This is a genomic window from Nocardia sp. NPDC005825 (assembly GCF_040630175.1).
GTDB lineage: Bacteria > Actinomycetota > Actinomycetes > Mycobacteriales > Mycobacteriaceae > Nocardia.
On the sequence record NZ_JBEXXC010000007.1, the window covers coordinates 55,658 to 284,830 of the forward strand.

203 protein-coding genes and 4 tRNA genes (2 of these 207 only partly in view) are annotated in these 229,173 nt (G+C 69.2%); 128 read left to right on the forward strand and 79 right to left on the reverse strand.

Annotated features, from left to right (window positions below; all coding sequences use genetic code 11):
- The 3 genes from ABZ382_RS20080 to ABZ382_RS20090 form a co-directional block, all read left to right on the forward strand.
- Positions 1-652 carry the 3' portion of a WYL domain-containing protein gene (locus tag ABZ382_RS20080; RefSeq protein WP_357090853.1) on the forward strand. The gene continues 53 nt to the left of window position 1, outside the view, so 652 of the gene's 705 nt are visible here — the last part of the coding sequence; its start codon lies off the left edge, out of view; it ends in the stop codon at positions 650-652.
- A 111-nt stretch (positions 653-763) separates the two neighbouring features.
- Positions 764-1,144 carry a VOC family protein gene (locus ABZ382_RS20085; RefSeq protein WP_357090855.1) on the forward strand — a complete coding sequence of 127 codons (381 nt, stop codon included), beginning with the start codon at positions 764-766 and terminating at the stop codon, positions 1,142-1,144.
- A 76-nt stretch (positions 1,145-1,220) separates the two neighbouring features.
- Entirely contained in the window at positions 1,221-1,412 is a 192-nt protein-coding gene (locus ABZ382_RS20090; protein WP_357090857.1) for an antitoxin, read from the forward strand.
- A 64-nt stretch (positions 1,413-1,476) separates the two neighbouring features.
- Here ABZ382_RS20090 and ABZ382_RS20095 read toward each other — a convergent pair whose 3' ends face one another.
- Positions 1,477-2,529 carry an NAD(P)-dependent alcohol dehydrogenase gene (locus ABZ382_RS20095; RefSeq protein ID WP_357090859.1) on the reverse strand — a complete coding sequence of 351 codons (1,053 nt, stop codon included), beginning with the start codon at positions 2,527-2,529 and terminating at the stop codon, positions 1,477-1,479.
- Positions 2,530-2,635: 106 nt separating this feature from the next.
- On the opposite strand from ABZ382_RS20095, the gene ABZ382_RS20100 reads away from it, so the two are divergent.
- Both ABZ382_RS20100 and ABZ382_RS20105 read left to right on the forward strand, forming a co-directional pair.
- Positions 2,636-3,373: a ZIP family metal transporter gene (locus ABZ382_RS20100; protein ID WP_357090861.1), complete on the forward strand. Its 738-nt coding sequence runs from the start codon at positions 2,636-2,638 to the stop codon at positions 3,371-3,373.
- Positions 3,374-3,458: 85 nt separating this feature from the next.
- Complete coding sequence (locus tag ABZ382_RS20105) at positions 3,459-4,571, forward strand: trypsin-like peptidase domain-containing protein (protein WP_357090863.1); 1,113 nt, start codon at positions 3,459-3,461, stop codon at positions 4,569-4,571.
- Positions 4,572-4,581: 10 nt separating this feature from the next.
- Here ABZ382_RS20105 and ABZ382_RS20110 read toward each other — a convergent pair whose 3' ends face one another.
- The 5 genes from ABZ382_RS20110 to ABZ382_RS20130 form a co-directional block, all read right to left on the reverse strand.
- Positions 4,582-5,148 carry a vitamin K epoxide reductase family protein gene (locus ABZ382_RS20110; protein ID WP_357090865.1) on the reverse strand — a complete coding sequence of 189 codons (567 nt, stop codon included), beginning with the start codon at positions 5,146-5,148 and terminating at the stop codon, positions 4,582-4,584.
- Positions 5,148-5,954: a thioredoxin domain-containing protein gene (locus ABZ382_RS20115; protein WP_357090867.1), complete on the reverse strand. Its 807-nt coding sequence runs from the start codon at positions 5,952-5,954 to the stop codon at positions 5,148-5,150. Before ABZ382_RS20115 ends, ABZ382_RS20110 begins: the two co-directional genes overlap by 1 nt.
- Before the next feature lie 88 nt (positions 5,955-6,042).
- A complete protein-coding gene (locus tag ABZ382_RS20120) occupies positions 6,043-6,894 on the reverse strand; it encodes a polyphosphate kinase 2 family protein (protein WP_357090869.1) in 852 nt (283 codons plus the stop codon).
- Positions 6,895-6,943: 49 nt separating this feature from the next.
- A complete protein-coding gene (locus tag ABZ382_RS20125) occupies positions 6,944-7,651 on the reverse strand; it encodes an ESX secretion-associated protein EspG (RefSeq protein WP_357090871.1) in 708 nt (235 codons plus the stop codon).
- 93 nt (positions 7,652-7,744) lie between these two features.
- Entirely contained in the window at positions 7,745-8,680 is a 936-nt protein-coding gene (locus ABZ382_RS20130; protein ID WP_357090873.1) for an alpha/beta fold hydrolase, read from the reverse strand.
- Positions 8,681-8,812: 132 nt separating this feature from the next.
- Here ABZ382_RS20130 and ABZ382_RS20135 point away from each other — a divergent pair, with 132 nt between their 5' ends.
- The gene (locus tag ABZ382_RS20135) at positions 8,813-9,361 is read left to right on the forward strand and encodes a TetR/AcrR family transcriptional regulator (RefSeq protein WP_357090875.1); all 549 of its coding nucleotides are present in this window, start codon (positions 8,813-8,815) and stop codon (positions 9,359-9,361) included.
- Between the two features lie 6 nt (positions 9,362-9,367).
- Here ABZ382_RS20135 and ABZ382_RS20140 read toward each other — a convergent pair whose 3' ends face one another.
- The gene (locus ABZ382_RS20140) at positions 9,368-9,991 is read right to left on the reverse strand and encodes a helix-turn-helix domain-containing protein (RefSeq protein WP_357090877.1); all 624 of its coding nucleotides are present in this window, start codon (positions 9,989-9,991) and stop codon (positions 9,368-9,370) included.
- 81 nt (positions 9,992-10,072) lie between these two features.
- Between ABZ382_RS20140 and ABZ382_RS20145 the strand changes: the two genes are divergently transcribed.
- On the forward strand, positions 10,073-11,029 hold the full coding sequence (locus tag ABZ382_RS20145) for a hypothetical protein (protein ID WP_357090879.1): 957 nt from the start codon (positions 10,073-10,075) through the stop codon (positions 11,027-11,029).
- 13 nt (positions 11,030-11,042) lie between these two features.
- On the opposite strand, the gene ABZ382_RS20150 is transcribed toward ABZ382_RS20145, so the two are convergent.
- The 3 genes from ABZ382_RS20150 to ABZ382_RS20160 form a co-directional block, all read right to left on the reverse strand.
- Positions 11,043-12,287, reverse strand: coding sequence for a saccharopine dehydrogenase NADP-binding domain-containing protein (locus ABZ382_RS20150; RefSeq protein WP_357090881.1), 1,245 nt, complete (start codon positions 12,285-12,287; stop codon positions 11,043-11,045).
- Between the two features lie 29 nt (positions 12,288-12,316).
- Positions 12,317-13,750, reverse strand: coding sequence for an AarF/ABC1/UbiB kinase family protein (locus ABZ382_RS20155; RefSeq protein WP_357090883.1), 1,434 nt, complete (start codon positions 13,748-13,750; stop codon positions 12,317-12,319).
- A 129-nt stretch (positions 13,751-13,879) separates the two neighbouring features.
- The gene (locus ABZ382_RS20160; RefSeq protein ID WP_357090885.1) at positions 13,880-14,620 is read right to left on the reverse strand and encodes a TetR/AcrR family transcriptional regulator; all 741 of its coding nucleotides are present in this window, start codon (positions 14,618-14,620) and stop codon (positions 13,880-13,882) included.
- Positions 14,621-14,806: 186 nt separating this feature from the next.
- Between ABZ382_RS20160 and ABZ382_RS20165 the strand changes: the two genes are divergently transcribed.
- The 6 genes from ABZ382_RS20165 (at position 14,807) to ABZ382_RS20190 (ending at position 20,218) form a co-directional block, all read left to right on the forward strand.
- A complete protein-coding gene (locus ABZ382_RS20165) occupies positions 14,807-16,102 on the forward strand; it encodes a DUF445 family protein (protein WP_357091338.1) in 1,296 nt (431 codons plus the stop codon).
- A 136-nt stretch (positions 16,103-16,238) separates the two neighbouring features.
- On the forward strand, positions 16,239-16,775 hold the full coding sequence (locus tag ABZ382_RS20170; protein WP_357090887.1) for a helix-turn-helix transcriptional regulator: 537 nt from the start codon (positions 16,239-16,241) through the stop codon (positions 16,773-16,775).
- Positions 16,772-17,449: a heparin-binding hemagglutinin gene (locus ABZ382_RS20175; protein WP_357090890.1), complete on the forward strand. Its 678-nt coding sequence runs from the start codon at positions 16,772-16,774 to the stop codon at positions 17,447-17,449. The genes ABZ382_RS20170 and ABZ382_RS20175 overlap by 4 nt, the downstream gene beginning before the upstream one ends.
- 162 nt (positions 17,450-17,611) lie before the next feature.
- The gene (locus tag ABZ382_RS20180) at positions 17,612-17,896 is read left to right on the forward strand and encodes a DUF2516 family protein (RefSeq protein ID WP_357090891.1); all 285 of its coding nucleotides are present in this window, start codon (positions 17,612-17,614) and stop codon (positions 17,894-17,896) included.
- A 152-nt stretch (positions 17,897-18,048) separates the two neighbouring features.
- Positions 18,049-19,071 (forward strand): alpha/beta fold hydrolase, encoded by a 1,023-nt coding sequence (locus ABZ382_RS20185; protein WP_357090893.1) that lies wholly within the window; start codon positions 18,049-18,051, stop codon positions 19,069-19,071.
- A 148-nt stretch (positions 19,072-19,219) separates the two neighbouring features.
- The gene (locus ABZ382_RS20190; protein ID WP_357090895.1) at positions 19,220-20,218 is read left to right on the forward strand and encodes an alpha/beta hydrolase; all 999 of its coding nucleotides are present in this window, start codon (positions 19,220-19,222) and stop codon (positions 20,216-20,218) included.
- Between the two features lie 84 nt (positions 20,219-20,302).
- Here the strand turns inward: ABZ382_RS20190 and purU are convergent, their stop codons facing one another.
- Together purU and ABZ382_RS20200 are read right to left on the reverse strand one after the other, a co-directional pair.
- The gene (gene purU, locus ABZ382_RS20195) at positions 20,303-21,193 is read right to left on the reverse strand and encodes a formyltetrahydrofolate deformylase (RefSeq protein ID WP_357090897.1); all 891 of its coding nucleotides are present in this window, start codon (positions 21,191-21,193) and stop codon (positions 20,303-20,305) included.
- 49 nt (positions 21,194-21,242) lie between these two features.
- Positions 21,243-21,803: an N-acetyltransferase gene (locus ABZ382_RS20200; protein ID WP_357090898.1), complete on the reverse strand. Its 561-nt coding sequence runs from the start codon at positions 21,801-21,803 to the stop codon at positions 21,243-21,245.
- 62 nt (positions 21,804-21,865) lie between these two features.
- Between ABZ382_RS20200 and deoC the strand changes: the two genes are divergently transcribed.
- Positions 21,866-22,525 carry a deoxyribose-phosphate aldolase gene (gene deoC, locus ABZ382_RS20205; RefSeq protein WP_357090900.1) on the forward strand — a complete coding sequence of 220 codons (660 nt, stop codon included), beginning with the start codon at positions 21,866-21,868 and terminating at the stop codon, positions 22,523-22,525.
- A gap of 10 nt (positions 22,526-22,535) precedes the next feature.
- On the opposite strand, the gene ABZ382_RS20210 is transcribed toward deoC, so the two are convergent.
- On the reverse strand, positions 22,536-23,729 hold the full coding sequence (locus ABZ382_RS20210; RefSeq protein ID WP_357090902.1) for a DUF2993 domain-containing protein: 1,194 nt from the start codon (positions 23,727-23,729) through the stop codon (positions 22,536-22,538).
- 112 nt (positions 23,730-23,841) lie between these two features.
- On the opposite strand from ABZ382_RS20210, the gene ABZ382_RS20215 reads away from it, so the two are divergent.
- Both ABZ382_RS20215 and ABZ382_RS20220 read left to right on the forward strand, forming a co-directional pair.
- Positions 23,842-24,456, forward strand: a complete 615-nt coding sequence (locus ABZ382_RS20215; protein ID WP_357090904.1) for a hypothetical protein — start codon at positions 23,842-23,844, stop codon at positions 24,454-24,456.
- 82 nt (positions 24,457-24,538) lie between these two features.
- A complete protein-coding gene (locus tag ABZ382_RS20220) occupies positions 24,539-26,026 on the forward strand; it encodes a hypothetical protein (protein ID WP_357090906.1) in 1,488 nt (495 codons plus the stop codon).
- 18 nt (positions 26,027-26,044) lie between these two features.
- On the opposite strand, the gene ABZ382_RS20225 is transcribed toward ABZ382_RS20220, so the two are convergent.
- Genes ABZ382_RS20225 through ABZ382_RS20235 form a run of 3 tightly spaced genes read right to left on the reverse strand, consistent with a single transcriptional unit; the run spans position 26,045 to position 27,847 of the window.
- Positions 26,045-26,818 carry a class I SAM-dependent methyltransferase gene (locus tag ABZ382_RS20225; protein ID WP_357090908.1) on the reverse strand — a complete coding sequence of 258 codons (774 nt, stop codon included), beginning with the start codon at positions 26,816-26,818 and terminating at the stop codon, positions 26,045-26,047.
- A complete protein-coding gene (locus tag ABZ382_RS20230) occupies positions 26,815-27,330 on the reverse strand; it encodes a DUF2505 domain-containing protein (RefSeq protein WP_357090910.1) in 516 nt (171 codons plus the stop codon). The genes ABZ382_RS20225 and ABZ382_RS20230 overlap by 4 nt, the downstream gene beginning before the upstream one ends.
- A gap of 31 nt (positions 27,331-27,361) precedes the next feature.
- Complete coding sequence (locus ABZ382_RS20235; RefSeq protein WP_357090912.1) at positions 27,362-27,847, reverse strand: DUF2505 domain-containing protein; 486 nt, start codon at positions 27,845-27,847, stop codon at positions 27,362-27,364.
- Between the two features lie 41 nt (positions 27,848-27,888).
- On the opposite strand from ABZ382_RS20235, the gene ABZ382_RS20240 reads away from it, so the two are divergent.
- The 3 genes from ABZ382_RS20240 to ABZ382_RS20250 all read left to right on the forward strand — a co-directional run bounded on the left by ABZ382_RS20240 (position 27,889) and on the right by ABZ382_RS20250 (position 31,652).
- Complete coding sequence (locus ABZ382_RS20240) at positions 27,889-28,983, forward strand: UDP-N-acetylmuramate dehydrogenase (protein ID WP_357091340.1); 1,095 nt, start codon at positions 27,889-27,891, stop codon at positions 28,981-28,983.
- Positions 28,984-29,080: 97 nt separating this feature from the next.
- Positions 29,081-30,286, forward strand: coding sequence for an Ig-like domain-containing protein (locus ABZ382_RS20245; RefSeq protein WP_357091342.1), 1,206 nt, complete (start codon positions 29,081-29,083; stop codon positions 30,284-30,286).
- A 40-nt stretch (positions 30,287-30,326) separates the two neighbouring features.
- Positions 30,327-31,652, forward strand: a complete 1,326-nt coding sequence (locus tag ABZ382_RS20250) for a condensation domain-containing protein (protein WP_357090914.1) — start codon at positions 30,327-30,329, stop codon at positions 31,650-31,652.
- 7 nt (positions 31,653-31,659) lie between these two features.
- Here ABZ382_RS20250 and ABZ382_RS20255 read toward each other — a convergent pair whose 3' ends face one another.
- The 5 genes from ABZ382_RS20255 to ABZ382_RS20275 form a co-directional block, all read right to left on the reverse strand.
- Positions 31,660-33,246, reverse strand: a complete 1,587-nt coding sequence (locus ABZ382_RS20255) for a class I adenylate-forming enzyme family protein (protein ID WP_357090916.1) — start codon at positions 33,244-33,246, stop codon at positions 31,660-31,662.
- On the reverse strand, positions 33,243-33,995 hold the full coding sequence (locus tag ABZ382_RS20260; protein ID WP_357090918.1) for a glycosyltransferase family A protein: 753 nt from the start codon (positions 33,993-33,995) through the stop codon (positions 33,243-33,245). The genes ABZ382_RS20255 and ABZ382_RS20260 overlap by 4 nt, the downstream gene beginning before the upstream one ends.
- 31 nt (positions 33,996-34,026) lie before the next feature.
- Positions 34,027-34,908, reverse strand: a complete 882-nt coding sequence (locus tag ABZ382_RS20265) for a hypothetical protein (protein WP_357090919.1) — start codon at positions 34,906-34,908, stop codon at positions 34,027-34,029.
- Positions 34,909-34,914: 6 nt separating this feature from the next.
- Entirely contained in the window at positions 34,915-35,949 is a 1,035-nt protein-coding gene (locus ABZ382_RS20270) for a 3-oxoacyl-[acyl-carrier-protein] synthase III C-terminal domain-containing protein (protein WP_357090921.1), read from the reverse strand.
- A 144-nt stretch (positions 35,950-36,093) separates the two neighbouring features.
- Positions 36,094-36,828: an SDR family NAD(P)-dependent oxidoreductase gene (locus ABZ382_RS20275; RefSeq protein ID WP_357090923.1), complete on the reverse strand. Its 735-nt coding sequence runs from the start codon at positions 36,826-36,828 to the stop codon at positions 36,094-36,096.
- A 109-nt stretch (positions 36,829-36,937) separates the two neighbouring features.
- Between ABZ382_RS20275 and ABZ382_RS20280 the strand changes: the two genes are divergently transcribed.
- From ABZ382_RS20280 to ABZ382_RS20305, 6 genes are all read left to right on the forward strand, one after another.
- Positions 36,938-37,762, forward strand: a complete 825-nt coding sequence (locus ABZ382_RS20280; protein WP_357090925.1) for an alpha/beta hydrolase — start codon at positions 36,938-36,940, stop codon at positions 37,760-37,762.
- Positions 37,763-37,863: 101 nt separating this feature from the next.
- Positions 37,864-39,228: a D-inositol-3-phosphate glycosyltransferase gene (gene mshA / locus ABZ382_RS20285; RefSeq protein ID WP_357090927.1), complete on the forward strand. Its 1,365-nt coding sequence runs from the start codon at positions 37,864-37,866 to the stop codon at positions 39,226-39,228.
- A complete protein-coding gene (locus ABZ382_RS20290; RefSeq protein ID WP_357090929.1) occupies positions 39,225-39,803 on the forward strand; it encodes a YbjN domain-containing protein in 579 nt (192 codons plus the stop codon). Before mshA ends, ABZ382_RS20290 begins: the two co-directional genes overlap by 4 nt.
- Positions 39,804-39,936: 133 nt before the next feature.
- Positions 39,937-40,818: an ROK family protein gene (locus ABZ382_RS20295; RefSeq protein ID WP_357090931.1), complete on the forward strand. Its 882-nt coding sequence runs from the start codon at positions 39,937-39,939 to the stop codon at positions 40,816-40,818.
- Positions 40,819-40,822: 4 nt separating this feature from the next.
- Positions 40,823-41,560: a phosphoglyceromutase gene (locus tag ABZ382_RS20300; RefSeq protein ID WP_357090932.1), complete on the forward strand. Its 738-nt coding sequence runs from the start codon at positions 40,823-40,825 to the stop codon at positions 41,558-41,560.
- A 241-nt stretch (positions 41,561-41,801) separates the two neighbouring features.
- Positions 41,802-43,850 (forward strand): CocE/NonD family hydrolase, encoded by a 2,049-nt coding sequence (locus tag ABZ382_RS20305; protein WP_357090934.1) that lies wholly within the window; start codon positions 41,802-41,804, stop codon positions 43,848-43,850.
- An 89-nt stretch (positions 43,851-43,939) separates the two neighbouring features.
- Here the strand turns inward: ABZ382_RS20305 and ABZ382_RS20310 are convergent, their stop codons facing one another.
- The 3 genes from ABZ382_RS20310 to ABZ382_RS20320 all read right to left on the reverse strand — a co-directional run bounded on the left by ABZ382_RS20310 (position 43,940) and on the right by ABZ382_RS20320 (position 46,314).
- Entirely contained in the window at positions 43,940-44,977 is a 1,038-nt protein-coding gene (locus ABZ382_RS20310; protein WP_357090936.1) for a medium chain dehydrogenase/reductase family protein, read from the reverse strand.
- Positions 44,978-45,056: 79 nt separating this feature from the next.
- Positions 45,057-45,620, reverse strand: coding sequence for a TetR/AcrR family transcriptional regulator (locus ABZ382_RS20315; RefSeq protein WP_357090938.1), 564 nt, complete (start codon positions 45,618-45,620; stop codon positions 45,057-45,059).
- Positions 45,621-45,636: 16 nt separating this feature from the next.
- Positions 45,637-46,314, reverse strand: a complete 678-nt coding sequence (locus ABZ382_RS20320) for an NAD(P)-binding domain-containing protein (RefSeq protein WP_357090940.1) — start codon at positions 46,312-46,314, stop codon at positions 45,637-45,639.
- Between the two features lie 88 nt (positions 46,315-46,402).
- Between ABZ382_RS20320 and ABZ382_RS20325 the strand changes: the two genes are divergently transcribed.
- The 3 genes from ABZ382_RS20325 to ABZ382_RS20335 all read left to right on the forward strand — a co-directional run bounded on the left by ABZ382_RS20325 (position 46,403) and on the right by ABZ382_RS20335 (position 48,891).
- On the forward strand, positions 46,403-46,789 hold the full coding sequence (locus ABZ382_RS20325; RefSeq protein ID WP_357090942.1) for a helix-turn-helix domain-containing protein: 387 nt from the start codon (positions 46,403-46,405) through the stop codon (positions 46,787-46,789).
- Between the two features lie 165 nt (positions 46,790-46,954).
- Entirely contained in the window at positions 46,955-48,205 is a 1,251-nt protein-coding gene (locus ABZ382_RS20330; protein ID WP_357090944.1) for an ATP-binding protein, read from the forward strand.
- Positions 48,202-48,891: a response regulator transcription factor gene (locus ABZ382_RS20335; RefSeq protein ID WP_357090946.1), complete on the forward strand. Its 690-nt coding sequence runs from the start codon at positions 48,202-48,204 to the stop codon at positions 48,889-48,891. Before ABZ382_RS20330 ends, ABZ382_RS20335 begins: the two co-directional genes overlap by 4 nt.
- Before the next feature lie 102 nt (positions 48,892-48,993).
- Here ABZ382_RS20335 and ABZ382_RS20340 read toward each other — a convergent pair whose 3' ends face one another.
- From ABZ382_RS20340 to ABZ382_RS20360, 5 genes are all read right to left on the reverse strand, one after another.
- Positions 48,994-49,350: a hypothetical protein gene (locus ABZ382_RS20340; RefSeq protein WP_357090947.1), complete on the reverse strand. Its 357-nt coding sequence runs from the start codon at positions 49,348-49,350 to the stop codon at positions 48,994-48,996.
- 269 nt (positions 49,351-49,619) lie between these two features.
- The gene (locus ABZ382_RS20345; RefSeq protein WP_357090949.1) at positions 49,620-50,168 is read right to left on the reverse strand and encodes a hypothetical protein; all 549 of its coding nucleotides are present in this window, start codon (positions 50,166-50,168) and stop codon (positions 49,620-49,622) included.
- 56 nt (positions 50,169-50,224) lie between these two features.
- The gene (locus ABZ382_RS20350; protein ID WP_357090951.1) at positions 50,225-50,842 is read right to left on the reverse strand and encodes a hypothetical protein; all 618 of its coding nucleotides are present in this window, start codon (positions 50,840-50,842) and stop codon (positions 50,225-50,227) included.
- 52 nt (positions 50,843-50,894) lie between these two features.
- Positions 50,895-51,683, reverse strand: a complete 789-nt coding sequence (locus tag ABZ382_RS20355) for a hypothetical protein (RefSeq protein WP_357090953.1) — start codon at positions 51,681-51,683, stop codon at positions 50,895-50,897.
- Between the two features lie 110 nt (positions 51,684-51,793).
- Entirely contained in the window at positions 51,794-52,657 is an 864-nt protein-coding gene (locus ABZ382_RS20360) for a hypothetical protein (RefSeq protein WP_357091344.1), read from the reverse strand.
- 119 nt (positions 52,658-52,776) lie between these two features.
- Here ABZ382_RS20360 and ABZ382_RS20365 point away from each other — a divergent pair, with 119 nt between their 5' ends.
- The 9 genes from ABZ382_RS20365 (at position 52,777) to ABZ382_RS20405 (ending at position 61,358) form a co-directional block, all read left to right on the forward strand.
- Complete coding sequence (locus ABZ382_RS20365; RefSeq protein ID WP_357090955.1) at positions 52,777-53,769, forward strand: Ppx/GppA phosphatase family protein; 993 nt, start codon at positions 52,777-52,779, stop codon at positions 53,767-53,769.
- On the forward strand, positions 53,766-55,544 hold the full coding sequence (locus ABZ382_RS20370) for a hypothetical protein (RefSeq protein WP_357090957.1): 1,779 nt from the start codon (positions 53,766-53,768) through the stop codon (positions 55,542-55,544). The genes ABZ382_RS20365 and ABZ382_RS20370 overlap by 4 nt, the downstream gene beginning before the upstream one ends.
- Positions 55,545-55,566: 22 nt before the next feature.
- On the forward strand, positions 55,567-56,487 hold the full coding sequence (locus ABZ382_RS20375) for a sugar phosphate isomerase/epimerase (RefSeq protein WP_357091346.1): 921 nt from the start codon (positions 55,567-55,569) through the stop codon (positions 56,485-56,487).
- Positions 56,488-56,591: 104 nt separating this feature from the next.
- On the forward strand, positions 56,592-57,488 hold the full coding sequence (locus ABZ382_RS20380) for a thioesterase family protein (RefSeq protein ID WP_357090959.1): 897 nt from the start codon (positions 56,592-56,594) through the stop codon (positions 57,486-57,488).
- A 27-nt stretch (positions 57,489-57,515) separates the two neighbouring features.
- Positions 57,516-58,337 carry a pyrroline-5-carboxylate reductase gene (gene proC / locus ABZ382_RS20385; protein WP_357090961.1) on the forward strand — a complete coding sequence of 274 codons (822 nt, stop codon included), beginning with the start codon at positions 57,516-57,518 and terminating at the stop codon, positions 58,335-58,337.
- 208 nt (positions 58,338-58,545) lie between these two features.
- Positions 58,546-58,791 (forward strand): helix-turn-helix domain-containing protein, encoded by a 246-nt coding sequence (locus ABZ382_RS20390; protein ID WP_154790969.1) that lies wholly within the window; start codon positions 58,546-58,548, stop codon positions 58,789-58,791.
- Between the two features lie 195 nt (positions 58,792-58,986).
- Positions 58,987-59,088 carry an AURKAIP1/COX24 domain-containing protein gene (locus ABZ382_RS20395; protein WP_003402602.1) on the forward strand — a complete coding sequence of 34 codons (102 nt, stop codon included), beginning with the start codon at positions 58,987-58,989 and terminating at the stop codon, positions 59,086-59,088.
- 222 nt (positions 59,089-59,310) lie between these two features.
- Positions 59,311-60,342, forward strand: a complete 1,032-nt coding sequence (locus tag ABZ382_RS20400) for an NAD-dependent epimerase/dehydratase family protein (RefSeq protein ID WP_357091348.1) — start codon at positions 59,311-59,313, stop codon at positions 60,340-60,342.
- Entirely contained in the window at positions 60,339-61,358 is a 1,020-nt protein-coding gene (locus tag ABZ382_RS20405; protein ID WP_357090963.1) for a lysophospholipid acyltransferase family protein, read from the forward strand. The genes ABZ382_RS20400 and ABZ382_RS20405 overlap by 4 nt, the downstream gene beginning before the upstream one ends.
- A gap of 180 nt (positions 61,359-61,538) precedes the next feature.
- On the opposite strand, the gene ABZ382_RS20410 is transcribed toward ABZ382_RS20405, so the two are convergent.
- A complete protein-coding gene (locus tag ABZ382_RS20410) occupies positions 61,539-62,492 on the reverse strand; it encodes an HAD-IB family hydrolase (RefSeq protein WP_357091350.1) in 954 nt (317 codons plus the stop codon).
- Between the two features lie 183 nt (positions 62,493-62,675).
- On the opposite strand from ABZ382_RS20410, the gene ABZ382_RS20415 reads away from it, so the two are divergent.
- From ABZ382_RS20415 to ABZ382_RS20440, 6 genes are all read left to right on the forward strand, one after another.
- Positions 62,676-62,936 carry a glutaredoxin family protein gene (locus tag ABZ382_RS20415; RefSeq protein WP_357090964.1) on the forward strand — a complete coding sequence of 87 codons (261 nt, stop codon included), beginning with the start codon at positions 62,676-62,678 and terminating at the stop codon, positions 62,934-62,936.
- A gap of 344 nt (positions 62,937-63,280) precedes the next feature.
- Positions 63,281-64,099, forward strand: a complete 819-nt coding sequence (locus ABZ382_RS20420) for a redox-sensing transcriptional repressor Rex (RefSeq protein ID WP_357090966.1) — start codon at positions 63,281-63,283, stop codon at positions 64,097-64,099.
- Positions 64,096-65,484, forward strand: coding sequence for a glutamyl-tRNA reductase (locus ABZ382_RS20425; protein WP_357090968.1), 1,389 nt, complete (start codon positions 64,096-64,098; stop codon positions 65,482-65,484). Before ABZ382_RS20420 ends, ABZ382_RS20425 begins: the two co-directional genes overlap by 4 nt.
- 8 nt (positions 65,485-65,492) lie before the next feature.
- Complete coding sequence (gene hemC / locus ABZ382_RS20430) at positions 65,493-66,521, forward strand: hydroxymethylbilane synthase (RefSeq protein WP_357091352.1); 1,029 nt, start codon at positions 65,493-65,495, stop codon at positions 66,519-66,521.
- Positions 66,518-68,080: a bifunctional uroporphyrinogen-III C-methyltransferase/uroporphyrinogen-III synthase gene (locus ABZ382_RS20435; protein ID WP_357090970.1), complete on the forward strand. Its 1,563-nt coding sequence runs from the start codon at positions 66,518-66,520 to the stop codon at positions 68,078-68,080. The genes hemC and ABZ382_RS20435 overlap by 4 nt, the downstream gene beginning before the upstream one ends.
- Positions 68,081-68,238: 158 nt before the next feature.
- Positions 68,239-68,481, forward strand: coding sequence for a hypothetical protein (locus tag ABZ382_RS20440; protein ID WP_357090972.1), 243 nt, complete (start codon positions 68,239-68,241; stop codon positions 68,479-68,481).
- Positions 68,482-68,566: 85 nt separating this feature from the next.
- Here ABZ382_RS20440 and ABZ382_RS20445 read toward each other — a convergent pair whose 3' ends face one another.
- On the reverse strand, positions 68,567-68,887 hold the full coding sequence (locus ABZ382_RS20445; RefSeq protein ID WP_357090974.1) for a hypothetical protein: 321 nt from the start codon (positions 68,885-68,887) through the stop codon (positions 68,567-68,569).
- A gap of 184 nt (positions 68,888-69,071) precedes the next feature.
- Here ABZ382_RS20445 and hemB point away from each other — a divergent pair, with 184 nt between their 5' ends.
- From hemB to ABZ382_RS20470, 5 genes are all read left to right on the forward strand, one after another.
- On the forward strand, positions 69,072-70,049 hold the full coding sequence (gene hemB, locus ABZ382_RS20450) for a porphobilinogen synthase (RefSeq protein ID WP_357090976.1): 978 nt from the start codon (positions 69,072-69,074) through the stop codon (positions 70,047-70,049).
- 31 nt (positions 70,050-70,080) lie between these two features.
- Positions 70,081-70,590 (forward strand): hypothetical protein, encoded by a 510-nt coding sequence (locus ABZ382_RS20455; RefSeq protein WP_357091354.1) that lies wholly within the window; start codon positions 70,081-70,083, stop codon positions 70,588-70,590.
- A gap of 278 nt (positions 70,591-70,868) precedes the next feature.
- Positions 70,869-71,381, forward strand: coding sequence for a hypothetical protein (locus ABZ382_RS20460; protein WP_357090978.1), 513 nt, complete (start codon positions 70,869-70,871; stop codon positions 71,379-71,381).
- The gene (locus ABZ382_RS20465; RefSeq protein WP_357090980.1) at positions 71,381-71,638 is read left to right on the forward strand and encodes a hypothetical protein; all 258 of its coding nucleotides are present in this window, start codon (positions 71,381-71,383) and stop codon (positions 71,636-71,638) included. Before ABZ382_RS20460 ends, ABZ382_RS20465 begins: the two co-directional genes overlap by 1 nt.
- Before the next feature lie 59 nt (positions 71,639-71,697).
- Positions 71,698-71,922 carry a hypothetical protein gene (locus ABZ382_RS20470; RefSeq protein ID WP_357090981.1) on the forward strand — a complete coding sequence of 75 codons (225 nt, stop codon included), beginning with the start codon at positions 71,698-71,700 and terminating at the stop codon, positions 71,920-71,922.
- A gap of 46 nt (positions 71,923-71,968) precedes the next feature.
- Here the strand turns inward: ABZ382_RS20470 and ABZ382_RS20475 are convergent, their stop codons facing one another.
- On the reverse strand, positions 71,969-72,352 hold the full coding sequence (locus ABZ382_RS20475) for a hypothetical protein (protein WP_357090983.1): 384 nt from the start codon (positions 72,350-72,352) through the stop codon (positions 71,969-71,971).
- A 272-nt stretch (positions 72,353-72,624) separates the two neighbouring features.
- On the opposite strand from ABZ382_RS20475, the gene hemL reads away from it, so the two are divergent.
- The 7 genes from hemL to ABZ382_RS20510 all read left to right on the forward strand — a co-directional run bounded on the left by hemL (position 72,625) and on the right by ABZ382_RS20510 (position 80,625).
- Positions 72,625-73,962: a glutamate-1-semialdehyde 2,1-aminomutase gene (hemL, locus tag ABZ382_RS20480; protein WP_357090985.1), complete on the forward strand. Its 1,338-nt coding sequence runs from the start codon at positions 72,625-72,627 to the stop codon at positions 73,960-73,962.
- 650 nt (positions 73,963-74,612) lie between these two features.
- Positions 74,613-75,218 (forward strand): histidine phosphatase family protein, encoded by a 606-nt coding sequence (locus ABZ382_RS20485; protein WP_357091356.1) that lies wholly within the window; start codon positions 74,613-74,615, stop codon positions 75,216-75,218.
- On the forward strand, positions 75,215-75,853 hold the full coding sequence (locus ABZ382_RS20490; RefSeq protein WP_357090986.1) for a TlpA disulfide reductase family protein: 639 nt from the start codon (positions 75,215-75,217) through the stop codon (positions 75,851-75,853). The genes ABZ382_RS20485 and ABZ382_RS20490 overlap by 4 nt, the downstream gene beginning before the upstream one ends.
- A 5-nt stretch (positions 75,854-75,858) precedes the next feature.
- Positions 75,859-76,683 carry a cytochrome c biogenesis CcdA family protein gene (locus ABZ382_RS20495; protein ID WP_357090988.1) on the forward strand — a complete coding sequence of 275 codons (825 nt, stop codon included), beginning with the start codon at positions 75,859-75,861 and terminating at the stop codon, positions 76,681-76,683.
- Between the two features lies 1 nt (position 76,684).
- On the forward strand, positions 76,685-78,304 hold the full coding sequence (locus tag ABZ382_RS20500; protein WP_357090990.1) for a cytochrome c biogenesis protein ResB: 1,620 nt from the start codon (positions 76,685-76,687) through the stop codon (positions 78,302-78,304).
- Positions 78,304-79,293 (forward strand): c-type cytochrome biogenesis protein CcsB, encoded by a 990-nt coding sequence (gene ccsB / locus ABZ382_RS20505; RefSeq protein ID WP_357090992.1) that lies wholly within the window; start codon positions 78,304-78,306, stop codon positions 79,291-79,293. The genes ABZ382_RS20500 and ccsB overlap by 1 nt, the downstream gene beginning before the upstream one ends.
- Before the next feature lie 141 nt (positions 79,294-79,434).
- The gene (locus ABZ382_RS20510; RefSeq protein WP_357090994.1) at positions 79,435-80,625 is read left to right on the forward strand and encodes a Rieske 2Fe-2S domain-containing protein; all 1,191 of its coding nucleotides are present in this window, start codon (positions 79,435-79,437) and stop codon (positions 80,623-80,625) included.
- A gap of 8 nt (positions 80,626-80,633) precedes the next feature.
- On the opposite strand, the gene ABZ382_RS20515 is transcribed toward ABZ382_RS20510, so the two are convergent.
- From ABZ382_RS20515 to ABZ382_RS20525, 3 genes are all read right to left on the reverse strand, one after another.
- A complete protein-coding gene (locus ABZ382_RS20515) occupies positions 80,634-80,834 on the reverse strand; it encodes a hypothetical protein (RefSeq protein WP_357090996.1) in 201 nt (66 codons plus the stop codon).
- Between the two features lie 174 nt (positions 80,835-81,008).
- A complete protein-coding gene (locus ABZ382_RS20520) occupies positions 81,009-81,197 on the reverse strand; it encodes a hypothetical protein (protein ID WP_357090998.1) in 189 nt (62 codons plus the stop codon).
- Between the two features lie 82 nt (positions 81,198-81,279).
- Entirely contained in the window at positions 81,280-81,510 is a 231-nt protein-coding gene (locus tag ABZ382_RS20525; protein WP_213559159.1) for a BldC family transcriptional regulator, read from the reverse strand.
- Between the two features lie 253 nt (positions 81,511-81,763).
- Between ABZ382_RS20525 and ABZ382_RS20530 the strand changes: the two genes are divergently transcribed.
- The gene (locus ABZ382_RS20530) at positions 81,764-82,075 is read left to right on the forward strand and encodes a DUF4229 domain-containing protein (RefSeq protein ID WP_357091000.1); all 312 of its coding nucleotides are present in this window, start codon (positions 81,764-81,766) and stop codon (positions 82,073-82,075) included.
- Positions 82,072-83,157, forward strand: a complete 1,086-nt coding sequence (locus ABZ382_RS20535; protein ID WP_357091002.1) for a PLP-dependent cysteine synthase family protein — start codon at positions 82,072-82,074, stop codon at positions 83,155-83,157. Before ABZ382_RS20530 ends, ABZ382_RS20535 begins: the two co-directional genes overlap by 4 nt.
- A 38-nt stretch (positions 83,158-83,195) precedes the next feature.
- Here ABZ382_RS20535 and ABZ382_RS20540 read toward each other — a convergent pair whose 3' ends face one another.
- On the reverse strand, positions 83,196-84,080 hold the full coding sequence (locus tag ABZ382_RS20540) for a helix-turn-helix domain-containing protein (RefSeq protein ID WP_357091004.1): 885 nt from the start codon (positions 84,078-84,080) through the stop codon (positions 83,196-83,198).
- A 171-nt stretch (positions 84,081-84,251) separates the two neighbouring features.
- Here ABZ382_RS20540 and ABZ382_RS20545 point away from each other — a divergent pair, with 171 nt between their 5' ends.
- The 4 genes from ABZ382_RS20545 (at position 84,252) to ABZ382_RS20560 (ending at position 85,837) form a co-directional block, all read left to right on the forward strand.
- The gene (locus ABZ382_RS20545; protein WP_357091005.1) at positions 84,252-84,509 is read left to right on the forward strand and encodes a hypothetical protein; all 258 of its coding nucleotides are present in this window, start codon (positions 84,252-84,254) and stop codon (positions 84,507-84,509) included.
- A 68-nt stretch (positions 84,510-84,577) separates the two neighbouring features.
- Entirely contained in the window at positions 84,578-84,799 is a 222-nt protein-coding gene (locus ABZ382_RS20550) for a helix-turn-helix domain-containing protein (RefSeq protein ID WP_147207290.1), read from the forward strand.
- A complete protein-coding gene (locus tag ABZ382_RS20555) occupies positions 84,799-85,389 on the forward strand; it encodes a Clp protease N-terminal domain-containing protein (protein ID WP_357091007.1) in 591 nt (196 codons plus the stop codon). Before ABZ382_RS20550 ends, ABZ382_RS20555 begins: the two co-directional genes overlap by 1 nt.
- A gap of 67 nt (positions 85,390-85,456) precedes the next feature.
- Entirely contained in the window at positions 85,457-85,837 is a 381-nt protein-coding gene (locus ABZ382_RS20560) for a phage holin family protein (RefSeq protein WP_357091009.1), read from the forward strand.
- Positions 85,838-85,854: 17 nt separating this feature from the next.
- Here the strand turns inward: ABZ382_RS20560 and ABZ382_RS20565 are convergent, their stop codons facing one another.
- Together ABZ382_RS20565 and ABZ382_RS20570 are read right to left on the reverse strand one after the other, a co-directional pair.
- Complete coding sequence (locus ABZ382_RS20565) at positions 85,855-86,724, reverse strand: 1,4-dihydroxy-2-naphthoate polyprenyltransferase (RefSeq protein ID WP_357091011.1); 870 nt, start codon at positions 86,722-86,724, stop codon at positions 85,855-85,857.
- Positions 86,725-86,784: 60 nt separating this feature from the next.
- On the reverse strand, positions 86,785-87,240 hold the full coding sequence (locus ABZ382_RS20570) for an SRPBCC family protein (protein WP_357091013.1): 456 nt from the start codon (positions 87,238-87,240) through the stop codon (positions 86,785-86,787).
- A gap of 149 nt (positions 87,241-87,389) precedes the next feature.
- On the opposite strand from ABZ382_RS20570, the gene ABZ382_RS20575 reads away from it, so the two are divergent.
- Positions 87,390-90,992 (forward strand): BTAD domain-containing putative transcriptional regulator, encoded by a 3,603-nt coding sequence (locus tag ABZ382_RS20575; protein WP_357091015.1) that lies wholly within the window; start codon positions 87,390-87,392, stop codon positions 90,990-90,992.
- 65 nt (positions 90,993-91,057) lie between these two features.
- Here the strand turns inward: ABZ382_RS20575 and ABZ382_RS20580 are convergent, their stop codons facing one another.
- The 8 genes from ABZ382_RS20580 to ABZ382_RS20615 all read right to left on the reverse strand — a co-directional run bounded on the left by ABZ382_RS20580 (position 91,058) and on the right by ABZ382_RS20615 (position 97,610).
- Positions 91,058-91,897 (reverse strand): ABC transporter permease, encoded by an 840-nt coding sequence (locus ABZ382_RS20580; protein WP_357091017.1) that lies wholly within the window; start codon positions 91,895-91,897, stop codon positions 91,058-91,060.
- Positions 91,894-92,907: an ATP-binding cassette domain-containing protein gene (locus ABZ382_RS20585; RefSeq protein WP_357091019.1), complete on the reverse strand. Its 1,014-nt coding sequence runs from the start codon at positions 92,905-92,907 to the stop codon at positions 91,894-91,896. Before ABZ382_RS20585 ends, ABZ382_RS20580 begins: the two co-directional genes overlap by 4 nt.
- A gap of 169 nt (positions 92,908-93,076) precedes the next feature.
- On the reverse strand, positions 93,077-94,213 hold the full coding sequence (gene menE, locus ABZ382_RS20590; protein WP_357091357.1) for an o-succinylbenzoate--CoA ligase: 1,137 nt from the start codon (positions 94,211-94,213) through the stop codon (positions 93,077-93,079).
- A 58-nt stretch (positions 94,214-94,271) separates the two neighbouring features.
- Positions 94,272-94,649, reverse strand: a complete 378-nt coding sequence (locus ABZ382_RS20595) for a DUF3349 domain-containing protein (RefSeq protein WP_357091021.1) — start codon at positions 94,647-94,649, stop codon at positions 94,272-94,274.
- Positions 94,650-94,674: 25 nt separating this feature from the next.
- The gene (locus ABZ382_RS20600) at positions 94,675-94,944 is read right to left on the reverse strand and encodes a hypothetical protein (RefSeq protein ID WP_357091023.1); all 270 of its coding nucleotides are present in this window, start codon (positions 94,942-94,944) and stop codon (positions 94,675-94,677) included.
- A gap of 9 nt (positions 94,945-94,953) precedes the next feature.
- Positions 94,954-96,159 carry an inorganic phosphate transporter gene (locus ABZ382_RS20605; RefSeq protein ID WP_357091024.1) on the reverse strand — a complete coding sequence of 402 codons (1,206 nt, stop codon included), beginning with the start codon at positions 96,157-96,159 and terminating at the stop codon, positions 94,954-94,956.
- Positions 96,160-96,250: 91 nt separating this feature from the next.
- Positions 96,251-96,643: a VOC family protein gene (locus ABZ382_RS20610; RefSeq protein ID WP_357091026.1), complete on the reverse strand. Its 393-nt coding sequence runs from the start codon at positions 96,641-96,643 to the stop codon at positions 96,251-96,253.
- 73 nt (positions 96,644-96,716) lie between these two features.
- Positions 96,717-97,610: a 1,4-dihydroxy-2-naphthoyl-CoA synthase gene (locus ABZ382_RS20615; RefSeq protein WP_357091028.1), complete on the reverse strand. Its 894-nt coding sequence runs from the start codon at positions 97,608-97,610 to the stop codon at positions 96,717-96,719.
- A 351-nt stretch (positions 97,611-97,961) separates the two neighbouring features.
- Between ABZ382_RS20615 and ABZ382_RS20620 the strand changes: the two genes are divergently transcribed.
- On the forward strand, positions 97,962-98,408 hold the full coding sequence (locus ABZ382_RS20620) for a hypothetical protein (protein ID WP_357091030.1): 447 nt from the start codon (positions 97,962-97,964) through the stop codon (positions 98,406-98,408).
- A 101-nt stretch (positions 98,409-98,509) separates the two neighbouring features.
- Here the strand turns inward: ABZ382_RS20620 and ABZ382_RS20625 are convergent, their stop codons facing one another.
- A complete protein-coding gene (locus tag ABZ382_RS20625; protein ID WP_357091032.1) occupies positions 98,510-99,337 on the reverse strand; it encodes a siderophore-interacting protein in 828 nt (275 codons plus the stop codon).
- Positions 99,338-99,425: 88 nt separating this feature from the next.
- Between ABZ382_RS20625 and menD the strand changes: the two genes are divergently transcribed.
- On the forward strand, positions 99,426-101,060 hold the full coding sequence (gene menD / locus ABZ382_RS20630; RefSeq protein WP_357091034.1) for a 2-succinyl-5-enolpyruvyl-6-hydroxy-3-cyclohexene-1-carboxylic-acid synthase: 1,635 nt from the start codon (positions 99,426-99,428) through the stop codon (positions 101,058-101,060).
- Here menD and ABZ382_RS20635 read toward each other — a convergent pair.
- Entirely contained in the window at positions 101,057-101,311 is a 255-nt protein-coding gene (locus ABZ382_RS20635) for a hypothetical protein (protein ID WP_357091036.1), read from the reverse strand. The two genes, menD and ABZ382_RS20635, sit on opposite strands and share 4 nt — an antisense overlap.
- 88 nt (positions 101,312-101,399) lie before the next feature.
- The gene (locus ABZ382_RS20640) at positions 101,400-101,633 is read right to left on the reverse strand and encodes a hypothetical protein (protein ID WP_357091038.1); all 234 of its coding nucleotides are present in this window, start codon (positions 101,631-101,633) and stop codon (positions 101,400-101,402) included.
- 173 nt (positions 101,634-101,806) lie between these two features.
- Here ABZ382_RS20640 and ABZ382_RS20645 point away from each other — a divergent pair, with 173 nt between their 5' ends.
- Positions 101,807-102,385: a TIGR03086 family metal-binding protein gene (locus tag ABZ382_RS20645; protein WP_357091040.1), complete on the forward strand. Its 579-nt coding sequence runs from the start codon at positions 101,807-101,809 to the stop codon at positions 102,383-102,385.
- Between the two features lie 64 nt (positions 102,386-102,449).
- On the opposite strand, the gene ABZ382_RS20650 is transcribed toward ABZ382_RS20645, so the two are convergent.
- Positions 102,450-103,082: a TetR/AcrR family transcriptional regulator gene (locus tag ABZ382_RS20650; RefSeq protein WP_357091042.1), complete on the reverse strand. Its 633-nt coding sequence runs from the start codon at positions 103,080-103,082 to the stop codon at positions 102,450-102,452.
- 85 nt (positions 103,083-103,167) lie between these two features.
- Here ABZ382_RS20650 and ABZ382_RS20655 point away from each other — a divergent pair, with 85 nt between their 5' ends.
- On the forward strand, positions 103,168-104,202 hold the full coding sequence (locus tag ABZ382_RS20655; RefSeq protein WP_357091044.1) for an aldo/keto reductase: 1,035 nt from the start codon (positions 103,168-103,170) through the stop codon (positions 104,200-104,202).
- Between the two features lie 4 nt (positions 104,203-104,206).
- Here the strand turns inward: ABZ382_RS20655 and ABZ382_RS20660 are convergent, their stop codons facing one another.
- The 4 genes from ABZ382_RS20660 to ABZ382_RS20675 form a co-directional block, all read right to left on the reverse strand.
- The gene (locus ABZ382_RS20660; protein ID WP_357091046.1) at positions 104,207-105,280 is read right to left on the reverse strand and encodes an alpha/beta hydrolase family protein; all 1,074 of its coding nucleotides are present in this window, start codon (positions 105,278-105,280) and stop codon (positions 104,207-104,209) included.
- 118 nt (positions 105,281-105,398) lie between these two features.
- On the reverse strand, positions 105,399-109,841 hold the full coding sequence (locus ABZ382_RS20665) for a bifunctional nitrate reductase/sulfite reductase flavoprotein subunit alpha (RefSeq protein ID WP_357091048.1): 4,443 nt from the start codon (positions 109,839-109,841) through the stop codon (positions 105,399-105,401).
- A 144-nt stretch (positions 109,842-109,985) separates the two neighbouring features.
- Positions 109,986-110,699, reverse strand: coding sequence for a demethylmenaquinone methyltransferase (locus tag ABZ382_RS20670; RefSeq protein WP_357091050.1), 714 nt, complete (start codon positions 110,697-110,699; stop codon positions 109,986-109,988).
- Positions 110,700-110,851: 152 nt separating this feature from the next.
- The gene (locus ABZ382_RS20675; RefSeq protein ID WP_357091051.1) at positions 110,852-111,346 is read right to left on the reverse strand and encodes a DUF3592 domain-containing protein; all 495 of its coding nucleotides are present in this window, start codon (positions 111,344-111,346) and stop codon (positions 110,852-110,854) included.
- 39 nt (positions 111,347-111,385) lie between these two features.
- Between ABZ382_RS20675 and ABZ382_RS20680 the strand changes: the two genes are divergently transcribed.
- A complete protein-coding gene (locus ABZ382_RS20680; RefSeq protein WP_357091053.1) occupies positions 111,386-111,889 on the forward strand; it encodes a DUF2505 domain-containing protein in 504 nt (167 codons plus the stop codon).
- 51 nt (positions 111,890-111,940) lie between these two features.
- Here the strand turns inward: ABZ382_RS20680 and ABZ382_RS20685 are convergent, their stop codons facing one another.
- Positions 111,941-112,384 (reverse strand): VOC family protein, encoded by a 444-nt coding sequence (locus ABZ382_RS20685; protein WP_357091359.1) that lies wholly within the window; start codon positions 112,382-112,384, stop codon positions 111,941-111,943.
- Between the two features lie 223 nt (positions 112,385-112,607).
- Here ABZ382_RS20685 and ABZ382_RS20690 point away from each other — a divergent pair, with 223 nt between their 5' ends.
- Positions 112,608-114,251 carry a hypothetical protein gene (locus tag ABZ382_RS20690; RefSeq protein ID WP_357091055.1) on the forward strand — a complete coding sequence of 548 codons (1,644 nt, stop codon included), beginning with the start codon at positions 112,608-112,610 and terminating at the stop codon, positions 114,249-114,251.
- 56 nt (positions 114,252-114,307) lie between these two features.
- On the opposite strand, the gene ABZ382_RS20695 is transcribed toward ABZ382_RS20690, so the two are convergent.
- Complete coding sequence (locus tag ABZ382_RS20695) at positions 114,308-114,727, reverse strand: AraC family transcriptional regulator (RefSeq protein ID WP_357091057.1); 420 nt, start codon at positions 114,725-114,727, stop codon at positions 114,308-114,310.
- The gene (locus ABZ382_RS20700; RefSeq protein WP_357091059.1) at positions 114,724-115,998 is read right to left on the reverse strand and encodes a geranylgeranyl reductase family protein; all 1,275 of its coding nucleotides are present in this window, start codon (positions 115,996-115,998) and stop codon (positions 114,724-114,726) included. The genes ABZ382_RS20695 and ABZ382_RS20700 overlap by 4 nt, the downstream gene beginning before the upstream one ends.
- Before the next feature lie 179 nt (positions 115,999-116,177).
- Between ABZ382_RS20700 and ABZ382_RS20705 the strand changes: the two genes are divergently transcribed.
- Together ABZ382_RS20705 and htpX are read left to right on the forward strand one after the other, a co-directional pair.
- Complete coding sequence (locus ABZ382_RS20705; protein ID WP_357091061.1) at positions 116,178-117,200, forward strand: polyprenyl synthetase family protein; 1,023 nt, start codon at positions 116,178-116,180, stop codon at positions 117,198-117,200.
- 102 nt (positions 117,201-117,302) lie between these two features.
- The gene (gene htpX / locus ABZ382_RS20710) at positions 117,303-118,187 is read left to right on the forward strand and encodes a zinc metalloprotease HtpX (protein ID WP_357091063.1); all 885 of its coding nucleotides are present in this window, start codon (positions 117,303-117,305) and stop codon (positions 118,185-118,187) included.
- Here htpX and ABZ382_RS20715 read toward each other — a convergent pair whose 3' ends face one another.
- Positions 118,188-118,679 (reverse strand): YajQ family cyclic di-GMP-binding protein, encoded by a 492-nt coding sequence (locus ABZ382_RS20715; RefSeq protein WP_357091065.1) that lies wholly within the window; start codon positions 118,677-118,679, stop codon positions 118,188-118,190.
- Between the two features lie 138 nt (positions 118,680-118,817).
- Between ABZ382_RS20715 and ABZ382_RS20720 the strand changes: the two genes are divergently transcribed.
- The 10 genes from ABZ382_RS20720 (at position 118,818) to rplA (ending at position 123,832) form a co-directional block, all read left to right on the forward strand.
- Positions 118,818-118,899: transfer RNA gene (locus tag ABZ382_RS20720), tRNA-Tyr, on the forward strand.
- Positions 118,900-119,135: 236 nt separating this feature from the next.
- Positions 119,136-119,208: transfer RNA gene (locus tag ABZ382_RS20725), tRNA-Thr, on the forward strand.
- A gap of 81 nt (positions 119,209-119,289) precedes the next feature.
- Positions 119,290-119,362, forward strand: a tRNA-Met gene (locus ABZ382_RS20730).
- 42 nt (positions 119,363-119,404) lie between these two features.
- Positions 119,405-119,575, forward strand: a complete 171-nt coding sequence (gene rpmG, locus ABZ382_RS20735) for a 50S ribosomal protein L33 (RefSeq protein WP_029925945.1) — start codon at positions 119,405-119,407, stop codon at positions 119,573-119,575.
- Positions 119,576-119,774: 199 nt separating this feature from the next.
- Complete coding sequence (locus ABZ382_RS20740) at positions 119,775-120,818, forward strand: fused (3R)-hydroxyacyl-ACP dehydratase subunits HadA/HadB (RefSeq protein ID WP_357091361.1); 1,044 nt, start codon at positions 119,775-119,777, stop codon at positions 120,816-120,818.
- A gap of 183 nt (positions 120,819-121,001) precedes the next feature.
- Positions 121,002-121,074 (forward strand) — tRNA-Trp (locus tag ABZ382_RS20745).
- 29 nt (positions 121,075-121,103) lie between these two features.
- Complete coding sequence (gene secE, locus ABZ382_RS20750) at positions 121,104-121,493, forward strand: preprotein translocase subunit SecE (protein ID WP_357091067.1); 390 nt, start codon at positions 121,104-121,106, stop codon at positions 121,491-121,493.
- 138 nt (positions 121,494-121,631) lie between these two features.
- Entirely contained in the window at positions 121,632-122,453 is an 822-nt protein-coding gene (nusG, locus tag ABZ382_RS20755) for a transcription termination/antitermination protein NusG (RefSeq protein WP_357091069.1), read from the forward strand.
- 163 nt (positions 122,454-122,616) lie between these two features.
- Positions 122,617-123,051 carry a 50S ribosomal protein L11 gene (gene rplK / locus ABZ382_RS20760; protein ID WP_357091071.1) on the forward strand — a complete coding sequence of 145 codons (435 nt, stop codon included), beginning with the start codon at positions 122,617-122,619 and terminating at the stop codon, positions 123,049-123,051.
- 70 nt (positions 123,052-123,121) lie between these two features.
- Positions 123,122-123,832 carry a 50S ribosomal protein L1 gene (gene rplA / locus ABZ382_RS20765; protein WP_357091073.1) on the forward strand — a complete coding sequence of 237 codons (711 nt, stop codon included), beginning with the start codon at positions 123,122-123,124 and terminating at the stop codon, positions 123,830-123,832.
- 94 nt (positions 123,833-123,926) lie between these two features.
- Here rplA and ABZ382_RS20770 read toward each other — a convergent pair whose 3' ends face one another.
- Positions 123,927-124,208 (reverse strand): hypothetical protein, encoded by a 282-nt coding sequence (locus ABZ382_RS20770; RefSeq protein WP_357091075.1) that lies wholly within the window; start codon positions 124,206-124,208, stop codon positions 123,927-123,929.
- 90 nt (positions 124,209-124,298) lie between these two features.
- Positions 124,299-124,550 carry a hypothetical protein gene (locus ABZ382_RS20775; RefSeq protein WP_357091077.1) on the reverse strand — a complete coding sequence of 84 codons (252 nt, stop codon included), beginning with the start codon at positions 124,548-124,550 and terminating at the stop codon, positions 124,299-124,301.
- A gap of 108 nt (positions 124,551-124,658) precedes the next feature.
- On the opposite strand from ABZ382_RS20775, the gene ABZ382_RS20780 reads away from it, so the two are divergent.
- The 17 genes from ABZ382_RS20780 (at position 124,659) to ABZ382_RS20860 (ending at position 146,656) form a co-directional block, all read left to right on the forward strand.
- On the forward strand, positions 124,659-124,973 hold the full coding sequence (locus ABZ382_RS20780; protein ID WP_357091079.1) for a hypothetical protein: 315 nt from the start codon (positions 124,659-124,661) through the stop codon (positions 124,971-124,973).
- A gap of 316 nt (positions 124,974-125,289) precedes the next feature.
- Positions 125,290-125,853 (forward strand): 50S ribosomal protein L10, encoded by a 564-nt coding sequence (rplJ, locus tag ABZ382_RS20785; RefSeq protein ID WP_357091081.1) that lies wholly within the window; start codon positions 125,290-125,292, stop codon positions 125,851-125,853.
- Positions 125,854-125,916: 63 nt separating this feature from the next.
- The gene (rplL, locus tag ABZ382_RS20790; RefSeq protein WP_357091083.1) at positions 125,917-126,297 is read left to right on the forward strand and encodes a 50S ribosomal protein L7/L12; all 381 of its coding nucleotides are present in this window, start codon (positions 125,917-125,919) and stop codon (positions 126,295-126,297) included.
- Between the two features lie 279 nt (positions 126,298-126,576).
- A complete protein-coding gene (locus tag ABZ382_RS20795; protein ID WP_357091084.1) occupies positions 126,577-127,635 on the forward strand; it encodes an ATP-binding cassette domain-containing protein in 1,059 nt (352 codons plus the stop codon).
- A 10-nt stretch (positions 127,636-127,645) separates the two neighbouring features.
- The gene (locus ABZ382_RS20800) at positions 127,646-128,440 is read left to right on the forward strand and encodes an ABC transporter permease (protein ID WP_357091085.1); all 795 of its coding nucleotides are present in this window, start codon (positions 127,646-127,648) and stop codon (positions 128,438-128,440) included.
- 65 nt (positions 128,441-128,505) lie between these two features.
- Complete coding sequence (locus ABZ382_RS20805; protein ID WP_357091363.1) at positions 128,506-129,309, forward strand: ABC transporter permease; 804 nt, start codon at positions 128,506-128,508, stop codon at positions 129,307-129,309.
- Entirely contained in the window at positions 129,306-130,640 is a 1,335-nt protein-coding gene (locus ABZ382_RS20810; RefSeq protein ID WP_357091087.1) for an MCE family protein, read from the forward strand. Before ABZ382_RS20805 ends, ABZ382_RS20810 begins: the two co-directional genes overlap by 4 nt.
- An 8-nt stretch (positions 130,641-130,648) precedes the next feature.
- Complete coding sequence (locus tag ABZ382_RS20815) at positions 130,649-131,725, forward strand: MCE family protein (RefSeq protein WP_357091365.1); 1,077 nt, start codon at positions 130,649-130,651, stop codon at positions 131,723-131,725.
- Entirely contained in the window at positions 131,725-132,732 is a 1,008-nt protein-coding gene (locus ABZ382_RS20820; protein ID WP_357091089.1) for an MCE family protein, read from the forward strand. Before ABZ382_RS20815 ends, ABZ382_RS20820 begins: the two co-directional genes overlap by 1 nt.
- Before the next feature lie 3 nt (positions 132,733-132,735).
- Positions 132,736-133,995, forward strand: coding sequence for an MCE family protein (locus ABZ382_RS20825; protein ID WP_357091091.1), 1,260 nt, complete (start codon positions 132,736-132,738; stop codon positions 133,993-133,995).
- A complete protein-coding gene (locus ABZ382_RS20830; RefSeq protein ID WP_357091093.1) occupies positions 133,992-135,218 on the forward strand; it encodes an MCE family protein in 1,227 nt (408 codons plus the stop codon). The genes ABZ382_RS20825 and ABZ382_RS20830 overlap by 4 nt, the downstream gene beginning before the upstream one ends.
- Positions 135,215-136,459, forward strand: a complete 1,245-nt coding sequence (locus ABZ382_RS20835) for an MlaD family protein (protein ID WP_357091095.1) — start codon at positions 135,215-135,217, stop codon at positions 136,457-136,459. The genes ABZ382_RS20830 and ABZ382_RS20835 overlap by 4 nt, the downstream gene beginning before the upstream one ends.
- A gap of 29 nt (positions 136,460-136,488) precedes the next feature.
- Complete coding sequence (locus ABZ382_RS20840; protein WP_357091097.1) at positions 136,489-137,163, forward strand: hypothetical protein; 675 nt, start codon at positions 136,489-136,491, stop codon at positions 137,161-137,163.
- Positions 137,164-137,175: 12 nt separating this feature from the next.
- Complete coding sequence (locus ABZ382_RS20845; protein ID WP_357091099.1) at positions 137,176-137,919, forward strand: hypothetical protein; 744 nt, start codon at positions 137,176-137,178, stop codon at positions 137,917-137,919.
- 578 nt (positions 137,920-138,497) lie between these two features.
- Positions 138,498-141,986, forward strand: coding sequence for a DNA-directed RNA polymerase subunit beta (locus tag ABZ382_RS20850; protein WP_357091101.1), 3,489 nt, complete (start codon positions 138,498-138,500; stop codon positions 141,984-141,986).
- 103 nt (positions 141,987-142,089) lie between these two features.
- Positions 142,090-146,043, forward strand: coding sequence for a DNA-directed RNA polymerase subunit beta' (locus ABZ382_RS20855; RefSeq protein ID WP_357091103.1), 3,954 nt, complete (start codon positions 142,090-142,092; stop codon positions 146,041-146,043).
- A 139-nt stretch (positions 146,044-146,182) separates the two neighbouring features.
- Positions 146,183-146,656 carry a hypothetical protein gene (locus ABZ382_RS20860; RefSeq protein WP_357091105.1) on the forward strand — a complete coding sequence of 158 codons (474 nt, stop codon included), beginning with the start codon at positions 146,183-146,185 and terminating at the stop codon, positions 146,654-146,656.
- Positions 146,657-146,674: 18 nt separating this feature from the next.
- Here the strand turns inward: ABZ382_RS20860 and ABZ382_RS20865 are convergent, their stop codons facing one another.
- Both ABZ382_RS20865 and ABZ382_RS20870 read right to left on the reverse strand, forming a co-directional pair.
- Positions 146,675-147,328: a hypothetical protein gene (locus tag ABZ382_RS20865; RefSeq protein WP_357091107.1), complete on the reverse strand. Its 654-nt coding sequence runs from the start codon at positions 147,326-147,328 to the stop codon at positions 146,675-146,677.
- Between the two features lie 117 nt (positions 147,329-147,445).
- On the reverse strand, positions 147,446-148,399 hold the full coding sequence (locus ABZ382_RS20870; protein ID WP_357091109.1) for a DMT family transporter: 954 nt from the start codon (positions 148,397-148,399) through the stop codon (positions 147,446-147,448).
- A 39-nt stretch (positions 148,400-148,438) separates the two neighbouring features.
- Here ABZ382_RS20870 and ABZ382_RS20875 point away from each other — a divergent pair, with 39 nt between their 5' ends.
- A complete protein-coding gene (locus tag ABZ382_RS20875; RefSeq protein WP_357091111.1) occupies positions 148,439-148,975 on the forward strand; it encodes a CGNR zinc finger domain-containing protein in 537 nt (178 codons plus the stop codon).
- Here ABZ382_RS20875 and ABZ382_RS20880 read toward each other — a convergent pair.
- Positions 148,968-149,654, reverse strand: a complete 687-nt coding sequence (locus ABZ382_RS20880; protein WP_357091113.1) for a TetR/AcrR family transcriptional regulator C-terminal domain-containing protein — start codon at positions 149,652-149,654, stop codon at positions 148,968-148,970. The two genes, ABZ382_RS20875 and ABZ382_RS20880, sit on opposite strands and share 8 nt — an antisense overlap.
- A 141-nt stretch (positions 149,655-149,795) precedes the next feature.
- Here ABZ382_RS20880 and ABZ382_RS20885 point away from each other — a divergent pair, with 141 nt between their 5' ends.
- The 3 genes from ABZ382_RS20885 (at position 149,796) to ABZ382_RS20895 (ending at position 152,584) form a co-directional block, all read left to right on the forward strand.
- Positions 149,796-150,314: a hypothetical protein gene (locus ABZ382_RS20885; protein WP_357091115.1), complete on the forward strand. Its 519-nt coding sequence runs from the start codon at positions 149,796-149,798 to the stop codon at positions 150,312-150,314.
- A gap of 142 nt (positions 150,315-150,456) precedes the next feature.
- Positions 150,457-151,962 carry a malate dehydrogenase (quinone) gene (mqo, locus tag ABZ382_RS20890; RefSeq protein WP_357091117.1) on the forward strand — a complete coding sequence of 502 codons (1,506 nt, stop codon included), beginning with the start codon at positions 150,457-150,459 and terminating at the stop codon, positions 151,960-151,962.
- Between the two features lie 145 nt (positions 151,963-152,107).
- Complete coding sequence (locus tag ABZ382_RS20895; protein ID WP_357091118.1) at positions 152,108-152,584, forward strand: DUF4442 domain-containing protein; 477 nt, start codon at positions 152,108-152,110, stop codon at positions 152,582-152,584.
- A gap of 26 nt (positions 152,585-152,610) precedes the next feature.
- Here the strand turns inward: ABZ382_RS20895 and ABZ382_RS20900 are convergent, their stop codons facing one another.
- On the reverse strand, positions 152,611-153,618 hold the full coding sequence (locus tag ABZ382_RS20900) for an aldo/keto reductase (protein ID WP_357091120.1): 1,008 nt from the start codon (positions 153,616-153,618) through the stop codon (positions 152,611-152,613).
- A gap of 168 nt (positions 153,619-153,786) precedes the next feature.
- Between ABZ382_RS20900 and ABZ382_RS20905 the strand changes: the two genes are divergently transcribed.
- Positions 153,787-154,626 carry a helix-turn-helix transcriptional regulator gene (locus ABZ382_RS20905; RefSeq protein ID WP_357091122.1) on the forward strand — a complete coding sequence of 280 codons (840 nt, stop codon included), beginning with the start codon at positions 153,787-153,789 and terminating at the stop codon, positions 154,624-154,626.
- A 3-nt stretch (positions 154,627-154,629) separates the two neighbouring features.
- Here the strand turns inward: ABZ382_RS20905 and ABZ382_RS20910 are convergent, their stop codons facing one another.
- Genes ABZ382_RS20910 through ABZ382_RS20920 form a run of 3 tightly spaced genes read right to left on the reverse strand, consistent with a single transcriptional unit; the run spans position 154,630 to position 156,414 of the window.
- Positions 154,630-155,616 (reverse strand): pirin family protein, encoded by a 987-nt coding sequence (locus ABZ382_RS20910; protein WP_357091124.1) that lies wholly within the window; start codon positions 155,614-155,616, stop codon positions 154,630-154,632.
- Positions 155,617-155,634: 18 nt separating this feature from the next.
- Positions 155,635-155,955, reverse strand: a complete 321-nt coding sequence (locus tag ABZ382_RS20915; RefSeq protein WP_357091126.1) for a GNAT family N-acetyltransferase — start codon at positions 155,953-155,955, stop codon at positions 155,635-155,637.
- A gap of 3 nt (positions 155,956-155,958) precedes the next feature.
- On the reverse strand, positions 155,959-156,414 hold the full coding sequence (locus tag ABZ382_RS20920; RefSeq protein ID WP_357091128.1) for a carboxymuconolactone decarboxylase family protein: 456 nt from the start codon (positions 156,412-156,414) through the stop codon (positions 155,959-155,961).
- 165 nt (positions 156,415-156,579) lie between these two features.
- Between ABZ382_RS20920 and ribA the strand changes: the two genes are divergently transcribed.
- Positions 156,580-157,200: a GTP cyclohydrolase II gene (ribA, locus tag ABZ382_RS20925; protein WP_357091130.1), complete on the forward strand. Its 621-nt coding sequence runs from the start codon at positions 156,580-156,582 to the stop codon at positions 157,198-157,200.
- A gap of 64 nt (positions 157,201-157,264) precedes the next feature.
- On the opposite strand, the gene ABZ382_RS20930 is transcribed toward ribA, so the two are convergent.
- Together ABZ382_RS20930 and ABZ382_RS20935 are read right to left on the reverse strand one after the other, a co-directional pair.
- On the reverse strand, positions 157,265-158,275 hold the full coding sequence (locus tag ABZ382_RS20930; protein WP_357091132.1) for an aldo/keto reductase: 1,011 nt from the start codon (positions 158,273-158,275) through the stop codon (positions 157,265-157,267).
- A gap of 3 nt (positions 158,276-158,278) precedes the next feature.
- On the reverse strand, positions 158,279-158,731 hold the full coding sequence (locus ABZ382_RS20935; RefSeq protein ID WP_357091134.1) for a MerR family transcriptional regulator: 453 nt from the start codon (positions 158,729-158,731) through the stop codon (positions 158,279-158,281).
- A gap of 129 nt (positions 158,732-158,860) precedes the next feature.
- Here ABZ382_RS20935 and ABZ382_RS20940 point away from each other — a divergent pair, with 129 nt between their 5' ends.
- Positions 158,861-159,064, forward strand: a complete 204-nt coding sequence (locus ABZ382_RS20940) for a hypothetical protein (protein WP_357091136.1) — start codon at positions 158,861-158,863, stop codon at positions 159,062-159,064.
- Positions 159,065-159,089: 25 nt separating this feature from the next.
- Here the strand turns inward: ABZ382_RS20940 and ABZ382_RS20945 are convergent, their stop codons facing one another.
- Positions 159,090-159,581 (reverse strand): histidine phosphatase family protein, encoded by a 492-nt coding sequence (locus ABZ382_RS20945; protein ID WP_357091138.1) that lies wholly within the window; start codon positions 159,579-159,581, stop codon positions 159,090-159,092.
- Positions 159,582-159,810: 229 nt separating this feature from the next.
- On the opposite strand from ABZ382_RS20945, the gene ABZ382_RS20950 reads away from it, so the two are divergent.
- A complete protein-coding gene (locus tag ABZ382_RS20950) occupies positions 159,811-161,478 on the forward strand; it encodes an FAD-dependent oxidoreductase (RefSeq protein ID WP_357091140.1) in 1,668 nt (555 codons plus the stop codon).
- A 78-nt stretch (positions 161,479-161,556) separates the two neighbouring features.
- On the opposite strand, the gene ABZ382_RS20955 is transcribed toward ABZ382_RS20950, so the two are convergent.
- Positions 161,557-162,288, reverse strand: a complete 732-nt coding sequence (locus ABZ382_RS20955; RefSeq protein WP_357091142.1) for a hypothetical protein — start codon at positions 162,286-162,288, stop codon at positions 161,557-161,559.
- Between the two features lie 176 nt (positions 162,289-162,464).
- The gene (locus tag ABZ382_RS20960; RefSeq protein WP_357091144.1) at positions 162,465-163,244 is read right to left on the reverse strand and encodes an acyl-ACP thioesterase domain-containing protein; all 780 of its coding nucleotides are present in this window, start codon (positions 163,242-163,244) and stop codon (positions 162,465-162,467) included.
- A 241-nt stretch (positions 163,245-163,485) separates the two neighbouring features.
- Between ABZ382_RS20960 and ABZ382_RS20965 the strand changes: the two genes are divergently transcribed.
- The 3 genes from ABZ382_RS20965 to ABZ382_RS20975 all read left to right on the forward strand — a co-directional run bounded on the left by ABZ382_RS20965 (position 163,486) and on the right by ABZ382_RS20975 (position 167,643).
- The gene (locus ABZ382_RS20965; RefSeq protein WP_357091146.1) at positions 163,486-165,357 is read left to right on the forward strand and encodes a protein kinase; all 1,872 of its coding nucleotides are present in this window, start codon (positions 163,486-163,488) and stop codon (positions 165,355-165,357) included.
- A gap of 111 nt (positions 165,358-165,468) precedes the next feature.
- Positions 165,469-166,443 carry an NADPH:quinone oxidoreductase family protein gene (locus tag ABZ382_RS20970; protein ID WP_357091148.1) on the forward strand — a complete coding sequence of 325 codons (975 nt, stop codon included), beginning with the start codon at positions 165,469-165,471 and terminating at the stop codon, positions 166,441-166,443.
- Between the two features lie 87 nt (positions 166,444-166,530).
- Positions 166,531-167,643, forward strand: a complete 1,113-nt coding sequence (locus ABZ382_RS20975) for a winged helix DNA-binding domain-containing protein (protein WP_357091149.1) — start codon at positions 166,531-166,533, stop codon at positions 167,641-167,643.
- On the opposite strand, the gene ABZ382_RS20980 is transcribed toward ABZ382_RS20975, so the two are convergent.
- A complete protein-coding gene (locus ABZ382_RS20980; protein WP_357091151.1) occupies positions 167,644-168,162 on the reverse strand; it encodes an Lrp/AsnC ligand binding domain-containing protein in 519 nt (172 codons plus the stop codon).
- Positions 168,163-168,325: 163 nt separating this feature from the next.
- On the opposite strand from ABZ382_RS20980, the gene hppD reads away from it, so the two are divergent.
- The 7 genes from hppD (at position 168,326) to tuf (ending at position 175,508) form a co-directional block, all read left to right on the forward strand.
- Entirely contained in the window at positions 168,326-169,531 is a 1,206-nt protein-coding gene (gene hppD, locus ABZ382_RS20985) for a 4-hydroxyphenylpyruvate dioxygenase (RefSeq protein ID WP_357091153.1), read from the forward strand.
- 203 nt (positions 169,532-169,734) lie between these two features.
- Positions 169,735-170,220, forward strand: coding sequence for a DUF3558 domain-containing protein (locus tag ABZ382_RS20990; RefSeq protein WP_357091155.1), 486 nt, complete (start codon positions 169,735-169,737; stop codon positions 170,218-170,220).
- Between the two features lie 11 nt (positions 170,221-170,231).
- Positions 170,232-170,795, forward strand: a complete 564-nt coding sequence (locus ABZ382_RS20995) for a DUF3558 domain-containing protein (protein WP_357091157.1) — start codon at positions 170,232-170,234, stop codon at positions 170,793-170,795.
- A gap of 278 nt (positions 170,796-171,073) precedes the next feature.
- On the forward strand, positions 171,074-171,448 hold the full coding sequence (gene rpsL, locus ABZ382_RS21000) for a 30S ribosomal protein S12 (RefSeq protein ID WP_014353064.1): 375 nt from the start codon (positions 171,074-171,076) through the stop codon (positions 171,446-171,448).
- A complete protein-coding gene (gene rpsG / locus ABZ382_RS21005; protein WP_040813378.1) occupies positions 171,448-171,918 on the forward strand; it encodes a 30S ribosomal protein S7 in 471 nt (156 codons plus the stop codon). The genes rpsL and rpsG overlap by 1 nt, the downstream gene beginning before the upstream one ends.
- A 177-nt stretch (positions 171,919-172,095) precedes the next feature.
- Entirely contained in the window at positions 172,096-174,201 is a 2,106-nt protein-coding gene (fusA, locus tag ABZ382_RS21010) for an elongation factor G (RefSeq protein ID WP_357091159.1), read from the forward strand.
- Between the two features lie 116 nt (positions 174,202-174,317).
- Positions 174,318-175,508, forward strand: a complete 1,191-nt coding sequence (gene tuf / locus ABZ382_RS21015; RefSeq protein WP_357091161.1) for an elongation factor Tu — start codon at positions 174,318-174,320, stop codon at positions 175,506-175,508.
- 156 nt (positions 175,509-175,664) lie between these two features.
- Here the strand turns inward: tuf and ABZ382_RS21020 are convergent, their stop codons facing one another.
- Positions 175,665-176,447, reverse strand: coding sequence for an aspartate/glutamate racemase family protein (locus ABZ382_RS21020; protein ID WP_357091163.1), 783 nt, complete (start codon positions 176,445-176,447; stop codon positions 175,665-175,667).
- Between the two features lie 95 nt (positions 176,448-176,542).
- Positions 176,543-177,736: an FAD-dependent oxidoreductase gene (locus ABZ382_RS21025; RefSeq protein WP_357091165.1), complete on the reverse strand. Its 1,194-nt coding sequence runs from the start codon at positions 177,734-177,736 to the stop codon at positions 176,543-176,545.
- A 157-nt stretch (positions 177,737-177,893) separates the two neighbouring features.
- Here ABZ382_RS21025 and ABZ382_RS21030 point away from each other — a divergent pair, with 157 nt between their 5' ends.
- The 6 genes from ABZ382_RS21030 to ABZ382_RS21055 all read left to right on the forward strand — a co-directional run bounded on the left by ABZ382_RS21030 (position 177,894) and on the right by ABZ382_RS21055 (position 183,774).
- Positions 177,894-178,247, forward strand: coding sequence for an SPW repeat protein (locus ABZ382_RS21030; protein ID WP_357091167.1), 354 nt, complete (start codon positions 177,894-177,896; stop codon positions 178,245-178,247).
- A 161-nt stretch (positions 178,248-178,408) separates the two neighbouring features.
- The gene (locus tag ABZ382_RS21035) at positions 178,409-179,023 is read left to right on the forward strand and encodes a TetR/AcrR family transcriptional regulator (RefSeq protein ID WP_357091169.1); all 615 of its coding nucleotides are present in this window, start codon (positions 178,409-178,411) and stop codon (positions 179,021-179,023) included.
- A gap of 178 nt (positions 179,024-179,201) precedes the next feature.
- Positions 179,202-180,347: a lipase family protein gene (locus ABZ382_RS21040; RefSeq protein WP_357091367.1), complete on the forward strand. Its 1,146-nt coding sequence runs from the start codon at positions 179,202-179,204 to the stop codon at positions 180,345-180,347.
- 137 nt (positions 180,348-180,484) lie between these two features.
- On the forward strand, positions 180,485-182,014 hold the full coding sequence (locus ABZ382_RS21045; protein WP_357091170.1) for a hypothetical protein: 1,530 nt from the start codon (positions 180,485-180,487) through the stop codon (positions 182,012-182,014).
- Positions 182,015-182,115: 101 nt separating this feature from the next.
- Entirely contained in the window at positions 182,116-182,874 is a 759-nt protein-coding gene (locus tag ABZ382_RS21050; protein ID WP_357091172.1) for a DNA alkylation repair protein, read from the forward strand.
- A 321-nt stretch (positions 182,875-183,195) separates the two neighbouring features.
- Entirely contained in the window at positions 183,196-183,774 is a 579-nt protein-coding gene (locus ABZ382_RS21055) for a transglycosylase SLT domain-containing protein (RefSeq protein WP_357091174.1), read from the forward strand.
- Positions 183,775-183,858: 84 nt separating this feature from the next.
- Here ABZ382_RS21055 and ABZ382_RS21060 read toward each other — a convergent pair whose 3' ends face one another.
- Complete coding sequence (locus ABZ382_RS21060; RefSeq protein ID WP_357091176.1) at positions 183,859-184,914, reverse strand: ferredoxin--NADP reductase; 1,056 nt, start codon at positions 184,912-184,914, stop codon at positions 183,859-183,861.
- 72 nt (positions 184,915-184,986) lie between these two features.
- Complete coding sequence (mftR2, locus tag ABZ382_RS21065; RefSeq protein WP_357091178.1) at positions 184,987-185,607, reverse strand: mycofactocin system transcriptional regulator MftR2; 621 nt, start codon at positions 185,605-185,607, stop codon at positions 184,987-184,989.
- Positions 185,608-185,920: 313 nt separating this feature from the next.
- Here mftR2 and mftF point away from each other — a divergent pair, with 313 nt between their 5' ends.
- Positions 185,921-187,318, forward strand: coding sequence for a mycofactocin biosynthesis glycosyltransferase MftF (gene mftF / locus ABZ382_RS21070; RefSeq protein WP_357091180.1), 1,398 nt, complete (start codon positions 185,921-185,923; stop codon positions 187,316-187,318).
- A gap of 19 nt (positions 187,319-187,337) precedes the next feature.
- On the opposite strand, the gene ABZ382_RS21075 is transcribed toward mftF, so the two are convergent.
- Positions 187,338-188,582 (reverse strand): cytochrome P450, encoded by a 1,245-nt coding sequence (locus ABZ382_RS21075; protein WP_357091182.1) that lies wholly within the window; start codon positions 188,580-188,582, stop codon positions 187,338-187,340.
- 308 nt (positions 188,583-188,890) lie between these two features.
- Here ABZ382_RS21075 and ABZ382_RS21080 point away from each other — a divergent pair, with 308 nt between their 5' ends.
- From ABZ382_RS21080 to ABZ382_RS21105, 6 genes are all read left to right on the forward strand, one after another.
- On the forward strand, positions 188,891-190,243 hold the full coding sequence (locus ABZ382_RS21080) for a GAF domain-containing protein (RefSeq protein ID WP_357091184.1): 1,353 nt from the start codon (positions 188,891-188,893) through the stop codon (positions 190,241-190,243).
- 513 nt (positions 190,244-190,756) lie between these two features.
- Positions 190,757-208,756, forward strand: coding sequence for a non-ribosomal peptide synthase/polyketide synthase (locus ABZ382_RS21085; RefSeq protein WP_357091186.1), 18,000 nt, complete (start codon positions 190,757-190,759; stop codon positions 208,754-208,756).
- Complete coding sequence (locus ABZ382_RS21090; RefSeq protein WP_357091188.1) at positions 208,756-227,787, forward strand: non-ribosomal peptide synthase/polyketide synthase; 19,032 nt, start codon at positions 208,756-208,758, stop codon at positions 227,785-227,787. The genes ABZ382_RS21085 and ABZ382_RS21090 overlap by 1 nt, the downstream gene beginning before the upstream one ends.
- 81 nt (positions 227,788-227,868) lie before the next feature.
- The gene (locus ABZ382_RS21095; RefSeq protein WP_357091190.1) at positions 227,869-228,087 is read left to right on the forward strand and encodes an MbtH family protein; all 219 of its coding nucleotides are present in this window, start codon (positions 227,869-227,871) and stop codon (positions 228,085-228,087) included.
- A 121-nt stretch (positions 228,088-228,208) separates the two neighbouring features.
- Positions 228,209-228,355 carry a hypothetical protein gene (locus ABZ382_RS21100; protein WP_357091192.1) on the forward strand — a complete coding sequence of 49 codons (147 nt, stop codon included), beginning with the start codon at positions 228,209-228,211 and terminating at the stop codon, positions 228,353-228,355.
- A 39-nt stretch (positions 228,356-228,394) separates the two neighbouring features.
- Positions 228,395-228,526: a hypothetical protein gene (locus ABZ382_RS21105; RefSeq protein ID WP_357091194.1), complete on the forward strand. Its 132-nt coding sequence runs from the start codon at positions 228,395-228,397 to the stop codon at positions 228,524-228,526.
- A gap of 166 nt (positions 228,527-228,692) precedes the next feature.
- Here ABZ382_RS21105 and ABZ382_RS21110 read toward each other — a convergent pair whose 3' ends face one another.
- Positions 228,693-229,173 carry the 3' portion of a hypothetical protein gene (locus ABZ382_RS21110; RefSeq protein ID WP_357091196.1) on the reverse strand. The gene runs 395 nt beyond the window's last position, so only the last 481 of its 876 coding nucleotides appear in the window; its start codon lies off the right edge, out of view; the stop codon is at positions 228,693-228,695.

Genomic DNA, 229,173 nt, shown 5'->3' on the forward strand with positions numbered 1-229,173 from the left:
GCCGCGCCTGCGCACCGCACGGGAACTCGCCGCGCGGCACGGGGTGAGCGTGCGCACGGTCGAGCGGGACATCAGCGCGCTCCAGCAGTCGGGGGTGCCCATCTACGCCGATGTGGGGCGGCGGGGCGGGTACGCGCTGGAGAAGAGCATGTCGCTGCCGCCGCTGAACTTCACCGCGGCCGAGGCGGTGGCGCTGGCCGTCGCGGTGGCGCGCGCCGACGGCGGTCCGTTCGCCGACGCGGGGCGCAGCGCGCTGCGCAAGATCCTGGCCGCCATGTCGGCCCAGAACGCCGCCGCCGCACGGCAATTGGCGCTGCGGGTGCGGCTGCTGGAATCGCCCGAGGCGGTCGCGCCCATGCCGGTGCCGCCCGAGGTGGAGCAGGCCGTGGTGGCGCGGCGGGTGCTGCGCATCGAATACCTGGATCGGGCGGGTGTCCTCAGCGAACGCGAGGTGGAGCCGGTGGCCCTGCTGCACGGCGGCCGGGGCTGGTACCTGCTGGGCTGGTGCCTGCTACGCGACGAACCGCGCAATTTCCGGCTCGACCGGATGAAGGCGATCGAGCTGACCGGGCGGATCGGGCCGGAGCGGTCCATCGAGACGTGCAGCCCCGCCGAGCCGGTGCACGAGATCCGGGCGATCTCGCTCGGCTAGGTCCGGAAAAACACCGACAAAAGATCGGAAAACACCGACAGGGGGTTGTCGCCGGGCGACGAGATCGTGGTGGGGAACGAGAAATCCACGACGACCCCACGGGAGACAGCCATGACCACCCCGCCCTTCAACACCGTCGCCTGGTTCCAGGTCGGCAGCGACCAGCCCGACTCGGTGAAGACCTTCTACAACGGCCTGTTCGGCTGGAACTTCGCGCAGGACCCGGACCAGGACAGCGGCTACGACCTCATCACCTACCCGGGCAACGAGATGCCCGCCGGCGGCCTCGCGCACGTCGACGACGCCTCGGCCAATCACGCCATCTTCTACGTGCTGGTCCAGGACGTCGCCGCGACCCTGGCGACGGCCGAGAAGCAGGGCGGCAAGGTGTTCCTGCAGCCCATGACCGCCAAGAACGGTCTGGTCTTCGCCGAACTGCTCGACACCTCCGGCAACCGCTTCGGCGTCTTCAGCCCGCCGCCCGCGAACTGAGCGGCGCCGTCCCGCCCGTCGTGCGGAGATAGCCTGTCCTGGACGTTGTTTCGAGACAGGAGTGTGGACCGTGGGCATGTTCGATCAGTTGAAGGACGCGGCGGGCAAGGCGGCGGAGCTGGCGGGTCAGCACGCCGACAAGCTGGAGCCGTTGATCGACAAGGCCGGCGACGCGCTGGACCAGCAGACCGACGGCAAGTTCGCCGGCGCGGTGGACAAGGTGCAGGACGCCGCCAAGCAGGCCCTGCGCGAGCAGTCGGACCGGTAGCCGACGGCGAATGACGTGCGGCGCGGGGTATTTCGCAGCGGCCGGTGCGACATACCCCGCGGTGTCACATGGTGGCGGCGTCGATGACGAAGCGGTACCGCACGTCGGAGGCGATCACGCGCTCGTAGGCGTCGTCGATGCGGTCGGCGGGGATGACCTCGATCTCCGCGCCGATGCCGTGCTCGGCGCAGAAGTCCAGCATCTCCTGGGTCTGGGCGATGCCGCCGATCATGGACCCGGACAGTGAGCGGCGGAAGCCCGCCAGCACGGAGGCCCGGATGCTGTAGGGCTGGTCCGGCAGGCCCAGCGCCACCAGGCTGCCGTCCAGGCGCAGCAGCTTGAGGTAGTCCTCGATCGGCAGATCCGCGGACACGGTGTTGATGATCAGGTCGAAGGTGCCGCGCAGCTGCTTGAAGGTGGCGCGGTCGCCGGTGGCGTAATAGTGGTGCGCGCCGAACCGGCGGCCGTCCTCCTGCTTGGACAGCGAGTGGCTGAGCACGGTCACCTCCGCGCCCATGGCGGCGGCGATCTTCACGCCGATGTGTCCGAGCCCGCCCATGCCGATGATGGCGACCCGCTTGCCCGGGCCGGCGTTCCAGTGCCGCAGCGGTGAGAACAGGGTGATGCCCGCGCACAGCAGCGGCGCGGCCACATCCAGCCCGATGCCCTCGGGGATGGACAGCACGAAGCCCTCGGTCACCACGATCTGCGTGGAGTAGCCGCCGAGGGTCCGACCGCCGGCCTGCTGTTCGGCGGGCACGGGGGAGTTGTAGGTCCACACCGCGCCCCGGGTGCAGTACTGCTGCTCCCCGGCCTCGCAGGACTCGCACTCGCCGCACGAGCCGACCAGGCAGCCCACGCCGACGCGGTCGCCGACCCGGTGCCGGGTCACCTCGGAGCCGACGGCCGCCACGATGCCGGCGATCTCGTGGCCGGGCACGCACGGGTAGGCGGTCCCATGCCATTCGTTGCGGGCGGTGTGGATGTCGGAGTGGCAGATGCCCGCGTACTTCACGTCGATCAGCACGTCGTGGGGACCGAGTTCGCGGCGCTCGATGGCGACTTTCTCGAAGGACCCGTCCGGGGTGTTCACGGCATAGGCGGTGGCGGTGCTCATGCAGTAATGCCTACTCCGGCGTCCCTTGGAGCTCAAACCCGTCGTCCGTTTTCCTACCCCGGCGCGCCGCGTCGATGGCCTCGCAATCGGTCGGCATGCTGGCGGAATGGCGATTCTGCTGGCCCTCTTGTCGATGTGCTCGACCCTGGTGGGCGGGCTGCTGGCGGTGCGCATCGGCGAGCGCAAGCGCCTGGTGCTGGGGCTGGCCGCGGGCGTCATGCTCGGCGTGGTGGCCTTCGACCTGATGCCCGAGGCGCTGGAGCTCGACGACAGCGAGGTGCTGGGGGTGCCGGTGCCGCTGCTGGCCGCGGTGGTCGGCTTCTTCACCGTGCACGTGATCGAGCGATCCATGGCGATTCACACCGGCTACGAGGACGAATTCGTCGCCCACCAGCACAATCACGACTTCAGTTCGCTGGGGCTGCTGGCCGCGGGCGGTCTGGTCTTCCACAGCACGCTCGACGGTCTGAGCATCGGCTTCGGTTTCCAGGCGGGCGCGGCGACCGGTGTGGCGGTGGCGATCGCGGTCATCTGTCACGACTTCGCGGACGGATTCAACACGTTCACGCTGACCACGCTGTACGGCAATGCCCGCAAGCGCGGCCTGATCATGCTCGGGCTGGATGCGGTCGCGCCGGTGATCGGCGCCGTGATCGGCACGGTGGTCCGCGTTCCATCCGGACTGGTCGGACTGTTCTTGGGTTATTTCGCGGGCTTCCTGCTGTACCTCGCCACGGCCGATATCCTGCCCGAGGCGCACGCGGGCAAACCCGCCCGGGGACCGCTGGTGTGCACCCTGGCCGGGGTGCTGTTCATGCTGGGCGTCGCGGCACTCAGCCACTGAATGCGCAACGGGCCGGGGAAATGCTGGTACACCGGTAGAGAGACACTTGCTCGAGCCGGCGGGCGAACCGCAATCGGGAGGGTCCGTGGACAGCGACAGACGCGGTGGCGGCGGCCGGGTGCTCGCGCTGATCGTGGTGGTCGTACTCGGCATCACCGGATTCCTCGGCTACCGCGGCGAACTGCCCCGCTGGCCCTTCGGCGACCAGATCGCCACCGCCGGACTGACCGGCCCGCCGCTGCCTCCGCTGGACGTCACCCTGGTGTCGCGCGTCGCGGAACCGGCGCTGGTCAATATCACCGCGGGCATCCGCCCCTACGGCCTGGGCGCGGCCGGATCCGGCATCGTGCTCAGCGCCGCGGGGGAGGTGCTGACCAGCCATCACGTCATCAAAGGCGCTGACACCGTGACGGTTTCGGACGTCGGCACCGGCGCGGTCTACACCGCCATCGTGGCCGGATACGACGCCATGGCCGATATCGCCCTGCTGGATCTGCAGGGCGCGGGCGGGCTCCCGGTCGCCCGGATCGGCAGTTCCGCTCCGCTGCACGTGGGCGACGACGTACTGGCCATCGGCAATGCGGGCGGCACCGGATCGCCGACGGCGGTGGGCGGGCCCATCACCAATCTGGATTCGTCCATCGTGGCGCGCAATTCGGCCGACCTGACGCGGAAGTCGTTGCGCGGCATGATCGAGGTCGCGGCCGCGGTCGCCGCCGGGCAGTCCGGCGGCGCGCTGGTGGACCGCTACGGCTCGGTGATCGGGGTCGTCACCGCCGCCTCCGGCGAGGCGGCGAAGGCGGTGGGCAAGGGGCCCAACGGGTACGCGGTGCCCATCGACACCGCCATGGGCGTGGTCCGCCAGATCCGTTCCGGCACACCGACCGACACCGTGCACATCGGCCCCACCGCCACCCTCGGCATCCTCACCTCCGACGCGCAGCCGTCCCCGCAGTCGGGAGGGCCGGCGGGGGCGCGCATCGACGTCGCCATCTACGGACAGCCCGCCTACGAGGCCGGGCTCGCCGACGGGGAGGTCATCACCGCCCTCGACGACCGCCCCGTCACGGGCTCACAAATGCTGAAAGCCGCACTCAACGCCCATAAACCGGACGATGTGGTGCGGCTCGAGATCAGCGAACCGGGCGGGGCGCGCCGGACGGTGAGTGTGACCCTCACCGTCGGCCCGCCGAACTAGTCCCGGCCGGTCAGAACTTGCTGTTCCAGTACGACTGGAACTGGACGTACACGATCAGGATGACCACCGCGTAGAACACGGCGACCAGCGTCCACCGCCATTCCGCGATGACCTGCGCGAAGCCGCGGGACCGGCCGAACAGCATTCCGGTCACGATGGCGAACATGGCCGGGGTCACCGCCCACACCACCATGCACCACGGGCACAGCGCGTGGATCTGGAAGGTGGCGTCCCAGACCAGCCAGCCGATGGCCGCCACGCCCGCCAGCAGACCGGCCCACATGCCGCCGACGAACCAGCGGGGCAACGAGATTCCGCAGACCAGCAGCACCCCGATGGTGACGAACACCGAGAAACCGACCACGCCGATGATCGGATTCGGGAATCCGAACAGCGACGCCGTCTTGTCCGCCATCACCGTGGTGCACGACAGCGTCGAGTCGATCGTGCACGACGGCCGGTAGCCGGGTTCGGTGAGCGACTTGAACTTCTCGACCAGCAGCGTGACCGAGGCCCCCCAGCCGATCAGCGCGGCCAGCAGCAGCGGCCACGCCGATCGGGGTCCCGCGGAGATCATCACTTGCTCGCGTTCTCGATCACCGAGGTGATGCCGCCGGGGGACATGAGGGCCTGGGCATCGGACACCTGGGTGCCGTTCACGTACACCGTCGGGGTGGACTTCACACCGGTGGCGAAGACCTTGTCGGTCTGCTGCTTCACCCAGGTGGTGTACTTGCCGTCCTTGATGGCCTGGGCCACAGCCGGATCGGTGTACCCGGAGTCCTTGGCGATCTGGATGAGCTGGTCGTCGCTCATGCCGTTGCCGCCCTCCTTGGGCTGGTGCTCGTACATGGCGGACAGCCAGGCCTGGAACTTCGACGGGTCGGCCTCGTACATCACGTAGGCGGCCGCGGCCCCGCGGGTGGAGTACTGATTGCCGTTGGAGGCGCGGTCGAGGAAGGTGATGATGTTGTAGTCCACCACCGCCTGGCCGCTCTGGACGGCCTTGACCAGCGCGTCGGCATTGGCCTTCTCGAACATGTTGCAGGCGGGGCACTGCACGTCGGCGACCACGCGCACGGACGTCTTCTGCTTGCCCGCGGGCGCGGGGGCGGCGGCGTTGTCGATCCGGATCGCGCCCTCGGGGGTGAGGTTCGGCGGGACCAGCGCGGCCTGCTCGGCATTCCAGTGGAACGTGTTCGAGCCCTCGGCGGCCTTGTCGTCATTGTGCTTGCGCGTCGCCAGGGTGATGCCGATGCCGGCGATCAGGCCGAGCAGTACGACGGCCACCGCCACTTGAATGAGGATCCTGCGGTTGCGGTCGGCCTTGGCCGCCTGCGCCAGCGGGTTCCGACCCGGTTTGTTGCTCACCTCTGCGCTCACCACACCTTCCGTAGTCACGACATGTGCGGGCCCATCTTCACCCGCGAACCTGAGAGAAACCAGCAAGCGGGCGTGCGCGGGACGGGGATCACGCCCGCGCGAGGCGCTTCTTCTGCTCCTCGATGTCGAACCCGGCCGACGGCCAGTCCAGTTTCAGGCCCTGCAGCGCGTCGATCAGCAGTTCCGTGACCGCCAGCCGGGCGTACCACTTGGAGTCGCAGGGCAGCACGTACCAGGGGGCGTAGTCGGTATTGGTGCGATCCAGGACCGCCTGGTACGCCTCTTGGTACTGCGGCCAGTAGCCGCGCTCGTCGATGTCGGCGGGATTGAACTTCCAGTACTTGTCCGGGCGTTCCAGCCGCTGCATGAGCCGCTTCTTCTGCTCGTCGAGGGAGACGAACATGGCGACCTTCACGACCGTGGTGCCGTCGTCGACCAGTTTGCGCTCGAACTTGTTGATCTCGTCGTAGCGCTTGCCCCAGACCTCCGGCGGGACCAGCTCGTGCACCCGCACCACCAGCACGTCCTCGTAGTGCGAGCGGTCGAACACGCCGAGCTGCCCGCCGCGCGGCAGCTGCTTGCGGATCCGCCACAGATAGTGGTGTTTGCGCTCCTCGGCGGTCGGCACCCCGAAGGCCGCGTGATCCACGCCCTGCGGGTCGACCGAGCCGATCACGTGCCGGACGATGCCGCCCTTACCCGCGGTGTCCATGCCCTGCAGCACCAGCAGCACACTGCGGGTGTCACCGGAGCGGCCGTTGGCGTAGAGCTTCTCCTGCAGATCCGACAGCACCGCGCGGCGCTCCTCGAGCAGGGTCTCGCCGGCACGCTTGTCGCCCTTGAAGCCCGGAGTCGTGGACGGATTCAGGTCCGCGACCGAGATGCCGTCGGCGCGTAGCGCCTTGGTGACCGGTTTGGACCAGGATGTCGCCTTCGCCATTCCTCATGCGTAGCACGCGGCGTGGTTTCCCGCAGGCAACCGCGCCGAATCAGACCCGGGCCAGGTGCACCAGTTGGGCGGCCAGTTCCTCGTCGGTGACCGGGGTCAGCGTGAGATCGGCGGCCGTGGTGAGCAGGTAGCGGCCGTCGCCGGAGAAGTCGAGCCAGGTGCGATGCCGGGTCGGTGGCGAGAGCGGATTCGCCGGTTCCACCGAGACGGTGATGAAGCCGCGCCCGTCCACGGGCTCGCGCAGTTTGCGGCGGAAGCGATCCGCTTCCTCCCCGGCTCCGGCGGCGTCGGGATACAGCACGGCCTGCTGGGGTTCGCGCAGGGTGTCCAGCCGCCCGGGCGGCGCGGACCCGATGATCTCCACCAGTTCCCGCCCCAGATGCTCGGCGGGACACAGGGATACGGTCACCGCGTCCGGCATCGAGACCAGGATCCCGGCCCGCTGCTGGCCCACCGCCGCGAAGGCGAGAATGCGCCGGGCGCCGGGCCGGGCGGTGCGTTCGCCGTAGAGGGTGACGGTCGTGGTGTCGGTCCGGGCGCACAGCGCCAGGGCGGCGGCCAGGTCCGGATCGGTGCGGCGCAGGTGGCGCGGCATCGGCGTGCCCAGCGCCAGCGGGCCGAATCGCGATGCGCCGCCGGTGTTCTCGGTTGCCGCAGGGCTCGTGTCGAGCGGGTAGGGGCGGCGTTCCAGATCGGTTTCGCGGGTCCAGATGATCGCGAACTCGTCCGGGGTCAGGATCCATTTCACGTGGCCGACCCCCCTTTCTCGGTAACCACCTCCGTCCCGCCCGCGACCCTACCGGAGAGATTCTGCGGGTGCTGTCCGTCGATCGATGGATTGCTATTTCGCCGGCGGTCCCATGAAGGGCAGCACGACAGTGCAGGAGACGGACCGGGCGTGCGCGGGATCGAGGGCATTGAGGACCACACCCACCGCCACCGGATCGGCGGGCAGTTCGAAGTGCTCGGTGTAGTCGGTCGCGCACAGGTCCTGCAGTACCACATTGTCGACGTTCGGGCCGTCGAGCAGGCCGGTGGTCCAGGGGGTGGCGATCTCGTCGTAGCGGGACACCACCGTGGTGAACCGGATCGCCGGGGCGATGGCCGGGTCCGGGTTCAGATCCACCGCGACCCGCGAACCCGGCGACAGCTGGCAGGGGCCGCACTGCGCCGCCGATTCCATTCCGGGCGCGGTGGATTCGAGCAGCGGTTGCAGGCTCGCCAGACCGCTCACCGTCGAGCCGTGCAGCGGCGCGGCCAGCGCCACGTAGTGGTCGATCTTCGGGGCCGCGCCGAGGTGGTTCAGGGCGTAGAAGGGGACCGCGCCGCCCATCGAATGACCGACGAGATCGACCTTGTCCGAACCGGTTTCGGCGCGCACCCGGTCGATGAAATCGGAGATCTGCCGGGCGCTGGTCTCGACCGGCGTCACCGCGCCCATCATCGGCCCGAGCGCGCCCGTGCCGTAGGTCGTGGTGAACACGCAGTACCCGGCGTTGACGAGCACCGGCGACAGGGTGTTCCAGCCGACCGTCTCATTGCCCAGCCCGTGCAGCAGGACCACCGGATTCGGGTGCGCCGCGGTCGGTGTGCAGGACCAGTCGTTCGCGCCCGGCGGCGGCTGCCCCGGCGCGGTGAGCTCGGCGGCCAGCCCGCCGAAGTAGCTGTACGACGGATCGGGCTGGTCGGCGGCGGCCGGGCCGGTGAGGGCGCCGGCGCACAGGCTCGCGGTGAACAAGGCGGCGAGGGTGAGACGGCCGGTGGCCGATCGCGACATGGGTGCTCCCGGTGTTCGTGGCGGTCGTACGCCCGGCGCCCCCAGCGCGCCGGGCATGACCGACCGGTCGGTCATAGACTAGTCCGCGATGTACCCTCGGGGAAAGCCTCGGCCCAGGAAAGGATTTCGGCCATGCCACGACCGGCGGAACCCGGCCGCAACGCCCTGCTCGACGCGGGGGCCGACGTGGCCGCCCGCACGGGCCTGGCCGGACTGTCCGTGAACGCCGTCGTGCAGGCGGCGGGGATGGCGAAAGGCACCTTCTATCACCACTTCCCGGACCGCCGCGGCTACGTGGTGGCCCTGCACCGGCGCTACCACGACGAACTGACCACCCTGGTCCTCGCCGCCATCGGGGAGCTCGAGCCGGGCCCGGCCCGCCTCCACACCGGCCTCGCCGCGTACCTCGACGCCTGCCTCGCGACTCGCGGCACGAAAGCCTTCCTGGCCCAATCCCGCACCGACGCCGACCTGCTCGACGAGGTGACAGCCCGCAATCAGCTCGTGGCCGCCATGATCGCCCCCGACATCGAGACCCTGGGCTGGGGGAATCCTCCCGCCGTGGCGCAGCTGGTGATCGCCATGGTCGCCGAGATCGCGCTGGCCGAACTGTATTCCGGCGCGGCCCGTCCCGACCTCCGGGCCGCGCTCACCGCACTGATCGACCGCACCCCGGGCTGACCCGGCTCACCGCGCGCTGTCGGCGAGACCCGTCACGGCCGCATCGAAACCGTCGGTGGCCGCTCGAATCGCCATGGCCCGCACCGTCTCCGGAGCCACGCCCGTCAGGACGGCTCGGCGGATCTCGGCGTGCAGTGCCCGATCGAGGCCCGCGAGAGCTGCCGCGACGAGCCGCGGCACGGGGTCCTCCGCACCCGCGCCGGTGGCCTCGGCCAGCGCCTCGGCGAGGGCGCTCTCCGTCTGCTCGCCGAGTCGCCGCAAACGTGCCTGCAGCGCCGGGCTGTCGTCGATCAGCTGCCAGAAGGTGGTGGCGGCGGGCGCGAGGCCCAGCGTCGGATCGTCCCGGCGCACCCGGTCGAGGAAGGAGCGCCGCACCGCCGCCGTGGCCGACTCGCCCGGTTCGCGATCCCGCACCGCCGCCGCGAGCCGGTCCACGACCTCGTCCTGACGGTCGAAGAACAGGTCCTCCTTGGTCGGGTAGTAGTTGAACGCGGTATTGACCGACACGTTCGCCGCCCGCGCGACCTCCGCCACGGTGACCTTGTCGAACCCTTTCTCCGCGAACAGCGCCATGGCCGCGTCGGCCAGTGCGGTCCGGGTGGCGCGCTTCTTCTCCTCGCGCAGTGCCAACGATCGCTCCTTCCGGTCGCGGTCAGTATAGGTGTGACACTAAAAATGGTGTGACACCAAAATTACAGGTACGGTCGGGCCATGACCCTCGGATTCGGTATCTACGCGGGCGGGCTCGGCGGCGACCAGTACGGCAATGTCACCCCCGGACCGCCGGAACGGGCCGACCGCATCGCGGCCGCCCTCGACGACCTGCACGGCGAGCACCCGTTCGTGGTGCGCGGATATGTCCTGTACAGCGATGCGCGCGGCGGATTCCAGGAGGCCCCGCCGCGGCCGTGGCAGTACGCCGGGGCGCGTCGGACCCTCGATCTGGCGGTGTGCTTCCACGAACCCGGCGACGACCTGACCGGCTGGCTCGCGTTCCTGCGCACCCAGATTCGCGAGCACGGGCCGGTGCTGTCCTCGCTGCAGATCGCGCAGGAGCCCAACCACGCCGGTCCCGGCGGCAACGGCGACTTTCCGCAGGTCCGGCGGGCCGTGGTCGAAGGAGTGCTGGCCGCTCGCGCGGAGGTGGATCGGCTCGGCCTCGCGGTGCGCGTCGGCTGCAACGCGGCGCCGGCCTTCGATCCGGGACAGGAGTACTGGACGGACCTCGGCCGCTCGGGCGGACGCGAATTCGCCGACGCGCTGGACTATGTCGGGCTGGACTTCTTCCCCGACGTCTTCCGGCCGCTACCGGCCTCGGAGCTGGAAGCCGCTGCCACGGCGGTGCTGACGGGCTTCCGGCGCGACAGCCTCGCCGCCGCGGGCATACCGGCCACGACACCCATCCACATCAGCGAAAACGGTTGGGCCACCGGGCCGGGACGGTCCTACGCACGGCAGGCCGAGGTGCTCGAGACCGTCGTCGAGCTCGTCGACGGCCTGGCCGACGAGCTCGGCATCACCACCTACGAGCACTTCGGCCTCCGCGACTCGTACAGCGATCAGGGCGATATGAACCTCGAATTCGGGCTCCTGCGTTCGGATTACACGCCGAAGCCCGCCTTCGAGAAGTATCGCGAGCTGATCGCGAAGTACAGCACCCCGGCGTGACCGCCGAGCCCGGTCAGACCGGGGTGACCTCGATGGTGATGTCGGCGGCGCGCAGCCGCTCGGTCAGCGCGTCACCCATGGCCGAGGCGGGGGTGAGGATGCCCGCCAACTCCGGCAGGTCATCGAAGGCCAGGCAGAGACCGGCCTGGCCGAGCATGACCGAGGTGGCCTGGTAGCCGGGATCGCCCTGGCCCGCGAAGGTGCACTCGTACTTGGCGCCCGAGGTGGTGTGGGCGAAGGTGCGCATGGTGAACCAGCCACTGCGGCGGGCCTTCTCGCTCGGACCGGTGCCCGGCGCGGGCACGATCCGATCGAGCAGCTTGCGGCCCAGCGCCACCCGCGACAACACCGCGCCGGTCGCCATGGTGGCCACGATGCCGCCCGCGATACCGGCGGCGACCAGCGGCGAGGTGGCCGACGAGCCGGCGCTCATCACCTCGCGGTAGCGGAAGTTCTTGCCGTACGGCCAGCCCAGCAGGCCGTTCGAGCGGCGCACCACCTTGCTGTTGTGCGCGCCCATGATGAAGGTCGCCACCCAGCCGTTCAGGCTCGGGTCGATGTCCGAGGCCCGGGACCACGCCTGGTCGGACTGGCGGCCGACATCGGGTTCCATGGACTTGTCGGGGCTCAGCGAGTACGGGTGCGACATGACCGACGCCTTGGCCGGATCCGCGGCGATGGCCTCCATCATGGCGCGCCCGGAATCGATGGTGCCGCCGCTCATTCCGCCCTTGAGCCACGCCACCAGGGTGACATCGGTGAGCTCGCCGGCATTGTCGTCGACGCTGCGCTTGTACAGCTGGTACACGCTCAGATCCGACGGGATCGAGTCGTAGCCGCAGGAATTCACGATCTTCGCGCCGGTCTCGGCGGCCTTGTCGCCGAACCGGTCGATGCAGTCGCGGATGAACAGCGGCTCGCCGGTCAGATCGGCGTAGTGCGTGCCGTTCTCCGCGCACGCCTGGACCAACGGAAACCCGTAGCGCAGGTACGGACCCACGGTGGTGACGACCACCTTGGTCCGCGCCGCCAGCGCGTTCAAGCTCTCCTGATCCGTCGAATCCGCCTGCACCAGCGGCCATTCCGCGGCGAGCGGGCCGAGTTCCGCGCGGACGGCGGCCAGCTTCTCCAGCGAGCGGCCCGCCAGCGCGATACGCGCGCCCGCGGGCGCCGCCTCCACCAGATAGTGCGCGGTCAGCTTCCCCACGAAGCCGGTCGCCCCGAATAACGCTATGTCGAATTCCCTTGCTGCGGACATAGTCTCACCAATCTGAAAGTTGGGGGTTGTCACGCCTTGGCGGCGCGCTTGCGGGGCTTCTTGGTGGGTGCCCCGGTGGTGGGCGTGGGAGCCGGTCGGCTCGCCAGCCATTCGTGATGGGCGCGGCCGAGTTCGGTGACCGGGCCGTCCCCGTACAGCCACTCCCGTGCGATGCGGTGCCAGTTGCCGGTCGCTTCCAGCTGCCCGAGCATGCCGAAGGTCAGGAAGTCGGCGCGGCGGGAGAACAGGTGCTCAGGCGGCAGATTCTGCTGTTTCATGCCCTCGAAGTCGGTGGCCCGCGGGTCCACCGCGAGGACGAAGGCGCCGGAGGCCAACTCGGGGGTGATGGTGAGTTCCTCGTCCACCAGCGCCCATTCACATGCGGCCAGCACGTATTCCAGGCATTCCTCGGGCGTGATCTCCTCGGGCGACTCGATGACGCCGCGCTGCACCATGAGGTCGCGCAGGTCCTCGGCCCGCTCCTCGGCGGCCGCGCGAATGCAGACGGCCTCGAAGTGCACGTGTTCGGGATCCATCCGGTTGTAGAGCCCGAAGTCCAGGAACGCGACCCGGCCGTCGGGGCCGAGCAGCAGGTTGCCAGGGTGCGGGTCGCCGCAGAACTCGTTGAAGGTGAACAGCGAGCCCACGTAGAACCGGTAGATGATCTCGCCGATCCGATTCCGTTCGGCGGCGGGCATTTCCCGGATCTCCTCGAAGCCGCGGCCGGGGAAGTACTCGCTGACCAGCACGCGGGTGGTGGACAGTTCCGGGTAGGTGGTGGGCACCACGATGAACGGGTGCCCGGCGAACAGGTCCGAGATCTGCTTCTGGGTCGTGGCCTCGGCGACGTAGTCGAGTTCGCTCTCCAGGTTCAGCCGCAGCTCGTCGAGCACGGCCGGGGTCACCCACGGCATGGCGGACTGCAGGATGCGGCGGAACATGGCCAGGTTCTTGAGGTCCGCGCGGACGGCGGTGTCGATGCCCGGGTACTGCACCTTCACCGCGACCTCGCGGCCGTCGTGCAGGGTCGCCTTGTAGACCTGCCCGATCGAGGCGGCGGCGACGGGTTCGGGATCGAATTCGGCGAACACCTGCTCCAGCGGCTGCCCGAAGTCCTCCTCGATGACGGCCCGCATCACGTCGAACGACACCGAGGGCGCGCTGTCGCGCAGCACCGCGAGCCGCCGCTGGAACCGCTCCCGATGCTCGGGCGGCACCAGGTCCAGGTCCAGCACCGACAGCATCTGCCCGAGCTTCATGGCGACGCCCTTCATGGTGCCCAGCACCATGACCATCTGCTCGGTGGCCCGGATCATGGATTCCTCGGCCATCCGGGCGCGCACCGCCTCGGATCTGCCGCGCATGGAGCGTCGGGTCTTCTGGGCGCGCAAGGCATTACCGGCTACAGCGATTCCCAGCTTCGTCCCCCGCGCGAGCCTGGATGTGGGCAGCTCTTTCGCCATCAGTGACCCTCCATGGGAGCCAACACCCCCGTTGGTGCCGACATGACGGAAACCCTGTGATGTGAGCGTCTCAGAGGGTGCGCTCCGCCGACCTCAGACTAACCACACTGGGAACTCCAGTGCTAGCCGTCAGCTAGCACTGTTTGGGTTGTTCTCCGCATCGGGTAGCACGTGGGGGCGCGAGTTGAAGTAATGGCGGTCGCCGCCCGCGCGGACCATGCCCTCGATGGCGCTCCAGGCCATCATGGTGAGGTAGTCGAGCATTTCCTCGCTGGACATGGTGCGGTTGGAGATCCACCAGTCCGTCGCCAGCTGCACGCCGCCGACCAGCACGTAGGACCACAGCATGGCGCCTTCGGTCTGGAGGCCGCGGTCGAAGGACTTGTCGATGATGACCGCGGAGACCACCTGCGCGAACAACTTCTCGAAGTCGGCGAGGGTGGAGGTGTCGGTCGCGGCGCCGTTGCCCATGATGAACCGGTACACGTCGGTGTCCGAATCCACGGTGTGGACATACGCCGCCAGCGTGTTGCGGACCAATTGGTATTCGTCGAGGTCGTCGCTGATGGCGCCGTAGATGCGCGGCATCAGAGTGGTCTCGATGAACCGTTCCATGGTGGCGCGGGTCAAATCCTGCTTGTCCGAGAAGTACCGGTACAGCACGGTTTTGGAGACGCCGATCTCGGCGGCGATCTCGTCCATTCCGGCATCGCCGCCGCGCTTGCGGATGGCGGCGAGGGTGCCGTCCACCAGTTCTTCGCGTCGGTCGATCTTGTGCTGCTGCCAGCGGCGTTTGCGGCCGTCCTCACGACCCCCGCGTGGACCGGTGGCCGCCTCGACGGCCGCACTCACGCTGCCTTTGGTGGTCACGCTGCGTTGGCTCCTTGTTCGCGTCCTGGGCCTGGGCCTATTCAGCTTAAGCCTCCCATGCTGTGGATCGCCGCCGTTCGGGAAGGGCACGGTGGCGGGGAGTTCGTCACATCACGCGCCAGAATGGAAGTCATGGAGCAACCTGCCGGCAGTGCCGGGGTACTCGAGCAGACCGAGCCGAAGCCGATGAAGACCATGCCCACCGGCGGCGGAGCGTTCGCCGATCTCCTGGACGAAGAGGGTAAGAAGCGCGAGCTGTGGCGGATGAAGGCCATCGCGACGGGCTTCCTGGCCGTGGCCACCGTCATCTACATCGTCTGCGCCTGGATCAGTTCCCGCGGCGGGGGCGGGGAGTGGGTGGGCTATGTCAAGGCCGCCTCCGAGGCGGGCATGGTGGGCGCGCTGGCCGACTGGTTCGCCGTCACCGCCCTGTTCCGGCATCCCCTGGGTCTGCCGATCCCGCACACCGCGATCATCCGCAAGAAGAAGGATCAGGTGGGTGAGGGCCTCGGTGACTTCGTGCGCACCAATTTCCTCTCGCCCGACGCCGTCGCCGTCAAGGTGAATTCCGCGCAGATTCCGTTGCGGCTGGGCCGGTGGATGGCCGAACCGGCGAACGCGGAACGGATCTCCGACGAGAGCGCGACGATTCTGCGCGCGGTGATCGGCGTACTGCGCGACGAGGACGTCGAGCAGATCATCGACCAGACCATCGTGAAGCGGATCGCGGAACCGCTGTGGGGCCCGCCCATCGGCAAGGTCCTCAATGAGCTGCTCGCCGACAACCGGCAGGCCCCGCTGCTGGACCTGCTGGCCGAGCGCGCGCACCAGTGGGCGCTGGACTCCCAGGAGACCCTCGACCGCATCGTGAACCGGGACGCGCCCTCGTGGGCGCCCAAATTCGTGAATTCGCTCCTGGCCGAACGTATTTATCGCGAGCTGGTGGAATTCACCTGGAAGGTGCGGACCCAGCCCGATCACGAGGTGCGGCTGGCCGCGAATCGCTTCCTCGAGGAATTCGCCCACGATCTGCAATTCGACGAGGCGATGATCGAGAAGGCAGAAAAGATCAAGACCGAGCTGATGGGCCGGCGCGAGGTCACCGGGATGGCGCAGGCCACCTGGCGCGCGGCCAAGCGGGTGATCCTGGAATCGGCCGACGATCCGAATTCGACCTTGCGGCGCAAGGTGTCGGAGAACGTCCTGCAGTTGGGCGAGCGGTTGTCCTCGGACCCGGCGATGCGCGATCAGGTGGACGGCTGGCTGGAGCGGGGCGTCCGTTACCTGGTCGCCAACTACGGCGCCGAGTTCGCCGGTCTGGTCAGCGACACGGTGGCGCGCTGGGATGCCGAGGAGGCTTCGCGCAAGATCGAATTGGCGGCCGGCAAGGACCTGCAATTCATTCGCATCAACGGCACCGTCGTGGGTTCGCTTGCGGGCCTTGTGATCTACACCGTTTCGCATTTGCTGTTCAATGGCTGAACAATTGACCAATTGGCGCTTCGGTTGAAGCGCTGAGTGTTTGCCGACCTGGCATCGATAGGGCGTGCTAACAGAGCGCTTGCAAGAGTTAGCACCCCGTCCTAGAATTGGCCCCACAACCGCCGGAAGGTGAGTGATGAAGCACGATCCCGAGGTTCCCGAACCGATCGACGGCGACGCAGCGGAGACGTCCGCCGCCGGCGACCGGTCGGGCCGCGTAGCCAACGCGGCTCACGACATCGGGGGCTTCATCCGGTCGCAACGCGAGGCCGCCCAGGTCTCGCTGCGGCAGCTCGCGGCACTGGCGGGGGTGAGCAATCCGTACTTGAGTCAGATCGAGCGCGGGTTGCGGAACCCGTCCGCCGAGGTACTCGCGCAGATCGCCAAAGGTCTGCGGGTCTCCTCGGAGGTCTTGTACATGCGGGCCGGGTACCTCGAGCAGAGGCCGCACGGCCCGGTCCGGGATGCCCTGCTGGCAGACAACGGCCTGACCGAACGTCAGAAGCAGGTCCTCCTGGACATCTATGAATCGTTTTGCCGGGAGAACCAGGCTAACGAGGACAGAGGGGACGCAACGGAGCTAATGGGGGGCGTTCCCGGGGGAAACAGGGACAACGAAGTTCCGCACCGCACAACCGAAGTTCCGCCACGCCAGGAGAGCGAACCATCATGACCGAATCGAATCTGACCGCCACCGTCACCAAGCCGATCTACGCCACCGTCGGTGCCGGCGACGCCCTCTACGCCGTCGTGACCGACGCCGTCTCGCAGATCCGTGAGCGCGCGAACTCCGCCGACGTGCAGGGTCGCATCGACGAGGCCCGCGAGCGCTTCGCCAACCTCCCCGCCGACCTGCAGGAGCAGGCCGAGACCCTGCGCCAGCGCGTGCAGGCGCTGCCGTCCGAGCTGCCCGAGGACCTGGCCGAGCTGCGCGAGAAGGCCACCCCCGAAGAGCTGCGCAAGCTGGTCGACCAGTACTACCACCAGCTGCTGGACTTCTACGCCGACCTGGCCGCCCGCGGCGAGGAGACCGTCGAGAAGCTGCGCGCCAACCCGGCCTTCGAGGACCGCTTCGAGCTGGTCGAGTCCCGCTACAACGACCTGCTGGCCCAGACCCAGGACGTGCTGGGCAAGGTCAGCGACCAGGTCGGCCCGTACCTCGGCTTCGCCGCCAAGGAGGAGGCCCCGGCCGACGAGACCGTCGACGCCGAGGTCGTGGACGTGACCACCGAGACCGCTCCGGTCGAGGACGAGGCCCCCGCCGCCAAGAAGGCCGCTCCGGCCAAGAAGGCCGCCCCGGCCAAGAAGGCCGCGCCCGCCAAGAAGGCCGCCCCGGCCAAGAAGTAGGTCTTCGCGTTCCGCGAAAGAGCTTGTCGCCCTCGCGCACTCCGGTGCGCGGGGGCGACGCTCGTTTCCGGGGCCGTGACGCTCGCCGCGGGGTTCGCGCGGATTCGTGTCGTGCCCGGAAGTCGCGGTGACCGGGTCTTCGCTCCGTATGATGGTGGCGTGATGGGAATACCCGGACTGATTCTGTGGGTCTTGTGGCTGGCCGCGATGGGCATGACCGTGTTCGCCCTCGTGCACGCGATTCGCCAGCGCCCGGACGCCTTCACGGCCGTGGACAAGCTGACCAAGCCGGTGTGGATCGCCATTCTGCTGGCGTCGCTGGGCGGGTTGCTGCTGGGGCAGACCGCGGTCGGGTTCCTCGGTATCGCGGCGGTGGTCGCGACCGGCGTCTACCTGGCCGATGTGCGACCCAAGGTCGACGAGATCCAGCGCGGGCCGCGCTGGTAGCGGGCCCTCGGAGTTTCGGCCGTCACTCGGTTCACCGGGTGGCGGCCTTTTTTGTGCGCTCGATTCCGATTCGGGACTTTTCGGGTGCTTGCACTAGCTAGCACCCGGTACTCCGGGTTACTGTATCTGTCAGTAACACAAAGGAGTGTCCTATGCGGGCAACGCTGCCTCACCCTGCGGACCTCGGCCGGAAGGTCCGTGACCTGGTGCTCGCGCACCGGGCCGACCTGCGCACCCGGACCTACGGCACCGCGGATCTGAATCCGCCCGCCGGACCCTACGAGGTCCTGCCGGTCACCGCCTCCGACGGCGCCCGGCTGCGGGTGCACGCCTACGGACCCGCCGACGGCGATGTGATCGTGCTGGTGCACGGCTGGACCTGCTGCCTCGAATACTGGAATCCCCAGATCAACGCCTTCGCCGGTGAATACCGTCTGATCGCCTACGACGTGCGCGGGCACGGGGAGAGCGACGAGGGCACCGCCCCGCTCACCACCGATCAGCTCGCCGACGATCTGGCCGAGGTCCTCGACGCGGCGCTGCGGCCGGGTCAGCGGGCCGTGCTGGTGGGACACAGCCTGGGCGGCATGACGATTCAGGCCTGGGCGGGCCGCTACCCGCAGCGCGTGCGGAAGCAGCTGCACGCGGTGCTGCTCACCAATACCGCGGCCGGTGACCTGATCGCCGAGACCACCGTGGTCCCGTTCTTCAACCGCGGCGCCGCCGCGCTGCCGTTCCGGATGGGTCTGCTCGGACTGAGCGCGCCGATCCTGTTCCCGCCGGTCAAGCCCGTGCAGTGGGTGTTCCGCCGGCAGGTCATGAGCCTGGCGTCGGTCGGCGATATCGCGGACTTCGGCATGAACATCGTGCGGTCCTGCCCGGCGCGGGTGCGCGGGCGGTTCGGAACCCTGCTGTCCTACTTGGACCTCGGGCGCGGCGCGGCCGCTCTGGCGGTGCCGACCACCGTCATCGCGGGATCGGCCGACGATATGACCCCGCCGGTGCACGCGGAGCGGATCGTGGCGATGCTCGCCGAGACCGGCAGTCTGGACGCTTACCGGGTGCTGCCGACCGGGCACCTCGGCAATGTGGAGGCCTACCGGGAGTTCAACGCCGAACTCGCGCGGGTCGCCGGGGCCGCTTTCGGGGTTCCGGCGAAGGTGGTGGGCGCCTGAGGGGTGGGGCTCACCCACCCCTGGGGGACCTTATCCGCGAGGTCGCGCACCGCGAACATTGTTGTATAGCAAGAAGATATATACCTGCTTGCTGTTGCAAGCACCCCGGTTAGCGCGATACTGTGGTCTGGAACACAAAGGAGTGCTCATGCTGGTGAAACTCCAGGAGGCGGGCGCGGATGCGTTGACCGCTCCCTTTCGCCCCGGACTGCGGTCCCGCCGCTACAAGACGGCTTCCCTCAACACGCCGCGTCCCGCCGAGGTCATCCCCGTAACCACCCGTGACGGCGCCAAGCTGCGCGTGCACGCGTACGGTCCGGCCGACGGCGAGGTCATCGTGCTGGCCCACGGCTGGTCCTGCGCCCTCGAATACTGGAACCCGCAGATCAACGCCTTCGCCGGCGAGTACCGCGTGATCGCCTTCGATCAGCGCGGCCACGGCGAAAGCGACAGCGGCGTCCGGGCTTTCGGCGCCGACCAGCTGGCCGACGACTTCTCCGATCTGCTCGACGCGGTGCTGCGGCCCGGTCAGCAGGCGGTGCTGGTGGGACACAGCATGGGCGGCATGACGATTCAGGCCTGGGCCCGCAAGTACCCGCACCAGGTGCGGCAGCGGGCGAGCGCGGTGCTGCTGGCCACCACGGCCGCGCGTCAGATTCCGCACCGCGCCACCGTGATTCCGATGCTCAACGAGATCGTCACCAGCCCGGAGCTGGTGGCCCGGGTGCTGTTCGGCACTCCGCTGCCGCTGCCCGGCGGCGCGGCGGTCAACCTGGTCGCCAAGAGCCGGCTGACGAATCCGTCCGCCACCCGCGACCAGGTTGCCTTCGGCGTCTCGATCGTGCGCTCCTGCCGTCCGTCGGTGCGGGCCGCGGTGGCGCGGGGCCTGGTCGAGCTGGACGTGATCGATGCCGCCGCGTTCCTGACCGTGCCGACGACGGTCGTGGCCGGCTCCTACGACAAGCTGCTGCCCGAGGTGCATTCGCGCGAGATCGCCGACAACCTCGCGGCCGCGGGCAATCTGGAGCGGTACACCATCCTGCCGACCGGTCACCTGGTGAACATCGAGGCCGAGCGCGCCTTCAACAGCGAACTGCACCGGGTCATCCGGACCGCGCGTCGCGGCCCGGCCGCCGTCGCGGGCTGACCCGCCGCACGAACGACAACGCCCGCTCCCGGGAAACCGGGGGCGGGCGTTGGCTTTCGGGGTTCGGTTCGAAAACGCCAGGGCCTATTCGAAGACCACCGTGCGGCGGCCGTGCACCAGCACCCGGCCCTCCAGATGCCAGCGCAGCCCGCGGGCCAGCACCACGCGCTCGATGTCGCGGCCCTGCCGGACCATGTCGCGCACGGTGTCGGAGTGGTCGATGCGGGTGACGTCCTGCTCGATGATCGGGCCCGCGTCCAGTTCGGCGGTGACGTAGTGGCAGGTCGCGCCGATCAGCTTCACGCCGCGCGCGAACGCCTGGTGGTAGGGGCGCGCGCCGACGAAGGACGGCAGGAAGCTGTGGTGGATATTGATGGCCTTGCCCGCCCAGTGCTCGCACAGTTCGGCGGGCAGCACCTGCATGAAGCGGGCCAGCACCACCGCGTGCGGGTCGTGGGCGTCGACCAGGTCCCGCATCTGCTCGAAGGCGGGACCGCGCTCGGCCGGATCCTTCGGGAACGGGATGTAGTGGAATTTGATGCCGTGCGCCTCGGTCATCCCGGCCAGGTCGGGGTGGTTGCCGATGACGGCCTCGATGGTGGCGGGCAGCTCGCCGGAGGCGGCGCGGCCCAGCAGGTCGTGCAGGCAGTGGCCGTCCTTGGAGACCAGCAGCACCGCGCGACGGCGCTCCCCGGAGTCGTGCAGCTGCCAGTCGGTCTCCGGGCCCAGGTCGGCGGCGACGGCGGTGAACCGGTCGCGCAGCTCGTCCAGGTCGAACGGCACGGTGGCGGACTTGATGGCCTGCCGGGTGAAGAACCACCCGGTCTCCAGGTCGGAGTGGTAACCCGCCTCCACGATCGACCCGCCGAAATCGGCGATGAACGAGGTGATGCGGGCGATGATGCCGGGACGATCCGGGCAGCCCAGGGTGAGCACGTAGCGGCGGTCGTCCAGGGTGGAACTCATGAGGGACATACTCCCAGTAACCGCCCGGCTCGCGGCACAGGGGTGAAGCACGCCCCGGTCAGAGCGCGTAGAACGCCTCGGCGTAGTGGAAGTCGCCCTTGATCTCGAGTTCGTAGGCGGTGAGCGTGCGGACCTGGAAGTGGGTGGCCCAGTCCGGCTGGTCCGGGATGATGCCCACCCGGCTGCCGGGGACGAAGCCGAAGCGCGGGTAGTACTCGAGGCTGCCCAGCAGGCCCACGAGGGGCTCGTCGAGGGCGTCCGCGGCCCCGAGGGCGGCGTGCATGAGGGCCGAGCCGATGCCCGCGGCCTGATGGTTCGGGAGCACCCCGAGCGGCCCCAGCGCCAGCACCGGGAACGGGCCCACGGTCGCGCGGGTGAGGCAGACGTGGCCGACCACCCGGTCGTGAACCTCCGCCACCAGCGACAGGGTCGGGACCCAGACGGCCGCGTCATCGCGCAGCGTGTGCACCAGGCCTACTTCGACGGGGTCGCCGGAGGCGTGGGGGGAAGGGGAATCGCCGTCGGCAGCCGCGGGGCGATCGGGGCTCGCACCGAAAGCGCCGCGGTGTACCGCGTCGATCGCGGCGGCATCGCCGGTACGTTCACGACGGATCAGCACGCCTACAAGTCTGCGTGACAGCGACGGCGCCCCGCAACAAAGATGTGCCAAACTCGGTGCTCATGCCGAAGATTTCCCGCTCTGACGTGGCGGAGATGATCGATCACACACTGCTGTCTCCCGATGCCACCCCCGCGGACGTGACCGCGCTGGTGACCGAGGCGCGCGAATTGGGGGTGTTCGCGATCTGCGTGTCGCCGTCCATGCTGCCGGTGCGCGCGCCCGGTCTGGTGGTGGCCACGGTCGCGGGTTTCCCTTCCGGCAAACATCATTCACTGGTGAAGGGGGCCGAGGCGCGGCTCGCGGTGGAGCAGGGCGCGGCCGAGGTGGACATGGTCATCGACGTCGGCGCGGCGCGCGCGGGCGAGTACGGCGCGGTGCTGTCCGACATCGTCACCGTGCGGGAGGCGGTGGGAGATCGCGCCCTGCTCAAGGTGATCATCGAAGCGGCGGCGCTGAGCGATGACGCCATCGTGGAGGTGTGCCGGGCCGCGGAACGCGCGGGCGCGGATTTCGTGAAGACCTCCACCGGTTTTCACCCCGCGGGCGGCGCGAGCGCGCACGCGGTGCGGCTCATGGCCGAAACGGTCGGCGGGCGGCTCGGGGTGAAGGCCAGCGGCGGGATCCGGGACGCGGCGCAGGCGGCGGAGTTGATCGCCGCCGGCGCCACCCGGCTGGGGCTGTCCCGGTCTCGCGCAGTGCTGGAAGGGTTTCCGGTCTAGCGGCGGTCGGTCAGCAGAGGATGGGCTGCTGCTGGGCGTTCGGATCCGCCTGCAGCACGGTGTTTCCGCCCTGCAGCGTGATGTGCAGGCCGTCCTTGGTGACCTCGACCTTGTTGGGGGTCAATCCCATCGGGTAGGTCTGCAGGCTCTCGGTCATGAGCCCGACGATGCCCGAGACCAGATCGGTGGGGAGTCCGAAGCCGAGCAGCGACGCCTGCAGCGTCTCGACCTCGATCTTGCCGTCCACGATCTTCGGCTTGACCTGCAGTTGGGCCAGGCCGCCCAGGACCGCGAAGCTCAGTGTGCCGGTGGCGGGATCGGAGGCGGTGGCCGAGACCAGACCGGCCATCGTCTGGGTGATGCCGTCATTGCTCCAGGTGACGTCGGCGCTGGAGCTGCCGACGCTGGCCTGCTTGCCGCCGTCCTTGGTCTCGACGTCGTGGAAGGTGGCGTTCACGACCATGCCCTGGGCCGGGCCGAACTTGGAATCGTCGCTCTTCACGGTGACCTCGCCGACCTTGTGGTCGATCATGGTGAGCAGCAGCGGTTTCCAGCCGAACGAGACGTCGATCTTGGAGCCCATCTGGGCCTCGAACTGCGAGCTGATGCACTTCTCGACCTTGTGACGGGCCCAGGCCTCGCCGCCGGCGAGCCCGCCCGCGATCAGCAGCGCGGCCACCAGGGTGACGATCAGCAGGGTCTTCTTGCGGCTGCGCTTCGGACCGGACGAACCGGTCTGTCCGCCACCGACATTCGCCGGGGGAGGCGGGGCGCCCGGTGGCACCTGCATACCGCCGGACTGGGTGATCGGACCCGAAGGGCCCGCCGGATAACCGGGTCCGCCCGGCAGCGCCGCGGTCGGGCCGGTGCCGTTCGCGAGTTTCGCGGTGTCGGCGGTCGGCGTCGAGCCGGTGCCGGGGTGGCCGGTCGCGCCCGCCGCGTAGGCGGCCTCGCCGGGGTGCAGGACCTGGGTGGGCTGGGCGTCGGGATCGGGGGTGGCCGGGGCGCCGGTGTGGGCGGGGTCGTTCCACCAGTCGGTGGCCGCGTCCTGTCTCGCACCTAGGACCTCGGTGGGCGTGCCGTCCGGTTTATCGAGGTCGACCGGCTGCGCCGTGGAGTCGCCGGGCCGCACGGAGGGGTCGACCGGCTGCGCGGCGGAGGTGTCGCGCTTGGTTGCGTCGTCCGAGGTGGGTTCCGAACTCATGGGGGCGATTCTTCCCGAGCTTTCTGTGTGAGCTCTGTGCATCGTGTGAGGTGTCGGCACACAGCCGTGGATTGTGACATAACACACATGGGTCCGGCTTATCCTGAGTCCCATGGCTGGGAACGCGGCACCGGGGGATCCGGAACACGACTGGGACGCGTTGCGGGAGCAGGCCGGGCGGCACGCGGGATACTTCACCACCCGACAGGTACTGCGCACCGGATGTGAGGTCCGGATCCGCGACGGATTACGCGACGGCAGCGTGCTGCGGTCGGGGGTGGGGCTGCTACGGCTGGCCGACTGGCCGGACGGGCCGCTCGACGAGTACGCCATGTGGTCGGCCTGGTTCGACGGGGCGGCCGCCGTCTCCCACCACAGCGCCGCCGAACTGCACGGGCTGGGCCGGTTGCGGCCGCGGTTCGTGCACCTGTCGGCGCGGGTCGGGCGGTTCCCGCTGTCGCCGCGGCTGGTGGTGCTGCGGCGCAGTTTCGCGCGCAAGGACGTGGAATCGGCGGGCGCGTTCCTGGTGACCACGCCGCTGCGCACCGTCATGGATCTGGCCGAGGCCGGGATCGGGCAGGCCGCGCTGGACGAGGTGGTGTCCGACGCGGTCGCCATCCACCGCTGCGCCCGGGCCGAGATCCGTTCCGCCAGTGCGGCTCTGGACCCGGCCACCGCGGCCCGGCTGCATCGCGCGCTGGCGCGCGCGCAGGAAGATCACCGCTAGCGTTCGCCGGACGGCATTCCGGGGATCGCGGGGTGCGGGTTTCGAGTTTTGCGGGCGCGTGATTCGTGGCAGGGTAGCTGGTATGGGGACCGGTGCTGGCGTGTGGGATCTGGTGTTTCCGCCGGGCCCGCCCGAACGGATCGCGGACATGTTCTCGGCCGCCGTCGTCGCCGACGCGATCCGGCCCTACGACGCCGACCTGGCGCAATCGGTGGAGACCTGCCGCGACTGGCGGCACGGCTACCACCGCGTCTTCAGGGGAATGACGGCGCTGGCGATCAGCGCGCCCGAGATCTCGATCGGCATGGCCGAGGCCGGACTGCGCTCGGTGCGGCACATGCTGCGGTTCACCGTCGGCCGCACGGTCGCGGCCCTGGACACCGTCGACGTGGACGCCGCGGCCGACGGCGCCGGGCTGGAGACCGCCGCGGTGGCCGGCGAGGCCGCGGCGGTGAAGCGGCTCGAGGTGCCGTGGCGCGGAACGCTGCTGGCCGAGGACGCGCTGCGGCTGCGCCTGGCCGAATGGCAGACCCACGGCATTCTGGAAGCCGATTTCGTGGCCGCGATCGAGCGGGTCATCGACCATCCGGAATGGCTGGCGCTGCCCGGTTTCCAGGTCACCGTGACCGGCGCGGGCGCGGAACTCGGGCCGCTGCGGCCGCTGTTGAGCTGGGGCGCGGAAGTGCTCGCGGTCGATCGGCCGGGGCGGGTGCGCTGGGAGCGGCTGCGGGCTGCCGCCAAGTCCGGTGCGGGGGTCATGCGCTACCCCGTCGCGGACGGCGAACCCGGCGTCGACATCTCCCGGGGCTTTCCGGCCCTGGCGCCCTGGATCACCGCGCACAGTGATGCTCGGCCTGTGCTCGGCCTCTACGCCGGGCTGCCCGGAGCCGCCGGGGTGCGGCTGGCGGTGGCCTCCGACGTGCTCGCCGACGCCGTGCTGCGGCATCACCCCGATGCGGCGCTGGCCATGCTGGGTTCGCCGACCGACACCTACGCGGTCCCGGCGTCGGTGGTGGCGGCGGCCCGGGATCACCTGGCGCAGCGCGGTTTCCGCGGCAATGCGCAGGATCTGCTGCACCGGGTGGCGCCGCACGCGCTGTACCGGCTCAACTACACCCGCCCGATCTTCGACACCGAGGGCGGCGCGTGGGGGCTGTTCGACAATCTGCCCGCGCTGGCCGGGCCGGATTACGCACTGGCGCAACGGTTGCCGCGCTGGCGGGCGGTGCTGGCCGCGTCGGCGGGCTGCCCGGTGTCGTTCACCGTGGCCCCGCCCGCCTGGACCCGCAGTCTGGCCCGCGAGAACGGCTGGCGCGCGGCCGCGTACCGGGCGTCGTCCCGTTTCGGCATCGAGATCTTCGACCCCGCCACCGCGCGGACCCTGCTCGCCGCGAAGCTGGTCGCCGACCTGTTCGCGCCCGAGGAGCCGCGAATATCCAATCCGGAAGCGCTGTTCGCGGCGGGCGCCGCCCACGGCGGTCTGTGGCGGCAGCCCTTCGCGCCGCGGTCGCTGCTCGCGCCGGCCGCGATCTCCGGCACCGTGCGGGACCTGCTCCACAAGCTCCACTGATCCGCGGGTACCCGCGGATCAGGGCAGGGGAGCGACGGCGGACCAGGGCACCGTCAGGATGTTGTCGCGCAGGCGGCGGCGGTAGGCGCGGAGCGGAAAACCTTGCTCGCGCAGCAGGTTCGCGGCGTGGCGCCAGCGTACGCGGGGGCCGTAGGGCGCCAGCGGCGCGGCGACGGACCAGGCGCGGTCGGCGGCGGTCAGCAGGGTGTGGATGGGTTCGCCGGGGATATTGCGGTGGATGAGGGCCTTGGGGAGGCGTTCGGCGATGTCGGACGGCGTATCGACGGTGAAGGGATCCCAGGCCAGGGTCAGGGACAGGGGGCGGGTGCGGTCGAGGAGGACCCAGGCGCAGCGGCGGCCGAGTTCGTCGCAGGTGCCGTCGAGGAGCAGGCCGTCGGGGGCCAGACCGGACTGGATGGTCGACCAGGCTTCGGGCACAGCGGATTCCGGATACTGGCGCAGCACATTGAAGGCGCGCACCAAAGTCGGCCGCAGACCCGCGAGTTCGAAACCGCCGCGGGCGAACACCACGCCGTCCCGGCCCGGAACAACCCGTTCGGGATCGATCTCCAGACCGACCACGCGCAGATCGGGTCGCACGGTCCGCAGCCGGGCCGCCAGCTCCAGGGTGGTGACCGGGCTGGCTCCGTAGCCGAGATCCACGACGAGCGGATCCGCGGCGTCCAGCAACCTTCCGGTGACGAGCGGGTCGTGCATCATCCACCGGTCCCCGCGGCGCAGCCGGTTGATCCCGGTGGTGCCGCGGGTGATCGTGCCGATGGGTTTGGTCACCCGGCGGGGTGCTGCTGATCCAGCCAAACCTTCGTCACCTCGGCTTCGGCGCGGAACAGGTCCACCAGGTTCACCAGCATGAGCTGTTCGAGCCTGCGCCCGAAGAACGGAACATTGACCTGGGCCCGCGAGGACGTGCGCAGGGTGCAGCCGGTCTCGGTGGGGAACAGCCGCATATTGCCGCCGAGAGTGCCCGGGCTGCCGGGGATTTCGGCGGTGTAGGCGCCGGTCACCTCGGGACCGTACGGCCCGTAGGTCTCCCGGCGGGTGATCACCATGTCCTTGTGCACCACCATCTGCGCCATCTCGGGCAGGGTGTCGCGGGGCAACACGTGACGTAGTTCGACCGTGATGCCGTCGTCGCCGGACTCCAGGCTGACGATGTCGTTCGGGGAGTGCTTGCGCAGTTCCTCGATGCGGGCGTCCCAGTGCTCACGGTTCGTCATCGCCGCGTACACCTGGTGGGTGGTGTGCAACGAATACCGCGCGGAATAGTCGAGTCGGCGGGCCACGATCGCTCAGGTTACTGCCGGGCGACCTCGGTCAGTGAGAACTCAGCCAATTGTCGGTGAACTCGGCCTCGCGCTCCAGCAGTTCGGTGAGGTGCTGCTGGATGGCCGCCTCGATCTTCTTGCCGAACAACGGGATCTTCACGTCGATGGTCGCGTCGACCACGAAGGTGGAGCCGGCGCCGTCCTCGGTGACGGTGAGGCTGCCGGTGATGGTCGCGGGCGCGCCGTCCACGTGCGCCTCGACGGTGCCGCCGTTGCCGTGCCAGGTCTCGGTGCGCGGAATGGTCAGACCGTCCGGCTTGATCGCGGTGATCTGGGCGGGCAGGTCCGCGGCCGGGATGGTCTGGACCATATCGACGCGCACCTGGTCACCGGTGATCGCGATGCTCTCGATGCGGGCGTTGGGCCCGCCGACCGCCTCGATGCGGTCCTTCCAGTACTGCTCGTCGGCGAACGCCGCGCGCACCGCGGCCAGGGGATGTGTCGAGTGCGCAGTGAAGGCCAGAGGTGTCGCCATGGTCGGACACGCTACCGTCTGTGCCTGTGCGTACTTCTCGGGTGGTGTCGTTCGACGACCTGCGGGACCGGCTGGCGGTGACCGGGGCGCGGCTGCGTGCCGGGGTCCCGCTGGCGGAACTGACGACCCTGCGGGTCGGCGGCCCGGCCACGGTGGCCGACTGCGAGACCACCGACGCGCTGGTGGCGACGGTCCGGGAACTGGACGCGGCCGGGATTCCGGTGCTGCTCGTCGCGGGCGGCTCCAACCTGCTCATCGCCGACGACGGTTTCGACGGGGTCGTGGTGCGGATCGCCACCGAGGGCGTGGAGATCGGCGCGGACTCGGTGCTCGCCGAGGCGGGCGCGAACTGGGACGCGGTGGTGGCGGCCACGGTGGCGGCCGGACTCGGCGGCCTCGAATGCCTGTCCGGCATCCCGGGTTCGGCGGGCGCGACGCCGGTGCAGAATGTCGGCGCGTACGGCGTCGAGGTGGCGAGTTTGCTGCGCCGGGTGCGTTTGCTGGACCGGGCCAGCGGGGAGATCCGCTGGGTCGCGCCCGAGGAGCTCGGATTCGGGTACCGCACTTCGCTTCTCAAGCACAGTGCCGCCGCGGTGGTGCTGGCCGTCGAATTCGCGCTGCGCGCGGACGGTTCCAGCGCGCCGCTGGGATACCGGGAACTGGCGAACGCGCTGGGCGCGGCCGAGGGCGAGTCCCGGCCCGCCGCCGATGTGCGCGAGGTGGTGCTCCGGTTGCGAGCGGGCAAGGGCATGGTGCTGGACCCGGCCGATCACGACACCTGGAGTGCCGGTTCGTTTTTCACCAACCCCATCGTTCCGGACGAGCGGGTGGGTGCCGTGCGCGCCGCGATCGCCGCACATCTCGGCGCCGATGTCACCGCGCCCACCTACCCGGCCGAGGGCGGGGTAAAATTCTCGGCGGGCTGGCTCATCGAGCGCGCCGGCTTCGCCAAGGGCTTTCCGGGCGACGGGTCTCCGGCGCGGTTGTCGACCAAACACACGCTGGCGCTGACCAATCGGGGCGCGGCTACCGCGACCGATCTGGTGACCCTCGCCCGCACGGTTCGCGAAGGGGTTGCCGAGCGCTTCGGCATCGAGCTGGAACCCGAACCCGTGACCGTGGGAGTGAGCCTGTAGCGGGTGGTGTCCACCACTAGAACAGCGTCCGGGATACACGGTTTGCGGGGGTAGGGTCGAACAAGTGAGTAATCGAGGACTGTCCCGCCGGTCGGCCATGCGTGCCGCACTGGTGGCGTCGACAGCGGTCATCGCGGCGGCCTGCTCGTCGTCGAACAAGAACGGCGGCACGGCCAAACCTGCCGAGCCCGTCGCGACCGTGAAATTGGAACCGGCCGCCGGCGCCGAGCAGGTCAACCCGACCACGTCGGCCACCGTCACCGTCACCAACGGGCGGATCGACCAGCTGGCGCTGACCAACGCCAATGGCAAACAGGTAACCGGCACATTCGATGCCACTCGCAGCAAATTCACGGTGAACGAGCCGCTCGGCTACGGCGCCACCTACACCTGGTCCGGCACCGCCATCGGCACCGACAACAAGCCGGTCGCCATCGACGGCAAGTTCAGCACCGTCAACCCCAAGAAGACCGCTCCCGCCACCGTCAATATCGGCGACGGGCAGGAAGTCGGCATCGCCGCGTCGATCATGCTCCAGTTCAAGGGGCACGTCGAGAACAAGGCGGCCGTCGAGAAGGCGCTCACCGTCACCGCCACCCCCGCCACCGAGGGCTCCTGGGCCTGGCTGCAGGACGACAACGGCGGCTCGCGTGTGCACTGGCGGCCCCGCGAGTACTGGCAGCCCGGCACCACCGTGCACCTCGGCGCCAAGCTGTACGGCCTCGACATGGGCGGCGGCCTGTTCGGCGACTCCGATCTCACCTCCGACTTCCGGATCGGCCGCGCCCAGATCGTGAAGGCCTCCGCGCCCAGCCACCGCGTCCAGGTGGTGCGCGACGGCGCGACCATCTTCGACTTCGCGTGCAGCTACGGCGAGGGCAACGAGGACCGCAATGTCACCCGCTCCGGCATCCACGTGGTGACGGAGAAGTACGAGGACTTCATGATGTCGAATCCGCCGTTCTACACGAACGTGCGGGAACGCTGGGCCGTGCGCATCTCCAACAATGGCGAGTTCATCCACGCCAATCCGCAATCGGCATCCGCCCAGGGCAATTCGAACGTCACCAACGGCTGCATCAACCTCAGCACCGCCGACGCCCAGGCCTACTTCCCGACCGCGCTCTACGGCGACCCGGTCGAGGTCACCGGCACCCGCATCCAGCTGTCCGCGGCCGACGGCGACATCTACGACTGGACCATCGACTGGGAGACCTGGAAGGGCCTGTCCGCCCTGCAGGGCGAACCGCACAACCAGATCTCGGCCACCCCGCTCCCGCCCCAGCCGGTCGGCGGTCGCTGAAAACCCTTGCGGTGGTTGCCGACCCGGATAGGGTCGGCGGGTGCGCGCGCTCAGCCCCTCCGAGCGATGGTTCTGGATCATCGACCGGTTGTCCCCGGCGAATTGCAGCGCGCGCGTGCGGGTGCACGGCCGGATTCCGGCGGACCGGCTGGAATCCGCGGCCGCGGCGCTGGTCGCCGAATATCCGCTGCTGCGCCTGGGGATCACCGACGACGCCGGAAGCGATCCGCGCTGGCGACCGACCGCCGCACCGGGAATTCCGGTGCGGCGGATGGCATCCCGTGACGAGCGGGCCTGGGAGCGGGTGCTCGACGCCGAGCTGGCCGAACCTTTCGACCTGGAGCGGGCGCTGGCCCGCGTCGTCGATATCGGGGTCGCGTCGGAGGACGGTCACGAATTCCACGACATCGTGCTCACGATGTCGCACATCATCGCCGACGGTCGCTCGCTGACGGCGTTGCTGCGCAAGCTGATCGACCACACCGCCGCGGACGAGCCCGCCCCGCCGCGCCCGCGAACCCCGTTCCCGGCTGCCGACGACCTGATACCCGCCGGGGCGCGCGGATTCTGGCGGTGGGCGTACGCCACGCTGTCCGATCAGGTCACGGCCCTGGTGCGGCGGCCGACCCTGCTGGCCGGAACCGCCGCCCCGCCCGCCGTCCGGCGGACTCGGGTCGTGCATCGCGTGCTCGATCGGGAAGCGCTGGCGGGCTTGGTGACCGATTGCCGCCGCGCCGGGGTGACGGTGCACGGCGCATTGGCGGCCGTGGTGGCCGATGCCGTCGGTGCGGCGGATCACGAGCCGGACGGCGGCGGGGTGGCGGCCATCGCGTCGCCGGTGGACTTCCGGGAATCACTCACGCCGCGACCGGATTCGGAGGAGCTCGGGGTGTACGCGCCGGTCCTGGTCGGGTTCGTGCCGTTCGGGCCCGGCGTGTCCCTGTGGGAGGCGGCGGGGTCGGCGAAGCGGCAGCTGGAGCGCGGGGTGCGGCAGCGGCGGCATCTGGCGACGGTGGCGGGGATGCGGTTCGGGACGCCGCGCGCCCTCGAATCCGGCGTGCGGCTGGCGGAATTGGTGGACCGGCGCGCGCCGTGGAATGTGTCGGTGACCAATCTGGGCCGGGTCGGCTTTCCGGAGGAGGCGGGGGCGTGGCGGCTGTCGGGCCTGCGGCTGGCCGCCTCGAATTCGTGCGTGAGCGTGCTGACGGTCGCGGTCACCACGGCGCACGACGAAATGCACCTGGGGTTCTGCTACGCGGAGCCGGTGGTGTCCGAGTCGCGGGCACGCGAATTCGCGGACGCCGTGCTGACCGCCCTGCGGCAGCGCCCCGACCCGCCGGGCGAGGCTAGCGGAACGGGGGTGTGAGCGTCGCTCAGGCGGGACCGCTCAGGCGGGACCGTAGTTCGGCGCGGTCGGGCTTGCTGGTGCGGCCGGCCACGGGGATCTCGTCGACCAGGACGATGTCGTCGGGCAGGGCGGAAACGTCGATCAGGGCGGGTAATTCGCGGCGTAGGCGGGTCGCGACGTCGGTGGCGTGCGGGTCGGCGACGACGGCCAGGACGATGCGCTCGTCGCCGATCTCGTCGGGGATGCCGATCATGACGGCCTCGCGGACGCCCTCGACACCCGCGATGGCCGGTTCGTAGAGGCCCGGGTAGATATTGGTCTTGCCGCGGATCATCATGTCCTTCTTGCGGCCCATCAGGACCAGGGTGCCGCCGTCGAAGCGGGCCAGGTCGCCGGTGGCGATCTCCTTCAGCGGGGGTTCGCCGAGGTAGCCGCGGCACAGGTTGGGCCCGGAGAGGACGAGTTCGCCGTCGTCGGCGATGCGCGCGTCCACGCCCTCGCACGGGAAGCCGAGCGGGTCGCCCGCGCCCTCGAAGGCGAGTTTGTCGGCGCCGGAAGTGATTGCCACCGGCAGGATCTCGGTCATGCCGTAGACCGCCAGGAATTCGGTGCCGGGGAGGACCGCGCGGGCGCGGCGCAGCAGCGCGGTGGTGACGGGCGCGCCGCCGAGGGAGATCTCCTCGAGGTGGGCCGGCGCGGGCAGCCGCCCGGCCTCGACCGCGTCGAGGATGGTCGCCAGATCGGCGGGGGTGAGGAAGGCGTGGGTGGCGCTGTCCGGGCTGCCCGCCGGGCCGAGGGTGCGGGCGAAGCCGAGCGGATCGACGTGGGTGCTGAAGCGGGGATAGCGCGGCATGGACCAGCGCGCCCCCTCCAGCACCGCGGGTAAGCCCATCATCAACTGCTCGGTGTGCAGGTGCGAGCCGGGCATCAGGGTGGTGGAGCCGGCCACGGCGGCCAGGCCCGCGCCCAGCGAACCGCGGGTGTGCACCACGGCTTTCGGGTCGGCGGTGGTGCCGGAGGTGAAGACGATGAGCGCCTCGGCGTCGGGATCCTCCACGGGCGCGTCCACGGTGGCGCCGGTGGCGGGGCCGGACCAGCCGGGTTCGGAGCCGATCAGGCGGCCGAGCGGGATGGAACCGCGCGGCGTCCCGGGTAGGCGCGGGCCGCTGTGGATGTGGCGCACCGGTAGCCGACCGAATTCCGGTAGCGAGAGGCCGAGCCGGCGGCCGTACTTCTGGAGCGGCCCGCTCAGCAGGTAGAGCAGTGATTCGGTGGCGGCCCAGGTGGGTTTCACCAGTTCCAGTCGGCGCGCGAACAATTCGGGCCCGATGCCGGGGTCCACGAACACGATGCTGCCGCCGGCCGCGATGGTCCCGAACACCAGCACCACCGCGTCCACGCAGGGCCGGATGGAGAACAGCATCCGGTCGCCGGGCTCGAAGCCCTTGCTGTGCAGGCGTTTCACCACCAGGCGGATGCGGGCGTCGAGTTCGGCGAAACTCAGCGGCCGCTCGCCGATCATGCCGAGGGCGGGGGCGTCGGGGGTACGCAGCACCTGCTCACGCAGCAGCGCGACGAAATCCTCGCCCGCGGACGGGTATCCAGACGTCACCGGATGTCCACCAGCTCCGGTTTGTAGCGGTGGTCGGCGTACCAGGCGAGGGTCTTGCGCACACCCCAGGCTTTCACGCGCCGATTCGACCCGTACACCCGCACGTCGCGCCGCAGCCCGTAGTCAGTGGTGAGCGTACGGACCGCGTTCACCAGCGCCCGGTCCTCGTGCAGCTCCTCGATGGCGGTGCGCGGGAAACCGCCCGCGGCCTCGTACAGTTCGGCCGTGATGGCCATATTGCAGCCGGGCGTCATGACGTAGGGGCCCAGGTAGCGCGGATCCTGGTTGCCGGGCCGGAGTTTCCCGAACTGCGAGGCCAATTCGAGGGCTACCCGGATGACGGTGCGGTCCAGCAGGCTCACGCCCTCGTCGGTGCGGGGGATGAGCTGACCGCTGACCAGGCGCAGCCCGGAGTCGAAGGCGGCCCGGATCCGCGTGGTCCAGTCGGGGGCGGGCAAGCAGTCCGCGTCGGTGCGGGCCAGGCGGGTGGCCCCGGCCGCGATGGCGTGGCGCATGCCGGTGTCGGCGGCCGCGCCGGTGCCCTTGTGTTCCTCGGCGACGATCTCGATCCGCGGCTCGGGATGCGCGAGGGCGAAGTCGCGCACCACCTTCACGGTGGCGTCGGTGGAGTTGTTGTCCACCACCAGGACGGTGAAGTCCCGGTCCCGCTGCCCGGCGAGCGCCGCCAGGGTGGCGGTGATGCCGAGTTCCTCGTTGTAGGCGGGCACGATCACCCACAGGTCGTTCATGGCCCCTCCCGGCGGAATTACTTACCGCGACTTACGGTTTCGGCAGGCGGTACGCGATGGCGGCGGCCGACGGACCCGCCCCGGCGGCCACGAACAAGGCTACGTCGGCGTGGTCGAGCCCGCCGCTGTCGCGGGCCGCGAGGAACGCGACGGGCAGTGCCGAGGTGTGGGCATCGCCGTCGGTGTCGTCGGCGCTGACCGCCTCGGGAGCGATGCCCAGGCGCTCGGCGAGCCGGGCCGGGAAGTCGGGGGTGGGTCGCCCGCAGATCAGCGTCGTGCGGTCCAGGGGCGCGTCCGCCACCTCGAGGGCTTCGGTCGCGGCCGAGACCGCGTGCTGCAGGAGCGCTTCGACCTCGGCCGGGCGACGCACCGTGATGGCGGACCGGCCGGTCGTTCCCATCTCCGGGAGTCGTACGAAGCCCTCCGACGCGGGCCGCCCGTCGGTGGCGCTGATGTGCAGCGCACCGAATCCGGCCGCGCCCGCCGCCTGCTCCAGCAGCATGGCCGCACCCACCGGCTTGATCGGGAAACCCGGCTGCGGCAGCGGCGATTTCGACGGGTGCGCGTCACCGGACACCAGCAGCACCCGGTGCACGGTCGGCGCCTCCAACAGCGCCTGACCGACCTGGATGGCATTGAGAATGCCGCAGGCCCCGTTCATCAGGTCGAAGGACAGGCACGGCACATCGCCGCTGCGATACTCCAGCCCGATCCCCACCTGCTGCTGGATCAGCGCGGACATGGCCGGTTCCACCATGTTGGCGTCACGGTAGACGCCGGTATTGATCAGCGCGTCGATGTGCGCGGGCGTGCTGCCCGCCTCCGCGATGGCCCGGCGCGCGGCCGCGGCCGCCTGCTCGATCGAACTGCCGCCACCGATTTCGGTGGCGATGGAAGAAATCACGATTCCCATACCGCATCACACCCGCAGATCGCCGAGCGTCACCGACAGAAACCCGGCCACGACGCCGGAAGCCGCGGGGACCATCAGTACTTTCGCCCCGGACGCTATCCGCTGTTGTTTGAGCGCGTCGTGTAAAACCACGAAATGCGAGGTGGACGCGGTGTTGCCGTACCGGTCCAGCACCATGAGCCCGGGCGGTATCGGGGCGTCGAATTCGCGTTCGGCGATCTTGGACACCAATTCCACTGCGGGCGCGCTGAATTGATGGTGGATCACGTGGTCGTAGCCCTCCGTCGCGAAATCGCTGCCCCGCGCGGCCAGGAAATCCCGCTGCCGGGTGGTCCACAGCAGATAGCGGGCCTCGTTGTGCATGGCCCGATTGTCGGTGTAGAGCGCGATGCCGGAACTGCGGTCGCTCGGCATGCCCAGGCACAGCTGCGCGAATCCGGCGCTGGTATTGAGTTCGACGTAGTCGATGCCCTCGTCGGCGGTGCCGTCGCCGTCCAGCACCACCGCGGCCGCGCCGTCGCCGACGGTCAGGGACGCGAACTGCGGATCGTATTTCTCCGACATCTCACGCACCGCGGTATCGGAGATCGGGGTGATGTACTCGCCGGAGACCACCAGGCCGCGCCGCACCATTCCCGCGCGAATCATCCGGTCCAGCACCAGAACTCCGCTCATCATGCCCGCGCAGGCATTGGAGACGTCGAAATGGATGGCTCCGGTCGCGCCGAGTTCGTTGCGCAGCATGAGCGCGAACGAGGGTTCCACGCAGAATTCGTCACCGCGAATACGTGTGATGGAGCAGGAGATGACGACGTCGAGATCGGCGGCGTCGTAGCGGGAATTGTCGAGGGCGGTCCGGGCCGCGGCCATCGCCACGGTGAAGGAGTCCTCGTCCTCGGCGCAGCGGCGGCGGTGCCGCACGCCGCTGATCCGCTCCAGGTCGATGGGGGAGTCGATGGCCAGCTGGGCCAGCAGCTCCGCGGTCGATATCTCGGTGGCGGGCAGGTACGACCCGACCGCCTCGATGCGTGATCTCACCATGTTCGCTCCAAGCCGCCCTCGGTTGCGGGGGACGCTAGCAGCGGCCGGTGCGCGGATTCCGATTTTGAAGAATCCGTGATTCAGATCATGGGGCGGTGAACTGCGGTGCGGCGCACGGTGACTGCGCCACGCCGAGAAACCCGCTCAGGAACGACGCGCGAAACGGCCCGGCCCGGCCTGATCGCGCGGCGTCACCGTGATGGTGTCCAGATTGACGTGCGGCGGGCGGGACGCCACGAAACCCACCACCTCCGCGATGTCCCGCGCCACCAGCGGATCGATGCCCTGATACACGCTCGCCGCGCGCTCGGCGTCACCCGCGAACCGCACCAGCGAGAACTCCGTCTCCACCGCGCCCGGCGCGATCTCGGTCAGCCGCACCGGCTGCCCGAGCAGCTCACCGCGCAGCGTCCGGTGCAGCACCGCCTGCGCGTGCTTGGCCGAGGTGTACCCGGACCCGTTGTCGTAGGCGTGGAAGGCGGCGATCGAGGTGATGGTGACGATCAGGCCGTCCCCGGAGGCGATCAGCTTGGGCAGCAGCGCCTTGGTGAGCCGCAGCGTGCCCAGCACATTGGTCTCCCACATCCAGCGCCAGTCGTCCAGATCGGCCTCCAGCACCGGGGCCAGGCCCTTCGCGCCGCCGGCATTGTTGACCAGCACGTCGCACCGCTCGACTGCCTCGGTGAAGGCGCGCACCGACTCCTCGTCGGTCACGTCCAAGGCCAGCGGGGTGCCGCCGATCTCCTCGGCCAGCTTCTCCAGCCGCTCGACCCGGCGTGCGCCCACGTACACGTGGTACCCCTGCTTGGCGAGTTCGCGGGCGGTTGCCTCACCGATACCCGAACTGGCTCCGGTCACCACAGCGGTACGAGTGCTCATGGCTCTGAGCTTAGGCAAGGACCCTGGCCAGCGCCTTCCGGGCCCGCGCCCGTCGCGGGCGCCGCAACGGGCGCGAGATCCCGGCGGCGCTGCCGGTTAGCCTCACTGCATGGCGATTCGGGAAGCAGTGAGCGCGGACGGCACGACCATCGTTTACCGGGTGACGGGTCCGGAAGGGGCGCGCCCGCTGGTGCTGCTGCACGGCTGGTCCGGGAATCTGCGGTGCTGGGGACGGTCGGCCGACCTGCTCGCCGAGCAGTTCCGGGTGATCGCGGTGGACCTGCGCGGCCACGGCTACTCCGACGCCCCCGAGGCGGGCTACGACGACCCGAAGAACTGGGCCGCCGATATCGCCGCCGTCTTCGCGGCCGAGGACATCACCGCCGGCGCGCTGCTGCTGGGCTGGTCCTACGGCGGCATCGTCGCCTCCGACTACCTCACCGCGCACGGCACCGCGGCCCTCGCGGGCGTCGTCTACACCGGTTCGCAGGCCAATATCGGCCGCGGCGTGCCCGGCGCGGAGACCGGGCCCGGCATGGCCAAGGCCATTCCGGACGTGTTCGACGAGAGCGCGGGCAAGGCCATGCGCGGTTTCGCCGCCTTCGGCAATGCCAATACCGGCCCCGGCCGGGACAAGGGCGTGGACGCCCAGCGGCTGTTCGGCGGCAGCATCGCCACCCCGCCCCGGGTCCGCAAGGCGCTGTTCTACCGGACGGTCGACAACACCGACACCCTGCGCGGCCTCGACATCCCCGTCCTGGTGCTGCACGGCACCGCCGACCCGGTGGTTCCCATCGAGAACGGCCGCCACATCGCGGCCTCCGCGCCCGACGTGCGGACCTCGTATTGGGAGGGCGCCCAGCACGGGCTGTTCATCGAGGATCCGGAGCGATTCGCCGCCGAAATCGCCGCTTTCGCACGAGACCTGCGGTGATAGCGGTATTGCATTCACGCTGACGAATATCCTTGTGAGTCAGGTCACTTGGGAAGGTAACCCGTGCATGGGGCGTTGTAACCCCCGTGCACACTGGAGTGGTGAGTCAACGCCCGGAGCTACGGCCCAATCGGATTGCCGTGCTATCGGTGCATACGTCACCCTTGGCGCAGCCCGGAACGGGCGACGCGGGCGGCATGAACGTCTACGTCCTGCAGACCGCTCTCGAACTGGCCCGCCGCGGCACCGAGGTGGAGATCTTCACCCGTGCCACCTCCTCCAATGACGAACCCGTCGTCGAGGCCGCGCCCGGCGTGCTGGTCCGCAATGTGGTCGCCGGGCCCTTCGAGGGGCTCGACAAGTTCGACCTGCCCACCCAGCTGTGCCCCTTCGCCGCGGAGGTGCTGCGCAGCGAGGCGCGCAACCTGCCCGGCCACTACGACCTGATCCACTCGCACTACTGGCTGTCCGGCCAGGTCGGATGGCTCGCGCGGGACCGCTGGCGGGTGCCGATGGTGCACACCGCGCACACGCTGGCCGCGGTCAAGAACGCCTTCCTGGCCGAGGGCGACTGCCCCGAGCCCGCGGTCCGCGAGATCGGCGAGAAGCAGATCGTCGCCGAGGCCGACCGGCTGGTCGCCAATACCGGCGAGGAGGCCCGCCAGCTCGTGGAGCTGTACGGCGCCGACCCCGAGCACATCGACGTGGTGTTGCCCGGCGCCGACCTGAGCCGCTACTTCCCCGGCGACAAGCTCGCCGCCCGCGCCGAGCTCGGCCTGCGCGCCGACGAGCGGATCGTCGCCTTCATCGGCCGCATCCAGCCGCTCAAGGCCCCCGACGTGCTGGTCCGCGCCGCCGCGCACCTGCTCGCCGAGGAGGCCGCGCAGCCGGTGCCGCCCGCCCGGCCGCTGCGCGTGGTGATCGTGGGCGGACCCTCCGGCAGCGGGCTGGAACGGCCCAACGCGCTCATCGAACTCGCTGCGGCCCTGGGTATCTCGGATCGCGTCACCTTCCTGCCGCCGCAGCCCGCACACCGGCTGGTGCAGGTGTACCGCGCCGCCGACCTGGTCGCGGTGCCCAGCTACAACGAGTCTTTCGGCCTGGTCGCCATCGAGGCGCAGGCCAGCGGCACCCCGGTGCTGGCCGCCGACGTGGGCGGGCTCGGCACCGCCGTCCGCGACGGGGTCTCCGGTCTGCTGGTTCCCGGCCACCGCACCCCGGACTGGGCGGACGCGCTGCGCGGCATGCTCGAGGACCCGGTCCGGCTCGAGCTCATGGGCGCGGCGGCGGTCGAGCACGCGGCCAACTTCTCCTGGGCGCACACCGCCGACGGGCTGCTGGACAGCTACTCGGCCGCGTTGTCGCAGGCTCGGGGCACCAGGGCGCGCGGTAGCCTGCATACCGACAGCAATCAGGCCAGATCGCAGTCGTTGTGGCGGCGGCGGACGGGAGCGGTACGCAGATGAGTGAGGTCGAGCGCGACTGGACGCCGCGCCCGCATGCCAGCAGCGGTGGTTTGAACGACGAAACCGCCCGGGCCACGGCACAACTCATCGACGACACGCTCCGCGACCGCGAGATCGAGTACTCGCGCGAGGCGCCCGACCTGTTCGCGGTGGTGCTGCCCGGCGAGCGCAAGCTGAAGACCGTCATCGGCGTCGGCGTCGGCAAGCACGGCGTGCGGATGGAATCCTTCGTCTGCCGCAAGCCCGACGAGAACTTCGAGGGCGTCTACAAATTCCTGCTGCGCCGCAATCGCCGCCTGTACGGCGTGGCGTACACCATCGACCGGGTCGGCGACATCTACCTCGTCGGGCGCATGGCCAACGACCGCGTCACCTCCGAGGAACTGGACCGTTGGTTCGGCCAGATCCTCGAGGCCGTCGACGCGGACTTCAACACCCTGCTCGAACTCGGCTTCGCCGAATCCATTCGCAAGGAATGGAAATGGCGGGTGTCGCGCGGCGAATCGCTGAAGAATCTGCGCGCCTTCGAACACCTCATCGAGGATGCCGACACGCTGCCCCGTATGCCGGGGTGAGAACCGATTTCGTGCCCGTAGGGGTACCTTGTCGGGGACATTCACAAGAGGTTCGGCTCACCACCGCGGGCACGCCATGCCAACTCGGACGAACCTGAGCCGTGCGCTGAAGTCTCGGAGAGGCGGGGGAGCCATGGTTTCGCTTGCGCTGGATATCGGAGCGACCAAATTCGCGGCCGCCCTGGTCGATTCGACGGGTGTGCCCGAGAAACCCCAGCGCGTCGACGTACCCGAATCCGGGGTGTGGGCGGCCTGCCGTGAATTACTCGGCGCCGTGGCCGCCGGGGAGACGGTGACCGCGGTCGGCATCGGTTCCGCGGGGCCGGTGGACGTCCCCGCCGGGGTGTGCGGCCCGCTCAATATCCCGGAATGGGCCGACGGCTTCCCCATCGTGGACGCGGTGCGGAAAGTGTTCCCCACGGCCGAGATTCGCTTCGCCCTCGACGGGGCCTGCCTGGCGCTGGCCGAACACCGGCTCGGCGCGGCGCGCGGCGCGAACAACGCGCTCTGCCTGACCGTGTCCTCGGGCATCGGCGGCGGGATCATCAGCGACGGCCGGGTCGTCATGGGCCGCACCGGCAATGCCGGGCACGTCGGCCACATCGTGGTGCCCGGCAACGAAGAGCCCTGCGCCTGCGGCGGATTCGGTTGTGTGGAGGCCGTCGGCAGCGGCAAGTCCGCGGTGCGGTGGGCCCGGCGGCAGGGGTGGGAGGGCGCGACCGGGGTGGAACTGGCGCAGGCCGCGCGTGACGGGGAGCCGCTCGCCCTGGAGGCGCTCGCCCGGGCCGGCACCGCCATCGGGACCGCCGTCGCCTCCGCGGCCGCGGTGCTCGACACCGATCTGGTCGTCATCGGCGGCGGCTTCGCGCAGTCCGGGGAGCCGCTGTGGCAGCCGCTGCGCGCGGCCGCGCTCGGCCACGCCCGCCTGCGTTTCCTGCGGGATCTGCGGGTCGTTCCCTCCGAACTCACTGATCAGGCCACCCTGCGGGGCGCGGCGCTGCTCGTGGGAGGATGACCCCATGACGTACACCCTCGTTTTGCTGCGCCACGGCGAGAGCGAATGGAATGCCCTCAACCTGTTCACCGGCTGGGTGGATGTTCGCCTCACCGACAAGGGTGTCGCGGAAGGCAAGCGTGCCGGCGAACTGCTCGCCGAGCACGGGATTCTGCCGGACATCGTCTACACCTCGCTGTTGCGCCGCGCGATCAGCACCGCCAACAACGCCCTCGACGCCTGCGATCGCCACTGGATTCCGGTGGTCCGCGACTGGCGTCTGAACGAGCGCCACTACGGCGCCCTGCAGGGCAAGAACAAGGCGGAGATCAAGGAGCAGTACGGCGAGGACCAGTTCATGCTGTGGCGCCGCAGCTACGACACCCCGCCGCCGCCGATCGAGGTCGACAGCGAGTACAGCCAGGACGGCGACCCGCGCTACGCGGGCATCGAGGTCCCCGCGACCGAGTGCCTCAAGGACGTCGTCGCCCGCATGGTCCCGTACTGGGAGGACACCATCGCGACCGATGTACGCGCCGGCAAGACCGTTCTGGTTGCCGCGCACGGTAATTCGCTGCGCGCGCTGGTGAAGCACCTGGAGAACATCTCCGACGAGGACATCGCCGGGCTGAACATCCCGACCGGTATTCCGCTGAAGTACGAACTCGACGAGAACCTGCGCCCGCTCGGCGCCGGCGTCTACCTCGACCCGGAGGCCGCCGCGGCCGGCGCTGCCGCCGTCGCGAGTCAGGGCGGGAAATAGTTTCGCCCTGAAACACTCGAAATAATGCCCCGGCCAATCCGATTGGCCGGGGCATTATTGTCTCAGGATTCGACTGTGATACCCATCACGCTACGTAACCGTAGGGTATTTCGGTGTCGCGCAAAAGAATTTGCCGGGGGTCCGTGCATTCAAATCAGTACCTGTAACCGGGGTTTGCAACTTACTTCCCAGTAGATATGCTGCTGGTCGTTCGACATCCGCGAGAGGTAGATCACGTTCGATGAAGCACGCGCTACAGGCCACGGTGTTAGCCGCCACGGCCGCTCTGCTCCTGCCTTTGACCGGCATCACCGCCGATGCCATCGTCCCGACCGGACCCGATGGCGGCGCCGCCGGCGCGGCCTGGACCGCCACCGAGGACGGGCCGCAGCAGTACCCCAACGTCTTCATCGAATGGGACGTCCCGATCACCATGAGTGACGGCACCGTCCTCAAGGGCAACGTCTACCACCCGGCCGACGCCGCGGGCCGTCCCATCGACACCCCGACGCCGACCGTGCTGAACATGACGCCCTACACCAAGCTGGTGTCCAACGTCGCCGACAGCGCCTTCTCCATTCCGGGTCTGTCCGACGCGCTCCTGAACGTCTTCCGCAACATCCACCTCGACGGCACTCCGCTCACCGGTTTCGGTGAACTGCTGAACGCGGCGGGCAACGGCGAACTCCGCAACTTCTCCGTCGACCGCCAGCTCATCAAGTCCGGGTACACGCAGGTCGTCGTGGACGTGCGCGGCACCGGATTCTCGCAGGGCGAGTGGGACATGCTGCGCGGCCGCGAGCAGCAGGACACCGTCGAGACCATCGACTGGGCCTCCAAGCAGAGCTGGTCCAATGGCCGCATCGGCATGAGCGGGCTGTCCTACAGCGCCATCAACCAGGTGCAGGCGGCCGAGAAGCAGCCGCCCGCGCTGAAGGCCATCTTCCCGATCGTGCCCGGCAGCGACCTCATCGACGACGTGCTCGCGCCCGGCGGCGGCTTCGGCTTCAACTTCATCCCGCTGTGGCTGAGCGCCATCAACGGCCTCAAGTGGGTGCCGGACCTGGCCTCCGTCGCCGCGGGCACCTTCGACTTCAAGTGGCTGCAGGATCGCGTCAACGATCCCTTCGGCTACCTCGACGTGCTGATGTCGGCCTACACCTCCACCACCATGGACAGCCTCGACCCGCGCGTGAAGGACATGCTCAACGGGTTCACCCAGGACCGCCAGGCCTGGCTCGGCGACCCCAGCCGCATCCAGATCCCGACCTTCGTGACCGGCGGCTGGCACGACCTGTTCACCTACTCGGAATCCAAGATCTACAACCAGATTCCGCTGCCGCCCGGCCAGAAGCAGCTGCTCATGGGCAACACCTACCACGTCACCTCCGGTGCGGACGTCAACCGCGTCGGCGCCCCGCCGCGCCTGGACGTGCTGCAGCGCGCCTGGTTCGACAAGTGGCTCAAGGGCATCGACAACGGCATCGACGGCTACGGTCCGGTGACCCTCAAGACCCAGGGCGGCGGCTGGGACACCCAGGGCGGATTCGGGCCCACCGCACCGGCTTCCGAGGCCGCCGACTACCGGCGCATGTACCTCTCCGCGCAGCCCTCCGGCACCGCGAACAGCCTGCACGACGGCTCGCTCACCGCGGCCGCCAACGGTGACGGCGACCGGCTCACCGTCGCGCCCGGCCTGTCCACCGTCTGCTCCAACGACGCCGCCCAGGCCACCGCGGGCATCCTCAACCTGATCGACGGCTGCTCCAAGGACTCCCGCGTCGCCGAGACCAACGCGCTCACCTTCACCAGCGCGCCGGTCGCCGAGGCCACCACCATCTCGGGCCCGATCGCGGTGCACCTCAACACCGTTCAGGACGCCGCCGACGGCTACTGGACCGTCACCGTCAACGACGTCGCCCCCGACGGCCAGTCCACCGTGCTGACCTCCGGCGAGCTCATGGCCTCGCTGCGCCAGGTCGACGAGGACCGCAGCAGCCGCTCCCCGAACGGCGACTACACCGACCCGCGCGCCTTCACCTCCCTGGACAAGCGCCAGGAGACCGTGCCCGGCGAGGCCACCACCCTCGACATCGCCCTCGGCGGCACCCAGGCCGTCCTGCAGCCCGGCCACCGCCTGCGCGTGGACGTGTTCGCGGGCAACTTCCCCAAGGGCCTGCCCATCCTCCCGATGCTCATCGACACCGGTCTGAAGCCGCAGCACCTGCAGCTCGACCCGGAGCGTCCGAGCTTCGTGAACATCCCGGTCCGCGGCAACACCGGCTGGTGACACCGCCCTACCGGGATTGAATCCCCGAGCGTGCACAACGGCGTGCACGCCCGGGGTTTTTTCTTTCCGGCCGTGGGCGGCCGGACGTCTCAGGACTCGGGGTCGGCGACGATCACGACTTTGCCGGTGACGGTGCCGGATTCGGCGAGGGTGAGCGCCCGGGGGGCCTCCCGCAACGGGATTCGGGCCGCGATCTGCGGGCGCAGCGCGCCGCGCTCGGCCAGGTCGAGGACCGCGCCCAGATCCGTCGCGAGGCGCGCCTGGAACCGGGAACGCCGGCGGCGGCCCGCCCAGATGTTGTAGAAGGACGCACTCCGCTTGTTGGGCAGCGCATTCCACCACAGCAGGCGGGCGAACAGCTTCAGCACCGGCAGCCGGGAACTGCCCTCCTCGTCCTTGGTGGCGGCGCTGCCGTAGGAGACGAGGGTGCCGCCGGGCGCGAGCAGCGCGAACGAGTCCACGATGCCGGGACCGCCGACATGATCGAAGACCGCGTCCACCCCGCCCGGCGCGAGCGCGCGCACCTGGGCGGCCACATCCCCGCGATAGTCGACCGGCAGGGCGCCGAGCTCGGCCACCGCGTCGGCGTTGCGCGCCGACGCGGTTCCGATCACCCGGATTCCCGCCGCGCGCGCCAGCTGTACCAGCGTCGACCCGACGCCGCCGTTCGCGCCGTGCACCAGGATGGTCTGCCCCGTACGGGCTTTCGCCTTCCCGTACAGCATCTGCCAGGCGGTGATGCCGTTCACGACGAAGGTCTCCGCGGCGTCCGCGGCCAGACCCTCGGGCACCGGCACCAGATCGTCCGCGGGCACCGCGAGATGGCTGCTCCAGCCGCCGATCTTGGTCAGCGCCGCGACCCGGCCGCCGACCAGCGCCGGATCGACCCCGGCCCCCACGGCCGCGACCACACCGACGACGTCGTAGCCGGGCACGAACGGAAACGCGGGCTGGTCATAGTATTTGCCGCGCCGCATCTGCTGCTCGGCGAAGGACACCCCGGTCGCCTCCATGCGGACCAGCGCCTCGCCGGGGCCGGGTTGCGGCAATTCGCGTGTGGTGATGGTCAGGCCCTCCGGCTCGACGCATCCGGGCAGCACTACTTCGGTGGCGATGATGTTCGACATGGGTCGATCCCTTCCGGGTGTGTGATTGGTCAATCACTCTTGGGTTGAAGAAAACGCCCTCGTGAGAGGGCGTGAGTAGTCAGTCGAAGTGGCGGATGCCGGCGGTCAGGGTGGCGGCCCAGGCGCCGTCGCCGGCATCCAGGCCGAGGGTCGTGATCAGGTGGCACAACTGCCCGTAGGCCATGAACCGCTGGACCTGTTCGCCGGTCGCGCCGGAACGGGTTTCGGCGAACTCGGTGACCCGCCGCAGGCCGCGGCGCACGGCCTCGGCGATCTCGGGCACATCGGCCGCCGACAGGGCGTGCACCTGCAGCATGAGCAGGCTCTTGTCCGCGATCAATTCGGCGTAGGCCCCGCCCATCTCGTACAGCGCCTGCTCCGGATCGCCGCCCGGGGTCCGGGCGGCGCCGGTCGCCAGGGCGCCCTCGACCCGTTCGAAACAGCGGTCCAGGGCGGCGACGAACAACTCCACCTTGCTGGGGAAGAGCTTGAACACGTACGCGGGCGAGATTCCCGCCGCGGCGGCGACCGTATTGATCGGCGTCCCGTGGAATCCCGTCTTGGCGAACTCGGTGATCGCCGCGTCCAGCACGGCATCCCGTCGAACGTCCGAAGTGGAGAGTGCGATCCCGCGTCTGCTCATGTGAGTGACTGTACACTCACTCTCCGGAATTCCGCCAGCCCTCCGGCTCGTCGGGAACGGCGAAGGCCGCTTCCAGCGGCGGGAACAGGGCACGGGCATCGTGACCGGCGAACCAGAGGCCCACCACGAAAGCCGCGGTGGCCTCCAGATATCGGGACCGGGACAGGCCGCCCGCGCGGATCGGGCGCAGCTTCAGGTCTTCGGCGAGACCGGACACGAGCGCCATCGCCGCCTCGTCATCGCCGCAGAGCGGCACCGTCAGGGGTCGGCCGTCGAATTCGCGATCCGGGCCCGCCCACACCTCGGCGGCCAGCAGATTGAACGCCTTCACGACCTGGGCGCCGGGCACCGCGGCCGAGATACGTTCGGCCACCGCGGGTTCGGAGAGACCGAAGCCGCCGGTGTCCGGGGCGAAGGCATTCGTGCAGTCGATCAGAGTGCGCCCGGTGAGGGCCGCGCGCTGGTCGGTGAGGATGTCCGTCAACGCGGCCACCGGCACGGCCAGCAGCGTGGCGTCGCCGAAATTCGCCGCCTCTGCCACGGTGGCGGGCCGGGCGGCGGACCCGATCGCGGCCGCGGCCTCCATCGCCCGCGTGGAAGTCCGTGCGCCGACCACGATCTCGTGCCCGGCCGCGGCCCAGCCGCCGCCGAGAGCGCGGGCCAGCTGCCCGGCCCCGATGATTCCGATTCGCATGTCATCTCCTTGGTGTGGCGTGTGATGACGACGCTAGGAATTCCGAAGCGCACTCCCGGGTGCCCAACGGCGGTGGCAGGGTGGAGTCATGACGGTCGAGAGCATCGAACCGGTGCGGTTCGCCGAATACGGCGGCCGCGAATCGGACTGCCCCGCGCGGCTGGCGGTAGACGTATTCGGCAATTCATGGCTGACAGTGATCGTTTACACACTTCGGGAGGGTCCGATGCGCCCGGTGGAATTGCGCCGCGCCATCGGCGGCATCAGTCAGAAGATGCTCACCCAGACCCTGCGGCGCATGCAGGCGATGGGATTGCTGGAACATCGCCGATACGCGGAAGCGCCACCGCGCGTTGAGTATTCGCTGACCCCCGCGGGCCGTGATCTGCTGATTCCGATCTTCGCGCTGGGGGAGTGGGCCGACCGTCACGGCGACACCGTGCGCACCGCCCTCTACGGCGATCCCGAGGACTGAACCGCCGCCGCGAAAGCGGTTGCCACAAAGGCGCTCACCGGCCGCGACACGCTGACCGAACATCGCGTGAACACGGGGCTAACACGGGTGGAAGGACCTATGACCTGCGTGAAACTTCCTGCACCCGGGGTTTGACCGCGCGTCGGCGACCGTACGATTCAAAGTGTGAGCGTTCCACAGGCCGTGCTTTTGGCAGTCCTGGCGGCCGTAGTAGGACTGGCCGTCGGCGGACTGCTCATTCCGTATGTGAACGCTCGCCAGGAGCGGATGCGTGCCGCCACCGACACCGGGCTGACCATGTCCCAGGTGCTGGACCTGATCGTGCTCGCCTCCGAATCCGGCATCGCCGTCGTCGACCAGTACCGGGACGTGGTCCTGGTCAACCCGCGGGCCGAGGAGCTGGGCGTGGTCCACGACCGCCTGCTCGACGAGCGCGCCTGGGCCGCGGTCGAACAGGTGCTGGCCGGGGGCCAGGACGTCGAGTTCGAGCTGACCGCCAAGATTCCCATGCCCGGCCGCGCCCGCCTCGCTGTCCGAGGAGTTGCCCGGCCGCTCTCCCAGGAGAATCCGAACTTCGTGGTGCTGTTCGCGGACGACGACTCCGAACAGGCCCGCATGGAGAACACCCGCCGCGACTTCGTCGCCAATGTGAGCCACGAACTCAAGACCCCCGTCGGGGCCATGAGCTTGTTGGCCGAGGCGTTGCTGGAATCCGCCGACGATCCCGACTCGGTCCGGCACTTCGGTGAACGCCTGCACGGCGAGGCCCGCCGCATGGGCAAGATGGTCACCGAGCTGATCGCGCTGTCGCGCCTGCAGGGCGCCGAACGGCTGCCCGACCTCGAGGCCGTCGACGTCGACTCCGTGGTCACCCAGGCCATCGAACGCTCCCGCACCACCGCCGAGGCCGCGGGTATCACCGTGTCCACCGACGCGGGCAGCGGCCTCGAGGTGCTCGGCGACCAGACCCTGCTGGTGACCGCGCTGTCCAACCTGGTCGAGAACGCCATCGCGTACTCCCCGCGCGGCTCCCACGTATCGGTGAGCCGGGCGCTGCGTGGCGGCTACATCAATATCGCCGTCACCGACCGCGGCATCGGCATCTCCAAGGAAGACCAGGAGCGCGTCTTCGAACGCTTCTTCCGGGCTGACAAGGCGCGCTCGCGTGCCACCGGCGGTACCGGCCTCGGGCTGGCTATCGTCAAGCACGTGGCCGCCAACCACAACGGTGAGATCACCCTGTGGAGCAAACTGGGCACCGGATCGACGTTCACCCTGCGCATCCCGGCCCACCCTGCCGATTCCAACGGGCAGGTCGACAAGAGACTTGCCACCGGTGTTCCGGTGGCCAAGAAGGAAAACGGCACGCGCCCCCTCGGGCGGGCCAGAACCAACGGTGTGGAGGCAACCCGATGACGAGTGTGCTGATCGTCGAGGACGAGGAGTCGCTGGCCGATCCGCTCGCGTTCCTGCTGCGCAAGGAGGGGTTCGAGGTCACCGTGGTGGGCGACGGCCCGTCCGCGCTGGCCGAGTTCGACCGCTCGGGCGCGGACATCGTCTTGCTCGACCTCATGCTCCCCGGTATGAGCGGCACCGACGTGTGCAAGCAGCTGCGGGTGCGCGGCAGCGTCCCGGTCATCATGGTGACCGCGCGCGACAGCGAGATCGACAAGGTGGTCGGCCTGGAACTGGGCGCCGACGACTACGTCACCAAGCCCTACTCCTCGCGCGAGCTGATCGCGCGCATCCGGGCCGTGCTGCGCCGCGGCGCCGGTGAGGAGCCCGACAACGGCAGCGAGACCGCGGTGCTCGAGGCCGGCCCGGTGCGCATGGACGTGGACCGCCACACCGTGCAGGTGAACGGCAAGGCGGTGACGCTGCCGCTCAAGGAATTCGACCTGCTCGAATACCTGCTGCGCAATTCCGGGCGCGTGCTCACCCGCGGACAGCTCATCGACCGCGTCTGGGGCGCCGATTACGTCGGCGACACCAAGACCCTCGACGTGCACGTGAAGCGCCTGCGCTCGAAGATCGAAGCCGATCCGGCCAAGCCCGAGCACCTGGTCACCGTGCGCGGCCTGGGCTACAAGCTGGAAGCCTAGAAACATCCCGAACGCAGAACCCGCCCGCTTCGAATTCACGAAGCGGGCGGGTTCCGTCTTTCTCCCCGACCAGTTTCCGGGCTTCCCCGTTCGGTCGGCGAATTACGCGTTGGGGTCGGTCTTCATGGTGTAGACCCACGCCGGGCCGAGGCCGGGCAGTTCCTGCTTCTCCAGGATGATCCAGCCCAGGCCGGGGTTGTCCTGCTGCATGCAGTCGTACCACGCGACGTCCGCGCCATTGCCGCGGCAAGCGATGGTGTGGCTGGTGCCGTAGGGGCTCACCACGATCTGCTTGCCGGCGTCCTTCGCGCCCAGCACGGCCGGGTCGTTGTACACGACGAAATCGGCGGTGCGATCGGAGAACGCGGTCGGATCGGTGTTATCGGCGAAGGCCTGCGGGGCAATGGAGATAACCGCACCGGCGGTCAGGGCGGAGACGGCGAGGATTTTCTTGATCATGGCCACGATGTCTAACACGCTCCGGTGAATTCGCAATAGCGGATCGATGTCGTGGGCACTTCCGGGTATTCACAACGCGAGGTCATCGGACCGGCGGTTATGCGAAATATACTTCTGTGCAGCCTGATTGGATTGTCTCCGACCGGCACCGTTTGTTCACCTTCCGGACACTATGACGCGCGCCGCAGCGTCGAGACCCACGCCACAAACGAGAACGGGCGCGTCGGGTTCCGGAGAACCCGACACGCCCGATCGCGTAAGGCGATTCGCTAGCTGCTGCCGAACAGGCCGCTCAGCAGACCACCCACCAGCTTGCCCGCGCTACCGGTCGCGCTGCCGGAGCCGATGCTGCCACCGCCGCCGGTCGACGGCTTGGTGGTGGTCGGAGCCGTCGTGGTCGGCGCCGTGGTGGTGGTCGGCGGGGTCGTCGTGGTCGGCGGGGTGGTGGTGCCGCCCGCCACGTTCACGATCAGGGTCTGCGTGCTGCTGCCCTGCGAGGCCGTGATGATGTGCTGGCCCGGCGTGGTGGGCTTCCAGGTGACGCTCGAGTGGCCCACCGGCCACGGGATGATGCCGACGCCGTCGGTCAGGCTCGCGCCGTTGTCGTTCCAGTTCACCAGCAGCCCGATCGACGCACCGGACAGATCGGCGCTGAGGGTGTAGGTGCCCCCGACCGTCGGCGCGCTGTCGGACACGGTGATCACGTCGACGGTGGCGTTCGCCGCCGGCGCCGTCGTCAGAGCCATCGCGGCGCCGGCGGCCACCGCGATGCCGGACAGGCCGGCGCCGATCACTCGGCGAGAAGTGTTGCTGTGCATGGGTTCTCCTGCGTTGTTTCTGGTGCTGCGGTCCCGAGAAACCGGGGGAGTTCCGGTCAGAGGCCGAAGGGCAGGCCGTTGGCGCTGCCCGTACCGCCACCGCTCGGAGCCGGGGTGGTCGTCGACGGGGGAGCCGTCGTCGTCGCCGGCGGAGTGGTGGTGGGGTCGGTGGTGGTCGTGGTCGGCGGCACCGTGGTGGTGGTCGTCGGCGGGACCGTCGTGGTGGTGGTCGGCGGCACGGTGGTGGTCGTGGTCGGCGGCACCGTGGTCGTGGTGGTCGGCGGCGCGGTCGTCGTGGTGGTTCCGCTGCCGACATTCACCACCAGGGACTTGGTGGAGCTGCCCTGGGACAGGGTGATGACGTGCTGGCCGGGGCTGGCCGGGGTCCAGTCGGTGCTGGAGTGGTACGGCGGCCACGGCACTTTGGAGGCCGGGCTGGTGATGGGGTTGCCGTTGTCTTCCCAGTAGACGAGGAGGCCGAAGGATGCGCCGGAGAGGTCGGCGCTGAGGGTGTAGGTCTGGCCGACGGTCCAGTTCGAGCCCGAGATGGTGATCGAGTCGACGGTCGCGTGCGCGGCGGGGGCCTCGTGGGTCTGCAAGGCCAGGGCGCCGCCGGTGACGACGGCGAGGCCCGCCAACCCGGCGCCGAGGCGCCGGACGGTGGTGGTGCGCATGGGTACTCCTGTGTGCAACAAGGGGTTCGGAGAAGGTCGGGGACCGAGTGGGTCAGAGACCGAAAGGCAGGCCGTTGGCGCTACCGGTGCCGCCGCCGCTGGGCGCGGGAGTGGTCGTGGTCGGCGGGGCCGTGGTGGTGGTCGGCGGGGCCGTGGTGGTACTCGGATCCGTCGTCGTGGTCGGCGGGACCGTGGTCGTGGTGGTCGGATCCGTGGTGGTGGTCGGGGGGACCGTGGTGGTCGTGGTCGGCGGCACCGTGGTCGTGGGATCCGTGGTGGTCGTCGGCGGCACCGTGGTGGTGGTCGGCGGGACCGTGGTCGTGGTGGTCGGATCCGTGGTGGTGGTCGGGGGGACCGTGGTGGTCGTCGTGGGCGGCACCGTGGTCGTGGTCGGCGGGACCGTGGTGGTGGTCGTCGGCGGCACGGTGGTCGTGGTGGTCGGCGGCGCGGTCGTGGTGGTGATTCCGCTGCCGACGTTCACGATCAGCGATTTGGTGGAGCTGCCCTGTTTGAGGGTGATGTTGTGCTGACCGGCGGTGGTGGGGGTCCAGTCGGTGCTGGAGTGGTACGGCGGCCACGGCACTTTGGAGGCCGGGCTGGTGATGGGGTTGCCGTTGTCTTCCCAGTAGACGAGGAGGCCGAAGGATGCGCCGGAGAGGTCGGCGCTGAGGGTGTAGGTCTGGCCGACGGTCCAGTTCGAGCCCGAGATGGTGATCGAGTCGACGGTCGCGTGGGCTTCGGGAGCCTCGTGCGTGGCGAGGACCGCCACGGCGCCGGTCGCGATGGCCAGTGCGGCCAGTCCGGCGCCGAGGTGGCGGCCGCCCAAGGGGAATGTGCTCACTATGCGTACTCCTGTGCTGCGACCCCCGAGGTAGGTAGGGGTCCGACGCACAGTAAGCGAGCAGTGATGTGAAATTAGGTGTTTTCAGAAAACTACTGGCAAGTATTCCGCTACTTCTTCGCGGACTGGATCTTCTTCGGTGCGTTCGCGCTGGTCACCGGCTTGGCGGCGGCTGCCGCGGCCTTCTCCTCCGCGATGGCCGTCGCCGGGTGCACCGCGACGATGCCCAGGCCCTGCCGCCGACGGCAGTGCGCGGCCAGCTCGTCGTAGGCGGGCTTGCCGATCAGCTCGATCAACTCGGGCGCGTAAGCCTCCCATACCGGCCGGGTGCCGACGTGCGCATCCGGGGAGCCGGTGCAGTACCAGTTCAGGTCCAGGCCGCCCGGGCCCCAGCCGCGGCGGTCGTACTCGCCGATCGCGGTGCGCAGGATCTCCACGCCGTCGGGCCGGTCCACCCACTCCTGGGTCCGGCGAATCGGCAGCTGCCAGCACACCTCCGGCTTCACGGTGAGCGGCTCCAGGCCCTTGCGCAGCGCCATGGTGTGCAGCGCGCAGCCGATGCCCTCGCTGAAACCGGGCCGGTTGAGGAAGATGCATGCGCCGTCGACACGCCGGGTGCGCAGCGCGGGTTCGTCGTCGAGGTCGTCCTCTTCGAGGTACAGCTTCTTGCGGACCCGGCCCTGATCGTCGGTCGCCTCGCCCATGAGCTGCCAGTCCTCGGGTGTGAGCATTTTCACAGCCTTGTGCAGCTTCTTGCCGTCCTCCTCGTCGGAGAGGAACGCGCCGTGCGAGCAGCAGCCGTCGTTCTCGCGGCCGTCGATGATGCCCTGACACGCCGGTGTGCCGAACACGCAGGTCCAGCGCGAGAGCAGCCAGGTCAGATCCGCCGCGATCAAATGCTCGTCATTTGCTGGATCGACGAATTCGATCCATTCGCGCGGGAAGTCGAGTTCTACTTCGGGCGTCGGGTCGATCTTCGCCGCTGGTCGCAGCCCGGTCGGTCCGCTCGCCGATGCCCCTGTCGTCACAATGCGGAACGCTAACAGCTCAGTCGCCTGGCCAGAAGTCCTGACGCACCCAGTACCGTGTTCATGTGCGGCTCGGTGTACTCGACGTGGGAAGCAATACCGTCCACCTGCTCGTGGTGGACGCGCATCGTGGTGGACACCCGATGCCGATGAGTTCGACGAAGTCGGCCCTGCGGCTGTCGGAGAACATGGACGACCTGGGCCGGATCACGCCCACGGGATCCAGTCGGCTGACCGCCACGGTAGCCGAATTCGCAAGTATCGCAAAGACTTCCGGTTGCGTGGAGCTGATGGCCTTCGCCACCTCCGCGGTCCGCGAGGCCACCAACTCCGATGAGGTGCTGGCCCGGGTCCGCGCCGAGACCGGCGTCAATCTGCAGGTGCTCTCCGGGGTCGACGAGGCCCGCCACACTTTTCTCGCGGTCCGCCGCTGGTACGGCTGGAGTGCCGGGCGGATCCTGAACCTCGATATCGGCGGCGGCTCGCTCGAGATGAGCAATGGCGCCGACGAGGTGCCGGACGTGGCGCTGTCGCTGCAATTGGGCGCCGGCCGCCTCACCCGGGACTGGCTGCGCAACGACCCGCCGGGCAAGCGCCGGGTCGCGGTGCTGCGCGACTGGCTCGACGCCGAGCTGGTGCTGCCCAGCAAGCAACTGCTCGAGGTGGGCCGCCCGGATCTGGCCGTCGGCACCTCCAAGACCTTCCGCTCGCTGGCCCGGCTGACCGGCGCCGCCCCCTCTGTTGCGGGACCCCGTGTGCGGCGTACCCTGACCAGTTCCGGCCTGCGGCAGCTGATTGCGTTCATATCGAGAATGACAGCCGCCGACCGGGCAGAATTGGAAGGCGTAAGTTCTGATCGGTCACAACAACTCGTGGCCGGTGCGCTGGTCGCGGAGGCGAGTATGCGGGCACTGTCCCTGGACACGCTCGAAATCTGTCCCTGGGCGCTGCGAGAGGGATTGATCTTGCGCAAATTGGATACCGACCTTGATAGCGAACCGATAGCCGGCGGCCCTGACAGCGGCCTGACGGGCCCGATCGAAACGGTGTCTCGATGACCGAGGATTCAAGTCAGCTGTCCGTCGCCGAGCTACTGGCGCGGAACGGGCAGCAAGGTGGCGGCTCCGCGAGCGGTGGGGGTCGCAGACGCCGAAGCGGTCGGGGCATTTCCGTTGCCGAACTGACCGGTGACATTCCGATCGTGCCCGGATCGTCCTCCCATGCCGCGCCGGACGAGGAAGCCGTCGCCGAACCCGAACCCGCCGCCACTGAATCGGACTATTCCAACTATTCGAACTTCTCGAATTACTCCGACTTTTCCACTCCCGCGGCCCCGCCCCCGCCGGACTATTCGTCCTATTCGGTAGCCGAGCCCGAACCCGCCTATTCGCCGCTCTCCGGGCCTATCTCGTACTACGACCCGCTGGCCCCCGCCCCGCAGCCGCCGTCCCTACCCGAGCCGTCCGGCCAGAGCTGGTCCGCCGGTCTGGACTGGCCTCCCACCGAAACCCCGGCCCCGGCCCCCGTCGAGCCCCGCTCCGGCCGCCGCCGCAAGCCCGATCCGCTGGACTCCGACTTCGCACTCGACGGCCTGGGCGCCGAACCGCCCGCCCCGCCCGCACCCCGCGAGGGCGGTCGCCGCCGCCGCTACGACCCCGAGGAAGACACCACCGACGAGGTGCGCCCCTTCCGCGGCGACACCGGCTCGCGGGCCGACAGCGGCGTCCTGGGCGACAACGGCGCGACCCGCGACGCCGCCTCGGACGCCATGCGCGACATCGCCGCCCGCGCCGGACGCGACTCGCGCACCCAGTTCAACCCGGCGGTGGCCCGCCCGCCGTTCGAGGACCACACCCAGTTCAACCCGGCCGCTCCCGCATGGTCGCCGACGCCGGGGCCCGAGCCGCTCCCGCACGCTCCGCACCAGGACCGTCCCGCCTTCGAACCGCCGCAGGCCGCCGGCGCCCCGCCGATGTCGCGCTCGGCCCGCAGGCACGCCGAGGCCCAGTCGCAGCGGCAGCCGGCCCTCGAACCGCAGCCCGCACCGCCGTTCGGGGATCGCCGCGGCGGTGTCGATCACGGCGCGGCCACCGGGCTGCCGGAGTGGTCGGCGCGAAGACGGCCGGGACCCGACGCCGAACCGGACCGCGGCGATCAGGCCGCGGTGCCGACCGCCGCGTGGTCCTCGCTCGCCGACGACGATCAGCAGCTGCTGTCGGGCCAGTCGGTCGCCGGGGATCTGCTGCGCGACGCCCAGCAGCGCGAGGACGAGCGCGCCGAACGGAATGCGCGAAACGCGGGCAAACGCCGCGGCTTCGGTTCCCGGGGCCGGGGGGCGGTCGCGCCGGAGCCCGAGCCCGACGACCACCTCACCGACTTCTACGAGCCGCTCGACGAGGACGACTACGACGACTACGACGACGAGCCCGAGTCGTCGATCGGCGCGCGGTTCTCCGCGCTCACCCGGAAGGCGGGCGCCCTCACCCGCAAGGCCGGTCGCGGCACGGCCGCCGGGCCCGCGCGGTCGCGGGCCGCGGGCGCGCGGTCGGCGGGCCGGTCCGACGAGGACGAGCACCGCCGGCAGTGGCTGATGATCGCCGGCCAGAGCGTGGGCGCCGCAGTCGCGGGCATGTTGCTGTTCAAGGGCTTCGAACGCATGTGGGAAGTGCTCCCGTGGGTTGCCCTGGCCCTGGCCATGGTCGTGATCCTCGGCCTGGTCGCATTGGTGCGCGTGCTGCGCCGCACCGATGACATTTTCAGCACTGTGATTGCCGTCGTCGTAGGCGTCTTCGTGACGCTCGGACCGCTAGCCTTTCTACTCAGTACGAACTGAGCAGGGAGCGGCAGTGGGGAATATCGTGCAAGCGCAGGGGGCGAGCACCGAGGGCCGGGCGGGGCGCGGGGAAGTCCGGGTCGGGCTGTCGACGGCGTCGGTGTATCCGGAGAACACCGAGGCGGCGTTCCGGTACGCGGCCGAACTCGGTTACGACGGTGTCGAACTCATGGTCTGGGCGGAACCGGCCAGCCAGTCCATTTCCACCGTGCAGCATTTCGCGCACAAATACGACATGCCGGTGCTGGCCGTCCACGCCCCGTGTCTGCTGATCTCGCAACGGGTCTGGGGGTCGGACCCGATCGCGAAGCTCACCCGCAGCGTGCACACCGCCGAGGCGCTGGGCGCGGCCACCGTGGTGGTGCACCCGCCCTTCCGCTGGCAGCGCCGCTACGCCGAGGGCTTCGCGAAACAGGTTGCGGAACTGGAGAATTCGTCGCCGGTGGCGGTCGCGGTGGAGAACATGTTCCCGATGCGCGCCGACACCCTGCTGCGCGGCAGCTCGATCGACCGGCTGCGCCGCCGCGGCGGGCCCGGGCCGTCGATCACCACCTTCAGCCCCTCCTACGACCCGACCGAGACCGGCTACCGTCACTACACCCTGGACACCTCGCACACCGCGACCGCGGGTGTGGATCCGCTGATGCTGGCGCAGCGCATGGGCTCGGGCCTGACCCATCTGCATCTCGCCGACGGCCGCGGCGCCGCCACCGACGAGCACCTGATCCCGGGGGAGGGCACCCAGCCGGTGGCCGAACTCTGTGACATGTTGATGCGCAACGGTTTCGACGGTCAGGCGGTCATCGAGGTGAACACCCAGATGGCTCGCACCACGATGGATCGGGCGGCCATGCTGGATCGGGCGCTGTCCTTCGCGCGGGAGCATCTGAACGGATTCTCGCCCGCGCCGACGCCGGAGCCGACGGCAGCGCATCGCGGCTGAGTCTTCTCATTCGGCCCGGTTGCCGGGGTGATTCATCCCACGACCCGTCCGGAATTTTCACCGGGTCCGTTTACGCTGTACAAAATCCAGCGAAAGGACAGCGGATGACCACGGAGCTGACCGTCGACCCGACGTCGACGAGCGAATTGGCCGACGCGCCGTTCAGTCGCGTCTGCACGCTGACCGAACTCGACGCGACCACCCCCGGCGCCGGGCGCTTCGCGGGATCCATCGAGCCCACCTGGACCATCGGCGACAAACTGCACGGCGGCACCATGGTCGCGGGCAGCGCCGCCGCGGCCACCGAATGGCTGCGCCGTACGGCCCCCGAGCAGGCCGCCATGTTCCCCATCTCGGCCAGCACCGACTTCCTCGGCGCGCCGGTCCCCGGCGCGGTCGAGTACGAGGTCCGCACCCGCAAGCTGGGCCGCCAGATCGCCCTCGTCGACGCGAGCCTGATCCAGGACGGCCGCACCCTCGTGCACACCGCCCTCACGTTCAGCCACCTTGACGACGGGGATCCGCAGTACGCCGCCGACCACGTCGGCGACATGCCCGCGGAACCGCCCGCCGACGCGCTCTTCTACGACGACCGCAACCCCATGGGCAAGATCGTGCACGTGGCCCGGGGCTCCTCGGTCGCCCTCGATCCGACCTGGGCCCGCTTCCTCGCGGGCGAGAAGTCCGAACCCCGTCTGCGCCTGTGGATCCGCCCCTTCGCGGGCGACGAGCAGGACCCGGACGTGTCCGCCTTCTTCGCCCTCATGTCCGCCGACATGAGCCCGCCGGTCCCGATGAACCTCGGTCACTTCGGCTGGGCCCCCACGGTCCAGCTCACCACCTACCTGCGCCGCCGCCCGGCCCCGGGCTGGCTGCGCGTCATCGCGAAGGCCCGCGAGGTCGGCAACCGCATGTTCGACGAGGACCAACTCGTCATCGACTCCACGGGCGCGATCGTGGCCCAGAGCCGCCAGCTGGCCTTGATCCCCCAGCCGAGGTAATCGCCTGCCCCGCTAGCCTTGAGAGCTATGACGAGGATTGCGGTAATCGGTGGGGGTCGGATCGGGGAGGCGCTGATCGCGGGCCTGCTCGAGTCCGGGCAGGCGAACAAGGATCTGGTGGTGGTCGAGCCGGTGCGGGCGCGCGCCGAGGCGCTGGCGGACCGGTTCGGGATCCGCGCCACCGACGACATCGCCGATGCCGGCAAGTCGGCCGACCTCATCGTGATCGCGGTGAAGCCCAACGATGTCGACGCGGTCCTGATCGAGCTGGGCAAGGCCGAGCTCGGCGCGGCCGACCACGATCAGGTGCTGGTGTCGCTGGCGGCCGGGGTGACCACCGCGCGCATGGAATCCAAGCTGCCCGCCGGCTTCCCGGTCGTGCGGGTCATGTCGAACACCCCGATGCTGGTCGGCCAGGGCATGAGCGCCATCGCCCCCGGCCGCTACGCCCGCAAGGAGCAGCTGGGTCTGGTCACCGAGATGCTGGAGTCGGTGGGCAAGGCGGTGACCGTCTCCGAGGCGCAGATGGACGCTGTCACCGCGGTGTCCGGTTCGGGTCCGGCGTACTTCTTCCTGATCGTCGAGGCGATGATCGACGGCGCGGTGGGCCTGGGCCTGACCCGCGACGTGGCCACCCAGTTGGTGACGCAGACGCTGCTCGGTTCGGCCGCGCTGCTGGAGGAGTCGGGTCAGTCTGCCGTGGAATTGCGCGCGGCCGTCACATCGCCCGCGGGGACCACCGCGGCGGGCCTGCGGGAGTTGGAGCGGGGTGCGGTGCGATCGGCTTTCCACGATGCGTTGCACGCCGCAAAACGCCGTTCCGCCGAACTCGGTGCGATCGCGGACTAACGTTGACAGTGGGTGAGTGTGCTCCCCACTTTCCAATACTGCTCGGTTGCTAGTTTGCTGCCGTAGGCCGACTCGCCACAGCAAAGGCTGATTTCTCACACCCGTCGCAGCAATCCCACTGGTCCCGCTAAGCTTCAAGGAGCACGTGCGTGTCTGTTCCGCCGGTGGGGAAGCCGGCGGCGCGGACGTGCCGGAGGTCAGTGGCGCAATGATGTCTGGAAACAGCCAAGCGAGGTCCGGAAACAGCCCAATCACCGCGGGATCCGTCATCGGAGGGGGAACGCAGTTCCTCACCGTTGCCGAGGTCGCGAATCTGATGCGGGTTTCCAAAATGACGGTGTACCGGTTGGTGCATTCGGGAGAGCTGCCCGCGGTGCGGGTGGGGCGTTCCTTCCGGGTGCACGCCAAGGCGGTGCACGACTATCTGGAGACGTCCTACTTCGATGCGGGGTAGTACGGCCCGATAACCGATCGGCCCCACCCGTTTCGTTCGCCCGAGAGTGGCCCGGTAGCATGAACCGGCATCCTGTACGTGCCGGTGGTGCCGCCGGGTCCATCTCGGCCCGTATCGGGTAGGGACTGTGCAGGGTCAGACAGTGTGCACCCCGCGGAAGCGGGGATGACCCGAGAGAACGCGAGGAACAACCCTATGGGTTCTGTGATCAAGAAGCGCCGCAAGCGCATGTCGAAGAAGAAGCACCGCAAGCTGCTTCGCCGCACGCGCGTGCAGCGCAGAAAACTCGGCAAGTAAGCCGCTGCGTCGTAGCTGGAAGCCCGTCACCGTCGGTGGCGGGCTTTCGTTCTTCACGGGTGAGCGAACTCATCGTTAGATCCTGGTTAATACCCTTCGAATGCCCCCTACTCGCCGGTTACCCTGGGAGCGGGAAAAACGCCCGATGACAATTCAAGGCATGGGGGCTAGGTGGGATCCGGAGTGGCAGGGACTCGGGACGGGCAACCGCCCAAGGTGGTGATGGTGACCGGCGCGAGCCGGTTCTTCGGCGGCAATGTGGTGGCCCGGTTGGCGGCCGACCCGGCCGTCGAACGCATCATCGCCGTGGACGCCAAACAGCCCAGCCGCGAGCTGCTGCGCCGTATGGGCCGCGCCGAATTCGTGCGCGCCGATATTCGTAATCCGTTGATCCGCAAGGTTATCGACGGCAATCAGGTCGATACGGTGGTGCATCCCGCCGCGCTCTCGCGCCCGCCCTCGGGTGGCGGCCGGGCCGCGATGAAGGACATGAACGTCCTCGGCGCCATGCAGCTGTTCGCCGTGTGCCGCAAGGCTTCCAGCGTGCGGCGGGTGGTGGTGCGTTCCTCCTCCGCCGTCTACGGATGCAGCGCCAAGGACCCGGTGAAGTTCACCGAGGAGATGAGCGCCCGCACGCCGCCGCGCGGCTGGTTCGCGCGGGACATGATCGAGGTGGAGGGTTTCGTGCGCGGGCTGGCCCGGCGGCGGCCCGACATCTCGGCGGCCATCCTGCGGTTCCCGCCGATCGTGGGCCCGCAGCTGGCCAAACGGGGTGTGCAGTATTTCCGCTCGCCGATCACGCCGACCATTCTGGGACGGGATCCGCGTATGCAGCTGCTGCACGAGGAGGACGGCATCGCCGCCCTGGTGCACGGGGCCATGACGGCCCCGGGGGGCACCTACAATGTGGCTGGGGACGGCGCGATGGCGCTGTCGCAGGCGATCCGGCGGGCCGGGCGGGTCGAGCTCCCGGTCCCGTACTCGGTCTTCCGCAGTGTCGGGCGCACCGTGATGGGCCCGGTGATGCGGGAGTTCACCGCCGAGCAGATCGACTACTTCCATTTCGGTTGTGGTCTGGACACCACCCGGATGCGGACCGAACTGGGCTTCGGTCCGCGCTGGACCACGGTGCAGGCTTTCGACGACTTCATAGGGGGCGCAGCGTTGCGGCCCGTGATCGATCCCGCGTGGATCGACGCCGCAGAGAACAAACTTCTCGGCCTGCTCGGGGCCGGGACGGGAGCGCACCAATGAGTGATGTAGCGAAGGTGATTCGACTTCACGACGTGGACTTCGAGGCGCGGCACAGTCGCCCGTCGCGGGTGTGGCCGGCGGGGGAACCGGCGCTCACCCCGGTGACCTCGCTGACCGATCGGCTCGCCGAGGTCGAAGCGCGTCAGCCCAAGTCGCTGGGGGAGATGATCCGGGGAACCGTGGCCGACGGGGTCCGCTACACGGCCGACTTCGCCCGCCGCCGCCTCACCGGCGACTACCAGGTCGACGAGTTCGGCCTGGACGAGCACCTGCTGGAATCGGTGATCCTGCCGATGCTGCGGCCGCTGTCGGACCTATGGTTCCGGGTCGAGGTGTCGGGTATCGAGAACATTCCCGAGGTCGGCGGCGCGCTGATCGTGGCCAACCACGCGGGCACGGTGCCGCTGGACGGGCTGATGCTGCAGCTGGCCGTGCACGATCGGCACCCCAAGCAGCGTGCGCTGCGACTGCTGGCCGCCGACCTGATCTTCGAGACGCCGCTGCTGGGCGGGCTGGCCCGCAAGGCGGGGCACACCCTGGCCTGCCCCGCGGACGCCGAAAGGCTTTTGCGCGCGGGTGAAGTCGCGGGTGTTTTCCCCGAGGGCTACAAGGGCGTCGGCAAGCCGTATTCGGACCGCTACAAGTTGCAGCGTTTCGGCCGTGGCGGTTTCGTGTCGGCGGCGGTGCGCACCGGGGTGCCGATCATTCCGTGCTCGATCGTGGGTTCGGAGGAGATCTATCCGAAGCTGGCCGATATCAAGCCTTTGGCGCGGCTGCTCGGTATTCCGTATTTCCCTGTGACGCCGCTGTTTCCGCATCTGGGTCCGCTCGGCGCGATTCCGTTCCCGTCGAAGTGGTACATCCAATTCGGCGAGCCGATTTCCACCGCCGGATACGAGCCCGCGGACGCCGATGATCCGATGACGATGTTCGAAATCACCGATCAGGTCCGCGAAACCATTCAGGGCTCGCTGTACAAGAATCTGATCAAGCGCCGGAATCCGTTCACCGGCTGAACAGTTCGTGCGACCCGGCGACTCGCCCCGATCCGAATGCCATGGAGACAACTGATTTGGTGACGGTCGGGGTAACTCGCCGGGTACGCCCAAAATTGGTTCGGAACTCGGCCGCCGGCCCGCGTTCGTAACGCCAACGGCTCTCAGCCGTGCGCTGATGTCGCGGGGAGGCGGGGGAGGCTAGCTGGCCTTGGCTTCGCGTTTCCGGGAGAGCACGGCCGCGGCCGCGCCGCCCGCCGCGCCGAGCGCGAGGGCCGTGGGCACACCGACTTTCGCGGCTTTGCGCCCGGTGCGGAAGTCGCGCACTTCCCAGCCGCGATTCTTGGCGACCTCGCGCAGATCCGCGTCGGGGTTGATGGCCACCGCGGTGCCGACCAGCGAGAGCATCGGCACGTCGTTGTGGCTGTCGGAGTAGGCGGTGCAGCGCTTGAGGTTCAGGCCCTCGCGAATGGCGAGGGTGCGCACCGCGTGCGCCTTGCCGAGCCCGTGCAGGATGTCGCCGACCAGGCGGCCGGTGAACACGCCGTCCTCGCTCTCGGCGACCGTGCCCAGCGCCCCGGTCAGGCCCAGCCGCTTGGCGATGACCTGCGCGAGCTCCACCGGCGTGGCGGTGACCAGCCAGACCTGCTGGCCCGCGTCCAGGTGCATCTGGGCCAGCGCCCGGGTGCCGGGCCAGATCTTGTCGGCGATGATCTCGTCGTAGATCTCCTCGCCGAGCGCGGCGAGTTCGGCGGTCGGGCGGCCCGCGATGAAGGACAGCGCCTTCTCCTTGCCGGACGCCATGTCCGAGTGGCTCTCCTTGCCGGTGACCCGGAATTTGACCTGCTTCCAGGCCATGTCGACCAGGTCGGAGGTCTTGAAGTATTTGCGCGAGGCCAGCCCGCGGGCGAAATGCACGATCGACGCGCCCTGCACCATGGTGTTGTCGACGTCGAAGAAGGCCGCGGCGGTCAGGTCGCGGGCGATCGTGGGCGTCGGCGTGTCGCCGAGGTCGCGCAGCGCCAGCTCGGCGTCGTGGAGGGCGATCGCGGCGTCGGCGCTGGCCTCGCCGGCCAGGTTGGCGCGGACCTCTTCCTCGGTGGGCCCGAAGGGGCTGCGGGTGATGCGGGTGAACTGATCCTGCAGGTCAGCCAGTCCCTGACCCCAGCGCGCCGGGAATTCACCGAATCGTCCCGCGATGAAGCCCGTTCCCTGCTCTTCCGAACGTTCCGGCACCAGTACCTCCGCCTGTTAGCGCGAACAACTCAACAGTAACGCCCGGGAGTGGCCGCAACGTAGACGGTGAACGACATATCGGGAAGTTGTTAGATGGTGGCCATGAGCGATTCGCCACATGCTGTGACGCTGTTGACCCGGGACGGTTGCGGGCTGTGCCACACCGCACTCGAACAATTGCGCCCGATCTGCGCCGAGTTCGGCGTCGAGGTGACCACGGTGGACGTGGATGTGGCGGCCGCCACCGATCCGGGTCTGCGCGCCGAATACGGGGACCGGCTCCCGGTGGTGCTGCTGGACGGCCGCGAGCACAGCTATTTCGATGTGGACGAGCCGCGGCTGCGCGCCGACCTCGCGAAATAACCGGACCTACCTCGCGAAACCGGGCGTGATAGGGGATTTTCCGGGCTTTCCGCGCGGGTCCCCCTCCGTCCGTCCCCTCCGGTGTGTTGCGTAGCGGGTTCGCGCTGATGAGGGTTGAATGAACCCGGGGCCGGAGCCCGCCGCAAAGTGACTGAATTCACCGACTTTGTGCAGGGCTTCACAAGCGGTTACGGTGGTGGCACGCGACCCGCCTTCTCGGGCAGCGGAAGCGACCCCCTGAACCTGACTCGACCTCGCCTGTAAGGACCGCGACGGTCTCCCGGCGTCGGGTCGACAAAAGAACCCGGACACTCACCCCCGGCCGGACGAGGAGCGCAAGCGACGTGACAGAGCAGCAAGAGACGCCGCCGACTGGCGTCTCCAAGGCTCTGCAGAAGGACATCCCGCAGGCCACGGTGGCCCGGCTGGCCACCTACCTCCGGGTGCTCGCCGTACTCGCCGACGACGCTGTAGCCATCGTATCGAGTGAGGAACTGGCTGTCGCGGCGGGTGTCGGTTCGGCCAAGTTGCGCAAGGATCTCTCCTTCCTCGGACCCAACGGCGTGCGTGGTGTCGGCTACGACGTGATCAAGCTGCGCGACCGCATCGAGGATGTGCTCGGCCTGTCCGAGGGACACCGGGTGGTGCTGGTCGGAGCCGGTCACCTGGGCCGCGCGCTGGTCGGCTACGGCGGTTTCCGCCGCCGCGGTTTCGCCATGGTCGGGCTGTTCGACAACGATCCCGCGGTCATCGGGACCACCGTCGGCGGACTCGTCGTCCGCGACGTGGCCGAGCTGACCGGCGCCGTGGCCACGCTGGAACCCACCATCGCCGTCCTCACCGTGCCCGACGCCGCCGCGCAGGGCGTGTGCGATCTGCTGGTCGAGGCCGGTCTGCAGTGCGTGCTGAGCTTCTCGGCCCTGGCCCTGGAGGCCCCGGCCACCGTCGAGGTGCGACGGGTGGATCTCGCGGTGGAGATGCAGCTGTTGTCGTTCGAGCGGGCCCGCAACGCGGAATCGGCCGCCGAGGACGCGATGAGCGCGGCCGCGGCGGGTACGGCGACGGTGGTCGCCGACGCGAGCGCGGTGTCCACCCCGATCCGCCGGGTGACGACCATCCAGACCGCGGACACAACCAGCAAGGGAGCGGTGGTCCAGCCATGAGCGTGCTTCTCGTCGGCATCTCGCATCGCAGCGCACCGGTGGCGGTGCTCGAGAAGATCGCCATCACCGAGACCGACCGGCCCAAGCTGACCGACAAGATGCTGGCCTCCACGCACGTGTCCGAGGCGATGATCGTCTCCACCTGCAACCGCATCGAGGTCTACGCGGTCGTCGACGCCTTCCACCCCGCGCTCGGCGAGATCGGCGAACTGCTCACCAAGCATTCCGGCCTGCCGCTGCCCGAACTCACCAAGCACGCCTACGTGCGCTACGCGGAGGCCGCGGCCGAGCACCTGTTCGCGGTGTCCTCTGGCCTGGATTCCATGGTGGTCGGCGAGCAGCAGATCCTCAGCCAGATCCGGGCCGCCTACGCCGCGGCCGACGCCCAGCAGGCCGCCGGGCGCACCCTGCACGAGCTGGCCCAGCACGCGCTGCGGGTCGGCAAGCGGGTGCACTCCGAGACCGGCATCGACCGCGCGGGCGCGTCGGTGGTGTCGGTGGCGCTGGATCGCGCGGCCGCCGTGCAGGGCCCGCTGGCCGGGCGCACCGCGCTGGTGCTGGGCGCCGGCGCGATGGGCGGGCTCGCGGTGGCGCAGCTGGCGCGCGGCGGGGCCGCGAAGGTCATCGTGGTGAACCGGACCCTGGAGAAGGCGCAGCGGCTGGCCAACACGGCCACCACCATGCACGGCGTCGAGGCCGAGGCCGTCGAGATGGACCGGCTGGCCGAGGCCATGGCCGCCGCCGACGTGGTGATCACCTGTACCGGCGCGGTGGGCACCGTGGTCACCCTCGCGGACGTGCACCGGGCGCTGTCGGCCAAGCCGGGCGCCGAGGAACTGGTCATCTGCGACCTGGGCCTGCCCCGCGACGTGGACCACGCGGTCGCCGGACTGCCCGGGGTCACCGTCATCGACATCGAGACGCTGCAGCGCGACCCGTCGGCCGGCGCGGCCGCCGACGACACCGCCGCCGCGCGCACCATCGTCGCCGACGAACTCTCCAAATACCTTGCCGGACAGCGCATGGCCGAGGTCACCCCGACCGTGGCCGCGCTGCGCCAGATGGCCGCCGACGTGGTCGAGGCCGAGCTACTGCGCCTGGACTCCCGACTACCGGGACTCGAATCCACCGAACGCGACGAGGTGGCCCGTACCGTGCGACGGGTGGTCGACAAACTGCTGCACGCGCCGACGGTGCGGGTCAAGCAGCTGGCCTCCACGCCCGGCGGGGACAGCTACGCCGAGGCGCTGCGCGAGCTGTTCGAACTCAAACCCGGTGCGGCGCAAGCGGTTGCCGCGCCGATGGAGATCTCCGCCCTGCAGGGCGAACTGGCCGATGATTTCACCGCCGCCCACCCGGGGGACGAACAGGGGCACATCGCATGACCGGAGCAATGGTGCACGAGAACGACATAACCGCTCGCGGAACGGTCGACGCCCCGTGGCGCATCGGCACCCGCGGCAGTCTGCTGGCCCTCACCCAGGCCGGGCACGTGCGTGACGCCCTGATCGCCAACGGCCAGCAGGCCGAGCTGGTCATCGTGAAGACCGCCGGCGACCAGAACGCCACCGATCCCGTGCAGAAGATCGGCGTGGGCGTGTTCACCGCCGCGCTGCGCGAGGAATTGGCCGCGGGCACGGTCGACATCGCCGTCCACTCGTACAAGGATCTGCCGACCGCGCAGGATCCGCGCTTCGACATCGCCGCCATCCCGCCCCGGCAGGATCCGCGCGACGCCCTGGTGGCGCGCGACGGCCTGGTGCTGGGCGAGCTGCCCGCGGGTGCGAAGGTCGGCACCTCCGCGCCGCGGCGCGCCGCACAGCTGAAGGCGCTGGGCCTGGGCATCGAGATCGTGCCGCTGCGCGGCAATCTCGACACCCGCATCGGCAAGGTCTCCTCCGGTGAACTGGATGCCGTGGTGGTGGCGCGGGCCGGGCTGGCCCGCATCGACCGCCTGGACGTCGTCACCGAATCGCTCGAACCGGTGCAGATGCTGCCCGCCCCGTCGCAGGGTGCGCTGGCCGTCGAATGCCGCAGCGAGGACACCGAACTCGTGACCATCCTGTCCGCCCTCGACGATCCCGGCACCCGTGCCGCGATCACCGCGGAGCGGGCGTTGCTGGCCGACTTGGAGGCCGGTTGTACCGCGCCGATCGGTGCGCTGGCCGAGGTCGTCGAATCACTCGACGACGACGGCCGGGTGGTGGAGGAGTTGTCGCTGCGCGCCTGCGCGGCGGCGATCGACGGCTCGGATGTGATCCGGGCTTCAGTGGTCGGACCGGTCGCGGATGCCGCGGACCTGGGGCGGGCACTGGCGCGCGAGCTCTTGGAGCTGGGGGCGCGCGAACTGCTCAGCGTCACAGAGGAATCCGCTGAGCTCACCGACGACAGCAATCCCAGCCCAATGGAGAACAGCCGATGAGCCGAGTGACGAAGAAGAATCCCGGTCGGATCCTTTTCGTGGGGTCAGGGCCCGGTGACCCGGCGCTGTTGACCGTGCGGGCCCGCGAGGTGCTCGGCCGGGCGACGCTGGCCTTCACCGACCCCGACGTCGACAAGGGCGTGCTCGCCCTGATCGGCATCGCGGTCGAGGAGAGCGCCGACGGGACCCGTCCGGTGGACGTGCGCCCCGCCCTGGGCGATGCCGCCGAGGTGGCCAAGACCCTGATCGCGGAGGCCCGCGGCGGCTCCGACGTGGTGCGCCTGGTCTCCGGCGACCCGATGACCACCGACTCGGTCATCCAGGAGATCAACGCCGTCACCCGCTCGCATCTGAGCTTCGAGGTGCTGCCGGGTCTCTCGGCCGGCACCACCGTGCCCGCCTACGCGGGTATCGAACTCGGCTCCAGCCACACCGTGGTGGACGTCCGCGGCGAGGTGGACTGGGCGGCCGTCGCGGCCGCGCCCGGCCCGCTGGTGCTGCACGCCACCTCCGGCCACCTGGCCGAGACCGCGTCGGCGCTGGTGGAACACGGCCTGGCGCCGCAGACCCCGGTCGCGGTGACCGTGCGTGGCACCACCCGCCAGCAGCGCACCATCGACGCCACCCTGGCGACCCTGAACAACGCCGCCTCCGAACTGGTCGGCCCGCTCGTGGTCACGGTCGGCAAGGAAGTGGACAAGCGCGCCAAGACCTCCTGGTGGGAGTCCCGCGCTCTGTACGGCTGGACCGTGCTGGTGCCGCGCACCAAGGAGCAGGCCGGCGAGATGAGCGAGAAGCTCGTCAACCACGGCGCCATCCCCATGGAGGTCCCGACCATCGCGGTCGAGCCGCCGCGCAGCCCCGCCCAGATGGAGCGCGCGGTCAAGGGCCTGGTCGACGGCCGCTACCAGTGGGTCGTCTTCACCTCCACCAACGCGGTGCGCGCGGTGTGGGAGAAGTTCGGCGAATTCGGCCTGGACGCCCGCGCTTTCAGCGGCGTGAAGATCGCCTGCGTCGGCGAGGCCACCGCGGAGAAGGTCCGCTCCTTCGGCATCAACCCCGAACTGGTGCCGTCCGGTGAGCAGTCCTCCGAGGGCCTGCTGGCCGACTTCCCGCCCTACGACGACGTTTTCGACCCGGTCAACCGGGTGCTGCTGCCGCGCGCGGACATCGCCACCGAGACCCTCGCCGAGGGCCTGCGCGACCGCGGCTGGGAGATCGACGACGTCACCGCCTACCGCACCGTGCGCGCGTCCCCGCCGCCCGCGGAGACCCGCGAGATGATCAAGACCGGCGGTTTCGACGCGGTCCTGTTCACCTCGTCCTCCACGGTCCGCAACCTGGTCGGCATCGCCGGCAAGCCGCACGCCCGCACCATCGTGGCCTGCATCGGACCCAAGACCGCCGAGACGGCCATCGAATTCGGCCTGCGCGTGGACGTGCAGCCCGAGGTGGCCCAGGTCGGCCCGCTCGTCGAGGCGCTCGCCGAGCACGCCGCCCACCTGCGCGCCGAGGGCCTGCTGCCCCCGCCGCGCAAGAAGAGCCGCCGCAGCCGCTAGCTTCGGCACGACATCCGGCTACCCGGCCCCGCGTCCCGGCGACGCGGGGCCGGTGTCGTATCCGCCCCGGGTGGATGCCCAAGGAAATGTCGTCGTTTCATCCGGAAGCGAAATGCCTACGCTGCATTCGGTATTCGATCTTCGAGAGGTGAACATTCATGAAGCGTGTAGCAGTCGGTCTGATCGCGATGTGTGGAATCTCGCTGGGTGCGGGCCTGTCCCCGGCGGCGGCTCTCGCCGAGGCCCCGGGCGTGGCGGCGCCGGTCGCCGACGCGCCGGGGGTCAGCTCGTCCGGCATTCCCGCCGCGACCGTGCTGCAGACCCTGTTGAAGTGCTTGACCAGCGGTTCGAGTAATCCCGGCACGCCGGGATCGACCCAGACCGGCTGCCTGAACTCCTAGCGCCCGCGGGTGCGGCGGAGGCTCACCGACGTCCGGTCGTGGGGACGTCGGCGAGCGTCCGCCGCTCAGCGGAGCCGCGTGGCGGTCAGCGCTGGGCCGCCATCAGGCGGCGGACCATGCGGCAGGTCGCGTCCGAGGGCTGATGCACGCCGATGACTTCGGCTGTCTCCCTGATCTTTTCGTTGGTGGCCTGGTCGGGCCCGAAGGACCCGGAATCCAGGAGCGCGATGGCCAGCCGCATGGCCTTCAATCGCCGATTGTGCGAGACGTACCACGTGCGCGGCCGCCCCGCCGGCAGCGGCTGCTTGGCCAGCGGCCGCCACGCGTGATCGATGACCTCCCCCTTCTTCGGAACCCCGGCGCCCCGGTTCACCTTGCCGGACATGCTGGTAACGGCTGCGAGCACGGCCAATCCTCCCGTCGCGATCCGGGATCGCGCCTTCGAACGCGGCGCGATCCCTTCGAACACATCTTCGATTCTACTCGGGCCCACCGACAAAAACGGCTGCTCACAACGACTTCCGATGCCGGCCGGGCCCGGCGCCGGAGGCGCGCGCACCCCGGTCACGAGCCGGGCATATCATGCGAGCATGACCGGAATGGACCGCCCTCGGCGGTTGCGCCGCACTCCCGCCATGCGTCGGCTCGTCGCCGAGACCAGCCTGGAGCCGCGGCATCTGATTCTGCCCATGTTCGTCGCCGACGGTATCGGCGAACCGCGTGAGATCTCCTCCATGCCAGGCGTTTTCCAGCATTCGATGGACTCGCTGCGCAAGGCGGCCGCCGAAGCCGTGGCCGCGGGCGTGGGCGGGCTCATGCTCTTCGGCGTGCCGAAGCCCGAGGACAAGGACGCCCAGGGGAGCGGGGCCAGCGACCCGGACGGGATCCTGAACCGCGGCCTGTCCGCGCTGGTGTCCGAGGTCGGCGACTCCACGGTCGTCATGGCCGACACCTGCCTGGACGAGTTCACCGACCACGGTCACTGCGGTGTGCTCGACGAGCACGGCGCGGTCGACAACGACGCCACCCTCACCCGCTACGTCGAGATGGCGCTGGCGCAGGCCGCGACCGGCGCCGACCTGCTCGGCACCAGCGGCATGATGGACGGTCAGGTGGGCGCGATCCGCGCGGGCCTGGACGCCGCCGGATACACCGACACCGCCATCCTCGCCTACGCGGCCAAGTACGCCTCCGCGTTCTACGGCCCGTTCCGGGAGGCCGTCGGCTCCACACTGCAGGGCGATCGGCGCACCTACCAGCAGGATCCGGCCAACCGCCGGGAGGCGATCCGCGAGCTGGAACTGGATCTGCTCGAGGGCGCGGACATCGTCATGGTGAAGCCCGCCATGTCGTATCTGGACATCCTGCGCGAGGTCTCGGACCGGTCCACGGTGCCGGTGGCGGCCTATCAGATCTCCGGTGAGTACGCGATGATCACCGCGGCGGCCGAGCGCGGCTGGATCGACCGCAGGGGCGCGATCCTGGAATCGCTGCTCGGGATCCGGCGGGCGGGCGCGGACATGGTGCTCACCTACTGGGCCACCGAGGCCGCGCACTGGCTGGCCTGAACCGGAACGAGTAGCTCTGATCGTGAATCCCATGGTCCCGCCGAACGATCCGGCGCGTCCGGCGCCCGAGGACGTCGGCACCGCCTGTCAGCTCTGGTACGCCGCGCTCGGGGTCGGGCTGGTGCAGTTGATCGCCTCGCTGATCGCGCAGTTCGGGCAGCGGAACGAATTGGCGCAGCAGATGTTCGACCAGGTGAAGGAGCAGCAACCGGCGATCACCCTGGCGCAGGTGGAGGTCTGGGCCGCCGTCGTGTTCGTGCTGGTCGCGGTGTTCTGGCTGGTGTTGTCCGGAGCCGGGGTGGCGGTGGTGTGGCAGCTGGGGCGCGGAAAGAACTGGGCCCGTGCGGTTCTCACCGGTTTCGGCATCTTCCTGGTGCTCGGCGCGGCGGGGACGCTGTTCGGTGTCGGCGCCAAGGAGAGCGGTGTGGCCGCGCTGGTCGCGGGCGGCGCGGGCATCGTCCAGGCGGTGCTCGCGGGCGGGGCCGTATTCCTCTGCTACCGCGGTGAATCCGAAGCCTACTTCCGGCCCGGACCGCGCTAGGTTACCGCCGAGTTTGTTTCGCGAGTCATATACGCGTTATGGTGAGGGCAGTCACAGGTATTTCGGGAACCGGAAGCCGGTCCCCGGGCGTTGAGCCCGGGCGTGCGGCGCCGGGAAGGCGGAGGCAACGATGCGAGTGGTGATCCAGCAGCCGCACAGCCTGCGGCGTGATGTCGCGGTGCTGAGCTTGTTGTTCCTCTTCGGTCTGCTGACCCTCGCCGTACTCCTGATTCCGGGCCTGGCCCACTGAGTCGTTCCGCGATCTTTACGCTCGACCTATGAGTGAGGCCATCAACGCCCCCGGGGCCGTGCTGTTCTCCGAACCCGGCGCGCGCTGGCGGACCATCGCCTACGGACCCGCGCTGTGCGCGATCATCCTGGGCATCGAGCTGATCCGCGGCGGCGACATCCACTGGTTCGGGCTCGTCTTCTGCGCGGTGCTGCTGGCCGGGTTCGTCTGGTTGCAGGTGGTCGCGGGCAAGCGGCACATCAGTGTCGAGCTGACCCCGGAGCAGCTGCGCGAGGGCACCGAGGTGGTGCCGTTGCGCGACATCGCCGAGGTGCTGCCCGAAGACGACGAGGAGTCCTGGGATTATGAGGACTGGCAGTCCGCGCGGGCGCTGGGCGAGCTGACCGGAGTACCGCGGCGGCGCAAGGGAATCGGCCTGAAGCTGACCGACGGTCGTCTGGTGCAGGCGTGGGCGCGTGACCATGTCACGCTGCGCGCGGCGCTGACCGAGGCCCTGGGCCATCCGCGCGGGACCGACGACGAGCCTCGGGAGGCGCTGTGATGCGGTGGCTGACGATAGCGGCCGAGATCGTGCTGGTGCCGGTGCTGGCCGTCGCGGCGGTGTGGTGCTGGCGGCACGGCGTGCAGACCACGGTGTTCAAGGCGCAGGGGGAGGCGCCGTCGTTCGGTGCGACCCGCTATGTCGGGCCGTGGCTGGCGGGGTCCGCGGCGCTGGTGATCATGGCCGGACTGTCGCTGATCGACGGGGCCGCGCGGGCGGTTCGCGCTCGGCGAGCCTGGTCCGACACACCGTATTGAAGGGTGCGAAGTCGGGTTTCGCCTCGGTCGGCCTCGGACCGGCGCGGAGAATCATCGGCATGAAGCGCACAGAACTCGTGAAACGCATCGCCCCCGCGGTGCTGGCCGCGGGGCTCGTCGGCGCTGTGGTCGTGGCTCCGGCCGCCGCGGCCCCGGTCGATACCGTCCCGGATTACCGGTCACCGTTGCTGGCGACGTCCTGGCAAGACCTACTACCGCCCCAGCTGAACTGCCTGCTGTCCACCGGATGGGCGGCGTTCTGCCTGGGGATTCCGCTCTTGTAGCGGGGGGTGCGGCGGCGCGACCGCAGACCGCGCCGCCGTCTCCGCCTCAGTTCCAGTTCTGGTAAACATCCAGCACGCGACCGCCCTTGGTGCCGGGCAGGTTCACGAACAGGGTCACCGTGCCGTCGGGATGATCGGCGGCCTCCATCATCACCTGACGCAGGGAGGCGTGTACGCCGCCCTTGTCGTCCTTGTAGATGGTGGTGTCGGGCTCCAGGCCCGCGCCCATCCGGCTCATCGGCACGAACATGCTGACCACCGCGGGTAAGGGCCCATCGGCGATGGCGACCGTCTCTTGATGCGACAGCGCCACCCCCACCCGCCCCTGGTCGATCTGCACCAGCGGCACCCCGGCCTGCGCCACCCCGGGCGCGGCGGCCAGACCGGCCGCCACCGCGATGATCCCTACCCCGAACCGAACGACCCGCATACGTCCCGCCCTCTCTCCGAAGCCGTTTCCTACGTCGAGACCTTACGCATCAGCTATCTAGTAGCGAATTACGTTGTCCGAATCTCATTTCGGCGTGTTGCTCGGATCCGCGTCATCGAGGACCCGCTCGCCGGCTCCCATGATCTCAGCCGTCGGCCTTCGGGATGCGCGCTTCGATCCGGGGTGCGAAGATGTCGGGTTGGCTGTGGGAAGAGCCACTCGACTACACCCTGTCGTCGACGGGGGCGGGGGCGGCTGAGAGACTGGGTGCCGTGAGTTCTTCTCCGCGTGTGAGCCAGGCGTCGGTCCCGGTCTCAGCCCACCTTTTCGAACGCGCCGCGGCGGTCATTCCCGGCGGCGTGAATTCGCCGGTGCGGGCGTTCAATTCCGTGGGCGGCACGCCGCGGTTCATCGCCTCCGCGCGCGGGTGCACGCTGACCGACGCCGACGGCAACGACTACGTGGACCTGGTGTGCTCGTGGGGTCCGATGATCCTCGGGCACGCGCACCCGGCGGTCGTCGAGGCCGTGCAGCGGGCCGCCACCGGCGGTCTGTCCTTCGGCGCGCCGACCGAGGCCGAAATCGAACTCGCCGAGGCCATCGCGGCCCGGGTCGCTCCGGTCGACCGGGTCCGCCTGGTGAACTCGGGCACCGAGGCCACCATGAGCGCGGTCCGGCTGGCCCGCGGCTTCACCGGCCGCACCAAGATCGTGAAGTTCAGCGGCTGCTACCACGGGCACGTGGACGCGCTGCTGGCCGACGCCGGCTCCGGCGTCGCCACCCTGGGCCTGCCCACCTCGCCCGGCGTCACCGGCGCCCAGGCCGCCGACACCCTGGTGCTGCCCTACAACGACCTCGAGGCCGTGGCCGCCGCCTTCGCCGCCCACCCGGGCGAGATCGCGTGCGTCATCACCGAGGCCGCCGCGGGCAATATGGGCGCGGTCGCGCCGGTCCCCGGTTTCAACGAGGGCCTGCGCCGGCTCACCACCGAGCACGGCGCGCTGCTGATCATGGACGAGGTCATGACCGGTTTCCGGGTCAGCCACTCGGGTTGGTTCGGCATCGACGGCGTGGCCGGCGATCTGTACACCTTCGGCAAGGTGATGAGCGGCGGCCTGCCCGCCGCCGCGTTCGGCGGGCGCGCCGACATCATGAATCACCTGGCCCCGCTCGGCCCGGTCTACCAGGCGGGCACCCTGTCCGGGAACCCGGTCGCGGTGGCCGCGGGCCTGGCCACGCTGCGCACCGCCGACGAGTCGGTGTACGCCACCCTGAACAAGAACTCCGAGCGCCTGGGCGGGCTGCTCACCGAGGCGCTGACCGCCGAAGGCGTCGCGCACCGGGTGCAATTCGCAGGCAATATGGTGAGCGTGTTCTTCGCCGAGAACCCGGTCACCGACTACGCCGCCGCCAAGGCCGCCGAGACCTGGCGTTTCCCAGCCTTCTTCCACGCGCTGCTGGATGCCGGTGTGTACGCGCCCCCGAGCGCCTTCGAAGCCTGGTTCGTCTCGGCCGCTCTCGACGAGGACGCGTTCGACCGCATCGCCGCCGCCCTCCCCGCCGCCGCGCGCGCCGCGGCGGCCGCCACTCCCGAAGGATCCGCCGCGTGAGCTCCGTCCACCCCGACTCGGGCGTACCCGCCCCCGCCCAGCACGAGGCTCCTCTCTCCGCCGAAGAGGCCACCCGCCTCCTGGACTCCATCCGCCAAGCCGAGGACGAACTCGCCGAGACCGGTGAGAACATCGCTGTCGCCCCTGCGGGCGACGTGAGCACCCCGGTGGCCGAACCCCGGCCCGCCGCAACGGAATCCGACGATTCCGGCGTGGTCGTGGCCGACGACCCCGAGCCGGTCTTCGAGGCCGCGGTCGCCGCCGCCGAGCAGTTCGCCGCTGCCCCCGCCCGGGCCGAGGCGACCGCCGAGCCGGTGGACCCCGCGTCCGCCGAGGCGGTGGCACCGGTGACCGCCGAGGTCGTCGAGCCCGCGATCACGCAGGTCGTGGAGCCCGCGTCCGCCGAGGCCGTGGAGCCCGCCGCTGTCGAGGCCGTGGCATCCGCCCCCGCCGAGGCCGTGGAACCGGTGTCCGCCGCGTTCTCGTCCGAGATCGTCGTCGAGGTCGATCCTCAGACCGACGAGTCCGTCGTCGAGGAAGCCGACTTCGCCGTCGCCGACACCGAGGTACCCGCCCCGGCCTCCGGCACCGGCGGCGGCCTGATCCTCCCCGGTGACGTGGCCAGCGACGTGGAGACGATCGTCCACGTCATGCGCCACGGCGAGGTCCACAATCCGAACGGTGTCCTCTACGGCCGCCTGCCCGGTTTCCAGCTGTCGGTGACCGGCCGCGCGCAGGCCCAGGCCGTGGCGCGTTCGCTGTCCGATCACGACATCGCGCTGGTGGTGGCCTCGCCGCTGCAGCGCGCGCAGGAGACCGCGGATCCGATCGCCAAGGGCCACGGCCTGATCATCCGCACCGACGACAATCTGATCGAGGCGGGCAACACCTTCGAGGGCCTGCGGGTCTCGGCGAGCGACGGCGCGCTGCGCAAGCCCCGCCACTGGTGGAAGCTGCGCGACCCGTTCACCCCGTCCTGGGGTGAGCCGTATCTGCAGATCGCGCACCGCATGCTGGCCGCGGTGAACAAGGCGCGGGTGGAGGCCGCCGGTCGTGAGGCCGTGCTGGTGTCGCATCAGCTGCCGGTGTGGACGCTGCGCCGCTTCCTGCAGGGGCAGCGCCTGTGGCACGACCCGCGGAACCGGCAGTGCTCGCTGGCGTCGCTGACTTCCCTGGTCTACCAGGGCGATACGTTGATCGACATCGTCTACTCGGAGCCCGCCGGCGCTTCCGATCCCACGGTGACCGGGGCATGAGCCGCGCCATCGCGTCCCGGTCCGCGTTCGTCCGTCACCCGCTGCGGCGGGTGGCGGGCCTGCTGGCGGGGTTGACCGTGGTGGCCCTGCTCGCCGGGTGCACGACGGCGGGCAAGGACGCGGTGGCCCAGGGCGGCACCTTCGATTTCGTCTCGCCGGGCGGCAAGACGGAGATCTTCTACGATCCACCGTCCGCGCGCGGCACCATCGGCAAGCTGTCCGGCCCGGATCTGATGCGCGACGGCAAGACCACGTCGGTGGACGATTTCCCCGGCAAGGTCGTGGTGCTCAACATCTGGGGCCAGTGGTGTGGCCCGTGCCGTGCGGAAGTCGGTGCGCTGGAACAGGTTTACGAGGCGACCAAGGACAGTGGCGTCGCCTTCCTGGGCATCAACGTGCGCGACAACCAGAAGGACAAGGCCCAGGATTTCGTGACCGACAACAAGGTCGGTTACCCCTCCATCTACGACCCGGCCATGCGCAGCCTGCTCGCGCTCGGCGGCAAGTTCCCGACCAGCGTCATCCCCACCACCATCGTGCTGGACAAGCAGCATCGGGTGGCGGCGGTGTTCCTGCGCAGTCTGCTGGCCGAGGACCTGCGGCCGGTGGTGGATCGACTGGCGGCCGAGCAGTGAATCACGTGACCTACCTGGCGAGCGTGGGGGATTCGTTCCAGCAGACCGCCGCCTCCGGACCGCTGCTGCTCGCGCTGGGCGCATGCCTGCTGGCGGGCCTGGTGTCGTTCGCCTCGCCGTGCGTGGTGCCTCTGGTTCCCGGCTATCTGTCGTATCTGGCGGGCGTGGTCGGCGCGGAGGCGCCGCCGGTGACGGTGGAGTCGGCGCGGAGCGCGAAAACCGCGGTGGCGGGCCGTAATTCGGCGCGCCTGCGGGTGGCGGGCGCGGCGGCGCTGTTCGTGGCGGGCTTCACCGTCGTGTTCGTGCTGGCCGCCACCACCGTGTTCGGCACCATGCAGGCGCTGACCCTCAATCGTGAACTGCTGCAACGGGTCGGCGGCGTGGTGACCATCGTGATGGGTCTGGCCTTCATCGGCCTGATCCCGATGCTGCAGCGCGACACCCGTATGGAGCCGCGCCGCTTCACCGGCCTCGTCGGGGCCCCGCTGCTGGGCGCGGTGTTCGCGCTCGGCTGGACCCCGTGCCTGGGCCCGACGCTGTCGGGTGTGATGGCGGTGTCGGCGGGCACCGAGGGCACCACCGCCGTGCGCGGCGTGGCGCTGATCGTGGCCTACTGCCTCGGCCTCGGGCTGCCGTTCATCATCCTGGCCTTCGGTTCGGCGACCGCGCTGCGGGCCGTCGGCTGGCTGCGCCGCAATTCCCGCACCATCCAGGTGACCGGCGGGCTGCTGTTGGTGGCTGTCGGCATCGCCCTGGTGACCGGATCGTGGGACGTGTTCGTCTCCTGGGTCCGCGACGCCTTCGTCTCGAATGTGACCCTGCCGATCTGACATGACTGCCACCATCGAAACCCCCAGCGCCCCCACCCGTCCGCCGCGTCAGTCGCCGCTGCGCCGCGTCCTCGGTCTGCTCCGCAACACCTGGCGCGGTCTGACCAGCATGCGCACCGCGCTCATGCTGCTGTTCCTGCTGGCCCTGGCCGCCATTCCGGGCGCGCTGCTGCCGCAGCGCAGCCTCAACGCGGGCAAGGTCGACGACTACATCCGCAATCGCGCGACCCTGGGTCCGTGGATGGACCGGCTGCAGCTGTTCGACGTGTTCTCCAGCTTCTGGTTCACGGCCGTCTACGTGCTGCTGTTCGTATCGCTGGTGGGCTGCATCCTGCCGCGCTGCGTGGACCACTACCGGGCCTTGCGCGCGCCGCTGACCAAGGCCCCGCGCAACCTGTCCCGCCTGCCGCACCACTGGTCCGGCACCGATGCGGAGACTCCGGAGCAGGTGCTGGACCGGGCCCGCGGCCAGATGCGCGGCTGGCGCACGGTGGTGCAGCCGGGCGATCGAGACGGGGAGCTGACCCTGTCCGCGGAGAAGGGCTATATCCGCGAGCTGGGCAACCTGGTCTTCCACCTCGCGCTGGTGGGCCTGCTGGCGGCGATCGCGATCGGCAAGCTGTTCGGCTACGAGGGCAATGTCGTGGTGCTCGCCAATGACGGCCCCGGCTTCTGCACCACCTCGCCCGCGGTGTTCGACTCGTTCCGTGCGGGCAATGTCAACGACGGCACCGGGCTGACCCCGATGTGCGTGCGGGTCAAGGACTTCAAGGCCGACTACCTGAAGAACGGTCAGGCGGCCATGTTCACCTCGAACATCCAGTACCAGACCGGCGCCGACCTGGCTTCCGGGACGTGGAACGACACCACCATCCAGGTGAACCATCCGCTGCGCGTCGCCGGGGACCGGGTGTACCTGCAGGGCCACGGTTTCGCGCCCAAGTTCACGGTGACCTTCCCGAACGGGCAGACCCGCACCGAGGCCATCCAGTGGAAGCCGGACGATGCCTCCACCTTCCTGTCCTCGGGGGTGCTGCGCGTCGATCCGCCGGGCGGCATGTATCCGAGCGAGGAGGAGCGCCGCAAGCATCAGGTGGCGATCCAGGGCCTGTTCGCGCCGACCGCGCTCATGCACGGCCAGTTGCTCACCTCCCGGTATCCGGCGATGACCGATCCCGCGGTGGCCATCGACATCTACAAGGGCGACACGGGCCTGGACACCGGCCGCGCGCAGTCGCTGTTCGCACTGGATCCGGAGATGATCAAGCAGGGCCGCCTGGTGAAGGAACAGCGGGTGAACCTGAAGCCGGGGGAGACCGCGACCCTGGCCGACGGCACCAAGGTGACCTTCGACGGCGCGGAAGAGTTCGTGAACCTGCAGGTCTCGCACGATCCGGCGCAGCAGTGGGTGCTGGTGTCGGCGTTGACCATGATGGCGGGCTTGCTGGTGTCGCTGCTGGTGAAGCGCCGTCGCATCTGGTTGCGGGTGTACCCCGGCGAGGAGTCCGACGGTGTACGACGTACCGTAGTAGAAATGGGTGGTTTGGCCCGCACCGACCAGGCCGGTTGGGGCGGCGAGTTCGACCGCCTGCGTGAGCGGCTGCTGACGGGAGAGAAGTAATGCCGATCGACGAGAATCTCGCCTCCTACAGCGATCTCGGATTCAAATCGGCCATCGTGATCTACGCGCTGGTCTGGATCATGCTGGTCTGGCAGTTCGCCCTCACCCGTACGGTGCCGACCACCACCCGCGAATTGGTCACCGCCGGTGGCGGTTCCGAGCCGGTCGCCGAGCCGCCCGCGCCGAACGTGCCCGGCAAGGTGGAGTCCCGCGGGGCCGGCCGCCCCTTCTCGGAGCGTCTCGGCAATATGGGCTTCGCGGTCCTGTTCGTCGGCTTCGGCGTGCACGTGGCCTCGATCGTCCTGCGCGGCTTCGCGACCCACCGTTTCCCGCTGGGCAATATGTTCGAGTTCATCTCGATGGCCTGTGCCGCCGCGGTCCTGCTCGGCCTGGTCCTGCTGAACGATCAGCGCTACCGCGGCATGTGGTCCTTCCTGCTGACCCCGGTCCTGATCCTGCTGTTCCTGGCGGGCACCAAGCTGCACGTGGACGCGGCCCCCGTCGTCCCCGCCCTGAAGTCCTACTGGCTCCCGATCCACGTCACCGTGATCTCGATCGGTTCGGGCGTCTTCCTGGTCTCGGGTATCGCGAGCCTGCTGTTCCTGTTCCGCATCTGGCAGCCCGCGGGCGCGGAGGCCGACAACATCTGGGGCCAGCTGGCCCGCCGCCTCCCCGACGCTCAGCTTCTGGACCGCCTGGCCTACCGCACCACCATCATCGGCTTCCCCATCTTCGGCTCCGGCGTCATCCTGGGCGCGATCTGGGCCGAGGCCGCCTGGGGCCGCTTCTGGGGCTGGGACCCGAAGGAGACCTGCTCCTTCATCGCCTGGGTCCTCTACGCCGCCTATCTGCACGCCCGTGCCACCTCCGGCTGGCGTGACACCAAGGCCGCCTGGATCAATATCGCCGGTTTCGTCGCGATGCTCTTCAACCTCTTCATCATCAATATCGTGGTCAGCGGCCTGCACTCGTATGCCGGACTGAACTGATCCAGCTGTTCTCGAAGGCCCCGGCGCATCCGCGCCGGGGCCTTCTTCGTGCTGGCACTACCCCTGAGTGCTGTTGCGCTGTACGGTATTAAGCGACAGTGATTAGAACACGTTCTAGTTTTCAGTGAAGGGGAGCTCGACATGGCAGTGACGCCGGAGGGCCGGGTTCGCAAGGTGCGCGAGATCGACGTGGGCGAGGCGCCCTCGCGGTACGCGCGAGGATGGCACTGCCTCGGACTGGCCGGCACGTTCCGCGACGGTAAGCCGCATCAGGTTTCGGCCTTCGGGACCAAGCTGGTGATCTTCGCCGACAGCAAGAACGAACTGCACGTGCTCGACTCGTACTGCCGCCACCTCGGCGGCGATCTGAGCATGGGTGAGGTCAAGGGCGACTCCATCGCCTGCCCGTTCCACGACTGGCGCTGGGGCGGCAACGGCAAGTGCACCGGCATCCCGTATGCCCGCCGCGTGCCCCCGCTGGCCCGCACGCGCTCGTGGATCACCTTGGAGCGCAACGGACAGCTGTTCGTGTGGCACGACCACGAGGGCAACCCGCCCACCGACGAGGTGACGATCCCCTACATCGAGGGTCCGTTCACCGACGCCGAGGGCAACGGCCTGGAGACGATCGGCGACGGCTGGACCGACTGGACCTGGGAGTCCATGATCATCGAGGGCTCCAACTGCCGCGAGATCATCGACAACGTGGTCGACATGGCCCACTTCTTCTACATCCACTACGCGTACCCGACGTACTTCAAGAACGTCTTCGAGGGCCATGTCGCGACCCAGTACCTGGACTCCACGGCCCGCCCGGACAAGGGCATGGCCACCCAGTACGGCGGCGACTCCACCCTGAAGTCGGTGGCCTCGTACTTCGGCCCGTCGTACATGGTCAATCCGCTGATCAACAACTACAGCGGCTTCGAGCTCGAGACCGTGCTGATCAACTGCCACTACCCGATCTCGCAGGACGCCTTCGTGCTGCAGTACGGCATGTCGGTGCGCAAGCCGCAGGGTGTGGACGACGCCCAGGCCGACAAGATCGCCAAGAAGATGACCAAGGGCATCGGCGACGGCTTCCTGCAGGATGTCGAGATCTGGAAGCACAAGTCCAAGATCGAGAACCCGCTGCTGACCGAGGAGGACGGCCCGGTCTACCAGTTGCGCCGCTGGTACGACCAGTTCTATGTGGACGTCGCCGATATCGACCCGAAGTCGGTGCAGCGCTTCGAGTTCGAGGTCGACACCACCAAGGCGAACGAGGCCTGGGAGGCCGAGGTCGCCGAGAACCTGCGCCGCAAGGCGGAGGAGGACGCCCTCAGCCACTGAGGGTTTGCTCAGCCGGGCTCGTACTCGCCTAGTTCGACGTCGGTCATACGCACCTGACCCCGGGTCAGCGGCTCGTAGTCCGCGCCCGATTCCTCACGGATCAGGTGCATGTCCGATAGTTGCCCGTGCCGCTCGGCTCGCCGTGCGGCGGCTCGTTCGTCCCCGGCTTTGCGCCGGGCGTCCTGCGACAGGTTCTGTTCACGCTCCATCAGGCACCTCCGGATGGGCCCCGCTGTGGAACCGGACTTGCCCCAGTATGCGCGTGTCGGGCGCGGACCAGGCCCGGAAAAAACGACGATCCCCCGTGGGCTGCGCCGAAGCGGTTCCACGGGGGACGGTCACATATATCGCTATGGCTACTTCATTGGCGGAACTTCGGTGAATCAGGTGGATTCGCCGTCGCGATGCTCCCGGGAGAGCCTGGCGAGGAAATCCGGATCGTCTTCGGGACCGATAATGCGGTTGCGCCGAGCTGGTGCTGGGCCGGTGCCGGCCGATCGCTGGGGTCCGAAGGCCTTCCAGCACAGCATCGCGACGGTCACTACCGCGATGAGTGCCAACAGGTACGCCACGTCGCTCACCTCCTGACTTCGAGGGTAATCCGAGCGCGTACCCGCGGCACGTGAAGCGGGCGGTAATCCGTGAAAATCGGTGCTACACGCGGGCCTCGGTGGTGAGGGACCGCAGGAGTTGCAGAACTTCCGACTCCCGGAACCGGCGGTGACCGCCCGGAGTCCGAAGGGAGCCGAGCCGACCCGCGTGAGCCCACCGGGTCACGGTCTTCGGATCGACATGGAACATGGCAGCGACTTGGCCTGGGGTGAGCAGGGTGTCCTGACCGGTGACGGAACCCAATGCGCGGCTCGCCGCGGTGAACGCAGTCATTCGCAAACCTTTCCGTTTCGACAGATCCCTCATCAGTAGCGACATCGTTGCACTGCACCCCCCGGGTGTTCGAACGGTCTCGCTTTGGTAAAGAGGAAGTAATAGACAAAACGGATATCCGTTATGTGTTTACGGTCACGTTTGGTCGCGTCACAGCGAACGGCCAGCGACATACAGACCGGTTGGCCTGTCTGACCTGGGCGGACGAGGGTCGCGACCGTTTCCCGATCCGCCGTCCCCTAGTCTGGACCGCGTGAGTGAAGCAACCCGACCCGACGGTGCGGGCCGCAGCCTGGCGCGCAATCTGGCCCTCTACACGGTGGCCCGGCTCGGGCTGGTCGCCGTCATCACCGCGATCATCGTGGGCGTCGCGGCCGCGGTGAAGGTGTCCATCCCCCTCATCGTCGCCCTGCTGTTCGCGCTGCTCATCGCCATGCCGCTGTCGCTGGTGCTGTTCAAGAAGCTGCGGACCCAGGTGAATCGGGACATCGCCGCCGTGGACGCCAAGCGCCGCGCCGACCGCGACCAGCTGCGCTCGAGGCTGCAGGGCAAGGGCGAGCAGTGAAACGCTGCGATCGCAGCGCACCCCGGGCCTGGGTGGACAATGCCGTCCGGCTCATCGACGCGGACTCCCAGCGCAGCGCGGACACGCATTTGCTGCGCTACCCGCTGCCCCCGGAGTGGGGCGTTCAGCTGTACCTGAAGGACGAATCCACCCATCCGACGGGCAGTCTCAAGCACCGGCTGGCGAGATCACTGTTCCTCTACGCCATTTGCAACGGCTGGGTCACCGAGGGCACCACGGTGGTCGAGGCTTCGTCAGGATCGACCGCGATCAGCGAGGCCTACTTCGCCAAGATGCTGGGCCTGGACTTCGTGGCCGTGGTCCCGGCGAAGACGTCTCCGGAGAAGCTGGCCCTGATCGAGGCCCAGGGCGGACGCTGTCACCTGGTCGAACGCGCCCCCGACATCTACGCCGAGGCGGCGCGATTGGCGGCCGAGACCGGCGGCCACTATATGGACCAGTTCACCAATGCCGAGCGCGCCACCGACTGGCGCGGCAACAACAACATCGCGGAATCCATCTTCCAGCAGATGACCCTGGAGACCCATCCGGTGCCGGAGTGGGTGGTGGTGGGCGCGGGGACCGGCGGTACCGGCGCGACCATCGGCCGCTACCTGCGCTACAAGCGGCACGAGACCCGGCTGGCGGTGGTGGATCCGGAGAACTCGGCGTTCTACGGCGGTTACGAGCTGGACGACCTGGACTTTCAGACCGGCATGCCGTCCCGGATCGAGGGCATCGGGCGGCCGCGGGTGGAACCGTCGTTCATTCCGACGGTGGTGGACTGCATGATCGAGGTGCCCGACGCGGCCTCGGTGGCGACCACACGGCACGCGAGCACGGTGCTGGGCCGGCGGGTGGGCGGCTCCACGGGCACCAATCTGTGGGGGGCCTTTGCCCTGATTGCCGAGATGATCGCCGCGAACCGTACCGGCAGTGTGGTGACGCTGCTCTGTGATGGCGGAGACCGTTATGCCGGAACCTATTTCAATGACGAATGGGTTGCCGACCAGGGGCTGAGCTTGGCTGAGCCGACCGCGGTGCTGACCGAATTCATCGCCACCGGTACTTGGTCGGGCTAGTTTTCGCACGGCACGACAGGTCGGTCGATATCGATTGGTCACCCATCGGTAAGTTTGCTATCGAGTTGCTGCAATGGGGTCGTGGGCATCGGATCCTTACCCGGCGCAACGTTTTTCGCGCGTCTCGACGGGGTAACGCCACCCTCGGAGGCGTTAATAGCCCTTGACGTTTCGGGGCGCTGCCGCATGACCGGACGGGTCACCGCGGTGGGTCGATCGACCACCGTGCCGAGCACCAGCAGCCACGAATGCAACGTGGACTGGGTGCGCCACATATTGATCCGCATCTCGGTGATGGCCAGTGTGCGCGGATCCCGCACCAACTTGGTGAGATCTCCACGGTCGACCGCGACCGTGTCGGAATGCCATAGCAGCGCGAAGTCCGGATCGGCCAGGCATCGCTCGAGGATCTCGGCGCCGCGGTCCTCCTCGCCGGTGCGGGCGAGCTGCATGCGGAAGCGGCCGACCGCCATACGAACCTCGTTGTCCCAGTTCACCATGACGGTCCGGGAGATCGGATTGAAGAGCAGCCATTCCAGGTAGTTGGACCCGGCCACCAGTTCCGGAAAGAACTCCTGGTGCGCCGCGTTGACGGCGGCGATGTCCCACAGCCCGCTGATGTACGCGCCGATCGCCGGGTTGAGCAGATTCAGGTAGTCCTGGTCGGCCGCGGTCGGCAGGTCGGGTTCGATGCTCGGCAGTGGGCCCTCGGCGAGCACGAGCGCGTACTCGAAGTCGACCGGCGTCAGTTTGAGCGCGGTCGCCAGGGATTCGATGACTCGTCGGGAGGGGTTGGCGCCGCCTTCGATCTTGGTCAGGTAGGGGACCGAGAGGTTGGCCAGCCAGGCCAGTTGGGGACGCGTGAGATTCGCGGTGGTGCGGCGCTGGCGAATGTACTCGCCGAACGTAGGTACTCCATCCATTTACTTAGGCAGACCTTACTTGTATGGCCGTCAGTTACACGCGCGGTTGCCGACGGATACCCGTGTGGTCCCCGCTGGACGGGGGTCCGGGCAGTCCGTTCTGCTCCAATAGTTTGAAACAACAACAAATGGGGAGTCGAGTTGGGGCAGCAACCGCGGTCGGCCGGAGATGTGAATGTCACATTCGGGCCGTGGGTGATCTCATCGGCGCGCGGCAGCGCCGTCACCACGCAGCGCAGCACGAAGATCAACGCCTGGGAGCCGTCCGCGTTCGGTCTCTACAAGGACCGGGACGGCGATCTGTGGGAGAAGCTGCCCGGCGGCTGGCGGCTGCGGCTGCAGAACGGCATCCCGGCCGACCCCGACGAGCTGTGGGACTGGACCGACGGCTGTGTGCGCGACTACGCCCCCTTCGTCCCCTTCCGCTGACGGCGAACACCCCTTCCTGATGTCAATTTTCGTTGACGCGCGATGGATGTCAACGTAAATTGACATTCATGAGTGAAGCAACGACTCTGGCGGCCGCCGCCGGCAGCCCCGACCCCCAGGTCGGGCTCCGCGCGGTGCTCGCACTGCGCCGGTTGCTCGAGCGACTCGAGGCCATCCAGGTCACCAATGCCCGAACACAGGGCTGGTCCTGGCAGGCCATCGCCGACGCGCTCGAGGTCAGCCGGCAGGCGGTCCACCAGAAGTACAACCGGAAGGGCGGTATCCGCTGATGTTCGAACGATTCGCCAAACCCGCCCGCACCGCGGTCGTCCTGGCCCAGGAGGAAGCGCGCGATCTGTGCTCCTCGACCATCGAGGTCGAGCACATGCTGCTCGGGGTGCTCGCCTGCCCCGACGACGGCCTGCGGGAAATCCTTGCGGCGCACGGTCTCACCGCCGACGATGTGCGAGAGGCGCTGGCCCGCAAGCGGACCGGGGAACCGCTCGGCGCCGAGGACGCGGAGGCCCTGCGCTCGATCGGCATCGATCTCGACGCCGTCCGGGAGAGCCTCGAGGCGACCTTCGGCGAGAACGCCCTCGACGAGGCGGCCGTTCCACCCGAGGGATCGCGCTGGCGCAAGTACTGGGGGGCGGAAGGCGGCCCGCGCGGCCACATTCCCTTCACCTCGGATTCGAAGAAGATCGTCGAGCTCTCGCTGCGAGAGGCATTGGCCCACAAGGCCGACCGCATCGAGGCCGGGCACATGGTGCTGGCCGTGCTGCGCGCGCCCAACCCGGTCACCCGCCGCCTGCTCGGCGACGACGACGCGGTCCGCACCCTGCGGGACGCGGTCCAGGGCTACCTGGATCGCGCGGCCTGACCGATGTCACCGTCCGGCCGGTTCGCGATATCCGGCCGGTACGGCGATCTCGCCCTACGATCGGGGCATGACGCTACTGATACGTCTGCTGATCAACGGGGTGGCCATCTGGCTGGCCTCCGTCTGGGTGTCCGATATTCAGATCAAGACCCCGGAAGACACCACGCAGAGCAAGATCCTGGTGATCGCCGCCATCACGGTGGTGTTCGCGATCGTGAACACGTTCGTGAAACCGATCGTGAAGCTGCTCTCGTTCCCGTTCATCGTGGTCTCGCTGGGCCTGTTCCTGCTGGTGATCAACGCGCTCATGCTGTGGCTGACCGCGAAGATCACCGAGACCACGGAGTACGGCCTGCGGGTGGACGGTTTCTGGGCCGCGGTGCTCGGCGGCCTGATCATCACGCTGGTGAACTGGGTGCTCGGCGTCCTGGTCCCCGACGAGGACTGAGCGGACCGCCGCGCGGGTCAGCCGATGGCCAGCGCGGCGCCCACCACGATCGACCAGACCAGCATCGCCTGACCGGTTCCGGCGAGGGCGGGAATCAGACCCGGCCCGTTCGCGCCGGACCGGACCGGCTCATTGGCCTTCACCGCCAGCGGCAGCGCGACCAGCGCGGCCAGCGTCCACGGACTGCGCCAGGCCAGCAGGGCCAGCGCCAGGAACGGGACCAGGATCAGCACCTGGTGCAGGGTGCGGGTGCGGGCGTCGCCCAGCCGTACGGCCAGGGTGAGCTTGCCCGACTCGGTGTCGGTGGGGATGTCGCGCAGATTATTGGTGACCAGCACCGCGCTGGAGAACGCGCCGACCGACACCGCGCACACCAGCCCCGCCCAGTCGACCCGCCCGGCCTGCACGAACTCGGTGCCCAGCACCGCCACCAGGCCGAAGAACACGAACACCGCGATCTCACCGAAGCCGCTGTACCCGTACGGGTTCCGGCCGCCGGTGTAGAACCAGGCCCCGGCCAGGCAGCCCGCGCCGACCAGGATCAGCCACCAGGCGGTGGTGAACACCAGCACCAGCCCGATGATCGCGCCGATCGTGAGGCAGGCGATGGCGGCATTGCGCACCGCGGCCGGGCTCGCGAGCTTGGAGCCGACCAGCCGCAGCGGGCCGACCCGCTCGTCGTCGGTGCCGCGAATGCCGTCGGAGTAGTCGTTGGCGTAGTTGACGCCGATGATGAGCGCCACCGAAAGCAGCAGGCACAGCACCGCTTTCCACCACACGAACCCGCCGATCGAGGCCGCGGCGCCGGTGCCCGCCAGCACCGGGGCGATGGCGTTCGGAAGGGTGCGCGGCCGCGCGCCCTCGATCCACTGTGCTGCTGTAGCCATGCACCGCAGCCTAATGCGAGGGGCGCGGGCCGTGCCCGCCCAGTTCGACAGCGGTGTGGCTCAGGCCTCGGCGGCGGCCTTGAGCTGGGCCAGGCCCTTCTCGAAGTCCTTGCCCACCAGGCGATCCATCGGCATGAGCTTGCCGACGAGAGCCATCAGGCCGTTCTGCTCGCCGCGCATGCGCCAGGTCACGGCGGTGGTGTCGCCCTGCGGGCGGAATTCGAAGGTGACCTGGTTGGTCGCCTTGAACGGCTTCTCGAAGTGCAGTCTGATGCCGATGGCGTCGGCGGTGGCGGAGGTGATCTCCATGTCGCCGCGCCCGGCCTTGCGGTTGCCGTTCCAGAAGTAGCGGGCCCCGATACCGCGGTCGGCCCCGCTGTAGGTGCGTTCCATGGCGGGGTCGGCGTCCTCCCACGGCGACCATGCGCGCCACTGGTGGAAGTCGTCGACGAGCGCCTGAACCTGAGCGGGATCGGCCTTGATGACCGTTTCCCGCTGTATGTCGAATTCGGCCATGCCCAGAGCCTAGGTGCTGCCACCCGCCGACGGCCGACCCTCGGCAAAACCGGTGGCCGCGAGTCCGGTCGCTCGGGTAAGCCGGTACCCGCGCTCGCGGCCCGGCGCGTCCGGCGGCAGCGGGATCGCTCACCTACGATTGGTTGGGAATGAATTCGGAAAAAGGCAGTTCGAGCAGCGCGGGCAGCGCGCGGGTGGCGGATGTGGGCGACTCGATCCTGGTGGCTCTGCTGGGTGAGATCGCCCTGCGCCGCGACGGCGCGCTCACCGCTGTACCCGGAGCCCGGGCCCGGCTGCTGGTGGCGGCCCTGGCCGTGCACCCCGGTCGCAGCCGCAGCGCCCAGGCCCTGATCGACGAGGTGTGGGGCGAGGATCCGCCGCGCGCGCCGATGAACGCCCTGCACACCCAGGTCTCACGGCTGCGTTCGGCGCTGCCCGACGGCGTGCTCGAGATCGGCCCGGCCGGTTACCGGCTCATGCTGACCGCCGACCAGGTCGACCTGAGCCTGGCGCAGTCGCTCGAAAGGCGAGCCCGCCAAGCCCATACCTCCGGTGATTACGCCGCCTGCCTGGAACTGCTGGCCGCCGCCCGCGCCCTGTGGCGCGGCGAACCCGGCGCGGACCTGCCGCCCGGACCGGTCGCCGAGGACCTGGCCGCCCAGGCCGCGACCCGCCGCCGCGCCCTGGACACGCTCGAACTGACCGCCCGCGAGGCCATCGGCGACCTGCCCGCCGCCATCGAACTGGCCCAGCACGCCGTGGCCGCCGACCCGTTCGACGAGCCCGCGCACGCCACCCTCATGCGCCTGCTGGCGACGGCGGGCCGCGTCAACGAGGCCCTCGACGTCTTCGCGACACTCCGCACCCGACTGGTCGACCAGCTCGGCGCGGACCCGGGCCCCGCGCTGGTGGCGCTCAACACCGCCATCCTGCGCGGCGAACCCCTCCCTGGCGGACCGGACACGAGAATCATTGCGGTCCCCGGCTATTCGGCCGACGACAGCGATCCGTCGATCCAGGGCCATGTCGCGGGGCGCGGCAACGCAGCGGGTCACGGGCCCGGCTCGATGCGCGGGGCGCCCGAACCCACGGACCACGACCGCCTCGGCCGCCGGCACGGCAATGGCTCCGGGCTGATCGCGGTTCGCGCGCAGGAGGATTCGGGCTCGGCCCTCGCCGATACGCCGGTGACCGCCGGACAGGTGCGTTCCCTGCGCCGGGTGCTGGGCGCACAGCACGCCGCGGGCGCGCGGGAACCGGTGGGGGAGACCGCCATCGGCCTGCGGGTCGCGCCGAATCCGCTGCTGGGCCGCGAATCCGATCTGGAGCGGCTCGAGCAGTTGGTCCGGACCTCCCGGGTGACCACGGTGCTCGGCCCGGGCGGCACCGGCAAGACCCGCGTCGCCAATGAGCTGGGCGCGCGCCTGTCCCACGACACCGCGGTGGCGCTGGTGGAATTGGCGTCGCTGCGAGCCGATCCGGCGGGCGCGGCCAACACCCGCGCCGAGATCGAGGTCGCCATCGCGACCACCCTCGGCGTCACCGATGTGCCCCAGACGAATATGCTGCTCCAGCAGCGCAGCCGGGATATCGGTCAGCGGCTGCGGGAGGCGCTCGCGGTGCGGCCGACCCTGCTCATCCTGGACAACTGCGAGCACCTGATCGAGCCGGTGGCCGAACTGGTGGCGGATCTGGTCGGCGCCAGTGATCAGCTGACCGTGCTCACCACCAGTCGCGCGCCCCTGGAGATCACCGCCGAGGCGGTGTATCCGTTGCCGCCGTTGACGATCGACCCCGCCGGTTCGCCCGCGACCGAACTGTTCGAGGCCCGCGCCCGCTCGGTGCGCCCGTCGGTGCGGCTGGATCCCGAAGTGGTGGCTCGGCTCTGCCGCACCCTGGACGGCCTGCCGCTGGCCATCGAATTGGCGGCGGCGCGGGTGCGCACCATGAGCGTGGAGGAGATCGAGTCCCGCCTCGATCATCGATTCACCTTGCTGCGCAGCGGTGATCGCAGTTCGCCGCAGCGGCACCGCACCCTGTACGCGGTGATCGAGTGGAGCTGGAACCTGCTCGACGAGTCGCAGCGGGTGGCGCTGCGCCGATTGTGCCGTTTCCCCGCGGGTTTCACCCTCGACGCCGCCGAGACGGTGCTCTCCGGACCCGAGATCGACGATGTCCCCCAGGCCGTCGACGGTCTGGTGAGCCAATCCCTGCTGACGGTGCTGGAGGACGAACAGGGCGGCACCCGCTACCGGATGCTGGAGACGGTTCGGGAATTCGGCGACGAGCAGCTCGCACTCACCGGTGAGGCCGGTCCGCTGATGGACCGGATGTCGGAGTGGGCCAGGGCTTTCGCGGTGGAGACGGTGGCCGGTTATCAATCGCCCGATCAGATCTCCACCGTGCTGACCCTGTCCGACGAACAGGACAACCTGGTCGCGGTGCTGCGGCACGCTGTCGAGCGCCGGGACGCGGCCGTGGTGCACACGGTGTTCCCGGTGCTGGCGGGATTGTGGGTGCTGCGCGGCGCGCACATGGAGTTGATCAGTTGGTCGCGGCGGATCATGACGGTGCCGCCCCGCGTTCGCCCGCCGGTCGCCGCGGAGACCGATCTGCAGGTGCTGGGCAATCTGATGCTGGGCCTGCACATGCTTTTCGGCAATCCCGAGCTGCGCGAGGTGGCGACGGTCCGCAGCTGGATCCGCCGCACCCTGAGCTCCGGCGCTCCGATGAGTCCGGTGTTCCGTTTTCTCGGCGAACTGGTGACGCGGTCGTACACCACGATGCGGCTGGCCAGGCGGCTGGCCTACGGCACGCGGTCGAGCGATCAGCAGATCCAGGTCACGGCATTGTTGTTGCGCGCCAACCTGTGTGAGAACAGCGGCATCGTGTACGGCTCGATCCGTGACGCCGAGACCGCCATGCGGATCAATGCCGATCGTGACATCTGGAACTCGGCGATGACCTCCCAGCACCTGGGCAGCTTGCACGGCCAGTCGGGCCGGTACCCGGCGGCGGTCGGCTACTACCGCCGGACCGTCGAGCTCATGGAGGAGTTCCGGGCCTGGGACGAGAGCGTCGAGATGCGCAGCTATCTGGCCGTGGCGTTGGCAGGTTCGGGCGAACCGGCGGCGGCGCGGCGGGCATTGGAGCCGGTGCTGGGCTCCTACGGCGGCATTCCCGCGGTCGATGCCCCCGTGACCCAGCCGAATCACCGGCTGGCGGTGGTGGCGGCCGCTCTGGCGGAAGTCGAACTCGTCGAAGGCGACACCGACACCGGGTTACGCCGGTTCCGGCAGGTGCTGCCCTTGCTGGACTGGCCGGAGAGCGTCACCGTGCCCGGCCCCGGCGACATGATCCTGGCCTCGGTGACCATCGACGCGCATGTCCTGCACGGCCGGGCGGATCTGGTCCGCCGGATGGCCGCCGAGTTGGTCGACATCGCGGTCCGCAAGCTGGGCCAGTACTGGGATCTGCCGCAGCTGGGTTCGGTGGCGTGCGCGGTCGGCAGTTGCCTGCTGGCCACCGGTTCGGAGGTCGATCGTGGTCTGGAGCTGCTGGCGTTGTCGCAGCGGGTCTTCGGTCGCCAGGACTATCCCTCCATGCGCTGGACCCGGCACCTCGACCTGCACCGCTCGACCCTGGGCGACGAGCGGCTGGACGCCGCGCTGCACTCGGTCACGGGGCTGCGCCGCCGCAAGGCCGCCGAGCGCATCATCGAGCTCCTGGGCGAGCTCGACGGCGTGCTCTGAACCCGGACACACGAAAAACGCCCGCCCACCGGAGTTCCGGTGGGCGGGCGTGTTTTTCGAGCGGGTCAGGCGCGGCGCATGTAGGCCCGCACCGCCAGCGGCGCGAAGATCAGGATGACCACGACCGAGCCGATCAGCGACCAGGCCAGGTTCGCGCTGTAGACGTTGCCGTTCATCAGCTCGCGGGCGGCCTCGACCATGTAGTACACGGGGTTGGCCTTGTTGATGCCCTGCAGCCAGCCGGGCATGGTGGACACCTGGGCGAAGGCGCCGGACATGAAGGTCAGCGGGAACATGATCATCATGGACATGCCCTGGACCGCGGGTGCGCTCTTGCCGGTGATGCCGATCAGCGCCCAGATCCAGCTGATCGCGAAGGAGCAGAACACCACGACCAGTCCGGCGACCACGACACCGGCCACGCCTCCGGCGGGACGGTAGCCGAGGATCAGGCCCATGCCGATGGTCAGCGTGGTGGCCAGCCCGTATCGGACCATATCGGCGATGAGCGCGCCGGCCAGCGCCGAGATGCGGGCGATGGGCAGGGATTTGAAGCGGTCGAACACGCCCTTGTCCATGTCCTCGCGCAGCTGGGTGCCGGTGACGACGGAGGTCAGCACCACGGTCTGGACCAGGATGCCGGGGATCAGGATGGGCAGGTAGTCGTGCACGTTGCCGCCGATGGCGCCGCCGAAGATGTAGGCGAACAGGGCGGTGAACAGGATCGGCTGCACGGTGACGTCGAACAGCTGCTCGGGATTGTGCTTGATCTTGACGATCCCGCGGTAGGCCATGGTGAGCGAGTTCGCCACGGTCTGCCGGAACGGGATGTGGTTGGAGACTTCGGGAATCGGGGCGGCCGTGGCCGCGTGCCGCCCGGTGGGGGCGGTGAGAGTCGTGGTCATGCCGCGCTCCGTTCGGTGTCGTTGTCGGTCTCGTCCTCGGCGCCGTGTCCGGTGAGGGCGAAGAAGACCTCGTCCAGGCTGGGCTTGGCGACATTGATCTCGTCGATGTGGATGTCGCTCTCGCGCAACCGGATCAGGACGTCGGTGGTGATGGAGGGGTCGGGCAGGGGCGCGGTGATGCGGCCCGCCTCTGGGGTGATGGTGGCCTCGACGGCGCGGCCCGCGGCGCGGGACAGGTACTCGCCCACCAGGATCCGGGCCTCGTCGATGCGGTCGCGGTCGGCGAGGGTGAGCTGCAGGGTGGACAGGCCGACCGAGGACTTGAGCTGGTCGGAGGTGCCGTCGGCGATGACCTTGCCGCGGTCGATGACCGCGATCCGGTCGGCGAGCTGATCGGCCTCGTCCAGGTACTGCGTGGTGAGCAGCACCGTGGAGCCCTCGCGCACCAGCCGCCGGATGGTGTCCCACATCTGGGCGCGGGTGCGCGGGTCCAGGCCGGTGGTCGGCTCGTCGAGGAACAGCAGCGGCGGCCGGGCGATCAGGCTGGCGGCCAGGTCGAGGCGGCGCCGCATGCCGCCGGAGAAGTTCTCCAGCGCCTTGTCGGAGGCCTCGGTGAGGCCGAATTCCTCGAGCAGTTCGGCGGACTTGCGCCGCGACTCGGCCCGGGACAGGCCGAGCAGGCGCGAGAAGATCACCAGATTCTCGGTGGCCGTGAGCTTTTCGTCGACGGACGCGTACTGGCCGGTCACGCCGATCAGGGAGCGGACCGCGGTCGGTTCGGCCACCACGTCGCGGCCGAAGATGCGGGCGCTGCCGCCGTCCGGGCGGAGCAGGGTGGCGAGCATGCGGATGGTCGTGGTCTTGCCGGCCCCGTTCGGGCCCAGCACGCCGTAGACGGCCCCCCGCGGCACCGCGAGACTGACGCCGTCGACGGCCCGCTGCTCCCCGAAGACCTTGACCAGGCCGTCCGCCTCGATGGCGAGCGTCTCAGCAGGTGTGTAAGAAGTCATGGCTACACCTTGCGGACCGCGCCTTGCACCCCGCTTGCACGGCGATTGCACGTGCACGCAAGGGCGTCGCGAGGCGACGCAAGCGCCGCTTGCACGGGGTCCCGGGGGTGCCCTGAACAGCGATAAGGCCCGTCCATCGGCGGATGGGCGGGCCCGGATCGATCGAGCGTCAGTTGGGTGAGGCGGCCAGCAGGAGTTGGCGGAGCGCGGCCCGGTCGGGCTTGCCGGGCCCGCGCAGCGGCAGTTCGTCGAGCACCGCCAGCTCGCGCGGGGCGGCGATGGCGTCGAGTTCGGCGACCACGTGGTCGCGCAGTTCGTCGAGGGTGGGGGCGACCGCGCCCGGGGCCGGGACGATGGCGGTGGCCACCCGCTGGCCGAGCCGGTCGTCGGGCAGGCCGAGGACCACGCATTCGGAGACCGCGGGGTGGGTGATCAGCACGGCCTCGACGACCTGCGGGATGACCAGCAGCCCGCCGGTCATGATGGCCTCGTCGAGGCGGCCGGTGATGGTGAGCACGCCGTCCTCGACGAATCCCGCGTCCTCGGTGCGGAACCAGCCGGGTTCGGCGAAGGCCGGGTGGTCGGGGATGTTGCGGTAGCCCTTGGCGATCATGTGGCCGCCGAGCAGCACCCGCCCGTCCTCGATGCGTACCTCGGTGCCCGTCAGCGGTACTCCCTCGTACACGCACCCGCCGCAGGTCTCGCTCATGCCGTAGGTGCGGAAGACGGTGATGCCGGCGGCGCGGGCGCGGTCCAGCACGGGTTTCGGGGTGGCGGCCCCGCCGACCAGTACGCCGTCCAGTCCGGCCAGGGCGGCGGTGGCGGCGGGTTCGTCGAGGGCCTTGATCAGCTGGGTGGGAACCAGGGAGGTGTAGCGGCGCGGGCCGCGCATGCTGGCGATCGCCCCGACCAGGGCCTCGGGCAGAAAGCCGCCGGAGACGTCGAGCACGGTCGGTTCGGTTCCGGCCAGAATGCTGCGCAGCAGCACCTGGATCCCCGCGATGTGATGGGTGGGCAGCGCCAGCAGCCACTGTCCGGGTCCGCCCAGGCGCTCGTGGGTGGCGTCGCCGCTGGCCCGCAGATTCGCGGCACTGAGCATGGCGCCCTTGGGGTTTCCGGTGGTGCCGGAGGTGGTGACCACCAGGGCCACTTCCTCGTCGATGGCCTCGCCGGGCCGCAGGCTGGAACTCAGGCGCTGGGTCTCGCGGCGGTCGGCGGTGGGGACGGGCAGCCAGGCCGGGCCGTTGCCCTCCAAGGCTTCTCGCAGATGCGGCAATACTTCGCCCACCGCTGCGCCGGTGGGCATGGGAAGGATTCGGAGGGTATTGCTCACGGTCGCGATCGTGTCATTCCGTCTAGTGCGGTCAGTCGGACGTCGGTGTCGCCAGCGGCCAACCACCGGCTGCGAGCCTGGAGGCCACTCGAGCGATATCGTCCTCGCCGGGCTGCTCCTTGGCAACTCGGGCGATGGCCGCCTCGATGTCGGCGCGCTCGATGTCCTCGCGATCCATATCGGGGCTCGCGACCCGGTCCCGGACCAGTCGCTCCACCACCAGCTGCACTTCGTAGTCGGTGAGCCGCCGGTGCAGGACGGCCAGCAACGCCACGTAATCGGACTGCGGGATGCCCTGCGGATATCCGGCTTTGAGCCAGTCCAGCACCTTCTGCAGCACGTTCTGCCGCGGCGGCGCGGCGGGGGCCGGGTCGGCGACGGGCGGGGTCGGCTGTTCGGGGGTACTCACGAGCGTGCCTTTCGATGAGGCGGCGTCACGCGCCGAGCAGGTGAATTCCGAGTCGGGTGGCGAGGAAGCCGCGTGCGATGAAGAGCACACCGACCACCACCGCGATCATGACCACCGCGAAGCAGAGGGTGGAGGCGACCAGCGCGGCGGTGCGGGTGACCCCGGTCGCGCCGTCGTCCACGCGGGCGCGGCAGCGGATGCCGACGGCGAAGACGGTGGGCAGCCCGGCCCCGAAGAGCATGGCGGCCAGCACGACTCGCCACAGGTCGGAGAGGTTGGAGAGCAGGGTGTGCATCGCGGTCTCCTAGCCGATTCCGACGGTGTCGTCATTGCGCTCGGGCTGCGCGGACGCGGGGGCGGCCGGAGCGGGCGCGCCCTCCCAGTCGGCGGTGACGTTGTGCGAGTTGACCACCGCGCGCTTGGAGCGGTACCAGATCAGCGCGGCCATGGCGATCAGCAGCCCGAACACCACCAGCACGCCGACCGTGCCGCCGATGCCGTGCAGGATGGCCCAGCAGATCGCGCCGACCACACCGGCCAGCGGCAAGGTCAGCACCCAGGCGACCACCATGCGGCCGAGCACATTCCAGCGCACCTCCGCGCCGGGCCGTCCGATGCCGGAGCCGAGGATGGATCCGGTCACCACCTGCGTGGTGGACAGCGGCAGGCCGAAGTGGGCCGAGGTGAGAATGATCGCCGCACTGGTGGATTCGGCGGCGAAGCCCTGCGGCGGCGCGATGTCGACCAGGCCCTTGCCCAGGGTGCGGATGATGCGCCAGCCGCCCAGGCAGGTGCCCGCGGCCATGGCGACGGCGCACGACACGATGACCCACAACGGCAGCGGATCGGTGGCCTTGGCCGAACCGTGCGCGATCAGCGCCAGGAAGATGATGCCCATGGTCTTCTGCGCGTCATTGGTGCCGTGCGCGAGCGAGACCAGCGAGGAGGTGCCGATCTGTCCCCAGCGGAAGCCGCGGGACACGGTCTTCTCGTTGCTGCCGCGGGTGATCCGGTACACCAGCCAGGAGGCGGCCGAGGCGACCAGCGCGGCCACGACGGGGGAGAGCACCGCCGGGATGATGATCTTGGCGATGACGCCCTTGCTGCCCGCGGTCCAGATCACGCCGTGCAGGCCCAGGGCCGCCAGGGTCGAGCCGATGATGCCGCCGAACAGGGCGTGCGAGGAACTGGACGGCAAACCCAACAGCCAGGTGAACAGATTCCACAGAATGCCGCCGACCAGACCCGCGAAGACGATGTCGAGCAGGGCCCGTCCGCTCACCTCCGACAGGTCGACGATGCCCGAGGCCACCGTCGCCGCGACGGCCACGCTGAGGAAGGCCCCGATGAGATTCAGCGCCCCGGACAGGAGTACGGCGGTACGTGGCCGCAACGCCCCGGTGGCGATGGAGGTAGCCATCGCGTTCGCGGTGTCATGGAATCCGTTGGTGAAGTCGAACGCCAAGGCTGTGCAAACAACGATCAGCAGAACGAGCAGTTCGGCAGACACACCGATCAGTTTGCGTCATGGTCTTTACGGTCTGTTAACCGGTGCCCCGGACGTGTTTCACAGTTACCTTCGTGCTAAGGCCCGCGGGGTCTCAGTCGTCGCCCCGGATGTCCCGCCGGATCGGATGATCAGCCGGGATCTCCACGAGCACCAGCGGCACGCCGTCGGGGTCGCGCAGCCACATCTCGATCAGTCCCCAGGGCTCACGCACGGGCGCGCGGTCGATGGCGATCCCGCGCAGCGCGAGTTCCGCGGCGGCGTCGTCGCAGTCGCGCACCTGCAACCAGATCGCCCCCGCGAACCCGCTCGGCGCGTCGCCCGCGCGCCCGTGCCCGGCCACCTCGAGCAGTCCCTGCCCGGCGAAGAAGACCGTCCCGCCCGGATACTCGCGAGCGATGGCCAGCCCCAGCGCATCCCGATAGAAGGCCAGGGTTCGCTCGTAATCGTTCGGCCGGAGAATGACCCGACTGCTCAGTATCTCCATGAGTGCAGCATGACAGCTTGTCGTTTGCCGCACCCGAAGGTTCGGGGGCGAAGGGCCCGTGAGTTCCGGAGCGTCAGAAGTAGTAGGGGTACGGCGTCCAGTCCGGGTCGCGCTTCTCGAGGAACGCGTCACGGCCCTCGACCGCCTCGTCGGTCATGTAGGCCAGGCGCGTCGCCTCGCCCGCGAACAGCTGCTGACCGACCAGTCCGTCGTCCTGAAGGTTGAACGCGTACTTCAGCATCCGGATGGCCTGCGGCGACTTGCCCAGGATGTCGGCGGTCCACTCCAGCGCGACGTCCTCCAGCTGCTCGTGATCCACGACCGCGTTGACCGCGCCCATGGCGTGCATCTCCTCGGCGGTGTACGGCCGTCCCAGGAAGAAGATCTCGCGAGCGAACTTCTGGCCCACCATCTTCGCCAGGTAGGCGCTGCCGTATCCGCCGTCGAAGCTGCCCACGTCGGCGTCGGTCTGCTTGAACCGGGCGTGCTCGCGGGAGGCGAGGGTGAGGTCGCAGACCACGTGCAGGCTGTGCCCGCCGCCCGCGGCCCAGCCGTTGACCAGGGCGATGACCACCTTGGGCATGAAGCGGATGAGCCGCTGCACCTCGAGGATGTGCAGGCGTCCGGCGCGGGCGGCGTCCACGGTGTCGGCGGTCTCGCCGGAGGCGTACTGGTAGCCGCTGCGGCCGCGGATGCGCTGGTCTCCGCCGGAGCAGAAGGCCCAGCCGCCGTCCTTGGGGCTGGGACCGTTGCCGGTGAGCAGGACCGCGCCGACGTCGGAGGTCATCCGGGCGTGGTCGAGGGCGCGGTAGAGCTCGTCGACGGTGTGCGGCCGGAAGGCGTTGCGGACTTCGGGGCGGTTGAAGGCGATCCGGACCGTGCCCTGCTCGACGTGCCGGTGGTACGTGATGTCGGTGAGGTTCTCGAATCCCGGAACGGGCCGCCACAGCGTCGCATTGAAGGTCACGGGAGTGAACATACTGTTCCGGTTCTCGCCGTGGTGAAGACCCACCGCAGTTCGGCGCGGTGTTTCGCAGGTCACCCGGAATTGCGGCGGCGGAATTCGGCCATCCGACAAGGGCGCTGATCGTTAGCCGATGGACCCTCCGAAGGCCAAAGCGGTCACTTGTTACCCGTGGGGAAATGAACGACCGGGGAACAGTCGCCGAAAGTGAAACGCTGCCAATCGATTGCGGGTGCTTTACAGTGCTGTTGCTGCTGTGGCAGTAGCAGCGCATTGGCATCGTGTGTGCGGGGACACCGGTGCGTATAGTTGCGTGCGCTCGTTCATCGAAAAACTATCCGGAGGAACCTGAAAGTGGTTGCAGCACTGTCTGAATCCCTGCTCGATGACGCCAAGCGTCCCGCCTTCATCGCGGATGCGGAGAAGGTTCTGGACGAGGAGGTGTCGGACAAGGGCGGCGCGTCGGGCCTCGTCGTCAAGGGCGGCTACGCCGCGATCAAGAAGGTCAGCCCCTCGATCGTGGGTGACGCGCTGGAGTCCTTCGTGCCCAAGTTCGTCGAGCAGCTCGAGCCGTACTGGGCCCAGTACCAGAACGGCGGCTCGGGTTCGTTCGCCGACCTGCTGGTGTCCAAGCAGGACGAGGTCGCCGACGCGCTCCTGTCGGTCACCGACGCGCGGGCCGAGTCGTCGTCGCGTCCGGCGCTGACCAAGGTCTACAACTCCATGCGGTCGTCGGCGAAGAAGCATGTCGCCGAGGCGCTTCCGCGTCTGGGTGAGCTGGTTCAGCGTCACGCTGGTTAATCAACTGACCGGTTCGCGGCCCGGCGAGGGGCCGCGAACGGGGTCCGTGTGAGGTGATGTGCGAATGCCCGCGAGGTGGTTCGGGGGCACTCGCGACCGATTCATCCCTGGGACTTGCCGACCCGCCAGTAGCCGGTGAAGGTGATGTCCGCCTTGGGGATCGCGCGCTCCTGCGCGAGATGCCGCCGCACGCCGGCGGCCAACTTCTGCTCGCCCGCCACGAAGGCGTAGACGCCGGTGCCGGGAATCTCGGCCTGCCGCACGGCCTCCGCGGCCAGCACCCCGACCTCGCCGTGCGCGTCGGTGCGGACCAGCCAGTTCACGGTGACGCCCTCGGGTTCGCCCAGTTCCTGCTTGTCCGCGTCGGACGGGATCTCGATGTAGGCCGCGCCCTTCGCCTCGCGCGGCAGCGAGCGCAGCACGCCCGCGATGCCGGGCAGCGCGCTCTCGTCGCCGACCAGCAGCGTCCACTCGCAGTGCTCGGGGGCCTGGTAGGTGATGCCCTCGTCCAGCAGTCCGGCCTTGCAGCCCGGGGTGACGGTGTTCGCCCACGCCGAGGCGGGGGTGTCGTCGCCGTGGATGGCGAAGTCGATGTCGATCTCGGCGGTGCTGCCGAATTCACCGAATCCGGCGGCCCGGTAGTCGCGGACGGTGTAGTTGCGGGCCAGCGGCCGGTGTTCCTTGCCCATCATCAGGTACTGCGCGTACCAGCCGAGGTTGGTGGCCGAGGTGGGCAGCCGGAGGTCGCCGTCGCGGCCGGGCATGAAGAGCCGGAACCACTGGTCGAAGCCCATGGCGGTGAAGCTCGCCAGGCCCGGTCCGCCCAGGGTGACCCGCACGAAGTGCGGGCTGATCCGTTTGCTGGCCAGTACTTCGGCGGTGAGGATTTCCCGGTGTTCGGGCTTGACATGCTTGGTGCGCTTCGCCATTGGATTAGGTTAGCAAACCCTAACTTTCCAGTATAGGTGTGATCGGGCCGACGCAGCGCCGGGCCGGGCTGTCTGAGAGGCTGGAGGCGTGAATCCATCGACAGCACAGGCGCACGTCGTCGTCGACGAGCTCGCGCGCGGCGGAGTGCGAGACGTGGTCCTGTGCCCGGGATCGCGAAACGCACCGCTGGCCTTCGCCTTACAGGCCGCTGACCAGGCCGGGAAGCTCCGGCTGCACATGCGCATCGACGAGCGCAGCGCCGGATTCCTCGCCGTCGGCCTGGCCGTGGCGAGCGGCCGCCCGGTGCCCGTCGTCATGACCTCCGGCACCGCCGTCGCCAATCTCGGGCCCGCCGTGCTCGAGGCCAACTACGCCCGCGTCCCGCTGATCGTGCTCAGCGCCAACCGGCCCTACGAGATGCTCGGCACCGGCGCCAACCAGACGGTCGAGCAGTTCGGTCTGTTCGGTAGCCAGGTGCGTGCCGCCATCAGCCTCGGCCTGGCCGAGGACGAACCCGGCGCCGAGCTCTACCCGAAGCAGAACAGCGTGTGGCGCTCGGCGGTGTGCCGGGTGCTGGCCGCCGCCCGCGGCACCCGCTCCGGCAATGCCGGGCCCGTGCACTTCGACATCCCGCTGCGCGAACCGCTGGTCCCGGACCTGGCCGCCGGCGACTCGCTACCCGCCGGCCGGGACGGTGAACAGCCCTGGACCGCAACCCAATACGCGACCCTGGACGTGCCGCTCGACATCGACCTGACCCCGGACACGGTGGTCATCTCCGGTCACGGCGCGGGCCATCGCCCCGAGCTCGCGGCGCTGCCGACCGTGGCCGAGCCGACCGCGCCCATGCACGGCCCCGCGCTGCACCCGCTGGCCCTGCCGCTGCTGCGGCCGAAGCAGGCCATCATCACCGGGCGGCCGACCCTGCACCGGCAGGTGTCCAAGGTCCTCTCCGACCCGGAGGTCACGGTGTTCGCGCTGACCACGGGCCCGCGCTGGCCCGATGTGTCCGGCAATGTGGTGGGCACCGGCACCCGCGCGGTGACGCACGGCGCGCCCCGGCCGGAATGGCTGGAGCTGTGCCGGGATCTGAACGAGAAGGCCGTGTCGGTGGTGCGGGCCGAGCTGGCGGGGCACCCGAAGCCGACCGGTCTGCACGTCGCGGCGGTGGTGCTCGGCGCCCTGCACGACGGCGACCAACTGCTGCTCGGCGCGTCCAATCCGGTCCGCGACGCGGCCCTGGTCGCGCACCCGCGCCCCGGCATCCGGGTGCTGTCCAATCGCGGCGTGGCCGGCATCGACGGCACCGTCTCGGCGGCGGTCGGCGCGGCGCTCACCCATCCCGGCCGCACCATCGCGCTGATGGGCGACCTGACCTTCCTGCACGACGCGTCCGGCCTGCTCATCGGCCCGGGCGAGCCGCGGCCGGAGGATCTCACCATCGTGGTCGCCAATGACGACGGCGGCGGCATCTTCGAACTGCTCGAACAGGGCGACCCGCAGTACGCGGGCGTGTTCGAGCGGGTCTTCGGCACCCCGCACGGCATGGATCTGGCGGCGTTGTGCGCCGCCTACCGGATTCCGCACCGCCAGGTCGACCCGTCCCAGCTGGCCGACGAGCTGACCGGGCGCGCGCACGGCATCCGCGTGCTCGAGGTCGCGACCGAGCGGTCGAGCCTGCGGGAACTGCACGCCACCGTGCGCGCGGGAGTGTCGAACTAGCCGGGCAGGTCCCAGTCGTCGCCCATCGGGACGGGAATCGCCTGCTCGACGAGGTCGCCCTCGGACGCGGTCCAGCCGTTGTCGTCGGCGGGCAGCGGGGTGATCTCGGAATCGGATGGGAGGACCTGGTCGGCGAGGACGTCGCGGTCCGGGTAGGCGTCGGTATCGGGGTAGGGCTCGTCCGCCGGGAAGGCGGGGATGTGCTGTTCGACGTAGTCGGCCTCGGGCACCGCGTCGATTCGATCGATCATCGCTGGCTCCTCTCTGCCGGTGAGGTCGTGCAGGCGGCCACCTTCGAGAATGCCCCTGCTCACGGCGTTCGGCAACCGCCGCCGGCCGTCACTCGCCGGGCTGCGGGCCGTCGTCGGCGGGATGCTCCACGAGGGCGAGCACCCGTCCGGCCATGAAGCGGGCAGTACGCACCGCCCCCCCGGTTCTGGTCACCTCACTGACTTCGACAATCCCGCGCGCGATGCGGGTTTCGATGCGGCGGCCCGCTCTGGTGGCCACGATTTCGTAGTTCCGAGACCCGTCGCCGGTGTCGACGACGATCTCCACACGATCACCCTTCATCTATCAATTCTCCTCCCCACCAGCACTTTTCGCCGCTGATCGCACCTAACGAACCGGTTGCGACGCGGCGGTGCAAGCGCATTCGCGCGTCCGGCGATGAATTCCGCGGCCCCGCCCCGTCCTTATGACCGACCGGGCCGCACCGGCGGTTCGGCATGCCTCCGGGAGGAACCATGACCACTCCGGAATTCGATCTGGAAGCCGCCGCGGGTGGGCTGGAGGCGGTGGTCGCCGCCGTCTCCGACGCCGACCTCGAGCGCCGCACGCCGTCCGGCATCAGCGTTCGCGACATGCTGGTGCACGTGCTCGGCTTCACCGAGGGTTTCCGGCAGGGCGCCACGAAGGAGATGATCGGCCGCTCGCAGCCGCCCGAGCCCGGTGTCGGGACGCTGCCCGAGGACTGGCGTGACCGCATTCCCGCGCAGTCGAAGGCGCTGGTGGCGGCCTGGCGCGAACCGGCCGCGTGGTCGGGGGAGACCGAGGTCGGCGGCGTCCTCGCCCCCGCTCGGACGATGGCCGAGTTCGCGCTGGACGAGCTGATCGTGCACGGCTGGGACCTGGCCCGCGCGACGGCGCGCCCCTACGACCCGGCCGCCGCGGATCTCGCGGTGCTGCTGGGCATGCTGCGCGACACCCCGCGGGAGGGCATCCCGGGACTCTTCGGGCCGGTGGTCGACATTCCGGCCGAGGCGCCGCTGCTGGACCGCGTCCTGGGACTGACCGGCCGCGATCCGGCCTGGACCCGGGACTGATCGGGGCTCGGAGCCGGTGCGGGGGCGCGGCGAGGGGTCGCGCCCACGATCCGAGACGGCTGGCTCAGGGCGCGGATCGCCCTGTGCCGGAGACGAATACGCCCTGTTCGGCGGCGAGGGCGGCGGCCGTCGCCGCGGCGGTGATGGTGGCCGCGTCGACCGGGTCGCCACTGGCCAGCAGGCGGTAGTAGAGCGGGGCGGAGACGGCGGAAAGCACTGCGCGCGGGTCGGTTCCGGCCGGAACCTCGCCGCGGGCGGCGGCGGCCTCGACGCACGGCGACCATTCGGTGAGCCGGGTGTCGTAGAAGGCGTGCAGCGCCGCTGCCGCGGTGTCGTCGCTGGTGGCGGCGGCGATGACGGCTCGGAACAGGCGGCCCTGCCGGGGGTCGGTGAGGGTCTTCCCGACCAGCCGCGCATTGGCGAGCAGGTCGCCGCGCAGGGTGCCGGTATCGCTGTGGGGGAGTGAGGTTTCGGCCATGTCGGCGAGCAGGTCCGCGACCAGTCCGGCGGGGCTGCGCCAGCGGCGGTAGACGGTGGTCTTGCCGACCTCGGCGCGGGCCGCGACCTCGGCCAGATCGAGGGTGGCGTAGCCGTGTTCGGCCAGGAGGTCGCCCGCGGCGCGCAGTACGGATTCGCGGACGCGTGCGGTGCGTCCACCGGGGCGGACCGAGCCGGGGCTCGTTGTGTCCTGATTCATAACGGGTCTCCAGTTCCGTTTGCGGCGAGGTGAGTGTAGCGTCCCTGGCGTTAATGAAACTGTGGTTCCGTTAGGAGTGGTGATCATGGAATACCGTCGGCTCGGCGCGTCCGGTCTGCTGGTTCCGGCCCTGAGTTTCGGCGCGGGCACCTTCGGCGGCCGCGGCGAACTCTTCTCGGCCTGGGGCGACACCGACGCGGCCCAGGCCCGCCGCCTGGTGGACATCAGCCTGGACGCGGGCGTCAGCCTGTTCGACACCGCCGACGTCTACTCCGACGGCGCCTCCGAAGAGGTGCTGGGCGAGGCGATCCGGGGCCGCCGCGACCGAGTGCTGATCTCGACCAAGGCCACCCTGCCCACCGGGCCGGGCCCGGCCGACGCGGGATCCGGTCGCGCCCGGCTGATCTCGGCGGTCGAGGGGTCGCTGCGCCGACTCGGCGTCGAGCACATCGACCTGTTCCAGCTGCACGCCTTCGACGCGGGCACGCCCGTCGAGGAAGTGCTCTCGGCCCTCGACTCGCTGGTGCGCTCCGGCAAGATCCGCTACGTGGGCGCCTCCAACTTCGCGGGCTGGCAGCTGATGAAATCCCTGGCCGCCGCGGACCGGCACGGCTTCCCGCGCTATGTCGCGCACCAGGTCTACTACTCCCTCGCCGGGCGCGACTACGAATGGGAGCTCATGCCGCTCGGTCTGGACCAGGGTGTCGGCGCGGTGGTCTGGAGCCCGCTCGGCTGGGGGCGGCTCACCGGGAAGATCCGTCGCGGCCAACCGCTTCCGCCCGGCAGCCGCCTGCACAAGACCGCCGAAGCCGGGCCGCCCGTCGACGACGAGCTGCTCTACGACGTGGTCGACGTGCTCGACGAGATCGCCGTGGAGACCGGCCGCACCGTCCCGCAGATCGCCCTGAACTGGCTGTTGCGCCGCCCGACCGTGGCCACCGTCATCGTCGGCGCGCGCGACGAGGAGCAGTTGCGCCAGAACCTGGGCGCGGTGGGCTGGAGCCTCGACGCCGAGCAGATCGCGCGGCTGGACCAGGCGAGCGCGGTGACGCCGCCCTACCCCTACTACCCGTACTACCGGCTGGGGGACTTCGCGCGCGTCAATCCGCCTGTCGTGTAGGCGGTTACGCGGGCGGGAACAGACCCTGCGCGAGCACCGGCCACGACGCCTTCAGATCATCCTGCCAGTAGCCCCAGATGTGGGTGCCGCTGCTGCGGAATTCGAAGGTCGCGGGAATGCGCATCGATTCCAGGCGCTTCTGCAGGATCACCGTGGACAGTTCGCAATTGGCCTCGATGAGCGAGCCCAGCGCGACGGTCTTGGCGGTGTCCTCGGGCTTCTCCATGCGGCCGCGCGCCCCGGGCATGTCGAACGCGCCCGGGATGCCGTTGCCGGTGGAGATGAAAAGGTTGGTGCCGCGGAGTTTCTCGGCATTGAGGGTGGGGTCGTTGGCCGCCCACTGGGCGCTGCCCTCGGGGCCCCACATGTTCTCGACCTTGCCGCCGCCGTAGAGCTCGGTGACCATCTTGATGGCCTCGCGGCCCATCGGCGTCATGGTCTGGAAGAAGCCGCTGTACACGGCCGCGCTCTTGAACAGGCCGGGGTTGAAGATGACCGAGTTCAGCACGGGCAGACCGGCCATGGAGATCCCGGCGATGGCGTTGTTGCCATTGCTGCCCAGCGCCGCGTCCATCAGCGGCGGCAGCTCCTTGCCGAGGTAGGTGGACCACTTGTTGACGCCGAGCGACTTGTCGGCCTGCGCCCAGTCGGTGTACCAGGTGAACGCGCCGCCGATGATCTGCACGACATTGATGTTCTTGTCGGCCAGGAAATCCAGTGCGTCGGTGCGCAATTGCCAGGTCGCGGCGTCCACGCCGCCGCCCGCGCCATTGAGCAGGTACAGGGTGGGGCGGGCGTCGTCGATGTTCTCGGGCCGCTGCACGTCGACCGGGAAGGTCTGGTTCATGGCCGCGGAGTAGACGGTGAAGACGACGTGGCGGCTGTCGGTGGCCGCGACGCTCTTGATGTAGGAGCCGTCCTCGGTCTTGAAGTCGGGGACGCTGACGCCGGGTGCGACCGGGGCTGCGGGGGTGGTGGGTTCCGCGCCGGCGGGCACGCAGCCCAGGCTCAGGGTCGCGGCGGCCGCGAGGGCCGCCACCGCGATTCGTCCGGTGATTCGACTGATCCGACCGTTCACGCTCCCGGCCCTCCGTGCTGCTGGCAGCCGTCGCGGGGACGGCTCGCCCGCCTGTGAGACTGGACGGGCGAGTTACAAATACCACAGTTTCACATTCGGGGTGCCGGAATCGAACCAGTCAGTACACGTCGCGCACGTACCGCTTCTCCGCCACCAGCTGCTTCTTGAACGCCAGCGCGCCGTCCTCGCTCAGCTTGCCGTGAATGCGCGCGATCTTCAGCAGGGTGTCGTCCACATCCTTCGCCATTCGCGCCGCGTCACCGCACACGTAGAAATGCCCGCCCTCACGCAACCACGCCCACAACTCCGCGCCGTGCTCGATCATGCGGTGCTGCACGTAGATCCGCTCCCGCTGATCACGCGAGAACGCCAGATCCAGCCGGGTCAGGAAACCGGAGCGGAACATGTCCTCCAGCTCGGCCCGGTAATAGAAATTGTCCTTCGCGTGCTGATCGCCGAAGAACAGCCAGTTGCGGCCCGTGCACCCCAGCGCCCGGCGCTCCTGCAGGAAGCCGCGGAACGGCGCGATGCCGGTGCCCGGGCCCACCATGATCATCGGCGCGGTCGGGTCCAGCGGCGGCCGGAAATGCGGGGCCCGCTGCAGGAAGATCGGCACCTCGGCGTGCGCGCGATCGGCCAGGAAGGTCGAGCTCACGCCGCCGCGCCGGGCCGCCGACCCGATGGCCGCCGGATCGCCGTAGCGCACCACGCCGACCGTCAGCTGCACCTCGTCCGGGCTCACCAGCGGACTCGACGAGATCGAATACTGGCGCGGCTGCAGCTTCTTCAGCGTGCCCAGCCACTCCACCAGATCGGCCCGCACCGGGAAATCGCGCAGCACGTCCACCGCCTGCCGATCCCACAGATATCCGTCGAGCTCATTGCGATTGTCGCGGCGCAACAGCTTGGCCAGCCGCGGATTGGCATTGTGCTCGGCCACGAACGACAACAGATCCGTGCTCACCCGCGTGATGTCGTAATGCGTGCGCAGCGCCTCGGCCAGCGGGACCTCGCCATTGTCGATCTCGATCAGCCGGTGGCCCTCGAGGCCGGTCGCCGCCAGCCATTCCCGCACCAGCGACTCGCAATTCGCGGGTCGAATGCCCAGCGAATCCCCGACCTCGTAGGTGGTCTCCGGATCGCTCAGATCGAATCCGAACTGGCGCACCTCTTTCCCCGAACTCTCGCGGGAAAGCAATTCATTGCGAACCAGTTTCGAGAGCACCGGAGAATTCCGGGTGAAAGGCGCGGCGGCACGGGTCCGGACCGGAGCGACAGCCGTTGCGCCCCGGGCGCTTCCGGGGCCGCCGGCACCGTGTCCGAGCGGACTCGAAGCGCCCGCGCCGCCACGTACGTCGTAATTACCCGCAGCACGCCAGGTGGGCGTGCCGCCAACGGCTGTCCCTCCGGAACCCCGGCCGCCCGGAGCGCCGAACGGCGGCGTGGAATTTCCGCCCCGCGGTCCCGCCCCGGACCCGCCCCGGTTCCCGTCATCGATGGCCGCATCGCCCGCCGCGTCCGCGAGCACGCCGGTCACGGCGTCGAACCAGGCCGCGGACGCGTCCTCGTGGTCGGGCTCGCTGTCCACCCGGGGCAGCAGGCGGGTCGCGCCGCGCTGGGCGAGCAGTTCGTCCAGCTTCCGGCCGTGCCCGCAGAAGTCGTCGTAGGAGGAGTCGCCGAGCGCGAACACCGCGAAGCGCGTTCCGGTCAGCCGGATCGCGCTGTCGTTCAATCGTTCCCAGAAGTCCGCGCCATTGTCCGGCGGTCCGCCGTCGCCGAAGGTGCTGCTGATGACCAGCACATCCCCGGTGAGATCGGACAGTTCGGCCGAGTCCATGTCCAGGAGCCGCGGCGCGAAGCCCGACTCCACGAGATGAGTAGTCAGGGCCGCGGCCAGGTCCTCCGCGGTGCCGGTCTGCGAGGCCCACAGGATCGTGACGGTCCGCGCCGGAGCCGCCGCGCTCTCGCCGTGCTCGGACCGGCCGGTGCCGCCGGTGCTCACGTCCGCCGCGAATCCGATCGAATCCGCCGCGAACCCGGCCGAGAGCGGCTGCGCGCCACGGGAGTACATCCCGCCCAGCAGGCCGTCGATCCACGCCCGGCTGCGTTCGGAGATCGGCGCGGTCGCCGGCAGCACCGGCACCCCGCTGACCGGCAGGCTCTGCAGCGCCGCGAGATACCCGCCCAGGTAGATGCGCTCGACCTCGCTGAGAGTGGGCGCGGTGGCGGTCTCGAGTCCCAGCATGACCGCCAGCGGATGCGGGCCGCCGACGTCCACGCTGCCGAACGCGGGCGCGGGCGCGCCGCCGCTCTCCGGTGCGGCCGGAACCCGGTCTGCGGCATCCGTTTCCGTCTCGGGGCCGCCGGTCGTCGCCGTGCTCAGCGCCGCGACCTTGCGCAGGCGCACCGCGCAGGCCTTGAACTCCGGTTGCAGCGAGATCGGGTCCACCGCGTCATTGGTGACGGCGTTGATGGTCAGGTATTCGCCCTGTTCGTCGTTCCAGTGGAAGGGCGCGAAGCAGGTGCCGGGCCGGACGCGGTCGCTGAGCAGGGCGGGCAGCACGGCGCGGCCGCGGCGGGAGGCGATCTCGAGCTGGTCGCCCTCGCGGACCTCGAGGCGGGCGGCGTCGTCGGGATGCAGTTCCAGGAACGGCTTGCCGTTGAGCTTGTTCAGTTTCGCCACCTTCCCGGTCTTGGTCATGGTGTGCCACTGGTGTTGCAGGCGGCCGGTATTGAGGACGAACGGGTGGTCCTCGTCCGGCATCTCGGCGGGCAGCAGGTGCGGGCGCGGCCAGAACACGGCCTTGCGGCTCGCGGTGGCGAAGGCCAGGCGGGGCGTGTTCCCCTCCGCGTCGGTGAAGCTGGTTTGGCTGACGCCGTCGTTCACATAGCGAATCGGGTTGCGCCGCTGGGCCGGATCGGGGCACGGCCACTGCGCGGGCCCGGCGCGCAGCAGGTCGTAGTCGATGCCGCGCAGGTCGTATCCGGTGGCCGGGTTGGCGAAGCGGCGGATCTCGTCGAAGATCTCGGCGCTGGAGGCATAGTCGAAGCCGGGGAAGCCGAGCGCCGTCGCCAGCTGTGCGATGAGCTGCCAATCCGGCCGGGCGTCGCCGATCGGCTCGACCGAGCGCTGCAACAGGGTCAGGTTGCGTTCCGAATTCACCTGCACCCCATCGGCCTCCGCCCACAGGGTGGCGGGCAGCAGCAGGTCGGCGTAGGCGTTGGTGGCGGTGTCGGTGTACACGTCCTGGGCGATCACCAGGTCGGCGGCTTCCAGCCCGGCGATCACGGTGCGCCGGTTGGCCATGGAGGCGACCGGATTGCTGCACATGATCCAGCAGGCCTTGATCCGCCCGTCGGCCAGACCGCGGAACATCTCGATCGACCCGGGTCCGGGCTCGGCGCGAATGGTGCCGGGTTCCAGCCCCCATTCGGCTTCCACGAAGGCCCGGTCGGCGTCGGCGAGCACACTGCGCTGACCGGGCAGCCCCGGTCCCATGTAACCCATTTCGCGCCCGCCCATGGCGTTGGGCTGCCCGGTGAGGGAGAACGGCCCGCTGCCGGTGCGGCAGATCGCGCCGGTGGCCAGGTGCAGGTTGATGATGGCGTTGGTGGCCCAGGTGCCGTGCGTGGACTGGTTGATCCCCATGGTCCACAGCGACATCCATTCACCGGCCGCGCCGATCCACTCGGCGGCGGTGCGGATGTCGGCCTCGGCGAGTCCGGTGACCTGGGCGACCAGGTCCGGGGTGTAGGCGTCCAGGAAGTCGGGCAGGTCCTCCCAGCCCTCGGTGTGCTCGGCGATGAATTCGGCGTCGATGTCGCCGTTCTCGACCAGCAGGTGCAGCAGCCCGTTCAGCAGCGCCAGATCGGTGCCCGGCTTGATCTGCAGGAACAGGTCGGCGCGCGCGGCGGTGTCGGTGCGACGCGGGTCCACCACGATGAGTTTCGCGCCCGCCTTGAGCCGATCGGCCATGCGCAGGAACAGGATCGGGTGGCAGTCGGCCATGTTCGCGCCGATCACGAAGAACAGGTCGGCGTGGTCGAGGTCGTCGTAGGAGCCGGGCGGCCCGTCCGCGCCCAGCGACAGCTTGTAGCCGCTGGCCGCGCTGGCCATGCACAGCCGCGAATTGGCTTCCATGTGCACGGTGCGCAGGTGGCCCTTGGCGAGTTTGGTGGCCAGGTACTGGGCCTCGATCGACAGCTGACCGGACACGTACAGCGCGATGGCGTCCGGACCGTGCGTGTCGAGGATCACGCGAAGCCGTTGGGCGGCTTCGTGAACGGCCTCGTCGACCGGCATGGGCACGGGAGGCTGGCCGCGTTCGGGGCGGCGGTAGGCGGTCTCCATGCGGCCGGGCGCGGCCATCAGCTCGGCGTGGGTGTTGCCCTTGGTGCACAGCCGCCCGGCATTGACGGGGTGGTCCTTGTCGCCCTTGACCTTGGCGATCACCGGCAGCCCGAGCGGGCCGATCTCGGTCTCGACGGTGATGCCGCAGCCCACCCCGCAGTACGAGCACGCGGTCCGGGTGCTCGTCGGGGGCGTCGGCTGTTCGGGCATGGTTCCGAGTTAAGCCACCCCGAGTTGCGGGGGATTTACCGAACGTTATCGGCAGATGACAATCCACCTCACAGCCGTTTTTCGCGGCTGTGAGGCGCAGGTCAGGCCGCTACCGTGAGCAATGCCACAGGCCGGCGGCGGGCATCAGCCCAGTTTGTAGCCGCGGTGCAGCGCCACGATGCCGCCGGTGAGATTGCGCCACTTCACCGCCGACCAGCCCGCGTCCGCGATCCGCAGGGCCAGCTGCGGCTGATTCGGCCAGGCCCGGATGGACTCGGCCAGGTACACGTAGGCGTCCGGGTTGGAGCTGACCGCGCTGGCCACCCGCGGCAGCGCCTTCATCAGGTACTCCATGTAGACCGTCCGGAACGGCGGGAGGGTGGGGGTGGAGAACTCGGCCACCACGAGCCGCCCGCCGGGCTTGGTCACCCGCAGCATCTCGCGCAGCGCCAGGTCCGGGTCGGACACATTGCGCAGCCCGTAGGAGATGGTGACGGCGTCGAACGAGTCGTCGGCGAAGGGCAGGGCCATGGCGTCACCGGCGACCATGGGCACATTGCGCCAGCGTCCGGCCGCGAGCATGCCCTGGGAGAAGTCGGCGGCCAGGCACCAGGCCCCGGATTTGGCCAGCTCCACCGTCGAGACGCCGGTTCCGGCGGCCAGATCCAGCACCCGCTCGCCGGGCCGCAGCGCCAGGGCTTTCCGGGTCGCCATCCGCCAGTACCGGTCGATGCCGCCGGTCATCACCGTATTGGTGATGTCGTACCGCTTGGCCACGCCATCGAACATCGACGCGACTTCGTTCGGCTGCTTGTCCAGCTGGGCCCGAAAAGACTCCCGCTGCCTGATTTTCGCCACGGTGCTTATTTTGCCCTCCGCTTCGCTCCGGGCGGGTTCGCGGCCCTGGAGGTCTCGTTCTTCCCTCCCTCCGCTCCTCCGCTTCGCTCCCCCGCTCCGCTCAGTCCAGAACGAGACGGGCCGCGAACCTTTGGGCGATAGGCCGGGACTATCTACCGTCGGAGCCTAGTTCGCGTGCGGGCCCGCAGTGCGCTGAGCCACCGGGTCGGCGGCGAGCCGCAGATCCAGAGGGCGGGGATGGCGATGGCCCAGGCGACCACGATCACCGACAGCGCCGGGATGACGGCGACCCGCGCGTCGCGGCCCGCCACCCGAACCAGATCGGGGTCGCTGCGCCGATATTCGACATTGATGCGCTCGCCGACGGTCAGTTTGGTCGGGTAGAGCACGCCGGTCTTCGGGTTGTGGGTCTCGCCGTCGGGCGTGACGAAGATGACCGCGGACCGCAGGGTGCCCGCCGAGAGCACTTCGGCGCTGGTCACGCCCCGATCGCTATTGATGAGATGGTCGTCACGCCAGGCCGCGAGCACCAGCAGCGCGGCCAGGAAGCTGACCGTGGCCGCGGCGATGACGATCCCGAGCCGAGCCCGCCGCCACCGAACCGCCTGCCGCTGTTCAGTCCTGGGAGACTGGCTAGTTTCCGACACTTCAGCAGGCTATTCCATCGCTGGGCTACGGTCTTCGCCATGTCCCGAAAATTCAGCTTCACCGTGCAGTACAGCATCCCGGTCGAAGAGCTTCACCGGGCACTCAACAATGAAGAGATGTGGCAGGCCCGCTTCGCCGCAGCGCCCACCGCCAAGCTGGAGCTCACCCACCCGGACGGGCCCGGCACCATCCAGATCCACATGACCGAGAAGGCGCCCGAGGACCAGATTCCCGGCATCGTCAAGAAGGTCCTCAAGAGCGAGCTCATGCTCGAGCGCACCGACGCCTGGGGCCCGCTGACCGACGGCGTCGCGCGGGGCAGCTTCAGCGGCCGCTCCGGCGGCATCACCACCGAGATGGCGGGCGCCTTCGAATTGCGGCCCACCGCCGAGGGTTCCGAGATCGAGGCCACCGGCACGGTCGACGTGAAGGTCCCGCTGGTCGGCGGCGCCATCGAACCGCTGGTCGAGAACCTGCTCAAGAAGGTCATGAACAGCGAGCGCAAGTCCGTCGAAACCTGGTTCGCCGCGCAGAACGCCTGATCCCGGTGATCCGTGGATGCGGGGGTGGTCCCGCATCCACGGGCCGGTCGGCTACTGCGGCCCGAAATCGCCCTTGCTCGGGTCGAATTCGCGGTTCTCGACCAATACCAGCCAGTTGCCGGAGTTGTCGCGAATGATGGCCTCCACGCCGTAGGGGCGTTCGGCGGGCGGCTGGATGAACTCGACGCCTTTCGCGGTGAGCTCCTCGAAGGCCTTCTGGCAGTTCTCGGTTCGCAGGCCGAGCGCGCCATGGGTGCCGTTGGCCATGGACCGGCGGATCGCCTCGGCCAGGTCGTCGGTGAGCGGGGGACCGGGCACCATGAGGGTGACCTCCAGTTCCGGGTGATCCGGATGCGCCATGGTGACCCAGCGGAAGCCGTTGTCGCCCATGGTGACGTCGGAGTGCTCCACGAAGCCCAGGTTGTCGATGTACCACCGCTTGGACTCGGTCTGGTCGGTGACATACACGGTCACGAGCGAGACATTCGAGATGATCGTCATGTGTCCAGGCTATGGACCGGCGGGCCGGCCCCGCTTCTCCGAAATTGCGCGTTTCCCGCCCGGGTGAATTCACGCCCGGATTGCTGAGTTCACACACTCGGAACCTCGGTGAGGCTGCCGTAACAGCCGCGACATCACGCGGAAAGCCAAGATCAACAATCACTGGCCACCCTCGAATCGGAAAACAGCTCGCGACGAGCCCGAACGAGGAGTGCCGGTGGTTCGAGTAGAAACCCCCACGGCGAACGCGGTGGCCGCGTCCAAGGAGACGCTGGAGGATTACACGCTGCGGTTCGCGCCCCGCAGCTACCGGAAATGGAGTCCGGCGGTGGTCGGCGTCTCGGCGCTCGGCGGCATCGCCTACCTGGCCGACTTCTCCATCGGCGCGAACATCGGCATCGCCAACGGCACCGGCAACGCGCTGCTGGGCATCGGCATCTTCGCGATCATCATCATGATCACCGGCTTCCCGCTGGCCTACTACGCGGCCCGCTACAACGTCGACCTGGACCTGATCACCCGCGGCAGCGGCTTCGGGTACTACGGCTCGGTGGTGACGAACATCGTGTTCGCCTCCTTCACCTTCATCTTCTTCGCGCTCGAGGGCTCGATCATGGCGCAGGGCCTGCAACTCGGCCTGCACGTGCCGCTGCCGATCGGCTACCTGGTGTCCACGGTGATGATCTTCCCGCTGGTCATCTACGGCATGAACACCCTCGCCAAACTGCAGGTGTGGACCACCCCGCTGTGGCTGATCCTGATGGTGCTGCCGTTCGGCTTCCTGCTGGTCCGCCACCCCGACTCGGTCGGCGCCTTCCTGTCCTACGGCGGCCAGGACGGCAAGGGCGTCAGCCTGTCCGGCGCGCTGCTCGCCGCCGGCGTCTGCCTCTCGCTCATCGCCCAGATCGCCGAGCAGATCGACTACCTGCGCTTCATGCCGCCCCGCACCCCGGACAACGCCCGCAAGTGGTGGGGCTGGATGCTGCTGGCCGGACCGGGCTGGGTGCTGTTCGGCGCCATCAAGCAGGTCGTCGGCCTGTTCCTGGCGGTCTACCTGATCGCCAACCTGCCCGGCGCGCAGGACATCGCCAACCAGCCGGTGCACCAGTTCCTCGAGATCTACCGCGACATGATGCCGTCCTGGCTGGCCATGACCCTGGCCGTGGTGCTGGTCGTGATCAGCCAGATCAAAATCAATGTCACCAACGCGTATTCGGGTTCGCTGGCGTGGACCAACTCCTTCACCCGCGTCACCAAGAACTACCCGGGCCGGATCGTGTTCCTCGGCCTGAACCTGGCCATCGCGCTGATCCTGATGGAAGCCAACATGTTCGACTTCCTCAACAACATCCTCGGCTTCTACGCCAACTGCGGTATCGCCTGGATCGTCACCGTCGCAACGGATATCGCGATCAACAAGTACGTGCTGAAGCTCTCGCCCAAGGAGCCGGAGTTCCGGCGCGGCATGCTCTACGACTTCAATCCGGTCGGACTGGTCGGCTTCGGACTGTCGGCGGTGCTGTCGATCATGACCTTCTTCGGTCTGTTCGGTGAGACCCTGAAGCCGTACTCGCCGATCGTGGCCGTGCTGGTCTCGTTCCTGGCCACCCCGCTGACCGCCGTGCTCACCCGGGGCAAGTACTACCTGCGCCGCGACCACGACGGCATCGACCTGCCCATGTTCGACGACCACGGCAACCCGTCGGGGGAGACGCTGACCTGCGTCGTCACCGGCATGGAGTTCGAGCGCCCCGACATGATCGCCTCGGCGGTGCCGGGACCGGAGGGCGAGATCCAGTACATCAGCTCGCTGGCCCTCTCCACCGACAAGACGGGAATCCACGTGCTGCCGTCTCGATGAGACCCGCACCCCGCTGAATTCACCCCGCGACCCCGTGGCCTCGCCACGGGGTCGCGTCAGTCCTCGCGCTTGCGATCCGAGAGCCCGTGCATGAAGACGTAGCAGCCCGGGATATGGGGTGCGCCCTCGGTCGCGAACTTCGCTTGATACTCCGAGGGCGACATCCCGACCAGGTCGGTGAACTTGCGGCTGAACGACCCGAGGCTGGAGTAGCCCACCAGCATGCAGGCCTCGGTCACCGTCACATTGGTGGCGCGCAGCAGATCCTGCGCCCGCTCGATCCGCCGCTCGGCGAGATACAGGGCGGGTGTCTTGCCGTAGGTGGCCGCGAAACACCGCAGGAAGTGGTACTTCGACACCCCCGCGGCCGCGGCCAGACTGTTCAGGTCCAGCGGCTCCGCGTAGTGCCGGTCGGCCAGATCCCGCGCTCGCCGCAGATGCGGCAGCAGCTCCTCGGGAACCGGCCGGGCGTTCACGAGAACGGCCGCAGCTTGTCGATCCGCATCGAGGCCCGGCCCGCGCCTCGCCACAGGCGGGCGGTCAGATCCAGGTCCTCGTCGGTGACCAGGTTGCCCATCACCCGGACCGCGGTGCGCTGCAACAGCTTCGACCGCATCAGCGGCGGCCCGCCCAGCGGCACCGTGCGCGGATGCGTGGCCAGTCCGGCCAGTCGCCGCGCCACCGAATAGGTGCGGCCGTAGCGCTCGCGCAGCAGGTCCGGCCAGATGTGGGTGAGGTCCGGCTGGTCCAGCAGCGCGGCCAGCATGTGCCCGCCCTCCAGGCCGTAGTCGATGCCCTCGCCGTTGAGCGGGTTCACGCAGCCGGCCGCGTCGCCGACCAGCGCCCAGTTGCGCCCGGCCAGGTTCGACACCGCGCCGCCCATCGGCAGCAGCGCCGACGCCACCGCCCGCGCCTCGCCCTCGAAACCCCATTCCGCGCGCCGCTGCGACACATAGTGCTGCAGCAACGGTTTCAACGCGATATGCGAGGGCCGCTTTTCGGTGGCCAGCGAACCGACGCCGATATTCACCTCGCCATTGCCGAGCGGGAAGACCCAGCCGTAGCCGGGAATCAATTCATTGTTCGCATCACGCAATTCGAGATGTGAGGTGATCCACTCGTCGTCACTGCGCTCGGATTTGATGTACGCCCGCGCCGCGGTCCCGTACGCGTACTGCCGGTGCCAGGTACGGCCCAGCATCTTGCCGACGGGGGAGCGGACCCCGTCCGCCACGATCAGCGTCTCGCAGGACACCGCGCGCAGCCCGCTGTCGGTCTTGATGGTCACGCCGGTGACCCGGTCGCCCTCGCGGGCCACCTCGACCACCTTGGCGCCCTCCACCATCCGCGCCCCCGACTTCACCGCGGTCTCGCGCAGCTTGTCGTCGAGTTCGGTTCGCGGAACGGCACTTCCGTAGGTGGGGAAGGACCCGTTCGGCCAGGGCAGCAGGGCCTCGCGGCCGAACCCGGCCATCCGCAGGCCCCGGTTCACGGTGTGCGCCCGCACCCAGTCGCCGAGCCCCAGATGCTCCAGCTCGGCCGTGGCCCGCGGGGTGAGCCCGTCGCCGCAGGTCTTGTCGCGGGGGAACAGCGCCGAATCGGTCAGGAGCACGTCCCGTCCCGCGCGCGCCGCCCACGCGGCCGCGGCGGACCCGGCGGGACCAGCGCCGACGACCAGAATATCGGCGTGCGCCGGCAGAACATCCGACGATTTCCCCTGCTCGGACGCGACTTCCGATGAACCCATGCGACCAATACTCGCAGCACATCACCGCGCGCGCATATTTGCCCCGGGGTTCACCTCCGGGCGTTTCGATTCGCGTGGCGGGTGTTTCGTTGGTCGCACTACGGTGGTGTCCATAGGGGGTGATCGACGCACACGCTAGGTTCTTTGGCGTGGGGTCGGACGCGGCACTGGGAGAAGAAATGAGCGCATCAGCTGTGAGCGATGAGAGCACCGTGGTCGCGGGGGTGGATCTTGGCGATCCCGAGCTCGCCGCCACAGTGCGCAAGGGCCTGATCGAGGTCGAGGACCTGCTCATCACCGAGCTGTCCGACGGCGAGGAATTCCTGCAGGAAGCGGCGCTGCACCTGGCCAAGGCCGGCGGCAAGCGCTTCCGCCCGCTGTTCACCATCCTCACCGGTCAGCTCGGCCCCAACCCGACCAGCCCCGACCTGGTCGTCGCCGGCACCGTGGTGGAGCTGGTGCACCTGGCCACCCTGTACCACGACGACGTCATGGACGAGGCCTCCATGCGCCGCGGCGCCCCCAGCGTGAACTCCCGCTGGGGCAACTCCGTCGCCATCCTCGCGGGCGACTACCTGTTCGCGCACGCCTCCCGCCTGGTCTCCACCCTCGGCCCGGACGCGGTCCGGATCATCGCCGAGACCTTCGCCGAGCTGGTCACCGGCCAGATGCGCGAGACCATCGGCGCCCGGCAGTCCCAGGACCCGGTCGAGCACTACCTGCGCGTGGTGTGGGAGAAGACCGGCTCGCTGATCGCCGCCGCCGGACGCTTCGGCGGCACCTTCTCCGGCGCGAGCCTGGACCACGTGGAACGCCTGGCCCGCCTCGGCGACGCCGTGGGCACCGCCTTCCAGATCGCCGACGACATCATCGACATCTCCTCGGCGTCCGAGCAGTCCGGCAAGACCCCCGGCACCGACCTGCGCGAGGGCGTGCACACCCTGCCCGTCCTCTACGCGCTGCGTGACGAGGGCGACGAGGGCGACCGCCTGCGCAAGCTGCTGGCCACCCCGCCGCAGACCGACGCCGACGTGGAGGAGGCCCTCTACCTGCTGTCGCGTTCGCGCGGCCTGGTGCTGGCCAAGGAGAAGCTGCACGGCTACGCCGACCTCGCGCACGCCGAACTCTCGGCCCTGCCCGGCGGCCCGGCCAACGACGCGCTCGAGCAGCTCGTCCGCTACACCATCGAACGCGTGGGCTGACCAGATCCGAAACCGATCAGTCGAATAACTGGGAACTTCAACCCGCGGCTCTATCGTTGACCTGGTGTAACTCAGCGGTGAGGGGCGTCGGAAGGAGACCGTATGCATGGGCACGGGTATGCGAACGGGTTGAAGACGTTCGGGCTTCTGGTCGGGATGTCGGCCTTGATCGTGTTCGTGGGAGCGCTGTTCCGCAATCCCACGATCTTGATCCTGTCGATCGTGCTGGCGGTGGGCATGAACGCCTACGCGTACTTCAACAGCGACAAGCTCGCGTTGAAGGCCATGCACGCGCAGCCGGTCACCGAGCTCGAGGCTCCCGCGATGTACCGCATCGTGCGCGAACTGGCCACGGCCGCCCGCCAGCCCATGCCGCGCCTGTACATCAGCCCCACCAACGCGCCCAATGCCTTTGCCACCGGCCGTAATCCGCGCAATGCCGCGGTCTGCTGCACCACCGGCATCCTGCAGATCCTCGACGAACGGGAACTGCGCGCGGTGCTGGGGCACGAGCTGTCCCACGTCTACAACCGCGACATCCTGATCTCGTCGGTCGCGGGCGCGCTCGCCTCGGTCATCTCCGGCCTGGCCAACCTGGCCTTCTTCGCGGGGGCCTTCGGCGGCGGCAACCGCAATGGCGAGGGCCCGAATGTCATTGCGCTGCTGCTGGTTTCACTGCTGGGACCGATCGCGGCCTCGCTCATCAAACTGGCAGTCTCCCGCTCCCGCGAATACCAGGCCGACCAGGACGGCGCGGAACTCACCGGCGACCCGCTGGCGCTCGCCTCGGCCCTGCGCAAACTGGAACGCGGCACCCAGGCCGCCCCGCTGCCCCCCGAACCGCAGCTGACCGCCCAGTCCCACCTGATGATCGCCAACCCCTTCCGGGCCGGCGACAAGATGGCCCGCTGGTTCTCCACCCACCCCCCGATGGCGGACCGCATCGCCCGCCTCGAGGAGTTGGCCGGTGGAAACCGGAACTACTAGCTAGCGGTAGTTCACGAACTGCAGGGCGATATCGAAGTCGCCGCCCTTGAGCAGCGCGATGACGGCCTGGAGATCGTCACGGTTCTTGCTGCTGACGCGCAGCTCCTCGCCCTGGATCTGCGCCTTGACGCTCTTGGGGCCCTCGTCACGGATCTTCTTGGCGATCTTCTTCGCGTTCTCCGTGGTGATGCCCTGCACCAGGTTTCCTGTGATTTTGTACACCTTGCCGGAGGCCTGCGGATCGCCCGCGTCGAACGCCTTGAGCGAGATGTCGCGGCGGATCAGCTTCTCCTTGAACACGTCCAGAGCCGCCTTCACGCGGTCCTCGGACTCGGCGCTGAGGATGATCTTCTCCTCGCCCGACCATTCGATGCTCGCCCCGGTGCCGCGGAAGTCGTAGCGCTGGCTCAGCTCCTTGGCGGCCTGGTTGAGGGCGTTGTCCACCTCCTGGCGATCGATCTTGCTGACCACATCGAACGACGAATCCGCCACACTCTTCTCCTGTCCGAGATCGGATATTCGGGATGTTCCAACGCCGACGCTAGCCGCTCCGGCATGGCTGTATCCAGCCGGTTTGCATTCCGGGCGTGGGTTCAGGGTATTCTGCTGAAGCGCTGGAAGGCGTACCCCGGCGGATTGCCCGAGCGGCCAAAGGGAGCTGACTGTAAATCAGCCGCGTAATGCTTCGGAGGTTCAAATCCTTCATCCGCCACTGCAAGAGCCCCTCAGACTCTGAGTCTGAGGGGCTCTTTGCGTTTCACGGGTCAGGGCGTGGCGCGTCGGCCGGGCCGCGGCGCAACCCTGGATGGCCCCCCTGCATCGAGTGCCACAGCGGCTACCCGGTCTCGAAAACGGGCGATGACCAGCCGGTTTGGAGAGTGCGCGGGGATGTGTGTAATCTCGTTCAAGTCGTCAGCGCCCCGGTCCAGACCGGAGCAAGACAGACACGCCCCCTTAGCTCAGTCGGCAGAGCGTTTCCATGGTAAGGAAAAGGTCAACGGTTCGATTCCGTTAGGGGGCTCGCCGGATTGCCGGTGGTGAACGGCTCGGCTTCTCCTAGCAGGACCCGGGACCTCCCCGCCGTCAAGTACCGACACCAGATGGCGGTGTAGCTCAGTCGGTAGAGCAAACGACTCATAATCGTTGTGTCGCCGGTTCAAGTCCGGCCATCGCTACATACTGATATCCCAATCAGGCTGACCGGAAAGAAGGCAATCGTGGCCGCGAAGTCCACTGATATCCGGCCAAAGATCACCTTGGCCTGCGAGCAGTGCAAGCACCGCAACTACATCACCAAGAAGAATCGGCGTAACGACCCGGACCGTCTCGAGCTGAAGAAGTTCTGCCCGAACTGCGGTACCCACCGGGCGCATCGCGAGTCTCGCTAACTTAAACCCGCGCGAACAACCGCGTGGACAGAGTGCCGGATCGGTAAGTCACTTCGTCTCTTAGAAAGGGACAAGGGACCCGGTCCGGCACTTGGCGTATATAGCGGTGGTTCTGCGCTCTCGCCCGTTCCCGTTTCCTGGGAGCAGATAGGGACTTCCTGCCGTGACGATCAACACCGATATCGACATCGAGGCCGACATGGTCGAATCCGAACTCTTCGACCCCGCCGCGCACGCCGCCGCCATGGTCGGCCACCACTACCGCGTCGATGACTACTACGAGGTCGGCCGCGAGAAGGTGCGCGAGTACGCCCGCGCGGTGCAGGATTACCACCCGGTGCACTGGGACGAGGACGCCGCCGCCGCGCACGGTCACGACGGCCTGGTCGCCCCCCTCACCTTCATCTCGCTGGTCGGAATCCTGGCCCAGCGCAAGCTCTTCGAGCAGATCGTCACCGGCTACGACCTGAGCCAGATCATGCAGACGGACCAGATCCTGGAGTTCCACCGTCCGATCAGGGCCGGGGACCAGCTGTCCTGCGTCGTCTACCTGCACTCGTTCCGCCAGGCCTTCGGCGGCGACATCATCGTCACCCGCAACGACGTGCTGGCCCAGAACGACGAACTGGTGCTCACCACCTACACCACCCTGATCGGCCGCAGCGGCGGTGACATCGACCCCAATATCGGTGACGCCGTGCGCAATGTGCTCATGCACGGGGTCGGCCCGGACGCCGCCGACGCGGGCGAGCCCATCGAGATCGACACCCCCGACCAGTCCGTCGCGGCGCGGTCGACCGGCGCCGTGGTCGCCAGCGCGCAGACCCGCCGCTTCGAGGATGTCGCCGCCGGCGACGAACTGCCCTCCCGCACCGTGCTGCTCACCCGCGGCGACCTGGTGAACTACGCCGGCGTCTCCGGCGACGCCAACCCGATCCACTGGAGCGACGACGTCGTGAAGCTGGTCGGCCTGGAAAACGTTGTCGCGCACGGCATGCTGACCATGGGCCTGGGCGGCGGCTTCGTCACCTCATGGCTGGGCGACCCGGGTTCGGTCAAGGAGTACAACGTCCGCTTCACCAGCCCCGTGTACGTCCCGATCGACCGTCCCGCGGAGATCGAGTACACCGGCAAGGTGAAGTCGGTGGACCCCGAGACCCGCACCGCGGTGATCGCCATCGTGGCGAAGTCGGAGGGCCGCAAGATCTTCGGTCGCGCCACCGCGACGGTGCAGCTCGGCTGACCGGAAACCGGGGTAGGCCGCGACGCCCCGATTGGCGATCGTCAGTCGGGGTAACGTACACTCGAAAATCTGGGGTCACCAGCCGATGCGCGCTGCTCCGAGGAGCGGCGCGTGTTTGTATGAAATGACCCTGTAGTACAACTGAAAAAGAACTAGAGGCTGGAAGCAACCCCGTCCAGCCGAAGGGGCGTAGCTCAACTGGCAGAGCAGCGGTCTCCAAAACCGCAGGTTGCAGGTTCAAGTCCTGTCGCCCCTGCCCTGGATGCCGACTTAGAGAGGATCGACGTGAGCGACGAGCGGGACACTCGCCACGAAGATGGCGACGACACCGCCGCGGTGGCTCGTCCGAGCGGCAAGCGGTCCGCCCGGCGCACCCGCGCCGCGTCGTCCAGCGCCGTCGCGACGATCGAACGACCGTCGGATTCGGCCAAGGCAGCCACCAAGCAGTCCGGCAAAGGCAAGAAGGCCGGGCAGAGCGGTTCGGGCAATCCCTTCAAGCGCCTGATGAAGTTCCTCAAGGAAGTCATCGCGGAACTTCGCAAGGTCATCTGGCCCAACCGCAAGCAGATGGTCACCTATACGAGCGTTGTCCTGGTGTTCGTGATTTTCATCATCGCGTACATCAGCGGTTTGGATGTGGCGTTCATCAAGGGTGTCAACTGGCTCTTCGGCTAGGCGGCACGGTGACCGTGTCTGACCGTCGCGGCCGGTGACCGGCCCCCGGGCAGAGGCGGGGAGCGGGAACATCCGCCGGGCTATGCCTTGCCCCGGCGCGCAGAGGATTACGTGACGACTAAGGAAGCGAGTGCCCCAGTGAGCACCCCGGAGAACGGCACAACCGAGGAATTCCCGGTGGATGACGTGGTGATCGAAGAGACCACCGCGGACGTCGAGGACGCTGAGGGCTCCGCTGCCGCTGAGTTCGAGGCCGACGCCGACGAGTTCGCGGCGGACGCCGAAGAGGCCGAGCCCGCGCAGCCCGCGGCCCAGATCTCCGACGAGCCCGCCGACCCGGTCGCCGAGATGACCGCCGCGCTGCGTCGCGCGCCCGGCGACTGGTACGTCGTGCACTCCTACGCCGGGTACGAGAACAAGGTGAAGACCAATCTCGAGACCCGCGTGCAGAACCTCGGTCTCGAGGACTACATCTTCCAGGTCGAGGTGCCGACCGAAGAGGTCACCGAGATCAAGAACGGCCAGAAGAAGAACGTCAACCGCAAGGTGCTGCCGGGCTACATCCTGGTCCGCATGGAGCTGAACGACGAGTCGTGGGGCGCGGTGCGCAACACCCCCGGTGTCACCGGTTTTGTCGGCGCCACCTCGCGTCCCTCGCCGCTGACCATTCCGGACGTGGTGAAGTTCCTGGTCCCGGCCGCGCAGCAGAAGAAGGCCGCCGCTCCGGCCGCCGCCGCTGCCGCCGCCTCGACCGGTGGCGACGCCGCCGTCGCGAAGCCGATCATCGAGGTCGACTTCGAGGTCGGCGAGTCGGTGACCGTCATGGACGGCCCGTTCGCGACCCTGCCGGCCAGCATCTCCGAGGTCAACGCCGAGCAGCAGAAGCTCAAGGTGCTGGTCTCGATCTTCGGCCGCGAGACCCCGGTCGAACTGGCGTTCACGCAGGTCGCCAAGATTTAGTCGCAAGGAGGCGGTGGCCCGGGTTTCACCCGGTGTCACCGCCTTTTTCGCGTTCACGTAGACTTGCCGGGTTGTGCCTAGGGCCTGATCTCGAGCTGCCCTGGGCGCAAGTCCCGGAAAAGGCTTACGGGTGATCCGTAAGGAACCTAACCAAGGAAGAAAGATGCCCCCGAAGAAGAAGAAGGTCGCTGGGCTCATCAAGCTCCAGATCCAGGCCGGCCAGGCCAACCCGGCTCCGCCGGTGGGTCCGGCGCTGGGTCAGCACGGCGTCAACATCATGGAGTTCTGCAAGGCGTACAACGCGGCGACCGAGTCGCAGCGTGGCAACGTCATCCCGGTCGAGATCACGGTCTACGAAGACCGCACGTTCGACTTCAAGCTGAAGACGCCGCCCGCCGCGCGTCTGCTGCTGAAGGCCGCCGGTGTGCAGAAGGGCTCCGCCGAGCCGCACCGCACCAAGGTCGCGCAGATCACCATGGACCAGGTCCGTGAGATCGCCAAGACCAAGCAGGAAGACCTGAACGCCAACGACATCGACGCCGCGGCGAAGATCATCGCTGGTACTGCCCGCTCGATGGGTATCACCATCGCGGAGTAAGAGCCTTCCGGCTCGGTGGGAGGGACCGCCTGTCCCGCACCACTTCTGACTTAGACAAGGACAGATCAACATGGCAAAACGAAGCAAGGCTTATCTCGAGGCGGCCGCCAAGGTCGACCGCGCTGCTCTCTACGCTCCGCTGGCCGCCGCGCGGCTCGCGAAGGAGACCGCCACCACCAAGACCGACGCGACCGTCGAGGTTGCCGTCCGTCTGGGTGTCGACCCGCGTAAGGCCGACCAGATGGTCCGCGGCACCGTCAACCTGCCGCACGGCACCGGTAAGACCGCCCGCGTCATCGTGTTCGCCGTCGGTGACAAGGCCGCCGAGGCCGAGGCCGCCGGTGCCGACGCCGTGGGCGCCGAGGACCTGATCGAGCGCATCCAGGGCGGCTGGCTGGAGTTCGACGCCGCGATCGCCACCCCGGACCAGATGGCCAAGGTCGGTCGTATCGCTCGCGTGCTGGGCCCGCGTGGCCTGATGCCGAACCCGAAGACCGGCACGGTCACCCCCGATGTCACCAAGGCTGTCAACGACATCAAGGGCGGTAAGATCAACTTCCGCGTCGACAAGCAGGCCAACCTGCACTTCGTGATCGGCAAGGCTTCCTTCGACGAGAAGAAGCTGGCCGAGAACTACGGCGCCGCCCTCGACGAGATCCTGCGCGTCAAGCCCTCCACCGCGAAGGGCCGCTACGTCAAGAAGGTGACGTTCTCGACGAACACCGGACCGGGCATCCCGGTGGACCCGAACCGCACCCGCAACTTCGCCGAAGAGGACTGAGTCCCCTTCCGCGACGTGTAGCGACGCAAGAACAACCGAAGGCCGGCACGAGAAATCGTGTCGGCCTTCGGTTTTCGCTGGGTGAGCCGATGACCTAACCGATGGGGAAGCCGTCCGGGTTGAAACGGCATATGCTGCTGCTGCCCGGGACGGACTGGGCGACCGTGCAGAAGATGGCGGCGAGCGAGTTGACGATCGCCAAGCCCGGGGCGGGCATGTGGGCGGATCCGTCCCAGAGGCTCGCCGCGGAGCTGCCGGCGGATCCGCTGTCGGCCACCGGGGCGGCCGGTGCGGCTTCGGCCGGAACCGCCGCCGCGCCGAGGAGGGCAGCGGAAAGTGCCGCCGTCGCAAGGGATTTGGTGAGCATCCGGCTCATCGGTTGCCTCCCATGGTTGGGTGCGTAGAACCTGACCCCGAGTCAATTCTTCTGAAATACCCGAATTTCATAGTCTTGTCCGGTGGTTGGTCAGAGATCGGGGAGGTCGCAGGTCGGGTCACTGGTGCTCAGCGTGCACAGGGATCGGATGAGCATCCCGACGATCGGGGTGACGATGGCGGATGATCCGGCTTGGAGCACGGTGGATCCGGCGTCGACGCCCGCCGATCCGGTCGTGCGCGGGGGCAACGTGACGTCGGCGTTCGCCGGAGCCGCGGCGATGCCCGCGATCGCGGTGGAAATCGCTACGGCGGCAAGGACTTTCGAGACCGTTCTGGTCATTGCTTCCTCCTGGAACCAGTTGCGCAGACACTATCCGAGATCAGTCAATTTGAAATACCCCACTTTTACAGTCTGTCGCGTCCGGAAATTCGATGACAGGGTGCGCACATGCGCCGTCTCACCCTGACCCTCACCGCAGCCGCCTTCCTCACCGGACTGCTGGCCACCCCGGCCGCCGTGGCCGAGCCCGTCGCGCTGGTGCCGGCGCCGGTCGCCGATTCCGGATCCGCCATCCCCACGAACTGGGGCGACGGGTCACTGCTGTACCTGCTGCCAGGGGCGGTGCTGGTGGGAATTCCCTTCCTGGGCTCCGCCGAGCTGCTGGGCTGCGGATACTGGGACGCTCCGCGTTCCACCACGCCGCAATGTCAGCTGATGTATGCCTTCTTCTCGGGCAGCAGCACCCTGAGCGGGGTGCGCTGACCCCGTTTTGGCGTATCGATGCTGGTCCGCTATATTGGACGACGGTCATCGACATGCTCTCCGGAGTTTCCGGTGATCACCCCACATCGTTCTACCGAAGACCGTTGGTTGCTGCCGTCAGGCGGCTGAAGGTCCGGCGATATTGCCGGCGACCCACGCAGGGAGAACCGAGGTCGGGAAACCCGCGAGAGATCGCGACCGTTTCTTCTGCGCCCCGGGTTCGCTCTGCGACCGGGGCGTTAGCTTTGTCGCCGGCCCCTGTTGGCGGAACTCGGTAGTTCACACGAGAACCGACCATCCAGAGAGGAGGCGAAGTATGGCGAATTCTGAGAAGGTCACCGCGGTTGCGGAGATCACCGAGCAGTTCAAGGCGTCCACCGCGACGGTTGTCACGGAGTACCGCGGTCTGTCGGTCAGCAAGATCACCGAGCTGCGTCGTGCGCTCGGCGCGAACGCTACCTACTCCGTCGCCAAGAACACCCTGGTCAAGCGCGCTGCCGCCGAGGCGGGCGTGGCTGGCCTGGATGACTTGTTCGTCGGTCCGACCGCTATCACCTTCATCACCGGCGAGCCGGTCGAGGCCGCCAAGGCGCTGAAGGCGTTCGCCAAGGACAACAAGGCGCTCATCATCAAGGGCGGCTACATGGACGGCGCTGCGCTGTCCGTGGCCGAGGTCGAGCGCATCGCCGACCTCGAGTCGCGCGAGGTGCTGCTGGCCAAGCTGGCCGGTGCCATGAAGGGCAACCTGTCGAAGGCCGCCGGCCTGTTCGCCGCCCCCGGCAACCAGGTCGCGCGCCTCATGGCCGCGCTGCAGGAGAAGAAGCAGGCCGAGGGTGGCGCTGCCGCTCCGGCCGCCGACGCTGCTGCCGACGCCGAATAAGTCACTACCCCAAACCTATTCGTCACCGCCGCGCGGTGACGGAACTACCGAAAGGAAATATCAATGGCCAACGTTGATGAGCTGCTCGAGACCTTCGCCGGCATGACCCTGCTGGAGCTGTCCGAGTTCGTGAAGGCGTTCGAGGACAAGTTCGAGGTCACCGCTGCCGCTCCGGTCGCCGTCGCCGTCGCGGGTGCCGCTGGCGCCCCGGCCGAGGCCGCCGAGGAGCAGGACGAGTTCGACGTCATCCTCGAGGGTGCCGGCGACAAGAAGATCCAGGTCATCAAGGTCGTGCGTGAGATCGTCTCCGGCCTGGGCCTGAAGGAAGCCAAGGACCTGGTCGAGGGCGCCCCGAAGCCGATCCTGGAGAAGGTCGCCAAGGACGCCGCCGAGGCTGCCAAGGCGAAGCTGGAAGAGGCCGGCGCCAAGATCACCATCAAGTAATTCACTTGATGGTGTGCCGGGGTCACACCCCGGCCGCGTCGATATTGTGAAAAGGGCGGTACCCATTGTGGTACCGCCCTTTTCGCGTATTCTGCTGCCGTGATTGGCGCGTGATCAGGTGGGTATTCCAGATATTGCTACCGACCGGTCAGGTCCCAGTGTCCGAGACGGTCTCCATGCGATACAGTGACCGGACCTACTGTGACGCGCCACACCGCGCGAAATTTGTGGCGGATCGTCCCACATGTAGGGCGCTCGTCGGAGAAAGTGGAGGTTGGCGTGGGCGTCGAGGTCAGGACCGAAGGCATCACGAAGTCGTTCGGTTCGCAGCGTATTTGGCAGGACGTCACGCTGACGCTGCCGTCGGGGGAAGTCAGCGCTCTGCTCGGTCCGTCGGGTACCGGTAAGTCCGTCTTCCTGAAGTCGTTGATCGGTCTGCTCCGTCCGGAGAAGGGCTCGATCTACATCGACGGCACCGACATCACCACCTGCTCGAACAAGGATCTGTACGAGATCCGCAAGCTGTTCGGCGTCTTGTTCCAGGACGGCGCGCTGTTCGGGTCGATGAACCTGTTCGACAACACGGCCTTCCCGTTGCGCGAGCACACCAAGAAGAGCGAATCCGAGATCAAGAAGATCGTCATGGAGAAGCTCGAGCTGACCGGTCTGCTCGGCGCCGAGGGCAAGCTCCCCGGTGAGATCTCCGGTGGTATGCGCAAGCGTGCCGGCCTGGCCCGCGCGCTGGTGCTGGACCCGCAGATCATCCTCGTCGACGAGCCGGACTCGGGTCTGGATCCCGTTCGTACGACCTACCTCTCGCAGCTGTTGATCGACATCAACGCGCAGATCGACGCGACGATCCTGATCGTCACGCACAACATCAACCTGGCCCGTACGGTGCCGGACAACATCGGCATGCTGTTCCGCCGCAACCTGGTCATGTTCGGTCCCCGCGAGGTGCTGTTGACCTCGGACGAGCCGGTGGTCAAGCAGTTCCTCAACGGCCGTATGCAGGGTCCGATCGGTATGTCCGAGGAGAAGGACGAAGCCCAGATGGCCCGCGAGCAGGCCATGTTCGACTCGGGTCACCACGCCGGTGGCGCCGAGGAGATCGAGGGCATCATCCCGCAGATGCGGGCGCAGCCGGGTATGCCGGTGCGTGGCGCGGTGCATCGTCGCCGTGAGCGGGTCCGTCAGATCATGCACACCCTGCCGCCCGCCGCGCAGGAGGCGATCCGGGAGTCCATGGCCGAGAACGGCGACGACGACACGCAGGTGATGCCGTCGTATTCGGGTGGCTACGACTCCACGGTTCGACAGAACCTAACTAACGGGTAACATACCGCCCGTGAACCCCTCCTCGACGCGACTGCGCACCTCGGTCGAGTCGGGACTTGCCCAGGCCGGCAATGTTTTCGGACTCTTTCTCGACGTGTTCCGGAAGACGTTCCGCCGGCCTTTCCAGTGGCGGGAGTTCATCGAGCAATCGTGGTTCATCGCGAGTGTCTCGATCCTCCCCGCCGCCCTGGTGGCAATCCCGTTCGGCGCCGTGGTGGCCCTGCAGACCGGCTCGCTCATCAAGCAGCTGGGGGCGGAGAACTTCACCGGTGCGACCAGCGTGCTGGCCACGGTCCAGCAGGCCGCACCGGTGGTCACCGCATTGATCATCGCCGGAGCCGCCGGCTCCGCAGTAGCCGCCGATCTCGGCTCGCGCACCATTCGCGAGGAGATCGACGCCATGGAAGTGCTCGGCATCGATCCCATTCAGCGCCTGGTGGTTCCGCGGGTGCTGGGCATGATGCTGGTCGCCTTCCTGCTCAACGGCATGGTCTCGGTCGTCGGCATCTGCGGCGGCTACTTCTTCAACGTGGGGCTGCAGGGCGGCACCCCGGGCGCGTACCTGGCGTCCTTCTCCGCCCTCGCGCAAATCCCCGACCTGGTGATCGGTGAGATCAAGGCACTGATCTTCGGTGTGGTGGCGGGCGTCATCGCCGCCTACAAGGGCTTACATCCCAAGGGCGGACCCAAGGGCGTGGGCGACGCGGTGAACCAGTCGGTGGTCATCACGTTCCTCGTGCTCTTCTTCCTGAACCTCATCCTCACCCTGATCTATCTTCAGGTCGTACCCGCAAAGGGCGCGTGACAATGGTCGTTTCGCAGCGCTCCACCGTTTTCTCCCGGTCGGCGCGCCGGGTCAAGCCCGCGCTCATGGCTCCGGTCAACATGGTCGACAAGGCCGGCGACCAGATGTCGTTCTACTCGCGGGCGATCGGCGCCATCCCGCGGACCATCGTGCACTTCCGCAAGGAGGTCACCCGGCTGCTGGCCGAGGTGACCTTCGGGTCGGGCGCGCTGGCGGTCATCGGCGGCACCATCGGCGTCATCGTGTTCATGTCGGCCTCGGTCGGCGTGGTGGTGGGCCTGCAGGGCTTCAAGGCGCTCGACGCGCTGGGCTCGGGCGTGCTCACCGGCTTCCTCACCGGGTACATCAACACCCGTGAGCTCGCGCCGCTGGTTGCGGCACTGGCACTTTCGGCGACGGTCGGCTGTGGTTTCACCGCCCAGCTGGGCGCCATGCGGATCTCCGAGGAGATCGACGCGCTCGAGGTGATGGCGGTGCCGTCGGTGCCGTTCCTGGTGACCACGCGCGCCATCGCGGGCTTCCTCGCGGTGATCCCGCTGTACGTGGTCGGCCTGCTGGGCACCTACCTGGCCTCGCGGTTGATCAGCATCTACTTCAACGGGCAGTCGAGCGGCTCCTACGACCACTACTTCGCGTTGTTCCTGCCACCCGAGGACGTGCTCTATTCGTTCGTGAAGGTGCTGGTCTTCGCGTTCGTGATCATCCTCGTGCACTGCTACTACGGCTACAACGCCACCGGCGGTCCCGCGGGCGTCGGCGTGGCCGTGGGCCGCGCGGTGCGCGCCGCGATCGTGCTGATCAACGTGCTGGACTTCTTCCTGTCCCTGGCGATCTGGGGCACGACCACGACGGTGCGGGTGGCCGGATGAGCAACCCGGAGCGCGGGCAGACGCTGAAGAAGCGGACCCTGGGCGTGCTGTTCTTCGCGCTGGTCGCGCTGTTCCTGTGGACCACCATCGCCATCTACAACAAGCAGTTCGTGGACACCGTGCGGGTCAACCTGATCACCGACACCGTCGGCAACGCGCTGACCCGCAACGCGGACGTGAAGGTCCGCGGCGTGACCGTCGGCGAGCTGCGCTCGAGCAGCTACGACGGCAAGAACGTGCACCTGGACCTGGCCATCGACCCCGCCAAGGCGGACAAGATCCCGTCCAACGTGACCGCGCGGCTGCTGCCCAAGACGCTGTTCGGTGAGCGCTACATCGACCTGGTGTGGCCGGACAGCCCGCAGGGCAAACTCACCGAGGGCCTCACCCTGCACCAGGACACCTCCGGCAACGCCGTCGAGGTGAGCCAGCTGCTGGACCACATCCTGCCGCTGCTGCAGGCGATTCCGCCGCAGTACCTGTCCTCCACGCTGGGCGCGCTGTCCAACGCGCTGCAGGGTCAGGGCGAGGAGCTGGGCAAGACCATCGACCGGCTCGACGACATCGTCACCCAGGTGAACGGCGTGATGCCGACCCTGCAGGACGATCTGAAGAGCCTGGCCGACGTGGCCACCACCTACTCCGACGCCGCGCCGCAGCTGGTGTCCGCGCTGGACAATCTGCGCACCACCAACGCGACCGTGGTGCAGAAGAAGTCGCAGATCGACACCCTGCTGGCGACGCTCACCCCGAGCGCCACCACCACCGCCGACTTCCTGCTGCTCAACCGCGACAACATCATCGACGTGGCTGCGGACTCGCGGCCCGCGCTGGTGGAGTTGGCCAGGTACTCGCCGAGCTACAGCTGCGCGCTGGCCGGTTTCGCCGAGCTCAAGCCGCGCATCGACCAGATCTTCGGCAAGGGCACCGACCTGCCGGGTTCGCGGGTCAGCGTGTCGATCGTGAATCCGCGCGGCCGCTACGTCCCCAACCAGGACGAGCCGCGGTGGTTCGATCAGCGTGGCCCGCTCTGCGTTCCGATGTACCCGCCCTTCACCGATCCGGGTCAGTACACCGACGGTTCCGCCAATGACGGCTCCTACCAGCCGCCGAGCCGGAACCCGGGTGACCAGAACGTCGGCCGGATGCAGGCGCCGCAGTACAAGGTGTACGGGCCCCAGACGCCGACGACCGCGTACTCGCCGCAGGAGTCCCAGGCGCTGGGCACGATCTACGGTGCCGCCCACGGCGTTTCGCCCGAGGAGGTGCCCAGCTGGGTCACCAAGATCGCCGCGCCCGCCTTCCGCGGCAGTGAGGTGAGCGTCAAGTGAAGGATCTGTTGCGCGGTCTCGGGCCGACGCTGACCAAACTGATCGCCTTCATTCTCGTCACGGTCTTCCTGACGGGCGTGCTGGCGCTCACCATCGCCAACTACGGTGGCGGCGGCACCAAGTTCAATGCCCGCTTCACCGACGTGACCTCCCTGAACAAGGGCGACGAGGTCCGGGTCGCGGGTGTCCGCGTCGGCAAGGTGACCAATGTGGCCATCGTGGACAAGCGCCTGGCCAATGTGGAATTCGAACTGACCGACCGGGATTGGCTGCCGGCCTCGACCACGGCGACCATCAAGTACCGGAACCTGGTGGGCCAGCGCTACATCGCGCTGGAGCAGGGAACCGGGCAGCAGGGCCGCAAGCTGAACAAGGGCGCGACGATTCCGCTGGAGCGCACCAAGCCCGCGGTGAATCTGACCGAGCTGTTCAACGGCTTCCGCCCGCTGTTCCAGACCCTCACCCCCGAGGACGTCAACAAGCTGTCCTACGAGATCATCCAGGTCTTCCAGGGCGAGTCCGGCACCATCGCGGACCTGGTGGCCAACACCGCCTCGCTGACCAACAAGATCGCCGACAAGGACGCGGTGATCGGTGAGCTGATCAAGAACCTGAATCTGGTGCTGGACAGCATCAATTCGCGCGGCGACCAGCTCGACCAGTTGATCGTGAACACCGAGGCGCTGGTCTCCGGCCTGAACGCCGAGCGCGGCACCATCGGTTCCGCGGTCTCCTCGCTGGGCGGACTGGCCCAGGCCACCGCCGACCTGCTGGTCCCGGTGCGGCCGAACCTGCAGGGCGCGATCGCGGGCCTGAACCAGCTGACCGGCACGCTCAACGACCGCAAGGACGAGGTCGACGAGGGCCTGACCAACCTGCCCATCAAGATGGAGAAGCTGGGCCGCGCCGCCTCCTACGGCTCCTGGTTCCAGTTCTATCTGTGCGGCATCGACATCGTCGCGGGGCCGGGCATCAAGGACGCGCCGCAGCTGAACTTCCCGCCCGCGCTCCAGAACATGCCGACGGTGAATCAGCCGATCTACACGAATCCGGCGCCGCGCTGCCACGGGAAGGGAGGCCGCTGATGGATGACCGCATTGTCATGGGCAAGCGCAGTCCGGCATTCATGGGCGGGCTGGGCCTGATCCTGGTGCTGCTGGTGACCTTGTCCGCGTTCAACCTGGACAAGCTGCCGCTGATCGGGGCGGGCACCAAGTACACCGCCGAGTTCTCCGAGGCCGCGGGCCTGAAGAAGGGCAACGAGGTCCGCATCGCCGGTGTGAAGGTCGGCGCGGTCTCCGATGTCCGCCTCGACGGCGACAAGGTGCTGGTCGACTTCCGCACCCAGGACGCCTGGATCGGCAACGAGACCAGCGCGTCCATCCAGATCAAGACGCTGCTCGGCCAGAAGTACCTGGCGCTCGACCCCAAGGGCGACCGCACCGCGAATCCGCGTGACCGGATTCCGTTGTCGCGCACCGTGTCTCCCTACGACGTGGTGGACGCCTTCAGCGATGCCGCCAAGAACATCGAGCAGACCAACACCGCACAGCTCGCGCAGAGCTTCCAGGTGCTCTCGGACGCCTTCTCCGCGACTCCGCCGCAGCTGCGCGGGTCCATCGACGGCGTGGCCCGGCTCTCGGAGTCGCTGGCCAAGCGCGACGACCAGCTCAAGAAGCTGTTCGCCGCCACCCGGACCACCTCCAAGGTGCTGGCCGACCGCAATCAGGAGTTCGAGCGGCTGCTCGCCAACGGCGGCCAGCTGATCGCGGAGCTCAATGTCCGCCAGCAGGCCATCCACCAGTTGCTGACCGGTGCGAAAACCGTTGCGGCGGAACTGACCGCGCTGGTCAAGGACAACGAGGAGCAGATCGGGCCGGCGCTGACCAACCTCAACAAGACGATCGACCTGCTCAACGACCACCAGGCCGACCTGTCCAAGACTCTCACGCTGGCGGCGCCCTTCTACGGGCTGTACTCCAATGTGCTGGGCACCGGCCGCTGGTTCGACGCGGTCATCACGAACCTGATTCCGCCCGCGCTGCCCGATATTCCGGGCAACCGCGATCCGATTCGCAAGTTGGGAGGGTAACCCGTGGCGAAGAATCCGCTGACCGCGTTGAGCGGCACCAGCCGTAAGAGCAAGATCATCGCCGTGGTGGCCGCCCTGGCGGTCGTGCTCGCGGGTGTCGCGTGGTGGAGCTACGACCGGCTCGAAACCACCAAGATCACCGCGTATTTCGACAAGTCGATCGGCATCTACAAGGGCTCGGACGTCCGGGTCCTGGGCGTGCCGGTGGGCCGCGTGGACTCGGTAACCCCCAAGGGTGACGTGGTCGAGGTCGTCATGAAGGTCGACCGCAAGTACGACATCCCCGCCGACGCCAAGGCCGCCCAGATCACCCCCTCGGTGGTGTCGGACCGGTACATCCAGCTCGCGCCCGCCTACAAGGGCGGACCCAAGATGGGGCGCAACGCCACCATCCCCAAGGACCGCACCGCGACCCCGGTCGAGGTGGACCGTCTCTACAAGAGCATCACCGAACTGTCCGAGGCGCTCGGCCCCAACGGCGCCAACAAGGACGGCGCGCTGAACCAGCTGGCCCGCACCGGCGCCGAGAACCTGGCCGGCAACGGCGACGCGCTGGGCAACAGCTTCACCCAGCTGTCCAAGGCCGCGCACGCGCTCTCCGATTCGCGCACCGACATCTTCGACACGGTCAAGAACCTGCAGACCTTCGTGCAGACCCTGGCCGACAACGACGCGCAGGTCCGGACCTTCAACACCCAGCTGGCCTCGCTGGCCGGGTTCCTGTCCGACGAGCGCCAGACCCTCGGCGACGCGCTGAGCCTGCTCTCGGTCGCGCTCGGCGACGTGGCCCGGTTCATCGACAACAACCGGGAACTGGTGCAGTCCAACGCGGACGCGCTGACCAAGCTCACCCAGACCCTCGCCGATCAGCGCGACGATCTGGCCAAGGCGCTGCCGCTCATCCCGACCGCGCTGAGCAACCTGATCAACGTGCACAACGGTGAGAGCGGCACGCTCGACATGCGCCCCAACTTCACCGATCTGCAGGACCCGTTCGGCGTCATCTGCAAGATGCTGGACCTGGGCAAGCTGCGTCCCGGCGACCCCAAGTTCGAGGCCATCTCGCGGCAGCTCGGCCCGATCCTGAACAACTGCAAGCTGATCACCGACCAGCTCACCGCGGGTGTGAAGACGCCGTCGCTGGTGCTGCCCTTCGGCATCCTCAGCGGCGAGAACGAACAGCGCAATCCGGTGCCCGGCTCGGTGCCCGGCAATCCGTCCGACCAGCTGCCGCCGTCGCAGCAGGAAGGTGGACAGCGATGAGCGCCAACCGGATCCGGCGCGCGGCGCTGGTCGCCACCTCGCTCGGCGCGGTGACGCTGGTGGCGGCGGGCTGTGGCGCGGACAGCATTCCGCTGCCCGGCGGCCCGAACATCGGCAAGCATCCGCTGCACCTCGACATCCGCTTCGCCGACGTGCTGGACCTGGTCCCGCAGTCCACGGTGAAGGTGGACGGTGTGGCCGTGGGCCGGGTCGACAAGATCCGCATCGCCCCCGACAACGCCTGGGAAGCCAGCGTGCAGGTGCTGGTCAACGATGACGTGAACCTGCCCGCCAATGCCCGCGCCGAGGTCAAGCAGACCAACCTGCTGGGCGAGAAGTACATCGAGCTGTCCGCGCCCGCCAAGGACGCCGACTCCGCGCGCTTGAAGGACGGGGCTCGCATCCCCGTCGAGAACACCCGCACCGCCACCGAGGTGGAGCAGGTGCTCGGCGCGCTGTCGCTGCTGCTCAACGGCGGCGGCGTGGCGCAGCTGCAGCCGATCATCGTGGAGCTCAACAAGACTCTGGACGGCCGCGAAGGCAAGGTCCGGGACCTGTTGAACCAGGCCAACACCCTGATCAAGGGCCTCGACGACCAGGTCGGCAATATCACCCGCGCGCTGGACAGCCTGAACACGCTGAGCAGCCGGGTGAGCACGCAGACCACCCAGATCACCAAGATCCTCGACGAGCTGCCCGCGGGCATCAAGATCCTCAACGAGCAACGGCCGCAACTGATCCAGCTGCTGACCCAGCTGGACCGGGTCGGCCAGGCCGGGATCGACGTGCTGGACAAGTCCAAGGAGAACCTGATCACCGACCTGTCCTCGCTGCGGCCCACGCTGCAGGCGCTGGGCGCGTCGGCCGGTGACCTGGTGACGGCGTTCCCGCTCATCCCCACGTATCCGTTCCCGGACGAGGCCATCAAGTCCGCGTTCGGCGGCCAGGTCAACACCTGGCTCTCGGTGGACCTGCAGATCGGCGGCCTGCTGTCGAATCTCGGTGTGGGCAAGCCGGATCCGCAGTACCTGCCGCCCGCGGGCCGCCAGGTCAACGTGGATCCGACCAACCCGTACTACAACGGCAACGGGCCGCGCGGCGGCTGGCCGACCGTCTCGCTGCTGCCCCTGCCGGCCACCGTGGCGCGGCCCACCGGGCAGCCGGGACCGACCGATCCGCTCGGATCGATCCTCGAGCAGCTGGGAGTGGGTGGTCCGCGATGACTCGTCTGGTGCGTAATCAGCTGATCGCCTTCGCGATCATCGCCGTGCTCGGCGTCGTCTTCGTCGGCGCCAAGTACGTGCGGCTGGACAATATGCTCGGCTTCGGGCTGTACAAGGTGAAGGTGCAGGCCACCGAGACCGGCAACCTGTCCAAGGGCGCGGAGGTCACCTACCGCGGCGTCCCGGTCGGCCGGGTCGGCGACCTGGACATCACCCCGGACGGCGTGCTGATCACTCTGGAGATGAACTCCTCCAAGCCCAAGGTCCCCGCCAATGCCAAGGCCGTGGTCGCCGACCGCTCCGCCATCGGCGAGCAGTTCGTGGACCTGCTGCCCTCCAGCGACGGCGGGCCGTACCTGAAGGACGGCTCGGTCATCACCGGCGCGCAGCTGCCCATCCACGTGGAGGACCTGCTCACCAGCGTCGACACCTTCGCCGGCACCACCGACCTGAAGGCGTTGTCCACCACCATCACCGAACTCGGCAAGGCCTTCGACGGCAAGGGCGACGACCTCAAGATCCTGATCGACTCGCTCAACAAGTTCACCGCCACCGCGAGCGGCGACAACCTGCAGCAGACCCTGGCCCTGATCCGGTCCGCCCACACCGTGCTGGGCACCCAGGCCGAACAGTCCCCGGCGATCCTGCAGTTCAGCGACGGTCTGGACAAGCTCACCGCGCAGCTGAAGTCCAGCGACCCGGACATCCGCCGCTTGATCGGCACCGGCACCGACGCGGGCTCCTCGATCAATCGCCTGCTGCAGGAGAGCGGCCCGGCCCTCACCAAGGACCTCACCAACCTGCGGGTCCTGCTGCACGCCATCTCGCCGAAGTTCTACGCCCTCGGCCCGGTGCTGGCCATGCTGCCGCTGCTGCCGCTCGGCGGTTCCTCCACCGCGCCCGGTGACGGCACCACCCACTTCGGCCTGGTGCTCGAGACCAACAACCCGCCCGCCTGCACGCTGGGATACGAAGGCACGCAACGGATCCTGGACCAGATGAAGGCCCAGAACCCGAACTTCGACGACACCCGCGACGACTTCCCGCTCAACACCGCGGCCACCTGCGCGGTGCCGCAGGGCAGCGAGACCGCCGTGCGCGGCGGGTCCCGCGCCGAACTGGCCGACCCCAGTGTCGCGCAGCCGTGGGACGACAAGCCCAAGTACGACCCGGAGAAGCTCAACCTGAACCCGGTGGCCACCCAGCTGTCCACCCTCATGGGCATCACTCCCAAGCACTGACCGGCAGGAGCGGAAAGTATGGTGGCGGCGTGAGCCAGGACAAGGACAGCGAATCGGGGGCGAACCTCGAGAAGCCGGCGGTCGAGCCGGTTCCCGACACGACCCCGGACGCGTCCCAGGCCGACGCCGTCACCACCGAACCTCGCGATCCCCGGAAATTGGCCCGGATCGGCGCGGCCGGTCTGCTGGCCGTCTCGGTCGTCGCCGCCGGTGTGATCGGGTTCCTGTGGATCGGTGACAGCAAGGACGAGTCCCGGGCCGAGGCCCGCGACGCCGCCCTCACCGACGCCCGCCAGGCCGCGGTCAACCTCATGTCGATCAATCCCGACGATATCGACGGGTCGCTGGCGAACATCCGGTCATCGATGACGGGGGACCTCCTGAAACAGCAGGAGGACGGGCAGGAGCAGCTCAAGCAGACCGCCCAGGAGTCCAAGACCCGGATCGAGTCCGCGGTCGAGGGCATCACGCTCACCTCGCTCAACAGTGAACGCGACCACGCCTCGGCCTTCGCGGTCCTGAAGATCACCCGCAGCTGGCCCGGCGGCCAGCCCGCCTCGTTCCGCCAGCTGTGGACCCTCGACCTGGTCAAGCAGGGCAGCACCTGGAAGGCCGAGAAGGCGCAGAACCTGGGCGAACCGGTGCCGCTCGGCTCCGGACAGCCCGCCCAGCAGCCGACCACGGCGCCCAAGCCGGGCAACTAGGAGGGAGTGACCATGGCCAACCGGAAACGACCCGTCAATCGCGTCACCCCGCGCCGCCCGGCCGCCCAGCGCGGCACCGCGTCGCGGACCACCGCCGCGGACGTGAACGCCCGGTCCACCACCGAGCGTTCCGACAACACCGCCTCGCGCGCCACCCCGCGCGGTCGGGTCCGGGCCGGTATCCGCGGCCGGGGCCCGGCCAAAGACCGTGCCTCGCAACAGTATTCCAAGCGGGCGGGGCTCGGTGGGTTTTGGGCGGACTGGGGCATCGCCACGGTCTGCGCGGCGCTGTCGGCCCTGCTGCTGGCCTTCGCGATCGTCGGTGCGGTGAATCACTGGGTGAGCAAGCCCAACTCCGGCTCCGGCAATCTCGCCTATGTCGACAACGCGGCCACCGATGAGGTCAAGGCCGCCGCCGACCACGCCCTGACGACGCTCTACGGCTACAAGGCCGCCGAGATCGACAAGTGGAAGGGTTCGGTCAACTCGGTGCTCACCGAGAAGATGCAGAAGGACTTCGCGAAGTTCGTCGACACCACGGTCGACACCATCAAGCAGACCCAGACCGACACCACGGTCAAGACCGACCCGATCGGCGTGACACTGCTCACCGGCGACCGGGCCGAGCTGCTGGTGAATCTGAACATCTCCGCCGTCAAGGACGGCAAGCCCGAACCCCTCGCGTCGGGCCCGATCGTGCTGCGCATGCAGAAGACCGACGGCCACTGGCTGGCCTCGGAGATCACCGACAAGTAGGCCCTGGAGATCCCCGGCGGGAGTCGGGGATCACCGGTAAGTCGGTCGTCACATCGCCTGCTCGCCGCCGTATTTCCGGCATTGCGCGACGTCGGAGGGTGATCTTGCTCTGCGACAGGCGATCTCGCGTTTTGTCAACTCGGCCCGCCACTTGACGACTTTCGTCCTAGCCGTCACGCTATTCACAACAGCGGCGGCTGTCACAGGAGACAACTCGCCGGCGTGGGCACCGTGAACGCAGCCAGCGGACTCTGAGGCCCGGCCGGACACCTTGTGAAGACCGCCACTCGGCTGTGGCGGTATCGGCGATCTGAACGCCGGGAATATCGACACGGACACACCGGGGCGAAGTTGACGCCCGCGGATCGCCACGGGTGGTACTTTGACACCCCCGTAGGTTTGGGTGTAGTTTTGGACGTTGCGCTGGCTGCCTCCTGTCCATACCTCGATCGCATCACGAAAGTTTCGCCTTCCGGTGTTACTTCCGCTGTCTGCTGTTCGGGTTTCGTTCGGGTCGTAACCAGCGGAATTCGTAGCAGACAAGCGACGGTCGCGGACCACCACGCGACGCGCGTTAGGTGCTGGAAGGACGCATCTTGGCAGTCTCCACCCAGACCAAGGCCGGTATCCCCGGAGCCCCGAAGCGGGTGTCTTTCGCGAAGATTCGTGAACCCCTGGAGGTTCCCGGACTTCTCGATCTACAAACCGAATCGTTCGCCTGGCTGGTCGGTTCAGCAGACTGGCGTGAGCGTGCCACCGCGCGCGGCGACGTCACCAACCCCACCGGGGGCCTCGAGGAGGTGCTCGAGGAGCTGTCTCCGATCGAGGACTTCTCCGGCTCCATGTCGCTGTCCTTCTCCGATCCGCGCTTCGAAGAGGTCAAGGCCTCCATCGAGGAGTGCAAGGACAAGGACATGACCTATGCGGCTCCGCTGTTCGTGACCGCGGAGTTCATCAACAACAACACCGGTGAGATCAAGTCTCAGACGGTCTTCATGGGTGACTTCCCGATGATGACCGACAAGGGCACGTTCATCATCAACGGCACCGAGCGCGTCGTCGTGTCGCAGCTCGTCCGTTCGCCGGGTGTGTACTTCGACTCGTCCATCGACAAGTCCACCGAGAAGACGCTGCACTCCGTGCGCGTCATCCCCTCGCGCGGCGCGTGGCTGGAGTTCGACGTCGACAAGCGCGACACCGTCGGTGTCCGCATCGACCGCAAGCGTCGTCAGCCGGTCACCGTGCTGCTCAAGGCGCTGGGTCTGACCACCGAGGAGATCACCGAGCGCTTCGGTTTCTCCGAGATCATGATGTCCACCCTCGAGAAGGACTCCACCCCGGGTCAGGACGAGGCGCTGCTCGACATCTACCGCAAGCTGCGTCCGGGCGAGCCGCCGACCAAGGAGTCCGCGCAGACCCTGCTGGAGAACCTGTTCTTCAAGGAGAAGCGCTACGACCTGGCGCGCGTCGGTCGCTACAAGATCAACAAGAAGCTGGGCCTGAACCTGGACCAGCCGGTCACCGGCTCGACGCTGACCAAGGAAGACATCGTCGCGACGATCGAGTACCTGGTCCGCCTGCACCAGGGCGATCGCCTCATGACCGCCCCCGGCGGCTCCGAGGTCCCGGTCGACGTCGACGACATCGACCACTTCGGCAACCGTCGTCTGCGGACGGTTGGCGAGCTGATCCAGAACCAGATCCGCGTGGGTCTCTCGCGTATGGAGCGTGTCGTGCGTGAGCGCATGACCACCCAGGACGTCGAGGCCATCACCCCGCAGACCCTGATCAACATCCGTCCCGTCGTGGCGGCGATCAAGGAGTTCTTCGGCACCTCGCAGCTGTCGCAGTTCATGGACCAGAACAACCCGCTCTCGGGTCTGACCCACAAGCGTCGTCTGTCGGCGCTGGGCCCGGGTGGTCTGTCCCGTGAGCGCGCCGGCCTGGAAGTCCGTGACGTCCACCCGTCGCACTACGGCCGCATGTGCCCGATCGAGACCCCGGAAGGCCCGAACATCGGCCTGATCGGTTCGCTCTCGGTCTACGCGCGGGTCAACCCGTTCGGTTTCATCGAGACCCCGTACCGCAAGGTCGTCGACGGCCGCGTCACCGATGAGGTCAAGTACCTCACCGCCGACGAAGAGGACCGCCACATCCGCGCCCAGGCGAACTCGCCGGTCGACACGGACGGCCGCTTCCTCGAGGACCGCGTGCTCGCCCGCCACGGCAACGAGGAAATGGAATACGTCGACGCCAGCGCGGTCGACTACATGGACGTCTCGCCGCGCCAGATGGTGTCGGTCGCGACCGCCATGATCCCGTTCCTCGAGCACGACGACGCCAACCGTGCCCTCATGGGCGCGAACATGCAGCGTCAGGCCGTGCCGCTGATCCGTTCCGAGTCGCCGCTGGTCGGCACCGGTATGGAGCTGCGCGCCGCGGTCGACGCCGGTGACGTGGTCGTGAACCAGAAGGCCGGTGTGGTGGAAGAGGTCTCGGCCGACTTCATCACCGTCATGCACGACGACGGCACCCGCCGCTCGTACCGCCTGCGCAAGTTCGAGCGCTCCAACCAGGGCACCTGCGCCAACCAGCGTCCGATCGTGGACGAGGGCACCCGCGTGGAGGCCGGGCACGTGCTCGCCGACGGTCCGTGCACCGAGAACGGTGAGATGGCCCTGGGCAAGAACCTGCTCGTGGCGATCATGCCGTGGGAAGGCCACAACTACGAGGACGCGATCATCCTGTCGCAGCGCCTCGTGGAGGACGACGTGCTCACCTCGATCCACATCGAGGAGCACGAGATCGACGCTCGCGACACCAAGCTCGGCGCCGAGGAGATCACCCGGGACATCCCGAACGTCTCCGACGAGGTCCTGGCGGACCTGGACGAGCGCGGCATCGTGCGCATCGGCGCGGAGGTCCGTGACGGCGACATCCTGGTCGGCAAGGTCACCCCGAAGGGTGAGACCGAGCTGACCCCCGAGGAGCGCCTGCTGCGCGCCATCTTCGGTGAGAAGGCCCGCGAGGTCCGCGACACCTCCCTGAAGGTGCCCCACGGTGAGTCCGGCAAGGTCATCGGCGTGCGCGTGTTCTCGCGTGACGACGACGACGATCTGCCCCCGGGCGTCAACGAGCTGGTCCGCGTCTACGTCGCGCAGAAGCGCAAGATCCAGGACGGCGACAAGCTCGCCGGTCGCCACGGCAACAAGGGCGTCATCGGCAAGATCCTCCCGCAGGAGGACATGCCGTTCCTGCCCGACGGCACCCCGGTCGACATCATCCTGAACACCCACGGTGTGCCGCGTCGTATGAACATCGGTCAGGTGCTGGAAACCCACCTGGGTTACATCGCCAAGACCGGTTGGCAGGTCGAGGGTTCTCCCGATTGGGCGAAGAACCTGCCGGCCGAGATGATCGGTCAGCCCGCCGACACGAACATCGCCACCCCGGTGTTCGACGGTGCGCGCGAGGAGGAGCTGACCGGCCTGCTCGGTTCGACTCTGCCGAACCGCGACGGCGAGAAGATGATCAACGACGACGGCAAGGCGATCCTGCTGGACGGCCGCTCCGGTGAGCCGTTCCCGTACCCGGTGTCCGTCGGCTACATGTACATCCTGAAGCTGCACCACCTGGTCGACGACAAGATCCACGCGCGTTCGACCGGTCCGTACTCGATGATCACGCAGCAGCCGCTGGGTGGTAAGGCGCAGTTCGGTGGTCAGCGCTTCGGTGAAATGGAATGTTGGGCCATGCAGGCGTACGGCGCGGCCTACACCCTGCAGGAACTCCTCACCATCAAGTCGGACGACGTGGTCGGCCGCGTGAAGGTGTACGAGGCCATCGTCAAGGGCGAGAACATTCCGGAGCCGGGTATCCCGGAGTCGTTCAAGGTTCTGCTCAAGGAACTCCAGTCGCTGTGCCTCAACGTGGAGGTGCTGTCCTCGGACGGCGCCGCCATCGAGATGCGTGACGGTGACGACGAGGACCTGGAGCGCGCCGCGGCGAACCTGGGCATCAACCTGTCCCGCAACGAGGCTGCGACGGTCGACGACCTGGCGCAGTGAGCGATCGGTCCGGGAAGGCCGATCGGATTCGAGAAGCCTTCCCGGGCAACGGATTTAGCGAACTTTTGCTCATACTCAACCCGAACAGGGGAAAGGAAGTTACGTGCTAGACGTCAACTTCTTCGATGAACTCCGGATCGGCCTGGCGACCGCCGAAGACATTCGTAACTGGTCTTTCGGCGAGGTCAAGAAGCCGGAGACCATCAACTACCGCACGCTGAAGCCGGAGAAGGACGGCCTCTTCTGCGAGAAGATCTTCGGTCCCACCCGGGACTGGGAGTGCTACTGCGGTAAGTACAAGCGCGTCCGCTTCAAGGGCATCATCTGCGAGCGCTGTGGTGTCGAGGTGACTCGCGCCAAGGTGCGTCGTGAGCGCATGGGCCACATCGAGCTGGCCGCTCCGGTCACCCACATCTGGTACTTCAAGGGTGTCCCGTCGCGTCTGGGCTACCTGCTGGACCTCGCGCCGAAGGATCTGGAAAAGATCATCTACTTCGCCGCGTACGTCATCACCTCGGTGGACGACGAGCTGCGCCACAACGAGCTCTCCACGCTCGAGGCGGAGATGGAGGTCGAGAAGAAGACCGTCGCCGACCAGCGTGACGCCGACCTCGAGGCCCGCGCCCAGAAGCTGGAAGCCGATCTGGCCGAGCTGGAGGCCGAGGGCGCCAAGTCCGACGTCCGCCGCAAGGTCAAGGACGGCGGCGAGCGCGAGATGCGTCAGTTGCGCGACCGCGCCCAGCGTGAGCTGGACCGGCTCGACGAGATCTGGACCACCTTCACCAAGCTGGCCAAGAAGCAGCTGATCATCGACGAGGTGATCTACCGCGAGCTGCAGGACCGCTACGGCGAGTACTTCACCGGCGCCATGGGCGCCGAGGCGATCCAGAAGCTCATGGAGACCTTCGACATCGCCGCGGAGGCCGAGAACCTGCGCGAGACCATCCGGACGGGCAAGGGCCAGAAGAAGCTTCGCGCCCTGAAGCGTCTGAAGGTCGTGGCCGCGTTCCAGACCAACGGCAACTCGCCGATGGGCATGGTCCTCGACGCCGTTCCGGTGATCCCGCCGGAGCTGCGCCCGATGGTGCAGCTGGACGGTGGCCGCTTCGCGACCTCCGACCTGAACGACCTGTACCGCCGCGTCATCAACCGCAACAACCGTTTGAAGCGACTGATCGATCTGGGCGCGCCCGAGATCATCGTGAACAACGAGAAGCGCATGCTTCAGGAGTCGGTGGACGCGCTGTTCGACAACGGCCGTCGCGGCCGTCCGGTCACCGGTCCGGGTAACCGCCCGCTGAAGTCCCTGAGCGATCTGCTCAAGGGCAAGCAGGGTCGTTTCCGTCAGAACCTGCTCGGTAAGCGTGTCGACTACTCCGGCCGTTCGGTCATCGTGGTCGGTCCGCAGCTGAAGCTGCACCAGTGTGGTCTGCCCAAGCTGATGGCGCTCGAGCTGTTCAAGCCGTTCGTCATGAAGCGTCTGGTCGACCTGAACCACGCGCAGAACATCAAGTCCGCCAAGCGGATGGTCGAGCGTCAGCGTCCCCAGGTGTGGGATGTCCTCGAAGAGGTCATCTCCGAGCACCCGGTGCTGCTGAACCGTGCGCCCACCCTGCACCGCCTGGGTATCCAGGCCTTCGAGCCGCTGCTGGTCGAAGGTAAGGCCATCCAGCTGCACCCGCTCGTGTGTGAGGCGTTCAACGCCGACTTCGACGGTGACCAGATGGCCGTGCACCTCCCGCTGTCCGCGGAGGCGCAGGCCGAGGCCCGCATCCTGATGCTGTCCTCGAACAACATCCTGTCGCCGGCCTCGGGTCGTCCGCTCGCCATGCCGCGTCTGGACATGGTGACCGGCCTGTTCTACCTGACCCGTCTGGAAGAGGGCGCGGTCGGCGAGTACAAGGCCGCCACCAAGGACGAGGCCGAGTTCGGCGTCTACTCCTCGCCCGCCGAGGCGCAGATGGCCGTGGACCGCGGCGACCTGACCGTGCGTTCGCTGATCAAGGTCCGCTTGACCGATCAGCGTCCGCCGAAGGACGTCGAGGCCGAGCTGTTCCCGGACGGCTGGCAGCGTGGCGACGCGTGGACCTGCAAGACCACCCTGGGTCGTGTGCTCTTCAACGATCTGCTCCCGGCGGACTACGCGTTCATCGACGAGCCGATGCCGAAGAAGCGTCAGGCGGCGATCATCAACGATCTCGCCGAGCGCTACCCGATGATCGTGGTCGCGCAGACCGTCGACAAGCTCAAGGACGCCGGCTTCTACTGGGCCACGCGTTCGGGTGTCACCGTCTCCATGTCGGACGTGCTCGTTCCGCCGGAGAAGGCGGAGATCATGGCGCGCTACGACGCGCAGGCCGACCAGATCGAGAAGAAGTACCAGCGTGGTGCTCTCGACCACCAGGAGCGCAACAACGCCCTGGTCAAGATCTGGCAGGAAGCGACCGAAGAGGTCGGTAAGGCGCTGCGCGCGCACTACCCGGCCGACAACCCGATCATCACGATCGTCGACTCGGGCGCCACGGGTAACTTCACCCAGACTCGTACCCTCGCCGGTATGAAGGGCCTGGTGACGAACCCGAAGGGTGAGTTCATCCCGCAGCCGATCAAGTCCTCCTTCCGTGAGGGCCTGACGGTTCTGGAGTACTTCATCAATACCCACGGTGCGCGAAAGGGTCTGGCCGACACCGCGCTTCGTACCGCCGACTCGGGTTACCTGACCCGTCGTCTGGTGGACGTGTCGCAGGACGTCATCGTGCGCGAGACCGACTGTGGCACCGAGCGCGGCATCGTGGTGCCGATCGCGGAGAAGCAGGCCGACGGCTCCGTCATCCGTGACGCGCACGTCGAGACCAGCACCTACGCTCGCACCCTGGCGACCGACGCGATCGACGCCAACGGCAATGTCGTCGTCGAGAAGGGCCACGACCTGGGCGATCCCGCCCTGGAGGCGCTGCTCGAGGCCGGCATCACCGAGGTGAAGGTCCGCTCCGTGCTGACCTGCACCACCGGCACCGGCGTCTGCGCCACCTGCTACGGCCGCTCGATGGCGACCGGCAAGCTGGTGGACATCGGTGAGGCCGTCGGTATCGTCGCCGCCCAGTCCATCGGTGAGCCCGGTACCCAGCTGACCATGCGTACCTTCCACCAGGGTGGTGTCGCGGGTGACGACATCACGGGTGGTCTGCCCCGCGTGCAGGAGCTCTTCGAGGCTCGTGTGCCCAAGGGCAAGGCCCCCATCGCCGAGGTGTCGGGTCGCGTGCGGCTCGAGGACGACGACCGCTTCTACAAGATCACGATCATCCCGGACGACGGGTCGGACGAGGTCCTGTACGACAAGCTGTCGAAGCGTCAGCGCCTGCGGGTGTTCAAGCACGAGGACGGCTCCGAGCGTCTCCTGGCCGACGGTGACCACGTCGAGGTCGGCCAGCAGCTGCTCGAGGGCTCGGCCGATCCGCACGAGGTGCTGCGCGTGATGGGCCCGCGTCAGGTGCAGGTCCACCTGGTCCACGAGGTCCAGGAGGTGTACCGCTCGCAGGGTGTGTCCATCCACGACAAGCACATCGAGGTGATCGTCCGCCAGATGCTGCGCCGCGTCACCATCATCGATTCGGGTGCGACCGAGTTCCTCCCGGGTTCGCTGGTGGAGCGCGCCGAGTTCGAGTCCGCCAACCGCCGCGTGGTCGCGGAGGGTGGCGAGCCCGCCTCGGGTCGTCCGGTGCTCATGGGTATCACCAAGGCGTCGCTCGCGACCGATTCGTGGCTGTCGGCGGCCTCCTTCCAGGAGACCACCCGCGTGCTCACGGACGCCGCGATCAACTGCCGCTCCGACAAGCTGATCGGCCTGAAGGAGAACGTGATCATCGGTAAGCTGATCCCGGCCGGTACCGGTATCAACCGCTACCGCAACATCCAGGTGCAGCCGACCGAAGAGGCCCGCCAGGCGGCGTACGCTGTCCCGTCCTACGACGACAGCTACTACAGCCCGGACGGCTTCGGCACCTCCACCGGTGCCGCGGTTCCGCTGGACGACTACGGCTTCAGCGATTACCGCTAAGCGTGTAGCCAGGCAATAGAATTCGGCCCCCGCTCCGAAATGGAGCGGGGGCCGAACTCTTTTCCCGCTCGAGCGCGGTGCGCGGGTCTATGCTGTTTGCGACGAAGTAACCGGCCCCCGTGTCAGGGGAGGAGCTGACGTGTTCGCTCGTAGTGCTCTCGTTTCGGCCGTCTGCTGCGGAGCGGCCCTGTCCCTGCCGCTCGCATTGTCGCTACCGCTCGCCGCCGCCGATCCCGGTGGCGCACTGGGCGGCTGCCGCCACGGCGGCGTCCTGACCGGCGCGCTGATTCCGGGGACCGGCAGCGTGGGCCAGAGCGTCCACCGCGAGGCGGACGTCTGGGCCTGCTCGAGCCCGCTGCTGCCCGGCATCGAATCCGGCCACTTCACCGCCGAATTGCCGTTCAACGCCCTCGATTCGCCGTCGCTGGGCCGATTCGACTGGACCGACGGCAGTGTCAGTCAGGTGATCGGCCAGCCCAACGGCCTGTGGACGATTGTGGACGGCCCCGGCAATGGCCACACCTTCCGTTTCGACCTCGCGCAGGAGATGAACGTGTGGTGGTACCACTGGAACAACAGTATGCCGGTGAAGTCGGTCAGCTTCCTGGCGTGAATCCCGGTGGGGGAGGCGTCAGTTGGCGGGCGGGGGAGTCGGGATAGCGGCGAAGGCGGGGCGGAAGATGTTCGACGCGCCGGGGGCCAGCGTGTCGACGTAGGCGAGCGCGGCCTCCGAGGCCTCGTGGCCGCCCGACATCTGCAGGCCGATGGCCCCGCCGACCACGCCGCCGATCACCGCGAGCAGCGGGGCGGTGATGAAGTCCAGGACGAACAGGCCGAGCGGGAAGCCCGCGATGAAGCCGATGGTGGCGCCGATGGCCGCGCCGGTGGCGACCGCGGGCATATTGGCCTGGACCACGTCGAAGAAGTGCTGCTGGGCGTCGACCCCGCGCAGCTCGGTGTCGGACGCGGCGACCGGGGTGAGGGTGAGGCGGCGGTTGCTCTGGTCGATGACCGGGGTGAATTCCGCTGTCTTGCCATCGATGTCGTACTTCAGGGGCACGGTGGAGACCAGGGCGCCCTTGTCGTCGGTGACGATGACGGCCTCGCCGTCCCAGGTCGCGAGGAACTGCCCGGCCTGCAGGGTGCTGACCGCGGAGCGGTGGTCCGAGGAGAGCGCCACGTCGTAGCCGATGCTGTGATCGGTGCCCTTGATCTGCAGGGCGGGCTGCGCGGGGGCCTGCTCGGGCGCGGCGGTGGCCGTGCCGGCGACGGTGGTCGCGGTCAAGCAAAGCAAGGCAGGCGCAACGTATTTGGTGATACCCATGGTGGCTGTTCCTCGAGTTTGCGATAGGTTTCCCGACCTTTGCGACAAACTACCGTTATCAACTCGAGATGTGAAGCATTATGGCGCATTCGTGTCGTCGGCAGGTTCCCCGAGTCGAACGACCACGACGCCGATGAGAATCAAAGCGCCGCCGAACAATTGGATCGGCGCGGGCGTCTGGCCCAATAGCGCCCAGGAGAACAGGATGGCGGCCAGCACCTCGGCGAGCGCCGCGAAGGACGCCAGGCGTGACCCGAGCAGCCGGGTGGCGGCGATGCCGGTGACATAGGAGATGGCCGCCGTGATCACGCCGAGCGCGAGCAGTGGCACCCACCAGTCCACGGTGAACCCCTGGAAGGCAACGGGAGTGGTGGTGGCGTGCAGCGGGACGACGCCGAGCAGGCCCGCGGCCAGGATGCCGAGTCCGCCGACCAGTAGTCCGCTGGTGGCCAGCACGGTGCCGGGCACCGCGTCCCCGGCGTGCGCGCTCAGGATGAAATAGGCGGCCGCACCGACCATCGCGCCCAGGGCCCAGGCGATGCCGACCCAGCTGGTGCTGGTGCCCGATCGCAGGTTGAGCACCATGACCAGTCCGGTCACCCCGATGATCGCGCCGAGAACGGTTGCGCGACCTGGCTTCTGGCTGTGCCTCAGCCACAACCACACCACCACGGCGATCGGCGCGGTGTATTCGATGAGCAGCGCGACGCCGACATCCATGTGGGCGACGGCATTGAAGTACGACAGCTGCGCGGTGGCGACGGCCAGCAGCCCATATCCGGCGAGCAGGGAGATATTGCGCCGCAGCAGGTTCCAGTCGCCGCGCAATCGGACCACCGCGGCGGGCAGCAGCACGACCGCGCCGAGGAGGACGCGGACGATGACGACGGCTGCGGGGCTCCAGCCCGCGTCGATGAGGCCGCGGGCCAGCGGCCCGGAGAGCCCGAACGCGGCGGCCGACAGGGCGGCGCAGAGCAGCCCGGAGCGGATCCGGTGCGACACCACCGTCCTGTCATGAGTCAAAGTCGCCATGACAAATGACGCTAAGGGCCGCGTGTGTAATATGTCAACGTGCTTTTCGCTGATGACACGGTGGCCTCCATGGCCGCGGCGGTCGAGCTGGTGAACTCGGCCGAGGAGCCGGACACCCTGACCGAGATCGCCCAGCTGGACGCCTTCTTCGAGAAGCACCGCTACACCGGGGCGCATGCCGGGACCGCCGCCGAACTCGCCGCGGTCCGCGCCCAGCGCGCGCCGCTGCGCCGCCTGCTCACCGCCGACCGCGACACCGCCGTCGCTGTGGTGAACGCCATCCTCGCCGAGCATCGCGCGGTCCCCGAACTGGTCCGCCACGACGGCCTCGACTACCACATCCACGCGGTCCCGCCCCAGGCTCCGCTGGACGTCCGCATCGCGGTCGAGACCGCGATGGCCATGGTCGACCTGATCCGCGCGGACGAGCTCTCCCGGCTGTCCATCTGCGCGGACGACACCTGTGCGGGCATCGTTCTGGACCTGTCGCGCAACCGATCCCGGCGCTACTGCTCGACCGCCTGCACCAACCGCAATGCGGTCGCGGCGTATCGGGCGCGCAAGTCGGTCAGCTGATCTGCGCGGCGAGTCGATCGCGCAGGCCGTCGAGCAGGGCGGCGAGCCCGAATTCGAAACTGCTCTCCGGGGCGGCGTTGTAGTCGTTCGCGGCGGACGGATTCTCCAGGCGGCGGCGCAGCCTGGGGTGCCGCGCCGCGATCTCGGTCGCCTCGGAGAGGGCCTGGGCCAGTTGGGTTTCCGCGTCACCGCCCTGGCGGGACAGTCGGCGATTCAGTGACACGTCGGCGGCCTGCCCGACGGCGTTGCCGAGCACGAACATGAACAGGGTGGCGGCGGCGCGGTCGGCCCCGGCGTCGTCGAATCCGGCCTGTTCGAAGACGGCGAGCATCTGGTCGTCGTGCCGGGACTTGTTGGGGCCGTAGTGCAGATACCCCGCCTGGGCCTGCACGATCCACGGGTGCCGGGTGATCATCGCGTACATCCCGGCGGCGAGGGCTTCGGCGGCGGCGCGCCAGTCCATGGCGTCGAGGTCGGGCAGCTCGATCTCGCCCCAGATCTCGTCGGTGGCGAGCCGGACCAGGTTGTCCTTGTTCTTGACGTGCCAGTACATGGCGGTCGGGGCGGAGTCGAGTCGTTTGCCGAGGCTGCGCATGTTGAGTCCGTCCAGGCCTTCCGCGTCGAGTAGCTCGATGGCGGTGCGGATGATCTGTTCCTTGCTGAGGTTCTCGCGCGGCATGCCTCCACGGTAGCGGTTGACCTGCGACTTTCACAAAGTTCAAGAAATCTCTTGCACTTAGTTCAAGCGGGCGGCTACCTTCCTCTTGTACTTAGTTCAAGTAGGTCGCCGGGAGTGCGGCCCAGCTCGAGGAGACCCATCGTGAACACCGTCATCGCCGCCATCGCTCTGTCCTCGGCCGCCGCGTTCGTGAGCATGCCGATCGCCCGCAACCGCTACGGCACGGTCGCGATGGCCGGTGCGGAGGCCGAACTCGCCCGGCAGGGCGTGCGCACCAGCGCCCTGCGGGAGAACGGCATGCGCTTCGACGCCAGCGGCCACGAGTGGTGGGCCCCGGGCGGCATCGCGGCGTCGCTGGTGGTCCTGGCCGGGCTCAACCTCGCCGGATTCGAGTGGATGCGCCCGGTGAACTGGGTGATGCTGGCCCTGCTGCTGGTCGGCAACGCCGTCATCGTCTACAGCAACCTGACCGCGGCGCGGTCGGTGCGGGCCGCCTTCGCCCGCAAGAACGATCCCGAGCTGGCCCGCATCGACGTACCGGCACTGCTGAAGGTCGCCGAGGCCGGCTTCCCGGCCTGGACCTGGACGTTGCAGAAGATCCGCAACACCGTGGTCTTCGCGGGCGCCGGACTCGGCCTGCTGGTGCTGGCGCTCTCCTGACCGTCCCCATCACGCCGTACCCTCGCTCCGCGTGGCGCGGGCAAGGGTTGAACGATAGGGTTTGGCGCGCCCGCCGACGGGTCGCCGCGGGGCGCCAGCGTGTCCGCTGTACGAATTCAATCGGGGTTTCCAGGTGAAGACGATGAAAACACAAGCGCCCCTTCGGCCCTATGATGTCGTCCTGATCGGTGGCGGCATCATGAGCGCCACCCTCGCCGCATTGATCAAACATGTGGAACCGAGTTGGACGATCGCGGTGTACGAGCGATTGCCCGAAGTGGGTGGCGAGGCGTCTGCGGCCTGGAACAATTCGGGTACCGGGCATGCGGGTCTGTGCGAACTCGACTACACCACGGAAAATCCGGACGGCTCGATCGATATCGCCCCCGCGCTCGAACTCAACGAGCAATTCCTACTGACCAGGCAGCTGTGGGCGTCGCTGGTCGGGGCCGGGATTCTGCGCAACCCGGAGACCTTCGTGAACGCGGTCCCGCATATGACGCTGGCGCGCGGCAAGGATGACGTGGATTTCCTGCGCCGCCGCCACGAAACCATGTCCGCGCACCACCTTTTCGCGAATATGAAGTTCAGTGACGATCCGGCGGTGATCGGCGAATGGGCGCCGTTGCTGACCGCGGGCCGCGACGCCGCCGAGCCGATTGCCGCCACCCGCGATATCACCGGCAGCGATGTCGATTTCGGTGAGCTCACCCGCCAGCTGTTCCATTGGCTGCGCTGGCAGGACGTGGAGATCCACCGCAATTGCGAGGTGCGCGGACTGCGCCGAAACAATGACGGCACCTGGCAATTGAAAATCGACTGGCGCACCGACAACGACCGGCTCACCCGCAAGGCCGACGCCCGCTTCGTCTTCGCGGGCGCGGGCGGCTGGGCGTTGAAGATCCTGCAGAAGGCCGGGATTCCCGAGGCCGACGGCTACGGTCTGCTGCCGGTCAGCGGCCGGTTCCTGCGCTGCGACAATCCCGAGATGGCGGCCGGGCACGACGCCAAGGTGTACGGGCGGGCGCTGTCGGGCGCGCCGTCGATCGCCATGCCGCACTTGGACACTCGCATCGTGAACGGGGAACGGGCGCTGCTGTTCGGGCCGTACGCGGGCGCGAATCCCCGCTTCCTGAAACAGGGTTCGCTGCTCGACGCCCCCGCCTCACTGCGGGCGGGCAATGCCGGGTCCATCGCGGCCATGTTGAAGGCGAACACCGAATTGCTGCGGTTGCTGGCCGGCCAGCTGGCCTCGACCCGGAAGAAGAAGCTGGCCGCGCTGCGCGAGTTCGTGCCCGAGGCGCGTGCCGAGGACTGGTCGCTGATCACCGCCGGGCAGCGCGCCCAGCTGGTGAAGCCGGACGCCGAACGCGGCGGGGTGCTCGAGTTCGGCACGGAGGTGGTGGCCGCGCAGGACGGATCGATCGCCGCGGTGCTGGGGGCGAGCCCGGGCGCGTCGACGGCGCCGGTGGTGCTGCTCGAGGTGCTGCAGCGCTGCTTCCCGCGCTACGCCCGGATCTGGGAGCCGCGGCTGCGGGAGCTGATGCCGACGCTGGGGCACAGTCTGGCCGACGACGCCCGGCTGGCCCGGCAGACCATGGCCCGGACCGCGGAGGCGCTGGGCCTGGCGGGCCGGGTGGTGGGCTGATTCCGCACGGGGTCGTGGGCTGATCCGGCAGGAAACTGCCAGGTCTCGGTCTCGGACCGCCGTGGACAAAGCGGCATCCCGCCCGGTATGTCTGTATCTACTCACAGAGTGGAACAGGTTTCAATTTCTATCGGCGGGAGACGCGATGGACAGCGCGAATGCGACCATGGGCGACATGGTGATGGCGGGCTTCAAGAAGCTCGGCTTCATCCAGTTCACGGGCATCGAGAGCGTCGAGTACGGCCCGGGCCGCAGCGTGGTCGCCATGGCCGCGCGCCCCGAGCACTTCAACCACAATGGCGATATCCACGCCGCCCTGCTGTTCGGCCTGGCCGAGACCGCCGCCATGGGCGCGTCCATCTCCGGCATCGTGGACCTGCTCGGTGACACCTTCATCGTGGCCCGCGACGGCCGCATCGAATACCTGGCCCGCGCCAAGGGCCAGGAGGGTCCGTTCACCGGCACCGCCGAGCTGACGCCCGAGACCATCGCCGAGACCCGCGCGAACATCGAGTCCCGCACCGAGATCGAGCTGGAGGTGCCGGTGATCATCGCCGATGTCACCGGCAAGGCCGTGGCCCGCGCCGCGTTCACCGCCGTCATCCGGCCGCGCCGCAAGTAGTCCATCCGGCCGCGCCGCGAGTGGTCTCAGCGCTCGCTGTCGAGCATGGCCATCTGCGCCGGGGCGTAGCGCCCGCCCGCCACCCGGTCGGCGGGCACCGCGGCCTCGATGGTTGCCAGCTCGGCGTCGGACAGCCGGATGTCCACCGCCGCAACGGCTTCGGCCCAGCGCTCCGGCTTCCGCGCTCCGATCAACGGCACGATGTCGGTGCCGCGCGACAGCGCCCACGCGATGGCCAGCTGGGCCACGCTCACCGCGCGCTCGGCCGCGATCTTGCCCAGCGCCTCCACCAACCGCAGGTTGGCGTCCAGGTTCTCGCCCTGGAAGCGCGGGCTGTGGGCGCGGAAGTCGCTGGGCGCGAACTGCTGTCCGGCCCGCACCGAATCGCTGAGCAGGCCCCGCGAGAGCACCCCGTACGCGGTGATGCCGATCCCGAGTTCCCGTGCGACAGGCAGGATCTCGGCCTCGATGCCGCGCGAGATCAGCGAGTACTCGATCTGCAGATCCGCGATCGGATGCACGGCCGCGGCCCGGCGCAGCGTCTCCGCGCCCACCTCGGAAAGGCCGATGTGGCGGATGTACCCGGCCTGGACCAGCTCGGCCAGCCCGCCGATGGTCTCCTCGATCGGGACGTTCGGGTCCAGCCGCGCGGGCCGGTAGATGTCGATGTAGTCGGTGCCGAGCCGCTGCAGCGAGTAGGCCAGGAAGTTCTTGGTGGCCGCGGGCCGGGTGTCGACGCCGCCGAAGCTGTTGTCCGGGCCGCGCAGCGCCCCGTATTTCACGCTGAGCAGGACGTCCTCCCGCTTGCGGTCGGCCAGCGCCTGCCGGATGAGCAGTTCGTTGTGGCCCATGCCGTAGAAATCGCCGGTGTCGATGAGGTTCGCGCCGGAGTCGAGGGCGGCGTGCACGGTGGCGATCGAGACGGCGTCGTCGGCCGACCCGTACATGCCCGACATCCCCATGGCGCCCAGGGCGATGCGGGAGACGGCGGGCCCGGTCTTGCCGAGCCGGCCGGTGCTGAGGTTCGTGGTCATGGGGACAACACTGCGCCCGATCCGGGGAGTGCGGGAGAGGAGCGCTGATCCAGGGATCGGCGATCCCTGGTTGCCGGGCCGGGCTGTGGACGGCTGTGGATGGATCCGCGCCCAGGCTGGGACCGCTGATACCTGGTTACCGGACCGGGGACGGGGGACAGTGGTGAGGTGGATCGAACCGAGCTGGCCGACTTCCTGCGCCGACGCCGTGAGCAGCTGCAACCGCAGACCGTCGGGCTGCCGCCGGGAGCCCGCCGTCGCACGCCCGGCCTGCGCCGCGACGAGGTCGCCCTGCTCGCGGGCATGTCGACCGACTACTACACCCGCCTCGAACAGGCGCGCGGACCGCGACCGTCGGTGCAGGTGCTGGCCGCGCTGGCGCGGGCGCTGCGGCTGACCGACAGCGAACGCGACCACCTCTTCCACCTGTCCGGGCACCAGGCCCCGGCCCGCGGCGGCGACAGCCACGTGGGGCCCGGCATCCTGCACGTGCTGTCCAAACTGGACGACACCCCGGCCGTGGTCATCTCCGACCTGGGCGAGGTGCTGGTGCAGAACCGCATGCACACCCTGCTGTCCGGGGACTACTCGCGGCGGCGCGGCCTGGACCGGTGCATTCCGTGGCGCTGGTTCACCGAGCCGGGCTCGCGCGCCATCTTCCCGCCGGAGGACTGGGAAGCCATGAGCCACAAGCACGTCGCCGACCTGCGCGCGGTCTCCGCCCGCCGCGCGGGCGACGCCGACGTCACCGAACTGGTGGCCCGGCTGCGCGCCGCCAGCCCGGAATTCGAGCGGCTGTGGCACGAGCACGAGGTCGGCACCGGCACCGGGCACGTCAAACGCATGATCCACCCGGAAGTAGGTGTGCTGGAACTGATCTGCGAGCCGCTGCTCACCCCCAGCGCCACCCGGCACGTGCTGATCTACTACCCCGCGCCGGGCACCGACACCCAGGACAAGCTGGATCTGTTGCGGGTCATCGGAACCCAGTCGATGACCGGCAGCTGATTCCTACTCGTGGGGGACGCCGCAGCGCCGTTTGCGGGGCTTCAGATGCAGTCCTGGCAGCGGGGGAGCGGGGATCCGCTGTTCGGGCGTGTGGCCCGCGATATCGGCGAACCGGCCGACATCGTGCTTCTCCCAGTCGTCGCGGGCCTGCTCGATCTCCTCGTGACTGCGGGCCACGAAGTTCCACCACATGACCAGGTCCTCGCCGAACGGTTCACCGCCGAGCAGCAGCAGGTGCGCGCCCGCGGTGTCGTGCACCCGGATCGCGTCCCGGTCGCTGCCCAGGTAGAACAGGCTGCCCGGCTCGACCACGGTGCCGTCCAGGCTCAGCGCGCCCGCGACCACCAGCACCGCGTACTCGAACGCCGGGTTCAGCGGCAGCGCGGTGTCGGCTCCGGCCGCGACGTGCAGGTCCGCGCCGACGATCGGGGTGTAGGCGATGGCCGGGGAGGTGACCCCGTCCAGGGTGCCGATCAGGACCGTGCCCTCGATCGACGGCGCCCGGAAGGCGGGCAGTTCCCGATGCTGCTCGAAATGCGGTGCGATATCCCGGGATTCACCCGGCAGCGCCACCCACAGCTGCAGCCCGTGCCCCGAGATGTGGCCCGGCACCCGGTATTCCGAGTGCGCGATGCCGTGGCCCGAGGTCATGATGTTGAGCTGGCCGGGCGCGATCTCCACATCCGAGCCCACACTGTCGCGGTGCCGGATCCGCCCGTCCAGCGGCCAGGTGACGGTCTGCAATCCGATGTGCGGGTGCGGGTCGATGTCGTGGCCCTCGGGGTTGGCCTCCGACGCGCCGTCGAAGTGGTCCAGGAAGCACCACGCGCCGACCGTCGGCAGATCCCGCTGCGGCAGTGACCGGAACACGGTCACCCCGCGGACCCCGCCGAGCGGCACCTCCCGGGCCGGGAAGAACTCCGCCCGCGGCCCCGGACGGCCCGACGACTCGCACAGCGATTCCTCCGGCCGCGGCTCCAGATCACTCACACCGTGTCCTTTCCCTGCTCACCGATCCCGCTTGATGCCCTTGCCGACCACGTATTCGTCGAACTCCGGATGCTTGTCCAGCCAGCCCTTGATGAACGGGCAGCGCGCCACGATGGTGCGGCCGCGGGCGATCACATCCTTGATCGCCTCCTGCGCGAGCAGATTCGCCAGGCCCTTGCCGCTGAATTCCTGATCCACCTCGGTGTGAATGAAGGTGGTGTCGTTGTCGTCGCGCTCGCGGTACTCGCTGAATCCGGCGAGCGAATTCCCGTACCACACCTCGTACCGGTGTTGCGCGTCGTTACGAACGACTGTAGCCGCCACGGCCTGTTCGCTCATTGTTCAGTCTTCCTTCCGCACCCGCACCGGATGTTTGCTCATAATCGACGCTCGATTGAACGCGCCGATAGTGGTGGCAGCCCAGATGAGAACGGACATCTGGTCATCCGACAAATGTTGCCGCGCAGCAGCATACTCACGCTGCATGCTTTCCTCATCCGGCAATGAAGTGACGGTCTCGGCCACCGAGAGCGCCGCCCGCTGCAGTTCCGTGAACAGATACGGACTGCGTTGCCAGCCGGCGAGCACATCCAATTGCTGTTGCGTGGCACCGGCCTCGCGGGCCGCGCGGGTGTGCAGGTCGAGGCAGAACGGGCAACCGGTGAGCTGGGACACCCGCACGTTCACCAATTCCATGACGGTCCGGTCCAGATCGGCTGCCGCGGCGGCGTTCCGCACCGCGAGCGCGACGCCGTTGAGCGCGTGGAAGATCTCGGGTGACTGCTTGTCGATCCACACGCGGTCATGAGTAACAGGTGACTGCATAGTGGCTGCATCGTAAGCCGAGAAGGTGAACCGTGCGTTCTGGTCTGAAAATTGAACATTCCGGACCGTCGTGAAATATCCGGCCCGCATCCGTGGTTCACCAATCGACGACACGGTCCTCGGCCTCTGGAGCAATCAATGAGCAGCAGCCTCGCCGGCGTCCGCACCCGGGTGCGGATCCCGCTGGCCTTCGCCGACGGCTACTCGACCACCGCGCAGGCGGTCACCTTCGACGGCCTGGCGGACGGCCGCGAGCACGTCGCCCTCATCCTCGGCGACCCCGACCTCGGCGCCGCCACGCCGCTGGTGCGGCTGCACTCGGAATGCCTCACCGGCGACGTCTTCGGCTCCGCCCGCTGCGACTGCGGACCCCAGCTGCGCGAATCCGTGGAACGCATCACCGAGACCGGCGGTGTCCTGCTCTACCTGCGCCAAGAGGGCCGAGACATCGGGCTTTACAACAAGCTCGACGCCTACGCCCTGCAGGACGACGGCCTCGACACCTACCAGGCCAACACCGCCCTCGGCTTCGACGAGGACGCCCGCGACTACACCGCGGCCGCCCAGATGCTGACCGCGCTCGGCGTCGGCGAGCTGGACCTGCTCACCAACAACCCGGACAAGGTGCGGCAGCTCACCGCGCTCGGCGTCACCGTGCGCGACACCGTTCCGACCGGCGTCCACGCCAATCCCGGCAATCTGCGCTACCTCCGGGCAAAAGCCGAGCACACCGGGCACACCATCCGTCTGGTCGGCTGAACCGGACGCGTTTCGGGCCCCGCACCGAATCGGTGCCGGGCCCGAAACAGGATGGGCAGGGGGACTATTCGCGTCCGGCCGAGCTGAACTTCATGTCCGCGTAGCGATCTCCGGCCACCAGGGCCGCGATCGCGTCCAGGGTCTCCAGTTCCGCCGCGGTCAGTTCCACCGTCGCCGCGGCGACGTTCTCGGCGACCCGGGTGCGGCTGCGGGTACCCGGAATCGGCACCACCGGCAGGTCGTGCACCCGCGCCCGGGCGTGCACCCAGGCCAGCGCCACCTGCGCCGGGGTCAGCCCCCGCGCCGCCGCGATGACGTGCATCGGGGCCAGGATCTCGGCATTGCGCACCGCGTTGTCCCCCGAGAACCGGGGATGGCGGCGACGGTAATCCCCTTCCGGCAGTTCGCCGGTCGGCGTGACGGCGCCCGAGAGGAAGCCGCGACCCAGTGGCGAGTAGGGCACGAAGGTGACACCGAGTTCGGCCGCGGCCGGAACCACCGCGCGCTCCACGTCCCGCGAGAACAACGACCACTCCGACTGCACGGCCGCGATCGGGTGCACGGCGTACGCGGCGCGCAGTTCCGGGCCGGTCACCTCCGACAATCCCAGCTGCCGGACCTTGCCCGCCGCCACGAGTTCCGCCATCACGCCGACGGTCTCCTCGATCGGGACGCCGTCCTGCTTGCGGTGCATGTAGTACAGGTCGATCACGTCGATGCCGAGCCGTCCCAGACTGGCGTCCACGGCGGTGCGGATGTACTCCGGCGAGTTGTTGATACCCCGGAAGCCCGGGTCGTCCGCGCGGCGCTCCAGGCCGAATTTCGTTGCCAGCACCACGCTCTCGCGGTGCGCGCGCACGAATTCGCCGACGAACTCCTCGTTGTGGCCGCTGCCGTACATGTCGGCGGTGTCGAACAGGGTCACGCCCAGTTCGAGGGCCCGCTCCAGCGTGGCCCGGGCCTCGGCGGCGTCGGTCGGGCCGTAGAACTCGCTGATCCCCATGGCCCCGTAGCCCTGCGTGCCGACCCGGGTGGTCCCGAGCGCGCTGGTGGGCAACGCCGTTGTGCTGGTCATCTGTCAATCCCCTTGGTTGGCACTGCTCTTCGCCCGGACCGGCGGTGGTGCGCAGACCGGGCCGCCCTGATAGAGCGCGATCTTGCGGTCGAGGACCACCAGCGTCGATCGGAGTTCCTCGATCTGCGCCAGCACCTCCTCGCGGGTCCGGCGGAACATGGCGAGGCGCTCCGGGAAGGTGTGGTCGCCCTCGCGCACCAGCTCGGCGTAGCGGACCATGTCGGCCACCGACATGCCGGTGCTGCGCAGCTTGCCGATGAACCCGAGCCACTGCAGGTCGCGGTCGCTGAAGCGGCGCTGTCCGGAATGGTCGCGATCCACGTAGTCCATCAGGCCGATGCGCTCGTACCAGCGCAACGTGTCGCGGGTGAGCCCACTCTGCCCGGAGGCTTCGCCGATCGAATACCGCGGTCGCTCGAAGTCCACGGTGTCGCTCGTCGCCGGTGCTGCGTTCATCGGTCTCGCCCTCCTGTGCCGAACCCCGGTATCGACGCTACTGGGTTGGAGTGCACTCCAAGCAAGGGCTGGGAGCGCGAAGATTCGAACGGTCGGCGAATCGGCCGATTCCGGGCCTACCCTGGGGGCATGCCTGGAAAAGACATGGATCGGATCAGAGCGCGATCGGCTCTGGAGACGGCCAAGGAACAGCCGGTGATCACGGCCATCGCCGTACTGCCGGTGGTGGCGGTGCTCGGTGTCGTGTGGGCGCTCGCGGGTTTCGGCTGGGCGCTGCTGCTCCTGCTGATCATGGCGGGAGTCGTGGTGTGGAAGGGCAAGCTGTTCGGCTGAGCCCGAGCCCGCCCTGCCCGGGCGGCTAACGCGGCACGTGGAAGCGCACCAGCTCACCCGTGCCCGGGTCGGCGTCTGCCCACGCCCGGTCGAATTCGAGCACGGCCAGCGCCGAGGTGGGGAACTTCTCGCTCATCTCCCCGGCCGGGCCGGAGTTCCGGTTGGCCGCCAATTCCCATGCGGTCCAGGGCATTCCGGGGGAATGGCCGACCAGCAGCAGGGTGTCCACGGCCGGATCGGTGAGCTGCACCAGTTCGATCAGGGTGTGCGGGGACGCCTCGTAGATCGACTGCTCGTAGGACACCGGCGCGGTCACCTCGGTGGCCGCCAGCGTCTCCCGGGTTCGGGTCGCGGTGGAGCACAGCACGGCGTCGATCTCCGGCTGGGTGGCGCGCAGCCACTGGCCCGCCAGCGCCGCCTCGCGCCGCCCGCGCGCGGCCAGCGGACGGTCGTGGTCGGCCACGCCCTCGGGGTATCCGGACTTGCCGTGCCGCATCAGGATGAGAGTCCGCACCATACGCACTACGGTAGGTGTCCTCGAGTGGAGCCCGGAGACCGGACTCACAGCGGTGCGTGCCAGGTACCGCCGCGAGACACTGCTCACACTCGAGGCACACTGGTGGTTGGCGGCACACAGCTGTGCCGACACCCGTTGGAATGCCGCCTATATTAGAACGTGTTCTACCGACCCTGCTCGAACCCCGAGCGGAGTAGCACCACGCGACAGTTTCGAGGATCTGCGAGATATGGCCTATGTGATCACGCAGCGTTGTTGCAACGACGCCAGCTGCGTACCCGAGTGTCCGGTCGATTGCATTCGTCCCACGCCCGAGCAACGCGAGTTCGCGACGACCGAGCAGCTCTACATCGACCCGGATACCTGCATCGACTGCGGCGCCTGCGTCGACGCCTGCCCGGTCGACGCGATCTTCTCCGAGGACGATCTGCTCGCCTCGCTGGGGCGCTTCCGCGATATCAACGCCGCCTACTTCCAGCGCCACCCGCTGGAGTCCAACTTCGAGCCGCTGGTCGCCCCGACCCGCGCGCCCAAGGAGCTGGGCACGCTGCGCGTCGCGATCGTCGGTGCGGGCCCCGCGGCCTGCTACGCCGCCGAGGAGCTACTGCGTCGCGCCGACGTCGAGGTGGAGCTGTTCGACCGGCTGCCCACGCCGTACGGCCTGGTGCGCGCGGGCGTCGCGCCCGACCACCCGGGCACCAAGTCGGTGGCCAACCTGTTCGAGTCGGCCTTCCGGCGCGAGGCGCTGCAGTACCGGCTGAACGTGGAAGTCGGCAAGCACATCTCGCACGAGGAGCTGCTCGCCAACCACCACGCCGTGATCTACGCCGTGGGCGCGGCCACCGACCGCCGCCTCGGCGTCCCCGGTGAGGACCTGCCCGGCAGCCACTCCGCCACCGAGTTCGTGGCCTGGTACAACGGCCACCCGGACTTCGCCGACCGCGAGTTCGACCTGTCCGGCGAACGCGCCGTCATCGTCGGCAACGGCAACGTGGCGCTCGACGTGGCCCGCGTGCTCACCGTGAACCCGGACGAGCTGGCCAAGACCGACATCGCCGACCACGCCGTGGACGCGCTGCGCCGCAGCAACATCAAGGAGGTCGTGGTGCTGGGCCGTCGTGGCCCGCTGCAGGCCGCCTACACCTCGCCGGAGTTCCTGGCGCTGGCGCACCTGAAGGGCGTCGACATCATCGTCGACCCCGAGGACCTGGTCCTGGACCCGGCCTCGCAGGCCGAGCTGGACAGCCCCGAGGTCGAGCCGTCGCTGCAGCTCAAGTACACCCTCGCCCAGGAATACGCCGCCGGCGCCCGCAACCCGGACAACAAGCGCATCGTGTTCCGCTACCTGGTCTCGCCCACCGCCGTCACCGGTGAGGGCAAGGCCGAGGGCGTGGAGTACGTGCACAACGAGCTGGTCGAGGAGAACGGCCGCACCGTGGCCCGCGCCTCCGACCGCACCGGCAGCCTGGCGGCGTCGCTGGTGCTGCGCTCCATCGGCTACAAGGGCGAGCCGGTCGCGGACGTGCCGTTCGACGAGTCCAAGGGCGTCATCCCGAACGACAAGGGCCGAGTCCTGGCCGACGGCAACCCGGTTCAGGGCGTGTACGTCTCCGGCTGGATCAAGCGCGGCCCGCGCGGCGTCATCGGCTCCAACCGCGTCGACTCGACCGAGACCGTCGACCAGATCATCGAGGACTTCACCAACGGCAAGCTGGCCGCCCCGCAGGGCGACCGCGCTGCCCTCGATGCGCTGCTCGCCGAGCGTCAGCCCGACCAGATCGGCCGCGAGGGCTGGAAGGCCATCGACGCCGCCGAGAAGACCGCGGGCAAGGCCGCCGGCCGCCCCCGCGTGAAGTTCACCAGCGTCGAGGACCTGCTGAAGGCCGCCAAAGGGTAACTCCCTCGGAGGCTGACCACGCAACGACCGCGGCCCCACCCGGAAAGGGTGGGGCCGCAGTCGTTTTCGTGCCGATGGCTATTTGCCGAGGTTGATGAACAGGCCGTCCTTGGAGCACATGGAGCCGACCGTGGGGTTCGAGGGGACGGCGTGGCAGGACCAGCCGTCGATGGTGGCCTGGTCGCTGGTGCTGACCTGCTGGGCGTACTTGGTGGCGACGGTGATGGCCTCGGTGCAGCCGACCCGGCCCGCGGCGCCGGCCACCGCGGTGACCGAGCGGCTGCCGCCGCCCGCGTCGGTGACGGTGCCGCAATCGACATCGGGGAGCGCGGCTTCGCTGGTGGTGGGCGGGGGAGTCGTGGTCGGCGGGGCGGGCGGGTTGGGGGCCGCGCCGCCGCGCAGGCCGATCAGGAAGCCCTCCTTGAAGCAGATGTGCGGGACCGCGGCGTCGGGCTGGGGCTGGCAGGTCCAGCCGTCCACCTGGGCGGCGTCGCCGGTGCGGGTGGCCTGCACGTAACGGGTGGTGACGGTGATGGCCTCGGTGCAGCCGACAATGCCGCCGGAGCTGGCGTAGGCGATCACGTTGGCGCCCTGGCCGTTTGCTCCGGTAATCGGTCCGCAATCGACGTCGGCGGCGGTCTGGGTGGTGGGCACCGGCGGGTGGGTCGGGCCGGGATGCTCGGTGGTGCTGCTCACCGCGACAGTGGTCGACGTGGTGTTCTTCGACGAATCCTGGGAGCTGCTACAGGCCGTCATCCCGACGACCAGTGCGGGCGCCGCCGCGAGCAGCGCGATGTGAGCGAATCGCATGGCGAACGATCTCCTGTCCCCGATCGCCACCCCTGGGCGATCGACCTGCCGCTCAGTGTCGCAGGCAAACGTTCAGCGAACGCGTTGTGACGCGGGGAATGTCGCCGGAGGCCAATCGATTTCGCAGTTGCGACACCGCGGCGCAGGTGCGCAACACACCCGCCTCCAGGGTCGGCTCAGGCGCCGGGCAGCGGTCCGATCCGCACCGCGGTGGTCGTCACCCCGCCCACCACGAACCACAGCCGCAGCGAGGCGGGATGCCCGGCCCGGTCGCCCGGCTCGTACCGGCTGCGCACGCTCACGTGCTGGCGGGCCAGCACCGGCGCCACGTACTCGATGACCGCGCGATGCGGCCCGGCCAGCAGCTTCGGATAATCCACCAGATACTGCTCCACCGCCTGCCAGTAGGCCGCGTTGTTCACGTGGTTGTACTGGTCGATATCGGTGGCGCGGACCGGGAACGGCAGGTCCACATCCGATTCCGGCGGGGTGGGGTCGGTGAGCCAGGGCCGCCAGCGCAGCCGGTGCTCATCGGTGGTGCGGGCGAGTTCGGCCAGGCCCTCGTCGCTGATCCGGGTCGGCATATTGGTGAACTCGTTGATATTGATCCAGAAGCCCTCGGTCTCGATCAGGCCCCCGTTGTCGCTGGTGATGCGCACCCGCATATTGGTCCAGCGGGTCGACATGGCCGAGCACCAGCGGCGCAGCTCCACCCGGTCCGGCCAGTGCACGGGCCGGACCACGTCCACCACCGTGCGCCGCACGATCCAGGCCGGATCGGTGCGATGGAAGAAGCCGGATTGCATTTCCTCCCAGGCGATGTCCTGGAGGTAGCGGGCCGTGGCGTCGAATCGCAGCCGCTGATACGGGTCCACATCGCCGGCCCGCACCGGCCACGCGGAAGCGAAGCCCATGCCCTCCTGGGGAAGCGGGGCGAGTGGCTCATCGAGTGACACTGGTGCTCCTCGCGCTGCACGGTGTGCCGCATGTCTATCCAGCGGCGCCGGGGGTGCGGCGCCTGCTGACCGAAGTCGGTGACATGACTCTACGGGGCTCGCGGTACCCGTTCGCGCCGAGTCGAAGGAATGCCGGTGCGCTGTTCGAAGGAATGACACCGGGCCGTGCGCCCCGTAGCCTTTCCAGGTGTATCTCCGGTGGGTTCCCGGAGTGCATCCGGCGGTAGGGAGGACGACGCGGGTGGCCGCAGGGGAGAGGGCTGGTTCGCGGTTCGGGCAGTACGAACTGCGGCGGCTGCTCGGGGTCGGCGGCATGGGCGAGGTCTACGAGGCCTACGACACCGTGCGCGACCGGGTGGTCGCCGTGAAACTGCTCGATGTGGACCTGGCCCGGCAGCCCACCTACGTCGAACGCTTCCGCCGCGAATCCCGCACCGCCGCCAAACTCCAGGAACCCCACGTCATTCCGGTGCACGACTGGGGTGAGGTGGACGGGGTCCTGTTCATCGACATGCGGCTGGTCCGCGGCCGCGACCTCAAGGCCTACCTGTTCGAGGAGGGCCCGCTGCCGCCCGCGCGCGCGGTCGCCGTGGTGGAGCAGATCGCCGCCGCCCTCGACTCCGCGCACGAGAACGGCCTGGTGCACCGCGACGTCAAGCCCGCCAATATCCTGCTCACCGGCGACCTGTTCGCCTACCTGGTGGATTTCGGCATCGCGCACACCGAATCCGACGTGCAGCTCACCCAGACCGGCAATGCCATCGGCTCCTTCGCCTACATGGCGCCGGAACGCTTCGAGCACAACGCCACCGTCTCGCCGAGCGCCGATATCTACGCCCTGGCCTGCGTCCTCTACGAATGCCTGACCGGCGGCCCGCCCTTCCGGGTGACCGGCAATCTGGCCAATATCCGCGCCCACATGCTGACCCCGCCGCCGCGCCCCAGCGTCCGCACCGGCGTCCCGGTCGGCCTGGACCAGGTAGTCGCCATCGGCATGGCCAAGGAGCCCGGCCGCCGCTACGCCACCGCCGGCCAGCTCGCGCGGGCCGCCCGTGCCGCGCTGCTGCGTGCCGCGCACGGCGAACCGACCCGCACCACGGTGCCGCCCGCCCCGCCGACCATCGGCAATCCGGCCGTCCCGCCCGGTCATTCGGAACCGCACTATCTCGACAACCCTTCGGGCCCGGCCGATCCCGCGCGCCAGATGAATCCGCCGGTCGGCGGCCCGGTCCGAGGCGTCGACCCGTCCGGTCCGATGCGGTATCCGTCCGGACCGCAGACGCACCCGTCCGCGCCCGTGGACAATTCGCGCGCCGCACAGGCGTTCCCGGCGGGGCCTGTGGATCACCCCCTTGGGATGCCTGTGGACAACTCTCGGGTCGGCCCTTCCGCCGGTCCGGCGGATTACTCACGCGGAGAGCAGGTCCCCGGGCAGCCGGCCCCGGTCGCGCCGGGACCTGTCGATCCGACGGTGCGACGGCAGACCGTCGCCGGGCAGTCCGGGTATCTCCCCGGGTTCGTCGATCGGTCCGCGGCGCCGCGCGAACATCCTTCCGCGCCATTGCCGTTGCCACCCAAGGACCGTGGCTCGCTGCCGCTGGTAGTGGGAGCGCTGCTCGGCGTGGTCCTGGTGCTCGGGTCGGTGCTGGCCTGGGTGTTGTTGTCGGGCAACGATTCCGGCGGCGGCAACGAGGGCGCCACCGTCACCACGACTCGCGCGGGGAACAGTGCGGGCACGTACACCACGTCGGTCGCCGTCCCGACCACCTCGCTGCGCCCCTTGAGCGCGAACGTATCCAATGCGGATGCACAAGGTTTCTTCGACAAGCCGCGGTGCGATTCGTCTGAATCGGCCATGGTGATCGGGCGTACCGAGAAGTCGCGGCTGGTCGTGTGCCTCAGTACCATCGGCCGTTACTACTACAAGGGTTTGCGTATCAGCGATGGCGCGACCATCCAGATCATGGATCCACAGCCCGACGCCGACGGCGGCTTCACCGTCACCAACCCCACCGACGGCACCCAGTACCGCATCACCGCGTACGGCCTGGTCATCACCAAGGACGGTCAGGTCGCGGCCAATGAATCCATGGTCGAGTACGCCCACCGCTGAGCCCGGTTCCGCGAGAAACCTCGTGTCCGATGGATGATCGTTGGCAGGGTGTGTCCGTATCGGCTAGTTTCGGCAGGTATCCGCCGGTGGATTGATCGGAGTTGATCGCGAATGCGCGCAGCCGTGGTGAGCAAGCTGGAAGGCCCGGAAGCGATCGAGGTTCTCGATATTCCGGAGCCGGTCGCCTACCCGGGCGGTGTCGTCATCGACGTGCACGCCGCCGGGATCGCCTTCCCCGACGTGCTCATGACCCGGGGGCTCTACCAGATGAAGCCGCCGCTGCCCTATGTCGTGGGCTGCGAGGTGGGCGGCATCGTGCGGGAGGCCCCGGCGGGCGCGCACGTCCAGGCCGGGGACCGGGTGATCGCGCTGACGCTGCTCGGCAATGCCGCCGCGGAGGTCGCGGTCGCGCCCGTCGACATGGTCTTCAAGCTGCCCGACAACGTCTCGCTGGAATCCGGCGCGGGCGTGCTGTTCAACGACCTGACCGTGCACTTCTGCCTGCGCAACCGCGGCCGCCTGGCCCCGGGCGAGACCGTGCTGGTGCACGGCGCGGCCGGCGGCATCGGCACCTCCACGCTGCGCATGGCGCAGGCGCTGGGCGCGGGCCGGGTGATCGCGGTGGTCAGCACCGAGGAGAAGGCCGAGGTGGCGCGTGCCAACGGGGCCACCGACGTGGTGCTCACCGACGGCTGGCTGGCCGCGGTCAAGGAACTGACCGGCGGCCGCGGCGTCGACATCGTGCTGGACCCGGTGGGCGGCGACCGCTTCACCGACAGCATCCGCTCGCTGGCCTCGGGCGGCCGCGTCCTGGTGGTCGGCTTCACCGCGGGCGACATCCCCACCGTGAAGGTGAATCGCCTGCTGCTCAAGAACGTCGAGGTGATCGGCGCGGCCTGGGGCGAATGGGTCATGAGCCACCCCGGCTACCTGCGCGAACAGTGGGCCGAGGTGGAGCCGCTGCTGGCGAACGGCAAGATCACCCCGCCGGAGCCGCTGCTCTACAGCCTCGCGCACACCGCCGAGGCGGTCTCCGCGCTCGACAAGCGCACCGCCACCGGCAAAGTCGTCGTCACGCTCCGCTGAATTCGGACGTCACGCTCGCCGTGACGCGAGCCGCGATCGGGCGCTGACACGGGCGAACCGGTCGCGGCTCACGTAGCGTCGACGAGCGTGAAGCTGTCCACCCGGGTCCTGAACCGGACTCTGTTAGAACGCCAGCACCTGCTGGAACGGTCCACGCTCGGCGCCCACGACCTGTGTGACCATCTCGTCGGCCTGCAGGCGCAGGACATGCTGCCGCCGTTCGTCGCATTGTGGTGCCGCACCGCCGATTTCGACCCGGCCACGGTGTCGGCCGCGCTCGACGACCGCTCACTGGTGCGAATCACCTTGATGCGCGGCACCATTCACCTGGTCACCCCGCCGGACGCGCTGCGCATCGCCCCGCACATCCAGCCGGAACTGGAGAAGATCCCGTTCCGCAAGGGCTTCAACTACGGCGCCCTGGTCGGCCTGGACCCGGAAGAGGTTCGCGCCCAGGGCGAATCGGTGCTCGGCGACGACCCGACCCCGGCCGCCACCCTGCGCGAGCACGCGGCCGCGCGCTACCCCGACCGGGATCCGGGCGCGATCGTCCAGGCCTGGCTCTACCAGCTGCCCGTCCTCCAGACCCCGCCCCGCGGGCGCTGGGGCGACAGCAGCCGCCCGGTCTGGTCCCGCGTCCAGTCGTGGCTCGGCGCACCCCCCGACCCCGGGTATCCCATGGAAGAACTGCTGCTCCGGTACCTGCGCGCCTTCGGCCCGGCCACCACCATGGACATGCAGACCTGGTCCAAGCTGACCGGCATGAAACCCGCCGTCGCGAAACTGGGCGACCGCGTCCGCACCTACACCGACGACCGCGGCCGCACCCTCTACGACGCCGCCGACGCGACCCTGGCCGACCCGGACACCCCCGCCCCCGTGCGCCTGCTCGGCTGGTACGACAACGCCCTGCTGTCCCATCAGGACCGCACCCGCATCGTCCCCGACGGCAATGCCCCGCCCCTGCGCGCCTTCGCCAACCAGGTCTCCCCGATCCTCGTCGACGGCTTCCTGTCCGGCGTCTACAAGGTCTTCACCAAAGGCGACACCGCGGCTCTGCGCATCAGCCCGCACACTGCCTGGTCCACCGCGGATCGTGCCGCGGTAGAGGCGGAAGCCCATGCCCTGCTGGCCTTCTCGGAACCCGATCGCACACCGACCGTCGAGATCCTCGATCCCGGAGCCGACCTGCGCCCGTGATCAGTGCGCGGCGCGATACGCCGGGGCCTTGCTCGATCCCGACGGCGTGAGCGTCCGCAGCAGCGGCAGCGTGCGGTGGGGGACCACCGTGGACAACACCACCACGCTGTGCGACCGCACCACCGAACTGGTCCGGTCGATGCTCAGCAGCACGGCCTGCAACCCGGCGTGCGAGTCCGCGCCGATGCGGCACAGCACGTCCCCGGAACCGGTGGTCGCGTAGGCCTCGAGCACGCCGGGGATGGCCTCGAGGTCGACGGCGACCGCGTCCAGCGCGCCCTGCGCGATCTCCAGGGTGACGAAGGCCTGCACGTCGAAACCGGCCGCGGTGACATCGATCTGCGGGTCGTAGGAGGAGATCACCCCCGCCTCCTCCATCCGCGCGATGCGGGACTGCACGGTGGCGCGGGCGACCCGGGTGCGGCGGGAGAGTTCCAGGATGCCCGCCTTCTGGTACTCGTGCATGGCGGTGAGGATGGCCAGGTCGAGTTCATCCAGCCGGGCGGGCGTGCGGGACATCGCGGAGCCTCCACTCAGGGGGTCGAGCGGAACCTCCGCTCGTGAGTTCGCTGCTATTCAAATTGTCCAGCACCCGGCGGCGGATGGTGGTGCGATTCACCACAGTGTTCAGTGAATTTCGGCGATATTGCCTAGTGGCGACCGCTGGGCTTTTCCTGATCACATGAGCATCGACGCAGGACACCAGCGCCCGCGGTCCGGCGACCTGCCCGGCGACGACGAACTGCGCCGCCTGGTCGGCCTGATCGACCACGACGACGCCACGGACCCCTTCCCCGTGCTGGGCTGGGACGCGCTGGTGTGGGTGGTCGGCAATGCCACCCAGACCGCGCACTACCTGCAATCCGCGTTCGGCATGCGGCTCGAGGCCTACGCCGGGCCCGAGACCGGCAATCGCGACCACAAGGCGTTCGTGCTGCGCAGCGGCGGCGCCCGCTTCGTGGTCAAGGGTGCGGTCGACCCGGCCAGTCCGCTTGTCGCACACCACGATCGGCACGGGGACGGGGTGGTGGACATCGCGCTCGAGGTGCCGGACGTGGACCGCTGCATCCGCCGCGCCCGCGCCCAGGGCGCCACCGTCCTGGTCGAACCGCACGACGAGGGCGACGAATACGGGGTCGTCCGCTCCGCCGCCATCGCCACCTACGGCGACACCCGGCACAGCCTCGTCGACCGCTCCCGCTACTACGGCCCGTATCTGCCGGGCTATCAGCCCCGCCGCTCCGGCTACGCCCCGCGCCCCGGCCAGCCGACGCGCATCTTCCAGGCCATCGACCACGTGGTCGGCAATGTGGAACTCGGGCGCATGGACCAGTGGGTCGAGTTCTACCGGCGCGTCATGGGATTCGAGAACATGGCCGAATTCGTCGGCGACGACATCGCCACCGACTACTCGGCGCTGATGAGCAAGGTCGTGGCGAACGGCAACCACCGGGTCAAGTTCCCGCTCAACGAACCCGCCCCGAGCCGCAAGCGCTCCCAGATCGACGAGTACCTCGAGTTCTACCGCGGCCCCGGCGTCCAGCACATCGCCCTGGCCACCGGCGACATCCTCACCGCGGTCGACGTGCTGCGCCGCGAGGGCATCGAATTCCTCGACACCCCCGACAGCTACTACGAGGATCCGGAACTGCGCGCCCGCATCGGCCACGTCCGCGCCCCGGTCGCCGAACTCCAGCGCCGCGGCATCCTGGTCGACCGCGACGAGGACGGCTACCTGCTCCAGATCTTCTGCAAGCCGATCACCGACCGCCCCACCGTCTTCTTCGAGCTCATCGAACGCCACGGCTCCCTCGGATTCGGCAAGGGAAACTTCAAGGCGCTCTTCCAGGCGATCGAGCGTGAGCAAGAGTTGCGCGGAAACCTCTAGGCGCCAATTCCGGTACCGTCCAGACCATGAACTCAGATGGTTCGCGGCCGTCTCGATTCTGGACTGACGGAGCGGGGGAGCGAAGCGGAGGAGCGGAGGAGGGAAGAATCGAGACCTCGGGGCCGCGAACCCGCCCCGTAGCGAAGCGGAGGGGCAAATGGGGCACCTCGTCAGCGATCGTTGCGGGGTCGGTCCTCGCTCTGGTGCTGTCGGCGTGTGGGGGGACCAAGGATTCAGAGGACGCTCCGGGGTTGCGCACGCCACCCAAGGTGGCGACGCTAGGGCCGTTCGTGGGGGAGTGCGGCCACCTCACCGACGACGAGGTCCGGGACCTGGGCGGGCTCGGGACCCTCACCACCGTCTTCAAGAACTCCACCGGCTGCAATTGGCAGGCGGGCGGAATCAGTTCCTCCAGCGTGACTTTCGCCTCCTACCGTGGCAGCCCCATCGATCGCGAGAAGGCGTGGGTGGCCAGTGTCGGCCGCACCCCCGCCAGTATCGAGGTCGGCGGGCGCAAGGGCTTCCAGGCGCTGGACCCCAGCAACGCGGTCTGTGATCTCGCGGTGCAGCTCGACGACGACTTCTTCGAATGGTCCATCTCCTACGGCGCGTTCAGCAGCGGCAATCTCGGCAATCCCTGCGACCGCACCCGCAAGATGGCCGAACTGACCGTGCAGCGGCTCGGATGAGGAGGACCGCCATGCCGCGTCGCAGCAAGCTGGCCGTCGCCGCGTCTGTGCTCGCCCTCACCGCGGCCCTGGCGGGTTGTGGCAAGACGGTGCCGGGCACCGCGCTGCCCGCGGGCGGCACCACCGGAACCGGCGGCTCGCCCCGCATCAACACCAACTTCGACAAGCTGCTGCGCGAATGCCAGGTGGTCGCGGTCGACGACATCGGCAAGGCGGTCGGCGACAACATGTATGTGGAGCCGTCGTTCAACGGCGCGGTCTGCATGTGGAATCTGACCGGCGGCGCCGCGGGCAGCGGCATGGTCACGCTGAGCTGGTACGAGCTCGGCTCGCTGGCCAACGAGAAGGCCAACAACGACCGCCTGAAGTATGTGACCAACGACATCACCGTGCAGGGCCGGCGCTCGCTGGAGACGCATCGCCCGAACGATCCGGACTCGTGCGGCGTGAGCGCCCCGGCCGCGGATACCGGCATCGTCGGCTGGTGGGTCAACTACCGCAATGGATCTCGGCACGCGGACCCCTGTGAAGCGGCTCGCAAGCTGGTGGAGTTGACGTTGAACCTGGCTCGATAAGGGCTCTACCAGCCCCGGCGGGGGGACCCTCTTTTGCCCCGCATAGAGCCCGCGGGTATCGTGGACCGCTGTGCCCGGAAGCATTCGGGCAAGTTGATGCGCAGTACGTAGGCCAGCGAGAGCGGCTGACCTTTTCAGCGTGCCTTGAAAAGGGCTCCGAGCTGCGTACGACACGCCCGACCCCGTGGCGGCGAAATGCCGCGGGAACTGGGCGGAAAGCTCGAATGACAAAGACATGAAGTTCCAGACACCTGGTTACTAATAAGGAAAGCCGGTCTATGCCAACCATCAACCAGCTGGTCCGCAAGGGTCGCCGCGACAAGGTCGCCAAGACCAAGACTGCGGCCCTCAAGGGGAGCCCGCAGCGTCGTGGCGTGTGCACTCGCGTGTACACCACGACCCCGAAGAAGCCGAACTCCGCGCTCCGTAAGGTCGCGCGTGTTCGCCTGACCAGCGCGGTCGAGGTCACGGCCTACATCCCCGGTGAGGGCCACAACCTCCAGGAGCACTCGATGGTGCTCGTGCGCGGCGGTCGTGTGAAGGACCTCCCGGGTGTGCGCTACAAGATCATCCGCGGCTCGCTCGACACCCAGGGTGTCAAGAACCGCAAGCAGGCCCGCAGCCGCTACGGCGCCAAGAAGGAGAAGAGCTAATGCCGCGTAAGGGTCCCGCTCCCAAGCGTCCCCTGATCAACGACCCGGTCTACGGCTCGCCCCTGGTGACGCAGCTGGTCAACAAGATCCTGCTGGACGGCAAGAAGTCCACCGCCGAGCGCATCGTCTACGGCGCCCTCGAGCAGGCTCGCGAGAAGACCGGCACCGATCCGGTCGTCACGCTGAAGCGCGCGCTGGACAACGTCAAGCCCGCCCTCGAGGTCAAGCCCCGCCGTGTCGGTGGCGCCACCTACCAGGTGCCGGTCGAGGTCCGTCCGGGCCGCGCCAACACCCTGGCGCTGCGCTGGCTGGTCAACTACTCCCGCGCTCGCCGCGAGAAGACCATGGTCGAGCGTCTGGCCAACGAGCTGCTGGACGCCAGCAACGGCCTGGGCGCTTCGGTGAAGCGTCGCGAGGACACCCACAAGATGGCCGAGTCGAACCGGGCCTTCGCGCACTACCGCTGGTGACCTGTGGCCCGGCCCTCCGTTCGGAAGTGCCGGGAGACGAGTCACATGTCGGGCGCGACCGCCGAGCTGCTGCAAGCGAGGCACTTACGCGTCGCGCCCGACGTTGACACCGATGGCCCAGGAACCCCAGGGCCTATCCCGTTGAATCCCAACTAGCTACGAGCGGGGAAGATTTCCGTGGCACAGGAAGTGCTCACCGACCTGAACAAGGTCCGCAACATCGGCATCATGGCCCACATCGATGCGGGCAAGACCACCACCACCGAACGCATCCTGTTCTACACCGGTATCACGTACAAGATCGGTGAAGTTCACGATGGCGCCGCCACCATGGACTGGATGGCGCAGGAGCAGGAACGCGGCATCACCATCACGTCCGCCGCGACGACCTGTTACTGGAACGACAACCAGATCAACATCATCGACACCCCCGGCCACGTCGACTTCACCGTCGAGGTGGAGCGTTCGCTGCGCGTGCTCGATGGCGCCGTCGCGGTGTTCGACGGCAAGGAAGGCGTCGAGCCGCAGTCCGAGCAGGTGTGGCGTCAGGCCGACAAGTACGACGTGCCGCGTATCTGCTTCGTCAACAAGATGGACAAGCTGGGCGCTGACTTCTACTTCACCGTTCAGACCATCAAGGACCGCCTGGGCGCGAAGCCGCTGGTCATCCAGCTGCCGATCGGCGCCGAGGACACCTTCGAGGGCATCGTCGACCTGGTCGAGATGAACGCCAAGGTCTGGAAGGGCGAGACCAAGCTCGGCGAGCAGTACGAGGTCGTCGAGATCCCGGCCGACCTCAAGGAGAAGGCCGAGCAGTACCGCCAGGAGCTGCTCGAGACCGTCGCCGAGTCCGATGAGGCCCTGCTGGAGAAGTTCTTCGGCGGCGAGGAGCTCTCGGTCGAGGAGATCCAGGGCGCGATTCGCAAGATGACCGTCAACTCCGAGCTGTACCCGGTGCTGTGTGGTTCCGCGTTCAAGAACAAGGGCGTCCAGCCCATGCTCGACGCGGTCGTGGCCTACCTGCCGTCGCCGCTGAACGTCGAGTCCGTGCAGGGCCACGTGCCCGGCAAGGAGGACGAGGTGCTGACCCGGAAGCCGTCCTCGGACGAGCCTTTCGCGGCGCTGGCGTTCAAGATCGCCACCCACCCGTTCTTCGGCAAGCTGACCTACGTCCGTGTGTACTCCGGCAAGGTCGACTCCGGCGCTCAGGTCATCAACGCGACCAAGGGCAAGAAGGAGCGTCTGGGCAAGCTGTTCCAGATGCACTCCAACAAGGAGAACCCGGTTCCCGAGGCCGTGGCCGGCCACATCTACGCGGTCATCGGTCTGAAGGACACCACCACGGGTGACACCCTGTGCGATCCGCAGAACCAGATCGTGCTGGAGTCCATGACCTTCCCGGACCCGGTCATCGAGGTGGCCATCGAGCCGAAGACCAAGGCCGACCAGGAGAAGCTGGGCACCGCGATCCAGAAGTTCGCGGAGGAGGACCCCACCTTCAACGTGAAGCTGGACCAGGAGACCGGCCAGACCGTCATCGGCGGTATGGGTGAGCTCCAGCTCGACATCTACGTCGACCGCATGAAGCGCGAGTTCAAGGTCGAGGCCAACATCGGTAAGCCGCAGGTGGCCTACCGTGAGACCCTGACCAAGGCGGTGGACAAGTACGAGTACACCCACAAGAAGCAGACCGGTGGTTCGGGTCAGTTCGCCCGTGTCATCATCGCTCTGGAGCCGCTGGTCGACGCCGAGGACGGCGCCACCTACGAGTTCCAGAACAAGGTCACCGGTGGCCGCGTTCCGCGTGAGTACATCCCTTCGGTCGACGCTGGTATCCAGGACGCCATGCAGTACGGCGTGCTGGCCGGCTTCCCGCTGGTGAACGTGAAGGCTTCGCTGCTCGACGGCGCCTACCACGAGGTCGACTCCTCGGAAATGGCGTTCAAGATCGCCGGCGCGATGGCCCTCAAGGAAGCGGCCCGCAAGGCCGGTCCGGTGATCCTCGAGCCGCTGATGGCGGTCGAGGTCACCACGCCCGAGGACTACATGGGCGAAGTGATCGGCGACCTGAACTCCCGCCGTGGCCAGATCCAGGCCATGGAGGAACGCAGTGGTGCCCGTGTCGTCAAGGCGCTGGTTCCGCTCTCGGAGATGTTCGGCTACATCGGTGACCTGCGGTCGAAGACCCAGGGCCGGGCGAACTTCTCGATGGTGTTCAATTCGTACGCGGAGGTTCCGGCCAACGTGTCGAAGGAGATCATCGCCAAGGCGACCGGCGAGTAATTCGCTGTCGGGGCGGATTCTCGAGAGTCCGCCCCGCGTGGTCGTCGAACGACCCCCTGTTATACAAACCGCACTGCTGCAAAAAAGCACGCACTAACTAGTCCAGGAGGACCACAGTGGCGAAGGCGAAGTTCGAGCGGACGAAGCCCCACGTCAACATCGGCACCATTGGTCACGTCGACCACGGCAAGACCACGCTGACTGCCGCGATCACCAAGGTGCTGGCTGACACCTACCCGGACGTGAACGCCGCGTTCGCGTTCGACCAGATCGACAAGGCGCCGGAGGAGAAGGCTCGTGGTATCACGATCAACATCTCCCACGTCGAGTACCAGACCGAGAAGCGCCACTACGCGCACGTCGACGCCCCCGGTCACGCGGACTACATCAAGAACATGATCACCGGTGCCGCCCAGATGGACGGCGCGATCCTGGTCGTGGCCGCCACCGACGGCCCGATGCCGCAGACCCGTGAGCACGTGCTGCTCGCCCGCCAGGTCGGCGTGCCCTACATCCTGGTCGCGCTGAACAAGTCCGACATGGTCGACGACGAGGAAATCCTCGAGCTCGTCGAGATGGAGGTCCGCGAGCTGCTGGCTTCGCAGGAGTTCGACGAGGACGCCCCCGTCGTGCGCGTCTCCGGCCTGAAGGCGCTCGAGGGCGACCCGAAGTGGACCGCGTCCGTGCTGGAGCTCATGAACGCTGTCGACGAGTCGATCCCGGACCCGGTCCGTGAGACCGACAAGCCGTTCCTGATGCCGATCGAGGACGTCTTCACGATCACCGGTCGTGGCACCGTCGTCACCGGTCGTATCGAGCGCGGTGTGATCAACGTGAACGAGGAAGTCGAGATCGTCGGCATCCGCGAGAAGTCGCAGAAGACCACCATCACCGGTGTCGAGATGTTCCGCAAGCTGCTGGACCAGGGCCAGGCGGGCGACAACGTCGGTCTGCTGGTTCGTGGTCTGAAGCGTGACGACGTCGAGCGTGGTCAGGTCGTCGTGAAGCCGGGCACCACCACCCCGCACACCGAGTTCGAGGGCCAGGCGTACATCCTGTCGAAGGACGAGGGCGGCCGCCACACCCCGTTCTTCAACAACTACCGCCCGCAGTTCTACTTCCGTACCACGGACGTGACCGGCGTCGTGACCCTCCCCGAGGGCACCGAGATGGTCATGCCCGGCGACAACACCGAGATGACCGTCAAGCTCATCCAGCCGGTCGCCATGGACGAGGGCCTGCGTTTCGCGATCCGTGAGGGTGGCCGCACCGTCGGTGCCGGTCGCGTCACCAAGATCATCAAGTGATTCGCTGAATCACCTGGTGATTCCTTGAATCGCTGACAGACGGCGTCGCTCCGAAAGGGGCGGCGCCGTCTGCCTTTTCGGCGTCTGTCGAGTCGCCGCATGCGAAAGGGCCGCTTCCCTTGGGGGAGCGGCCCTTTCGCATGTCCGGGGGAGCGATCAGGAGGCGGTGAGCCGGTCCTCGCAGGTCGCGCCGAGCAGGCGGCCGGATTCGAAAGCCGCTGCGGCGGAAGGCAGTTGGGCAAGACGCCCGGAGGCCAGGATGCGGACGGCGCCCGCCCCCGCGGTGGGCCGTCCGAGGGCGTCCATGCGGCGCAGGGTCTGCCCGGCGACGGCCTCGGCGCTGTCGAAGACGCGCACCCCGGTGGGCAGCGCGGCGAGGATGTCGTCGAGGACGAGCGGGTAGTGGGTGCAGCCGAGCACGATGCCTTCGGTGTCGGCGGGGGTGCGGGCGGCGGCAGCGGCGATGGCCTCGGCGATGACCGGCAGGTCGCCGCGGTCGATGGCGTCGGCGAGCCCGTGGCAGGCGACCCCGGTGACCTCGGCGTCGCCGCCGAACTGCGCGATCAGCCCGGCCTGGTAGGCGCTGCCGGTGGTGGCGGCGGTCGCCCAGACGGCGACCTTCGCGCAGGCGGCCGCGGCGGGTTTGATGGCGGGCACGGTGCCGATCACCGGCACCTCGGGCCCGACCATGGCGCGGACGTGTTCGAGCGCGGTGACGCTGGCCGTATTGCAGGGCAGCACAATGACTTCCGCGCCCTCGCGCAGGGCGAGGCGCGCGGTGTCCAGCACCCGGTCGATGACCCACTGCTCGGGCTTGGGGCCCCAGGGCGCGCCGTCGGGGTCGTTGAGCAGCAGCAGGTCGAGATCGGGCCGCAGCTTCCGCAACCAGGCGGCCGTGGGCAGCAGCCCCAGTCCGGAGTCGATGAGCGCGACGATCACACCCTGCACGGTAGTGAAAGCACCGGCCTGATCGCGAACCGCGGGTCGGAATGTCGTGGTTGTCGAGGTGTAACCGAGCGGTTCCCGGCTCCCGTTCAGCCCGCGGTAGCCACCGGCTGGAGGTTCGCGGCGAGTTCGCCGCGGGCCTTCATGACCTTGCCCGCCATGCTCGCGCCGACCACGGCGACCAGCGTGCCCGCGCGGCGGTAGTGGGCCAGGAACTTGCGGCCCTTGTCCTCCACGATCTCGATCTCGTCGGCCAGCGCCGGGATGCCGAGCACCTGGATCTTCATGTCGTACTGGTCGCTCCACACGTACGGCACCTGGATCTCGGCCGGGGCGCCGCCCAGCAGCGCGGCGGCCAGCACCTGCGCCTGCTCGCCGGCATTGGTCCAGTGCTCGACGCGCTTGTTGCGGCCGATGGCGTGCGGCCAGGCGGCCACGTCGCCGAGCGCCCAGACGCCGGGGACCGAGGTGCGCCCGGTCTCGTCGGCGAGCACGCCGCCGCCGTCGGCGGGCGCGGCCAGCGGAATGCCGGAGCCGTCGAGCCACTCGGTGACGGGCACCGAGCCGATGCCGATGACCACCAGGTCGGCGTCGACGACGCTGCCGTCGGCGAGCCGGACCCCGCGCACCGAGTCGCCCTCGGTGACAAGCGTTTCCACCCCGACGCCGCAGCGCAGCTCGACGCCCTCGGCCTCGTGCAGCCGGGCCACCAGCGCGCCGACCTGCTCGCCGAGCGCGGCGTACAGGGGAGTGGGCTGCGGTTCGACGATGGTGACGTCGAGCCCGCGCGCCCGGAAGCTGGCCGCGAGCTCGCAGCCGATGAACCCGGCGCCCACGATGACGGCCTTCCGGGCCGAGCCCAGGTGTTCGCGCATCGCCGCGGCGTCGTCGTGCGAGCGCAGCACGTGCACGCCGGACACCTCGGGCAGTCCGGGGATGCGGCGCGGCCGCAGGCCGGTGGCGATGACGAGGGCGTCGTAGGCGGCTTCGGTGCCGTCGGAGAGCCGGACCCGGCGCGTGTCGGTGTCGACGCCGGTGGCGGTGACGCCCAGGCGCAGCCGGATGTCCTGTTCGGCGTAGAACTCGGCGGGCCGCAGCGCGGTGTCGTCGGTTTCGCCGCGCATGTACTGCTTCGACAGCGGCGGCCGGTCGTAGGGGGCGTGGTTCTCGTCGCTCAGCAGGGTCAGTTCACCGGTGTAACCGGCACGTCGGAGCTCCTCTGCGGTGCGCAATCCCGCGAGTCCACCACCGACAATTAGAACCTGTTCTACCGAGTGCGACATGTGCCCACCTTAGCGGTTCCCGCAGGCCCCCACCGACGTGTCGGCCGTCACACCCGAGATGCGGCCCAATCGTATCCGCGCATTTATTGATCGGGCGGTCAATCAGGATTACAACGGGATCAGAACATATTTCCTGGCCTTTCAAAGGAGGCATTCCATGTTCACCGTGAGTCGCGCGGAGCACGCCTTGACATTCGTGCTCGGCGTAGTAGCCGCGCTGTCCCCGATCTGGGTGGCGCACAGCGACCGCGCACTGTGGACCCTCGTCGTGCTCGGTGTGCTGATCGCACTCGCGGGCCTGGCGCAGTTGCGCGATATGGGTACCGCGATGACGGGCCGAGCGCTCGGCGTCCTCGGTGTCCTGATGTTCATCTCCCCGTGGGTGATGAACTTCCACTCCTACAGCAACGCCTCCTGGGTCGCATGGATCGTGGGCGCGTTGACGGTCGTGGTCGCGTTGGCCGAGATGCCGGAGGTTGCGGGCCGATTCGGCACCGCGGCGCACCACTGACCGGGTCGCGGCGCGCCGGCCTCGTTCTCCTGTGAAGGGCGGGAGATCCCACGAGGCCGGCGCGCCCTTCGGCGTCGCAGCCGCGCGATATGCTTGTTCCCTACGTCCGCCCGACCGGTGGCGGCCGCCTCCGCTTCGAAGCGTGAGGAGGAAGTCGAGCAGTGCCTGCACCACGGAAACGTCGCAGCAAGAAGGTCGACGGGGACGCTCGCCAGCTCATCCTCGATGCCGCCGAGAAGCTGTTCGCGGCCAATGGTTTCGACGCCACGGCCACCGCGGCCATCGCCGAGGCCGCCGGGGTTCCCAAGGGCCTCGTCTTCTATTACTTCCCGACCAAGGATGCGATTCTGTCGGCTCTGATGGCCGAGCGCGTCCCGCCGGAGCCGATCGATGACATCTATTCGGTGGTGGTGCCGGGTGATCCGGCCAAGAGTCTGGTCAATATGGATGCCGCGCTGAATCTGCGCGATCACCATTCCTCGGTGCTGCGCGTCATCATGTGGCGCGAGGCCGATACCCATCCGGATGTGCGCAAGCAGTTGCGCCGCATGCGGGATCAGCTGCTGGACGCGACCGCGCGGGTGCTGGCGGCGAGTGCGCCGGGCCCGGTGCAGCCGGGGACGCTGCGGGCCTGCGCGGCGGCGTGGGTGTCGGCGATGCTGGCCATCGCGAGCACGGATCGGTTGCACGCCTTGGACGGGGTGCCGTTGCCGACGGCCGACGAGATCCTGAATGTGGCGAACGTGGTGGCCGCGGGCATGACCCAGATGGGCTGAGTTCGCCGCGACATCATGATTGCTGGCGTGTCGCTGTTCCTTCTCTGAGCTTCGCAAACCACACTCCTTGTGGGGCAAGCATGCGATTCTCACTGCGAAGTTCGTGGAGGAACTGGTGAAAGCCAAGCTGTTGCTGCGTGTTTTCGGATTGTTCTCGGCGGGTCTGGCTCTCGCGGCGATGGCGCCTGCGGCGCACGCGGATCCGATCTTTCCCGCGCCCGACCCGGATCCGTTCTACGCGCAACCGGCCGATATCGCCGACCACGCGCCGGGCGACGTGCTGGCGACGCGGCCCATGCCGCCGCTGCTGACGTTCCCCGACACCACGGTCACCATGGTGAAATTCCGGTCCACCAGCTCCGAGGGCGGCCCGATCGCGGCGGTCACCACGGTGCTCACACCGCGCGAGCATCAGCCGGGCGGGCCGCTGCTGTCCTATCAGCACATCATCAACGGCCTCGGCGCGCAGTGCGCGGTGTCGCGGGTGCTGTACACCAGCGACCCGAATCTGTATGTGAAGGAAGCGGTGGCTCTGAACGTGGCGCTGCGGCGAGGCTGGTCGGTGGCGCTGCCGGACCACCTCGGACCGAATTTCGCCTATGGCGCGGCCAAATTGGGCGGGCAGATCACCCTGGACGGGATTCGCGCGGCCAAGCGGACGCCGGAACTGGGCCTCGGTGACAGCCGGGTCGCGATGGCCGGATACTCCGGCGGCGGCATGGCGACCGCGTGGGCGGCGGCGCTGGCCCCGAGCTACGCGCCGGAGCTGGAGATCGCGGGCGCGGCCACCGGTGGCGTGCCGATGAATCTGGAGAAGATGGTGCGCCAGCTGGGCTTCCAGTCGCATCCGGCGTTCGGGCTGGCCATGGCGGCCGCCATCGGCCTGGAGCGGGAGTATCCGGACCGGCTGCCGATCAGCGCCCAGATGAACGCCGCGGGCTTGTCCGCCCGCAATGCCATGGCCAATGGCTGCACCAACGAGATCATGGCCATCGGGGCGGGCCACAACGCGCGCGAATTCGCGGCCAGCACCTCGCTGATCGACGATCCGACGGTGCTGTCGGTGCTGCAGGAGAACAGCCTGGAGCTGTACGACGGTGTGCCGAATACGCCGATCTTCGAATGGCATTCGCCGACCGATCCGCTGATCCCGGTGGATGCCATCGTGAACACCGACCGCCGGTACTGCGCGGCGGGGGTGCCGGTCGACGTCAATCTGAACTCGTCGCCGGAACACCTGTCCGCGGCGGTGCTGGGTCTGCCCGCGGCGCTGGACTGGGTGGACGCCCGGTTGCGCGGTGAACCGGCCCCGACCACCTGCTGAGCCGATCCGCCGCCGGGTGGCGCGCGCGTCAATGCCCCAATACCGTTGGTCGTGAGCCGGTTTCGTGGTGCCCGGGCGCGCGGTCGGACCGTAGCCCGACTCGCACCGGCTGCCACCGCCCGGTAAGAATGGCGGCCATGGATGCCGATTTCACCACCGGCCCGGGGGATTCGCGTTCCGCGCGTCAGCCGGGTTACCGCCTCACCCACCCGGACGCGCCGGGCACCTCGCCGAATCCGGTGCTGACCGGCATCGATACCGGCGCGCACGCCGGGTTGTCCCGCAACGGACACGACGGCCTGAGCCGCAACGGCCACGACGGTCTGTCCCGCAACGGGCACGACGGGCTGAGCCGGAACGGCCACGACCAGCAGGTGCAGTGGTCGTCGGCGCCCGTAACCCTGCGCAGCACACCGGAATCGGAGGCCCTGTCGCGCCGGATCGCGCCTGATCTACCGCAGCGCTCCCCTGACCTGCCGCAGCGCAATTTCGACCTGACCCAGCGTGCGCCGGAGTTGCCGCAGCGTGCTCCGGAGCCTCCGCAGCGCGCCCCCGAACTGCCGCAGCGCACCTCGGACCCGGAGGCCGTGGCTGCCCGGCTGGCCGCGGACGAGCCGTTCTCGGCCCGCATCACCACCGACAGTGAGCCGTTCGCGGTGCCGGTCAACGGTGAGCCGTTCGGAACGCGCCCCGCCGCCAACGGGTCGCCGTTCGCCCGGTCGATCAATGACAGCGGTGCGCTGACTCGTCCCGCCGACAGCGGGCAGTTCACTCGTTCCGCCCCGGAGAGTGAGCCTTTCGCGGCGCCGTCCGCCATGGACAGCGACACGCTGGGCCTGCGTCCCGCCCCCGAGGTTCAGTCCTTCGCCCTGCCGGCCGAACCGCGGGACAGCGTCTTCGGCGCGAGCCCCGCCGTCGAATTCGAGCCTCCGGTGTCGCGCCGCTACGCGCCGGACCCCGAGCCGCCCGTCCGGTACGAGATCCCGGAGCGGCTGGAAACCCCTGAGCGCCTGGAGACCCCGGAGCGACTGGAGGCTCCGGCCCGGCTGGAGAGCCTGGAGGCCCCGGCCAGTCTGGAGAGCATGGAGGCGGTCGCCGCGTCCCTGCGCGAGAGCGTGCACGAGGCGCCCCGCGAGTCCGCCCGTCCGGCGGGCGCTCCCTCGCGTCGTCGCGCTGCCCCGGAACCTGTTGTCGAGCAGCAGGTTTCGAGCATTCCCGAGCCCGTCGCCGCGCTGTCCGAGCCCGTCGCTGTGCTGTCCGAGTCGGCAGCTGTGCTGTCCGAGCCGGTGGCCGCGCTGTCCGAGCCGGCGCACGCCCTGGCGGAGCCGACGCCCGTCGTGACCGAGTCGGCGGTGGTCGCGACGGAGTCGACGGTCATCGCGCCCGTGTCGACCGCCGCGCCGGAGTCGAAGGCCGCCGCCGAGTTCCGCACCAGCGACGCCACCATCGATCTGCACCACATCATGCGCCTGCTGGTCGCCAGTCACGATCTGGAAGTGGCCGCCACCGCCGCCGAATCCGGTGAGGCGGATATCGCGCAGTTGGCCGACGCCGCGCACCGGACCCGCTCGGCGGCCGTGGAATTGGTCGCCGCCTGGTACGGAGGGGCGGACCACATGCGAAATTTTGGCGAGGTCCTCTTACGAGCCGCGGCGGAAACACGGTAAAGCTCGTGGACGTCCCCGGCGAGTTACCCGGACCGTTATGGAATGAGGCGTCACTTTAGGATTCGTTCGACAGGCCTCGGATCACTGACTCGGGAGGCGCGATGAGCGGCACCGGTGCGACGTCGAATGGTTTGACCGCCGATGCGGTGCGAGCGGATTTGGCGGCGCTGGCCGATCCGGCCGACGCGGTGCATCTGCAGCGCTTTTTCAAGACCGGGCCGGGGGAGTACGGCGAAGGGGATGTATTCATCGGCGTCCGGGTTCCGCAGACCCGGAAGGCGGTGAAACGGTTTGCCGGGATGCCGCTTTCGGAGATCGACGCACTGCTCGACAGTCCGGTGCACGAGCATCGGCTGGCGGCGCTGGTGATTCTGAATGGGGAGATGACGAAGGCGTCGCGCAAGCGCGGAGGCGATGCGGCGCGGCAGCGCGAGATTGTCGAGTTGTATCTGGCGGCGGTGCGTCGGGGCCGGGTGAACAACTGGGATCTGGTGGATGCCTCGGCGGAGTTCATTCTGGGCCCGTGGTTGCTGGAGCGTCCGCGCGATCTGCTCGAGAAATTCGCGGCGGCGGATTCGCTGTGGGAGCGGCGGGTGGCGTTGCTGACCACGTTCGCGTTCATCAAACAGGGGGATACCGCCACCACCGTGGAATTGTGTGAGCGCCTGCTCGACGACCGCCGTGATCTGATCCAGAAGGCGGTGGGCTGGATGCTGCGCGAGATCGGCAAGCGGGTGGATCCCGCGATTCTGACCGGATTCCTGGACGCGCACGCGGCGGCGATGGGCCGGACGGCGTTGAGTTACGCGACCGAGCACCTCACCCCGGAGCAGCGGGCGCACTACCGCGCCCAGCGGTGAACGCCGCGACGTAGCCCACGCTGTCGGGTTGCTGTGATGCATTGCTCGATGGATTTGCCCTGACTGTTCACCCTGTGTTCAGTTTACGTTCATTTGTCGAGACCACTCTGTGATCAGTCGGCAATAGCCGATACCAGCCCGAAATGAGCTGGAGCACCCCACGCGGAGACCGCCGCCTTCGGCGAGAGCGTGAACGAACGGTGATAGCTGGGAAATATCCCGAATCTCGTTCCGCCACCTTGCACATCACGATCCATGCAGTGCGTCGGCAGGCTCCCGAGGGACACCCGCCGTGGTCAGCGCTGCGCCACGAGATTCGCCATGCATAAATTCTTCGCTCAGCCCGTCAGAAAAGTCACCGGCCTCGCCGCCGTCGCGCTGGCCGCCTCGGCCATCGCCGCCGGCACCGCCTCCGCCGACGTCAACGGTGTCCCGCCCGAGTTCCAGGGCACCGCCCAGCAGGTCCAGCAGCAGGCCACCGACCTCAACAACTCCCTGCCCGCACCGCAGCAGGACCAGGTCCGCGCCGCGGTGCAGGGCCTGCCCGCCCCCTTGAATCAGCTGCTGCCGCCGGTCTTCGCCGACAATCTGGACGGCTGGATCCAGAATGCCCTGCACGTCATGAACCAGCGCGGCATTCCGGGCAGCTACGACGGCATCTTCCGCAACATCCAGCGCGAGTCCGGCGGGAACCCGCGTGCCATCAACCTCTACGACTCGAACGCCGCGGCGGGCATCCCGTCCAAGGGTCTGCTGCAGGTCATCGACCCGACGTTCCAGGCGTACCACGTCGACGGCACCTCGTGGGACATCTACGACCCGGTCGCGAACATCTCCGCCGCCTGCAACTACGCGGCGCACCGCTACGGCTCGATCGACAACGTCTTCTCGGCGTACTGAGCCCCGGAGCCACGACAGCAATCGGCCGCCGCGTGAATCACGCGGCGGCCGACTCGTTTCCGTGGTCTCAGAACTTCAGTGGTCTCAGAACTGGATCTTCAGGCGGTCCGTCACCGGCCGGGCCTGGCAGCCCAGGATGTAGCCGTTGGCGATGTCCTCGGGGTCGAGGATCTCCGCGTTCTCCATCTCCACCTCGCCCTCCAGGACGGTGCAGGCGCAGGAGCCGCATTCGCCCTCGAGGCAGGAGTAGGGCACGTCCAGGCCCTTGGAGAGCATGATGTCGACCAGGGTCTGGCTGCGCGGCCAGGTCATCTCGTGGGTCTCGCCGTCGAGTTCGACCTCGACGCTGGCGGCGTCGGCGGCCTCCTCGGCGCTGATCTCGACCGGGGCGACGTCGGCGAACGGGTCGCCGGAGAGCGAGTTGAAGACCTCGGCGTGGGTGCGGTTGCGCGGCACGCCGAGCTGGCCGAGGGCGTCGTGGACCCGGTCCATGAACGGCTTGGGGCCGCACATGAACGCCTCGTGGGCGGTGTAGGGCGAGACCAGGGCGGCGAAGGCGTCGGCGGTCGGCAGGCCCTGGAGGGCTTCGAGCCAGTGGATGACGACGACCCGCTGCGGGTTCTTGTCGGCGAGTTCGCGCAGCTCGTTGGCGAAGATGACCGATTCGTGGTCGCGGTTGGCGTAGACCACCACGATGCGGCCGTTGCCGCGGGCGAGCGCCGACTTGAGGATGGACATCACCGGGGTGATGCCGCTGCCGGCCGCGAACAGCAGCAGGTCCTCGTCGAGGTTCTTGGGGGTGAAGACGCCGGACGGCGGCAGCACCTCCATGGTGTCGCCGGCTTTCACGTTGTCGCACACCCAGTTCGACGCGTAGCCGTCGACGGTGCGCTTGATGGTCACCTTCGGCTTGTCGTCGGTGTGTGGCGAGCTGGCCAGCGAGTAGCAGCGGGCCACGGACCCGGTCAGGTCACTGGGGATGCGCAGGGTCAGGAACTGGCCCGGCGTGTAGGCGAAGCGCTCGCTGAGTTCCTCGGGCACGTCGAAGACCAGCGAGCAGGAGTCGGCCGTCTCGTTGATGACCGCGGAGACCCGCAGCACGGCCGATCGCGAGCTGTGCGGTACGTCGACGGTGGTCATAGTGTCCTCTCGAACCCGGCGATGATGGTCAGCCGGAGCAGTCTACCCAAACTAGAACGTGTTCTAGTTTGACTATACGTGGCTGTCGCGCTGCCGGACAAGCTGAGCTTCCAGACCGGCGATCAGCACGTCCATCGAGAAGTCGTAGGAGAACTTGCCGCGCAGATCCGCCATGTGTTTGGTGGCGCGTTCCACCGCCTCGGGCAGCACCCGGTCCAGCAGCGACGAGCGGTCGCGCGGGTTCACCTTGGAACGACCGAACAGATAGGTGTGGATGGTGGCGTAGGCGGAGAGCACATTGCGCTCGTCGAAACCGGCGTCGAAGAGGATTTCCATCACGGCCGCGATCAGGTCGAGCTGTTTGCCGAGCATCTGCTCGATCAGGACGTCGCCGAGACCCGGGTGCTTGCGCAATTTCTCGTCGATCTGGTCGATGAGATCCCGCAAACGCATTTGCCACGTGCCGAATTCGGGTGGCGGCTTGCGGACGCCGGTCAGCGCCGCGGTCGCCACCAAGTCGAGTAGCTCCCGCTTGTCGGCGACGTAGTAATAGGGGGCCATCGGCGAAACTCCGAGTTCGCGGGAGAGTCGTCGCATGGACAGCTTCTCCACGCCGTCCTGCCGGACCACCCGCAGGGCGGCCTCGACGATCTCGGATTCCGAGAGGGTGTTACCGCCCCCGCCTGTCTGCATGCGCCCGACTCCCATACCGCCTCGACCACCACGGGCACGGATTTCCGTCCCCTACCTGTTCAACTGCCGATTTTCCTCCCGCAGTGTAGAGCGCACCCGACTCTGCTGGTCGAGCTACGGTCCGATGTGCACCCAAGGTTCGCGGCCGTCTCGATTCTGGACTGACGGAGCGGGGGAGCGAAGCGGAGGAGCGGAGGAGGGAAGAATCGAGACCTCGGGCCGCGAACCCGCCCGGAGCGAAGCGGAGGGCAAAATTAACACAGCCAGCGTGGCAATCATCATTGCCAGTGGTGTGCTGACTTAGCATTCGGGAATGCGCCATGATCGCCTTCCCGATGGTTTCGGGGTGCGAATCGATCCCAAGGTGCGCACTTATTCCGGTGGACGGCTACTGGTCGGCGGCACGCCGACGAGGTTGCTACGGCTCGCTCCGGAAGCTGCGGCCTTGATCGGTGACGGGTACCTCGAGGTGACCGACCCGGCGTCGGCGCGGGTTGCCAGACGTCTTCTCGATTCCGGTGTCGCGAACCCGCGCCCGCGGCTGTTGCCGTCGCTGGAGGACGTCACCGTGATCGTGCCGGTGCACAACAACACTCCCGAGCTGTCGCGGCTGTTGTCGGCGCTGCGCGGCCACACCGTGATCGTGGTGGACGACGGTTCGGATCAGCCGGTGCGGATTCCGGAGGCGCGCAGCCGATGCCGGATCACCGTGCTGCGCCGCGATCGCCGGCACGGGGCGGCCGCGGCCCGCAATTTCGGATTGCGATCCGCATCAACCGAATTCGTGGCCTTCCTGGATCCGGAGGTGGTGCCCCGGACCGGCTGGCTGGAGGTCATGCTGGGCCATTTCAGCGATCCCAAGGTGGCGCTGGTGGCCCCGCGCATCCTGGCTATGGATCCCGATTCCACGCTGCTGGCCCGCTACGAGCACACCCGCGGTTCGGTGCATCGCGGCCGTCGCGAGTCGGCGGTGCAGGCGCACGGCCCGGTGCCGTACGTGCCGAGTTCGGCGGTGCTGGTGCGCCGGCTGGCCGTGCTGGGCGAGGGCGGTTTCGACGAATCCATGGGCGCGGGCGGCGATGTCGACCTGTGCTGGCGGCTGGACCGCGCGGGCTGGCGGCTGCGCTACGAGCCCGCAGCCCGGGTGGCGCACAGTAATCCGGTGTCGCTGCGAAAGTGGTTCGCCCACAAGGTTACCCATGGGACAGGTGTGGCGCCCCTGGCGCAGCGGCACAAGGGGATGGCCGCGCCGCTGTCGCTGCCGATCTGGACGGCGGTGTCGGCGGGTCTGCTGAGCACCGCGTCGGGCTGGGGCATCTTCGGCGGGGTGCTGACCCTGGGCGCGACCCTGGTCCGATTGCGCCGAGTGTTCGCCGGGCTCGACAATCCGACCCGGGTGGCCGCCATCTATATGACGCGCGGTTTCGGTGGTGCGGTGTGGCGGCTGGCGTCGGCCATGTGCCGGCACTATTGGCCGGTGACGCTGCTGGGCATGCTGTGCTCGCGCCGGATCCGGCACATCGCGATCACCCTGGCCATGGCGGAGGGCTTGGCGGACTGGTTCACCCATCGGGAGCCGGGCAGCCTGGATCCGATCCGCTACGTGTTCTGTCGGCGGCTGGACGATGTGGCCTACGGGACGGGCGTGTGGTGGGGCGCGGCTCGCACCCGCAGCGCGGCGGCGCTGAAACCGACGCTCCCGTCCAGTTGATCAGCGGTAGTAGATCTATCTACTCTTCCTCCCCGCGCGCCCGCAGCCGGACCGGCATGTGCCGGACGCCGGTGTGCTTGTTGCTGCGCGTGTATTCGACGGCCCCGGTGAGTTCGGCGGTCTCGACCCGGTCGAGCAGTGCGTCGAACACCACCCGCATCTCCATGCGGGCCAGATTGGATCCGAGGCAGAAGTGCCCGCCGCGTCCGAAGGCGAGGTGCGGGTTGGGCCGCCGGGTGATGTCGAAGGTGTGCGGGTCGGCGAACACGGCCTCGTCCCGGTTCGCGGAGGTCCACCACAGGGTGACCTTGTCCCCGGCCTTGATTCGCTGACCGCCGAGTTCGGTGTCGCGGGTGGCGGTGCGCCGGTTGTAGGAGGTGGAGGAGGCCCACCGCAGCATTTCGTCGACGGCCCCGTCCAGTTGGGAGCGGTCCTCGCGCAGGCTGCGCCAGACTTCGGGCCGTTCGATGAGCGCCAGCATCCCGACAGCGATGGAGTTGCGGGTGGTCTCGCTGCCGGCCGCGATGAGCAGGCTGAACAGCATGGCCTTCTCCATATCGGTGAGCGGCTGCCCGTCGATGGTGGCGTGCGCGGCCAGCGAGAGCAGGTCGTCGGCGGGCGCGGCGGTCTTGGCGGCGAGCAGTTCCCGCCCGTAGGCCCGGGTTTCGGCGACGGCACGCTGGGTGCGCGCGGTGGCCTCGCCGAGGTCGCGATCGTCGTAGTCCAGGGCGACATTGGCCCAGCCGAAGAGCCGGTGCCGGTCCGCCTGCGGCACCCCGAGCAGTTGGGCGACGGCCTGCAGCGGCAGTTCGGCGGCGAGGTCGAGCAGAAAGTCGCACTCGCCCTTGGCCAGTGCCGCGTCGACCAGGTCGGCGGCGCGTTGCCGCAGGTCGTCCTCGATGAGTTTCAGGGTGCGCGGCGCGACGCTGGGCATGAGCAGTTTCCGCACGCCCGCGTGCCGGGGGTCGTCCATCATGTTGAGCAGCACGCCGACGGCCCAGTCCACGGGCAGGTCCTCGATGAGGGTGCCGCCGCCGCGCCGTTCTCCGCCGCTCTCGGAGGAATAGGTGACCGAATCCCCGGCCACGGCAACGATGTCGGCGTACCGGCTGATCACCCAGAACCCTTCCCCGTCGGGGGTGTGCGGGGTGGGCGGATGCCACCACACCGGCGTGTCGGCCCGCAGCCGGTCGAAGACCGCGTGCGGGAAGCCGCGCGCGAAGCGGTCCAGATCGGTCAGGTCGATGTCCTCCACCTCACCCACCCTGGCACAGTGTCGGCACTCGGGCGGTACATTTGGTGAACCGTGTAAACGTGAAAGCCCGGGCACCGCAAGGATTTCGAGGAGGGGTGGGCGGCCGGGGGCCGGTCCGCAGCGCCACCGCAACCTTGCCGCGCCGGGCGCGACGCGCGGACCACACGCAGTGACTGAACACGGCGTGTTTAACAAGATGCTGCGTAGCTCACATTTCCGCGGGGCGCGGTTGCTGTGTGACCTGCCGGACAAACGTACAGCTTCCGCCTTGGGCTCTCAGGTCCGCCGGTACCCTTTGGGTGCGGAAAGAAAGGCAAATGGTCAGCAATCTTGCGGGTGGGGGAAACCCTAACCACGGCGCCGAACCGGGCAGTCAACTCGGTGCGCTCGAAACATATGCCGCCCAGGCACACGGATATCTCAGCCTGGGTGGAGATCAGCTGGGGCAACTGCCCGGCTTGTTACGTCCCATGGTCCTGGAATCATGGCTGCGGAGCGTGCGCGGCGGCGTGGACCCGATGGACGATGGGGACGGTCGCGGCCTGCGCGGCGCGGACCTCGAGCGCTATCGCGACGCGCATCCGATCGCCGCGGTGATGCCGCTGGTGGACAAGCTGTTGCTGCGGGACGCGACCAGTACCGGATTGATCGTGGTGGTGGCCGACCAGTTCGGCCGCGTGCTCTCGGTGCACGGCAATGCCGACCGGGTGCAGCCGGCCGCCGAGGCGGGATTGCGGGAGGGCAACGACCTGAGCGAGCGCCGGGTCGGCACCAACGCGGTGGGCCTGGTGGTGCGCACCGGCCGCGCGGCCTGGATCCACGGCCCCGAGCATTTTCTGCACCGCATGCACCAGATCACGGGAGCGGCTGCGCCGGTGCACGATCCGGACGGCCGCCTGGTGGGCGTGCTGATGATCGCGGGCGGGGTGCGGGTGGCGCGTCCGGAGATCCTGGCGCTGGTGAAGGCGGCGGCCACGGCCGCGGAGATGGATCTGCTGCTGGCCGCGGTGCGTTCGGGTCAGGATCGGCGTTCGTCCGCCGACGCGCCCGCGCCCGAGCGGCTGGGCCTGGAGGTGCTCGGACTCGGGCAGCCGCAGCTGACGGTGGCGGGGGAACGGGTCCCGTTGTCGCAGCGGCACGCCGAGATCCTGTTGCTGCTCGCCGAGCATTCCGAGGGGCTGTCGGCCGATCATCTGGCCCTGCTGCTCGATGACGCCGATCTGGACAACGCCACGATTCGCGCCGCCATGTCGCGGCTGCGCTCGGTGGTCGGTTCGAACGTCTTCGGCTCGCGCCCGTACCGGTTGCGCGTGCCGATCGCGACGGATGTGGAGGCGCTGCGCGCCGCCCTGGATTCCGGGGATGTGGACGCCGCCGTGCGGCTGTACGCGGGACCGGTGTTGCCGCGCTCGACGGCTCCGGGAGTTATAGACATTCGCGATGAATTGCGTGTCCGCTTGAGAACGGCTGTATTACGTTCCGGCGACGCTTCGGTCCTGAGTCGGTGGACGGCGGGCGCCGAGGGGCGCGACGACGCGGCGGCGTGGGCGGCCTATCGGGCCACCGTGGACCGCGAATCTCCGCTGTATGCGCAGATCGAGGCCAAGATCCGGGTGCTGGACCGGCGGCTCGGCGCCGATGCAACGCAGTTGCAACGTTTCGACTCCTAATCTCCACATCCGAAAGTGTGGTCGGTCACACTGCTGCCTTGTTATGTGGTCTGACCCACATTCATCGCGATCTTCGGGCCCGATCGGCTCCCAACTAGACGCTCGTCCAACTTTTTTTCAGGAAAAAGTTCCTTTTTATTGTGTAAACGCCTAGTGTCCACAGTCATGAACGGCATCCCTGTGATGCAGGTGACAGTTGGAGGAGATCGGCAGTAGGACAGTCCGGATGCGATGACCCGGAGGCAACCGCATCCCGGCCGGCGAGCCAGTAAGCCCGGCCGCTTCGAGCACTAGTTGGATCACGCGCGGATTCGCCGCGCATTCGTCGAAAAACCCAGGGCGATGCGATAACTCGCGGCCTGGTGCGCCCTCGTCAGCCGAGCGCACTCAGGTCTATTTCGTGATGCCTTGAAACGTTGGCCGACATAGCAATTCGCCATGACATGGGAGGCTCTGGTGCAGGGTACGGACTCGAGTGGTCTCGGACCGAGTGAAGTTCCGACGTCGACTGAATTGTCTACGCCGTTCCCGCTCGGGCCCGCACAGATCGGGCTCTGGTACGCCCAGCTGCTGGCTCCCGAGGTGCCTCTCAACCTGGTCCAGTACATCGATCTCGAAGGCGACCTCGACGTCGACCTGCTGATGCGCGTGGTCGAGGACGGCGTCCCGATCTGGCGCTCGTCGCAGGTGCGTTTCACCGTCATCGACGGGCAGCCCCACCAGTACATCGACCCGACCGCGGGCCACAACACCAAGACCATGGATCTGCGCGGCGAGGCCGATCCCATTGCCGTGGCCCAGGAATGGATGCGCGCGCGGGTGGTCGAGCCGATCGACGTGCTCACCGGCGAGCTCTTCTCCCCGACCCTGATCCGGGTCGCCGACCAGCGCTGGTTCTGGTTCTTCGTCGGCCACCACATCGTGGGTGACGGCTACGCTGCCCTGAACACCATGCAGTGGACCGCCCGCCGCTACACCGCGCTGGCGCGCGGCCTGGAACCGGAGACGGTGAAGGTCGGCACGCTGCGCGAACTGGTCGAGTCCGAGCTGGCCTACCGCGAGAGCAGCCGGTTCCGCACCGACCGTGAGCACTGGCTGGAGCGCACCGCGGGCCTGGACGGCACCATCTCGATCAAGGGCCGCACCGCGCCCGCCCGCTCGGACAACGTCCGGGTCGGCATGGTGCTGCCCGACGAGCTGCTGCGCCGCGCCGAAGCGTGTGGCGCGCAGCATGATTCGGGCCTGGCCGGCGTGGTGATCGCCGCTTTCGGCGCGTACGTGGCCCGGCTCACCGGTCAGGACGAGGCGGTGCTGAGCCTGCCGGTCACCGCCCGCACCACCGCGGTCATGCGCCGCTCCACGGGCATGCTGTCCAATATCGTGCCGATGCGCATGGCGGCCGGTCCGGACACCACCTGGGCGGAGCTGCTGACCGCGGCGCGGTTGGAGGTCTCGGGCGCGCTGCGCCACCAGCGCTACCGGCACGAGGACATCCGCCGCGACGCCGCCGAGCGGCAGGGCGCGCCGGCCTCGCGCGAGCTGTACGGCCCGATGGTCAACATCATGCTGTTCCATCCGCAGCTGGACTTCGGCGACATCCACGGGCGACTGAACCTGCTGTCCACCAGCCCGGTCGAGGACATGAGCCTCAACCTCTTCTACGGCGAGAACGACCGGGTGCGCCTCGATTTCGAGGTCAACCCGAACCTGTACACCGAGGACGAGACCCGCCGCCACGTCGAGCGTTTCGTGGCGTTCCTCGACCGGCTGGTGGCGCTGGACCCGGCCGCCCCGCTGTCGTCGGTGCAGGTCACCACCGAGCGTGAGCGCGAGACGGTGCTGCGCGAGTGGAACGACACCGCGTTCGCGGTGGACCCCGAGCTGACCCTGGTGTCGATGTTCGAGGCGCAGGCCGCCCGGACCCCCGAGTCCACGGCCGTGCGTTTCGGCGGCGAGCCTGCCTGCGATCTCACCTATGCCGAGTTCGCCGCCCGCGTGAATCGGCTTGCCCGCTACCTGATCTCGCGCGGCATCGGCCCGGAGTCGCTGGTGGCGTTGCACCTGCGCCGTTCGCCGGAGCTGCTGGTCGCGGTGTACGCCGTGCAGGCCGCCGGTGGCGCGTACGTGCCGCTGGATCCCGATCACCCGGCCGATCGCATCGCGCACATCCTGGACACCGCCGCGCCGGCGCTGGTGCTGACCACCGCCGCCGATCGTCCCGAGACCGCGACCGCCGTCCTGGATATCGCGGAGCTGACCGAGGCCGCGCTGGCCGGATTCTCCGCCGCGCCGCTGACCGACGGCGACCGGCTGTCCCCGCTGCGCCCGGCGAACACCGCCTACGTCATCTTCACCTCGGGTTCCACCGGCCGCCCCAAGGGCGTGGCGGTGAGCCACCGCTCCATCGTCAACCGCATGGTCTGGATGCGCGAGACCTTCGACCTGAGCGCGTCCGACGTCATGCTCCAGAAGACGCCGATGACCTTCGACGTCTCGGTCCCGGAGCTGTTCTTCGCCTTGCAGATCGGCGCGACCCTGGTGCTGGCCGCGCCGGACGGTCACCGCGATCCCGCCTACCTGCGCTGGGTGATCGCCGAATTCGGCGTCACCGTGGTGCATTTCGTGCCGTCGATGATGGACCCGTTCGTGGCCGAGTTGGAGGCCGCCGCGGCCGCGGGTGAGCCGCCGCTGCGCGTGCGCCAGCTGTTCGCCTCGGGCGAGGCGCTGCCGGGCCCGATCGCGCACCGGCTGCGCGCGCTGACCGGCGAGCCGCCGCTCCACAATCTCTACGGCCCCACCGAAGCTGCGGTCGAGGTCACCTCGCACGAGGCGACCGCCGCGGACACCATCGCCGTGCCGATCGGCGCGCCGGTGTTCAATACCCGGCTGTACGTGCTCGACGCACGCCTGCGGCCGGTTCCGCCGGGGACTCCGGGTGAGCTGTATCTGTCGGGGGTTCAGCTCGCCCGGGGTTACCTGGCCCGTCCGGGTCTGACGGCGGAGCGTTTCGTCGCCGACCCGTTCGCCCAGGGTGGGTCCGGGGGCGGCGATACCGGTGAACTCATGTACCGCACCGGCGATCTGGTCTATTGGACCGACAACGGTGAGATCGAGTACCTGGGCCGCACCGACTTCCAGGTGAAGGTGCGCGGCCTGCGTATCGAGCTGGGCGAGATCGAGACCGTGCTCGGCGATGTCGAGGGCGTGTCCCGCGCGGTGGTGATCGTGCGCGACGATCAGCTGGTCGGCTACGTGGTCGCGACCGACGCGGTGGACGCGATCAAGCTCAAGGCCGCGGCCGCGCGGGCGCTGCCCGCCTACATGGTGCCGAGCGCGTTCGTGCTGCTGGAGGCGTTGCCGGTCAATGCTTCCGGCAAGCTGGACCGGGCCGCGCTGCCGGATCCGGTCCGGGTCGCGGTGGTGCACGAGGCGCCGGTGACGGTGACCGAGCGGGCCGTGGCCGCCATGTTCGCCGAGGTGCTGGGCACCGACCAGGTCGGCCGCACCGACGACTTCTTCGCCCTGGGCGGCAACAGCCTGATCGCCACCCAGGTGGCGTCGAGGCTGAACGCCGAGCTGGGCTGCCACCTCACGGTGCGCGAGATGTTCTCCGCCACCGGCGTGGCCGAGCTGGCCGCTGCCATCGATGCCCAGTTCGTGGACGCCGACGCCGAGTCCGGCAGCGCGGTCGCCCTGGTGCGCCGCGATCGGCCGGAGGCGCTGCCGCTGTCCCCGGCGCAGCAGCGCATCTGGTTCCTGAACCGTTTCGACACCGCGAGCGCCGGCTACAACATGCCGTTCGTGGTGCGCCTGCGCGGCGAGGCCGATCCGGAGGTCATGCGGGCCGCGCTGGCCGACGTGCTGGGCCGCCACGAGGTGCTGCGGACCGTGTTCCCGACCACCGCAGCGGGTTTCGCGACGCAGCAGGTGCTGCCGGTCGCGGTGGCGACCGAGCCGGTGGCGCAGGAGTCCTGTGACGCCGACGAACTGGACGCCCGCCTGAGGAGCTTCGCCGCCCAGGGTTTCGACCTGGAGCGCGAGATCCCGTTCCGTGCACGACTGTTCACCGTTACCGGCGCCGTCGCTTCCGATTGCGGACTGGGCGGTCCGGTCCTGGTTGACGCCACGGACCTCGACGTCCCCGAGTACGCGGTCGCCATCGTGCTGCACCACATCGCCGCCGACGGCCTCTCGCTGCCCATCCTGGCCCGCGACCTGATCACCGCCTACCTGGCCCGCACCGGCGGCCAGGCGCCCGCCTGGGAGCCGCTCGCGGTGCAGTACGCCGATTACACGCTGTGGCAGCGGGATCGGCTCGGCGCGGCCGACGACCCGGAGTCGCTGCTCTCGCGGCAGCTGGACTTCTGGCGCGGCACCCTGTCGGGCGCGCCGGACGTGCTCGAGCTCCCGGCCGACCGTCCCCGTCCCGCCGTCGCCACCGGCCGCGGCGGCAAGCTCGACGTCGAGCTCACCGCGGAGTTGCACGCCGCCATTTCGGAAACGGCTCGGGCCGAGGGCATTTCGACCTTCATGCTGATGCACACCGCGCTGGCGGTGCTGCTGTCCCGGCTTTCCGGCGAATCGGACATCGTCATCGGCACCCCGGTCGGCGGACGCGGCGCGCGCGAACTCGACGACCTGATCGGCATGTTCGTCAACACGCTGCCGCTGCGCACCGAGATCGACGGCGAGCTCAGCTTCCGCGACCTCGCGCACCGGGTCCGCGACATCGATCTTGCCGCGTTCGCGCACGCAGACGTCCCTTTCGAGCAGCTCGTCGAGACCCTGAATCCGGTGCGCTCGGCGGCCCGGCATCCGCTGTTCCAGGTGGCCCTGTCGTTCACCGCCGCCGGAGACATCAGTCTCGAACTGCCCGGGTTGCTTGCCACGACGAGTACCCTGGACACCGAGGTGACCAAATTCGACCTGTCGGTCGCGGTCACCGAAAGCTTCGCCGGTGCCGGTCCCGGGGAAGGTCCGGCACCGGCGGGGATCCACGCGGAGTTCGAATTCGCGGTGGATCTTTACGATCCCGCCACCATCGAGGTCTTCGCGCGCCGCTATGTGCGCCTGCTCGAGGCGATCACCGCCGATCCGGCAGTGGTCGTGAACGCGCTGCCGCTGCTGTCCGAGGCCGAATACACCGATCTGACAACCCGTTCCGGCGGGGCCGTGGACGCGGTCCGCCTGCTGCCGGAGATCATGGCTGCGGCCGTGGCGTCGGCCCCGGACCGGGTCGCCCTGATCGAGCGCGATGTCCAGTTCACCTACACCGAACTGGACGCCCTCTCGAATCGCTTGGCGCGCCTGCTGATCGAGCGCGGCCTGGGCCCGGAGCAGCTGGTGGCCGTGAGCCTGCCGCGCTCGATCGAGTACATCGTCGCCGTGTGGGCCATCGCCAAGACCGGCGCCGCCTGGGTGCCGGTGGACCCCGCCTTCCCGGCCGACCGCATCGAGTACATCGTGCGCGATGCGGGCGCGGTGCTCGGCCTGACCGTGGCGCCGGTGCGCGCCGCGCTGCCGGACACGCTGCCCTGGCTGCTGCTCGACGACGCCGAATTCACCAGCGCCCGCACGGCCTTCCCGGCCGATCCGATCACCGACGCCGACCGCGCGCGGCCGCTGCGTGCCGCGAATGTCGTGTACTCCATCTACACCTCCGGTTCGACCGGTCTGCCCAAGGGCGTCGTGGTCACCCACACGGGCCTGGCGGGTCTGTCCGAGGCGCAGTACGAGCGCTTCCGCGGTTCCGCCGACGCGCGGGTGCTGCACGTGACCAGCTCCTCGTTCGACGTCTCGATCGGCGAGCTGCTGCTGGCCCTGCGGTCGGCCGCCACCCTGGTGGTCGCCCCGACCGGCGCGCACATCGGCGACGAGCTGGCGGAAGTCATTCGGGCGCACGGGGTCACCCACGTCTTCATGACGCCCTCGGGCGCCAGCACCATCGATCCGTCCGACGTCCCCACCCTGCGCCACGTCGCGGTCGGCGGCGAGGCGCTGTCGCCGGAGATGGTGCGGCGCTGGGCCGAGGCCGGACGCGACATGATCAACGCCTACGGCCCCACCGAGGCCACCGTGGTCGTGAACATCACCGGCGCGCTGGCGGCGGGCGAGACCGTCACCATCGGCCACCTGGTGCCGGGTGCGCGCGAGTGGATCCTGGACCAGCGGCTGCGGCCGGTGCCGGTCGGCGCGATCGGCGAGCTGTACCTGGGCGGCCTGCCGGTCACCCGCGGCTACCGCAATCGCGCGGAGCTCACCGTGAGCCGGTTCGTGGCCTGCCCGTGGGCGCCCGGTGAACGCATGTACCGCACCGGCGACCTGGTGCGCTGGACCGCGGACGGCCAGGTGGAGTACCTGGGCCGCAACGACTCCCAGGTGAAGCTGCGCGGATTCCGCATCGAGCTCGGCGAGATCGAGGCCGCGCTGGCGGCGCTGCCGCAGGTGCGCCGGGCCGTGGTGGTCCTGCACCACGACGCGTCGCGCGGCGACCAGCTGGTGGCCTACCTGGTGCCGGCGCCCGGCGGTGTGGAGGTCGCCGAGATCAGGACCGCGCTGGCGGAACGCCTGACCGCGTACATGATTCCCGCGGCCTTCATGGTGCTCGACGCCATGCCGATGACCGTCAACGGCAAGCTCGACTACCGCGCGCTGCCCGCCCCGATCTTCGCGGCCCGCGAATTCCGCGCTCCCGCAACGCCGATCGAACTGCTCGTTGCCGAGGTCTTCGCCGAGGTGCTGGGTCTGGCCCCGGCCGCCGACGCGACCCCGGTGGACGCGGCGCTGGCCACCGCGGTGGCCGCGGTCGCCGTGGACGCGGCTCCGTCCTCGAACAACGCTCCGGTGCACCTGGATTCGGCCGTCGAGGCCGACGCGCCCGCCGCCGGTGTCGGCGCGGACGACGACTTCTTCGAGCTCGGCGGCAACTCGCTGATCGCCACCCAGGTGGTGGCCCGCCTCGGCGCGGCCCTGGACACCACCGTCCCGGTGCGCCTGCTGTTCGAGGCGTCCAGCGTCGCCGAGCTGGCGGCCCGGCTGGCCGATCTGGCCGGTACCGGCGGTCGCGCGCCGCTGGTGGCGGGGGAGCGGCCCGAGGTGGTGCCGCTGTCCTACGCGCAGCAGCGCATGTGGTTCCTGAATCGCTTCGACAACAGCTCGATCGCCGACAACCTGGTCGCGGCCATCCGCCTGGACGGCCCGCTGGCCGCGGACGCGCTGGCCGCCGCGGTCACCGATGTGGTGGCGCGGCACGAGACGCTGCGCACCGTGTACCCGGCCGTGGACGGCGTGGGCCGTCAGCTGGTGCTGGAGGTCGAGAACTCCGGTGTCGCGCTGGCGGTCGAGCAGATCGCCGCCGCCGACCTCGAGACCCGGATCTTCGAGCTGGCCGTGCTGCCGTTCGCGGTGGACGAGCAGGCTCCGGCCCGGCTCACCCTGCTGCGGGTGGCGCCCGAGACCCACGTGCTGGTGCTCGCCGTGCACCACATCGCCGCCGACGGCTGGTCCATCGCGCCGCTGACCCGGGATCTCATGCTGGCCTACGCGTCCCGCAGCGCGGGCGCGGCCCCGGCGTGGACGCCGCTGCCGGTCCAGTACGCCGACTACACGCTGTGGCAGCGTGACCTGCTCGGCGCCGAGGACGACCCGGAATCCCTGCTGGCGGACCAGGTTCGCTTCTGGCGCGCCGAATTGTCCGGTCAGCCCGACACTCTGGAGCTGCCCGGCGACCGGCCGCGCCCGGCCGTGGCGACCCGCCACGGCGCCCAGTACCGCTTCGCAGTCTCCGCCGAGCGGCATGCCCGCCTGCGCGAGCTGGCCGAGGGCGATCGCGCCACCCTGTTCATGGCGCTGCACGCGGCCTACGCCACGCTGCTGGCGAAACTGTCCGGCAGCGCGGACATCTCGATCGGCTCGGTGGTCGCCGGGCGCGGCGAGCAGGCGCTCGACGACCTGGTCGGCATGTTCGTCAACACCCTGGTGCTGCGCACCGAGGTGGCCCCCGACCGTTCGTTCCGGGAGCTGCTGGCCCAGGTGCGCGAGACCGATCTGCGCGCCTTCGCGCACGCGGACGTCCCGTTCGAGCGCCTGGTCGAGGTGCTCAGCCCGATGCGCTCGCAGGCCCGCCACCCGTTGTTCCAGGTGGCCCTGGATCTGCAGAACACCACGCAGACCAGCCTCGAGCTGAACGGCCTGACCGCTTCGCGGGTGGAGCTGGACCCGGGCATCGCCAAGTTCGATCTGCAGCTGTCGCTGGTCGAGGACCGCGCGGCGGGCGGGCTGGACGCCGTGTTCACCTACGCCACCGACATTTTCGACGAGGCCACCGTCGCGGCCTTCGCCCGTCGCCTGGACGTGGTGCTGGACGCGGTCACCGCCACCCCGGACCGCCCGGTCGGCGATATCGACCTGCTCACCGACGCCGAGCGCGCCCAGGTGCTGACCGGCTGGAACGACACCGCCCACGACATCCGTTCGGCGCTGCCGGTGGGCCCGTGGGGCGAGGCCACCCCCGCGACCCTGGTCGCCCTGTTCGAGTCGCGCGCTCTGACCTGCCCGAACGCCCCGGCCGTCGAATTCGACCACGCCGATACCTCCCAACCGGCTACGACTCTGTCCTACGGCGAGTTCGCCGGCCGCGTGCACCGCCTGGCCCGCAAGCTGATCGAGTGCGGCGTCGGCCCGGAATCCCGGGTGGCGCTGGCGATCCGCCGCTCGCACGACCTGCTGGTCGGCATGTACGCGATCCTGGCCGCCGGCGGCGCGTACGTCCCGGTCGACCCGGATCAGCCCGAGCAGCGCACCGACTATGTGCTGGACGCGGCGGGCCCGGTGCTCGTGCTGACCACCGCCCGCGACGGTTTCACCACCGCGCGCGACCTCCCGGTGCTGGCCGTCGACACCCTCGATCTGGCCGGCTACGCCGCGACCCCGCTCACCGACGCCGATCGTCTCGCGCCGCTGCGGGAGTCGAACGCCTGCTACGTCATCTTCACCTCCGGTTCCACCGGCCGCCCCAAGGGCGTGGCGGTGTCGCACGCCGCCGTGGTGAACCGCCTGGTGTGGGGTCAGGACCGCTACCGGCTGACCGCCGACGACGTGGTGCTGCAGAAGACCCCCTTCACCTTCGACGTGTCGGTGTGGGAGTTCTTCTGGCCCTTGCAGATCGGCGCCAAGCTGGTCGTGGCCGCGCCCGACGGTCACCGCGACCCGAAGTACCTGGCCGAGTTGATCATTCGCGCGGGCATCACCCACGCGCACTTCGTGCCGTCCATGATGGCGGTCTTCGTGACCGAGCCGGCCGCGGCGAACTGCACCGGCCTGCGCCAGGTGTTCGCCTCCGGTGAGGGCCTGCCCGTCGGCACGGCCGCCAAGCTGCGCGAGCTGACCGGCGCGCGCCTGCACAACCTGTACGGCCCGACCGAGGCCGCGGTCGAGGTGACCCATCACGAGGTGATCGACACCGACTCGGCGTTCGTGCCCATGGGCCGCCCGGTGTGGAACACCCAGACCTATGTGCTCGACGGCCGCCTGAACCCGGTCGCGCCGGGTGTCGCCGGTGAGCTGTATCTCGCGGGCGATCAGCTGGCCCGCGGCTACCTGGGCCGTCCGGACCTGTCCGCGGATCGCTTCGTGGCCAACCCCTTCGGGAGCGGCGCGCGTATGTACCGCACCGGCGACCTGGTCACCTGGAACGCCGACGGCGAGCTGATCTACCTGGGCCGCACCGACTTCCAGGTGAAGCTGCGCGGTCTGCGCATCGAGCTGGGCGAGATCGAGGCCGCGCTGCTGGCGCAGCCGGGTGTGAACCAGGCGGTCGTGCTGGTCCGTTCGGACCCGCACGCGGGCGATCAGCTGGCGGGCTACCTGCGACGCGAGCCGGGCCACGCCATCGACCTGGACGCGGTCAAGGCGGCGCTGGTCGGCCTGTTGCCCGCGTACATGATTCCGGCCGCGTTCGTGGTGCTCGACGAGTTCCCGGTCAATGCCTCCGGCAAGCTGGATCGCGCGGCGCTGCCCGCCCCGGTCTTCGAGACCGCGGCCTACCGCGCGCCCGAGACCGTGGCCGAGGACGTCGTCGCCGGGGTCTTCGCGGACCTGCTCGGCGTCGACCGGATCGGCGCGAACGACGACTTCTTCGCGCTCGGCGGCAGCTCGCTGCTGGCCGCCCGCGTGGTGGCCCGGGTCGGCGCGGCGCTGGACGCCGAACTGTCGGTGCGTGACCTGTTCGACGCCCCGAGCGTCGCCGGTCTGGCCGCGGTCGCCGAATCACGTTCGGGCAGTGGCACACTGGTGCCGCTGACCGCGCGCCCGCGCCCCGCGCTGGTGCCGCTGTCGGACGCGCAGCGCCGCATGTGGTTCCTCAACCGCTATCACGCCGACGCGACCGGGGTCGGCCCCGGCGCGGCGGCGGACAACATCCCCATGGTGCTGCGGGTGACCGGCCCGCTGGCCGCGGCCGCCCTGCACGCCGCGCTGCGGGATGTGGTGGCCCGCCACGAGACCCTGCGCACCGTCTACCCCGACGGGCCGGACGGTCCCGTGCAGCGGGTGCTGGCCGAGGGCGACGCCCGCCTGGTCACCGCCCCGATCTCCGCGGACGAACTGACCGCCCGGGTGGCCGAGGTCGTCGCCCGCCCGTTCGACCTGACCACCGAAACCCCGGTGCGCGCGGCCGTTTTCAGCCTGTCGCCCACCGATCACGTGCTGGTGCTGGTGGTGCACCACATCAGCTCGGACGGTTTCTCGATGGGCCCGCTGGCCGCGGACTTCATGACCGCGTACCAGGCCCACCGCGCCGGTGTGGCGCCCGCCTGGGCCCCGTTGCCGGTGCAGTACGCCGACTACACCCTGTGGCAGGCCGAGCGCCGCGGTGACGAGACCGACCCGGCCTCGCTCGCGCACCGGCAGCTGGCGTTCTGGCAGCAGCGCCTGTCCGGGCTGCCCGAGCAGCTGGAGCTGCCCGCGGACCGCCCGCGTCCGGCGGTGGCCTCGCTGCGCGGCGGCACCCACCGCATGAGCGTGGACGCCGAATTGCACAGCGGCCTGGTCGATCTGGCGCGCGCCCACGACACCACCCTGTTCAGCACCGTGCACGCGGCGCTGGCCGTGCTGCTGGCCCGGATCTCGGGCAGCACCGACATCGCGATCGGCACCCCGGTCGCGGGCCGCGGCGAGCAGCAGCTCGACGCCCTGGTCGGCATGTTCGTCAACACCCTGGTGCTGCGCAGCGAGATCGACCCGCGCGCCGGCTTCGGCACCGTGCTGAACGCGGTGCGCGCCGACGACATCGCGGCCCTCTCGCATGCCGAGGTGCCCTTCGAGCGCCTGGTCGAGGTGCTGTCCCCGGCCCGCTCGCAGGCCCGCCACCCGCTGTTCCAGGTGGCGCTGACCTTCCACAACTACGCGCTGCCCGCGGTGGAGCTGCCGGAACTGACGGTGCGCCCGGAGGCCTTGGACGCCGGGGTGTCGAAGTTCGATCTCCAGTTCACCGTGCTCGAGCAGCACGGCCCGGACGGCCGCCCGAATGGCATGGACATCGAGATCAGCTACGCCAGTGAGCTGTTCGACGCCGACACCATCGCCGCCCTGGCCGGTCGCTTCGACCGGGTGCTGGCGTCGGTGGCCGCCGACGACACCGTGGTGGTCGGCGACATCCCGCTGCTGACCATCGAGGAGAGCGCCCGCGTCCTCCACGAGTGGGCCGGCACCGGACCCGACATCGCCGAATTCACCACGCTGGCAGACCGTTTCGCCACCGCGGCGGCCATCGACCCGGCCGCCCCGGCGGTGCGCTCCGGCGACGTCACGCTCAGCTACGCCGAGCTCGACGCCCGCTCCAACCGCCTGGCCCGCTGCCTGATCGCCGCCGGCGTCGGACCGGAATCCCTGGTGGCCGTGGCCCTGCCGCGCACCGAGGACCTGGCGGTGGCGCTGCTGGCCGTGATCAAGTCGGGCGGCGGCTACCTGCCGATCGACCCCAACTACCCGGCCGACCGCATCGAGTACGTGATCGACGACGCCCGCCCGGTGTGCGCGATCAGCAGCGGCGCGGCCCAGCTGCCCGCCGGCTGGTTCGGCGGCCCGGTGGTTTGCCTCGACACCATCGACCTGGACGGCTACGACGCCGCCCCGGTCACCGACCGCGACCGGCGCGCCCCGCTGCGCCCGGCCGACACCGCCTACGTCATCTACACCTCGGGCTCCACCGGCCGCCCCAAGGGCGTGGTGATCCCGCACCGCAATGTGATCCGGCTGTTCGACAATGCCCAGGGCCACTACGGTTTCGGGCCCGCCGACGTGTGGACCATGTTCCACTCCTACGCCTTCGACTTCTCGGTGTGGGAGCTGTGGGGCGCGCTGCTGTACGGCGGCAGCGTGGTGGTGGTCGACTACTTCACCTCGCGGTCGCCGCAGCAGTTCCGGGAACTGCTGTCCACCGCGGGCGTGACCGTGCTCAACCAGACCCCGTCGGCCTTCTACCAGCTGATCACCGCCGACGCCGAGAGCGACTCCGAGCTCGCGCTGCGCTACGTGATCTTCGGCGGCGAAGCGCTGGAGCCGCAGCGGCTTTCGGGCTGGTTCGCCCGGCACCCGCAGGGCCCGGCCCTGATCAACATGTACGGCATCACCGAGACCACGGTGCACGTGTCCTACCGCCCGATCACCCCGGACACCGGTTCGGCCAGCGTGATCGGCGGCGCGCTGCCGGGTCTGACCGTGCGCGTGCTGGATTCGCGGCTGCGCCCGGTCCCGGTCGGCGTCCCCGGCGAGATCTACGTCTCCGGCGGTCAGCTGGCACGCGGCTACCTGAACCGCCCGGCGCTCACCTCGGGCCGCTTCGTGGCCGATCCGTACGGCGCTCCCGGCGAATCCGCCTACCGCACCGGCGATCTGGCGCGCTGGACCGCCACCGGCGACCTCGAGTACCTGGGCCGCATCGACCAGCAGGTGAACCTGCACGGCTTCCGCGTGGAGCTGGGCGAGATCGAGGCGGCGCTGCTGCTGGATCCGGCGGTGCGCGAGGCCGCGGTCATCGTGCGCCACGACGAGGCCGCCGAGGTCTCCCGCATCATCGGCTACGTGGTGCCTGCGGCCGGATCCGTGGTGTCCACCACCGACCTGCGCACCGCCCTCGCCCGGGAACTGCCCGAGCACATGGTCCCCGCCGCCGTGGTGGTCGTGGACCGGATCCCGTTGACCGTCAACGGCAAACTGGATCGCGCGGCGCTGCCCGCTCCGGTCTTCGAGGGCACCGAGTACCGCCAGCCCGCCACCGTGGCCGAGGAACTCATCGCCAATGTGTACGCGGACCTGCTGGGCATCGAGCGGGTCGGCGCGGACGACGACTTCTTCACCCTGGGCGGCAGCTCGCTGCTCGCGGCCAAGGCGGTCGCCCGCATCGGCGCGCTGTTCGACACCACCGTCGGCGTGCGCGCGCTGTTCGAGGCCCCGACCGTGGCGGCGCTGGCCGCGCGGGTGCAGGCCGAGGCCGACGGCCCGAAGCGGCCGGTGCTGGCCGCGGGCGCCCGTCCCGAGCACCTGCCGCTCTCGCCCGCCCAGCAGCGCATGTGGTTCCTGAACCGCTTCGACCGCTCGTCGACGGCCTACAACATCCCGGTGGCGCTGCGCCTGACCGGCGAGCTGGACGCCCCGGCGCTGGAGGCCGCGTTCGCGGCGGTGATCGAACGCCATGAGACCCTGCGCACGGTCTACCCGGAGCTGGCCGCGGGCCCGGCGCAGGTGATCCTGCCCGCCGCGGACGTGATCGCGGAGCTCAAGCCGGTCGACCTCACCGAGGCCGAACTGGTCGGCAAGGTCACCGAATTCGCCATGACCACCTTCGACGTGACGGTGGACGTGCCGGTGCGCGTGCTGCTGCTGCGCATCGTGGACGCCGACGGCGTGCCGACCGGTGACCACGTGCTCGCCGGTGTGCTGCACCACATCTCGGCCGACGGCTCCTCGGTGGTGCCGTTCGTGCGCGACCTGATGATCGCCTACAACGCCTGCCTGGGCGGCGCCAAGCCGTCCTGGACGCCGCTGGTCGTGCAGTACGCCGACTACGCGCTGTGGCAGCGCGCGCTGCTGGGCTCGGAGGACGATCCGGAGTCGGTGGCCGCGGGCCAGCTCGCCTACTGGCGCGAGACCCTGGCCGGGCTGCCCGACCAGCTGGACCTGCCCGCCGACCACCCGCGTCCGGCGCGACAGAGCCTGCGCGGCAGCTACATCCGGCTCCCGCTGGACGCCGAGCTGCACGCCGGCCTGACCGAACTGGGCCGCCGCCACGGCGCGACCCTGTTCATGGTGGTGCACGCGGCCTGGGCCGCCCTGCTGTCGCGGCTGTCGGGCACCTCCGACATCGCGGTCGGCACCCCGATCGCGGGCCGCGGCGACGCCGCCCTCGACGACGTGATCGGCATGTTCGTCAACACCCTGGTGCTGCGCACCGGAACCGATGGCGCCGAGTCGTTCACCGATCTGCTGGCCCGGGTCCGCACCGGCGACATCGCCGCCTTCGGCAATGCCGACGTGCCGTTCGAGCGTCTCGTCGAGGTGCTGAACCCGGCCCGGTCCACCGCCCGGCACCCGCTGGTCCAGGTCGGCCTGTCCTTCCAGAACCACGAGCGCGCCAACCTCGAGCTGCCCGGCCTGACCGTGTCGGAGGTCGAATTCGACACCCACGTCGCGCAATTCGATCTGCACCTGTTCGCGGTGGACCACTACGCCGAGTCCGGCGCGCCCGCCGGCCTGGAGCTGACCCTCGGCTACGCCCACGACCTGTTCACCGAGGCCACCGCGCAGCGCTTCACCGCCGCGCTGGCCCGGTTGCTGGAAACCGTGGTGGCGCAGCCGGAGACGGCCATCGGCGATGTCGATCTGCTGGGCGCGGGCCTGCGTCAGCGCATCCTCCACGACTGGAACGCCACCGCGCGCCAGCTGGCCCCGGCCACCCTGGCCGACCTGGTGGACGAGCAGGCGGCCGTCGCCCCCGGCGCGGTCGCGCTGCTGGACGGCGCCGGAACCTCGCTCACCTACGGCGAATTCGATGCCCGGGTGAACCGCCTGGCGCGTCGCCTGATCGCCGCGGGCGTCGGCCCGGAGACCGGCGTGGTGCTGGCCATGCGCCGCGGCATCGACCTGGTGGTCGCCATGTACGCGGTGGTGAAGGCGGGCGGCGCGTACGTGCCGATCGACCCCGACCACCCGGCCGACCGCATCGCCTACATCGTCGAGACCGCCGCGCCCGCCGTGGTTCTCACCACCTCGGCCGACGGCGTGCCGTTCACCACCGAGGCGCCGGTGTTCGAGGTGGACCGGCTCGACCTGTCCGCGCTGTCCGCCGCCCCGGTCACCGACGCCGAGCGGGTGCGCGCGCTGCGCGTTCAGCACCCGGCCTACGTCATCTTCACCTCCGGCTCGACCGGGCTGCCCAAGGGCGTGGCGGTGCCGCACGCGGCCATCGTCAACCAGTTGCGCTGGCTGCGGGCCACGTTCGAGCTGGGCGCGGGCGACCGCGCGCTGCTGAAGACCCCCGCCACCTTCGACCTGTCGGTGTGGGAGTTCTGGTCGACCCTGACCACCGGCGGCAGCCTGCTGGTCTCGGCCGCGGGCGAGGAGCGCGATCCGGACCGACTGCGCGCCCTGATCGAGGGCCACGGCGTCACCGTCCTGCACCCGGTGCCCTCCCTGCTGGGCATGCTGCTGGCCGGCGGCCCGCTGCCCGAGTCGGTGCGCGCGGTGCTGGCCATCGGTGAGGCGCTGCCCGCCGCCACGGCCGCCGAGTTCCTCGACCACCACGGCGAGAACGCTTCGGGCGCACAGTTGTTCAACCTGTACGGCCCGACCGAGGCGGCCGTCTCGATCACCGCCTTCGAGGTGACCGAGCGTCATCGGCAGGCCGTGCCGATCGGCTCGCCCGCCTGGAACAGCCGCGTGTACGTGCTCGACGCCCGGCTCTCCCCGGTCCCGGTCGGCGTGCCCGGCGAGCTGTACCTGTCGGGTGCGCAGCTGGCCCGCGGCTACTTCGGCCGCCCGGCCCTGACCGCCGACCGTTTCGTGGCCGACCCGTTCGCGGGTGGCCGCATGTACCGCACCGGCGACATCGTCCGCTGGCGTGAGGACGGGGCGCTCGAGTACATCGATCGCGCCGACTTCCAGGTCAAGATCGGTGGTTTCCGGATCGAGCTCGGCGAGGTGGAGACCGCGCTGCGCCGCCAGCCCGGCGTCACCGCCGCGGTCGCCGTCGCCCGTACCGCGGGTGACGCGGGGTCGCGCCTGGTCGCCTACGCCGCAGTGCCCGGCACCGTCGACGAGAACCGCGACGAGGTGTCGGCCGCGCTGCGCGCCGCCCTGGGCGCGGAGCTGCCGAAGTACATGGTCCCGGCCGCGCTCATGGTCCTGGACGCCCTGCCGCTGAACGCCAACGGCAAGGTGGACCGGGCCCAGCTGCCGGAGCCGGTCTTCGCGGTCGCGGCCTACCGCGAGCCGACCACGGCCGTCGAGCAGGCGGTCGCGGCGGGCTTCGCCGAGGTGATCGGCGCGGCCGACGACGTCCTCATCGGTCTGGACACCGACTTCTTCGCCCTCGGCGGCAACTCGCTGATGGCGACCCGCCTGGCCGCCCGGCTCGGCGCGGATCTCGGTGTGCGGGTGCCGGTCTCGGCCCTGTTCGAGGCGCCGACCGTGGACGGCCTGGCGACCTGGATCGCCACCGCCGACCACGCCGACGCGCTGCCGCCGCTGGTGCGCCGCACCGACGCGGGCCCGGCTCCGCTCTCGCTGGCGCAGCAGCGGATGTGGGTGCTCAACCGCCTGCAGCCGGAGTCGGGCGCCTACAACGTGCCCGCCGCCATCCGCCTCACCGGCGACCTGGACCGTGACGCCCTCACCGCCGCCCTGCGGGATGTGCTGGAGCGTCACGAGATCCTGCGCACCCGCTACCCCGAGGTGGACGGTGAGGCCGTGCAGGTGGTGCTCGACCTCGGTGAGCTCGACGGTGAGCTCACCCCGATCCCGGTCGCGGAACAGGAACTGAACGCCCGCCTGCTCGAGGTCGCGACCGCCGGCTTCGACGTCACCACCGCGCCGCCGGTGCGGGTCCAGCTGTTCGAGCTGGCCCCGGCCGAGCACGTGCTGATCGTGGTGCTGCACCACATCAGCGCTGACGGCTACTCGGTGCTGCCGATGACCCGGGACCTGGTGGTGGCCTACACCTCCCGCCTGCACGGCTCGGCTCCGGCGTGGGCGCCGCTGGAGATCCAGTACGGCGACTTCGCCGCCTGGCAGCGCGCCGCGCTCGGCTCCGACACCGATCCGGAGAGCCTGCTGTCGCGGCAGCTCGCGTTCTGGGTGAACGAACTGTCCACCGCCCCCGAGCAGTTGGCAATCCCCACCGACCGGCCCCGGCCGGCCCGGCGCGAAATGCTCGGCAAGACCATCGGTTTCGAGATCGCGGGCGAGACCGTCGAGAAGCTGTCGGAGCTGTCGCGGGCCAACGGCGCGACGCTGTTCGGCGCGGTGCACGCCGCGTTCGCGGTGCTGCTGTCGAAACTGTCCGGGCAGCGCGACATCTCGGTCGGCGTCCCCGTCTCCGGTCGCGGTGAGCGGGCCCTCGACGACCTGATCGGCATGTTCGTCAACACCGTGGTGCTGCGCGCCGAAGTGGACGCGAAGCTGTCCTTCACCGAGCTGCTGCGCCAGGTGCGCGACCGCGACCTGGCCGCGTTCGACCACGGCGACGTGCCGTTCGAGCGCGTGGTCGAGGCGGTGCTGTCGGCCACCGGCCGGCCCCGCTCGGCCGCGGGCAGCCCGCTGTTCCAGGTGGCCTTCGCGTTCCAGAACATGGCGCCGGTCTCGGCCGAACTGCCCGGTCTTCGGGTCGAGGCGCTGGAACCGGAGCTCACCGAGGCCAAGTTCGACCTGCAGCTCACCGGTATCGAGCAGCATGACGACACCGGCCGGGTGGTCGGCCTGGACATGCGATTCACCTACGCCACCGACATTTTCGACACCGACTCGGTGCACCTGCTGGCGCAGCGCTTGCAGCTGGTGCTCGACGCCGTGGTCGCGGATCCGGCGGCGGCGGTGCGCGCCATCGACATCCGGACCGAGGCCGAGCGCACCCGCCGCCCCGGCACCGGTGCGCCGAAAACTGGATCCGTTGCACCGCAGCGGGTTCCGGGAGCGGCCGCGACGTCCTCTGACGCCGCTCCGGCCGACCTGCCCGCCCTGATCGCCGCCGCGGCGGCCACCGCCCCCGAAGCGGTCGCCCTCGCGCACGGCGAGCACACGGTGACCTATCGCGATCTCGCCGAGAAGATCGCGGTCACCGCCCGCGCCATGGGCGCCGCCGCGAAGCCGGAGGCGCTGGTCAACGTGGCACTCGCCGGGCTGGTGCCCGGCATTCTGGCCGCCCTCGGCGCGGCCGGACTCCGTCAGGCCCTGAGCACGCTCACCGCGGACGCGCAGGCCCTGGTTCTTCGCTCGGAAAGCTCGTCGGAAGGGAGCCTCTGATGCACTACGCAGAGTCGATCGCCACCACTCGGACCGGACGCGCCACGGCCTTGCGCCGGGCCTACGGTGTGGGCGACCTACCATGCTTGATCGCCGTTGTGGCCGAGCTGGACGCCGACCGCACGGCCCTGCGCCATGCCGGCGACACGGTCACCTACGGTGTGCTGGCCACCGAGATCGCCATGCTCAGCGAGGCCATGGGTGGCGCCCTGGAACCCGAGGCGCTCATCCAGGTCGTGGTGTCGGGACAGCTGCCCGGCCTGATGGACGGTGCGGAGGGCGGCCTGACCGCGGCGCTCGAGGCGCTGGTCGACGACGCCGTGCTGGCCGCCGCCGACATCCTGGACCCGAAGCTGGCGCCCATCGAGACGCTCAGCACGCAGTTCCGGGCGCAGGTGCGGCGCACGCCCGACGCGATCGCCCTGGAGTCCGACGGTGAGACCCTCACCTACGGCGAATTCGCCACGCGCGTCACGACTCTCGCGTGTCATCTGCGCACCCTGGGCGTCGGCCCGGACGTACTGGTGGGCCTGGCCGTGCGCCGCTCCTTCGAAATGCTGGTCGGCATGTACGCCGTGCTCGAGGCGGGCGGCGCGTATGTGCCGATCGACCCCGACCACCCGGCCGACCGCATCGCCTACGTGCTCGACGTGGCGCAGGTGGCGGTGGTGCTGACCACCACCGCGGACCATCCGGACTTCGCGATCGACGCGCCGGTGCTGCGCATCGACGAATTCGAGGACAACGCACGGGAACTGGGCATCAACGGCGATCGGCTGCTGTCCCCGGCCGACGACCCCGAGCTGCCGCAGCCGGGCCCGGACAACCTGGCCTACGTCCTGTTCACCTCGGGCTCCACCGGCCGGCCCAAGGGCGTGGCCGTCACCCACGCCGCCATCACCACCTTCCTGCGGTGGCAGCAGCGCCGCTTCCTGCTGACCGAGAACGACCGCGTCCTGGTCAAGACCACGATCGTGTTCGACGCCTCCGTGTGGGAGGTGCTCAGCCCGCTGCAGATCGGCGCGCGGCTCGTGTTCACCACGCCGTACGGCCACCTGGACCCCGCCTACCTGGTGCGCGTCATCCGCGAATCCGGGATCACCGTGGCGGTTTTCGTGCCGTCCATGCTGTCGGTGCTGGTCTCGGAGGTCGAGCGCGGGGGCGAGGAGCTACCCGACGCGCTGCGCTACGTGATCGCGGGTGGCGAGACCCTCACCGTCGAGACCGCCGCTGGCCTCCGCAGCGTCAGCGGCGCGACTCTGGTGAACGGGTACGGCCCGACCGAGACCACCGTGATCGTCACCGCCCACGAGGTCACCGCCGAGGACGTCGATTCCATTCCGATCGGCGCGGCCGGCGATGACGTCGACCTGCTGGTGCTCGACGAGGATCTGCGTCCGGTTCCGGTCGGTGTGGTGGGTGAACTGTACGTGGGCGGCGTGCAGCTGGCCCGCGGCTACCTCGGCCGGCCGGGGCTGTCGGCCGAGCGGTTCGTGGCCAATCCCGAAGGCCCGGCCGGTGATCGGATGTACCGCACCGGCGACCTGGTGCGCTGGGTGTCGAAGGTCGAGGGCGGCCCGGACGAGCTGGAGTACGTGGGGCGCAGCGACTTCCAGGTCAAGCTGCGCGGCCTGCGCATCGAGCTCGGCGAGGTGGAGTCCGCGCTGCGGCGCGACGCCGCGGTGGCGCAGGCGGCGGTGCTGATGCACACCCGCCCGAACGGCGAGCAGGCCCTGGTCGGCTACGTCGTGCCCACCGACGGGTTCGAGATCGATTCCGCCGCCGTGCTTTCCGCGGTGCGCGCGCACATCCCCGAGTACATGGTGCCGTCGCTGCTGGTGCCGCTGGCCGAGATGCCGGTCACCATGATCGGCAAGCTGGATCGGCGCGCCCTGCCCGAACCGGTGTTCGCCGACGTGACCCGCGAGTACCGTGCGCCCGCCACGCCCGCTGAGGAGGCGGTCGCGGCCGTCTTCGCCGACCTGCTGGATCTGGCCGTGGTCGGCGCGGACGACGACTTCTTCGCCCTGGGCGGCAACTCGCTGATCGCCACCCGCGCCATCGCCCGGATCCGGGAGGCGCTCGGCGTCACCGTGGACGTCCGCGACTTCTTCGAGCGCTCCACGGTGGCGGCGCTGGCCTTGCTGGCCGACGGCGCGGGCGCGGCGGCGCGGCCGCCGCTGCGTCCGGTGTCCCCGCGCCCGGACCACATTCCGCTCTCGCCCGCCCAGCAGCGCATGTGGTTCCTCAACCACTACGCGCGCAGCGAATACGACTCGTCCTCCGACGAATTCGATCCGGCCGCGGTGGACAACATCCCGTTCGCGCTGCGCCTGCGCGGCGACCTGGACACCGCGGCGCTGGCGGACGCCTTCGCCGACGTGGTCGAGCGCCACGAGTCGCTGCGCACCTACTACCCGGCCGGCGAGCAGGGCCCGGCCCAGATGGTGCTGCCCGCCGCGGCGGTCGACCTGACCCCGCGCGAGGTGCCCGAGGACCAGCTGGTCGCGACCGTGCTCGGTTTGGCCGCACAGGGATTCGACGTCACCGCCGAGGTGCCGCTGCGGGCCCGGCTGCTGCGTTCGGGCCCCGGCGATCACACCCTGGTCGTGGTGGCCCACCACATCGCCGCCGACGGCGCCTCCATCGGGCCGATGGTGCGCGACCTGGTGGTGGCCTACGTGGCCCGGCAGTCGGGGCAGCGTCCCCAGTACCAGCCGCTGGCCGTGCAGTACGCCGACTACGCGCTGTGGCAGCGGGAGTGGATGGGCGACGAGGCCGATCCCGAGTCGGTGTCGGCCCGCCAGATCGCCTTCTGGGCACAGGAACTCGCCGAGCTGCCCGCCCAGCTGGACCTGCCCGCCGACCGCCCGCGTCCGGCCGCGTCCAGCGGCCGCGGCGCCATCGTCGAGACGGTCCTCGACCCCGAGCTGCGGGACGCGGTGGACCGGCTGGCCGCCGCGCACCGCGCCACCCCGTTCATGGTGCTGCACGCCGCGCTGGCCGCGGTGCTGTCGCGGCTGTCGAACACCGCCGACATCGCGATCGGCACGCCCGTCGCGGGCCGCGGCGACGAGGCCCTCGACGACCTGGTCGGCATGTTCGTCAACACCCTGGTGCTGCGCACCGAGGTGCGCGGCGCGCAGACCTTCGGCGACCTCATCGCCCATGTGCGCGACCGGGATCTGCGCGCCTTCGCCCACCGCGACGTCCCCTTCGAGCGCCTGGTGGAGGTGCTCAACCCGCCCCGCGCCCGCAACCGCCACCCGCTGTTCCAGGTCGCGCTGTTCATGCAGAACCTCGGCGACCTGAGCGCCGGGCTGCCGGGGCTCACCGCCGAGGAACTGGACTTCGATCCGGGCATCGCCAAGTTCGACCTGCAGCTCACCGTGAACACCGCGGGGGAGGGCTACAAGGTCGAATACACCTACGCCACCGACCTTTTCGACGATCACACGGTGCGCGAGTTCGCGGCCAAGTTCACCCGCCTGCTGACCGCGGCCACCGCGGACGCCACCGTCGCGGTCGGCGACATCGAGCTGCTCGACGCCGGCGAATACGACTACGTCACCTCGAGCTGGAACGCCACCGGCGCGCGCGTCCCGGACCTGTTCCTGCACCAGGGTTTCGACGCCCAGGTCGCCCGTACTCCGAAGGCCCGCGCCCTGGTCTTCGGCGACACCGAGCTGACCTACACCGAGTTCTCCGAGCGGGCCAACCGGCTCGCCCGCCACCTCATCGCCGCCGGTGTGGGCCCGGAATCGCTGGTCGTGCTGGCCATGGCGCGCTCGGTGGACCTCGTGGTCGCCATGTACGCCGTGCTGCGCGCGGGCGGCGCGTACGTGCCGGTGGATCCCTCGCACCCGGCCGAGCGCATCGGCCACATCCTCGCGACCGCCGGCCCGCACTCGGTGCTCACCACCCGCCGCGACGGTTTCACGCTGCCCGAGACCATCGACGTCCCACTGCATCACCTCGACGAGCTGGACCTGTCGGAGATCTCCGCCGCCAAGATCGGCGACAAGGAGCGGCGCGGGGTCCTGCACCCCGACCACCCCGCCTACGTGCTGTTCACCTCCGGCTCCACCGGCAAGCCCAAGGGCGTCGCGGTCACCCACCGCGCCATCGCCAACCAGCTGGCCTGGATGCAGGCCGAGTACGGCATCGGCGTCCGGGACGTCTACCTGCAGAAGACCGCCACCACCTTCGACGTCTCGCTGTGGGGCTACTTCCTGCCGCTGCGCGCGGGCGCGACCCTGGTGGTCGCCGCCCCCGACGGCCACCGCGACCCCCGCTACATCGCCGAAACCATTGCCCGGCACCAGGTCACGCTGACCGACTTCGTGCCGTCCATGCTGTCGGTGTTCGCCGCGCACGCCGAGGCGGGCGAACTCGACTCGCTGCGCGACATCTTCGTCATCGGTGAGGCGCTGCCGCCCGAGACCGTGACCGCCTTCTGGGCGGTCAGCGACGCCGGGGTGCACAACCTGTACGGCCCCACCGAGGCCGCGGTGTCCATCACCTTCCGGGAGGCGCACCGCTCCGACACCCTCGCCGTCCCGATCGGCGAGCCGGAGTGGAACTCCCAGGTGTTCGTGCTGGATTCGCGCCTGCACCCGGTCGCCATCGGCGTACCCGGCGAGCTGTACCTGGCCGGAACCCAGCTGGCCCGCGGCTACCACGGCCGCGTCGACCTCACCTCGGATCGCTTCGTGGCCAACCCCTTCGGCCGACCGGGCGAGCGCATGTACCGCACCGGTGACCTGGTGAAGTGGACCGAGGACGGCGAACTGGTCTACCTCGAGCGCCTCGACTTCCAGATCAAGTTCCGCGGCCAGCGCATCGAACTGGCCGAGATCGAGAGCGCCCTGCTGCTGGCCCCCGAGGTCGCCCAGGCCGCGGTGCGCCTGATCAGCGCCGACTCCGGCGACTTCCTGGCCGGATACGTGGTGCCCGCCCCCGGCGTCGAGCTGGACCCGGAGACCCTGCGTGAGGGCCTGACCCGGGTGCTGCCGCCCTACATGGTGCCGACCGCCCTGACCGCGCTCACCGAACTGCCGCTCAACTCCAGCGGCAAGCTCGACCGCAAGGCGCTGCCCGTTCCCGAGCTGCGCGCCAAGGCCTTCCGCGCGCCCGCCGACCCCGCCCAGCGTTTGGTGGCGGCCGTGTTCGCCGAGGTGCTGAACGCCGAGCGCGCCGGTCTGGACGACGACTTCTTCGCCCTCGGCGGCAGCTCCCTGGACGCCGCCCGGGTCACCTCGCGCATCGGCGCGGAACTCGGTGCGCGGGTGCCGGTCCGGCTGCTGTTCGAGTTCTCCACCGTCGAGGGCCTGGCGGCCGCGCTGGTGGCGGCCAACCCCGACGCGGCCCGGCCGGTGCTGGCCGCCCGCCCGCGCCCGGACCGCATTCCGCTCTCGCCCGCCCAGCAGCGCCTGTGGTTCCTCAACCGCATCGAGGCCGAGGCCGGCGAGCACAGCGCCTACAACCTGCCGATCGTGCTGCGCCTGCGCGGCGAGCTGGACATCGCCGCCCTGGAACAGGCCGCCCTGGACGTACTGGCCCGCCACGAATCGCTGCGCACCAGCTACCCGGACTCCGAAGCCGGTCCGTACCAGCAGATCCTGGACGTCACCGACATCGGTCTGAGTCTGAGCCCGGTGCCGGTCGCCGCCGCCGAGATCACCGGCGCGATCACCGCGTTCGCTTCCGCCGGATTCGACGTCACCGCCGAACTGCCCTCGCGCATCGGTCTTTTCGTGATCGACCAGGAGTCCGAGGCTCCCGAGTACGTGCTGGCCGTGGTCGTGCACCACATCGCCGCCGATGCCCTGTCGCTGCAGCCGCTCGTCGGCGACCTGCTGCGCTCCTATCTGGCCCGGGCGGCGGGCCGGGAGCCCGGCTGGGAACCGTTGCCGGTCCAGTACGCCGACTACAGCCTCTGGCAGCACGAACTGCTCGGCGACGCCGCCGAATCCGGCACCATCGCCCACCAGCAGATCGAATTCTGGCGCGCGACCCTGGCCGGTCTGCCGCCGCAGCTCGCCCTCCCGGTCGACCGCCCGCGGCCCGCCGTCGCCACCAATGCCGGTGCTGCCGTGCCGTTCTCGGTCGACGAGACCGTCGCCGCCGGCCTGCGTGAGCTGGCCCGCGCCCACGGCGTCACCCTGTTCATGGTCGTGCACGCCGCCTTCGCGGCCCTGCTGGCCCGCAACTCCGGCACCGCCGACATCCCGGTGGCCTCCCCGATCGGCGGCCGTGGCGAACGCGAACTCGACGCCCTGATCGGTATGTTCGTCAACACCCTGGTGCTGCGCACCCGGGTCGACGCCGAGCTGTCCTTCACCGACCTGCTGGACCGGGTCCGCACCGCCGACCTGGCCGCCTTCGGTCACGCCGAGCTGCCCTTCGAGAGCGTCGTGGACGCGCTGGCCGTGGACCGCACCACCGGTGCGCCGCCGCTGGCCCAGGTCATGCTGTCGTTCAACGATGCCCGGATGAGCGGCGGGGCGGGCGCCCTCGAGTTGCCCGGACTGGCCGTCACCCCGGTCGAGATCGACGACCCCACCGTCAAATTCGACCTGCACCTGGTGGTCGGCGAACTCGGCGAGGACGCCGGGCTGACCGGCAACCTGCGCTACGCCACCGAGATGTTCGACGCCGCCACCGCGGCCTCGCTGACCGATCAGTTCGGCCGCCTGCTGGCCGCCGTGGCCGCCGACGCGACCGTCGCCGTCGGTGACATCGAGCTGCTCGGCGACGCGGAACGCGAACTCGTCGTGCGCGGCTGGAACGACACCGCCTTCGACGTGGACGCCGCGCTCGCGCTGTCCCCGGCCGCCGACGCGGACGCGAAGACCCTGATCGCCCTGTTCGAGGCACAGGTCGCCCGCACCCCCGACAACATCGCCCTCACGTTCGAGGGAAGAAGTCTGTCCTACGCCGACTTCGCCGTCCGCGTCCGTCAGCTCTCCCGCTGGCTGATCAGCGAGGGCGTCGGCCCGGAATCCCTGGTGGCGCTGGGCATGCGCCGCTCGCTGGACCTGGTGGTCGGCATGTACGCGGTGTCCGCCGCCGGTGCCGGTTACCTGCCGCTGGACCCCGACCACCCGGCCGACCGGCTCGAGTACATTCTCGAGACCGCCGACCCGGTGACCGTGCTGACCTCCGGCACGGACCTGCCGATCGACACCGCGCAGGTGCGCATCGACCTGCTGGACCTGACCGGCATCTCCGACGAGCCGGTCACCAACGCGGACCGCCTTGCGCCGCTACGGGATTCGAATACCGCGTACGTCATCTTCACCTCCGGCTCCACCGGCCGCCCCAAGGGCGTGGCCGTCACCCACGCCGCCATCGTCAACCGGCTGGTCTGGGGGCGCGAGGCGCACGGCCTGACCGCCGGCGACGTGGTACTGCAGAAGACCCCCATGACCTTCGACGTGTCGGTCCCGGAGTTCTTCCTGCCCTTGCAGATCGGCGCGCGCCTGGTGGTCGCCAAGCCCGAGGGCCACAGCGACCCGGCGTACCTGGCCGAACTCATCGCCGCCGAGGGCATCACGGCCGCGCACTTCGTGCCGTCCATGATGACCGTCTTCGTCGCCGAGGAAGCCGCTGCTCGCTGCACCTCGCTGCGGATCGTCTTCGCCTCCGGTGAGGCGCTGTCCTCGAAGCCCGCGCACCGGCTGCGCGAACTGACCGGCGCGGAACTGCACAACCTGTACGGCCCCACCGAGGCCGCGGTCGAGGTGGCCTACCACCGGGTGACCGACACCGACGTGGACGCCGTGCCGATCGGCCGCCCCACCTTCAATACCGAGCTCTACGTGCTGGACGCGCGCCTGCGCCCGGTGCCGGTGGGCGTCGCGGGCGAGCTGTACCTCGCCGGTGACCAGCTGGCCACCGGCTACGTGGCCCGCCCGGGCCTGACCTCGGATCGCTTCGTGGCCAACCCGTTCGGCGGCGCCGAACGCATGTACCGCACCGGCGACCTGGTCAAGTGGAACCGCGACGGCGAGCTGGAGTACCTGGGCCGCACCGACTTCCAGGTGAAGCTGCGTGGCCTGCGCATCGAACTCGGCGAGATCGAGGCGGCGCTCACCGCGCACGACACCGTCGCCCAGTCGGTGGTCGTGGTGCACGGCGCCGGAACCGATGCCCAGCTGGTCGCCTACCTGGTGCCCGCCGCGGGCGCGGAGATCGCGGCGGCCGAGCTGAAAGCCGAACTGGCGCAGCGACTACCGGTGTACATGGTGCCCGCCGTCTACGTGACCATGGACGCCTTCCCGGTCAACACCTCCGGCAAGCTGGACCGCGGCGCCCTGCCCGCACCGGCCGCCGCCGCCACCGTGTTCCGCGCGGCCACCGGGCCCGAGGAGCGCATCGTCGCGGAGGTCTTCCAGTCGCTGCTCGGCGCGGACCGCGTCGGCGCGGACGACGACTTCTTCTCCCTCGGTGGCAACTCGCTCATCGCCACCCAGCTGGTCGCGCGTCTCGGCAAGGCCGCGGGCGTGCGGATTCCGCTGCGCGCGGTGTTCGAGGACGCCACCGTGTCCGGGCTGGCCGCCACGATCCGCGCGGCCGACGCCGAGATGCTGGTCGAGCTGCCGCCCGTGGTCGCCCAGGAACGCGGCGAGCACATCCCGCTGTCCATCGCCCAGCAGCGGCTGTGGTTCCTCAACCGCTTCGACATTCGCGACGGCTACACCATCCCGTTCGCGCTGCGCCTGACCGGTTCGCTCAATGTCGAGGCGCTGCGCCAGGCCGTGGCCGACGTGGTGGACCGCCACGAGACCCTGCGCACCATCTACCCCGAGCGCGACGGCCAGGCCGGCCAGGTCATCCTGCCGTCCGGCACCCGCCTGATCGACCTGGTCGCCGAGCCGGTCACCTCCGGCGAGCTGCCCGGCATGGTGGAGTCGGTGGCGCGCACCGCCTTCGACATCACCGCCGAGGTGCCGTTCCGCATCCGGCTGCTGGAGATCACCGACGAGCCGGGCACCCACCTGCTGGTCATGGTGGTGCACCACATCGCCGCCGACGGCTGGTCCTTCGGTCCGCTGACCCGCGACATCGCCACCGCCTACGTGGCCCGCTGCGCGGGGGAGACCCCGCGCCTCGCGCCGATGGCCGTGCAGTACGCGGACTTCGCGCTGTGGCAGCAGGCCGCGCTCGGCTCGGCCGAAGACGCGGACTCGGTCATGGCCCAGCAGCTCGCGCACTGGACCCGCCGCCTGCACGGCCTGCCCGACGTGCTGGCGCTGCCCAGTGATCGTCCCCGTCCCGCCGTGGCCAGCGGCCGCGGCGCGGGCTACAGCGCCCGCCTCGACGCCGAACTGCATTCCGCCATCCTGGATTTCGCGGCGCAGCAGCGGGTCACCCCGTTCATCGTGTTGCACACCGCGCTCGCGGTGGCCCTGTCGCGACTGTCCGGCACCGGTGACATCGTCATCGGCGCGCCGGTCGCCGGTCGCGGTGACGAGGCCCTCGACGACCTGGTCGGCATGTTCGTCAACACCCTGGTGCTGCGCACCGAGGTGACGCTGGACGCGCCCCTGGGCGCACTGCTCACCCAGGTCCGCGACACCGATCTGACCGCCTTCGACCACGCCGTGGTGCCGTTCGAGATGCTGGTCGAAGCGGTGAATCCGGTGCGCTCCCAGGCGCACGCGCCGCTGGCCCAGGTCACCCTGACGCTCCAGAACCACGCCCGGCCCAGCGTCCAGCTGAACCGCCTGGCCATCGAGGCGCTCACCGTCGAGGCCACCGCCACCCAGTTCGACCTGGACTGGACCCTGGCCGAGACCACCGGCGCCGACGGCCTGCCCGGCGGCATCGAGGTCTACATCACCTACGCCACCGACCTTTTCGACGCCGTCACCGTCGGCGGCTTCCAGGCCGTCTTCGAGCGCGTGCTGCGGGCCCTGCTCGCCGACCCGCGCGCCGTCGCGGGCGATGTGGACATCATGTCGCGTCACGAGCGCGGCCTGCTGCTGGTGGACTACAACGCCACCGGCCACGACCTGCCGGTCGAGGTGCTGGCCGGGCTGCTCGACGCCCGCGCCGCCCAGGACCCGGACCTGGTCGCGCTGCTCTTCGAAGGCGAGACGGTGCTCTACGCGGACCTGGCCCGGCGCGCGAATCGCTTGGGCCGCCTGCTGATCTCGGAGGGCGTCGGCCCCGACGCCATCGTCGGCGTCACCGCGCACCGCTGCGTCGACATGGTCGTCGCCATGCACGCCATCGTGAACGCGGGCGCCGCCTACGTACCGGTCGAACTGACCTACCCCGCCGACCGCATCGCCCACATCCTCGGCACCTCCGAATCCACCCTGGTGCTGAGCGTCGGCGGCGCGACCCTGCCGGACATCGACGGCGTGCGCGTCCTCGACGTCACCGCGGTGCGGGAAGCCGGTGGGCTGGAAGGCTTCTCGGACCAGCTGATCACCGATGCCGACCGCCTCGGCGTACTGCACCCCGACAACCTCGTGAACGTGCTGTACACCTCCGGCTCCACCGGTCTGCCCAAGGGCGTGGCCACCAGCCACCGCTCGCTCATGAACGAGCTGCGCTGGCTCGAGGGCCGCTATGAGATCACCCGCGAGGACCGCTTCATGCAGCGCTCCCCGCTGACCTTCGACGTCTCGGTGTGGGAGGTCTTCCTCTCCGCCATGGTCGGTGCGCCGCTGATGATTCCGCGCCCGGGCCCGCTGGACCTGGACTACCTGGCCGGGATCATGCGCGAGTTCGGGGTCACCATCGACGAACACGTGCCGTCGGTGCTCGCAGCCCTCCTCGCCGAGGGCCACGGCGACGCCCTGAAGTCCTTCCGCCACCTGCACACCGGCGGCGAGGCGCTGCCGGTCGAGGTGATGGGCCGGCTGCGGGAACTGGTCGGCGGCAAGGTGCACAACGCCTACGGCCCGACCGAGGTCGCGATCTCGACCATCTACCACGAGTTCTCCGACGCGGACCCGGATTTCGAGGTGGCCATCGGCCGCCCGAACTGGAACACCCGCGCCTACGTGCTCGACACCCGCCTGCACCCGGTGCCGGTCGGCGTCGTCGGCGAGCTCTACCTGGGCGGCGTCCAGCTGGCCCGCGGCTATCAGGGCCGAGGCGCGCTGACCGCCGACCGCTTCATGGCCGACCCGTTCGGCATCCCCGGCGCGCGCATGTACCGCACCGGCGACCTGTGCAAGTGGAACCGCAACGGCGACCTGGTGTACCTGGGCCGCAACGACTTCCAGGTCAAGCTGCGCGGCCAGCGCATCGAACTGGGTGAGATCGAGGCGGCCCTGATGGCGCGGCCCGAGGTCGCCAACGCGGTCGTGGTGCTGGCCAAGGACACCACCGGCGCGGACTGCCTGGTCGGCTACATCACCGGCGACCAGCTCGACGCCGAGGCGGTGCTCGAGCACGCCCGCACCATGCTGCCCTCCTACATGGTTCCGGCCCACGTCGCGGTGCTCGACGAGATGCCGCTGACCACCGTCGGCAAGCTCGACCGCACCGCCCTGCCCGCGGTCGAGTTCACTTCCGCCACCGCCGAATTCCGGGAGCCCGCCCCGGGCGCGGAATCCACCATCGCGGCGCTCGCCGGAGACCTGCTCGGCGGCGTCACCCTCGGCGCCGACGACGACTTCTTCGCCCGCGGCGGCAACTCGCTGCTCGGCATGCGCCTGATCGCGCGCGCCAACGCGGCACTGGGCACCGAACTGTCGGTGCGCCAGCTGTTCGAGGCCCCGACCGTCGCCGGACTGGCGGCCCTGGCCACCGGTGCGGGCAGCGCGCTGCCGCTGCGGCGGATGGACCGGCCCGAGCGAATCCCGCTGTCCCCGGTGCAGACCCGCATGTGGCTGCTCAACCGCCTGGACCCGGCGTCCGCGGCCTACAACCTGCCGTCCGCGGTCCGGATCACCGGCGTGATCGACACCACCGTGCTGACCGCCGCCTTCGGCGACGTGGTCGCCCGCCACGAGGCGCTGCGCACCATCTACCCGTCCGACCAGCAGGGCCTCGGCTACCAGCTGATCCTGCCCGCCGAGACCGCCCCGCTGCCGCTCGAGATCCACACCGGAGCGAACGCGGCGGACCCGGCCTGGATCGAGACCTTCGTCTCGACCGGCTTCGACGTCACCACCACCGTGCCGATCCGGGTGGCGCTGCTGCGCGAAACCGACGACACCCACGTGCTGGTGGTGGTGCAGCACCACATCGCCGGTGACGGCCAGTCGATGAACCCGCTGCTGCTCGACACCATCACCGCCTACCTGTCCCGGGCGGCCGGACACGCGCCGGAGTGGACGGAACTGCCCGTGCAGTACGCCGACTTCGCGCTCTGGCAGCGGGCCACCCTGGAGCTCATCGGCGCTCGCGAGCTGGACTTCTGGTCGGAGACGCTGCGCGACCTGCCCGACGAGCTGCCCCTGCCCACCGACCGGCCCCGGCCGGAGGTGGCCTCCGGGCGCGGCGCGTACCTCAACACGCATCTGGACAGCGAGCTGGCCGCCGCGGTCAAGCGAATCGCGGAGGCGCACAACGTCACCCCGTTCATGGTGTGGCACGCGGCGCTGTCGCTGTTGCTGGCCCGCCTGTCGTCCAGCACCGATATCGCCATCGGCACCCCGATCGAGGGCCGCGGCAACGCCGACCTCGACGGCCTGGTCGGCATGTTCGTCAACACCCTGGTGCTGCGCACCCAGGTCGACCTCGGCGCCGGCTTCGACGCGCTGCTGGCGCAGACCCGCGCGGGCGACCTGGCCGCCTTCGACCACGCCACCGTGCCGTTCGATCAGGTCGTGGACGCCCTCGGGGTGGCCCGCACGCAGGCCCGCAATCCGCTGTTCACCGTGGGCCTGACCTACGTGAATCTGGAGACGCCGTCCTACTCTGCTCCCGGCCTGACCCTGGAGGGCATCGACTACGTGGCCCCGGTGGCCCGTTTCGACCTCCAGGTGACCGTGTCCGACGAGCCGGACGCCGACGGCCGCCTGCCCATCGAACTGAACTACGCCACCGATCTTTTCGACGCCGAGACCATCGCGGCCTTCGCCGAGCGGATGGAACGCGTACTGCGGGCCGTGGCCGCGGACGCGACCGCGCCGATCGGCGACATCGACCTGATGGAGGCGGACGAGCGCCACGCTGTCACCGAGCTGTGGGGTCGCGCGGGCGACGGCGTCGGCCCGACCGACGACACGCTGCCGAGCCTGTTCGACGCCGCGGTGGCCGCCCACTCGGACCGGGTCGCACTGACCTTCGGTGACGGGGAGCTCACCTACGCCGCGCTCGATCGCCGCGCGAATGCGCTGGCGCGCAGGCTGATCGCGGGGGGTGCGGGCCCGGAGTCGCTGGTCGCGGTGCTGCTGCCGCGCTCGGCCGATCTGGTCGTGGCACTGCTGGCCGTGCTGAAGACCGGTGCGGGTTACGTGCCGATCGATCCGTCCTACCCGGCCGACCGCATCGCGTACGTGCTCTCCGATGCCGCGCCCACCAGTGTGATCACCGACTCGACCGTGCAGGCCGAGCTTCCCGCCGAGCTGAATGTGATTCGGCTCGACGGTGATTCGCGGCAGTGGCCGGATGCGCCGATCACCGCGGCCGACCGTCTCGCGCCGCTGCGCCCCGATCACGTCGCCTACGTCATCTACACCTCCGGCTCCACCGGCCGCCCCAAGGGCGTGGCCGTGGCGCACCGGAACGTGGTGCAGCTGATGGCGAACATCGTGCCCGAGTTCGGATTCGACCACGAGGACGTGTGGACGCTGTTCCACTCCTGCGCGTTCGACTTCTCGGTGTGGGAGCTGTGGGGTTCGCTGCTCTACGGCGGCAGGCTCGTGGTGGTCGACTACTACGCGTCACGCTCCCCGGAGCAGTTCCTGGAACTGCTGCGCCGCGAGCAGGTCACGGTGCTCAACCAGACCCCGTCGGCGTTCTATCAGCTCGCCGAGGCGGATCGGGTCGCCGCGCCCGGCGACGGTCCGGACCTGGCGCTGCGGTGGACGATCCTCGCCGGCGAGGCCCTGGAGCTGCGCCGCCTCTCGGATTGGGTGGCCCGCCACGGTGATTCCGCTCCGACCCTGGTGAATATCTACGGCATCACCGAGACCACCGTGCACGTGTCGCACCGGACCCTCGATGCCGCCACCATCGCCGCCGCCACCGGTTCGCTGATCGGCGCCGCGATCGACGGCTTGCACGTGTACGTGCTCGACGAGCGACTGCATCCGGTGCCGGTCGGAGTCGCGGGCGAGTTGTACATCGCCGGACCGCAATTGGCGCGCGGCTACCTGGGCCGCCCCGACCTGTCCGCGTCTCGATTCGTGGCGAGCCCGTACGGTGCGCCGGGCGAGCGGCTGTACCGCTCCGGCGACGTGGTCCGCTGGAACCGCGCGGGCGAGCTCGAATACGTGGGCCGTGCCGACGATCAGGTCAAGGTGCGTGGTTTCCGCATCGAGATCGGTGAGATCGAGTCCGCGGTGCTGGCCCAGCCGGGCGTCACCCAGACCGCGGTCATCGTGCGCGAGGACCAGCCGGGCGATCTGCGGATCGTGGCCTACCTGGTCCCCGAGGACGGTGTCACGCCCGCCGTGGACGCGATCCGCGACGGCGCGGCCGAGCTGCTGCCGTCCTACATGGTTCCGTCGGCGTTCGTGGTGATCGACTCGATCCCGTTGACCGTCAACGGCAAACTGGATCGTCGCGCGCTGCCGAAGCCCGAAGTCCGCACCGCGGAGTTCATCGCGCCCCGGACCGAGGCCGAGACCACGGTCGCCGAGGTCCTCGCCGCCGTGCTCGGCATGGAGGACGGACAGCGGGTCGGCATCGCCGACGACTTCTTCGCCCTCGGCGGCAACTCGCTCACCGCGACCCAGCTGGCCGCGCGACTGAGCGCCGCGTTCGGCGCCCAGGTGCCGGTGCGGACGGTGTTCGAACACACCACGGTGGAGGCGCTGGCCGCCGCCGTGCTCGCGGTCGACGCGAGCACCCCGGCCCGCCCGCCGCTGCTGCCGCGCACCGGCGACGGCCCGGTTCCGGTTTCGCCCGCGCAGCAGCGCGTCTGGTTCATGAACCGGATGGACCCGGACTCCACGGCCTACAACATCCCGCTGCCCATCCGGCTCACCGGACCCCTGGACGTGGCCGCCCTGCACGCGGCGCTCGCGGATGTGGTGGTCCGGCACGAGGTGCTGCGCACCGTGTACCCGGAGACCCCGGAAGGTCCGGCGCAGGTGGTGCTGCCCGCCACCGCGGTCACGGATCTGCCCGCGCTGGAAGCGATTCCGGTCACCGAGGCCACCGTCGTCGGCGAGGTCGCGACCATGATCGGCCGGGGCTTCGACGTCACCACCGCGGTGCCGCTGCGGGCGGCGCTGTACGCGCTGGCTCCCGAGGACCACGTGTTCGTCGTGGTCATGCACCACATCGCGGGTGACGGCACCTCGCTGGTCCCGCTGGCCCGCGACGTCATGACCGCCTACGCGGCCCGCAAGGCCGGACAGGCCCCCGCGTGGCAGCCGCTGCCGGTGCAGTACTCCGACTTCGCGGTCTGGAAGCGCGATCTGCTGGGCTCCGAGGACGATCCGGCCTCGCTGATCTCCCGCCAGCTCGGCTTCTGGCGCGACCGGCTGGCCGGACTGCCCCCGCAGCTCGAGCTGCCCGCCGACCGGCCCCGGCCGGCGCTGTTCGAGACCGCGGGCCGCCGGGTCGACTTCACCGTCGACGCGGAAACCCATGCGGCGCTGGTGGATCTGGGACGCGCCCGCGGCGCGACCCTGTTCATGACGGTGCACGCGGCCTTCGCGACCCTGCTGTCGCGGCTGTCCGGCTCGGCCGACATCGCGGTCGGCACTCCGGTCGCCGGTCGTGACGACGTCGCGCTCGACGACCTGGTCGGCATGTTCGTCAACACGCTGGTGCTGCGCACCGGCATCGACCCGGCCGAGAGCTTCGACGCGCTGCTGCGCCGGGTCCGGTCCGAGGACATCGCCGCCTTCGGCCACGCCGACGTGCCGTTCGAGCGACTGGTCGAGGTGCTCGCCCCGGAGCGTTCGACCGCCCGCAACCCGCTGGTCCAGGTCGGCTTCTCGTTCAACAACCAGCAGCCGGCCGCCTTCGACCTGGACGGTCTGACCGTCGCCGCCGTCGAATTCGATGGCGACGACACCCAGTTCGACCTCCAGTTGGTGATCGTGGACAACTACGACGCCGACGGCGCGCCCGCCGGTTTCACCGCGACCATGACCTACGCGACCGCACTGTTCGACGCGGCCACCGTGGCCCGCTTCGCGGACCGGTTCACCCTGCTGCTGAAGACCGTCGTCGCGCAGCCGGAACTGCCCGTCGGCGATCTCGACCTGATGGCCGAGGGCGAACGCACCCGGGTGCTGCACGACTGGAACGACACCACCGCCGCCGCGGACCTGCTGCGCGCCGTCTCCGGCGATGCGGGCGAGACCCTGGTGGCGCTGTTCGAAGCCCAGGCCGCGCGGACCCCGGCCGCGACCGCGCTGAGCTTCGAGGGCGCGGAACTGTCCTACGGCGAGTTCGCGGCCCGGGTGAACCGCCTGGCCCGCCGCCTCGTCGAGGCGGGCGTCGGCCCGGAATCGCTGGTGGCCCTGCATATCCGGCGCTCGATCGAGTTCATGGTCGCCTCCTACGCGGTGATCACCGCCGGTGGCGCGTATGTTCCGGTGGATCCGGACCAGCCCGCCGAGCGCATCGGCCACGTGCTGGACACGGCGAACCCGGTTTGCGTGCTGAGCACCTCGAGCTCGGTGTTCGCGGCCGGTGCCTACCCGGTGCTGGAGGTCGACACCGCCGACCTGTCGGGCTACTCCGAGCAGCCGGTCACCGATGCCGATCGGCGTGCGCCGCTGCGTCCGCAGCACCCGGCGTACACCATCTTCACCTCGGGCTCGACCGGAAAGCCCAAGGGCGTCAGCGTCTCCCACGCCGCCATCGTCAACCAGATGGACTGGATGCAGGCCGAGTACCGGCTCACCGCCGCGGACGTGTACCTCCAGAAGACGCCGAGCACCTTCGACGTCTCGCTGTGGGGCTACTTCATGCCGCTGCGGGTGGGCGCGACGCTGCTGCTCGCCAGCCCGGACGGGCACCGCGATCCGGCCTACCTGGTCGATCTGATCGATCGGCACGGTGTCACGGTCACCGACTTCGTGCCCTCGGTGATGAGTGTCTTCGCCGCGCACGGTGATCGGGAGCGGCTGCGGACCCTGCGTCAGGTGTACGTGATCGGTGAGGCGCTGCCCGCCGAGACCGTGCGCGCCTTCGGAGCGGTGAGCACCGCCGAGGTGCACAACCTGTACGGCCCCACCGAGGCCGCGGTGTCCATCACCTACCGCGACGTCACCGGCGAGGTCGACCGCTCGGTCATGCCGATCGGCCGCCCGCAGGGCAACAGCACGGTCTACGTGCTGGATTCGCGCCTGAACCCCACTCCTCCCGGGGTGGCGGGCGAGCTCTACCTGGGCGGCGTCCAGCTGGCCCGCGGCTATGTCGCGCGCCCGGACCTGACCTCGGACCGGTTCATCGCCAACCCGTACGGCGCTCCCGGTGAGCGCATGTACCGCACCGGCGACCTGGTGCGCTGGGACGTCAGCGGCGAGCGCGCCGAGCTGGTGTACCTGGGCCGCACCGACTTCCAGGTGAAGTTCCGCGGCCAGCGCATCGAGCTCGGTGAGATCGAGCTGGCGCTGACCGCGCTGCCGGAGCTCGCGCAGGCCGTGGTCCTGGTGTGGCCGGGCGCGAGCGCCGGCGACGAGCACCTGGTCGCCTACCTGGTGCCCGCGGCGGGGGTGGCCGCGCCCGACACCGACGCCATCCGCCGTGCCCTGGCGCAGCGCCTGCCGTCCTACATGGTGCCGTCGGCCTATGTGGCGCTGGATGCGCTGCCGCTCAACACCTCCGGCAAGCTGGACCGCAAGGCCCTGCCCGCACCGGAGTTCGCGGCCCGCGAATTCCGGGCTCCGGAAACGGAGTTGGAAGCCACCGTGTGTGCCGCCTTCGCCGAGGTGCTGGAGGTCGAGCGGGTCGGCCTGGACGACAACTTCTTCGAGCTCGGCGGCACCTCCCTGGTCGCGGCGCGGCTGGCCTCACGGCTCGGCGAGCTGCTCGGCCGCAAGGTGCCCGTACTCCTGCTGTTCTCCGCGTTCACCCCGGGCGAGCTGGCCCGGGAACTGGGCGCGGCGACCGGCGCGAGTGCGGAGGCCGCGCTGGACGTGCTGCTGCCGTTGCGCCGGGAGGGCAGTGCGGAACCGCTGTTCTGCATCCACCCGGTCGGCGGCATCTCCTGGTCCTTCGCGGGCCTGGCGGCGCAGCTGGACTCCGATCGCCCGATCTACGGCCTCCAGTCCCCGGCACTGAAAGCCGGTGGCGTGCTGCCGGATTCGATCGAGGCGTGGGCGGCGGAGTACGTGGCGGCGATCCGGTCGGTGCAGCCGTCCGGTCCCTACCACCTGCTCGGCTGGTCGCTGGGCGGCGTGATCGCCCACGCGGTCGCGGTGCGGTTGCAGAGCGAGGGTGAGCAGGTCGGCACGCTGGCCATGCTGGACAGCCACCTGACCTCGGCCGCCCCGGCCGCCGCCGACTCCGGCGCGGCCCTGGCGGAGGTCCGGGAGGTGCTGGGCGGCCTGCTCGGTGACCGGTCCGACGAGCTCGACCTCGACGGCGTCACCCAGGCATCCGAACTCGCGGCCCGCCTGGTCGCGCTGCCGGAGCGGGGTGACGGGCTGAGCCTGGCGGCGTTCGGCGCCGACCGGATCACCGCGATCCTCGAGTCCAGCCTGCGGTCGATGGACCTGATGCGGGCCTACCGCCCGCGGACCTTCCACGGCGACCTCACGTATTTCACCGCGGCCCTGGAGGAACCGGCGAGCGCCGGTGCTGCCGGGTGGACCGCCGCCGTCGACGGCACGGTACGCGATCACGCGGTCCCGGCAACCCATTGGCAGATGACCGCGCCCCAGGCGCTGGCACCCATCGCACGGACACTGTCGCAACTGTGGCACTGAAGCACCGAGGTTTCTGAAAACGCTGCGGTTCTGAATGCACTGTGGTACTCAACTTCCCAGGTGAGAAAGGCTTGATCCACCATGAGCAATCCATTCGATGACGAGAACGCCCAGTTCTACGTGCTCGTCAACGAAGAGGCCCAGCACTCGCTGTGGCCGGTCTTCGCCGCCATCCCCGGCGGCTGGACCGCCGCGCACGGTCCGGCGCTGCGGCAGAGCTGCCTGGACTACGTCGAGGCGCACTGGACCGACATGCGACCGGCGTCGCTGGTCCAGGCCATGGCGGTCGAGCCCGAATAGGCCTGCGGAGCACCGAGTTCAGAATCCACAGACCCGGGGTCACAAAGGCCCCGTGCGGCGGTCCCGAGAAAAAACACACATCGAGGGGGTCTGTCCGCGTCGTGAAAGAAAGGGAATCACCATGACCACCACTCCTCCGGATCCCGGCACCGCGCCCTCCGTCGACATCGGCGCCGTCGTGTCCCAGGTGCTGAAGTTCCTGGGCGCCGGTTCCACCGCGAGCTACAACCCCAAGGGCCCGAAGCTCAAGACCCACAGCGCGAAGTAATTCGCGCCGCACTCACGAAATTCTCGAAAGGAAATCGCTGTGGATTTCTACACTGGCAGCGGTATGACCGATCTGCTCATCGCGATCGCGAAGGTCATCGGCTCCGGCTCCTCGACCTCGGTCACCCAGCCGGGCGGCACCACTACCCCTACCCCGACTCCGGTCGTCTAGGAGGCCTGCATGTTCAGCGGTAGTGCTGTGAACGACTTTTTCAGCTTCCTGGCGAAGTCGCTGGGCTCCGGCTCCTCCTTCACCTGGCCGCCGGCGACTACGTAGTAGCTTGCGCGCAGGTGTGTGAAGGCCGCCAGGACAACCCGTCCTGGCGGCCCCCCGGGGCTCAGCGCCGCAACCGGTCCAGGACCCAGCCCGCGGTCTCGGCGCTGGATCGGATCAGTGAGTGGTCCACCGGCGCCGCGTCCGGGAACAGGTCCTCGTAGACCACGTTCTCGACGCCCGGTTCGTCGAGGGTCGAGCACTGCGGCGCGGGCGTGGCGAGCTGATCCCGGCGCGTCGCGATCACCGAATAGGTGACCCCGGGCTGGGTGACCTGCGTGTCGAAAATCGCCTTGTACACAGGCGAATCCGGTGTCATCTGCAAAGCCGTGGCCAGTTCCGGCGAGGCCGCGGCCAGCAGGGTGCTCAGCACCGGCAGCTCGTGCAGCAGCTGCACGGGGGTGATGGGCGGATTCGGGATGCCGAGGACGCCCGCGCCGTCACAGCCGCGCACCTCGGGCGTGATGAACACGGCGTGGCTCACCGTCGGCGCTCCGCCCAACAGCTTCAGGTAGTAGTTCGTCACGATGGTCCCCGCCGAGTGG

What these genes read in the sequence shown, in the direction of transcription:
- ABZ382_RS20780 (WP_357091079.1), top strand. Translation starts at nt 124,659, where the DNA reads ATGCGCCGTCTCACCCTGACCCTCACCGCAGCCGCCTTCCTCACCGGA.
- ABZ382_RS21045 (WP_357091170.1), top strand. Translation starts at nt 180,485, where the DNA reads ATGGATGCCGATTTCACCACCGGCCCGGGGGATTCGCGTTCCGCGCGT.
- ABZ382_RS20095 (WP_357090859.1), bottom strand. Translation starts at nt 2,529, where the DNA reads ATGAGCACCGCCACCGCCTATGCCGTGAACACCCCGGACGGGTCCTTC.
- ABZ382_RS20955 (WP_357091142.1), bottom strand. Translation starts at nt 162,288, where the DNA reads ATGCGATTCGCTCACATCGCGCTGCTCGCGGCGGCGCCCGCACTGGTC.
- ABZ382_RS20120 (WP_357090869.1), bottom strand. Translation starts at nt 6,894, where the DNA reads ATGGCGAAGGCGACATCCTGGTCCAAACCGGTCACCAAGGCGCTACGC.
- ABZ382_RS20145 (WP_357090879.1), top strand. Translation starts at nt 10,073, where the DNA reads ATGACCCTCGGATTCGGTATCTACGCGGGCGGGCTCGGCGGCGACCAG.
- ABZ382_RS20830 (WP_357091093.1), top strand. Translation starts at nt 133,992, where the DNA reads ATGAGCGCCAACCGGATCCGGCGCGCGGCGCTGGTCGCCACCTCGCTC.
- ABZ382_RS20560 (WP_357091009.1), top strand. Translation starts at nt 85,457, where the DNA reads ATGACGCTACTGATACGTCTGCTGATCAACGGGGTGGCCATCTGGCTG.
- ABZ382_RS20335 (WP_357090946.1), top strand. Translation starts at nt 48,202, where the DNA reads ATGACGAGTGTGCTGATCGTCGAGGACGAGGAGTCGCTGGCCGATCCG.
- ABZ382_RS20870 (WP_357091109.1), bottom strand. Translation starts at nt 148,399, where the DNA reads ATGGCGACTTTGACTCATGACAGGACGGTGGTGTCGCACCGGATCCGC.
- ABZ382_RS20415 (WP_357090964.1), top strand. Translation starts at nt 62,676, where the DNA reads ATGAGCGATTCGCCACATGCTGTGACGCTGTTGACCCGGGACGGTTGC.
- ABZ382_RS20085 (WP_357090855.1), top strand. Translation starts at nt 764, where the DNA reads ATGACCACCCCGCCCTTCAACACCGTCGCCTGGTTCCAGGTCGGCAGC.
- ABZ382_RS20900 (WP_357091120.1), bottom strand. Translation starts at nt 153,618, where the DNA reads ATGACCACGAACCTCAGCACCGGCCGGCTCGGCAAGACCGGGCCCGCC.
- ABZ382_RS20580 (WP_357091017.1), bottom strand. Translation starts at nt 91,897, where the DNA reads ATGACCACGACTCTCACCGCCCCCACCGGGCGGCACGCGGCCACGGCC.
- ABZ382_RS20370 (WP_357090957.1), top strand. Translation starts at nt 53,766, where the DNA reads ATGACCGAGGATTCAAGTCAGCTGTCCGTCGCCGAGCTACTGGCGCGG.
- rpsG (WP_040813378.1), top strand. Translation starts at nt 171,448, where the DNA reads ATGCCGCGTAAGGGTCCCGCTCCCAAGCGTCCCCTGATCAACGACCCG.
- ABZ382_RS20390 (WP_154790969.1), top strand. Translation starts at nt 58,546, where the DNA reads ATGATGTCTGGAAACAGCCAAGCGAGGTCCGGAAACAGCCCAATCACC.
- ABZ382_RS20640 (WP_357091038.1), bottom strand. Translation starts at nt 101,633, where the DNA reads ATGAAGGGTGATCGTGTGGAGATCGTCGTCGACACCGGCGACGGGTCT.
- ABZ382_RS20185 (WP_357090893.1), top strand. Translation starts at nt 18,049, where the DNA reads ATGCGGGCAACGCTGCCTCACCCTGCGGACCTCGGCCGGAAGGTCCGT.
- ABZ382_RS20950 (WP_357091140.1), top strand. Translation starts at nt 159,811, where the DNA reads ATGGCCTATGTGATCACGCAGCGTTGTTGCAACGACGCCAGCTGCGTA.
- ABZ382_RS20155 (WP_357090883.1), bottom strand. Translation starts at nt 13,750, where the DNA reads ATGGCGAAAGAGCTGCCCACATCCAGGCTCGCGCGGGGGACGAAGCTG.
- ABZ382_RS21055 (WP_357091174.1), top strand. Translation starts at nt 183,196, where the DNA reads ATGCATAAATTCTTCGCTCAGCCCGTCAGAAAAGTCACCGGCCTCGCC.
- ABZ382_RS20470 (WP_357090981.1), top strand. Translation starts at nt 71,698, where the DNA reads ATGAAGCGCACAGAACTCGTGAAACGCATCGCCCCCGCGGTGCTGGCC.
- ABZ382_RS20510 (WP_357090994.1), top strand. Translation starts at nt 79,435, where the DNA reads ATGGCAGTGACGCCGGAGGGCCGGGTTCGCAAGGTGCGCGAGATCGAC.
- ABZ382_RS20380 (WP_357090959.1), top strand. Translation starts at nt 56,592, where the DNA reads ATGACCACGGAGCTGACCGTCGACCCGACGTCGACGAGCGAATTGGCC.
- ABZ382_RS20490 (WP_357090986.1), top strand. Translation starts at nt 75,215, where the DNA reads ATGAGCCGCGCCATCGCGTCCCGGTCCGCGTTCGTCCGTCACCCGCTG.
- rpsL (WP_014353064.1), top strand. Translation starts at nt 171,074, where the DNA reads ATGCCAACCATCAACCAGCTGGTCCGCAAGGGTCGCCGCGACAAGGTC.
- menE (WP_357091357.1), bottom strand. Translation starts at nt 94,213, where the DNA reads ATGCCCACCGGCGCAGCGGTGGGCGAAGTATTGCCGCATCTGCGAGAA.
- proC (WP_357090961.1), top strand. Translation starts at nt 57,516, where the DNA reads ATGACGAGGATTGCGGTAATCGGTGGGGGTCGGATCGGGGAGGCGCTG.
- ABZ382_RS20575 (WP_357091015.1), top strand. Translation starts at nt 87,390, where the DNA reads ATGAATTCGGAAAAAGGCAGTTCGAGCAGCGCGGGCAGCGCGCGGGTG.
- ABZ382_RS20770 (WP_357091075.1), bottom strand. Translation starts at nt 124,208, where the DNA reads ATGAGCCGGATGCTCACCAAATCCCTTGCGACGGCGGCACTTTCCGCT.
- ABZ382_RS20810 (WP_357091087.1), top strand. Translation starts at nt 129,306, where the DNA reads ATGAGCAACCCGGAGCGCGGGCAGACGCTGAAGAAGCGGACCCTGGGC.
- ABZ382_RS20700 (WP_357091059.1), bottom strand. Translation starts at nt 115,998, where the DNA reads ATGGGTTCATCGGAAGTCGCGTCCGAGCAGGGGAAATCGTCGGATGTT.
- ABZ382_RS20645 (WP_357091040.1), top strand. Translation starts at nt 101,807, where the DNA reads ATGACCACTCCGGAATTCGATCTGGAAGCCGCCGCGGGTGGGCTGGAG.
- ABZ382_RS20260 (WP_357090918.1), bottom strand. Translation starts at nt 33,995, where the DNA reads ATGAACGACCTGTGGGTGATCGTGCCCGCCTACAACGAGGAACTCGGC.
- ABZ382_RS20275 (WP_357090923.1), bottom strand. Translation starts at nt 36,828, where the DNA reads ATGAGCACTCGTACCGCTGTGGTGACCGGAGCCAGTTCGGGTATCGGT.
- ABZ382_RS20970 (WP_357091148.1), top strand. Translation starts at nt 165,469, where the DNA reads ATGCGCGCAGCCGTGGTGAGCAAGCTGGAAGGCCCGGAAGCGATCGAG.
- ABZ382_RS20820 (WP_357091089.1), top strand. Translation starts at nt 131,725, where the DNA reads ATGGATGACCGCATTGTCATGGGCAAGCGCAGTCCGGCATTCATGGGC.
- ABZ382_RS20705 (WP_357091061.1), top strand. Translation starts at nt 116,178, where the DNA reads ATGAGCGCATCAGCTGTGAGCGATGAGAGCACCGTGGTCGCGGGGGTG.
- ABZ382_RS20805 (WP_357091363.1), top strand. Translation starts at nt 128,506, where the DNA reads ATGGCTCCGGTCAACATGGTCGACAAGGCCGGCGACCAGATGTCGTTC.
- hppD (WP_357091153.1), top strand. Translation starts at nt 168,326, where the DNA reads ATGAGCATCGACGCAGGACACCAGCGCCCGCGGTCCGGCGACCTGCCC.
- mqo (WP_357091117.1), top strand. Translation starts at nt 150,457, where the DNA reads ATGAAAACACAAGCGCCCCTTCGGCCCTATGATGTCGTCCTGATCGGT.
- ABZ382_RS21100 (WP_357091192.1), top strand. Translation starts at nt 228,209, where the DNA reads ATGACCACCACTCCTCCGGATCCCGGCACCGCGCCCTCCGTCGACATC.
- ABZ382_RS20350 (WP_357090951.1), bottom strand. Translation starts at nt 50,842, where the DNA reads ATGCGCACCACCACCGTCCGGCGCCTCGGCGCCGGGTTGGCGGGCCTC.
- ABZ382_RS20435 (WP_357090970.1), top strand. Translation starts at nt 66,518, where the DNA reads ATGAGCCGAGTGACGAAGAAGAATCCCGGTCGGATCCTTTTCGTGGGG.
- ABZ382_RS20600 (WP_357091023.1), bottom strand. Translation starts at nt 94,944, where the DNA reads ATGCACACCCTGCTCTCCAACCTCTCCGACCTGTGGCGAGTCGTGCTG.
- ccsB (WP_357090992.1), top strand. Translation starts at nt 78,304, where the DNA reads ATGCCGATCGACGAGAATCTCGCCTCCTACAGCGATCTCGGATTCAAA.
- ABZ382_RS20565 (WP_357091011.1), bottom strand. Translation starts at nt 86,724, where the DNA reads ATGGCTACAGCAGCACAGTGGATCGAGGGCGCGCGGCCGCGCACCCTT.
- ABZ382_RS20625 (WP_357091032.1), bottom strand. Translation starts at nt 99,337, where the DNA reads ATGGCGAAGCGCACCAAGCATGTCAAGCCCGAACACCGGGAAATCCTC.
- rplJ (WP_357091081.1), top strand. Translation starts at nt 125,290, where the DNA reads ATGGCGAATTCTGAGAAGGTCACCGCGGTTGCGGAGATCACCGAGCAG.
- ABZ382_RS20270 (WP_357090921.1), bottom strand. Translation starts at nt 35,949, where the DNA reads ATGGTGAGATCACGCATCGAGGCGGTCGGGTCGTACCTGCCCGCCACC.
- mftF (WP_357091180.1), top strand. Translation starts at nt 185,921, where the DNA reads ATGCGCCATGATCGCCTTCCCGATGGTTTCGGGGTGCGAATCGATCCC.
- ABZ382_RS20300 (WP_357090932.1), top strand. Translation starts at nt 40,823, where the DNA reads ATGACGTACACCCTCGTTTTGCTGCGCCACGGCGAGAGCGAATGGAAT.
- ABZ382_RS20310 (WP_357090936.1), bottom strand. Translation starts at nt 44,977, where the DNA reads ATGTCGAACATCATCGCCACCGAAGTAGTGCTGCCCGGATGCGTCGAG.
- ABZ382_RS20915 (WP_357091126.1), bottom strand. Translation starts at nt 155,955, where the DNA reads ATGAGCGAACAGGCCGTGGCGGCTACAGTCGTTCGTAACGACGCGCAA.
- ABZ382_RS20540 (WP_357091004.1), bottom strand. Translation starts at nt 84,080, where the DNA reads ATGGATGGAGTACCTACGTTCGGCGAGTACATTCGCCAGCGCCGCACC.
- rplL (WP_357091083.1), top strand. Translation starts at nt 125,917, where the DNA reads ATGGCCAACGTTGATGAGCTGCTCGAGACCTTCGCCGGCATGACCCTG.
- ABZ382_RS20340 (WP_357090947.1), bottom strand. Translation starts at nt 49,350, where the DNA reads ATGATCAAGAAAATCCTCGCCGTCTCCGCCCTGACCGCCGGTGCGGTT.
- ABZ382_RS20775 (WP_357091077.1), bottom strand. Translation starts at nt 124,550, where the DNA reads ATGACCAGAACGGTCTCGAAAGTCCTTGCCGCCGTAGCGATTTCCACC.
- ABZ382_RS20980 (WP_357091151.1), bottom strand. Translation starts at nt 168,162, where the DNA reads ATGTCCCGCACGCCCGCCCGGCTGGATGAACTCGACCTGGCCATCCTC.
- ABZ382_RS21050 (WP_357091172.1), top strand. Translation starts at nt 182,116, where the DNA reads ATGAGCGGCACCGGTGCGACGTCGAATGGTTTGACCGCCGATGCGGTG.
- ABZ382_RS20135 (WP_357090875.1), top strand. Translation starts at nt 8,813, where the DNA reads ATGCCACGACCGGCGGAACCCGGCCGCAACGCCCTGCTCGACGCGGGG.
- ABZ382_RS20525 (WP_213559159.1), bottom strand. Translation starts at nt 81,510, where the DNA reads ATGACTGCGTTCACCGCGGCGAGCCGCGCATTGGGTTCCGTCACCGGT.
- ABZ382_RS20190 (WP_357090895.1), top strand. Translation starts at nt 19,220, where the DNA reads ATGCTGGTGAAACTCCAGGAGGCGGGCGCGGATGCGTTGACCGCTCCC.
- rplK (WP_357091071.1), top strand. Translation starts at nt 122,617, where the DNA reads ATGCCCCCGAAGAAGAAGAAGGTCGCTGGGCTCATCAAGCTCCAGATC.
- ABZ382_RS20245 (WP_357091342.1), top strand. Translation starts at nt 29,081, where the DNA reads ATGCGTGCCGCACTGGTGGCGTCGACAGCGGTCATCGCGGCGGCCTGC.
- ABZ382_RS20295 (WP_357090931.1), top strand. Translation starts at nt 39,937, where the DNA reads ATGGTTTCGCTTGCGCTGGATATCGGAGCGACCAAATTCGCGGCCGCC.
- ABZ382_RS20935 (WP_357091134.1), bottom strand. Translation starts at nt 158,731, where the DNA reads ATGAACGCAGCACCGGCGACGAGCGACACCGTGGACTTCGAGCGACCG.
- ABZ382_RS20425 (WP_357090968.1), top strand. Translation starts at nt 64,096, where the DNA reads ATGAGCGTGCTTCTCGTCGGCATCTCGCATCGCAGCGCACCGGTGGCG.
- ABZ382_RS20440 (WP_357090972.1), top strand. Translation starts at nt 68,239, where the DNA reads ATGAAGCGTGTAGCAGTCGGTCTGATCGCGATGTGTGGAATCTCGCTG.
- ABZ382_RS20210 (WP_357090902.1), bottom strand. Translation starts at nt 23,729, where the DNA reads ATGAGTTCGGAACCCACCTCGGACGACGCAACCAAGCGCGACACCTCC.
- ABZ382_RS20170 (WP_357090887.1), top strand. Translation starts at nt 16,239, where the DNA reads ATGAAGCACGATCCCGAGGTTCCCGAACCGATCGACGGCGACGCAGCG.
- ABZ382_RS20475 (WP_357090983.1), bottom strand. Translation starts at nt 72,352, where the DNA reads ATGCGGGTCGTTCGGTTCGGGGTAGGGATCATCGCGGTGGCGGCCGGT.
- ABZ382_RS20100 (WP_357090861.1), top strand. Translation starts at nt 2,636, where the DNA reads ATGGCGATTCTGCTGGCCCTCTTGTCGATGTGCTCGACCCTGGTGGGC.
- ABZ382_RS20455 (WP_357091354.1), top strand. Translation starts at nt 70,081, where the DNA reads ATGGTCCCGCCGAACGATCCGGCGCGTCCGGCGCCCGAGGACGTCGGC.
- ABZ382_RS20655 (WP_357091044.1), top strand. Translation starts at nt 103,168, where the DNA reads ATGGAATACCGTCGGCTCGGCGCGTCCGGTCTGCTGGTTCCGGCCCTG.
- ABZ382_RS20650 (WP_357091042.1), bottom strand. Translation starts at nt 103,082, where the DNA reads ATGAATCAGGACACAACGAGCCCCGGCTCGGTCCGCCCCGGTGGACGC.
- deoC (WP_357090900.1), top strand. Translation starts at nt 21,866, where the DNA reads ATGCCGAAGATTTCCCGCTCTGACGTGGCGGAGATGATCGATCACACA.
- ABZ382_RS20635 (WP_357091036.1), bottom strand. Translation starts at nt 101,311, where the DNA reads ATGATCGATCGAATCGACGCGGTGCCCGAGGCCGACTACGTCGAACAG.
- ABZ382_RS20835 (WP_357091095.1), top strand. Translation starts at nt 135,215, where the DNA reads ATGACTCGTCTGGTGCGTAATCAGCTGATCGCCTTCGCGATCATCGCC.
- ABZ382_RS20090 (WP_357090857.1), top strand. Translation starts at nt 1,221, where the DNA reads ATGTTCGATCAGTTGAAGGACGCGGCGGGCAAGGCGGCGGAGCTGGCG.
- ABZ382_RS20610 (WP_357091026.1), bottom strand. Translation starts at nt 96,643, where the DNA reads ATGGAGATACTGAGCAGTCGGGTCATTCTCCGGCCGAACGATTACGAG.
- purU (WP_357090897.1), bottom strand. Translation starts at nt 21,193, where the DNA reads ATGTCCCTCATGAGTTCCACCCTGGACGACCGCCGCTACGTGCTCACC.
- rplA (WP_357091073.1), top strand. Translation starts at nt 123,122, where the DNA reads ATGGCAAAACGAAGCAAGGCTTATCTCGAGGCGGCCGCCAAGGTCGAC.
- ABZ382_RS20165 (WP_357091338.1), top strand. Translation starts at nt 14,807, where the DNA reads ATGAAGACCATGCCCACCGGCGGCGGAGCGTTCGCCGATCTCCTGGAC.
- ABZ382_RS20220 (WP_357090906.1), top strand. Translation starts at nt 24,539, where the DNA reads ATGGGGACCGGTGCTGGCGTGTGGGATCTGGTGTTTCCGCCGGGCCCG.
- ABZ382_RS20680 (WP_357091053.1), top strand. Translation starts at nt 111,386, where the DNA reads ATGTCCCGAAAATTCAGCTTCACCGTGCAGTACAGCATCCCGGTCGAA.
- ABZ382_RS20175 (WP_357090890.1), top strand. Translation starts at nt 16,772, where the DNA reads ATGACCGAATCGAATCTGACCGCCACCGTCACCAAGCCGATCTACGCC.
- ABZ382_RS21030 (WP_357091167.1), top strand. Translation starts at nt 177,894, where the DNA reads ATGTTCACCGTGAGTCGCGCGGAGCACGCCTTGACATTCGTGCTCGGC.
- ABZ382_RS20995 (WP_357091157.1), top strand. Translation starts at nt 170,232, where the DNA reads ATGCCGCGTCGCAGCAAGCTGGCCGTCGCCGCGTCTGTGCTCGCCCTC.
- ABZ382_RS20395 (WP_003402602.1), top strand. Translation starts at nt 58,987, where the DNA reads ATGGGTTCTGTGATCAAGAAGCGCCGCAAGCGCATGTCGAAGAAGAAG.
- ABZ382_RS20880 (WP_357091113.1), bottom strand. Translation starts at nt 149,654, where the DNA reads ATGCCGCGCGAGAACCTCAGCAAGGAACAGATCATCCGCACCGCCATC.
- ABZ382_RS20665 (WP_357091048.1), bottom strand. Translation starts at nt 109,841, where the DNA reads ATGCCCGAACAGCCGACGCCCCCGACGAGCACCCGGACCGCGTGCTCG.
- ABZ382_RS20515 (WP_357090996.1), bottom strand. Translation starts at nt 80,834, where the DNA reads ATGGAGCGTGAACAGAACCTGTCGCAGGACGCCCGGCGCAAAGCCGGG.
- ABZ382_RS21095 (WP_357091190.1), top strand. Translation starts at nt 227,869, where the DNA reads ATGAGCAATCCATTCGATGACGAGAACGCCCAGTTCTACGTGCTCGTC.
- ABZ382_RS20485 (WP_357091356.1), top strand. Translation starts at nt 74,613, where the DNA reads ATGCGCCACGGCGAGGTCCACAATCCGAACGGTGTCCTCTACGGCCGC.
- ABZ382_RS20280 (WP_357090925.1), top strand. Translation starts at nt 36,938, where the DNA reads ATGGCGATTCGGGAAGCAGTGAGCGCGGACGGCACGACCATCGTTTAC.
- ABZ382_RS20215 (WP_357090904.1), top strand. Translation starts at nt 23,842, where the DNA reads ATGGCTGGGAACGCGGCACCGGGGGATCCGGAACACGACTGGGACGCG.
- ABZ382_RS20845 (WP_357091099.1), top strand. Translation starts at nt 137,176, where the DNA reads ATGGCCAACCGGAAACGACCCGTCAATCGCGTCACCCCGCGCCGCCCG.
- ABZ382_RS20570 (WP_357091013.1), bottom strand. Translation starts at nt 87,240, where the DNA reads ATGGCCGAATTCGACATACAGCGGGAAACGGTCATCAAGGCCGATCCC.
- ABZ382_RS20290 (WP_357090929.1), top strand. Translation starts at nt 39,225, where the DNA reads ATGAGTGAGGTCGAGCGCGACTGGACGCCGCGCCCGCATGCCAGCAGC.
- hemB (WP_357090976.1), top strand. Translation starts at nt 69,072, where the DNA reads ATGACCGGAATGGACCGCCCTCGGCGGTTGCGCCGCACTCCCGCCATG.
- ABZ382_RS20130 (WP_357090873.1), bottom strand. Translation starts at nt 8,680, where the DNA reads ATGTCGCGATCGGCCACCGGCCGTCTCACCCTCGCCGCCTTGTTCACC.
- ABZ382_RS20325 (WP_357090942.1), top strand. Translation starts at nt 46,403, where the DNA reads ATGACGGTCGAGAGCATCGAACCGGTGCGGTTCGCCGAATACGGCGGC.
- ABZ382_RS20460 (WP_357090978.1), top strand. Translation starts at nt 70,869, where the DNA reads ATGAGTGAGGCCATCAACGCCCCCGGGGCCGTGCTGTTCTCCGAACCC.
- ABZ382_RS20740 (WP_357091361.1), top strand. Translation starts at nt 119,775, where the DNA reads ATGGTCGAATCCGAACTCTTCGACCCCGCCGCGCACGCCGCCGCCATG.
- ABZ382_RS20320 (WP_357090940.1), bottom strand. Translation starts at nt 46,314, where the DNA reads ATGCGAATCGGAATCATCGGGGCCGGGCAGCTGGCCCGCGCTCTCGGC.
- htpX (WP_357091063.1), top strand. Translation starts at nt 117,303, where the DNA reads ATGCATGGGCACGGGTATGCGAACGGGTTGAAGACGTTCGGGCTTCTG.
- ABZ382_RS20110 (WP_357090865.1), bottom strand. Translation starts at nt 5,148, where the DNA reads ATGATCTCCGCGGGACCCCGATCGGCGTGGCCGCTGCTGCTGGCCGCG.
- ABZ382_RS20930 (WP_357091132.1), bottom strand. Translation starts at nt 158,275, where the DNA reads ATGACCAGCACAACGGCGTTGCCCACCAGCGCGCTCGGGACCACCCGG.
- ABZ382_RS20180 (WP_357090891.1), top strand. Translation starts at nt 17,612, where the DNA reads ATGGGAATACCCGGACTGATTCTGTGGGTCTTGTGGCTGGCCGCGATG.
- mftR2 (WP_357091178.1), bottom strand. Translation starts at nt 185,607, where the DNA reads ATGCAGACAGGCGGGGGCGGTAACACCCTCTCGGAATCCGAGATCGTC.
- ABZ382_RS21090 (WP_357091188.1), top strand. Translation starts at nt 208,756, where the DNA reads ATGCACTACGCAGAGTCGATCGCCACCACTCGGACCGGACGCGCCACG.
- ABZ382_RS20895 (WP_357091118.1), top strand. Translation starts at nt 152,108, where the DNA reads ATGGACAGCGCGAATGCGACCATGGGCGACATGGTGATGGCGGGCTTC.
- ABZ382_RS20405 (WP_357090963.1), top strand. Translation starts at nt 60,339, where the DNA reads ATGAGTGATGTAGCGAAGGTGATTCGACTTCACGACGTGGACTTCGAG.
- ABZ382_RS20315 (WP_357090938.1), bottom strand. Translation starts at nt 45,620, where the DNA reads ATGAGCAGACGCGGGATCGCACTCTCCACTTCGGACGTTCGACGGGAT.
- ABZ382_RS20945 (WP_357091138.1), bottom strand. Translation starts at nt 159,581, where the DNA reads ATGGTGCGGACTCTCATCCTGATGCGGCACGGCAAGTCCGGATACCCC.
- ABZ382_RS20400 (WP_357091348.1), top strand. Translation starts at nt 59,311, where the DNA reads ATGGTGACCGGCGCGAGCCGGTTCTTCGGCGGCAATGTGGTGGCCCGG.
- ABZ382_RS20305 (WP_357090934.1), top strand. Translation starts at nt 41,802, where the DNA reads ATGAAGCACGCGCTACAGGCCACGGTGTTAGCCGCCACGGCCGCTCTG.
- ABZ382_RS21080 (WP_357091184.1), top strand. Translation starts at nt 188,891, where the DNA reads ATGGTCAGCAATCTTGCGGGTGGGGGAAACCCTAACCACGGCGCCGAA.
- ABZ382_RS20555 (WP_357091007.1), top strand. Translation starts at nt 84,799, where the DNA reads ATGTTCGAACGATTCGCCAAACCCGCCCGCACCGCGGTCGTCCTGGCC.
- ABZ382_RS21025 (WP_357091165.1), bottom strand. Translation starts at nt 177,736, where the DNA reads ATGTCGCACTCGGTAGAACAGGTTCTAATTGTCGGTGGTGGACTCGCG.
- ribA (WP_357091130.1), top strand. Translation starts at nt 156,580, where the DNA reads ATGAGCAGCAGCCTCGCCGGCGTCCGCACCCGGGTGCGGATCCCGCTG.
- ABZ382_RS20500 (WP_357090990.1), top strand. Translation starts at nt 76,685, where the DNA reads ATGACTGCCACCATCGAAACCCCCAGCGCCCCCACCCGTCCGCCGCGT.
- ABZ382_RS20465 (WP_357090980.1), top strand. Translation starts at nt 71,381, where the DNA reads ATGCGGTGGCTGACGATAGCGGCCGAGATCGTGCTGGTGCCGGTGCTG.
- ABZ382_RS21060 (WP_357091176.1), bottom strand. Translation starts at nt 184,914, where the DNA reads ATGACCACCGTCGACGTACCGCACAGCTCGCGATCGGCCGTGCTGCGG.
- ABZ382_RS20585 (WP_357091019.1), bottom strand. Translation starts at nt 92,907, where the DNA reads ATGACTTCTTACACACCTGCTGAGACGCTCGCCATCGAGGCGGACGGC.
- ABZ382_RS20235 (WP_357090912.1), bottom strand. Translation starts at nt 27,847, where the DNA reads ATGGCGACACCTCTGGCCTTCACTGCGCACTCGACACATCCCCTGGCC.
- ABZ382_RS21040 (WP_357091367.1), top strand. Translation starts at nt 179,202, where the DNA reads ATGGCGCCTGCGGCGCACGCGGATCCGATCTTTCCCGCGCCCGACCCG.
- ABZ382_RS20265 (WP_357090919.1), bottom strand. Translation starts at nt 34,908, where the DNA reads ATGGGAATCGTGATTTCTTCCATCGCCACCGAAATCGGTGGCGGCAGT.
- hemC (WP_357091352.1), top strand. Translation starts at nt 65,493, where the DNA reads ATGGTGCACGAGAACGACATAACCGCTCGCGGAACGGTCGACGCCCCG.
- ABZ382_RS20345 (WP_357090949.1), bottom strand. Translation starts at nt 50,168, where the DNA reads ATGCACAGCAACACTTCTCGCCGAGTGATCGGCGCCGGCCTGTCCGGC.
- ABZ382_RS20150 (WP_357090881.1), bottom strand. Translation starts at nt 12,287, where the DNA reads ATGTCCGCAGCAAGGGAATTCGACATAGCGTTATTCGGGGCGACCGGC.
- ABZ382_RS20550 (WP_147207290.1), top strand. Translation starts at nt 84,578, where the DNA reads ATGAGTGAAGCAACGACTCTGGCGGCCGCCGCCGGCAGCCCCGACCCC.
- ABZ382_RS20940 (WP_357091136.1), top strand. Translation starts at nt 158,861, where the DNA reads ATGCCTGGAAAAGACATGGATCGGATCAGAGCGCGATCGGCTCTGGAG.